The organism is Chryseobacterium indoltheticum, assembly GCF_003815915.1.
In the GTDB taxonomy this organism is placed as follows: domain Bacteria; phylum Bacteroidota; class Bacteroidia; order Flavobacteriales; family Weeksellaceae; genus Chryseobacterium; species Chryseobacterium indoltheticum.
In genome coordinates this window covers 2305889-2536574 of the sequence record NZ_CP033929.1, presented here as the reverse complement: position 1 = coordinate 2536574, position 230686 = coordinate 2305889, and the positions used below count along the sequence as shown (strand labels likewise).

Sequence of the window (230686 nt, the reverse complement as noted above, 5' to 3'; positions counted from 1 at the left end):
CAAAAAAACTTAAAGTTGTAAGTCTTTATTCTTTTCTCTTTATTCTTTAATCAATTTAAAAATAAACATAATGAGCAATATAGTAAAAGGTGGAGAATTCCTAATTAAGGAAATTCCTGCAAACGAAATCTTCTCTTTGGAAGAACTTTCTGAAGAGCAAAAAATGCTGCGTGATTCTGCGAAAGAATTTATTGACAGAGAAGTTGTACCGAAGCACGATCGTTTTGAGAAAAAAGATTATGCATTGACTGAAGAAACAATGCGTAAGTTAGGTGAAATGGGACTTCTTGGAATTACTGTTCCTGAAGAATATGGTGGTCTTGGAATGGGATTCGTTAGCACAATGTTGGCTTGTGATTATGTTTCAGGTGGAAATGGTTCATTAGCAACGGCTTATGGAGCACATACTGGAATCGGAACGCTTCCGACGCTACTTTACGGAAGTGAAGAATTGAAAAAGAAATACCTTCCGGATCTGGCTACAGGAACAAAATTCGGAGCTTATTGTTTGACTGAACCGGATGCTGGTTCTGATGCAAATTCAGGGAAAACAAGAGCAAAATTGTCAGAAGATGGAAAACATTATATCATCAACGGACAAAAAATGTGGATTTCAAATGCAGGTTTTGCAGATACTTTCACTTTGTTTGCGAAAATTGATGATGATAAAAACATTACAGGTTTTGTGATCAACCGTTCGGAATTAGAAGATCCAAACAGCTTATCTTTTGGTGAAGAAGAGCACAAATTAGGTATTCGTTCGTCTTCGACGCGTCAGGTTTTCTTCAATGACATGAAAATTCCTGTTGAGAATATGTTGGGTGAAAGAAACAACGGTTTCAAAATCGCTTTGAATGCATTGAATGTTGGCAGAATTAAATTAGCTGCAGCAAACCTTGACGGACAAAGAAGAATACTGAATCATTCGATTCAGTATTCAAACGAAAGAAAACAGTTTGGTGTTTCTATCTCAACTTTCGGAGCAATCAGAAAGAAAATTGCAGAGATGTCGACCGGAGTTTTCGTAAGTGAGGCGGGTTCTTACCGTTTAGCAAAAAATGTTGAAGATAAAATCGAAGAACTAGTTGCTGGCGGGATGAATCATCAACAAGCCGAACTAAAAGGTGTTGAAGAGTATGCTGTTGAGGCTTCTATTCTTAAAGTTTTTGTGTCTGATCTTACTCAGGTTACAGCAGATGAAGGAATTCAGATTTATGGTGGAATGGGATTCTCAGAAGATACTCCAATGGAATCTGCTTGGAGAGATGCAAGAATTGGAAGAATTTATGAAGGAACCAACGAAATTAACCGTCTTTTGGCAGTTGGAATGTTGATCAAAAAAGCAATGAAAGGCGAATTAGATTTGTTGTCTCCTGCAATGGCGATCAGCAAAGAATTGATGGGAATTCCTTCATTTGAAGTTCCTGATTATTCTGCATTTATGAGTGAAGAAAAAGCAATAATTGCTAATCTTAAGAAAGTTTTCTTAATGGTTTCTGGTGCTGCTCTTCAAAAATATATGATGGATATTGAGAAACAGCAGCATTTATTATTAAACGCTTCTGAAATTCTTAACCAGATCTACATGGCAGAATCTGCAATTTTAAGAGCTGAAAAACATTTCTCTGCTGATTCTGTGGAAGCTGCAATGGCTCAGTTAAACCTTTACAAAGCGATTGACAAAATTATTTCTGCTGCTAAAGAAGGAATTGTTTCTTTTGCAGAAGGTGACGAGCAGAGAATGATGCTTTCAGGATTGAGAAGATTTACAAAGTATACAAACAGTCCGAATGTAGTTGCTTTAACTGAAAAGGTTGCTGCACATTATATTGAAAAAGGACATTATTAGTCTTTATCTATAAATTTGATTTTCAAAACGTCTCAATTTTTTGAGACGTTTTTTTTGTTAAATAATATAAAATTGATAGTCAAATTTTAAATAATTCTTAGAAAATGTAATATTAAAACGTTTTCAGTTGTCTTATAATAATAGGTTAAAATTTAATCCCGTAAACTTTAAATTATTTTATCTGATAAAAATTGACACAATGAAAAAATTATTAGTAATTACATTATTAAGTTCAATATCATTTTCAGCACAGGTTTCATCTCGAAAACTATTGAAAAATGATACTCTAAAATTTCCAAAAATTGAAAAGCCATTTGTGAAAACTCCATTACTGCAGATCACAAATTTGGATAGTGCTATTGCAAAATTGTACAAAATGCCCGTAGCGAAGCCAAAAAATCCTGAGATTTATTCAAGTTTAAAAGCTCCGAAGAAAAATACGACATTATATAGAATGCCAAATATATTTGATGCAGTAAAACCACCGCAATTAGCAGCTAAATAGTAATCAGATCAATGAAATTGTTGATAAAATTTCATTAAAATCGTTGAGTTTATCTCAGACGTTTTATATTTTTGTATTCTATTTTTCAAAAAAAGAATGACAAAGGAAGAACTTTTAAATAAAGCGATAAAAATTGCCGATAAAGCACATAAAGGCCAGAAAGATAAGTATCATGCGCCTTATATTGCTCACGTAATGCGGGTCATGGAATATGGCAAAACAATGGATGAAAAAATCGTTGGTGTCTTACATGATGTTGTAGAAGATCATCCCGAAGAATTCAGTTTTGAATATTTGAGGTCGGAAGGTTTTCCCGAGTATATACTTTTTGCGGTAAGTTGTCTTACAAAATTTGATCCTGAAGAAGTCTACGATGATTTCGTAAAAAGAACCGAAAGATCACCTCTTGCTGTTGCCGTAAAGCTTAATGATCTTCGTGATAATATGGATTTGAGAAGGGTAAACCGGGAATTAACTTCAAAAGACATTCACCGTTTCAATAAATATTTGAAAGCGTACCGATATTTATCAGAGAAATATTAATTATTAATCTGCTCCCGGGAAATGATACGTTTTGTTATCATTATCAGTATCGTCGATATTGATATTTAAAGCCAGGTAAATAAAATGAACGTTTTTGTTTCCCTTTGCTTCAAATTCTCTTTGCCATAAATAACCGCCCAGAATACCGAAATTTTCATCAATCTGATATCCAAAACCGCCATAAAGTCGGTTTCTTGCAAATGAAGGTTTCATGGGTGTAACTACAAAAACTTCGTCGTAAACATTTGCGAAGACTGTTCCCGGCGCAATTTTTTTAGCATTCAGAGGTACAGAAACATTTAAACGGTAACGGTAGCGCATTCTTTCAGAATTTTTATCTGTTTGTGGCTCGTAGAACCATGATTTTTCTGCACGAAATCTGTTTTCAAATTTTACCACCCCACTTTTGAAATCAATCACATCCTGCAACCAAACACGGAATTCTTCTTTATTAATTGCGTGATCTTTATAAGTTGCGTATCGACCTAAACCGATAAAAGGTTTATGATTTTTGGTAAGGTTATATCCCAAACCTCCTTTTATTTCGTAATAATCAGGATAAGTATAGTCTTCAATGCCTCTCAACTGTCCTTCAGCATAAAGGAAAAATTTTGGATGAAATTTATAAGTTAAGGTCAAAGCGTTGAAAGCAGAGATATGTTCCTGTGCTTTTAAAATATTTAAACTGAAAAGTAAACTAAGGCTTAAAATAAATTTCATCCAAAAAAATTTTTGCAAAATTATATTATTTAACTATTCCGTAATATTAAGTTTACTTAATATTAATATTGTAAGAAAAACCAATGTGAAACCACCTTTGAGGCATAGGTATTCCAAAAGTTTCAGTGTATTCTGTATCGGTCACATTATTGATTAATGCATATACTGAAAAGTCTTTTTTATTAAAGCTTAATTTTTCGTCCAACAAATGATAGCTTCCCAAATTAACTCTATCATTATATCTGTAAACCAATTCGTTGGTGAAATGTTTAAGGAATTTTGTCTGAAGCTTTGCAACAAACTGATGTTTCAGATTATCTAATGCATAACGGGAGTTTAAGTCATTTAAATCTTTCAATTGATTATCGATATACGTGTACCCCAAAGTATATTTCATCCAATCGAAAACTTTATGATCGATTTCTACTTCAATCCCTTTCGTTTCTTTATTTCCTATATTTCGTGAATACCAAACCGGGTCTTTCAGAGAATTTTTAATCCAGTCAATAGCATCATTAGAATCTCTATAGAAACCACTGAATTTCGCTAAAATACCTTTGTTTTGATATTGATAACCAATTTCCGCATAAACTGCATTTTCAGGTAAAAGATTTGGATTTCCCTGTTCTGTTTTACTTGTATAATAAAGATCTGTAAAAGTAGGAACTCGATGAACTTTTGAGATACTTCCAAAAACTTTATTATTCTGATAGAATGTATAACCAACGTCTAAACCAGGGTAAAAGAAGTTACCATTGGTAGAATAATTTGCCCAGGAAGCTCCCGGGCTGATGTTTAATTTTTTATCAAAAAACGAAAAATGATGCTCAAAGAAAACCTGCGTTACAAAACGTTCTCTGTCACCTAGATTATTGCTTGCTAAGAATTCTTTTCTTAATTCTACACCCAAACCTGTAGTTCCTAAACTTGATTGGTAGCTTGAATTAACTTCTCCGCCTATATTATTTCCGATGTGCATATTCCTGTAGATTTCAGGTTTTTCTCTGTTAAACAGATACATATCCTGGCCTCTTCTCCAATAAACATTAGAATTAAGTTTTAATTTTCCGAAAGTTTGCTGATGGGCAACACTTAAAATAGAAGCCTGAAGTTCTTCATATTGCTCAGTTGCTTGTGGCGAAGAATAAAATCCGTTGGCACCAAATTTCTTTTCAGAAAAACCAGCCTGTAAGCTGATGTCTCCATTTTTTATTTTCAACTGATTTTGATAAAATACATTTCTTATTTCAAAATCAGTATTATGTCTGTAGCCTTGCGAAGAATTTGAATTTGCCTGTAATGAATTTGAAAACTTTTCGTTTCCAAGACTGGCATTAAATCCAAGGCCATATGTTTCATAATCTCCAGCATTGGCGCTGATTTTCACATTTTTACCAATCTGAGTTTTTGTAATGATATTGATTGCTCCGGCATAAGCATTTTGCCCGAATCTTCTCGCAGAAGGCCCTTTGATAACTTCTATTCTTTCAACATTATCCAAATCAACAGGAACGTTCAGAGAATTGTGACCGGTTTGTGAGTCATTCATCCTGATTCCGTTGATGAGGATTAAAACTTGTTCAAAATTACTCCCTCTGAAGCCCACATCGCTCTGCACTCCATTCGCTCCTCTCCTTCTGATATCCATTCCGGGAATTTGCTGAAGAATTTCATCAATACTTGCTGCCGGAGAGTTGAGGATTTCATCCCTTGTAATTATAGAAATATTTTGATTTGCATTTTTGTAAGTGGTCGCAATAAATTTCCCCTGAATCTCAACAGAATCAATATCTGAAGTTTTCACCTGTGCGTTTAATGCGCAAAACGAGGCAAGAAAAAATACAGTTCCGAACTTCTTATTCATAATATTTCTTAGTTTATATTGAAGTTCCCAAAAATAGGAGACTTTGGCAAGACCAAAAAATGATACATATCATAAAAAAAGATGCATCAATAATGCATCTTCCAGTTCTTGTAACTTTTTATCTTTTTTTCATTAAATGTGTAATAAAATGTTTGAAAAGCTGTATCATATTTATTACTATTTATGCTGCAATTTTACACGAAAAATATTTACAAAGCAATACTTGACGTTAAAAAAATGAAATATTTTGAGGCTAATTTTCTGTTAGAAATATGATATTAAATGTTATCGAGAATTAAATTATTCATCCCCAAATTAATAAAGTGTTACGCATTAATTCTTTTTAAAAAATTCAGCAAAAATTCGTATTTTTGTTAGTCTTAATTTTACTATGGCTTCAACAACAGAAATAGATATAAAAAAACAGGTTTTCGTTAAAAATTCACACCTTAACAACCTGAAACACATTGATGTTTTAATCCCAAAAAATAAACTCATCGTCATAACGGGAGTGTCCGGAAGCGGAAAATCTTCACTGGCTTTTGATACGATTTATGCTGAAGGACAGAGAAGATATGTAGAAAGTCTGAGTTCGTATGCACGTCAGTTTTTAGGTAAATTAGAGAAACCAAAAGTTGATGATATCAAAGGTTTGGCGCCTTCAATCGCTATTCAGCAGAAAGTAATTTCTTCAAATCCGCGGTCTACGGTAGGAACTTCTACTGAGATTTACGATTATATGAAGCTTCTTTTTGCAAGAATTGGTAAAACTTTTTCTCCGGTTTCGGGTGAAGAAGTGAAAAAAGACTCGGTGACCGATGTGATAGAGTACATTAAAAGTTCTGAAAATAATGTTCCGTTTTTACTGACGGCTCCGCTGAATTTTGATGTTGAAAGTTTTACAGATACTTTAAATGTTCTAAAACTTGCTGGATTCACAAGATTAGAAGTCAACGGAAATCTTGCCGGAATTGAAGATCTTGAAAGTTTCGGTTTCACTCCCGAAAAAGGAATGGAAATCAATTTGGTGATCGACCGGTTTTCGTATGAAGAAGATGAAAGTTTCCTTCAGCGTTTGGCAGATTCTATTCAGATGGCGTTTTATGAAGGTCACGGTTATTGTGCCTTAAAAAATACAGAAACAGGAACCGTAAAAAACTTTTCAAATAAATTTGAGCTCGACGGAATAGAATTTCTTGAGCCGAATGTTCATTTTTTTAGTTTTAATAATCCTTTTGGTGCTTGCCCGACTTGTGAAGGATACGGAAAGGTGATCGGAATTGATGAAGATCTTGTTATTCCCAACAAAGCTTTATCGGTTTTTGAAGATGCTGTTGCTTCCTGGAAAGGAGAAACGATGAGCGAATGGAAAAAAGATTTCATTAAAAAAGCGAAAGATTTCCCTATTCATAAACCTTATCATCAGTTAACCAAAGAACAGAAAAATTATCTTTGGAAAGGTGACGGTAAGAGCACCTTCCCTTCTCTGAATAACTTCTTCAAAATGCTTGAAGAGAATTTATATAAAATTCAGTATCGTGTAATGTTGTCCCGTTATCGTGGTAAAACCCTTTGCCCGACTTGTGAAGGTTTGCGTTTGCGTGAAGAGACAAGCTGGGTGAAAATCGACGGAAACAACATTCAGTCGACGATTGAGCTTCCTTTGGATGAACTTTTACCATTGATGCAAGCTTTAAAACTTTCGGAACATGATAAAGAAATTGCTAAAAGGTTGTTATATGAAATCACAACCCGATTAGAATTTTTACTAAAAGTCGGTTTGGGTTATTTAACGATTAACCGAACTTCAAATACGCTTTCCGGCGGTGAAAGCCAGAGAATTAATTTGGCTACAAGTCTGGGAAGTTCTTTGGTGGGATCTATCTATATTTTAGACGAACCTTCCATCGGACTGCATTCCAGAGATACAGAAAATTTAATTGAAGTTTTAAAAAATCTTCGAGATATAGGTAATACAGTAATCGTTGTAGAACATGATGAAGATGTCATGAAAGCGGCAGACTATATTATTGATATTGGCCCGGAAGCTGGATATTTAGGCGGTGAACTTGTTTTTGCAGGTGATTACGCAGCATTGAAAGATGCCGATACACTGACTTCAAAATACCTTACCGGAAGACTGGAAATAAAAGTTCCGGAAAAGCGCAGAAAAGCAAAAGAATTCATTCATATTAAAGGAGCAAGATCCAATAATCTGAAAAATATAGACGTAGATATTCCTTTAGAAAGTTTAGTCGTTATTTCTGGAGTTTCAGGAAGTGGAAAATCTACTTTGATGAAAGAGATTCTGACGAATGATATTCAGATCCAGTTAGGAATGGGCGGAAAAAAGGGTGATTATGATTCTGTAGAGTTTCCGAAAAAGTTAATCAAGCATATTGAATTAATTGACCAAAATCCTATCGGAAAATCGTCCCGTTCAAATCCTGTAACGTATCTGAAAGCGTATGATGATATTCGTGATCTGTTTTCTAAGCAGAAAAGTGCCAAAATGATGGGTTACAAGCCCAAACATTTTTCTTTTAATGTGGATGGCGGAAGATGTGATGATTGTAAAGGTGAAGGTATCATCAGTGTTTCGATGCAGTTTATGGCAGATATCGAGCTAGAATGTGAAACCTGTAAAGGAACACGTTTTAAAAATGAAGTTTTAGAAGTAAAATTCGATGAGAAAAATATTTCTGATATCCTTCACATGACCGTTGATGAAGCATTAGATTTTTTCAGAGAGAATAAAGAAGATAAAATCGTTACAAAATTGACTCCGTTACAGGACGTTGGTTTGGGATATTTACAGCTTGGGCAAAGCTCTTCTACTCTTTCTGGAGGTGAAGCGCAGCGTGTAAAACTGGCTTCTTTCCTGGTAAAAGGTGTAACGACAGACAAAACTTTATTTGTTTTTGATGAGCCTTCTACCGGATTGCATTTCCATGATATTCAAAAATTATTAAAATCTTTACAGGCTTTAATAGATCTTGGGCATTCTGTGATTGTCATTGAGCATCAACCTGATATTATGAAATGTGCAGATCATATTATAGATATCGGCCCTGAAGCCGGAAAATATGGTGGCGAAGTTGTCTTTGCAGGAACTCCGGAAGCTTTGGCAAAGAATAAGAAATCGCATACCGCAAAGTATATTGCTGAGAAATTGTAGTAATTAATATTTATATAAATAAAAAAGGAAGCAGATTATGCTTCCTTTTATTTTATTTAACGGTCATTTTAAAGACTTTTAGTTTTTCTGCGTTCTCGGTATCTACTTCTACCAAATAGTTTCCGATACTTAGCTTACCGTGCATCTGTAGATAATGTGTTTTATTTTTATTTAGATTTTGAGTATTCAATAATTTTCCGGACATATCAAATATTTTTACAATCGTATTTTGTTTTTCTAAAGCCTTTCCTGATAAATAGAAGTTACCATTATTCGGATTATCGTAAAGTTGAAGTTCACTTTGCCTGGTTAATTCTGAAGTTGATAATCCATCTTTCAGACTGAATTTAGCTACAAATCCAAATGGTGTATTCGGATAAGGATCGGTCATATATTGATATGTCACACCTTCTGTTCCAATACCTGTTGGTGAACCTGTGAATCCCCATAACAGCAATGAACCATTATTCATAAATTTTGCATTGAGATACTCACCTAATTGATTACTCCCACTTCCACCATAGTAGGATGCCCAAATTCTGTTACCGTCAGAATCAAACTCAGCAAAATACATATTTGTAAGTCCTGAAGAAGTGTTGGGTGCGGCTGTGAGAAATGCTCCCGGTGTTGATATATTGCTTGTAGCTCCGTAATGGCTTCCGGTTATGATTATTCGATTCCCCAAAACAGTTAAATTACTTGTTCCAAACATGACATCGTATCCCGTACTTCCAAAATAGGTACTCCAAACTCTGTTTCCGGTAAAATCGAATTTAGAAAGAAATAAGTCACTATTTGTAAGTTGATTTTTGTAAGCACCTGTAGTTGCAAAGTAATTGGGATGAGCATCGTCTTCATTCTGCCCACTTACGTAGATTCCGGTAGAATTAACTTCAATTGCACTGATGCCATGCCCGGTAAATAAAGTAGGATTAATTGGAGTACCATAAAAAGTACCCCAGATTTTCTGGCCGGTATTTGCATCAAATTTAAAGATTAAATTATCCGACGTTGTAGTGGGTTGAAATGTCCCCGGATTCGTAAAATTACCAGTCATGTTCTGCGCATACGCTGCTACAAGATATAAATCATTGTTAAACCATTTAAAATCAAAAATTCCGGGAGTAGAAAATGTACCCCATACTTTCTGTCCTGAAGAATTAAGTTTTACAAGATAAGAATTGTCCTGAATCATTCCTCCTGCGTAGTAAGGAATAAAATTTTCCTGAAATGCACCGGGTGTTGCTAATCCGGGCAGGTCATATCGTATTCTTCCCAGTACATAGATATTTTGATTGTCATCAAACCTTATACTCATTGTATTGCTTGGTACATAGGTAGTCCAGACTACATTATGGGACGAATTATATTTTGTAAGTGTAAATGTGTGGCTCGTTGCAGTGTTTACATTTTGACTTAGCCAGGCTCCCGATGTAGCTAAATTTGGTACTTGTGTAGGATAATTTTTCAATACGTACATGTTTTCAGAGCTATCGACTCCAACAATTTGTTCAAAACTATTTGCAATACCATCATAACTCCCTTTAATCATTTGGCCAGTGGGAGAAATTTTTGCCGAATAGAAATTCTGTTGACCAGCAATAATTGTATTACCACCTCCGGTTACGAATTGATTATAATAAGATGAGGTATAACTGTTTTGATATGATGTTTGCCCATTGACAAGAATATTTTGTTGAGGGTCAATAAAAAATGCATTCCCATTTAAACTAAAGTCACTGAGATAAGTGCCTGTACCTCCAACATAGGTTCCCCAGGTACGTTCATAAGGAAATGACTGTGCATTATAAAATATAGAAAGCGTGCTTAACGCCATTAATAGGAGTGATTTTGATATCATGGTGTGTTATTTAATTCACCGGCAATATAGTTATTTTAATTAAAATATGTTTAATTGATAAGTGACTGAAATAAAGTATTATCTTATCCACAAAAAAATGTGGATAACTGGTGAATTTTAACATTAAATTCATATAGCGTATGAAAATAATTACTAAATTTACTATGTAATAAAAATGAAATGAATCTTTTTTTTGCCTTTTTCAACTTCGAAATCGCAATTAAATTTGAAATAAAAATTTAAGCACAGCATCGTCGGCTGTGCTTTTTTGTTGTTGTTTAATTAAAAAAATGAGATGTATTTATCTATTGAATCCACTTCTAAAGAGTGGGTTCTTTCTTTGGTTTAAATTTCCCAAAAGGCTTTTCTTTAGAAATCAATATTCCGTAAATAACGTTTTGGTCACGGTAAATCCATACACTTATAAATTGTACATCTTTTGAATTTTCAAAATTTCCTTCGAAAATGATCAGCTCTACAGGATCTGTTTTTTTTGTGTAATCGTAAATGTAAGCAGAATTAAATTTTTGTGAGATAATCTTCCCATACTCTCTGATTGATTCTTCGCAATTCTCTTCAAATTCGGGATAAAATCTTCTCTCAAATCTTTTATCCAAAATAAAATTGCTGAATCCGGAGTAGTCTTTATTCTCACATTTTTTATAATATGCGTTAATGAAATTTTCACTCACATTTACTCTTTCTGCACTGACTTTTGAACTGCTGATTTTTGTGTAATTTTTTTGAGATAATGCAAAAAGTGAACTGCTTATCGCAGCTAAAAGTATAATTTTTTTCATGTGTTTGTGTTTATTACTCTCAAATGTAAAAATTTAAATTAATAAATCACTGACAAATAAAATAAAAACCGACAAGTCAGTCTTATCGGTTCTTGAAAAATGAAAAATTAATATGGATATGAACTGTTTTTAATACTTTTAAATCTGTTTTAATTTCAAAGCAAATTTATATTTATTTAGAATAAATATAAATAATATCACCCTGACTTTTATCAGCTTATTGTATTTAGTTTAACCTTCTCTCTTGTTAGCTGATCAAGCTTTTTCAATAATGTTGGTATTCTATAAGCTCCGTGCATATTTTCAATCTTAATTTTGGTTTTATCTGCATCAATTCCTTTGGCAGTAAGAAATAAAGGTGTTTTGCTTTCTCCGCGAAAAATAGTTTTTCTCATATTATCTTCGCTTGCAAATTTATTTTTGGCAATACCAATGACTGGACATTTCTTATCTAGAGATTCATAAAGATAGCCGCCCAACCCTATTTTTCCATTGTTATCTAATGTTACATAGCCATCAACGATGATGAGATCACCATCTTTTAAACCAATTTTCTTTATCAAACTTAAAATACAGGGTAATTCTCTTTTGTAAAAAGCTCCGCTTTCGTAATCGGAACTGATTTCGGTATTTTCTGAATAGATAAAACTTTCAGTTTCAGAATCCCATTGTTCAAAGGCAATGCAGACTGTTTTTGCATAGTCTGGATAATAAAAAGTGTCGAATGCGTAAATCATCTTTTAGGTTGTAAAAAATTCTCCGAAATGCCATAAAACTCCAGCCGGGTCAAGAAGAAAACATTCTTTTCCCCAAACTTCTGTTTTCGTAGGAACTAATCGGATTGAATCATACTTTTCTTTTAAATTTAAAGACACAAGCTCTTCCCAATACAGGTCTACCTTTTCTATTTCGAGGAAGATCATTGTGTTTTCAATCCATTCTTTAGAATAATAATCTTGCAGATAAAAAGCAAAATCTCCTTTTTTAAAAACCGAAAATTTGGGATCAATTTCCACTTCTTCAAATCCTAAATCTCTGTAAAATGCTCTGCTTACGGCAAAATCTTTTGCGCCAATAAAGGGTCTTATTGATTTTATTTTTTGATTCATACTATATTTGTAATTAAATGTAACAAAACTAACAGACAATAGCTTTGAACGTGCGGAGTTTACTTTTTGTCTACAACAATTCTCGCTTCACGATTAGCTAATTCCCATGCTGTGGCAAAAACCAGCTGTGTTCTTTTTTGCAACAAAGAAAAATCGATTTTCTCAACATCATCGGTCGGTTTGTGATAGTCTTCATGAATTCCATCAAAGAAAAAAGCCACCGGAATACCGTGTTTTGCAAAATTATAATGATCAGAACGGTAATATAATCTGTCCGGATCTTTCGGATCATCATATTTATAATTCAGTTCCAGATTATTGGTCTTTTTGTTTGCAGCTTCATTAATTAATTTCAGCTCTGAACTCAACATTTCAGAACCAATCACATACACATAATTTTTACCTCGGTTTTCTGCATCATCTCTTCCGATCATGTCAATATTTAAATCTGCAACCGTATTTTCTAAAGGAAAAACTGGATTATCTGAATAGTAAGACGAACCGAAAAGACCATGTTCTTCACCTGTTACATGTAAAAAAAGGATTGATCTTTTTGGGCCATTACCAGATTTTTTTGCTTTTTGAAAGGCTTTGGCAATCTGCATTACGGCAACTGTCCCACTTCCATCATCATCTGCGCCGTTATAGACTACTCCGTTTTTCGTGCCTACATGGTCATAGTGTGCCGAAACAACAATGATTTCTTCGGGTTTTTCGCTCCCTTCAATAAATGCAAGTATATTTTCTGAATCCGGTAAATCTCTCCCGCCAATTTTATTCATATAAGAAGACGGAACTTTTTGATAATATGATGCTAAATTTTTCGGAAATGAGATTCCTAAATCTTTATAGAATTGAATGATATACTCTCCTGCCTTCTTCTGACCGGGACTTCCCGTATCTCTTCCTTCCATTTCATCGGAAGCAATTACGTATAGATTTTTCTTTAAGTCTTTTAGCTTAATTTGCTGATATGCTTTACCAAAAGCTTTTTCATTGCTAAAATTACTTGAGCTCGTATTTTGATTCTGATTATTGATCGGTGTATTTGCTGTTCCGCAACTCGTAAGAATAATTGCAGAAAATATAGGAAGAAGTAATTGCTTCATAATTAAAAAATATTTCTTTAAAAATAACAAAAATATTTCACCTGCTTACTGCGTGCATTTTTTTTATATATTTGATAAACACTATGGAAAAAAATTACGGATTTAATGATTATAAATTTTTTACAGAAATGTCGGAACTTTCTTCCAGACATAAAAGTTATGATCTGTCATTAGGCCTTCCCGATTTTGAAATCGATCCGCGTCTTCGGTATTTTCTTAAAGAATCTGCTGACATGATCAGTCACAGTTATGAATCGCTGGCGGGCAATTCTTTGTTGATTGAAAAAATTATTCAATTTAATTTAAACAGAAAAAACAGTTTACAATTAAGATACGAAGAAATTAATATTGTTCCGTGCTCTACATTTGGGTTGTACACTTCCTTAAAGTCAATTTTAAATAGAGGCGATGAAGTTATTGTCATTCAGCCTTCTTATTATACTTACGCTCCTTCTATCGTTCTGAATGGCGGAGTTCCTGTTTACTACGATTTGGAAAACGATTTTAAAATTGACTGGGAAAAACTTCAGCAATGTATTTCTGAAAAGACAAAGGCGATCATTGTAAATTCCCCTCAAAATCCTACCGGAAAAACATGGAGTAAAGAAGATTGGGATCAATTGTATGACCTTATAAAACATCAGGAAATCTACCTTATTTCTGAAGAAGTATACGATATTTACCATTATGATAATGCCGAACATTACAGTTCGTTCTTGCATCCTGAATTAAGGAAAAAAACATTCTGTATTTTCTCTTTTGGCAAAATGTTTCACGCAACAGGCTGGAAGGTAAGCTATCTTTTGGCAGCTGAAGAATTGTTACAAAATTTCAGAGATCATCAGCAATACATTTCGTACAGCTCCAATTCCCCTTGCCAATATGCAATCGCTAAATATCTTGATGTCTTTGACCCTTCCGAAAATCAAATAATCATGGAGAATAAACGCAATATTTTTAATGAATTGATACAGTTTACGCCTTTGGCAGTTGAAGAAATATCTCAAGGTGGATTTTTTCAGATTGTAAATTTTAGAAATGTTAATAAAACGATGACAGATGTTGAGTTTTCGAAATGGCTTACTGTAGAAAAAAAAGTTTCCTGCTTACCGCTTTCGGCATTTTATAATTCTAAAACAGATTCAGATTATATCAGATTTAGTTTTGCTAAAAAAGATGATGTGATTATTAATGCTTTGGAGCATTTGAAGAAAGAATTGTAAATCTTTGCAACCCATAATCAATAAATTTCACATTTTCAATTTCATTTAATTTAGTTTAGTTTTAAATGAGTTGAACAAGTGCATAAAAAATAAAACTTAATAAAAATAACTTTAATGAAGATCTCAAAAAAAATCTTGATGTATTTATGTATCATCATATTATTTTGTTCATGTACCAAAAAAGATCCTTTGGTTGGAACATGGAAATTTACTTATAGTCATGCAAGTAATGAAGCAGATAAGTATAAAGAAGATGATTATTCATCGTACACATCATATATAACTCTCTCTGGTGATAATTCTTTTTTGCTTGTAGACAACGGAGAATTGAGCCCGATAACTACACCCAGAATTCCTAAAGATTCGCTTAATGAAAACGATAATAATACCGAAGTTTATTTCGGAACGTGGTCAGTAAAAGACTCAATAATTTATTTTGAAGCTCAGAATCATAAGTCCAGTCCGGAATTTACAGCTAAAATAATTTCTAAAAACGACAGAAATATGAGACTATATTTTCCTGAACAAAAGCAAGCAAAAGGATTGGAGTTTAAATATAAAAAAGATGATTATAATGATGTAAGCCGCTCGGAACATAGCTTTACAGCTAATGAATTAAATAAATGGCGTCTCAAAAATAAGAGTAAACAAACAACAGAGAAAATAAGATCTAAAATAGAAAATGCACTGGAATTTTCTATTGCTTTTTTGGAATATCACGAATCTGAAAATAAAGTTGCGATGACCCTTTATTTAGAACCATTACCTTTCAAATTTTATGGAAATGGAATTGTATTAAAAAATCACTACAAAAACGAAAAATGGAATGATCTGTTTTATGATGATGAAGATGCTTCTATTGCGTATGACATGATTAAGAAAAGTTTTAATAATGTAGCAAGAATTCCTGAAGAAATATCGAATAACCCCATAAAAATTAATATTTTCATTCTGAAAGAAACATTAAAAAATTTGAAATAATATTTTTCTTATTTCTAAAGAAAAAAGCACTGCGCAATGCAGTGCTTTTGTTTATTTAATTGTGATTAAAGAGAAAGAACTCTTATATCAATTCTTCTGTTTTTTGCGCGACATTCGTCGGTGTCATTGGCTTCACAAACTGGATACATTGAGCCATACCCTTCTGTTTCGATGCGATGTCCATCAATTCCCAATTCTAACAATTTCAGTTTTGTGGTCTGCGCTCTTAAATTTGAAAGCTTCACATTTGTTTCCTGATTTCCGGTGTTATCAGTAAATCCGCCGAGTTTTATTCTCATATTCGGATACGCATTCATGATTTCAACCAGATTTAATAATTGGGCTTCTGCTTTTTTCTTGATTTCACTTGAACCGCTTTCAAAGTGAAAATTTTCTAGCGTGTACCAATTATTAGGATCTAAAACAGCCTTGTCATTACTTTTTATAGCATTATACATCTGAAGCAACTGACTTCCTTCACCGATGGTCAATTTTTTCCCATCTTCAAGTTCTACTTCCTGAATTTTTCCGGTATCATAAACAAAATCTCCTTCTTCATTCAGATATCCTTTAACAACTTTCGGTGCCAAAATAACTGTATTGTGTACAGAATTTACGACAACAGGAGAAGCAGTTATTGACGAAGCTTTAGTCAAAGCTTCGATTTTTGCTTTTCTGTCGGCTTCAATTTTATCTTTATGTAAAACGGCCAAACTCGGCGCTATTACTAAAGAAACGATAGACATTAATTTAATCAAAATATTCATCGAAGGTCCCGAAGTATCTTTAAACGGATCACCCACCGTATCTCCTGTTATAGAAGCTTTGTGAGGCTCTGACCCTTTGTAGTAAGTCTGACCATTAATATCAACTCCTTTTTCAAAAGATTTTTTGGCATTATCCCAGGCTCCACCTGCATTATTCTGAAAAATTCCCATCAATACTCCACAAACAGTTGCTCCTGCCAGAAAACCACCTAAAACTTCAGGCCCGAAAATAAAACCAACCAGTAAAGGCGATACAATCGCAATCGCACCGGGAAGCATCATTTTTCGGATTGATGCATCTGTAGAGATGGCGACACATTTCTGATATTCCGGCTCGGCGGTTCCTTCAAGAATTCCAGGGATTTCTCTAAACTGTCTTCTCACTTCTTCCACCATCGCCATTGCAGCCTGCCCGACTGCGGTAATTGCCAAAGATGAAAATATAAAAGGAATCATTCCACCAACAAATAATCCTGCCAAAACATCGGCTCGGTAAATATCAATACCGTCAATGCCCGCAATTCCTACAAATGCTGCAAATAAAGCTAATGCCGTTAATGCTGCGGATGCGATTGCAAAACCTTTTCCACTTGCAGCGGTTGTGTTTCCAACAGCATCCAAAATGTCTGTTTTCTCCCGAACTTCTTTAGGGAGCTCACTCATTTCGGCAATTCCACCTGCATTATCTGCAATGGGTCCGAAAGCATCAATTGCCAACTGCATTGCTGTTGTAGCCATCATTCCGGCTGCAGCGATAGCAACACCGTATAATCCGGCGCATAAATAGGAACCGTAAATTCCTCCTGCCAAAACGAGAATCGGTAAAAGTGTAGATTCCATTCCCACGGAAAGTCCGCCTATGATATTGGTTGCGTGACCGGTAGAAGATTGTCTCACAATACTTAAAACAGGTCTTTTTCCCATTGCAGTATAGAATTCGGTAATGATACTCATTAAAGTTCCGACAACCAAACCAACGATAATGGCTCCGAAAACCCCCATTTTAGTAAATTCATGGTCTCTTAAAATCATTTTTTCAGGTAAAAGATAAGTAACCAGAAAATATGAAGCTATTGCGGTGATGATGATACTTCCCCAGTTTCCTAAGTTTAAAGCGTTTTGTACATTTGATGTGGATGCTCCTTCGTTATCGTTAATTTTAACGAATAAAGTACCGATCATTGAGAAAATAATTCCTGTTCCGGCAATGAGCATCGGTAATAAAATAGGAGCAAAACCGCCAAAGGAATCATTAGAAATAGTTTCTCTTCCCAGAACCATTGTTGCTAATACTGTCGCAACATAAGAACCAAATAAATCGGCTCCCATACCTGCAACATCTCCTACGTTATCTCCTACATTATCGGCAATTGTGGCTGGGTTTCGAGGGTCGTCTTCCGGAATTCCCGCTTCCACTTTTCCTACTAAATCTGCTCCAACATCTGCTGCTTTGGTATAAATTCCACCTCCCACTCTGGCAAATAATGCAATAGATTCTGCACCTAAAGAAAATCCTGTAAGGATTTCTATAGTTCTTTCCATTTCGTGTGAATCTACGGCGGCACCAGGTGCAAAAATTTGCTTAATAATTAAGTAGAGGGCTCCTAAACCTAAAACCGCTAATCCTGCAACTCCCATTCCCATTACAGACCCCCCGGTAAAAGATACTTTAAGAGCTTTAGATAAAGAAGTTTTTGCGGCTTCGGCAGTTCTTACGTTGGCTTTTGTAGCGATTTTCATTCCTATAAAACCCGCTAAAGCAGACAATATGGCTCCGATGACAAAAGCGATTCCAATGGCCCAGTGCGAATTGGAATTGGTCATTCCCATGACTGCTAATAAAATCGCAACAATTATGACAAAATACATCATGATCTTGTACTCGGCCTTCAAAAAAGCCATTGCACCATCAGCAATATGTCCGCTGATTACTTTCATTTTTTCATTTCCTGCATTTTGCCTGCTTACCCAATTACTTTGCAGAAAAGTATAGATAAGGGCTATAACACCGAAAATGGGTACTAAAACAAATAAGTCCATAGTTTATTATTTTTATATTAAAAAAAGTTTGTGATTATCTTTATAAATATAATGATTTTTGTAAATACTTTATGGATTGAATGTAATTATTGTATAATCAGCAAATTTATTTGATAGATATTGCTTCCGATTATTATAATTTTTTAGTTAATCTGCCTATAAACTACTATTTTACCTCAATTCGGGATAAGAGATTCTGATGATAGTTTTTAAACCATTAAACGCAACGATTTTATAATTAAACTTTCTATTTCAGAAAGCAAAGGTCAATAAATTTGATTTATAAAGCTTAAGCAAAGCTTTATAAATCAAATTGTTGATTCATCTCAAAGCAGTATAATATTTTATTTAATGGAATTATTTTGGTAGACAAATTAGAAACCATTTACTGAAAATAGAAAATATTATACGGGTTTAAAGTAGATAACAACCAATTCGTCATTCATTAATTATTTAAATGAGAAACAAAAAAAAGGTAAATGAACAATCATTTACCCTCTTAGATATTTAAATACAGAGAATCTTATCCTCCAAATTTGCTTGCGTAATCTTTTTGAGAAGCTATAATCACTTTTCTAGCATGCTCTGCTCCGTATACCTCCTGGATTCTACATTTTGCAGGCTCATCCGGTAAGTTTTTGTACGTTAAGAAATAGTGCATCAATCTTTTTACTTCGGCTTCAGGTAATTCTGAAATATCTCTGAAATGCCCAAATGCGTGATCGCTTACCATTACTGCTACGATTTTATCATCAGCTTCGCCTCCGTCAATCATTTTGAAACCACCGATAGGAATAGCTTCCATTAAAAGTCCGCCCGAGTGAATATTGTGAGAGCTTAATACACAAATATCCAACGGATCGTGATCTCCCATTGTAACATCAGTTGCACCACTTTCCACTGCCAATTTCATTACTTCTTCGTTACAGTATGTTCTGGGAACAAAGCCATAAAGCGCCGGAATAATATTAGAAAACTTCTGAGGTCTGTCTACTTTAAGGTAACCGGTTTCTTTATCTATTTCATATTTAATGGTGTCTGAAGGAACTATTTCCACGAATACGTTTACCACGTTTGGCGCATCTTCTCCTGCAGAAATCCCATGCCACGGATGTGCTTTAAAATTTGGAATCATTATGTATATTTATTATTTAATTAAGCTATTATTAAAATTTCTCTTCTCAAATCTTCTATCGTTGCTCCGATATAATCATTATCATTCATGTAATTCATGATGAAAACGGTTTTATACTCATTAAGATTCGGATTGTTATTGAGACTTTCGTAGGTTTTGTGGAGCAAATCTATGATTGCATTTTTAGAATCTACGATATTCTGCCATGAATTTTTTGTTAAATAAAGTTGCTGTGAAGCATTATATTCAAACTCTTCATTGATGGTTTTCTCGGTAAGAAATACAAATTCGTGAGCTGCAAGTTCTTTATCAAACTTTAGAATAAGGTTTGAAGGTTTTATTCTTTCCAGAAAAAGAGTCATTCTTTCATAAGAATGCGTTTTATTTTCAGAATTAGATTTTACAGAAAGTAATTTTATCTCCTGATTTTTTAAGTTGATGTACGAATACACAAATTGTCTCAGCAAAACCAAAAACGGAATTGCTATAACTAATGCGGCTGCATAGGGTAAATAGTCTGAAAAATCTGTCATAATTTGAGGTAGCAAAATTACTAATAAATTGGCTCTTAGGAAAGTTTTTTAAATAAATCTTCTTTTGAAGATTGAATGTAAATTAATCCCAGTATGATGATGAGATAATAACCAATCATCATTCTATTGACCATAGTAGGAAAAATCAAAAATCTAAGAAAAATAGAAAGATAAATAAACCCGAAAAACAGATAAGGGATACTGTTTTTCTTCTTAGAAGGAAATTTTTTGTAAACAATTATTATAATAAAAATCAGTAGTAACAAGAAATATGATGAGTTAAATTCAAATAGTATTTTAGATTTAATAAAATTTAAATAATCCTGAAAATTGAATGAATCAGGATTTGAAATCGGATATAGCTGAACTTTCGTAAACTGATTCATAAATAATGTAGACCATGAAATCTGATTAAAATACTGCACTACAGCAAATGAAAGAAATAAGTAAACAAAAGAAATAGAAAGTTCGTGGTTTTTAATCTGTAATTCTTTTCTTTTTATAAAAATTAAAATATAGAAGAACGAATAAAAAATGAAATATTCAGGTCTGGTTAAGATGCAGAGCATTGCAAAAATTGTCGCAATGAGAAAGTTTCTTTTAATAACAAAAACATAAAAGCTTAAAAGTAAAAGTAAACAAGATAAACTATCTGGCGAAGCGTGTCGACTTGATTCTAAAAGAGGCTTGAAAAGCGACAATAAAAAAGTTAACAAAATAGCTAACTGATGGTTTCTTAGAATTTTACTTAAAAATAAAAAGACAAAATAAAGAATCAGAACATAAGATAATATCGAAATCAAAAATGTAGAAGCAGATGCGGAAAAACCAACTTTAAAAAATATTAAATTAACAAAATTATAAAATGGTTTTACAGAAAACAACTGCAATTCTTCTTCAAAAACTTTTGGATTTTCTGAGATTGTTTTGTAATAAGTATTTTCACCTTTTGCAGTTTCTTCATGTGAAAGATCAGATTCAAACATTCCTGGCCTTTTTTCACCTAATTCGGCAAAAACTTTTTTGTGAATTTCTTCAATCTTCATTTCAGGATATTCAGCTTTGTACAATAATCCCATATAAGCTTCAATATCAACATTATAATATTGATGCGTATAGAGATAATACGACATAAAACATAAGTAAACTGAAAGTAAAACTTTCAAAATCAGATTAGTTTTCTTTTGCATTTTTAAAGCTCGAATAATGCAGGTCTTTGCGTAACCTCGTGATAACAGACACTTTTTTCGTCAAAATAATGATAAACTAAGCTCTTTCTTGTTTTTGTTTTGTCTAAATGCGGCTCGCCGCCATGAAGAATATTGGCATGCCACACTAAAAGATCTCCTTTTTTGGCTCTAAAAACTTCCTTTTTTAAGCCTAATTCTTTCACTTTATTTTCAAGGAATTCTTCATAAGCTACATAACTTTTTTTGCCGATTTTGAAAGCTGTTCCTTCATTATCATAATCAGAATTTAAGAAATACGGAAGCTTATGACTTCCCGGAATGTAGTGTAAAGCGCCATTTGTCTCATCCACATCTTCCAAAGCAATCCAAACTCCGAGAAGGCCTCCCAAAGGATAAGTCGTCATGTGAATACTGTCTGAATGGGTTTTTTGCTGACTTCCGTTGATGAAATTTATGCTTTGAAACAATTTAGCATCACCATCAATTAAAACAGATAAAAATTCGAGCAAGTTTTTGTCATTTCCGATATTTTTTATGATTTCAGAATGATGAATAACGAACATTAATTTACCACCATAACGGAATTTTATGGTTCCTTCTTTCAGCAGTTTTTCAATCTCATTGTTGATCTGATCGGCAGTTTCAGGTCTTAGATAATTTCTTAGAACTAAAAAACCATTATCGTCAAAACCTTTGGCGCTGGCTTTATTTTCTTCGGAAAGATTTTTATAAAATTCGGTGTTGAATAGTTTTTGCTCGTCAAATTTTCTTTCATTTTCAGGTAAATGAGCAAAATCTTTGCTTGAAATACTTGAAAAATAACTTTTATCAAGGCCGTATTTTTTATAGAGCGGAATATTATGCTGTAATTTTTTTTTGTTGAAAAAATTATAAATCATGTAAGGCAACTTATAATTGCGAATTTTCTTTAGCATTGCAAGTAGTTTGTTAATACTTTTATAAATCTAAGAATAATATCTAGAACTAATCTAAAGAGCATGATTAAATTAAAGTTTCATGATAAATTTCAAGCTCAGCAATTTTTTAATGATATCTTTTTTGGAATATGTAATCAGATGATAAGGGCGAAGTTCGGGTCTGAAACCTCTAAAAAATTCTTCAACATTCGGCAATTCACTTCCTTCAAAATCGAATATTTTAGTCTGAATATTCTCTTTTATACAATTGTCTATCAATACGGAAGAACCTGATAATTTAACTGATTCTTTATCATTAAACGTTCCCAAAAGAGCCACCGTAAAGTCATCAAAATAAGTAACGATAATGTTGATAATTCTTTGGTTAAGATAAAAAGCCGAAAAATTCAGGCAATTTACCTCAGACATATTTTTAAATATCTTAATAAAAGAATCAACATCTTCTTCTTTATCTGCTCCTAAAAAATTTTCTTTAATAAAGCTTTCAGCCTGAGAAAAACTGATATTTTTAATTTCAGAATTCTTTACAATATCGTCATCCAATCTAAGCTTTCTTTTTCTTTTTGGAGAATATTTAGAATGAATTGTTTCGTAATCATTGGGAAGAATAAGATAATTCTTCTTTCGTTTTAATGACGTTTTAAACTGATTAAATTCATTAAAAGTATAAATTCTGATGAGATAATTTTTCTCTAAAAAGTTTAAAAACTGTTCGTTAATTTCAACATTATCTTCGCTGGAAAAAATACCCAATTGCTGACAAAGCATCGGGGTATGAACGATTTTTATTCCCGATTTGAAAACATAAGGAACCGGCATTACGGCTTCGTAACCTTTGTAAACCAACAATTCCCATTTTTTGTCAGAAGAAATATCTAAAAACTTTTTTGCTGCTGAATATTTTCGTTGTGCAGAATTTTCAAGGCATTGAGTATATTTTTCAAAATCAATTTCATGGTATTTTAATCTTTTAATCATAATAATCCTTCGTCTGAAAAACTGGTATATGCGTTTTGGGTAATAATTAAATGATCCAAAAGCTGAATGTTCATCACATTTCCTGCTTCTTTCACTGTTTTGGTTACACTAATGTCTTCTGCACTGGGTTTTAAATTTCCTGACGGATGATTGTGCGAAATAATGATTCCTGTCGAAAAATGTTCCAATGCTGTTTTAAAAAGTATTCTGATGTCAACAATGGATTGATTGATTCCACCTTGAGTCAGTTGAGCGATATGAATCACTTTATTACTTTGGTTGAGAAATAAAGCCCAAAATTCTTCGGTTCTGAGATCCGATAAATGCATTTTTAAAATATTATAAGCATCTTTGCTGCACGAAATCAATGGTTTTTCGGGAATTTCTTGATTGGCTCTTCTCTTCCCTATTTCCAGCGCAGTTGCGATTGAGATTGCCTTTACTTCGCCAACTCCCTTAAATTTCACTAAATCTTTAATCGTTAATAAACTCAACTGATGCCAATTATTATCGACCGATGTCAGAATTTTTCTTGCCAATTCTACCGCCGTTTCGTCTCTGCTTCCGCTGCCCATAATAATTGCCAATAGTTCAGAATCAGAAAGTGAGTTTTTACCTTTCAGTAAAAACTTTTCTCTCGGTCTGTCGTCTTCTGCCAAAAATTTTATAGACATGATTTTAGGGTTTAGGTTTTAGGGTTTGGTTGTTACTTATTGAAAATATTTATTAATACATTTTTTTTATTATATCGAATATCAATCCAACAACATTCAACTAAAAGCGATCAACTATTAAATATTTAGTTAATAAAAAGCATACAAAATAATGCTCTTTTTCGATTGGTCTAAATGTTTTGCGGTTTCTTTAAAAGCTTTTGCTGAAAGCATCGGACAACCTAAACTTAAGCAAGATAAATTTTGAGATTCCAGATCCGGAACACAACCAAAAGAATGTAAAACAATAGCGCGCTGCATGGCGTTGCTGTTGGTGGAGTCTAAACCTTTTAAACGATATGCCTTTCCGAACTTACCGGAATAGCTTTCTTTAATCTCATATTTTCCTAAGGAAGATTGATAAGAACCTTCAACATTAGAAAATTGAAGTTGATTCGATCTCTTTATTACAGATCCTGAACCATGAGAAACAATCGCTTTCTGTATTATTTTGTCATTTTTCAAATCGTAAACAAAATACCGGTACTTTCCTGAATGAATTTTAAAGTTAATAAAGACGGCCAGATTTTGATTGTAATCTTTATTTTTAATATAATTTTTAAGCTCAGAAATCTTTTCTTTAGGCAAAATATCTTTACTTTCCTGAGCTTTTGACTCAGTACAGGAAATCAGAAATAAGAATGCAAATAGTAAAGATTTCATATAAAAAATATTTAAGACAGGATATTTTTTAACCGCAAAAGAGTCAAAAGATTTTTATTAGACCTAAAGTTATTCAAAAGTTTGTAAAACGATTAAAATTAAGTTTTTACATTTTGTAAACTTTTGAACTTCTATTTTTAATCATTTCTTTTGGATCTTTTGTGGTAAAAATATTTTTCATAATCTAGTAATAAATTACTCAATAATCAATCCGTCCTTCATCACCAATTTACGATCTGTAATCTCGGCCAATTGCGGGTTGTGCGTTACAATCACAAAAGTCTGATTGTATTTATCTCTCAAATCAAAAAATAATCGGTGTAGATCATCTGCATTTTTCGAGTCTAAATTTCCTGTCGGCTCATCCGCATAAATAATCTTTGGAGAATTGATTAAAGCTCTTGCAACGGCAACTCTCTGTGCTTCCCCACCCGATAATTGATTGGGTTTGTGATGAATTCTCTCAGCTATTTTTAAATCTTCAAACAAATGATAAGCTTTATCTAAAGCTTCTTTTTCGTTAGTTCCTGCAATCTTTGTTGGCAAAAGCACGTTTTCTAAAGCCGTAAATTCAGGAAGCAACTGATGAAACTGAAAAACAAAACCAATATTCTGATTTCTGAATCTTGAAATCTGCTTATCGGTCATATTAATAAAAGATTCATCATTCAGCATGATTTCGGTATTGTAATTTTTGGGAGTTGAAGGTGTGTCTAAAGTTCCTAAAATCTGAAGCAATGTAGATTTTCCGGCACCAGATTCCCCAACAATAGAAACAACTTCTCCGGTTTTGATGTGAATATCAACTCCTTTCAATACTTCCAGACTTCCATAAGATTTATGGATATTACTCGCTTTAATCATGTTTCAAAAATAGTGATTTTTTCTTTTGTTTTGAAGTTTTGGTTGTTGGTTTTAAGATCGAAATTTAGTTTGGAAAATATTCATTTTGTAATGATAAATATTTATGCTTTCCTGATCAGAATTCTAAAAGTGGTTCCTTTTCCTACTTCAGTTTGAGAAATTTTAATATCTCCATTATGATACTCCTGCACTACTCTTTTGGCTAAGCTTAAACCTAATCCCCAACCACGTTTTTTTGTAGAATATCCAGGCTTAAAAGCATTTTGCGCCTGGTATTTTGTCATTCCGCTTCCGTTGTCTTTTACTTCAACCAAAATATTTTTGTTGCGTTCGAAAACCGACATCTGTAAAGTTCCCTCACCTTTCATGGCATCAACTGCATTTTTCACCAGATTTTCAATTACCCAACTCATTAGAATTCTATTGTGTGGAACTAAAATATTGTAGGTAGGAAGCAAAAGTGTAAAGTCAATCTTTCTTGATATTCTTGTTTTCAGATAATCATAATTTTCCCGGATGGTATCATTAAAATTGGTGTCGTTCAACTCTGGTACCGAACCGATTTTTGAAAATCTTTCGGAGATCGTTCTCAGTCTTTCAATATCTTTTTCTATTTCGTGTACACCGTCTGAATCGGGATTTTCAAGCTTCATAATTTCCATCCAGCCCATCATGGAAGATAATGGAGTGCCAATTTGATGTGCCGTTTCTTTCGCTAATCCGGCCCAAAGGTAACCTTCGTCTGTTTTTTTGACTGTTCTCAAAAACCAGAATGAAAATAAGAAGTAACACAATACAAAAAATCCTAATAAAAACGGTGAATACTGTAGATTATTAAGCATTATTGAGTTGTCATAATAGACAAATTGGTCATTTCCGCCCTGTACTTTTATTTCAATTGCAGGATATTTTTTCTCCATTTTTTTTGCCAAAGCAACAATTTCGTCCGGATTATTTCCAGCTTCTTTCGATAGATGTTTGTATTCTATGACCTGATCATTTTTATCTAAAATAATTACCGGAATTGTGGTGTTTGAACTATAAATGGCAAGAAGCAGTTCCTGAACTTCTAAACTTGGGGTCATGTCCTGCTGAAATTTTATAGCTTTAACTAAGATATCAACTCTTTTTACTTCTTCTTTCTTTAAATAATTAATCACCAAAGTGGACGAAATCACAATAGCAATCACAACCAAAGTCATTAAAGAGAAAATAAACCAGTTGTTGAATCTGGAAAATATGGATCTTTTTTTCAAATCTTTTTTATTTTAAAACGTTCAAGATCTTCTGTAACTCTGTACTTCCGCTTCCCTGATAATTGTTGATAATAATCGAATATACATATTTTTTTCCGTCTTTAGACGTGTGATAGCCAGCAAATGATTTTGTGTCGCGCATTGTTCCGCTTTTCATTTTCATACCGTTATCCTGAGTCGGGAATCCGTCGTAATAAGAATCAAACCAAGCTTGTTTTTTAGCATAAAGCAATGCCTGAACTTCCGCTTTTGCTGAGACATAATTTTGTGGTGAAAGTCCGCTTCCGTCAGCAAAATTGATCATATTTGAATTGATGCCTTTTGCTTTCCAAAATTCTTTTAAATAAGCAATTCCGCTTTTGAAACTTGAATTTCCTTTTTTCTCTTTCCCTAGAGTTTTAATTAAATTTTCACCATACAGGTTTATACTTTTTCTTAAAAACCAATACACGATTTTATCTAAAGATGGCGATTCGTAAGTAAGAATGATATTGTTTTTTGGAGTTTCTAAAGGTTTTTTACCTTCTATTTCCAATTGAGAATTGGTTACCACTTTTCCTGAGAAGTCAATTCCTGAGTCTTTCAGCCATTTCTGAATTTCCACACCCAATTGCAATGGCGGATTTGGAACAGAACCGGAAACTGTCGTTACTTTTCCTGCAGGTAAACTTCCATTAATTAAAGCGATATTTGAATGTGGTGCAGTAAAAATTAAACTTTGATCTGAACTTCCAGCTGCTTTTAAATCATTCAGCCATTTTACATTTTCTAAAGGATAAGAAAAACTTTTAAAATCATTGCCATTGATATTGATATCGAATTGATTTTCACGCCAATTTACGCCCCAAACTCCGGCTCCATAATAATTTCCCAAATCGTCCCATGGCCAACCTCCGGGAATGGTTTGATGATCAAAATAAGAATCATCAATCACTAAATCGCCCGAAATCTTTGTAATTCCAGATTTTTTGACCGCTTCAATCAGTTTTTGTTTAAAATTTTCAGGTTTGTAACCTTCGTATCTCCAGCTTCCTAAAGTAGGATCGCCATTCGATGTGATGAAAAGATTTCCGTTTAAATTTCCACTAGAAATTGTTCCTGAATAAGATGATGTTGTTTTGTACGTGTAATTTTTGCCTAAAGTTTCCAAGGCTGCAGCTGCCGTAAAAATTTTTTGTGTTGAAGCTGTTGAAAGTCCTTTATTTCCCTGAAATTCATACACAAGATTTCCACTGTCATCAGCTACGTAAAAAGATAGATTAGATGAAATCGCCGAAGAAGAATTCATTAGATTTTTTGTGGCATCATCTAATTTTTGCGAAATATTCTGTGCAAAAATAATTTGTGTGGAAAGTGTAAGAATTACAAAAGTTCTTTTCATTTGATATATATTAAAAAGCTGTGGAATGCTTTGAATCCGCTCAGCATGACAACGCTAATAATGTTAAGATATTTGAGTAGAATTAAAAAATAAGAATTAAAGTTCGCTTCCGGCTTCAATTTCGTATGGCTCTTTTCCTTTTTCAAAAATCCTTGCCAATTCGCTTCCTTCAACGGTAATTTTATCACCAATTCTTCTGATCCAGTTTCCTTCACGCAGTCCTATAACTTTGGTGTCATTCTGCGTTAAAAATTCTTTAATTCTGGTTTCTCTGGTTTCTCCGTTGTGTTTTAAATCTGGATCTGGATCTAAATAATGCGGATTGATATTAAACGGAACCAATCCCATACACTCGAAACTTGGTGGATAAACAATCGGCATGTCGTTGGTGGTTTTCATATTTTGTCCGCCAATATTACTTCCTGCGCTGCAACCTAAATAAGCTTTTCCGCTTTCGATATTTTGCTTTAAAACAGACATCAGATTTTCTTCATGTAAAGTTTTAACCAATAAAAAAGTGTTTCCGCCTCCTGTGAAATATCCTTTCGCTGAATGTAAAGCTTCAGTTTTATCGTCAAATTCGTGCAGACCTTTCACTTTAATTTTAATGGTTTCAAAGAAAGATTTTGCTTTTGCGGTATAATCATCGTGCGAAATTCCGCCCGGTCTGGCAAATGGAATGAAGATGATTTCGTCAATTCCGTTATATAATTCAATAAGTTCTTCTTTTAAATATTCAAGATATTCTCCGCCAAAAATTGTAGACGTTGAGGCTAATAAGACATTCATAAGATAAAAGATAATAGGTTTGTAATGAAACAAAGATAAACTCAAACAAGGTAAGAATCAAAAAATACGCTAAAAAAAGTCTTATAACTGTTAATACATTCAAAAAAAACTTAAGAGATCTAAAACTTTCCGTTTTCTGGAATTATTCTTGAATTTAAATAATTACAATTTTAAAAATGTAAGAAATATGAAAACGATTAAAATTAATACAAAACAATTATTTGTAGGTCTGCTGATGATGGGAAGTACTGGTGCTTTTGTTGCTCAAACCTCGTCAAAAACTGACACGGTAAAAGTTGCTACTTCTACTACTCAGGTACAGACAAATCCTGTAATTGAAGGTTTAAAAAAACAGGTAGAAGCCAATCCTAAAGATGCAGAAGCATTAGCTAAATTGGCAACTGCGTATCAGGATGCTACAGATTGGCAGAATGCGATTATTACGTGGAAAAAAATATCAGTATTATTACCAGATTGGGCTCCATCGTATTATAGCCAAGCCTATTCTTATCAATCAGCAAAAGATGATATGAATGCTAAACTTGCTTACGAAAAATATATTGCAACCGTAAAACCGGAAGAGATTGAAGCAAGCAAAAAAAATCTGGCATACGCCTATTATTTTATAGCATTTAGCGAACAAAAAGACAACCCAGCCAAAGCAAAAGAACATATTGCCAAATCAATACAGTATGATCCGAGTAATCAGGAAGCTGTAAAATTGAGTCAGGCTCTTAATTCATAATAACAGAAACCGAAGGATTTATTTTCTTCGGTTTTTTTATTGGATTTTTTTTCCGAAAAAGTCTGTTTTTCCTTTTAAATGCCTGATTATTTTTTCGATATTTCTTTGTTTTGCTGCTTCTGTTTTTAGATTATTGATGTACCGAATCAACTCCAGTTTTCTTGATGGAATAAGGTTTTCAAAACTTTTTGAAGCAACAGGATTTTCTTGAATTGCTTTTTCTAAATCAGGATGAATTGAAATCGTTCGGTCCGAATTATCAAATTCTATAAAAATTTCAAGTATTTCACCAATTCTTTTGGGAGAATCTTTTAGCATCGTTAAATTGATGTATAATCTCCATTCTCCTAAATATTTCATTAAATTTTGTGTGAATTCTTTACCATTTACCGTTCCTTTCACAGGAATCGGACTTTTATTCTTTCGTGAAGTTTCAAATATTTCATTTAAAATTTCATCAGGAACAAAAACAAAAGGATTGATTCCTATGATGTTGAGTTTTGCAGTGAACTGGTTTTTCATTGAAGTTAAAATTAATGATTTTTTATTTTCAAAAGTTTAATTATAAAACCACCACGTTAAAAATTCTTTGAATTTTCGCCAACCTTCCAAAGAAGGGGAATTTCTGAGGTTCAATATGGTAAGTCGACAAATTAATTTCGCACTCAAAATGGAATGTTTATCTTTGCGGGAAATAAATCTATTTAAATGAAATTTTTTATTGACACTGCTAATTTAGAGCAAATTAAAGAAGCTAAAGACCTTGGTATTTTGGATGGTGTAACGACCAACCCGTCATTGATGGCTAAAGAAGGAATTAAAGGTGATGAAGCAATCAAGAATCATTATAAAGCGATCTGCGAGATTGTAGATGGAGATATTTCTGCTGAAGTACTTTCTACAACGTACGAAGAAATGATTAAAGAAGGTGACGAATTGGCTGCAATTCACCCAAATATTGTGGTGAAGATTCCAATGATTAAAGACGGTATTAAGGCCTTGAAATATTTTTCTGATAAAGGAATCAAAACCAACTGTACTTTAATTTTCTCTCCAGGACAGGCACTTTTAGCGGCTAAAGCCGGTGCAACTTACGTTTCTCCGTTTTTGGGAAGATTAGATGATATCACAACGGATGGTTTAAATCTTATTCAGGAAATCAGATTGATTTTTGATAACTATATGTATGACACTGAAATTTTAGCGGCTTCTATCCGTCATTCAATGCATATTATTGACTGTGCAAAAATTGGTGCAGATGTTATCACTTCACCACTTCCTCCAATTTTGAGTTTATTGAAACACCCTTTAACGGACAGCGGTTTGGCTCAGTTTGTTGCAGATTCTCAAAAATTAGCGTAAGAATTTGAAATTTGAAGTTTGAGATTTGATATTCTTTTATTGAATAAAATATTTCAAATTCACATAAAAAATCCCGGAACAAAATGTTTCGGGATTTTATTTTATATCAAATTGACTTTACCAGTCATTGGCTCTTCTGCGTTTTTCTATCATCCCATCGATGGAAAATCTTCCGGCTCCAAATGAAATAATGATTAAGTAAATTGAAAGATACAATAAGCTCAATTCTCTTTTATCAAAAGCATCTGCGCCGTGAACTACAAATGCAGCAACAGCCATCGTAAAGATTAAAAATCCTGCTGCAATTCTTGTAAATAAACCAAGAATAATAAAAATAGAACACACAAACTCAGCAAAAACCGCCAATATCAAAGATATTTTCGAACCTAAACCTATGAAATCATAAAAAGGCTTTTCAACCCCGTTGATTAAATCCTGAAGTTTTGGAAAACCATGCGAAATCATCGCAAAACCTATAAACAATCTTACAAGGAATAGTACAATATCAAAAATTACAGGATTCGCCTTTGTGTTTAAGTAGCTCATTGATTGAAATTTAAACTAAAGATAACAAAAATATCGTTAATATAATGATGGATAGAGACATTTAGTCTATCTGTATCCAAAATTTTTCAGATCACGATCGTTTTTTCTCCAATCTTTTTTCACTTTCACAAAAAGGTTTAAGTGAATTTTTTTAGAGAAAAATTTCTCCAGATCAATTCTTGCTTCGGTTCCTACTTTTTTAATGGCTTCTCCTTTATGACCGATGATAATCCCCTTCTGGGTATCTCTTTCTACATAAATAATAGAATCGATGAAAATAATGCCTTCTTTTTCTTTAAACATCTCGGTAACAACCTCTACGGAATAGGGAATTTCTTTTTCATAATTTAAAAGAATTTTCTCTCTGATGGCCTCGTTTACAAAGAAACGTTCCGGTTTGTCGGTGTACATGTCTTTATCATAATACGCCGGACTTTCGGGTAACATTGATTTTAATTTCGGTAAAATAATATCTATGTTAAAAGCATTCAAGGCAGAAATAGGAAGAATTTCAGCTTTCGGAATTCTTTCGTGCCATTCGGTGGCTATTTTTTCCAGACCTTCTTGATTGGTTTGGTCAATTTTATTCAATAACAATAAAACTGGTACCGGAATTTTATTTAATTTATCAATCAAAAATTCAGATTGTTCAGCTTTATCAGTAACATCTACAATGAAAAGAAAAACGTCAGCATCTTGTAAAGAGTCTTTTACAAAATCCATCATTTTCTCCTGCAAACCATATTTAGGGTCTAAAACTCCGGGAGTATCAGAAAATACAATCTGCAAGTCTTCTTCATTATAAATTCCAAAAATTCTATGTCGTGTTGTCTGAGCCTTTTGCGTTACAATTGCCAACTTCTCTCCCATCAATTGATTCAAAAGAGTAGATTTTCCGGCATTCGGCTTTCCAACGATATTTACAAATCCTGCTTTGTGCATATAAAAGTATTAGTTCGTTTTGTTACGATTTGCAAAGTTAGTAAAACAAAATTGGTCTTTCGGTCAATATTAAAATTAGATGCCTAAAAAAGATTATTTTTGAACTAAATTTAATGAATTAAGCTGTCAGAGTTTTTTAATATTAAATACTTTTAGATAAAAAATGCTTTAAAGAACTGGTTTTTACCTAATTATTAAATTTAAATTTTCTGTTAATTCCAAACCGTTATTTTGATGAATATTAAAGAAATTATTGATGCTATTTATTCAATTCCACAAACTTCACAGGAAAATTTGATGCAACATATTTCTGAAGTTGATTATCCTAAAGGATTCTGCCTGATGGAGGCTGATAAAGTGATTCCTTACATCTATTTTTTAAAAAAAGGAATTGTTCGGGCCTACGCTTCTACCGAAAATAATGATATTACTTTTTGGTTTGGAACGGAAGGCGAACCCATCGTTTCTATGAAAAGTTATGTAGATGAAAAACCGGGTTATGAAAATATAGAACTTCTTGAAGACTGCGAATTTTACAGACTTAAAACTGAGAAACTGAAGACTCTTTATAATGAAGATATTCACATTGCAAATTGGGGACGGAAATTTGCAGAGCGTGAGCTGGTAAAGACAGAGGAATTGATTATTTCCAGGCAATATAAAACTGCATCAGAAAGGTATAAAGATTTGCTGATAGAAAAACCTTATCTCTTACAGCGAGTTCAGCTTGGTCATATTGCTTCTTATTTGGGAATTGCACAGGTGAGTTTAAGCAGAATAAGAGCAGAACTGAAATAATTTTATTTTTTAACAATTGTAAAACTTCGTTTCAGTTTAAAGCCTCAATTTTGCAGTATAAAATTAGAAAGGAATGAACTGGATTATTTTAATTATCGCAGGATTATTTGAGGTCGCTTTTGCATCATGCCTCGGAAAAGTAAAAGAAACTACGGGCAACGAAATGTATTGGTGGTTTGGAGGATTTTTGGTTTGTCTCACCATAAGTATGCTCTTACTAATCAAGGCAACAGAAACTTTACCGATCGGAACCGCTTATGCAGTCTGGACCGGAATTGGCGCTGTAGGAACTGCTTTGGTAGGAATTTTAGTGTTTAAAGATCCCGCAAGTTTCTGGAGAATATTTTTCATTTCAACATTAATTGGTTCTGTAATTGGTTTAAAAGCAGTTTCTCATTAAAAGTAAAAGGTATATTTCTTATATTTGTGAAAAACTATTTATGAGAACAAAACTACTCTTTCTTTTTATCAGTTGTACCTTATTTGGACAAAATGCTGATCTTTTTAATAACAATTGGTACATTTCACAAATGATTATCAATAATCAAACTACAGTAAGTCCTATCATGCAAGTTTCTGCGGGTACATCTTTGTTTACTAATAATGGAGGTAATTATAATTTTACTTCTTCATATTACAATTCAGCAGGTTCTACGATCACTTTTAATACCGTTACAGACAGCTTTACAAGACAAGGTGGTGGTTGTACATTGGCTGTTTACAATGGTACAAATGCTGCTGCGGCTCAAACTTATGACCAAAAAAATTGTGATTTTTATTTAAATACAACATCAGGAGCAATTTTTAATTATCAGATTGTAAATAGCGGAAGCTCCAAAACACTCATAATAACAAATCCTGTTACTGGAGACAAAATTTATTACAACAATGCATTTTTAGGTACAAAAGAAAATGCTATTAAGAAAACTTTTAAATTATACCCAAATCCTTCTACGGATTTTGTAATTATTGAGAATGTAGAAAAGAACCTAAAATTGAAGATTAATGATCTGTCAGGGAAAATTTTGTTTGAAACATTAACCTCAGATAAAACATTAAAAATAGATGTAAGTAGTTTTGCAACCGGACAATATATTTTGAGTATAGAAAACTTTAAACCAGAAATTTTTATTAAAAAATAAATTTCGGCTTAAGAAAAAGCGGCTTCAGATTCTGAAGCCGCTTTTTTTATTTCTTTAAAACGATAGGTAAAATTTCGTTTAGCCTTAAGCCGTATTTTTTTATTTCTGCATCAGAAAACTGCTGTGAGTAAAAATTAGCTTCCACTTCAAAGCCTGCATTCTGTAAACGATCGAAATAATCCATCCCGTACCAACGAACATGATCGTACTGACCAAAATGTTTTTGTCTTTCTTTTGGATCTGTTATGGTAAAATCTTCGTAGGTTTTCTCCAAAGAATTTTTCATTGGAACCTGCAGGATTCCCCAACCTCCGGGTTTCATTACCCGATATAATTCGCTCATGGCTTTCGCATCATCCTGAATATGTTCCAAAACATGATTACAGAAGATGATATCGAAACTTTCATTTTCAAAAGGTAAATCTAAAATATCAGCTTTCACATCTACAATCGGCGAATACAAATCGGCAGAAATGTAATTGAGATTGCTCATTCTTTTAAATTTCCTCAAAAATTCCTGTTCGGGAGCAATATGAAGAACTTTATAATTTTTAATGAAAAAATCGGTTTCATTCTGAAGATACAGATACATCTGACGGTGTCTTTCGAGACTTAAAGTTCCTGGTGACAAAGCGTTTTCTCTCTGTTTTCCGTATCCGTAAGGTAAAAATTTACGATAAGATTTTCCATCAATAGGATCATAAAATTTGTCACCTTTAAAAAACTGATAAATCAGCGGACGTGCCCAGATGCTCATCTTGATAAGCATCGGACGAGGGATTTTATTTAGTAAAAACTTAGTTAGCTTTTTCATTAAAAATCCAATTGAAATGGCTTTTCTTCATCACTTACAATACCCAAAGCATCATAAATATATTTGAATGTAGATAGTAAAACAGGTTTCCCATTGATGACGCAAACATCATGCTCGAAGTGAGCAGAAGGCTGATTGTCTAGTGTGGTAACCGTCCATCCATCATTATGGAATTTTACCTTTTCAGTTCCTAAGTTAATCATTGGCTCGATAGCGATTGCCAAGCCGTCTTTAATTACTTTTCCGCTTCCTTGCTTTCCGTAATTCGGAACCTGAGGATCTTCATGCATTTTCTTTCCTAAACCATGACCCACCAATTCTTTCACAACGCCATACCCTTCTTTTTCACAGTGCTTTTGGATAGCATGAGAAATGTCACCGATTCTTTTTCCTCTGATGCATTGCTCAATTCCTTTGTAAAGAGATTCTTTAGCAACTTTCAGTAATTTTTTGGTTTCAGGTTTTACTTCGCCAATTTCAAAAGTATAAGCGTGGTCACCTACATAACCGTTGAGAATGGCGCCACAATCTACAGAAAGTACATCACCTTCTTTTATTTCTTCTTTATTTGGAAAACCGTGAACTACTTGTTCGTTTGGTGAAATACACAGAGAATTCGGAAAGCCTCCATATCCTAAAAATGCAGGTTCGGCACCGTGATCTTTGATAAAATCATGCGCCAGTTTATCTAAATATAAAGTAGTAATTCCCGGTTTGATTTCTTTTGCCAACATTCCTAATGTTCTGGAAACCAACTGGGCACTTTCTCTCATAAGACGAAGCTCGTCTATTGTTTTTAATTGAATCATTTTTATTCTTAGATGTTAGATATTAGATGTTAGATGTTAGAAATTAGTTTTAAATAATACTAATCATCTATATTTTCTGATAATTAATTGGAAGCAGCACCTGAAAACTAATTTCTAATTTCTAATTACTAACTTCTAATTTCTCAAATTTTACCAGAAAAGTCCTTTTTTCTTTTCTTTTTTCAGTTTTGAATATGCTAAAACCTCTTTTCCTTCTACACGGAACTCAATTCTTTCGTTGATGATATTGTAAATTTCTCCCCAACCCGGAAAACCACCTAAGTTTCTGTCGTCGATAAACCAGTCTGCATCCAATTTTCTCGACTGAGTTTCAGCATCAAAAACTTCTCCTTCAAAACTTGAGTTAATTGCATAGAACTCAATACCGTTTTGTCTGCAAAATTCTACAGCTTCATCCAATGTTTTACCATGTCTGTACGTCCAAAGTATGAGTCTAAAACCTTGAGCCTGAAGTTTTTTCAGAGTTTCGAAAGCGAAAATTTTAGTTTTCCCAATTGCAGGATATGCGTCATCTACGATCGTTCCGTCAAAATCAACTGCAATTTTTTTATTATTTAACATTTTGTTGCGTTTTTAGCTGGGCAAAGATACTAAATAAATAAAAAGTGCCGAAAAACATCCGACACTTCAATTTATAATTTATTGTTAAAATCTAATTATTTTTTAACCCAGTTGAATTCAAACTGCAAATCTGGAGTAGAAATTCTATCTGTAATTTTCTGTAATCTCGATGGAAGTTTCATAAGATATTCCTGAGCTTTTTCTGCCTTTTCTGTAAGGCCTGTAATATGCTCGATCTTCCATTCGTCAAGAAGATCTTTCATAATATTGATATAATCCTGACCTGTATAAACCATACATCTTTGTGCCGCATCTGAGAAATGACCCCAAAGCTCACCTGCTTTCTGGCCAGACTGTCTCATCATGTGAGCCGGCATAACGATTTTTTTACGCATCATATCTTCAAATGCCAAAATCATTTCAGAAGGATCTAATTCTAAAATTTTAGCTACGAAATGTTTATATGCTTTTGCGTGTCTTGCTTCATCTGCTGCAATTACACCACACATTTTTGCCAGTTTTCCATTTCCTGTTTGTTTTGCCAAAGTACCTACTCTTCTATGCGAAACGTTGGTTGCTGTTTCCTGGAAACTTGTGTAGATGAAATTTCTGTAAGGATCCATACTTGTTCCGATATCAAAACCATCACTGATCAGATATTGGGTAGTAATTTCCATCTGTCTCATGTTTACTCTACCGCATAAATACAGGTATTTTCCAAGTAAATCACCGTGTCTGTTTTCTTCGGCAGTCCAAGATCTTATCCAGCTTGCCCAGCCCGGTCCACTTTTTTCCTGATCAATCCCGTCAACACTCATTAGCCAAGATTCGTAAGAAGGTAAAGCTTCTTCAGTAATACAATCCCCAATCAATGTTACAAAAAGATCGTAAGGCATTTCCTGAGCGAAAGTTTGAATCTCTTCTAAGTCATATTTGAAATCAGCGCTAGAAGGATCTGGTAAATAATCTGAAGGTTGCCAGATTTTTTCAATTGGAGTCAAAAATTTATCGAGAAAAGAACCAACTTCCTTCTCCAAAATACCCATTACTTCTTTTCTTACCAGAATATTATACATCTAAAAATACGTTTATAATTTACAAAGATATGATTTATTTGTTATTTGTGGCATAATATAATATGTAACTCATACTATCTCTGACATAAATCATAAGAGATTACCGCTATCATTAGATTAACGGCATTTTTTCAATATTATTATTCACTAACTCACCAAAATGTCTCCTGTCATAATTGCAGGAATTTCAACACCCATTACCGATAAAATAGTCGGAGCCATATCGCCCAGTTTTCCTGGTTTCAAATCCCAGTTTTTATCTTTATCCATCACAATTAAAGGAACCAAATTGGTTGAATGCTGCGTATTTGGAGAACCATCTGCGTTAACCATTACATCAGAATTACCATGGTCTGCTAAAATGAAAACCGCATACCCGTGTTCATAAGCCATTGTCGCTACTTTTTCGATACACTGATCTACCGTTTCTGCTGCTTTTACAGCGGCTTCAAATACTCCTGTATGACCGACCATATCGGTATTTGCAAAATTTAAACAAATAAAATCGGCTGTTTCGCTTTCCAGTTCTGGTAAGATTGCATTAGTAATCTCATACGCTGACATTTCTGGCTTCAGATCGTAAGTAGGAACGTCTTTCGGGCTCGGACAAAGCAATCTTTTTTCACCATGAAACTCTTCTTCACGACCTCCTGAAAAGAAAAACGTAACGTGAGGATATTTTTCTGTTTCAGCTATTCTGATCTGAGTTTTTCCGTTTCTCTCCAAAACTTCACCCATCGTATCTTTCAAAACTTCTTCGTCAAAAACCACATTTACATTTTGGTACGTTTTATCGTAATTGGTTAGCGTAACATAATGAAGATTTAGCTTTCGCATAAAATATTCTGGCATATCGTGCTGACAAAGAACTTCTGTAATCTCACGACCTCTGTCTGTACGGAAATTAAAGCAGATTACTACATCATTATCAACGATTTTTCCCACAGGAACTACGTTTCCAACCTGAGTTTCTTTAACCAGAATAATAGGCTTGATGAATTCATCAGTAATATTTTCGTCATAAGAAGCTTTTATAGCTGTAAGTGCGTTGGTTGTTTGTAAACCCACTCCTTCAACCATTGCATCGTAAGCTAATTTTACACGTTCCCATCTTCTGTCACGATCCATCGCATAGTATCTTCCCGTAACTGATGCGAGATTTCCTGTAGTTTGCAACATGTGATTTTGAAGTTCTTCAATAAAGCCAAATCCTGAATGCGGATCGCAGTCTCTACCGTCTGTAAACGCGTGTACGTAAACGTTTTCATGTAAACCAAAATCTTTTGCTGCAGACAAAAGTCCTTTTAAATGATTGATATGTGAATGTACTCCCCCATTGGAAACTAATCCGATAAAGTGTACATTTTTATTTTCTCTTTTTGCATAAGCAAAAGCCTCCTGAATTACTTTTTCCTGTCCTAAAGTTCCGTTTTCGACAGCCATATTCAGTTTTACCAAATTCTGATACACTACTCTTCCTGCTCCCAAATTCATGTGTCCCACTTCAGAATTTCCCATTTGTCCGGCCGGCAGACCCACTGCCAAACCGCTTGCTTCTAATGTGGTATGTGGAAATCTTTGATAACAGCTATCTATAAATGGTGTATTTGCCTGAGCTAATGCTGAAACTTCAGGATTTGTTCCTAAACCCCAACCGTCAAGTATTGCTAATATTGCTTTTTTAGACATTTAATTTGATTTTTAAACAAACAAATTTATCGATTTTAAAGTAAAGTGAAGAATTTTCATGGTTTAAATTTTGCTTAAAAGTTTACAGAAAACTATTTCAGATTGTGAATCTAATTTAGGATTCTTATTGATTATCCTTTATTGTATAATAATTGATTTTAACGCAAAGTCGCCAAAATTTTTTAACAACTCACTGTTTTTAAGTTCACCAACACGCTCTAGTCAGCAAGGAATATCAAGAATTTCATTTATAGATATATTGTAGATAGTTAGAAAATTTTTAAAATGATAATTGCGATTGAATTAATTTATCCTGAATTATAAATATTATTTTTAATTTTGTTTTATGGATTTAAGAGATCAACTAAAAAACCTTTTTCCTGAGCATGAAGAGCAGGATTTTCAAATGCCAGAAGAACAATTCAAACAGAAAGAACCTTTGGTTTGTAAATTTGAAAAGAAAGGACGAAACGGAAAACCTGTAACTATTGTGGAAGGTTGGGAAGGCAGTGAAGACGATCTGAAGAAGATTTCAAAAAAAATAAAGACCACACTAGGAATCGGCGGTTCTGAAAAAGACGGAACAATAATTATTCAGGGAGATAACCGCGATAAAATTATGGCCATTCTAAAAGATTTGGGTTACAAAACCAAAAGAGTTGGCGGTTAAATTATTTTTCGGAGTATTTTAAGTTTTAATAAAAAAAAATGCCATCGACAAAGAACATGACGACAGCAAAAGAGAAAGTGTAATTATTAAAACGCAAATCTAGAATTTCTATGTTACCGGAATTTTAATCTTAAATTAAATAAAGATTATCTTTTAATAGATCTCCTTTTTCAAAACAAAATTCTTATCTTCACCTTCCTTTTTTAATAAAATAATTATGCTAAATAAACTTGCAGCTTCAGAATTGGTGCTGAATGAAGACGGAAGTGTGTATCACCTTAATCTGTTACCGGAAGATATTGCCAACAAAATAATTTTGGTGGGTGACCCTGACAGAGTTCCAAAAGTTTCAAAATACTTTGATAAAGTAGACGTCAAAAAAAATAAAAGAGAGTTTTATACCCACACAGGAACTTTGCGTGGTGAAAGAATTTCTGTGATGTCAACCGGGATCGGTACCGAGAATATCGATATTGTAATGAACGAGCTTGATGCTTTGGTAAATATTGATCTGAAACAAAAGGAGTTTAAATTTGAACATCAAACATTAGAACTATTCAGAATGGGAACCTGCGGAAGTGTAAACCCTGATGTGAAGGTTGATAATATGCTGGTTACTCAAAATGTTGTCGGACTTGACGGTTTGATGCATTTTTACCAAGATTATCAGTTTGAAAATGAGTTCTCGAAGAATTTTTATGAAAAATTCCCGTACGAAAAGATAAAACCGATGCTTTATTTCTCGGAATGGTCTGAAGAATTGGGCGAATTATACAAAGACGCAAAATATCACGGAAATACAGCTACTTTTCCCGGGTTTTATGCTCCGCAAGGAAGACAGCTTCGTTTAAAAGCTTTAGATGATAAATTTTTAGAAACCTTAAATGAGTTAGGAATTACCAATTTTGAAATGGAAACTTCTGCAATTTATGCTTTCTCAAAATTGTTGGGTCACAAAGCAATCACCGTAAACAATGTGATTGCCAACAGAAGACGTGGTGAATTTTCATCAGATCATCATGCTTCTGAAAAGAATCTGATAGAATGGGTTCTCGACAGAATCATAAAATAAATAAAAAGGATTGCAATGAGCAATCCTTTTTTATTTCTGTTAATACGGACAATTTTTTTCGTATTCTTTTATAATTCCAGCGTAAAATTCGAGATAAGCACGAAGCATATAGTCTCCGATAACCTGCTGCGTTTGATTGTGTTTATAGCCCTGTTTTTTCGCATCGTCATAAGCCTGTTTACGGACTTGTTTAAATCTTTCGTTAGTTTCTTTTCTGAAAGCTTTATCTTCCAATTTAGCTTCAAAAGAATCCATATATTTTTGAAAATCGGGACAATTTCTTCCTGCATATCTAAAACTCTGCACCATTCTGTCGTACATCGAGCCAATACTGAACAGGCTCATTTTATCGTAATCTACAGGCATTAAAGCAAAATCGTCTTTTGCATTTCTGATATAAAACTCTGAATATGCATAATTGCAGATTGAATTTGTACAAATGTCTATATTAGAACCATAAATCTGAATCTTCCCTTCATACAGCAATGGCTGAAAAGATCTTTTTCTTTTGTCTTCGACTTTGCCGTTTTTATCTACATACTTCATGTCTAATCTTTCAATGGCGCTTGTCACATCATCATGATCATCAAATATTTTTAGAGATTTTACATCTTTAGCACTTAGCTTTTCTGCAAAAGAACCTGGTGTTTTTTTATATTCAAAACTGTAGATGTTATCTTTATCAAAGAAACCGGGATAAGTACCGTTTGGATAATTGTACCCGACAAAAAAGCCATTTACTTTTGTGCCGTCTTCCAATATAAATTCAGCTTTTGGCTGATCATTCACCTGTTTTTTTCCATAATATTGTTGAGAAAAGATTTTCCCTGTACCAAGACAAAGTAATAACAATAGTATTTTACCATTCATAATTGATTATAGTTTTATTAAAATCAAATATAAAAAAAATTATGATTTTTTTAACTTTTATTAAATTATTTAGGAATGCTTATTGCGTAGTCTATAAGTATAACACTTAAAATATTGACATTATGGAAAACCAGGATTATAACAAAGCTGAAAAAGCTGTAGACAACACTGAAAATTCTTTAAGAAATGCAGCAACTGATGCAAAATGGAAAGTAAGTGATTTGGCAGACAAAGCCAGAGATTATATCAACGAAAAAAGAAATAATGACGAAGAGGCTAATCAGGAAGGTTGGCTAGACAGGGTAAAAGCTAATGCTGCTGACACATGGGAAGACATCAAAGACGGAGCAAATGATGCTTGGGAGAAAACCAAAGATGCTGCAGAAGATGTGAAAGCAGAATGGAACAAAAAAACTAACTAAGTTTATTAGTCTTTTATATATTATCAAGAAAAACGAAGTCTTTTTAGGAAGGCTTCGTTTTTTATTATGTTCTAAACACAAATTATTGCTACATTTGTGGATTAATAAACATTAAAAAATTATGTCATACGGTTTACTTAAAGGCAAGAAGGGAATTATTTTTGGAGCCCTTAATGAACAATCTATCGCATGGAAAGTTGCAGAAAGATGCCACGAAGAAGGCGCAGAATTTATCCTGTCAAACGCTCCTATTGCTCTTAGAATGGGAGAATTGAACGGTCTAGCCGAAAAAACAGGTTCTGAAGTAATCGGTGCAGATGCTACTTCTATTGAAGATCTTGAAAAACTTTTTGATGCTGCTGTTGCAAAATTTGGTAAAATCGATTTTATTCTTCACTCAATTGGTATGTCTATCAACGTGAGAAAAGGAAAGCATTATACAGAAATGAACTACGATTGGTTGGAAAAAGGTTGGGATATCTCAGCGGTTTCTTTCCACAAAGTAATGAGAGTAGCTTACGAAAAAAACTGTATGAACGAATGGGGAAGTATTTTGGCATTGACTTATATTGCTGCTCAAAGAACGTTCCCGGATTATAACGATATGTCTGATAACAAAGCATATTTGGAAAGTATTGCAAGAACTTTCGGAAACTATTGGGGTGAAAGAAAAGTACGTGTAAACACGGTTTCTCAGTCTCCTACTCCTACCACTGCAGGTAGCGGTGTAAAAGGTTTCGGTGGTTTCCTTGGATATGCTGAAGATATGTCTCCACTTGGTAACGCTACGGCTCTGGAATGTGCAGATTATTGCGTAACTCTTTTCTCTGATTTAACTAAGAAAGTAACCATGCAGAATCTTTTCCATGATGGTGGATTCAGCAGCTCTGGAGTTACTCAGAAAGTAATCAGAAAATATGATGTTGAATAAGTGAAATTTTCACTCTAAATAATTAAATCCGAAACATTTTTGTTTCGGATTTTTTTTGAAATATTGGAAAATAAATTCGGCAGAACCAAAAGCTCCGCCGAATTTTAATTAAAAATATTAATATGAAGTGTTATAAAATTACAGTCTGAATAGAATGTGCAGGTGCAGATAATTTTGCAGACATTCCTTCGATCCAAAGATTGGTATCGATGTCGTTATCAGAATCATTCATGATTACGGTGACCAACTGTCCGTTCTCATTCATGAAAGTTGTTGATGTTAAAGCTGCTCTGTTCGATGAAGTCCCGATTCTTTGAGCATTGGGCTTAATGAATTTTGAAACGTGCCCTACGTAATAATATTCATAAGTATAATGAACTTCTCCAGTTTTTGTGTCGGCTATAATCGGAGCAAAACAGAAATTCCCAACATGATTTGGTCCGCCAGTTTCGTCTAAAAGAACGTTCCAATCTGTCCATAAAGCGGTTCCTTTATTGAAATCGTTGATCATATTTCTTCCATACAATTCACCTAAACTTACATCGTAAATTTTAGACATATCAAATTGCTCCTTACAACCTTCAGTAAATGCTAAAAATTTATCTGGAAAAGCTCTTTGAGTTTCAGATAAATTATCAAATAGCTGCGTTTTATTGTTCCATGTTTCGTACCAGTGGTAGCCGATTCCGTGTGCATATTTTGAAGTTTCAGGATCGCTCAAGGTTGTGGTTGCTCTTTGGTAGATCAAATCACGATTGTGATCCCAGATCATTACTTTTTTATCTTTAAAACCATTTTTCCAAAGTGTTGGGCCTAGATTATTTTTAAGGAACTCCCCTTCTTCTTCAGCCGTATAGATACAAGATTCCCAAGTTTGGGTTGCCATAGGTTCGTTCTGAATCGTCAGTCCCCAAACATTGATTCCTCTTTTTTCGTATTCTTTGATGAATTTAATATAATAATCTGCCCAAGTCTGGTAAAAAGGGTTTTCTAATCTTCCTCCTTTCAGCATACTTTTATTAGATTTCATCCAAGCTGGTGGACTCCAAGGAGAAAAGTAAAAGGTAAAATCTTTCCCGATTGCTTTTTGAGCTTCCTTAATCATTGGGATTTTATACTTTTCATCGTGTGCAACATTGAATGATTTTAACGTTTTATCATTTTCTGTAACGTAAGTATATGAATCGCTTGAAAAATCACACGAGTTCATATTGGTACGAACAACCGTATACCCCAAACCGTTTTTGCCATAATAAGCTTCAATAATTTCTTTCTGCTTATTCTTTGGAAGTTTATAGAAGGTCTCGGCAGATGCATCGGTAATTGCACCTCCTATTCCAATTAATTTCTGATATTTAAAATCAGGATCTACAAAAATGCAGGCATCCGTTTCTTTCGGCTGAGCCATTTTTTCAAATTTTACCATTCCTTTGTCAACCATCTTTTCGTTGGTTTTAGAATTGGTAAAAATCACTTTTGCAGATTTTCCTGCATTTTTTTTCCAGTAGTTTTGTGCGTTCACATTCAAAGCCATTCCGACTACAAAACAACTTACAATTAGCTTTTTCATTTATTTCTTCTTCTTTTTTTATTTAAATTTAAACCACTCCGTCAAAATTCTTTAGAATTTCTGGTCACTTCTCCAAAGGAGGGGAATTTTATTTATTTTCGTATACTCTTACGTAATCAATGTAATATTTCTGTGGGAAAATCGTGTCATCAATTCCTTCTTTTCCGCCCCAAAATCCACCAACAGCCAAATTTAAAATAATGAAATACGGTTGATCAAAAGGCCATGCTTCATACGTTTTTTCTTTATTTTCATAGGTGAAAAACTTTTGATCATCAATATAAACATCGATTTTCTCAGGCGTCCAATCTGCCTTATAAATATGAAATTTTTCGCATGCATCTTTCACAAACAATGTATCTGTTTTCTGTGTTCCGATGATGTGATTGTACTTTTTTGTGTGAACTGAAGCATGAATGTAGCCTTGATTAAAGCCTACATGTTCCATAATGTCTAATTCACCATCATCCGGCCATTCTTTCATGTTTTCGCTCATCATCCAGATTGCAGGCCAGCTTCCGCGACCTTTCGGAAGCTTGGCACGAACTTCAACCGTTCCGTACTGAAAAGAAAATTTTCCTTTCGTTAAAAGCCTTGCGGAAGTATATTTATTTTTCTCCCAGTTTTCTTTTTTGGCTTCAATTACAAGATTTCCATTTTCAACTCTTGCATTTTCCAGGCGATTCTTAGTATAAAACTGAGCTTCATTATTTCCGTAACCATCGCCTCCTACATCATAATTCCATTTTGTGGAATCGGGTAATCCTTTATAATTAAACTCGTCATTCCAAATTAGTTTTCTGCTTGAATCAATTTTGTTTGAAGCACAATTTAATGATGAAAAAACTAAAGTTCCTCCGATTATTATATGAAAAATATGTTGGAATTTCATATTTAAAATTTAAAGTTAATGCCTGATATATTGTTATTTCTTTAACGCAAAGATTTATTTAAAATACTTTTTACTTTAAGGAGCAAAGAGTTGCGACAAGTCGCTTATTAAGCTAGCTTTATAAAATCAACATAGTTGATCCATTCTTTGCTCCTCAAAATCAAATACAATAAATAAAAAACTTTGCGTTAAAAAACATACTTTAATTAAAAACACTTAGTTTTTTAACGCCAAAAGCGGGTTTTATCCCGCTCTTAGTTTTGTAAATTACTATTTATTTTTCCCAATTAATTCTTTTTGTCTGAACATTTTGAGAATCGGTTCCCACCATAATATCGAATTCTCCAGCTTCCCAATCATAATTCAATTCATCATCATAGAATTTTAAATTTTCCGGAGTTAAGATAAAGTTGATTATTTTACTTTCTCCTTTTTTGATGAAAACTTTTTGGAAACCTTTCAACTCTTTCACAGGTCTTACTACTTTTCCAAATAAATCTCGGATGTACAATTGCACCACTTCTTCCCCATCATAATTTCCGGTGTTGGAAATATTTACACTAATGTTCAGCGTCTGATTTCCTTTAAGGTTGGTTGAGCTTATATTCATTTCAGAATATTTAAATTGAGTATAACTTAAGCCATAACCAAACGGGAATTTAGGATCATTATCCAGATCAATATATGCTGAAACATAATTTCTATCGGTGTTGTTTTTAGCCGGTCTTCCTGTATTGTAATGATTGTAATAAACAGGAATTTGTCCTTCTGTTCTAGGAAAAGTCATTGGAAGTTTCCCACCCGGATTTACTGTCCCGAATAGAACATCTGCAATAGAATTTCCAGCTTCTGTTCCTAACCACCAAGTGTAAACAATTGTCGAAATATTATCTGCAGCCCAATCAAAAACCAATGGTCTTCCTGCATTGATCATTAAAACAATAGGTTTTCCAGTTTTAGCAATTTCTTTTAAAAGATCTTCCTGAACTCCCGAAAAATGAATATTGCTTCTGCTTTTTGCTTCTCCGCTCATAGCGTGACCTTCCCCTAAAGTCATAATCACAACGTCTGCTTTTTTCGCCGTTGCTACAGCTTCTGCAAACATAGATTTATCCTGATCATCAACATTGGCTCCTTTTGCGTACAATAAAGTGGAATTTTTGTCTAATTGATTTTTAATTCCATCAAACTGAGTGACAATTCTCTGATTGTCATCTTTAAATGCGATCGACCAAAAACCATGATTGGCAACTGTTTCTTTTCCAAAAGGACCAATCAACGCCACCGTTTTGGTAGATTTTGAAAGCGGAAGAATATTCTTTTCATTTTTAAGTAAAACAATACTTTTTGAACCAAATTCTCTTCCAAATTTTCTGTTATCCTGATTATTTAATTGCTGCTTTTGTCTTTTTTCATTACTAAATCTGTAAGGATCATCAAATAATCCCATTTCAAATTTTTTAACTAAAATTCTTCTCGTCGCATCATCAATTAATTTAGGATCAACTTTTCCTTCTTTAACCAATTTTGGAAGTTCAGCCATGTAAGCACGGCTTTCCATATCCATATCTGTTCCTGCATTAATCGCTTTTTCTGCTGCTTCTTTATTATCTTTCGCATAACCGTGAGGAACCATTTCGCCAATACTTCCCCAATCTGAAACGACAAAACCTTTATAATTCCACTGGTCTTTTAAAAGATTTCTTAAAATATATTTGTTTGCTGTTGCGGGAATTCCATTAATGTCGTTAAAAGAATTCATAAAAGTCGCAACACCTGCTTCTGCTGCTGCTTTGAAAGGAGGTAAATACGTTTCATGAAGTTGTCTTAAACTCATATCCACAGAATTATAATCTCTTCCGCCAACTGCTGCTCCGTATGCTGCAAAATGTTTTGCACAAGCCATAATAGCGTCAAGATTTCCAAGACCTTTTCCCTGAAAACCTTTGATTCTTGCCAAACCAATTTGCATTCCCAGATAAGTATCTTCACCCGAACCTTCCATGACTCTTCCCCATCTCGGATCTCTTGCGATGTCGACCATTGGTGCAAAAGTCCAATGAATTCCGTATGCTGAAGCTTCAGTTGCAGCGATTCGCTCTGATTTTTCAATTAATTTTAAATCCCAACTCGCCGCTTGTCCAAGATTTACCGGAAACGTTGTTCTGTAGCCGTGAATTACATCCTGACCAAAGAGTAATGGGATTTTTAATCTAGATTTTAAAGCTAATTCCTGAAATTTTTTCGTTTCTTCTGCACCTGCAACATTGAGCATAGAACCAACTTTTCCTTTTTTTATTTCTTCTAAAACCGTTGCAGAATTTGAGTTTTGCGGGCCCGTTGCATATTCAAAACCGCTGTATTGAACCAACTGCCCTACTTTTTCTTCCAACGTCATTTTAGACAGCAGTTCAGAAACTTTCTGATCAATTGTTTTTTGTCCAAAAACATTGAATCCGAATACTGTAAATGCTAATATGAAATATATCTTCTTCATTTATAATTAGTTTTATTTAGCTTATACTTTAACGCAAAGTTCGCAAAGATTTTCTTGCAAATAATGCTTGATTTTTAAGTTCGCAAAGGCATTCTACTTAGCAAAGAATACGAAGGTTTTTATTCAATATAAATTTTAGAAAATTCTAATTTAAAAAATATAGGTTGCCACAGAACTTCCGGTAATTGTAACGGGAGCTGTTTTCTGATTATATTTTATATTGAAACTTTCATCTGATTTATTATTGTTCTGAACAATCAAAACCGTTTTACCTTCCGGAGTTTTAAAAGCAACCGTAGCCAAGTTTTCCGTTTGTGTAGAAGCTATTCTCTGAGAATTTGCCGGAACAAATTTTGAAGCATGAGCAATAATATAATACGCAACATTTCTTGTGAAATTTTCACTATCTAAGACCGTAATTGCTCCTTGACATTCTGTACATCCTCCCGGTGTATGCGGTTTGTATTGAGTATCATTCGCTAAATTCCATTCTAAAGCAATTTTACTCCAGTTTCTCATCGATCCGATGACAACATTTCTGGTGTGCCAGTTTAGATCTTCACTGAAAATACCTTTTGAACCTGTCCATTGTTCTGTAAAATAAAGGTTTTTATCTGGATGCGCATCGTGAACAGTACTTAAAGCAGAAATATCACCTTCATACAAATGAAAAGCCGAACCGTCGATATATTGATTGGCTTCCGAATCATTTAAAATATTAATGGCATATTCAGGTTTATTGCAATTGTGATCGTAAACAACGATTTTGGTTTTAATATTATTTGATTTAAAAATAGGACCTAAACTTTGCTTAATAAAATCTTTCTGCTGATCTGAAACCATCAGTAAGCTTGGATTATTTCCGGGATGTAAAGGCTCGTTTTGGGGAGTGACGGCATCAATTGTAATTCCTTCTTTCTGCATTCCCTGAATATATTTCACGAAATATTTTGCGTAAACATCATAATATTCAGTTTTTAAACTTCCACCAATCGATTTACCATTATCTTTCATCCAAACCGGAGGCGACCAAGGTGCTGCAATGATTTTGATTTTAGGATTGATTGCTAAAATTTCTTTTAGCATAGAAATCAAGTCTTTGTCTCTTGCTAAACTGAATTTAGAAAGAGAAGGATCTGTTTGACCTTCCGGTACATCATTATAAGAAAAAACTTCACCATCCAAATCGGATGCACCAATGCTCAATCTTAAATAACTTATTGAAATTGACTTCTTATCATTCCCAAAAAGTTCGTTTAAAAGCGCTTTTCTTTTTGAAGGTGAAAGACGATTGATTACTTCAACACTTCCGCCGGTTAATGTATACCCAAAACCATCAATATATTGAAACTTCTGAGTGTCGTCAATTTCAATATTCTGAAAGTTATTAGAAGTATTTGCAAAAGTTAATGCATTTTGCTGCTGTAATTTTACGCTTTCATCACCTTTCGTCATCCAGATTTGAACTTTTTGATCTGTATTTGCTACAGATTTACACGAAGATAAAGGCAAAAGTACCACACCGCTAAATAGCAGTGCAGTACTTTTTAAAAAGAAACTATATGAATTTCGTAATTTCATTTAAAGTTTTTATAATTAACGGGCTATTGCTTTCTTCTTACTTCAACTTTATCGACAGTTAATCCCTTTACCGTTTTTCCACCACATTTAATGGCTAAATAAACAGTACCTGTTGTTGTTGCTGTATAAACACCTGTATTTTTACTTCCACATCCAACTGATGAAACTTTTCCACCAAAAGCAGATTTACCACATCCATCCCAGGTATTAATACTTCTGTAAACATTTCCGCTAATATCTTGACCGGAAGCAGGCATGCTGTTTAATATATAAACTTCACACCAAGTATCTTCCAGACCTGTTTTGGATGAAGCCACTAAATCTATTGTATACTGTTTACCGGCTTCTACATTAACTGTTGTGTAAATAGCCTGTTGATTACTTTCACTTGCGACAATTGTTGCTTCTTTATTAGCAAAAACCCATTGTGCTTTTGCTGGACTAATTGTGTGAATTGACCATTTTGCAATTTCTTCAGGTGTATCAAATCTACCACCCTGAAGAATATTTCCGGCTATGGGATCTGAAGTAGGAACTACTACTGTTTGACTTGTAGTACCACCAACCTGACCACCAATTCCTACCGCATTATGTTGTAATATATAAGTTCCTGCATCTAGAAGAGAAATATCTATCTCATTTTTACCGTTAACAAAACCATCACCATCTATATTCCATTGTGAATTAATAAAATTAATATAGTTATCATTCACTCTCTTTAGATGATATTTGTTTTCAGCTGTTTTGGTAACTGTGAAAGCTGCATCAGCAGAAGGCTGTATTAGCCCGTTTCCTTCATCTATACTTTCTGGGGAACAACTAGTAAGAAAGAATACTGCTGCGCCGAAAAATAAACTTTTATTTATATATTTAGCTATCATATTTTTTATTTTAGTATCCAGGGTTTTGTTTTAGTACCGTATTCGGTAGTTCGTTAAAAGGAATTGGAAGAATCTCATTTTTACCTGCTGTAAATCCTCTGGAGCCCAGTACGGTAGGAGCATCACCCCATCTTACTAAATCGAACCATCTGTGACCTTCACCTGCTAACTCTCTTCTTCTTTCATCTTTTATTGCTTGCATAGATACAGGAACTGAAGCAAGTCCGACTCTTGCTCTAACAGCATCTAACAGTGCCTGAGCTCTTGATCCTGAACCGCCCAATGCTTCAGCTTCCATCAGATAAGTGTCTGCTAATCTAATCGCAATATAATTTTGACGGAAATTCAATTCTGAGGCTCCCGGTAGATTCGTTACATCTGTTGTTTTAGGCATATATTTATTCAAGAAATATCCAGTGTCTTTGTAAGCTGGAGAATAAGAAACCTTTCCTTGTTGAACTAGCTGTTTAACATTTAAAATAGAAGCATTTAGTCTCGGATCTCCCTGCATAAAATTGAATAAACTTTCTGTGATTGGATTAAATGACCATCCAGAGTAAACACTTGGCGCATCATTAACAACAGGAGAAGTATCTAAAACTTTGTATGATCTGATACCAACCATTACACAAATAGAATTTCCTTCATCTTTACCAGTTCCCCAAAATGACCAATCTGAATTTCCTTTGTTAGTAGACATAACTTCTAAAATAGATTCTGAGCTAAATTTATAAGGATCTACATTATCGGTAACAGTACCCACTTTGAATAAATCAGCATAGTTAGAAACTAATTTGTACCCATACTGACTAGTTCCTCCCGGAGCACCATTTACCATTTCGAACTGAGCTGCAGCCTGACTATATTTTTTATCATATAAATAAATTTTTCCTAAAATAGCGCGAGCAGTTCCCTGTGTAATTCTTCCTTTTTGAGACTGTGTCGTAGGAAGATTATTTATAGCGTCTAATAAATCTGTTTCAATTTGATTATATACATCGGCTTTAGCAGCTTGAGGTATATTATAATAATCATCACTATATTTTACAGGCTTTAAAATTAAAGGGATGTTACCAAACATTCTCACCAATTCAAAATAATAAAGTGATCTTAATGTTTTAGCTTCTGCAATAAACGTATTTCTTGTATTATCATTCATGGTAGCATTGGGAATTCTCTCCAGCAAAAGATTCGCTCTTGCAATCCCCTGATAATAGTCTCTCCAATAACTTGCAGGCACTATAATTGGATTGATACTGTAATTAGCAATACCTTGGATACCTGCTCCATCAGTAGAACTTCCTCCGCCCGAATAACAATCATCAGAAGCTGCATTAAAAAATGTAACTGAATTTTCAAAACCTCCTGAATATTTTCTTAGAAGATCATAAGTAGCAACTAATCCTGCGAAAGATTGCTCTTCATTTTTGAAAAAATTTTCGGTATCAAATGTACCTGTATTCTTTACATCCTCTAAATTACTGTCATTACAAGAAACTGCTCCAAAACTAATTCCTGTTAATAATAGAACAGCAATTCCTTTATATATAAATCTTTTATTTTTCATTTTTTTCGAAATTAAAATTGAATATTGGCACCAAATAAAAACGTTCTTGCTTGTGGATAGTAAGCTCTATCAATACCAAATGTATCACCACCCGCAATCTCAGGATCATAACCTGTGTACTTGGTAAATGTAACCAAGTTTTCTCCCGTAACATAGAATCTAACCTTATTTGCACCAAAAGTTCTCGATACGTCTTTAGGTAAAGTATAGCCAAGCGAAACAAGCTTTAAACGTAAATAACTACCGTCTTGTAAATAATAATCCGACATTCTCGTTAAGTTCTGGTTAGGATCATTCATAGTCATTCTTGGTGTAGAATCAGAAGTTCCTTCCCCTACCCAACGATCAAGAATTGATGTTTGATAATTTGCATATTGCATGTCTAGTCTTCTAAGACCTTGGAAAATTTTGTTTCCGGCCTGTCCTTGCGCAAAAACCATTAAATCAAAATTTTTGTAATTGAAATTTAATGTAAAACCAAATGTGTATTTTGGTACTGAATTACCTAAGTATACATAATCACTCTCATCAATTTTGCCGTCACCATTTGCATCGAGCCTTTTAAAGTCTCCTGGCTTTGCATTAGGTTGAATTAAAGCTCCATTTGCATTTTTATACGCATCAACTTCCGCCTGGTTTTGGAAAATTCCCATATTTTGATATCCAAAGAAAGATCCGTAAGGATTTCCGACTTGTAATCTTGAAACCGCTCCCATTGACTGAAATGAAGCAAAGTTTTCGTAGATTTTATTGTCCTCTAATCTGGTGATTTCATTTTTAAGATATCCGAAATTTGCATTGGCAGAAATTCCGAAATCGTCCCAGCTTTTCTTATATCCTAAACTTACTTCAACACCATCATTATTCATATCACCAATATTTCTCCAGGGATTGTTAATCAAACCAAGATATCCAGGAATATTAATTCTTCTTAAGATATCAGAAGTTTTTTTTCTGTAAACATCAACTGATAAATCAAAGTTTTTAAATAATTTAAAATCTGCTGCGATATTAAGTTGAGAGGTTCTTTCCCATTTCAAATCAGGATTTTCAAGTGTACTTGGTGCATAACCAATATGAATACTATTATCACCAAATGAATAGTTACTTCCGGGAACTAAGAAATTAGCAAACTGAAAATCATCAATCGCATCATTCCCTAAAACTCCGTATCCTCCACGTAATTTAAAACTATTGACAACGTTATTTTCTGGCCAGAAATTTTCATTAGATACATTCCATCCTAATGAAAATGCCGGGAAATTACCCCAATGATGAGCTTTTGCAAACTTCGAAGATCCATCTCTACGCATAGTTCCTGTAAAAAGGTACTTATTTTCGTAGTCATAAATAATTCTTGCAAAATAAGACGTTTTATGAGTTTCTTTTCCATCCCAGGCATTTGTACTTCTGTTTGCTTGTGGGATCTCAAAATTAAAAGAAGCATCTTCCCAATTATTTACAGGAAGGTTTGTATAGGTAACATTTTGACCTGAAGAGATATTGTACTCATAATAACCCTGACCCAATAAAACACTTAAATTATGACCGCCAAATTTGTTCTGATAAGTAATAGTATTTTCTGTACTCCATTCAAATTTCTTATCTGTTTGTCTGAATAAACTATTAAACGTATCGTTTTTATATGAAGGGCTTAAATAAAATAATGGTGTAAAACCTTGTTGTCCCCAATAAGAAAGTTTACCATTAACTGTTGTTTTAAAGTTAAAATGATCTAAAAATTTTAAATCAGCAAAAACATTTCCTACAAAATCATCGCCCCAGTTATATCTTCCCAATTGAGTTTGCTGAAAAGCAAGCGGATTAGACATTTCCTGGTTTACGTAATGTGAGATACCGAAAGGCATTCCTGTTTTAGGGTCTTTTATAATATATTGGTTTGAATAATCGCTCGGAAAAGGTTGCTGAGAAATACTGTTTACCAAAATCGGAGTTGTCGGGTCAAGATTAATTGCTGAACTTAAAGGACCTCCAAATTCACCGTTCGCATTAATTCCAGCTGATTTTTTATGTGTATATGCAAAGGTTTGCCCGACTGTTAAAAATTCAAAAATTTTATGTGTTGAGTTAAATCTAGCGTTGATTCTTTTGTAATTCGAAATATCTCTCATTACAATACCTTCTTGATCATAGTATCCGAAAGATGTAAAAAAAGTAGATTTATCGCTTCCACCACTTATACTGAATTCATGAGATTGTCTTTGTGCGCTGTTGAAAATAACATCTTGCCAATCTGTTCCCATACCTAAAGATCCAGGATTAGCAAAAATAGCAGATCCTCCATCATTTACACTCGCTTCATTCATAATCGTACCATATTGAGAAGCATTAAGTAAATCTAGCTTTCGTGCTGCTGTTCCTACACCAAAAAAACCGTTATAGTTCAGGTTTAGCTTTCCCTTAGCTCCTTTTTTAGTCGTAATAAGAATAACACCTTTGGCAGCAGAAACACCATATATAGCAGCAGAAGCACCATCTTTTAGAATTTCCATTCCTTCGATGTCAGCTTGGTTCAGCCATTCGATATTGTCTACGACAATTCCATCTACAACCCAGAGAGGATCATTACTACCTGCTCCAAAACTGGTAATACCACGAACTCTTACTGTTGCAGCGGATCCTGGTTGTCCGGAGTTTGATATTACAGAAACACCTGCAGCTCTACCTTGTAAAACTTGCTCTGGCCTTCCGGTAGGGATATCTTCAATATCCGAGGCTTTTAAGCTTGAGATAGCTCCTGTTACATTACTCTTTTTCTGAGTACCGTAACCAATCATTACTACTTCCTCGATTTTTTGCTCTCTAGAAATAGTATCAGTAGCCGTGCTTTGGGCATTGAAATTTGCAGTAAAATATAGTACAGCAACCAACCCTAGACTCTTTGATATTTTTACATTCATATATAGTTAGTTTTTTAATTCTCAAATTGAGACAATAAAAATATATTTTTTTTTTAATAATTAACATTTTTTTAATAAATATTTTAATATTTCCACTATTTTTGGGCAATCAAAGGCTGTTGAACTTAATAAATAATTCATGATTTGTTAAAATACGGCTTGTATAAATTCCCTAAAATGGCAGCCAAACAACCCAATATTGCACTTCCGCTGAAACTAACTTTCCTTATTTTTTCGATGGTTTTAAATTGTATGGGGATTGTAATTCTTCAGCTTTCGGAGCAAAATATTACCTACGATAAGCTGGGTTTTTTAGAATCTTTTAAAGATATACCGATTGCTATATTTTCACTTTTTGCTGTTAATTTTATAAGCCGTTTCGGAACCAAAAAATCACTGATATTTGCTTTGATGCTCGTTGGAACCTGCTCATTGTTTTTACCATTTGTTGAAGTATTTTGGTTTTTCAAATTATGGTTTGCCATTATCGGAACCTGTTTTGCGATAGGGAAAATATGTGTTTATGGTATCATTCGAAATAATATGACCGAAGAAAAATCTTTAGCCCAAACCATGAATAGTGTTGAAGCCTCTTTTATGATTGGTATTTTTACAGTCAATACCGGTTTTGGGTGGTTAATTTCCAGTCAGTTTGGTGAATATTGGAAATTTGGTTTCATGTCTATTTCTCTGATTTCTTTTTTTACGGTTTATCTTTTTTCGAAAATTAAAATTGCAGAACCGGAAAACAAAACCACGAGAATCTTTCCTGACTTGTCAGGATTTGGTAAAAAAACCATCATTCTTTTCTTTGCAGTAAGTTTTTTTATTATTTTCATCGAGCAAAGCTTTAATTCCTGGCTTCCATCATTTTACAAAGATCATTTAAAGGTAAATTCTTTCTTCGCACTTCAGGCATCTTCATTTCTGGCACTCTTTTCCTACACAGGCAGAACGATTACATCAAAGATTATTCAGCGTTTTTCATTATCAAAATATTTTATGTTCTGCGTAATGATGATTATCTTTTTGCTGATTATTATTTCAGGACTTCAATTTTATTTCAGTGAAAATACAAAGGTTTTATTATTTCTTTTTCCAGTCATTGGTTTGTTTCTTTCACCTCTCTATCCGGTGATCAATTCAAAAATGATTGCAAAAATTGAAAAGAATAAGATCAATACTTTTACTTCTTTAATAGTAAGCGTATCTTCAATAAGCAGCTCAATAAATTCAATATCTATTTCGATACTGTTTAAAAATCAGATACTTACCTATTATTCTCTCTATATTTTGGGAGCCGTAATAATGGTTTCTGTTCTGGCATATTCTTATTTTAAACTTAGTTCTGATAGAATTTAAAAAATAATTTTATTTTTACTGCATGAAAACTGATCACAATAAAAACATAGAAACATTAAAAGAACTTATTGATAGTAAAGACCTTATACCCAATGTATCGGTAGATTGCACTATTTTTGGGTTTCATGATAATATCCTGAAAGTCTTATTATTAAAGTACCACGACCTCAATTTGTATTCACTTCCCGGTGGTTTTGTTTTTATTGATGAAGATTTAAGAGAAGCTGCAGATCGTGTTTTGTATGAAAGAACACATCTTAAAGGGCTGTTTTTAGAACAGTTTCATACTTTCGGAAGACTAGATAGAACACACAATAATGTTCACAAAACATTGATCAATAACAAAGGTCTTGACGTTCCTAAAGATCACTGGATTTTACAGAGATTTATCACAGTTGGATACTGCAGTCTGATAGATTTTACAATGGCCAATACTTTTCCGGATGCTTTTAATGAATCTTGTGCATGGTTTGAAGTAAATAAACTTCCACAAATGGCTTTTGATCACGACAGGGTTATTGCCGAAGGATTAGAATATTTGCGAAAGAATATTGATACTCAGGTTGCTGCAAGTAATTTATTGCCCGAAAAATTTACAATGAAAGATTTGCAGTCGTTGTATGAAACAATTTTAGGTGAAAAATTCAGACGAAATAATTTTCAGCGCAAAATATTAAGTACCAATTCTTTAGAAAGAATGGAGAAGTTATTTGATGGTTCTGCAAATAAAGCACCTTATCTCTATAAGTTTATTAAAAAGTAGTTTTTTCTTTCTTTAAAAAGTTTTTTTTTCAGCATTCCGAAAAAATCTTATTTTTAGGAAAATTAAATTACATGTCATATTATCCTCTTACAAGCATTCCCGATTACTACGGGATTGATGCCTTACTTACCGAAGAACACAAGCTTATACGTCAATCTGTAAGAGATTGGGTGGAGAGTTTTGTAATGCCGAATATTGATGAAGCAGCGCAAAATCATACCGATCTGCCGAATCTGATGAAAGAATTGGGGAAGATTGGTGCATTAGGACCATACATTCCTGAAGAATACGGTGGTTCTGGTCTTGATCAGATTTCTTACGGTTTGATTATGCAGGAATTGGAAAGAGGAGATTCTGCGGTGCGTTCTGCGGCGTCAGTACAAAGTTCTTTGGTGATGTTCCCGATCAATGAGTTCGGTTCTGAAGAGCAAAAAAAGAAATACTTACCCAAGCTAGCTTCCGGTGAGATGATCGGATCTTTCGGTCTTACAGAGCCTAACCACGGTTCAGACCCAAGCTCTATGGAAACTTATTTTAAAGATATGGGAGATCATTATCTTTTGAATGGGGCCAAAATGTGGATCACCAACTCTCCGTTATGCGATATTGCAGTAATCTGGGCTAAAAATGAAGAAGGAAAAGTACAGGGATTAATTGTTGAAAGAGGAATGGAAGGCTTTACCACTCCCGAAACTCATAATAAATGGAGTTTAAGAGCTTCTAAAACCGGTGAATTGGTTTTCAACGATGTGAAAGTTCCCAAAGAAAATTTATTACCTAATGTAACAGGACTTAAAGGGCCTTTATCTTGCTTAAATTCTGCACGATACGGAATTTCTTGGGGGGTAATCGGAGCAGCAATCGACTGTTACTGTACGGCTGTTCAATATTCTAAAGAAAGAAAACAGTTTGGCAAACCAATCGGTGGGTTCCAGCTGCAACAGAAAAAATTGGCGGAATTTTTAACAGAAATCACTAAAGCTCAATTGCTTTGTTTACAATTAGGGAATTTGAAAAACGATCACAAGGCGAGTCCTGCTCAGATTTCTATGGCAAAGCGAAATAATGTGAAAATGGCAATTGATATTGCAAGAGAATCACGACAAATTCTTGGCGGAATGGGAATCATGGGAGAATTCCCAATGATGCGTCACGCAGCCAACCTAGAATCGGTAATTACATATGAGGGAACACACGATGTTCACTTGTTGATTACAGGTCTTGATATTACAGGAATTAATGCTTTTTAGGCTAAAGTTATATTTTCTCAAACCTCACAGGTTTTTTAAAACCTGTGAGGTTTATTTATTTATTAATTTATCGAAAATTAATTTCCAGTATTATTATTTCTAATCAAGCTAAAAATTATAATTTTTCACATTTTCTAGGAAACTAATTTCAGGATTCAGAATTTCGTGTATTAAATTTTGAATAGAAACCATAGCCTCATCAAGACTTCCCTGAGCAAATTCTAATGACACTACTCCTTTTTTAGCATCTGCAAAACTCCAGATTCCGGTTTCTACAGGAAATCCCCAAAATTCGGGTAAACTTTGTATCACGTATTGGTACAAACAAAGCTGCATCGCCTGTTTTCTGTCGCTATTCTGGAAATAGTCTGATTTATTTAATTCATCAATTTTTACAGTAAGATTTTTTGTTTTTGCAGTTTTATAATCGATAATTCTTACTGTTCCGTTTAATCGGTCAATTCGGTCGATAAAACCAAAGAAAGAAACCTTGTCAGATCTTTCTTCATTCAGATAAAAATCTACACTTTCAAATCTTCTTTCAATATCAATTATTTCTAAAGAATTACCAGCTTTTATTAATTCTAAATCGTGGTTTAGAATATTCTCAATTACTTTTTTAGCAATGGCTTTATGAATGAAATTCATCCCTTTATTGTAAAATTCAGGCTGATGTTTTAGCTTTTCAATAGCAATATTTATAAATTCATCTATCCGTTTAATTGAAGTCTGTAAATCATTTGATTTTAAAACTTTACCTTTTAATACTTCATACACTTCTTGAAGCGTGTAATGAACTAAATTTCCGTAATTTCTAATAGATAATTCTTCTTCAATTTCATCCGCTTCAGAGGTGTTTAAAATCTTTGAAAGATAAAAATCAATAGGGTTATAAAGGTAGCTTGTTAAATGCGAAGCCGAAACTTTTTCTTTCCATTTTAAAAGCTGCTGCTCAACAATTTCAGTCTTGAAAATCTCGATTGGCTGGCTTAAAATAGGCTCTGAAGAATTTTCAACTATAACGTGCTCGATGTGATGAGAACTTTCCATTTCGATCTGAGTAATAAACCTGCTTTTTTCTCCCGTATTTACTCCCGAACTTAATGCGTTAAAAAGTAAATGTACATTCTGTGCATCCTGAATTAATCGGTAAAAGTGATACGCATAAATACTGTCATTTTCAAGGAATGTATGCAAGTCAAAGTGCCTTCTTATATCAAAAGGAATGTAGGTGTTTTGTGAGTTTCCGAGCGGTAATTTACCTTCGTTAACTGATAGTAGAATCACGTTTTCGAAGTTTAAAAGACGGGTTTCCAAAAGTCCCATTACCTGAAGTCCCTTTAACGGTTCACCCTGAAAATCTATACTTTCTGAATTAATATGTTGGTTGATAAGGATTTCAAGCGTTTCCATCTTGATTTCAAAACCATAAGGCGTAATCTGATTTTTAATAATTCTGAATGCATTTTCAAAATGAGAAACGTTTTCATACTGAATATCATCCAGCTCAAGCCATTTGATTTTTTTGCAAAATGCTATAAGATCATCCAAAAACTGATATCCGGAATCTGCTTTCTGAAGTAAATTAAAATATGAAAGGTTACCCAGAAGCTCAGTTAAAAGTTTTTGAGAAATATAAACGATATTTCTTTCTTCTATTTTAGATTTGAAATCGTTGATTGTTTTTTCGTCATCATCAGATTTTGGCAGTTCTTCAAGAATTGGATAAACATCGCGGTAATAATAAGAAGATTTGCTTTTTTCAAGCTGTTTCTGAAGATAAAAAAGCTGTTTTACGGCATTAGAAAAAGAAAGGTTTTTTAGCGGAAAACCCATTGTAATGTTTAGGTTTTCAACCTCATGCATTACATCCAGACTTGCAGGAAGAAGATTTTCATCAAGCAAAACAACCGCCGTGTTGGTATATGTTTTATTATTGATGTTTTTAAATAATTCAGGTAAAATCTTGGTTTGCGTTACATTACCCGAGACTTCATAGACTTTTATTTTTTTAGTTTGGTTAAAGTCGTCTTCTATCCAGTTGAAAGCTCTACTGTCATTAAATTCTTTCCACATTTTGTGATTTCGAAGAAATTTTCCGGCTTCTTGTCTTTCGTCATCAAAATAATATCGGTCTGCCTGGAAAAAGCATTGTGCTCTATTCCACTGGAGAAGATTCCTCACTAATTTTTCTTCAACAGGAGTAAATGCGTTGAAACCGCAGAAAACAAAATTTTCGATATTGTTTTTCGCAAACTCCCCTATTTTTGCTTTTGCCGATTCGTGAATCATTCCCGGAGTTGCCCAGTTTTTTTCTTTCAGTTTCTTCTTTAAAACAGGAAGAAAAATATTCATATTGCGCCAGAAATTCAGAAACTTTTTTCGCGGAATTTCATCATCGTCACCCAAATCCTGTGCCCATTCTTTTATACGTTCTTCATCAAACATATATTGTAAAACGGCTTCATCAGAATCTGAAAATTTTAAAATATCATCCCAATCTTTTTGGAGTGTAGGAAACCATTTCAAAAATTCGGAAAAATCGTCGTTTGGAATAAGATTTAAGCTTTTATAAACATCAAATGCGAAAAGCCACAAAGAAATCCCCTGAATGGTCTGTTGATCTACGATATTTACGATCAGTTCCTCAATCGTATAAAAATTAGGCAGAAACCCGGAATAATTATTTTCTTCTAAAATCTGACGTATAAAAACGATCGGTCTTTTACCTGGAAGAACAATACTAAATTGCGATAAATCAGTGTTTTGGACTAATAATTCATCGATGATTTTATTTAGAAATTTCAAAGTTTCTGGTAGTTGTTTAGTTTTTCGAGTTCTTCGGTAATCAAAAGATTGTATTCTGCCTGCTTTTCTTTATTCATTCCATGCTCGGTAGCACGGTCGTAATTAGCCTGAAAATTTTTGTATTCGGAAGAGATTTTAGCATAAATTGATTTGAAAAACTTATTGTAATCGGCTGTTGTTTTTATTTTTTCTGAAACTTCCTTTCTGAGTTTTCTGGCATGAATTTCGGCGATATCAAAATGCTTTTGCTCATGAAGCAATACATAATCATTGATCCTTTTGACATCCTTCCATGATTTGTTCTCATTAAAAACCGTCTGAATAGTGATTTTTACGGGAACTTTAGGATCGCTTGATGTCGTTGCAGAATATTCCCAGCCGCAATGGGTGTAGGCTACTACTGTTGAGCCACCCAGATTGTTGGTTTTGCTTTTAAAATTATCCCAAACCAATTTTTGATCTACGCTCCAGTAAATATTTTGAGCTGATATATTATTGAAAATCAATATAAAAATTATTAAAAAAAACTTCATTATTCCACTACAATTGTTTTAGTAATCCAGTTGTTATCACCATTCCAGAATCTGAATGTGTAATTTCCTTTTTTCTGCGGACTAAAATTAATCTGATTTGCTGACTGATGACTTGCCTGTGTGCATATACCGTTTGTGAAATACTGATATGCGGTAACATCCCTTTCAAAATCGCTTTTGTGAATATAATCATACCCGTAAAATCCCTCGCATCCTGAAGCGTAAGTTGAATACGTTCTGATACTCTGAACCGAAAAAACACTCATCGTGTCACTAACGATTTTCACACTGTCGATCTTTACTTTATCTACAGATTCTATCGTCTGATAATCATCATCATCTTTACATGAAGTAAAAAAAACACCTAAAACTGCCGCAGCAAAACTAATTTTTAATAGAGATTTCATGACATCGGATTTGATCGTTTGGAAGTATAAATTTAGCAAAAAAATATTCCAAATAATACTATCTTAAGAATTAAAATTACCCTTTGAAAGATAAACTACTTTTTTGGTGTCAAAAAACTCTTCATCGAAGTAATTTTTTAGATTGAAAAGTTCACATTTTAATCCGGCAAGTTCTTCGGCAAGGTCTCCGCCTTTTAGATATAAAACTCCGTTATGCTTTGCATTTAGCTGTTCTTTTTCAAATTTACCTTTAAGCCATCTTAAAAATTCGGGCATTTGAGTAACGGCACGACTCACCACGAAATGAAACTTTTCTTTTACTTTTTCTGCCCTTCCATGGATTGCCGTAAGATTTGATAAGCCAACGCCTTCTGCAACAGCATTTACAACCGTAATTTTCTTACCAATAGAATCTATTAAGGTGAACTGAGTTTCAGGAAACAGAATTGCCAAAGGAATTCCGGGAAAACCACCTCCGGTTCCAACATCTAAAACTTTCGTTCCGGGAGCAAATTCCATGATTTTTGCGATGCCTAAAGAATGTAAAATATGTTTCTCATAAAGAGATTCCATATCTTTTCGGGAAATGACATTTATTTTCTCGTTCCATTCTCCATAAAGGCTTTCAAGCATTGTAAACTGCTCAATTTGTTTTTCTGAAAGATCCGGAAAGTATTTTTGAATGATTGCTATCGACATAAAAGTAATTCTAAAGGGCAAAAATAAGTTTAAAAAATAAAAAAAACTTCTTTGTATATAAAGAAGTTTTAAATATAATGCTACAACAAGTTTATAGTTTGCCACTTACTAGTTCATAACCATTATTTAGTAGACCTGCATGAATCATAAATTTATGACCCTTACCATACAAAAGAACAATATTTTTATTTATCAACAACGAAATTTTAGTTAAGGCTTCATTATTCCTTAGTTCATCAGTAAAATAGTATTTAGGAAGTTTCTTTTTTTCTTTGCAAATGTATTTTGCAGATAATGGTGTTTGTAAGTCACATTCGGACAGTATTACTGAACCATATTTTAATTCATATTTTTCAATAAGATCATGAAGTGACATATCTACATTATAATCCGTATTTACTATTCCAGTTTTTTCATTACTTTGAACTATATAGTTTTTTATTGAATATTCTTTTGGTAAACTATTAATATTATTGTAATTGATATTTGCAATATTATATCCAATGATTTTTCTGGCTTTTCTTGCATTTTTCTCAAAATCATTTTTTTCTATTTCAAAAATAATTCCTTCGTAAGCAATTATAAAACCTTCTTTCCTTAAAGAATCAACTTCTTTCTTTATTGAATAATAATATTCTTTTTTGCCTATGTGAACGGTAGGAAGATAAACGAGATATTTGCCTTGCTTATTCTTATAAACTAGTTTTTTCTTATTAATGTTTTTGTCACTGACTATTTTCGCTAAAATTGACTGACAAGAAACAAGTGAAAAAGATAACATTAGCAATAAAACAATTATTTTAACCATAAATATGTTATAAAAGATCAAGGGTAGGTAGCCGACCCTTGAAATTACCAATATTAATTACGTACTTGCTGTTATTGTTGCAACTGCCTTTAAAACCTGTACTGTTGTTGAAACCCAACAATTAAACTTACAAGCACCTCTACCTGGTTTTTTAGTTCCATCAGCATTAGTATATGTTGTATTACATCCCTGTATACAACTTGCGTGATCATGTTCACCAGCCCCTGCGGTAGTTGCTTGGACTTCATTATTAACCATTACTTCTAATTCCTCATCAGAAAGATTTAAATAATCAGAAAGATTTGGACTCATTACAATATCTGTGACAGCTTCGGAATTCTCATTAAAGGTAAACTCTACAGTTCCGGATATTTCGCCTTTTGCATTTGTACCACCTGGCAAAATGATGGTTTCTACTCTTTTTATTTCGTTTGTAACTTCTTCTCGTTGATTGCTCTCATTACAAGAAAACATCATCAAAGACATTACTAAGACAGAAAAAATACTTTTAAAATTTTTCATATTCTTTTTTTTTATTGTTAGTAATATTAATTTTCAAAATTTTGTGCACAATTTTAAAACATTACAAAACAAAGCAAAAAAAGAATAGTTTACAAACATTTTAGTGATTAATTTATTATGTTAAGTATCAGATAATCAGGTTTAAAAGATGCGTAATCTATTATGATTGTAAAAAAATCATTAACATTAAATCCAAAATTATGTTCTGTTAAAATTAAGTTTTTATATATATTTGTTTAAAAGACAAAAAGAATACATGAATAAACTTTCAGACAGAGTAAACAGATTGGGTTACTCCCAGACATTCGTCATGTCAAACAAAGCTAGAGAGATGAAAGCCAGCGGAATAGATGTGATTTCTTTAACATTGGGTGAGCCTGATTTTGATGTTCCCGATAATATTAAACAAGCTGCCTTTACGGCAATTAATGAAAATTACAGCCACTACTCGCCTGTTCCGGGATTTTTAGAACTTCGTCAGGCGATTTCAGAAAAATTAAAAAGAGATAACCAACTCGATTATAAACCTACACAGATTTGTGTTTCAAATGGAGCTAAGCAGGCAATTATCAACGTCTTAGCAGCGATTATCAATGATGGTGATGAAGTAATTCTCCCGACTCCTTTCTGGGTAAGCTACGATGAAATGGTAAAAATGATGGGCGGAAATTCTGTAATGCTTCCCACTTCTTATGTTACTGATTTTAAAATCACTGCAGAACAGTTGGATGAAGCGATTAATGAAAAAACAAAAGCCGTTCTTTTCAGCTCGCCTTGTAATCCTTCAGGCGGATATTATACGTATGATGAATTGAAATCTTTAGCGAAAGTTATTGCTAAATATCCTCATGTAACGATAATTTCTGACGAAATCTACGAATATATCAATTACGAAACTAAAACCACCTCGATCGCTCAGTTTCCGGAAGTTTATGAGCAAACTGCAGTCATTAACGGGATGTCTAAAGCTTTTGCAATGACAGGTTGGAGAATCGGCTATTCTGCTTGTCCGGAATGGTTGGCAAAAGCATGTGAAAAAATTCAGGGACAAATGACGAGCGGAGCGAATACTGTTGCTCAACGAGCTTCAATTGTTGCTTTAAAAACTGATCCTTCAGAATATAAATACATGATTGATGCTTTCAAAACAAGAAGAGATCTTGTGTACAGTTTGATGAAGGAAGTTCCTGGATTTAAAGTGCTTTTACCGAAAGCTGCTTTCTATTTCTTTCCGGATATTTCTCATTATATAGGAAAAACATTAGACGGAACCGAAATAAAAGATGCAGACGATTTTGCCATGTTTATTTTGGAAAAGGCTCATGTAGGATGTGTTGGTGGAGTTTCATTCGGTAGCCCGGAATGTATCCGGTTTTCTTATGCAGCTTCTGAAGACGATTTGAGAGAAGCGATGAGAAGAATAAAAGATTTACTAGCAAAATTTAATTAAACATAAATGAATTTATTTAAAAAAATTACAATTGTAACGAGCGTTGCAGCAGCAAGTTTTTGTGGATATGCACAGGCTCAGGATTTCCAATGGAAAGAAGGGAAATCAAATGGTTATACCTATAAATATGTAACCAATGATCCTACTTCTGCAAGATATTATAAGCTTAAAAACGGATTGACTGTCATTTTAAGTGCGACCAATAAAGAACCTAGAATTCAGACTTACATTGCGACAAAAGCAGGTAGTAAAACCGATCCGGCAAGCCACACTGGTCTTGCACATTATCTGGAACACATGCTTTTTAAAGGTACAGATAAGTTTGGTTCAAAAGATTGGGCAAAAGAAAAACCTCTTTTAGATAAAGTGGATGCTCTTTATGAGAAATACAATCAGACAAAAGACGAGACCAAAAGAAAAGAAATTTACAAAGAAATAGATAAGGTTTCGGGAGAAGCTGCAAACTATGCGATTGCCAATGAATACGATAAAATGATGTCAGGAATGGGCGCAGACGGAACGAATGCATTTACTTCTTTTGAGCAAACTGTTTATGTAGAAGATATTCCGGCTAATGCGGTTGATAAATTTCTCGCTGTACAGTTCGAACGTTTCAGAGCGCCTGTTTTAAGGCTTTTCCATACAGAACTTGAAGCAGTTTACGAAGAGAAAAACAGGACTTTGGATGATGATACAGACAAAGTATACGATAAAATATTTGAAACGTTGTTTCCGAATAACAATTATGGTAAACAAACGACAATCGGAAAAATCGAGCATCTGAAAAATCCTTCTTTAAAAGCAATTAGAGAATATTACGACAATTATTATGTTCCCAACAATATGGGAGTGATAATGTCGGGAGATTTTAATCCGGATGAGATGATTGCGAAAATCGATAAGGCTTTTTCTTACATGAAGTCTAAAGCCGTTCCGGAATACGTTGTAGGACAGGAAAAACCAATTTCTTCACCAGTTATAAAAGAAGTTGTAGGCCCTAATCCTGAAAGTGTAATGATGGGATTCAGATTTCCGGGAGCTACCACCAAAGACGCAAGGCTTTTAAATTTAATCGGAAATATGCTGACCAATGGCCAAGCCGGATTGATTGATCTGGATCTTGTGAAAAAACAAAAACTCTTTAATGCATATGCTTTTCCGTATGTTTTAAAAGATTATTCTGTTTTAATTTTACAAGGAAGACCAACCGAAGGTCAATCATTGGATGAAGTGAAAACTCTTCTTCTTCAGGAAATTGAAAAACTTAGAAAAGGTGAATTTTCTGATGATTTAATTCAGTCTATCGTTAATAATGAGAAGAAAAGTATCATTCAGAAAGATGAAAAATATTCTTCCAGAGCAAGCATCTTAATGGATGAATTTACCTCTGATATTGATCATAAAGCTTCTTTGGAATATTTAGAAGAAATCTCTAAACTTACCAAAAAAGATATTATGGATTTTGCATCTAAATATCTTCAGAATAATAATTATGTCGCAGTTTATAAGAAAAAAGGCGAAGATAAAAGTATTGTAAAAGTAGATAAGCCAACAATAACGCCGGTTTCTGTAAACAGAGAAGATAATTCTCCGTTTCTTAAAAAGATCCAGGAGATGCCGGAAAATACTATTTCGCCGGTTTGGTTAAATTTTGATAAAGATATTGAGAAAAGCAAAGTAAAAAGTGTAGATGTTCTTTCTGTAAAAAATACAGATAATGAGCTTTTCAGATTGTATTATTACTTCGATTCTGGAAAATGGAACAACAAAATGCTTCCTTTAGCTGCAGAATATTTACAATATTTAGGAACAAAAGATAAATCTTCTGAAGCCATAAGCAAAGAATTTTACAAATTAGCTTCAAGCTTTAACGTAAGCGCTGGTAACGAAGATACGTATGTTTCTTTAGAAGGTTTAAATGATAACTTTGATAAAACAGCAGATTTATTTGAAGATTTAATTAAAAACTGTCAGGCAGATGAAGCAGCATTAACCGCTTATAAAGCAAGATTGAAAAAAGCGAGAGCCAACGCAAAACAAAACAAAGGAACAATCATGAGTGGACTAAGAAGTTATGCTCAATATGGTTCTCAAAACCCTTTCAACAATGTTTTAACTGATGCAGAATTAGATGCTTTAAAAGCAGAAGATTTGGTGAATATCCTGCATGATTTATTTAATTATAAACACAAAATTCTTCACTACGGACCAAAATCTGCACACGGAGTTGCATCTTCTTTAACGCTGATTCATAAAGTTCCGGCAACGTTGAAAGAAATGCCGAAATCTAAAACTTTTGCGCAGATTCCTACCGATAAAAATAAAGTTTTGTTTGCCAATTATGACATGGTACAGGCAGAAATTTTCTGGGTAAGGAATGCAGATAATTATAACCCGGAACTTAGTCCGACAATAAGTTTGTTTAATAATTATTTTGGTGGCGGAATGGGATCTATTGTCTTCCAGACGATCAGAGAATCTAAAGCTTTGGCATATTCTACGTATTCATATTTCGGACAGCCAAACAAAAAAGAAAACAAAAATATGATTACTGCTTATGTAGGAACTCAGGCCGATAAATTGAATGAATCTACAACCGCAATGAATGAGCTTTTAACGACTCTTCCAAAATCTGAGCAGCTATTTGAAACCGCAAAAAGCGGATTAAGAAAAACAATCGCTGCAGAAAGAATTACACAAGACGGAATCATTTTTTCTTATTTATCAGCTCAAAAATTAGGTCTTGATTATGACAGAAGAAAAAGTGTCTATGATCAGTCTCCGAAAATCAGTTTTGCAGACATCAATACTTTCCATGATAATGAAATGAAAGGGAAAAATTACACGTATTGTCTTGTTGCTTCGCAAGATAAAGTAAAGGATGAAGATCTACTGAAATTAGGTGAACTTAAAAAATTAAGTCTTACAGAAATATTCGGTTACTAAAAACCAGAAAGAGCTTTGAAAGAAGCTCTTTTTTTATTTAATTGTAAAAACTATTATAGATTTTATTTATCGAAAGTTATTTTTTCAATAGACAAAACTGTGTATATTTGCACTGTAAAATTAATCAAATTAAAAAATTAGAAAATTATGTCTTTAGTAGGTAAAAAATTTCCAAACGTAACGATTGACGCAATGTCTGAAATGGGTGATGATCTTAGAATCAACATCTTTGAAGAAACTACAAAAAACCAACAAAAAGTGATTTTATTCTGGTATCCAAAAGATTTTACTTTTGTTTGCCCGACTGAGCTTCACGCATTTCAGGAAGCTTTAGGTGAATTTGAAAAAAGAAACACTAAAGTAATCGGTGCTTCTTGTGATACAAACGAAGTTCACTTTGCTTGGTTGAATGTTTCAAAAGACAACGGTGGTATTGAAGGAGTTACTTATCCGCTTTTAGCTGATACTCACAGACAATTGGCAAACTTATTAGATATTGTAGATCAGGATCTAGAGTTTGACGAAGAAGGAAATGAGTATTTCACAGGTTCAAATGTTACTTACAGAGCAACTTATTTGATCGACGAGACAGGAAAAGTATTCCACGAGTCGGTAAATGATATGCCTCTAGGAAGAAACGTAAAAGAATATTTAAGATTGATCGATGCTTATACTCACGTTCAGAAGCACGGTGAAGTTTGCCCTGCAAACTGGGAAGAAGGTAAAGATGCAATGAAAGCTGATAGAACTTCTACTGCTGAATATTTAGCGAAGAACTAATAAAATTAAGGTAACAATGTAGCAAAATATAATGTACCATTATAGCAATGTAGCAGTTTACCAATATTTAGGGTCTACTAAATTTAATTGTTACACTGGTAAATTATTAGATTGCTACATTGTTTATTTTTTATAAAAAAATAAACTTATGTATACAGAATTAACAGAAGATACGTTAAAAAATATCGTTAGCGACAATGAAAAAGTAGTCGTACAATACGGCGCAACATGGTGTGGAAACTGCAGAATTATGAAGCCTAAATTTAAAAAACTGGCAGCTGAAAACGACGCAATTCCTTTTCTATATGTAGATGCAGAAAAATTGCCGGAAAGCAGAAAATTAGCAAAAGTAGACAACTTACCTACTTTCGCAATTTTCAAAAACGGTGAATTGGTCAACCAAGTGCAGTCTAACCAGGCGGAAAGTTTAATTAACCTTTTTAATGAATTAGCATAATGAAGTTACCAGTAATCAGACAGTTTTTCCAAAACCAAACTCCGGAAAATTTAGAAAAAACTTTAGAGGTTTTAGAATCTTTCACAGAGTTTAGAGGAACTACAGAAGAAGATATGAATGTTGCAGGTGAATTGATTACCAATATCTGTGGCGCTTTGGAAGTTCATGCAAACGTACAAAACGGAATGAGTGAGAAAGATGCTTTAAACTCTTTTGCTCAAAAGGTTTTAGGGTCAATTGACAAGTAAATTTAAGATTGAAATATTTAAAAATTTCAATTATTATAAAAATATAAACTTTTTGAAGTTTCCCTATATTTTTTTAATAAAAAATCCCGATGAAAATACATCAGGATTTTTTGGGTTTATAAAAGTGAATTAAAATTTTGATTAAACTCATAATTTATAATTCATAATTTTTTAGTAAAACTAGCTTCTTCTGCTCATTAAAATGCTAAGAATATACCAAAACAGTAACATGATAGATGCGAAAAGCTGCAATGAAGCTCCCACATATTGATCCGTTACATACGCATCCTTTAATTTGCTGGTTTGATACAAAATAGTTGCTGAAGCTAAAATTACCATTCCTACAGAAAACCATAATCCAAGATTAAATCCGAAAATCATCCCCGCAACAATTAATCCTATGGCAATGAAGCCTCCGATTGTAATAATATTTCTAAGGAAAGAAAAATCTCTTTTAGAAGTAAATGCTACAGCCGAAATTCCTGCAAACATAGCTACAGTAAGTGTTGCAGCCTGAAAAATTACAGAACCTCCTGCATACACTACCGCAATATATATCAATGGTAAAAATATTACTGCTTCCAGAAGTACATAAAAACCTAACCCCAGATATTGAGTAGATTTACTTTGTGAAAGAGACCATTTGGTAGCTAAAAAAGATGCCAACCAAAATACACCGATAATCAAAAGCCAAAGATAACGCTGAGCAAACATTGCCAAAATTAATTGTTCTGGCACAATATTTAGCAAAACCGTCTCAACACCTATAAATGCTAGAATTGCAAAAGCAACATGCAAATAGGTTTTTTTGTAAAAACTAGCCTTTTCTACATCGGAAGAATGTGCGACTAAAACATCTGTCATCATAAGTTTTCTATTTATAATTTTTATTTTTTTATTTACTGTAACTCGGTTTTACACCTAGAATTTTACCGTCATTTTCAAAAATTACCGTAATGAAATCTTTTGGTGGATTAGATTGATCATCTGTATATTTATACTGAATAGCAGGATACGTTTGATTATCAAGCAATTTTTGATAGCCCGACTGATAAACTTCTGTTTTTCTTTCGAAGCTTATTCCGCCCGAAAGTTTCTGAATCATATTTTCGTCTACCAAACTCTTCACTTTTTCAGAAATCAGAGAACCCACCGCTTGTTTGTCTGCAGTTTTCAAGGCAGAAACAAATTTGGAGAACGACTGATTGTAAAATTCAATTTTATCCTTCGGAATAGAAGCCGAAATATCCATTGCAGGATTTTGAACTTCAACTTTTTTCACATCTTGTGCGAAAGCTGATGAGACTGAAAACAGGCAAAGAACAACGATTAATTTTTTCATATGTAGATGATATTGTTTTTATTTGTCATATGGAATCACCACAAAGAACGAGATTTATACGAAATTTAATCAAAAGTGATTTCATTTAGACAAGATTTAAATTTGGCTGACCTAATTTAAGCTAAATAAATTAAATAACCTCCAAAAACTTCATTGTATCTACATTATCTGCATAAGTATCCAATCCCGGGTTTTGTGCTTCACCAAATTGAATAGAATCAATTCCTAACTCTTCTTGTGCAACAACACATTGAATATTTTCTTCGTTTTCAGCAATGAAATTTTTCACTTCATCCAAAGAAGAATATCTGCTAAAATTAATCACAGAAAGCGGACTGAATAATTGAGCGTCTTCTTTCAGCATTACAAAATTATTATCCCAGAATTTATCTTGGTTTAGAAGGTAAACTGCTCTGTTGTAATCGTAATTATTAGCATATTTATTATGATTGATGATTTCTTTAAAATCTAAGAAACTCTCAAACAATCTGTCGATTACAAAATCCTGAGGAATGAAAATTCGGGTTACATTTCTGCATCCCAAGCCAAAATACTGGAAAATATCATGGGCCAAAAGCTTCAGCTCTTCTTCTGTTTCGTCACCTTTCAAAACCGCAACTGAAGTTCTGTTTTTACGGATAATACTTAGATGATTTTTAAAGTAATATTCCAGATATCTAGCTGTATTGTTGCTTCCTGTTGCTATTACAGCATCAAAATTCTCTAATCTTTCTACAAATTCAAAATCAATGGTTTCGTCAGAAAATTCTTTCCATTTTTTAAGTAAAAACGGAACCATTTGCTTGTCTTTTGATGACAGCTTAATCAATGGTATATGATTGCTTAAAATCACAGAAATTACATCGTGAAATCCTACCAAAGGAATGTTTCCGGCAAGAATTAAACCTACTTTTTTTGAAGTTTTCGATGGTGAATAGTTTTGCAACCATTCATTTATATTTTCCTTTGTCAGCAAATCTGCCCATTGTTTTAAGGCATACTTTTGATTATCAGCCGTAAACCATGGGTTTTCAATTTCTGATTTTTTCAATACTTGCTGAAATTCGACATCATTTTCATTATAATATTCGGAGTTTTTTGCTAAAAACTCTTTTATATAACCACTTAATTCATTTAGTCCTAAAACTCTTTTTTCGATATTCATAATTACTGCAAAATTGGGGAATATTTTGTAATTTTGTGCAAATTTAAAAAAAATTAGCGATGGCTATTAAAATAACTGATGAATGCATTAACTGCGGAGCCTGCGAACCGGAATGCCCAAACAATGCAATATATGAGGGGGCAGTAGATTGGAAAGCATCCGAAGGTACTGAGCTTTCAGGAACCGTAACCTTACCATCAGGTCTTACGGTTGATGCCGACTCACCACAGGAGCCTGTGAGTGACGATGTTTATTTTATTGTAACAGACAAGTGTACAGAATGTAAGGGCTTTCATGAGGAGCCACAGTGCGCCGCGGTTTGCCCGGTAGACTGCTGTGTTCCGGATGAAGATCATGTAGAGTCTGAAGAGGCTTTGCTTAATAAAAAAGCGTTCTTACACGGTGAATAAAAACTTCCGTCTCATAAATTATGAGACGGTTTTATTTTATATTTAAATTAAATCTCTTCAAAATAGTAATAATGAAACCGCAGATTTTGTCTATATTGAATAAAATTTGCAAAAACAACAAGTAAAATTATGAGCAAAAAGCACAATTTCAGCGCAGGACCATGTATCTTACCTCAGGAAGTATTTGAAAAATCAGCAGAAGCAATTTTAGATTTTAACGGGATTGGTTTATCTATTCTTGAGATCTCGCACAGAAGTAAAGATTTTGTTGCCGTAATGGATGAAGCTCGTGCGATTGTAAAAAGACTGATGAATCTGGGTGACGATTATGAAGTTTTGTATTTGGGAGGCGGTGCAAGTCTTCAGTTTGCAATGGTGCCTTACAATTTGATGAAAGTAGGTGGAAAAGCTGCTTATCTGGATACAGGAACTTGGGCTGCAGGAGCTATAAAAGAGGCTAAAAAAGTAGGAAGTGTAGATATTGTAGGTTCTTCAAAAGAAGAAAATTACTCTTTCATTCCTAAAGATTATAAAATAGGTGCAGAATACGATTATTTCCACTGCACATCAAACAATACCATCTACGGAACTCAAATGAAAACTTTCCCTGAAGTGGAAACCTTAATGGTTTGTGATATGAGTTCTGATATATTCTCAAGACAATTAGATTTTTCTAAATTTGATTTAATCTACGCCGGAGCTCAGAAAAATATGGGACCTGCAGGAGTAACTTTAGTGGTTGTAAAAAAAGAAATTCTTGAAAAATCAGAAAGAGAAAATATGCCTTCTTATTTCGATTATTCTCAGCATATTGCTAAAGAATCGATGTACAATACGCCACCGGTATTCCCTGTTTATGCATCTTTACTGACTTTACAGTATTTGGAGAAAAACGGAGGAATTGCAGCGGCAGAAGCAAGAAATGAAGCTAAAGCTAAATTATTATACGACGAAATAGATTCTAATCCTTTATTTGAAACGTTCTGTGTGAAAGAAGATCGTTCGCTGATGAATATTTCTTTCAAATTACTCGATGAAAGTAAAAAAGAAGAATTCGATGCTGCATGGAAAGCTGCCGGAATCAATGGGTTAAACGGACACAGAAGTTTGGGCGGTTACAGAGCAAGTATGTATAACGCATTGCCAATAGAAAGTGTGCAGGTCTTGGTAGATGTAATGAAATCTATAAAGTAATTAGCGGGTAAGAAATCAACAATTAAAAGATGTTTTTTCATTCTTTTAAATTTTCTTAATTTGCGAAACTATTAAATTCATCTTAAAAATATTAGATTAATAATAACAATGAGAGTTTTAGCCAACGACGGAATCTCCAAAGCCGGAGAACTAGCTTTAAAAGAAGCCGGGATAGAACTGCTTGACAACAGAGTTGCTCAGGATCACGTTATTAATTTTATTAATGAAAATAACGTAGATGTTCTTTTGGTGAGAAGTGCTACCAAAGTAAGACAAGATTTAATTGACGCTTGTCCCAATCTGAAAATAATAGGAAGAGGCGGAATCGGTATGGATAATATCGATGTTGAATATGCGATTGAAAAAGGATTATATGTGATCAATACCCCAACTGCTTCCTCAAAATCGGTGGCTGAATTGGTTTTTGCACATTTCTTTTCTTTAGCAAGATTTTTACATGAATCTAACAGACTTATGCCATTGGAAGGGGAAACTCATTTCAATGCGATGAAAAAATCTTTCAGCAAAGCATACGAACTTTCAGGTAAAACTTTGGGAGTAATTGGCTTCGGAAGTATTGGTCAGGAGGTGGTGAAAATGGGAATTTCTTTGGGAATGAAAGTAAAAGTTCTGACCAGAAAACCCAGAACAGAAGTTTTAGCCTTACATTTTTTCGACGGACAAACTTTAAATTTTGAAATTACTTCTACGAATAATACTGAAGAGTTTTTAAAAGATACCGATTTTATCAGCATCAATACGCCACAAACTGATGAGTATATCATTGATACTCCACAGTTTGAAAAAATGAAAGATGGTGTTTATATCGTCAATACTGCAAGAGGCGGCGTAATCAATGAAGTTACTTTGCTTGATTTTATAGAATCTGGTAAAGTTGCAGGAGCAGCGCTTGATGTTTTTGAAAACGAACCGTCACCTGAACTGATTTTATTGATGAATTCTAACCTGTCTCTTACACCACATTTAGGAGGTAATACGGTAGATGCGCAAGAAAAAATAGGTATTGAACTTGCCAATCAGATTATTGAAATTAAAAAGAAACTATAAATTATATATGCCAGTTTTTAAACCTTTCCGTGGAATACGCCCTCACAAAGACCATGAGGCAACGTTTCCTACTCATCCTTTAGATAATTTCACTCAGGCTGAAATTGCTGAAAAAGCACAAAAAGAAAAAACTTACATCAATATGATTAAACCCTATGTTGTAAGTAAATCTAAAGATGTCGACCGGAATTTAAGGAAAATACGTACTACTTTTGAAGAACTTCTGGAAGATAAAACCTTAGTTCAGGACAGCTCTGCCTATTATCTTTATGAGCAGATTTATCCGAATAAGCAGATATTCAGAGGGCTTCTTGGCTTGTCGAGTATTGAAGATTTCTGGAATGGAAAAATCAAAAGACACGAAAGTACCATTCCTCAGAGAAAAGAAAAGCTGGCGCATTATCTTGATAAAGTGAATCTTCAGGCAGAACCTGTTTTGCTGACTTATCAGTCAAATTCAAAAATTGAATTGCTGATGAATCATGAAGAAAAAAATGTTCCGATTTTCAATCATGTTGATACGATAGGGATCAGACATAAAATCTGGAGAATAGATAACCGTCTGAAACTGCAGCAGTTTAAAGAAGTAATCGATCAGATCGAGTCTTTTTATATTGCAGACGGTCACCACAGAATTGGTTCTACAGCACTTCACGCAAAGCGTCTTAAAGAAAAAAACAAGCGCCATAACGGAACTGAAGCCTATAATTTTGTGTATAGTTTTATCGTTTCCAATCAATCTATAAAAATTCACGATTACAACAGAATTCTGAGCAGTATCGGAGATTTATCTACTGAAGATTTCTTGAAGAAACTGGAAAAATATTTCCTTATTCACGAAAAAGACCAGACTCCGTACTACCCTTCTCAGAAATTCCATATTTCAATGTATTTGGATGGGAAATTTTATTCACTTCACGTAAAACACGATTTGCGTTCCCCGGAAATGTCACTTGATAATTTGGATCATCATATTTTAGATAAATATATCATTAAAGATATTCTGAATATTGAAGATTCTGACAGTTCAGATCAGATTACCTACGTGAAAGGAACATCAAATATTGAAGGAATTAAATTATTGAAAGAAAAAATCGACAATGGTGAAGGAAAAGTAGGTTTTGGAATCTATCCGGTAAGCTTTAATGACATGATTAAAATATCTGATTTAAAGTTGCGTATGCCTCCAAAATGTACATTTATTGAGCCTAAACTGGTTACTGCATTATTAATGTACGATATGAAGCCATAATTATCTATTTTTTATTTATTTTTATGCTCCGAAAAGAAAACGGTCAGTAAAAATGAAAAAAATCTTACTTATCATATTTCCACTCTTTTTGAGTGGATTTTTATTTTCTCAGAAAAAAACTCCTTCAAAAAAGGCAAAGCCAATCCCTAAATTCAATTACCACGAAGAATTTAAGAAAATCTCTGACGAAATTTTCGTTCACGGAACCGCTTACGACAATCTTGGTGAATTAACAAAAGGAATTGGATCAAGATTCAGTGCGACGCCGGGCTATACAAAAGCTACAGAATGGGCTGAAAAAAACTTAAAAGAAGCTGGTGCAGAAAATATCTGGAAACAGGAAGTAAGAGTTCCCATTTGGATCAGAGGAAAAGAATCTTTACAGATTAAAACTTCAAGCGGTGATTGGAAAAACATAAAAATGCTTTCTTTCGGAAATTCTGAAGGTACCAAAGGAAAAGATCTTACTGCTGATATTCTTTTGGTGAATAACGTTCAGGAATTGGTGAATCTGAGAATTGTAGATGCAAAAGATAAAATTATTTTTGTCAACTACCCTATCGACCCTACGATAATCAGCACAGTAGATTCTTACATGATTGCGGCAAAATCTAAACTTATTTCGGCATCCGTTATTGGTCAGAAAGGAGCAAAAGCTTTAATTATAAGATCATTAACAACAGCTTCTGATGATATTCCGCATGCGAAACAGGTTTATTACGAACCAGATGATAAGGCAAGAATACCTGCAATGACGATTGGCGCTCGTTCGGCAGATGAACTTGAAAGCCTTCTTAAAAAGACTTCTGTTAAAGCTAAAATTAATATGTCTGCCGAGTCAAAAGGTGAAACAATTAATCACAATATTATCGGTGAAATTCCCGGTAAAAAAGATTCTAAAGTAATTGTTCTCGGAGCACAGCTCGATTCTTGGGATTTTGCTGAAGGCGCTCATGATGACGGAACCGGAGTGGTACAGTGTATGGAAGTTTTGAGAACGTTTAAAGCTTTAGGTTACGACAACAATCATACGATAAGAGTTGTGCTTTACGCCAACAGTGAAAATGGCGGAATGGGTCGTGAAACCTATGCAATGAGTGTAAAAAAGAAAGAAGAAAAACATATTTTGGCTTTAGGAAGTGATTCCGGAGGATATTCTCCAAGAGGATTTTCTTTAGATATGTCGCCACAAAGAAGAAGGCTTATTTTCGAATGGAAAAACTACTTTCTACCTTACGGAATTTATGATTTTAACCAGACTTATGCAATTCAGGATATTGCACCATTAAAAAAACTGGATATTCCATTGGTTGAAATGGTGGTCGATACGCAACGCTATTTCGATTATCATCACTCTGAAAAAGATACTTTTGATAAAGTAAACAAAAGAGAATTATTGCTTGGAGCTGTTGCGATGACGCAGTTTGTTTTTATGATTGATAAGAATTGGTAGAAAATTATACTTTAAGTTATAAAAATCATTTCTAAAATAATATTAAAAGCCAAATCAAAAAAAAATATAATGGAAATCAATCAATTAGACTTAAAATTCGACTCTATAAATAACCCAAAACTTGGCGATCTTTATTCTCAGTTTCAGGAAATTTTAGAAAAACTTAACGATAAAAAATTACCTTCTGAATCGGTACATTATATTAATGATATTGTTGAACAAGCGAATTCAACAACATTACAGGATAAAGCATTGCTGAAGTTTTTAAAAGACAAGCAAAATCTCATCATAAAATATTTGGAAAAAGAACATAAAATCGTTCCTAAAGGTTACTATAAAAAACTTTGGTTAGCAGTAGGAATGACGGCTTTCGGCTTACCAATCGGAGTCGTTTTTGGTTTACTAATGAAAAATATGGGATTAATGGCAATAGGATTACCAATTGGTTTAGGTGTCGGAGCTGCAGTAGGTTCTTCAATGGATAAAAAAGCTTTGCAGGAAGGAAGACAGATTGATGTAGAGCTGAAATTTTAATTTTAAAATCTAAACAAAGTAGTAACTATGAAAAATATTCTATCAGCTGCGGTTGTCTTTTTAAGCTTAAACTTATTCGGGCAGACCAAAGAAGATTCTATACAATTCAGCAGAATTTCAACAGAAATTTTAAATAAAGGAAAATCTTACAATGAACTTAGAGATTTAACCAAAAATATAGGGCATCGATTGAGCGGTTCTGAAGCGTATGAAAAATCGGTAAAATGGACAGAACAAAAACTTAAAGAAGCCGGAGCCGACAAAGTCTGGCTGCAGGAAGTAATGATTCCCGTGTGGGAAAGAGGAAAAGAATCTTTAAAAATAAAAGCTCAAAACGGGAAATGGAAATCTCTAAAAATGCTTTCTCTTGGGAATTCTGAAGGAACAAAAGGAAAAGATGTTTCAGGAGAGATCATCATGGTGAAATCATTGGCGGAATATGACAAACTGAGTCCGGAACAGGTGAAAGACAAGATTGTTTTCTTTAATTATCCCTTCAGTCAGTCGTATGTTCAAACTTTCAAAGCCTACAGCGATGCGGCAATTTACCGTTCTACTGCGGCGGCTTTGACGGCAAAAAAAGGAGGGAAATTTGCCATTGTAAGATCGCTTTCTTCTGCTTTTGATGATGTTCCGCATACCGGAGCGATGAGATATGGTGATTCAGATAAAATTCCGGCTGTTGCCATTGGAAATACCACTGCAGATGAATTGGAAGCTCTTTTAAAATCCCAAAAAATCACCGCTAAACTCAATTCAAATTGCGGAATGAAAGCCGAAAAGCTCTCTCACTCGGTGATTGGTGAGATTACCGGAAATAAAGATAAAGCGTCATTGTTGTGGGCGGACATTTAGATTCGTGGGATGTTGGTGAAGGTGCTCATGACGACGGAGCCGGCATTGTACAGAGCATTGAAGTTTTGAGAACATTTAAAAATTTAGGCCTAAAAAATAATCATACGATACGAGTGGTTTGTTTTGCAAATGAAGAAAACGGTGTGAAAGGCGGTCAACAATACGGGAAAACAGTAAAAGAGAATAACGAAAAACATCTTTTTGCCTTAGAATCTGATGCGGGAGGTTTCTCTCCGAGGGGAATTGCTTTGGAAATGGACGCTGATAAAATCAATCAGATTACAAGCTGGTCTCCCCTATTTCTTCCTTACGGAGCTTATGATTTTGAAGGAAGATATTCCGGAACAGATATTTATCCTTTAAAAGATATGGGAATTCCTACTGCAGAACTCGTTCCGGATTCTCAGCGATATTTTGATATTCATCATACCGAAGAAGATACTTTTGAAAAAGTAAATCGCCGCGAATTGCTTTTGGGAGCTACAATTATGACGCAAATGATTTACATGATCGATAATAAGTGGTAAAATAGAAAGTCCTCAAATCGAGGACTTTTTTACTTAAATTGAGATAATATTTTTTTTACTGAATTTAAAACATTGTTATTTTGCCAATTAGCATCAAATTTTACCAATTGATTTTGGTGTGGAGGCATTATTATTTTTGCATGAAACATTGGCGAATTATCTTTAATTTTTTGATAATACTCAGGATCTAAATCTGACTTTTTTAAGTATTCAATTTCGATAATTGTTTTAGTATTTTTTGCTTTAAAAATATACAAGACTACATCGTAGAGATCGTCATTAAATTCAGCCAAAGTCTCAACAACTGAATTCAGGTTTTGAGGTGTTTTTTTTGAATTAATTTTTTGTTTTATTATTCTTAATTTATGTAAATTACTGTATTCTAAACTGTTTACATCAGTCAAAATATACTGGTAACGGTTTGTAATAATATTCCAACAATTTTTCTTAACTAATTCAAGCAGATGATCAGTAGTTATTTTAATGTTTTCTTCTAGAATTTCATTATCCATTTAGTCATCAAATAATTAAGAGTGAATAAAGGATGATATCACAAATATTCTTTTTTAGTAATTGTAAAATCTAAAACTTTTCCGTCTCTTTTCACCTTTACATCAATAGAATTCTGATCTCTTTCTATGCGATTTTGCAGATATTTACAAACAGAATCTTTATCCAGATTTTCTAAACTTACGTTGTTAATGCTCAGAATTTCATCGTCAATTTTCAAAGGAACATCATTTCCGCTAAATAGCAATACAACTTTTGCTTTTTGATCGATAAAACGGTATCCAAAACCGAAAGATTCCAATTTTGCAGGATAATTTTTAATTCTATTTAAATATATTTTATTGTTTTTCCAATCCATTATAAATCTGAATTTTTTCAGAAATTCGTTTCCCAGCAGACTTGAAGAGCCGGTAGAGACAATTTCATCTTCAAATTTTTGTTCATCCAAAAGAACATTTTCTGGTTTAAAATAATAGGAACTTTCGTGTTTTCCTGCTCCAAAAGCTCCTACAGAAGCAGTTCCGTACGTTTCAACAGATTTTACTTTAGCATTTGTGGGATCATATTCTGTGTTAGAAATTCTAAAGGTCCCTGTAAAACCGGTATCAAAAGTAAGATTTATCTTTTCATCTAATATCTGAGCTTTTATAACAGGCGTTTTTTGGGGTTTAGGATCGAAAGAAAATACCGTTTCATAGCCTTCTTTGGAAAAGTTTGTCAGATCTTTAGTCGCTTCTAATAAGTTTTCAGAATAATTGATTCTCCAGAAAAGTTTTGCCATTTGATTGGCTCCAATAATGCCGTCAATCTTAAAGCATTCAAATTCAACTCCCTTTAAATCCATCACAATGGCACCAATATTTTTGAAAGTAATTTGATCAATTTTCATTTCGGGTATTACCGTAAAAATCTGTTCCTGTTTATTTTTTTTGGAATCTGTGACTTTACTGCGATGTTTTTTCTTAAGATTTAGCTCGCTGTAAATTGAGGTAGAAATCACAGTCGGAGCGCCACTATCGAAAAGAAACTGATATATTTTTCCGTTGATATTTACTTTTACAAAAGGTAATTCGTTGGTATACGTCAGATTAATTTTTTCAACAGAATTCTGCAGTTCGGCTTCACCATTTTCGAAAAATCTTTTCCCTTGTGCTGAAACTGTAATTGTGAATAGTATTAAAATAGCGAGTATATATTTTTTCATATTTATTTTCTATAAAAATAGTATTTTATCGCCGATACAGCCAAATGATTGCATTAAATAGATTACAAGCTTTTGTCTTCAAACATTTTAATCATTTTCTTTTCGCCTTACTTTTAATTTAAATCAAATACGGTTTCCCGTAAAAAAAGTGTGTATGGTTTGCCTATTATTGCAACATAAAACGAATAACCATGGAAATTTTTCTCATTTTATTTTTGGTTGGATTGGCTGTGTATTTCTACACAAGATCTAATAAACTAAAGACCGAAATTAAAAACAAAGACCTTAAAATTAATGATTTAACAAAAATTATTAATCAGTTTCAATCTGAAATATTAAAATACCAGAATGAAAATAATTCTTTAAAAACAAACCTTCAGTCTGCAAAAAAAGACTTGTCTTATATTCAGATTACCAATCGGGAATTAAAAGATAAAATTGCTGAGCTAAGCAAATATCAAAACATTATCGATGTGAAAATTGAATGTGAATATCTGCTTAAAAAAGCTCAGAAAGATTATGAAAAACTGAGAGAAAGAGGTAATCTGGAATTATCTGAAGCTCAGGAAAGCGCAAAAGAATCACGAAGAAACATTAAAGAGCTGAGCGAAAAGAAGCAAAGAGAAATTGAACTTTTGTATGAAAATGCAGTACGAGAATCTACAAGAATCATCAATCAAGCTGAAAACAAAGCAGAAACTATCGGCGGCGATGCATACAGAAGCCTTAGAGAAGCTGATGAAATTGCAAGCAGAATCCAGGCAATGAAAAACGTTATTAAAGGTTACGGAAACGAATATCTTGTACCGAGCTACACTCTTCTTGATCAGCTAGCTGAAGATTTCAGCCATAAAGACGCAGGTGAAAATCTCAAAAAGCTTCGTCAGAATAATAAAATGATGATCGTCAACCGACAAGCCGGAATCTGTGAATATATGGACAATGAAAGAAAAAAAACGGCTGTAGATTTTGTGATTGATGCTTACAACGGAAAGGTAGACTCTATTTTGTCAACCGTGAGAAAAGATAATTATGGAATTTTGAAACAGAAAATCGAAGATGCTTTTCAGTTGGTTAATTTTAACGGAAAAGCTTTCAGGAATGCAAGAATTTCAGATGTTTATCACCAGGCGAGGCTTGAAGAACTTAAATGGGCAGTTGTAGCACAGGAATTACGGGCCACGGAACTCGAAGAGCAAAGGCAAATTCGTGAACAGATCCGTGAAGAAGAGAAAGCCCGAAAGGAGTTTGAAAAAGCAATAAAAGATGCCGAAAAAGAGGAACAAACTTTAAAACGTTTAATTGAAAAAGCCGAAGCACAAGTTTCCATAGCCAATGAAGCACAAAAAGCTGTGTTTCAGCAAAAACTTGAGGAGCTACAAGGAAAACTAGAGCAGGCAGAAGAAAAAAATCAAAGAGCTATCTCAATGGCTCAACAGACAAAAACCGGAAATGTATATGTCATTTCAAACATCGGTTCTTTTGGAGAGCATGTTTATAAAATTGGGATGACGAGACGTTTAGAGCCTTTAGACCGCGTTCGTGAATTGGGAGATGCAAGTGTTCCTTTTGAATTTGATGTACATGCAATGATTTATTCAGAGGATGCTCCCGCTTTAGAAAGGCAGTTACATAAGCAGTTTCTTAAAAATCAACTTAATAAAATAAATCCTAGAAAAGAATTTTTCAGACTTAATTTAAGTGATCTGAAAAATCATCTTGAAATTATCGGAATCAATTGTAAATGGACACTTTTGGCAGAAGCAAAGCAATATAGAGAAACGCTGAAGCTTGAGGAAGAAATGAAAACCGATAAAAACCTCGAAGCTGAATGGGAACGTTATCAGAAAACAGCAGATCCCGTAAGCTATGAAGAAATCATTGAAGAAGTTTCTGTTTGATAACCAATTCATTGTTTGAGCATTAGCGAAAAATTGCGATAATTTTCAATTTTTTCTTTGTCGGAATAAAAAAACGTTTTATATTTGCACCACTGAAAACAACGATACAATCGGAGTTTTTGGAGAGATGGCAGAGTGGTCGATTGCGATAGTCTTGAAAACTATTGACTGTAACAGGTCCGGGGGTTCGAATCCCTCTCTCTCCGCCAGTTGGGGAACCAAAATAAGCTAAAACGCTATAAACATCAATGTTTACAGCGTTTTTTGTTTTTGCGCTAGTATTAAAAAAAATCAAAATAGGTCAAGATTTATATGACCTATTCCGTGACCCATTCTGAAAATTTGAAAATAGGTCACGAAAAACTCAGGGAAGCCTGACCAATAGCAGTTTAACGCTTGTACAAAGCACCTATATTCGTTTGAGAATCTTTACATCCCTACTCTGTTGTATTTTTTGAACGCTCTGCCTCATCGGTGGTTATTATACCGCTATCGAAGTCTATCGAACAACCGTCAGTAAGAATATGTACCTGAAGATTTTCAGCATATACAGGCTCGCCCTTTTCTGCTGTAGAAACATTAGTCTGCTTAATGTTTTTAGCGGATATCACCAACACCATCCCTGAGCCTTTACATTTTGCACGATGTCCTTCTTCGATAATAAGTGCTGTATCTTCTCCCAAGCCAATTCCCCAATGATCAGGATGCAGAATTGAAGCATGAGCTAATCTGCTGAATCTGCCTCTGTGCACAAAGTGGGTATCTACGATACAATGATCAATGAGCCCCAGGCCTGGCAGTATTTTAATATCCTCATCGAGAATAGCTTCTCCATTTACAGCATCGCTGATTATGATGTCGGGCATGCACATAGCTCCGGCGCTAGTTCCTGCAACAAGAAAACCTTCTTCATTTCTATATTTATGAAGTATCAGTTCGTTAATTGATGAATTTTTTAGTTCTTCACAAATTTTGTTTTGGTCTCCTCCTGTAAAAAATATAGTTTTAGCCGCTTCTACACGTTTAAAATAATGATCGGAATGCAATTGCTGATCACACAAATGGAGGAAATCGTAATTGGTAAAACCAAGCTCATCGAAAGTCTCGGTGTATGTCTTTCGCATGCTTTCCGGCTCTGAGCTTGCCGTTGTTACGACTTCAATGCGATCATTTTTGTCTTGTATCAGTAATTTTAAAATTTCATGAGGTATAAAATCACGATTTTTCTTTTCCATCTCATTATTTGTATCACTTCTGTCTTCACTGCCACCGATTAGTAATAATTTTCCTTTTGAAATCATAATTATATTTGCTTTATAGGTTAGTATCTTTTTTTTAAATTAAATAGAGTAAAAGTGCATTTAACAGTTTTGTTTCAGACTCCAGGTGAAGCTGAATTATTAACCAATTAAAAAAGACCTTAATTTTCCGTGGATTTCTTACAAGGATCATCAGCAAAATAACAGTTGCAGCTCCAACATTAAATACGAGTCTGGAAATTTCGGTAAAGTCGATTTTTGGCATTGAAATAATGCTATTAGTAAGAATTATAATAAGAGAAGCAAAAACAGAATGTTTGCCGTTTCCACACAAGGCAGAGCCCGAAAACCTTTCAAAAAAGCTTTTTTTCATATAAATTGTAATTTGTTGGTGATCATAAATAGCTATCAGCTAATGCTGAACTAAATATTAATATGAAATAACAAATTTTTGATATAAACTTTTTATGATTTAAATCAATCAAGAGCGTCGCCTACAGCTTTCTATTCCTCATGCAGGTCTATTAGAGAGTTGGTAAAGCTTTTCCGTTGTATTTTTACTTCCCTGCAATTGCTAGTAAAGCAGTAACAATATTCTTGATTTTTAAAAAAAATCCGTCCGAAGATTTGGCGTTTCGTTTCTTCTGTACACAGCAACTTTTATTTTTCTGTCTTGTCTGCAGACTATAAATATTCATGTAGAATGTCTGTAAAATGCTAGGTGCGATTTTTATTCCCGCCAGGCAAAGATGAACGTGCAAAACAATACTCCGAAGAGCTGTATAAAATAGTAAAATAAAAAAAATACATCTATGATTTGAGCCATATCCCTTTATTATTGTTATATCTATTTTTGTAAATATTGAGACGTAGAAATACGCAACAATTTTTTTCATCATTTGTGTTTTTTACCCTTCTCTTCGGAGAAGGGTTTCTTTTTGATACGTTGAGAACAGAATCAGAACAGAAGAATTAGGTGCTTTATCATATAAAATTAAATTTTATCATTTCTGTGACTAACATCATAAAATTTTTAATAATTTCCTGCTTATGTTTGATTTACCAAATCAAAATTTATGAAAAACATAGCGCTGTTATTTACGGCACTGTCTACTGCAGTTGCCTGTACCAAATCTGAAACGCAATATTACAATCAGGAAAATAAACGACAGACTGTAAACAACAGACAGTCTGATACCATTAAAACCTTAACGGAAACCTCAGATACTATACAAATGGGAGCAGAAAAGGTTGATCTTAAAACAGATAACGAGTAACCTAATTTCAGAAACTATGTATCCAAAAGGTAAACTTATATTATTAGGTCAACTTATTGACACTCAATATAACGACAACGGTGAATTGGTTGTAAAACAAAATCATGGGCGGAGCTTATTTTCATGCATTTCCCTTAAAAAAGAAGCGCATATCGAAATCATTACCTCTTTACCATCATCTGATGAATCTCTTAAAGTGTGTTGTGATGCAATTAGCGAAAAAGGGCATACAAATTATGGCATCATCAGTATTCATAAAGAATGCAACGATAACAACGGCTATTACTCACGCATAGCTGAAGCAGATATCATTATTCTTCTGGGGAATCAATCTGAAATACACACCTTTTTAAGTAAAAACTCAATTGGTGAGCTTTTACATAATAAATACATGACAGACGAAAAATTTACACTGGTCGGAATTCATACCGCAGCTATGGCATTATCTGATGAGATGATCAGTAAAAAATGCACAGAAAAAGGATTAGGTTTCGTTAAAAAATGTGTTATTTATACTCCAACAGAAGAGCAAACCGATTATAAGAAACTGATAAAATCTATACTCACTCAAAGGAACTATTTGGGGCTGTCAATTCGTGGGGGAATGTCGGTGATTATTGAAAAAGGTTATCAAGCTGTGTGCAAAGGCAAAGGATCTGCAATGATTATTAATGCAAGAGCAGTGACGGCAAAAAGCATGAAGCCTTTCATCCGTGGGGCATCAATCTATGTTAAAAACCTTAAAGGCCAGATCCTTGTCGACGGATCAGCAGTAGATCTTCGTACAGGTACGCTGATAAAGCCCCGTGCTTTTAGCTACGATTTAAATTTTACAAAAAGAAATAATCCCGTTTGAAAAAATGTTTCTTAGTTTACAATTTTGACAATAATTAAAATACATAAACGTACCATTCTTTACTCACTGAGCATATTTTAAATTTGGCTGTAATAATGATCAACGTTTGCGATTGTTTGATCTAATTTAATATTTTATTAAAAATTTAATATTTAATTAGAATAATTTTTCTTTTTCCACGTTATAATTGTTATTCAATTGTAGTCAATCAACAAATCTTATCATTCTTAGCTCCGTTCGTCGTACTTTTGCACAAGCGCCCAACTGAGGAACGTATCCAAAAAATCCTTTATGAAATTATATTCAGTAGTAGAAATTAATGCCTTGTTACAGGGATGTATCATAGGCGATACTTCATATTCTGTATCCTCTCCTGAGCAAATAGAACATGCCGATCATAGCCAGATTACCTTTATAGGAAGCAAAAAATACGAGAAACTATGGGCCGGCAGTAAGGCATCAATAGCTATTGTGAACAATGATATTTCTATTAGTCCCGGTGAGAATAGGGCATTTATAAAAGTTGCTAATGCAGATCTTGCGATGTGTCAGATTCTGGAATTATTTGCGCCTGTTTATGAACAAAGTGATATTGATATCCACCCTTCTGCATCGGTTCATCCTACTGCTATCATTGGTCATGGTACACGAATTGGCGCCGGAGCATACATTGGGCCTAAAGTAAAATTAGGCGATCATGTGATTATTTATCCTAATGCTACCATTTTAGATCATAGCACTGTCGGTACAAACAGTACGGTATGGAGTGGTGTCGTGATCAGAGAAAATTGTCATATAGGTGCAAACACTATACTACATCCCAATGCTACGATCGGCGCCGATGGATTTGGTTTTAGGCCGTGCCCGGAAAGAGGACTTGCAAAAATTCCGCAAATTGGTAATGTTATCATTGGCGACTGGGTAGAAATTGGTGCTGGTGCATGTGTTGACCGGGGTAAATTCAGTTCGACCATTGTTGGTGATGGCTGTAAGATTGATAATCTTGTTCAGATTGGTCACAACAGTATTCTGGGTAAGTTTTGTATAATTGCAGGTAACAGTGGCCTTGCGGGCAGCGTTACGTTAGGTAATGGTGTTGTTATTGGCGGCGGTGCTTCTATTAAAGATCATACCACAATTGGGGATGGTGCAACTATAGGCGCAGGATCTGGTGTTGCGGGTGATGTACCTGCCGGTAAAACCTATCTTGGTTATCCTGCTGCTGAAGCAAGGACTACTCTAAAGCAATGGGCTTCTCTTAAAAAACTCGCTGTAAACAGTTAACATAAAACATTACAATTGAAATCCTTATATTTTTAAGTATTGATTTTTATAAGACTTTACAATGTATTAGATAGACATATAGGATTTCATTATACAATGATTTAATATTAATGATTTACATTTATATCATTATATTCAATATTTAAGATAGCATAAATCTCAATCTTCTATCATGTGGTATTTGTTTAAATGCTACAATTTTTGAAATATAAAAGATTACCCTACCTTCGCATATAGAAGGATTCCGATGAAATTTACAGATACACCGCTACTTAAGAATATAATAAATCATACTCCTCTGCCAGTCTGCATTATAAATGCCGATCTGTGTAAAATTGAGCTTTATAACGATAAGTTTCTTCAGCTTTATAGCCAAGAATCTAAAAACTATTCAGAAAAACAACTTCTAGATTTTCTGAATAGTAAATTTATTGCAGATACTGCTCTTGTTTCGAAAGTGATAGCAGCAAATAATTCTTTTTATGGAGATAAATTTTCCTTAGATGTTAATCATGATAATAAGCCTGCTACAGTAATAACCCCACTCTATGCGCCTATAGCAGATGATCAGAATAAAGTGGTAAAACTTGCGATCTGGATGACTCAGAATTCTACAAAAAAAAGAGAAACAGATAATAAAAAACATATTATATCTGAGCGAAATCATCTCAGCAAACTTTTAGAAGAAATCCCTGCCAGCATCGCTTTATTATCAGGAAAAGATTTTGTCTTTGAATTAGTCAATACAGCGTATCAAAATTTAGTACCTGGTAGAACGCTTATCGGTAAGCCATTTTTAGAAGCATTACCCGAATTAATGGGTTCGGAATTAGAAAAATCATTGAAAAAAGTATATTCTGAAGGAGTATCATTAAGTTTTAGTGATGATCTTGTTCCGCTTTCAAACACTAATATTAATCAGCAGAAGCAACGGTACTTCACTTACAGGCTGATTCCCAGAATAAATGATGATGGATTAACTGATGGAATTTTTATTTTCACCTCCGAAGTTACACATGCAGTAGACAACAAGGTTAATCTGGAAAGAACAAGCAATAATCTGAATCAGATTATCAATATGCTCCCCGCTTCTGTTGTCATTATAAGATATGACAATCTTATCGTAGAAATGATCAATGATGCCAATCTCAGCTACTGGAAAAAAATGAGAGATGAAGTTGTTGGCAAACCATTTTTAGAAATATTACCTGATCTTGCTGATCAGCCATTTGCCGGACAGCTTAGAAGAGTGATGGAAACAGGAGAAATCATCGATGTTAAAGAGAGTCCCGTTCTTTTTACAGAGCCCGACGGAACCATCCGGGAGACTTTTGTAGATTATACGTATCAGCCCTTAACCGGATTGGATGGGAAACGAGATGGTGTCTTGGTGATGTCTTTCGAAATTACCGACAGAGTGCTTGCGCAGAGGCAGTTGAAGGAATATGCAGATCAGCTCTCAAAGGCTAATGACCAACTTTCAATTTTAATTAATCAACTCTCAAAAAGTGAATCAAGGTTCAAATATGTTTTTCAAAAAGCTCCCGTTGCGATTGGTTTGCTTCGAGGAAAAGATCTTATTATTGAATCTGCCAACAGCAAAATATTAGAGGTTTGGGGAAAAACAGATCAGGTAATTGGGCTTACGCTGGCAGAAGCACTTCCTGAGATCAAAGATCAACCTTTTTTGGGCTTTTTAGATAATGTATATAAGACGGGCACTCCATTTTATGCAAACGAAATTAAAGCTGAACTTCTGCATGATGGTGAGCTTAGAGAAATTTTCTTTAATGTAGTTTATCAACCAATTGCAGATGCCGATGGAAATATTGCAGACATATTGGTTGTTGCTGCAGATATTACAGAACAGGTAAATGCCCGCAAACTGATAGAAAAAAGTGAAGCGTACTTTAAAATGCTTGCCGATCTTGTACCTTCAAAAATATCTAATGCACTACCAACCGGTGAAGTTACCTTTTTTAATAAGCGTTGGCTTGAATTTGCGGGAATGAATTTTGAAGATTTAAGAGATTTTGGTTACCACGAAATGATGCATCCCGACGAAATTGAAAAGTTTCAAACTGGCCTGGCAGAGGCCGCTGCTAACCGTAAACCACATATTTCTGAGATGCGTTTTAAAAATACCGAAGGAAAATACATCTGGCATCTCAATATTGCATCACCCATTCTGGACGAAGATGGTAATATAACCATGTGGGTGGGTTCTACTACAGATATACAAGGGCTAAAAGAGGAAGAGCAGCGAAAAAACGACTTTATAAGCATGGTCTCGCATGAGCTTAAAACACCACTTACCTCGATCAACGCATACTTACAGCTTCTTTTACGAAAAGCAGAAAAGACCGATGATCAATTTCTGAAGCAAGCCTATGCACAAAGTCTGAAACAGGTAAGAAATATGACCGAAATGATTAACGGCTTTCTTAATGTCTCAAGGCTCGAATCGGGAAAATTACATATAGATAAAACTGAATTTAATATCTGTGATCTGTTGGAAGAAATTAAGGCAGATTATAAAATTCAGTACTCATCTCACGAACTTATTTTTACATCACCACAATCTGTTATCGTGTGTGCAGATCGATTAAAGCTGGCGCAGGTTCTCAACAATCTAGTCGGTAATGCTGTAAAATATTCCGGAAATGGAACAAAGATTTATGTCTCGCTCAAAAAATCAGAAAACAGGATCAGAGTAACAGTTAAAGATGAAGGAATGGGAATTAAATCTGAAAACCTTACTAAGCTGTTTGACAAATATTACAGAGTGCAACAAGAAAGTACGATTGGCGGATTTGGAATCGGACTTTATCTAAGTGCAGAAATTATACAAGCACACGGCGGTAAAATATGGGCAGAAAGCGAATTCGGAAAGGGCTCAACTTTCTCTTTCGAATTACCTCTAAAATAAGTTAAGCAATTATTGACGTAAAATTATATTGACTGTATCGACAAATTGATAACAAATTTTTATGTTTATATTTCTGAATTAATTTAAGATCAAACGAATAATTTGTAGAATGCAGACAAAAGAAATGCTTCAAACAGGCTGTCAAAAAATTGCTGAACAATTACAGCATTTTGGTTTTAAATCGACTCAAAAAGGACAATTGTTAAAAAAAATATCACGTAACAAGAAATTAAAATTTGAAATATACTTTCAGTCGAGTACAAAAAACTGGAGCGGTAGTGTTTCTATTTTACCACAAATTCTAGTCAGTTCAGACTCATTAAAAAAATGGCAAAAAGAAAAATATAATTCCGACAACGAAAACGGAGTCATATTTTCCGCAAAACTAGAAAACCTCACACCATTAAAAAACAAAAATCACGACTGGAATATTACCTTAACCAATCAGGAAAACGTTATCCCAAAGTTAATTGAGCTGATTAAGACTTACGTTCTTCCTGTTTTTGAGAAGTTCGAAGATATAGAAAAAGTAATCACTGAAATTTCTGAGGACGGATTAAAACTAAATGAGCATTTTGACACAAAACATCAAAATCTTCCAATAGATTTCTTATGTTTCTTCGGAACTCAGGATCTTGCGCAGCATGCTTTCGACAATTATTTGAAGGAACAAAAATTATTCGGAAATGCAAAGCGTGTTTTTGACGAATTAAAAAAATCAGAACATTATTCAAATAAATTCGTAACAGATATTACGATGAAAAGCGCTTATTTTAACGGATTGAAAATAAACGAATAATACCTGAGCACTCATAATAAGCAAAATACATTAATAACCTAATCTTAAAAAAAACTAGCCATGAAAAAATCAATAAGTGCAACAATTCTTTTTATACTTTTATTTTATTCTTTAAAAATAAATGCACAAATTCCTTTTGAAACAACAAGCAGCGGGCATATCATTATCAAAGCAAAAATAAATAATGTCGAAGGAAAATTTATTCTTGATACCGGGGCGGGGCTTAATGCTATTTTTACTAAATTTTCTAAAAAGATCGAAAATGAAAAGACTCCTAATTTTTTTGTAGGACATAGAGCAACCGGCGAAGAATTGAATGTGGATCTTTACAATGCTAAAAGTCTCAAGATCAACAATAAACAATTTGGGGATCAACAATATACGATCATCGATCTGGAATTTGGTGATATTGATGGATTGATATCACTGCAACCATTCAGAAATACACCTATTACAATCGATTATATCAACAAAAAGATCTTTTTTGACAAGTCTACAAAAAATAAAAAGAGTATTGATATTCAGATTGCGGATTATGCAGGAAAAGCAATTGATATTTTTACGTACGTCGAACTTAATAATTCTCTTAAAATTCAAACGTTATTGGATAGCGGTGCCGGGAAAAACTCATTTTGGCTCAGCTCAAAATTTTTGACACCTCTCTCACTCGACAAAAAAGATTTTAAATCCGTTCCCATAAAAAGTGACTTTAATAAGGAAAACAACTACTATATCGGTAAACTATCAAAATTGAGTACAGTAAATAAATTATCTCAGCTGGAAGGCTTAGACATTGCATTTGTTGATGGTTTAGTATATGAAGGAAAAACCAGTATAGAGTGGCTGGGTAAGATTTTAACGATTGATATTGCTAAAAAGAAAATATTTATTGAAGAGTAAAATTGGTGTCAAATCATATAAATTATCCACTAAGACTTCTCATTCAAAAAGATTTTTTAATAATAATTTTGGCTAATAAGGATTAATTGGTGTGAACGTATTCATTAAATAATCCTTTATTTATTCTGGCTGAATAATAACAAACCGAACGAGCGGAAACTCTTTTTTAATACTTTCGCGGATACGATGTATGGCCACAGTGATCTCTTCTGTGTCGAGATGATCTTCAAAATCTAAGATCAGCATCAATATCACTTCTTCAGGTGATTGATAAGTAGACAAAATGTTTTTCGTTTTGAGTACAGCAACATCTTTCTCAGCGAGTTGCGCTATTTTCTCTCTCGTTTCCGGGGCTATGCCTTCTCCCATCAATAAGCTCCTGCTTTCTCTTGCCAAAATAAAAGAAACAAAAACCAATAATAATCCTACAATTACTGATGCCAATCCATCCAGCTCCGGAATTTGCAGCCAGTGACTCATCCCCATCAATATCATTACCACAATAAGCCCCGCTACTGCTGCCCCATCTTCAAATACCACCAGGAAACTAGAGGGATCTTTGCTTTTTATAATTGCGTCCCACCACCCCATTCCGTTTCGGGTTTTATTAAATTCTTTTACGGCAATAAATAAAGAAGTTCCCTCGAAAATAAGCGAAAGAAATAATACAATATAGTTCCAGAAAGGATCTTTCATTACTTCTGGTTCTTTAATGTGTGCAATGCCCTGGTAGATTGATAGAGCACCACCTAAGCCAAATATCAGAATAGAAACTACAAAAGACCAAAAATAAAGTTCTTTACCATATCCGAACGGATGAAATTGGTCTGCTGCTTTTTTACTTCTTTTCAGCCCATATAAAAGCAATAATTGATTTGTGGTATCAACTGTTGAATGAATTCCTTCAGAAATCATAGACGAACTATTGGTATATGCCCCTGCAATAAACTTGGTTAATGCGATTAAAAGATTAGCCGCAAGCGCACTATAAATCGATTTATTATTATTGGCCATTAGTTATAGATGTAAATATGATAAATTTATAATCAGATATAATTTAATATAATTCCTAATTAAAATTTTTACTAAAATATTGGTTTTAATCAACAAAAATATGTTCGAAAAGAACCTATTTAAATAACTACTAAAAAATATACCACAATATTTTTTTTCTGTGATATTGGTCTTATTCTTGGATGAGCCTGGCTGTACCAATAAAAAAACATCCTGATATGAAGCAATATCAATTTTTTGTAAAATTAGTCCTGGGTTCTATATTCATTCCTGCTTTTTGTGTTGCACAGCAAGAAAAACCACAGCAAAACTATTCACTTTTCAATCCTGTTCCGAGAGCTCAGATGAGAGAGATGGAAACCGACCGTCCTGATGTTACAGAATCTCCTTATACCGTTGATGCAGGTCATTTCCAATATGAAACAGACTTAGTAAGGCTGATAAAAGAAAAATCTGATCTCCATAATACGAGTACAGTTTTAATCAATCAGGCTAACATAAAATTAGGGATTACGGGCAGTACAGCAATACAAGTTGGTTTCCAGACTTATGGTTGGCAAAATGAAAAAGAAATTGCGACGGGATCTTCTTTAAAAAGTAATGGGATGGGTGATGTCACACTCAGAGTAAAACAGAATATTATAGGAAATAATAACGGTAATTTTGCTTTGGCTCTATTGCCTTATGTAAAACTGCCGACATCTAAATATGATGACGAAAGTCGTTTTGAAGGTGGTTTGATTGTACCAATGTCATATAAATTACCCGGTGAATGGAAACTTGGATGGCAGGTAGAAGTTGATCGCCTTAAAGATCTGGATCAGCAGGCAATGCATACCGAGCTTTTACAGACACTGACGATCAGCCATCCTTTATCTAAAGGAATAGACGGAATAGCAGAAACCTATTATACTTACGATTTTAAGGCACATCAATTATCTAATTATGTAAATGCAGCGATTCAGATAGAAGTCGCAAAAGATTTTAAATTGGACGCCGGAGTTAATTACGGAATACAAGACATCGCAGCAAAGCATTATTTTGTGGGTGCTTCTTATCGTCATTAATTAAACATATATAACCCATAACATAGGAGAAATTTATATCTTGCATTCCAATATCATTAAAATGGATATCGAACAAATACTTGATAAAATATATCCTTTGTCAGAATCTTCTAAACTGATACTCAAAAATCATATTGTTGAACTTAGCTTTCCTAAAAATAAGATTCTTATTTCAGCAGATAAAATAGAAAAAGACTTTTATTTTATCAAAAAAGGAATTGCACGCACATTTGTTTATACCGATGGCGACGAAACTACATTTTCTTTTGGAAAAGAAGGTGATACCATCATCTCTATGAAGAGTTATATTGCCAATCAGAAAGGCTATGAAAATGTTGAACTTCTGGAAGATTGTTTAGTGTATAAACTCAATACGCAAGACATAAGAAAACTGTATACTGAAAATATTGAGATTGCAAATTGGGGCATCAAGTTCGCAGAAAATGAACTCATGAAGGCAGAAGACCGATTGCTGACCAGACAATTCGGAACTGCTACCAACCGATATGAAATACTGTTGAAAAACTACCCCAATTTATTACAGAGAGTTCAGTTAGGCTATATTGCCTCTTATCTTGGCATCACACAAGTGAGTTTAAGCCGAATAAGAGCAAATATCAAATAGCGCTGTTTTTTTATCATTTGTAAAATTCTTTTTTATATGAAATGCAGAGCTTTGTAAAAAATTTGAACAAATGAATATTACTATCAGAAAAGCGCAGGATAAAGATGTGATTGACTTACAAAACATCGGAAAAATCACCTTTTCAGAAACATTTTCCAAAGACAACAGCGTACAGAATCTAAACGAATATCTGGAAACCGCTTTTTCAACCGAAAAAATTACATCCGAATTAGCAGATAAAAATGCAGAATTTTATTTTGCTGAATTTGAGAATGAAATTATTGGATACTTAAAAGTAAATTACGGAGAATCACAAACGGAAATAAAAAATGAAAATGCATTAGAAATTGAACGAATTTATGTTTTGAAAGACTTTCATGGAAAAAAAGTAGGACAGTTACTGTACGAAAAAGCAATCGAACTGGCTAATGAAAGAAACGTAGATTTCGTCTGGCTGGGCGTTTGGGAACAAAATTTAAGAGCAATACGCTTTTACGAGAAAAACGGATTCACAGCGTTTGATAAACATCTTTTTAAATTAGGGGACGAAGAGCAAATTGACATTATGATGAAACTTTCATTGCATTGAAAATATCTGATTTTAGTTTTTTTTTAAGCCAAAACTACCTAAATATTTTCTGTGCAAATTCATAAAGACAACGTCTCCAGGTAAGCCATTCGTGATAGGTTCCTGCTGATTTATACTGAACGTATGGATATTTGTTTTGATCAAAATAACTGGTCAGAATATTGTTATAATCCAGGAACCGCTTATCCTCTTTTGTACCAATTCCTAGAAATAAAAATGGTTTTTTCTTTGATTTCAACAAATTACCAATCGGAAGATGCTTGAAAGGCTGAAGCTCTGTTCCTTCATAGATTACAGGACTGAAAGATCCAATCGCTGAAAATAAATCCGGATGATTCGCACCGATAAGCATTGCCTGGTAGCTTCCTCTCGATAGCCCTGCAATAGCTTTATCACCATTGGTTTTATATTTTTTTTGAATGTAAGGAATCAGTTCGTTAACGATTATTTTGTCTATATTTTGTGAAGAAAGGACCGTTCTTGGGTAATCGTCAGGCATTTTTTCTTCTTCAGGATTCAGGGCTACACCATAATCCATCACCACAACCATTTCTTTGGCTTTTTTCTCTGCAAAAAGATTGTCGAGAATATTAGCTAAATATCCTTGCTTTTCCCAGCCTGTAATATCTTCGCCAGTGCCGTGATAGAGATATAAAACAGGGAATCTTTTGGTTCCATAGCTTGGCGGTAGATATACTTTGATGTTTCGTTTTCCCTCGGTAATTTCAGAATGTATACTGTCATTAATAATTTTCCCATGTTTTACATCCTTTTTAAAGAAGAAATCTTCTCCGGAATAGATCTCAATTCCGCTTGTGGGCTGGCCGTAGCCAAAGTAAAGTTCAGTATTCGGATCATTGGTGCGTTTACCATCCACATTCAACCAATAATAATGAAAACCAATCTCCAAAGGTGAAGTTGAAATATTCCAAAAGCCCTGCTGATCTTTCGTTGCCGTAGATTTTACATTTTGCATTCCATCTCCGCCTTCCAGAACTACAGACTTGGCCTCGGGAAAATAAACTTTAAACTCTGCTTTTCCTTTAGCATCTATTTTGGGAAATTCTCTCCCATTTTTTGCTGTCATAGATGTTTTAAAGTTTTGTGAAAATACCAAAGAAGAGCATAGAACAAAAACGGTTGATATTATTTTAAAGTTTTGCATTAATTTTAATTTAAAAAGCTGAGATCATTGTACAATTTAGGAGTTTGTTCATCATTATTTAAATAAAAAACATCTGTTTAAATTAGAGTTTAAAAATTATTTAAAATAAAGTTTTCAAGGTTTTTTTTCCCAAACCCTAAAGTGCGGAAAAAACAGCTTGAAAATTACAAAAAATACTACTCCCTTTAGGTTCGGGGAAATAATTTGATGAAATTTAAACAGACTCTTAATATATCTTAAATATTAGTTTTTCTACTCTATTAAACAATTACCTTTTAAGAATATAAAAAGACGATAAGAACTTTTACCATCAATCTTTCCAGCAAATATATCAAATTTGTATAAATAGGATGAATAACAGAATTATGATAATCGGTTTTATATGCGTTATTTTAAGCTAAAAATTCAAGAGTAAGCAGCTGTTTCTACCATAATTTTTTTTGCATTCAATGTTTAACAAAAGAAAATTTCTTTTTAGACATTTGTCCTGTGAGCCGAAAGTGCGTTCCTGTAATTTTGCGAAAAATAAAACATAATGCGTACAAATATCTTAATTGTCGGCGGAAAAGGAATGGTTGGAAAAACTATTCATCGTATTCTTCAAACCAGAAATCCGGATTTTAAAATTTTTATAGGAAGCCGAAAAAAAGAAATATCAGAATATGACTTAATGATTGATGTCGATAAGCCTGAAACTTTTAAGCCTGTTTTGAACAGAAATATCAATCTTATAATCCTTGCCGTTAACGATAAACAAGATCACATTCTAAAATTTGCCATTGATAACGGTATCGATTATATTGACATTACAAAACCCACTCCTGATCTTGTAAAAGCACTAGCCAAAGCAGAAAACAATAAAATAACCAGCAGGATTGTCTTCGGTTCCGGATGGATGGGCGGTCTTGTGGGCGGTCTTCTTAAAGTTCTTTATCCTGACATAAAAAATATTCTGGAGGTAAAAGTGTACGTTTACTATTCTACAAAAGATCTGGCTGGTGAAAGTTCAGCATATTTTATGGCTGAAAATGTTGCTAAACCATTTATTAATTATCAAAATAATCGACAGATTTCTGTAAGGCATTTTTTGAATTCCGAAGATTTCAGATATTCCTTTGGTATTGGAAAAAGACAGGCTTATAATTTTGACGTTCCCGATCTTTATATTTTAAATAAGGTTGAAAAAATACCGACAGTTAATGTAAAAATGACCTACGATTCAAAATCAATAACATGGCTTCTGGGCGCATTTCAAAAAATGAGAATTTTCGATATTTTATCGCTGAAGCAGCGTCGATCTATTTTCGGGTCTAGTGGAAATGGTGATCAGTCTGTGTTTGAAATTGTAATTAAGAATCATCTTGGAGAGAAAAAACTGAGCCTTCAAAGTGAAAAAGGACAGGCTGAACTTACTGCGCTCGCTGCCAGTCTGCATGCTGAAATATTGGTGAAAAATGAGCTGGAAAACAAAATTTATTTTGCCCATCAAATCCACAATCCCGAAAATCTTTTCCAATCATTATCAGAATATGAAGGCATAACTATAGAAACAACAAATATTTAAAAATAACTATTAATTCATTTTCTTTTGACAATAAGTGAAACGGCTTTATTTAGCTTGATTTGAGTTTTTTTACTTAAAATTCTTTGTCTTTCCCGCCAGGAAAGACAAAGTTTTGAATAGTTAGATTCAGTAAAATTGTTATCATGTGATGCCTCGTCGTCATCTTCTGAATTAGGATTGCCGTAATTTTATTTATTGTATTAAATCCTTAATTAATTTTAATCCTATTGCTATTTCAGGAATAATTTCATCTTCCATAGACATGTAATCCATGCTGATATCAATACGTTTTTCCCAGTTCGAAGTTTGTTCTGCAAGTTGTACTAAACCGGCAGTTCCGGCAGTTCCTCTGAGCTTATGAAGAACCTGTTTCAGATAGTCTAAGTTTCTTTCTTTTACTCCTGACTTTATATTCTCTTCTGCTTCAGAAAGTTGCTGTATCACTAATTCCAAAAATATTTTTCTGAAATCTTCATCATCACCCATCTGCTCATTGAGAAGATTCATATCTAAATATTTTTCAGGCTGTAAATGATCTTCATACAGTTGCTGGGTACCAATCCCTACATGCTTCTTCAGCATTTCTAAAAGATCGGCTTGTCTTAGAGGCTTAGGAAGGAAGTCATTCATCCCCGAATCCAGACATTTTTCTTTTTCGCCCACTACGTTTCCTGCTGTTACTCCAATAATTGGCACATTGGAGTATTCTGGTAACAGTCGGATCTGTTTTGTAGCCTCTATACCATCCATTATTGGCATCTGAACATCCATTAAAACAAGGTCAAAATGCTGCTCTCCACATTTTTCGACGGCTTGCAGACCGTCAGTTGCTTCTACTAAACGTGCATCGGGAATTAACGATTTCATCATTTTGTGATTAAGAACCATATTCACAGGATTATCATCAACAAGCAAAACGAGTGGCGAATTAATGAAATTATAAGATTCTTCCTTCTGCAGCGCAATCTGAGCAGTTGTTTCTTTTTCTGAACTTTTTATAGCTCGTCGTAATGTCTTGTACAATTCCTCAGACTTAATAGGTTTAAGCAGGAAATATGAATTCTCTTCTTTCTTTATTGTATTGATAACATTGTGCTCTTCAGAGGAAGTATGAAGTATGACAAGAGGTGATACTTTATTCTGCTCATTAAATAACTGCTTTATTTTTTCGATTGTTTCTAATCCCGAGATAATCGGCATATGATAATCTACCAGAATAACATCAAACTGCTCGCCTGCTAATAACAATTGCAGCGCTTCCATTCCGTTAGCGGCCAATACAGAATCTATGTTTTTGTATGCAAGCATGTGCTGAAGAATAATTCTGTTTGCTTCGTTATCGTCTACAATAAGAACTCTGCTGATATTAAATGTCTCATCTTCACTGTGATCAGAAAGATCATAAGGAATCTCAATATCAAAATAAAAAACAGACCCTTTATCAATCTCGCTCTTAAGGGTAAGTTGACTGCCCATATATCTCAAAATATTATTTGAAATGGTCAGCCCAAGACCTGTTCCTCCGTATTGTTTACTGATAGAACTGTTTTCCTGAGTGAAAGCATTAAAGATATGCTGCTGTTTTTCTACCGGAATACCAATTCCTGTATCTCTTACTGAGAATCTTAAGGTGATATTTTCATTGTCGCTACTCAGCTTTTCTACTTTTAATTCTATTTCGCCTTCTGCTGTGAACTTTACTGCATTCCCAAGCAGGTTGATGAGAATCTGTTTCAGGCGTGTTTCATCTAGCCATATTGTTTTGGGTAATCCCGGTTCAATATTTAAAAGAAGTTCGATATCTTTTTTCTGAGACTGATAAAGAATCACATTGATTACCTGACTCACCATATCATAAACATTGGCTTTTTCGATCAAAAGCTCCATTTTTCCTGATTCAATTTTAGAAAAATCAAGAATATCATTGATAATATTGAGCAAGTTTTCACCCGACTCGTTGATATAATTAAGGTATTGCGTCTGGATCTCGTTTAATGGCGTTTGAAGCAAAAGGTCAGAAAACCCGATTACTCCATTAAGCGGAGTTCTGATTTCGTGGCTCATATTAGCTAAAAATTCAGATTTGGTTTTATTGGCAATATCTGCCATCTCCTTTGCATTTTTAAGCTCTTCATTGATTGTTACAGATTCTGTAATATTTTGGGCAGAAACAATAACTCCACCCATCACGTCAGCTGATAAATACCATGGGTTTACGACAATGTTGTAATGCTGAATCTCTTCTTTATAAGGAACTTGTAAAGCCATATCTTTATTGATGTAGGTCTTACCGGCAAGCGCATCTCTATATATCTTTTTCCTGTCTTCCGGTACATCGGGCGAAATTGTAAACATATTTTGTCCGATAAGATCTATATCCTGCATCTGAAACTCATTTTTCCAGCTGCTGCTTACCGAGAGATAATTAAGGTCTTTATCAAACATCGCGACCGCAGTCGGAACATAGGTAACAAACGACTGCATCATTGCTTCTTTTGTAGCCAGCTCGATATATATTTTTTTGAAGACATCAACATCCTGAATAATTCCAAATACTTTTGTACAGACACCATCCTCAAATTCAGGTATACCTTTCACCCTTACCCAGATCATTATTCCATCATTACGGATAAGCTGCAATTCTTCATCATAAGGTAACCCTTCTTTTACAGCTCGCTCAAATAAGAACTGTACTTTTTCTCTGCTTTTTTCGCTATAAAAACCCAAAGCATTTTCAAAATTAGGCTCAAATGATTTGTCTATTTTATGTATATCTCTGGTGGACTGCGACCAAAAGACAGTATTGTTTTTAAGATTTACTTCCCAGCCTCCAACCTGAGCTACAGAACTTGTTTGTTCCAGCATTTTTTTGGTATACAGCAAATCTTTTTCAAGAGACATTCTTTCTGTAACATTCAAAGCTGTACTTACGACATACGGCATTCCTTCTGTATCTGTTTCTACGAGATTATGATACATCCAGACCATTTCCTCTCCTTCCTTCGATTTTAGGATCATGGTACCAAGATCTTCCTGATTGTTATTAATTCTTTCAAGATATTGGGCAAGTAAAGGCCAGTTTTTTTCAGGAACGAGATCTTTTAAATTCAATTTTTTAACCTCTTCTGGCGAATATTGAAGTATTTTTCTTCCTTTTTCATTAACAGAAAGTATATTTCCCTGCATGTCATGCATACTCATTAGTCCGATTGCGTTTTCAAAAAAACTTCTGAAACGACGCTCTGAACTTTCAAGTTTTTGCTTTTCTTCGATCTGTTGGGTAGTGTTTATTCCGAAGCAGAAAATTTCAGAGTTATTTTGGTTCTGTTTTAGAGACCATTCTACGATAACCACCGTATCATCGCTTATTTTTGTGGAAGTAGAAAATGTAACTTCTTCCTGAATATCCGTGAGTTTTTTGATGAGGTGCTGCAATTCACTATTATCTTTGCCCAGGATCTCAAAAAAATTCTGACCAGTAGCATTTACTTTACTGAACTTAAAAATTTCCTCGAAAGCAGGATTAGCATCCTTCAGCATAAAATTACTATCCAAAACACAGATCAAGTTATTGGATATATTGAAAGTCTGATGAAAATATTCAGCCTGAATATTATTCCTTTTTCCTATTAACAGAGTGGTAACAGCACTTCCTATTTTTTTCAAAGCAGTGATCTGCTTTTCTGTAATTGTTTTCGGTTTATAATCAATTACGCATAAAGTTCCTAATGCAAATCCTTCATCATCTAAAAGTGGAATTCCCGCATAAAAACGAATTCCTCCTGCTAATATCAAAGGATTTTCTCGAGATCTTTCGTCTAGTAATGTATCATTGATTATTACAACATCGCCACTAGCAATAGTGTATTGGCATAAAGTACTTTTCCTGTCTACAGAATCAAGGTCGAGTCCTATACAACTTTGGATGACCTGCGCATCACTTTCCATCATTGCGATAAGGGCAGCCGGACAGTCTGTAATGAGAGATGCCGTTTCTGCAAAAATATCTAGCTTCGGATCCTTCTCTAGCTGCAAAAGATCAAAAAATTTGAGCTTATTAATTCTTTCGTATTCGTTATCAGGGACAGGGTATTTATCCATATGGTAGCGTCTTCTTTTAGAAATGATATTAGTTTTATTAAAGCTTAAAAATCAATTATTTTTACTAATAATTAATTATGTAAACAAAATTCCAAATTCCAATTTTTTTTACACTCAACCGTTATAATCAGTACTCACCAATAAATAGTCTTTAGATTGCGATTGTGATTCCACTCTCTGTTGGAAGCGATTGACACTCTTTATCTTTACTGTTATTAGGGGAAAAAATATCATTTAGAGTTTAAAAAATTTGATCAATTGAAAGTTTTTTTTCTTGTTATTAATCTTTCAGTTGAATATTCTAACTGATTGATTTGCAAAAATAAATAAATTATGTTCGGTAAACAATAAAAGTAATTTAAAAGATAGTATTACTTTGGGAGTTAGCCATTCTGAATAGCTGTTTTGACCAATCATTTTTCTGAAAAAATTATCCACCAAATAATTAATATTTTGGATTGTCAATATTAATATGTTAAATTTACCAAAGTTACTTTATTGAATGAGCGCTATCAAAAGGAATAATGTCGTTATAAACGGAAACGGCGAAAATGTAATCATGTTTGCACACGGATTTGGATGCGATCAGAACATGTGGAGGTATGTTTATCCTGCTTTTCAGGATAATTATACAACTGTTCTTTTTGATCATGTAGGTGCAGGCAACTCTGATCTTTCTGCGTACTCATTCCAAAAGTATGATGAGCTAGAAGGATATGCTGAAGATATTGTAGAAATTGCTAAAGAGCTTAATATTAAAGATGCCGTATTTGTTGGGCATTCTGTAAGTGCCATTATGGGACTTATTGCAGCAAATAAGGCTCCTGATATTTTTAAAAGTCTTATTCTCATCGGCCCTTCTCCTTCTTACATCAATCAGGGAGATTACATTGGCGGGTTTAGCAGTTCAGAAATAGATGAATTGCTGGAGTCGATGAATAATAATCACCTCGGATGGTCAATGGCGATGGCACCTGTAATAATGGGAAACCCCGAAAGAGAAGAGCTTGGAAAAGAGCTCGCAAACAGTTTTTGTAAAACCGACCCGGAGATAGCCAAACATTTCGCAAAAACAACTTTTTTGACCGATAAACGTGATATACTGCAACATACAAAAGTTCCTGTATTAATCCTTCAATGCAGCAATGATATCATTGCTCCACTAGAAGTGGGACATTATATGCACAAGCAGATCAAGAACAGCAAACTTGTTGTGATGAAAGCCACCGGACATTGTCCCAACCTAAGCGCACCGGAAGAAACCATTGCAGCAATAAGAAGTTTTTTAAATGATTAAAAACTCACTTTCATCTTCTGAAGATTTTGACGATTTTTTTGAGTCATCATTATCTGGTTTCATCATTACCGATGGTGAAGGAAACATTATCAGGATTAATAAGCGCACAGCAGATTGGCTGAATACTACATGTGATCATTTCATAGGTAAACGATTTTCTGACATTCTTTCAATTGGTGGAAAGATTTATTTCGAAACCCATCTCTGGCCTCTGTTGAGAATGCAGGGTCACTTCGATGAAGTTGCTGTAGAACTGGCAGATACGGGCAAAGGAAAAATTCCTGTGTATATTAATGGCTATGAAAGAAAAGATGAAAACAACAAGCCTATCTTTATGCGTTTTACGATTTTCAGAGCTTCAGACAGACGGCTTTATGAAGAAAACCTTCAAATTGCAAAAAAAAATGCCGAGAAAAATTTGAATATCGAGCAGGAAAACGCAGTAATCAGAGAACAATTCATCGCAGTGCTTGGCCACGATTTGCGGAATCCGCTCAGCGGAATAATGGGCGCCACGCAAGTGCTTCTGAGATCAAAACTTAGTGACCGTGATCTGAAAATGGTTAACATATTGCAGAACAGCTCAAAAAGAATGCATGAGATGATCGATAATATTATGGATCTTGCACGTGGTCGTCTTGGCGGTGGTATTTCCATTAATACAAGTTCAGTAGATCTGGAAGAACTTCTGAATCAGGTAAGTGGCGAATTAAAAGTGACCTGGCCTGATAGAATTATCAAGTCAGAATTCAATATTAATAATCTTGTAGAATGCGATCCGGGAAGAATCTCACAAATGGTTTCAAACCTTTTGGCCAATGCAATTACTCATGGTTCCCGTGAAACACCCATAATTTTAAAAGCTGATGTGAATGGAAATTCATGGAAAATAGATGTCATTAACCAAGGTACGGCAATTCCGGAAAAAGCATTAGAGAATCTCTTTAACCCTTTTCAAAGAGCCGAATCACACTCCAGCAACAATGGTTTAGGTCTTGGCTTGTATATTGCCTCCGAAATTGCAAAGGCACATCATGGCACATTAACGGTACAATCTGATGACGTACAAACCTGTTTTACCTTTAAGAACGAACATCAATTAAAGCTTTAATATCATATTAAGTATTCCAATTTTTCCTCAAAAAGCAACAATATAGAATGAAGCATCTACAAATTTTGTAAATGCGTTTTGATAATCCTGAAAAAACTAAGCTAATTAAAAAAACTACTTTTTTAGATAAAAACCTCGATTCTACTTCATAAGAAATCTGAATCGATCTATATTTTTCAGAGCAATACCGGTTCCGCGAACTACAGCTCTCAATGGATCTTCTGCCACAAAAACCGGCAATCCTGTCTTTCTGTGAATTCTGTCTGATAATCCGTTTAGCAATGCGCCGCCGCCTGCAAGAAAAATCCCTGTCTTATAGATATCTGTTGCCAATTCCGGTGGTGTGATCGAAAGCGTTTCCAAAATAGCATCTTCAATTCTCATGATAGATTTGTCTAAGGCTTTAAATATTTCCTTATAATTTACCATAATTTCCTTAGGCTTACCGGTGAGAAGATCTTTACCCTGTACTGAAATATCGTCTAAAGGGAATTCTAGTTCTTCTAATGCAGAACCTATCTCAATTTTTATTTTCTCAGCTGTTCTTTCGCCAATATCCAGATTGTGCTGTGATCTGATAAAATATGCAATGTCATTCGTAAAAACATCACCCGCTAATTTTAATGATCTGTCGCAGACAATTCCACCCAAAGCAATTACAGCAATTTCTGTAGTTCCGCCACCAATATCAACGATCATATTTCCTTCCGGACTTTCAACATCAATACCTGCTCCAATAGCAGCAGCCATTGGTTCATAGATCATAATAACTTCCTTGGCATTTACCTTTTGAGCAGAATCTCTAACGGCTCTTTTTTCAACTTCCGTAATCCCTGAAGGGATGCATATTACAATTCTAAGTGCCGGTTGTATAAATTTACCTTTGATTTGAGAAATCTGTTTGATAAATTCTTTTATCATATGTTCGGAAGCATGAAAATCTGCAATCACACCATCTTTCAGTGGTCGTATAACTCTGATATCTTCATGCGTTTTTCCCTGCATCAGCTTTGCTTCTTCCCCTACAGCAATTGCTTTTCCTGTTAATCGGTCAATAGCAACAATAGAAGGCTGATCGATTACAATCTTATTATTAAATATAATTAGGGTATTAGCCGTTCCAAGATCCATTGCAATTTCCACCGTAAACATATCAAATAACCCCATCTTACATTAATTTATTAGGCGATAAATGTACGCTTATTCCTGAGATATTCTGCCAAAATAAACCCTTTTAAGAAGTTAAACATACGTTAAAATATAGACATAAAATGAATAAAACTGTTTTATAGAAAAAGCGGTGAAATACACCGCTTTTTTAGTTTTTTCTAAGATTCTGCTAAAAAATAACTTTTGCTAACCTTTTTAAATAGAGTTTATTTAAAAATTTACTTCTTTAAATATGCCTCTATTTTATCTCTCGGAATAAGGTCTAAAAGTTTGTTGACATCGATTATTTTGTGTTCATTTATTACTGCATCCACTGATTTTGCGGCATCAGGATAATTGACTAGCTGCTCTAAAAGCCCATAAACATTAACCATTTTTTTATGCGTATTCTCTTCGTCACCACCAAACCACGAACCATTAAAATGATGGCTTACGTAATTCCTTGGTAAGTCTTGAGAAAAATAAACAGACGGGTAAAGGGTTACATCATGTTTCAGCTTTTGAATGGTATCGCTGTAACGGTCTGCACCATATTCTTTCTCAAGCATCTCAGAAAATATATCTGTATTGATGCGTTCTACGAAATGTTCCTGATTATTATAATACGCGACAAAATCCTTAGAAAGCTGATGTTTTGGCTCTGCCATCCAGAAGGCTGAATAAGGAACACCTTTTACTTCAAAACCACAAACAGCTTTTTCATTAAGAAATTCATCCAGAGGTAATTTCAGCTCCATATCGGTATCCATATAAATTCCTCCGTGCTCATACATTACTTTAGAACGTACATAATCTGAAACAAAAGCCCATTTCTTTTGAGCAAAAGCCTCCTTCACATATTCATTATCCTCGAGAGGTGCATTACTTTCATTCCATTCAACAATTTCAAAATCAGGATGAATTTTTCTCCAGGACGCAATACAATGTTCAGCCAATTCATGTTTTGCATGGCCTCCAAACCAGCAATAGTGTATTTTTTTCGGTATCATTAATTTTTTATTTTATATTGATAAAGTTGCTATATCAGTTTTCTACATCTTGCAAAAATTAAACCTTAACATCATATTGCCGCAATTATTTGTCTAAAAATTAACCTTACTGATTAATTTTTATATAAAGACCAAAATATTGATATTGTAATGTAAACATCTTGTATAATGGCACATTTCTTACTTATACAAATGTTGACTAATATCTTTCAATCTTTCCAATCTGAATATTTATGATACAAGAAAATGAAAATAGGTACCAACCCAAAAAATATGTACAGCTCACTACTCCGGATTGGGTAAAAAATGCCACGCTTTATGAATTGAATATCCGGCAGTTTTCAGATGAAGGTTCATTCAGAGAAGTTGAAAAACAGCTTCCGCGTTTAAAAAAAATGGGTATTGATATTATCTGGCTGATGCCGATACATCCTATTGGAGAATTGCATCGTAAAGGAAATCTGGGAAGTTATTATTCAGTAAAAGATTATTTTGCGATTAATGCTGAGTTTGGTACAGAAGAAGATTTCAGAAGCCTCATCAATGCCATTCATCAACAAGGAATGTATGTAATTATTGACTGGGTTGCCAACCACACCAGTTGGGATAATCAAATGGTAGCAGAGCATCCCGAATGGTACATGAAATCGAGAAAAGGAACTTTTCAGTCTACACGCTGGAGAGATTATGATGACATTATAGAATTGGATTATATAAGTTCTGAACTGCGCAAGTATATGACAGATGCTCTTAAATTTTGGGTAAAAGAATATAATATTGACGGATATCGTTGTGACATTGCAAGCTTTGTACCCATTGATTTTTGGGAAAATGCAAGAGCCGAACTTGAAAACATAAAACCAGTTTTTATGCTAGCCGAAGCTGAAGACAAAGACTTGCATCGTAAAGCATTTGATGCGACCTATAATTGGAATTTGTGGAATATTTTGCATCAGATTGCCGCACATGGAACCAGTATTAAAACACTGACGGAAGGATATCTGGCCGAGCATGTTTCTTTTTTTCCTAAAGAAGCGATCCGTATGAATTTTGTCGACAATCATGACAAGAATTCCTGGGAAGGAAACCAATACAGTAATTTTGGGAAAGCCCTCAAAGCAGCAATCGTTTTTACGGTAATGATGGATGGGATTCCGTTGGTTTACAGCGGACAGGAAGCAGGACTTGACCGATCTCTGGAATTTTTTGAAAAAGACCCGATTGACTGGAAAACTCATGAAATTGAAACTCTGTACACGGTACTTTTTCAACTGAAACACAAAAATAAAGCACTCTGGAACGGTCGTCATGGCGGGGAAATGGTAAGAATTATGAATGACCGTCTGGATCAGGTGATCTCTTTTGTAAGAGAAAAGGATGGCGACAGAGTTTTAACGATTATTAATCTACGTAATAACCCGATAATTGTGCAATGCGACACATCGTTTGATCAGGGAATTTATACCAACTTATTTACCGGAAAAGAGCAGAAAGTTTTAGATAATATGATTTTCAATATGAATGCCTGGGAATATATTGTTTTACATCAATCAAACCAGGTAAGTATCTAATTTAAAAGCTTATTATTTAAATACAATGCTTCTCTGAGCCTTTTTAAATTGCATCAGAATTATTTCTCCGACTCTAAAGAGATTGGTTTTGATGAAATTTCAGAGACATTTTCTGTCTTATAAATTGGAAAAAAATGCCTTATAATACCATTTTTGAATATTTCTAAACAGACTATTCCTTTTTCTAATTATTATTTTTTCAAAAAATACTTGCGTAGTTAAATAACTACATTTAAATTTGTAGTCAAATGACTTCATAATGAATTTAAGACGTGATGTTTTTCAGGCTATTGCCGATCCTACAAGAAGATCAATTCTCGCTTTAGTAGCCGCACAATCGATGACGGCCGGAGCAATTGCTTCAAATTTTGATACTGCGCGACCAACTGTTTCAAAGCATATTCAAATCTTAACGGAATGCGAACTTTTGACTTCTGAGCAAAACGGCCGAGAAATAATCTATCATCTTAATCCTCAAAAGATGAAAGAAATAGCAGACTTTATCGAACCTTTCCGGAAAATGTGGGACGAGCGTTTCAACACGCTGGAATCTATCATGAAAAACTACAAAAACAAAGACTAATATGGAACTTAAAACAAAAATTAAAGCAGAAGAAAACACGCAGGAACTTTTCATTACCAGAGAATTTGACTTGTCTTTAGAGTTACTTTTTAAAGCATATGAAGATGCTGAAATCGTTGAACAATGGATGAATACTAAAGTAATAAAACTTGAAAACTACAAACACGGAAGCTGGAAATTTGAAACTTCTCACGACGGACAAGTGGTGTTTTCTGCAAACGGAGTAATTCTCGAATTTATTCCGAACGAAAAAATCACCCGAACTTTCGAAATGGAAAACAGTCCATTTCCGGTGCAATTAGAGTTTCTGACGTTTGAAGAAATTGGAAATAAAAAAAGCAAACTGACAATTCAGCAGATATTCAAATCGGTAGAATACAGAAACCAGCTTTTAAAAATGCCTTTCGCAAAAGGTTTGAGCATGGCGCACGACAAACTTCAAAATATTTTCACCAATTAAAATAACCTGCAAAATGGACAAAAGAAACAAAATCATTTACTGGATTGTCACTGTTTTTCTTTCTGTCGGAATGCTGGCAGGAGGAATACAACAAATGCTTCAAATAGGTGGTTACAACGAGATAATCACCAAATTACATTATCCTTTATATGTCTTATCCATCCTAGGAATCTGGAAAATTTTAGGTGTAATTGCCATTCTTATTCCCAAATTTCCTTTGCTGAAAGAATGGGCGTATGCAGGTTTTTTCTTTGCAATGTCGGGTGCAGCAATTTCTCATTTCGCAGTAGGACAATCTTTTACAGAAGCTATTCCTGCTTTGATCTTATTACTAGTAACCGTTTTATCTTGGTACTTCAGACCTTCAGACAGAAGAATAATCTCAAAAAACAATTAAAATGAATCTACAAGCTGAACAATTTTTCGAAAAAGCAAAGAAATGGAAGGAAGAATTTTATTTGTTGCGGGAAATCATCACCGAAAATGATTCTCTTGAAGAAGATTACAAATGGATGCATCCTTGCTACACATTAGACGAAAAAAACGTGGTGCTTATTCATGGTTTTAAAGAATATTGTGCGTTGCTCTTTCATAAAGGTGTATTGATGAAAGATCCTCAAAATATTTTAATTCAGCAGACTGAAAATGTACAGTCAGCAAGACAGATCAGATTCAGAAATATTGAGGAAGTAGAAAAACAACGAGCGATTATCAAAAAATACATTCAGGAAGCTGTAAAAATCGAACAATCAGGTCAAAAAGTAGAATTAAAAAAGGTTTCCGAATATCCGTTTCCTGAAGAATTTCAACGAGCTTTAGATGAAGACAAAACTTTAAACGAATCATTTTATGCTCTAAGTCCGGGAAGACAAAAAGGATATTTATTCTATTTTAATCAGGCTAAACAATCCAAAACGCGCGAAACCAGAATTGAAAAATATTACCAAAATATTCTCGATGGAAAAGGAATTGATGATTGATTTGATTACGCAACTATCATTCTGAATGCAAAAGAATAGAATGAATAATCTCATGAATAAAGATTAATGAAGTCAACTTTGAAAAATTAAAACAAAAAGAGGAATTTCTAATTGTAGCAATTCCTCTTTTTGTTGAAATAAACGATTATTTTTATTTTTCTTTTAAATCTGTATTAATTTGTTTTTCAGCATTTTTAGCTTTCTGTTCCTGAGCTGCTTTTTCTTTTCGCTGCTGTCTTTTTGTCTTTTTCTCGGCACGTCTCTCTTCACGAATTACTTTGTTTGACTTTTGATTGTACAAAGCGTCAACAATTCCCTGTCCGGTTTTACTGAAGATTTTCACTTTTGGTTTTTCATGAGTTCCGGTAACAACAATCGGGAAACCAATCAATCCTCCAGGAAGAATCCCGACACGAACTCTCAAATCAAGCAATCCATTAAAACTGGTTGTTCCGCTGATGGTAGGTCTCAAAATAGAAACTTTAAACGTAAATTTATCAACGTGAATCAGATTGTTTTTGATGTGCGTTTCAATATTTACTCCTTTCATATCAGGATCATTGAACGCTTTTGCACCAATATTATCACCGACTGCAGAAAGCATTTTAAGATTTTTCACTTCCACATCACGAAGATTAACAACTCCTCCACCCTCCAAAGACGGATAAATAGGTTTCATATTTTTATCAAAATCTCCTTTTAATTTGTAATTCAGAGAAACAATTCCCTTCACATTTTTGGCTGCAGTTGCCATTTCACGCACCATATCAATTTCATTATACGCTCGTTGAACATCGAAATCTAAAACGTTCAGAGCAACATCATAATTGGCTGTCAATGGTGACTCATCCTGATAACGGGCATCAATTTTCATTCTGCTTCCCACAACGTCAAATGAAGTATTTTTAAGAAAAACTTCACCTTTGTTAATCGAGGCCAAGCCGAAAAGATTATTAAGATTCAAGCCTTTAAACTCAACATTTTTAGCATCTGCTTCCAATGAAACATCAAGATTTTTTGGTATAATCACAACGCCGCTGCTTTTCGGATTTTCTACTTTTGCATAATCAACTTCTATTGATTTTTTTGAATTATCACCGTCTTTCAGTGCCATAAATTCATCAATGAGAATGTATCGTGATTTTAATTTAAACTTTCCATGAAGCGTTCCTTTTCTTTCAATAAAATAATTAATTGTATTTAATAGATAACCATTTAAAGCAAAATCTGACTTTCCGTAATTCGCGAAAAACTTCCTGAACCACATTTTTTCATTCTCAAACTCGAAGTTTCCTTCTTTAATGTAAAATGATTTCGGAAGATATTCTGTCGTGGCTTTTATATTTTTTAAAATTAAATTTCCCCGATTATCTAATCTGCTGTACTGACCGGTTGTTGCATAACTTTGTCGACCGTTCAGAGACAAATCAGCCATGATTAATCCGCTTACATCCAAGCCTTTTTTGGCAAAAACTTTATAAATTCGCCCAACATTTAAAGTTCCTTTTGCGCGCACTTTATAAAGAACGTCTTCAAAATTCTGCAGATTTGCATTCACAAACACAGGGTTTCCTTCAAAATTAAATTTAAAAGGATCAAGCTTTACCCCTAAACTCTTGAAAGTACCATCGGTATTGATAATATTTGCGACAATATTGATATTCTGAATGGGATTTGGATAATATTTTGTTTTTAGCCAACCGTTTTTCAGATTGAGATAACCGTTTGTTTTTGGAAATAATTTTTTATCTAAACTAAAAATTCCGTTTGCTTTGATATTGGTGTCCATCAAGCCTCTCGCATCGATATCTTTTAACCCTAAAGCCTGAGTCAAAGTCTGTAAATTGACCGCACCTTTTACATTCGCATTGATTTGCATTTCGTCTAAACCTTTTGTTTTTACGACCGCTTTAAAGTTGTTACTCGGACCAAGATCGAAGCTTAAATTTTTCAAATTAAGTCCTAATTCTTCTGTATTTAAATCAGGTAAATCAACATTGAGATCCATATTAAAATTATTCATCGGAACCGGCGCTTTACCGTTGGATACAAAGCCATCTTTTACCATCAACTTTGCTTTTAATCTTGGTTTTTGATTTTTTTGCTCACTGAATCTTCCTTTCAGACTGAAAAAGAAGTCACTGTCACCTTCAATTTTGGTATCTTTTGCCCAATCTAAATATTGAGGCGGAAGCACAGAAATCATATCGCGAATCGTTGTTTTTTCAGATGCGGCATTGATGTCAAGATTATAACCGTCTTTTAAAATACTTACAAAACCCGTAAATTTTAAAGGCAGATCATTAATTCTCAACTCATTTTTTCTAAGTACAAAGGTTAACGCATTGGTATTAATCCTGGTAATTAAATCTGCATGTAAAGTTTTTTGTTTGGCGTAATAAATTCTGTTTAAACTAAAGTCTAATTTATCAATATCCAAGTCAGTTTCAAGATCAAAAATATCTTCACTCAGCCCACCTTTTCCGGTATAACTTAAACCTTTTGCATCAACCAAAACTCTTGCAGCATGATCATTATATTTAACATTCCAGTTTCTTAATTTAATAAGATCAAGCTTTATTGAGGCACCTGTACTTGTTGTATCTTTTGGTTTTTCTGAAGGTTTTGAAACGTAAACATTATAATTGGCTTCACCTTTAGTATTGACGAAAACATTGGCATAAGCGTCTGTAACATATATTTCATCAATTTTAACTTCGCCGTCAAAAATTAAATTTTTAAGATTAATACCAACTGCAACTTCTTTTGCAGCAAGCAAGGTATCATTTTGAAAAGGCTTTGAACCTTTCAGTAAAAAATCATCGACTGAAACTGTCAATGACGGGAAATGTCTGAAAAAAGTAAGATGTGTTTTTCTGTAATCCAATTTACCAGCAAGATGCTTATTGGCAAAAAGTTTTACTTGCTCAGAAACCTTTCCGGGAAATAAAATCGGAATGATAAACATGAGAAAAAGAATGGAAGCAATGGAAATTCCGGTCCATTTCAGAATTTTCAATAATATTTTTTTAAACTTATGCATGACTGAATCATTTTGTGATTATACGTATAAATTCTATAATAATAATTGATTATCATCTAAAATCGAGCCATTGAAAATATTTTAGAATGCCTTGTGGCACTAGTTTTCTCAGGAATAGATAATTCTCAGGTATTTGTTATAATGCCGCAGTAATTATGATCAGATGTAATATTTTTATCATGCCGATTGTCTATAAAAATATAAGCCTACTCTAATGACCAAATACCAAATCTTTTTATTATTCATTTTTAATTTTGTAATTGTTTCTGCGCAGCAAAAATTCAATATCAGCGGTACAGTTTTAAATAGCAATAACAGCAATTGGAATACACCGGTTGATGTTTATCTGTATGATAATGAAAATCAACTTATTAAAACCACTGTTACACGAGAATCTAAGTTTGAGTTTAATGATCTGAAATCAAATACCTATTATCTTCAGATTTCTTCCGGCAATACAGAGCAAAAAGAAAAACCATTCTTACTGAATCGCAATGAAAATTTTAATATAATTTATCAACCGAAAATAAAAGAAATTGAAGCCGTTACAATCATTGGTGAGAAGAAAAAATTCAGTGTAGAAAACGGAAATATAACGTTAGATATTACAGATTCACCTTTAAATAAAGTGGCTACATCTTCAGAATTGCTAACAAAATTACCTTTTGTAACGCTCGACGCCAACGGTGAAGGTGTTTCTGTAGTGGGTAAAGGAAGTCCTTTATTGTATGTTGATAATCAACGGGTAGATTTTTCTACGTTGTCTGGAATTTCGGTGGAAGATATAAAATCTGTTGAAATCATTAGAAATCCGTCAGTAAAGTATGAATCTGAAGGTAAAGCGGTCATCAAAATCAATTTAAAAAAGAGCAAAAGAGATGGTTCTAAGTTAGCATTATCTGAAACGGCAACCTTTCAAAAAAGATTCAGCAATTATTTTAATGCCAATTTTCAGCAGAAAAAAAATAAAACAGAATGGAAAATCAATGCTGCATTCAATGCTGTTCAACATTGGGAAAGTAACGGTTATAGTTATGCAGTTCCAAGCAAAAATATTTCCTCAGATTACACCATCGTTTCTATTACCAATCGTCCGCAAACTATTTTCGGAGCAAGTTTGTATCAGGAATTAAATGATGACGGAGATTATCTTACTTTGACTTTTAACAGTAATTTTCGCCCGGATAAAGGAGATAACAATACCAATACAAAATATACTGAAAATGGGATTTCTTCCAATATATTGACTTTAAATCATCAGGATAATAAAAGAGCTTCTATTAATTCTATTTTTAATTATAATAAGAAGTTGGCAGATTGGGATGCCAATATTTTTACAGGATTTCAATACACCAGAGAAAGCCGCAATGTAGATTATGAATTTCTAAATAATATTGATGATTCCGGTTATGAATTCAGCCAATTCCGAAGACAATTATACGCAGGTGATGTTTATTCCGGAAGAATAGATTTTGAAAAAAAACTAAATGAAAATTACAAATTAGAACTTGGAACAAGTTTCACAAAAGCTGCAACTACTACTGATAACATTACCGATTTTGCTGATGTAAAAGCTCCCGAATTTTTTAATTATTTCTTCAAAGAAAGTAATACCGGATCATATGTCAATCTAAGTACTGAAAAAAATAAATGGAACTTTAAAGCAGGAATCCGTATGGAAACCACTTCAGCCAAAGGTTTTGACAATATTTTAAAAGACACTACTCTATCCCGAAATGCTGTTGACTGGTTTCCCAATGCCGAAATTTCTTTTCAGCAAAATAAAGATTATGTTTATACTTTAAACTTCAGAAAAACAATCTCTAGACCTGGTTACGGCAATCTGTCTTCCGGAGGATTATACGGAAGTCCATACATAGAATATGTAGGAAACCCAAATTTAATACCTACTTACACGAATACGTTGTCTTTTAGTACAAGTTTAAAAAAATGGTCTGTTAACGCATCGGTTTACACAAGCAAAAATCCGATGGGTTATACTTTGGTGTATGATGATGAAAAAAATATTTCAAAATTTACACTCATCAATTTTGACAAAGAAATTGGCGCAAGTCTCGGTGTAGATGTTCCTTTTGAATGGAAAATATGGTCTTCACAAAACAGTATGTCGGTTAATTATGGTAAAACAGAAGACAGTTTAGCATTAATTAAAAAATCGACTCCATACCTTTATATTTATACCAATAATACTTTAAAAATCACTAAACGCTTTTCTTTATTAATGGACGGTTCTTACATCAGCAAACGTACAGAAGGTTTATACGAAAACAATGCAGTTTGCGCCGTCAATTTCGGAATCACCAAATCTGTATCAGATTTTGATTTTACGTTCAGATATAATGATATTTTTAAACAGATGAATTACATTCAAAACATGACGTATGATAAAATTATTTCTACCGGTAATTTTTACGGAAACACGCCTACAATTTCGGTTGCTGTAAAATACAATTTTGGCAGGCTTGAAAAATCGAATTATAAAGAAAGCAGCGTTAATGAAACTTCAAACAGGTTATAAAAAAAAGGTTTATCTGCATATCAATTGCAAATAAACCTTTTTAGAATTTTTTAGAAAAATAGTTATTTCAGATTTGTTGTAAAGAAATTTTCCAGCTTATCAAAAGGAATAACATCTACTTTATCATACAAATCAACGTGAACTGCATTTGGGATAATCATGAGTTCTTTCGGCTCAGCTGCAGATTTGTAAATATCTTCACTGAAATATCGTGAATGGGCATTTTCGCCCGCAATCAAAAGCATAGGTCTTGGAGAAATCTCTTTCACATACGTTAAGATCGGCATATTCATAAACGAAAGCGGATTGGTCATCAACCAAGCTCCATTAGAATTCAGTGAATTGGCATGAAAACCACGAGGCGTTCTGTAATAATCAAAATATTCTTTTACAAATTGCGGCTCGTCACCTTTCAACGTTTCGGGTAAATTTCTCGAACCTTTGGCTGGGTTTCCGTTTTCGGCATCTTTCCAACGTTGTTGGCTCAGATCTTCCAAAGTCTTGGTACGCTGTTCCGGTGTTACAGAATCGTTATATCCTTTTGACATTACTCTTGTCATATCATACAAACTTGTTGTGGCAACAGCTTTTACTCTTTTATCTACCGCCGTCGCATTCAGTGCAAAGCCTCCAAAACCACAAATACCGATGATTCCTATTTTATTTCTGTCTACATTTTTTTGAAGACCTATAAAATCAACTGCTGCACTAAAATCTTCTGTATTGATTTCTGGTGATGCCAAATTTCTTGGTTCACCACCACTTTCACCGGTATAAGACGGATCAAAAGCAATCACGGCAAAACCTCTTTTTGCCATTTCATTGGCGTATAATCCTGAAGATTGCTGTTTTACCGCACCAAATGGACCGCTGATTACCAATGCTGATAATTTTTCGTTTCCTGCATTTTTAGGTAGATATAAATCTCCGGATAAGGTAATTCCGTATCGATTTTTGAAGGTTACTGTTTTGCGGGTTACATTATCACTGAGTTTGAATGTATAATGTTCTGTTGTATTCATTTTCTTTGAGTTTTTATCAAATGATTTTTGTTTGCTTTGCGCTGTAAATTGACTTAAAGACAATATTGCGGCAAACATTAATGTGAGTTTCTTCATTTTTACTGTTCGTTATTGACTTGATTAAATTCTTCATCTGTAACCGGCTTCAGCCAAGTTACCTGTACATCTTCTTTAAAGTTGGTAATGGCAATATGCGTCATCGACGTTTTATCTGATGCACCGTGCCAATGCTCAACATTTTCAGGGATATTCACAACATCACCTTTTTTAATGATTTGTGCAGGTTTTCCTTTTTCCTGATAAAAACCAGAACCTTCTGTTACGATCAAAACCTGACCTTTAGGATGAATATGCCAATTGGTTCTTGCGCCAATTTCAAAAGTGACTGCTCCTGCAGAAAATTCATTGTTTTTATCTTTGGCTACCAAAGGAGATAAAAAAGCATTTCCGGTAAACCATTCATTTGGTAATTGGTCTCCTTTCGGGAAAAGACCTGTTGTATTTTCTTTATTCATTTTTTCTTGATTTTTGTTGTTACATGACATTACTGTTATTAAGACAAGTGCGCATAACAACAGTATTTTATGATTAAATTTAAATATTTTCATTCTCTATTTTTTTAATGATCTTTGCAGGAATTCCACCGACAATTGTATCGTCAGGTACATTTTTAGAAACGACTGCTCCGGCTGCAACCACTGAATTTTCGCCAATGGTAACGCCCGGTAAAATGGTTGCGTTTGCACCAATCCATGCATTTTTTTTAATATGAATCGCTTTGCCGATCAGTCCATTTCTTAGTTTTGGATCTAATGGATGATTTTCCGTGATAAGGCTGACTTTCGGGCCTATCAATACATCGTCTTCAATTGTTATTCCGCCTAAGGCAAGAAAGGTACAGTCGAAATTGATGAATACATTTTTACCAATATTGATATGCTTTCCGTAATTGATATAAATAGGCGTAAACACAGCGACATTTTGAATTTCCTGATCTAAAATTTCACTCAATATTTTTGTAACCTCTTCAGAATCTGAGGAGTTGTTCATTTCTATGAGTAATTTTCTGACTGCGAAAGATTCATCTCTCAATCTGTGCATTTGTGGATCGTTGGGCAGGATTGTTTCTCCAGCCAATAACCTCTCAAAAATATCTAGTTGAGGATGAATAGAATTTGGAATATTGTTTGAATTTGGCATTTTAAATTGATTTGATAATAGAATACAAAGATATCACGACATACGAATAAGCCGTTAAAGATTATCAAACCAAAAACTAAGAATTTCAAACCTCGGTTAATCGAAATGATTTGGGATTAGTTCCAGTTTGTTTTTTAAAAAAGTTGTTAAAGTAAGTAGGATATTCAAATCCTAGAGCATAAGCGATTTCTGAAATACTCCAATCTGTATGTAGTAAAAGTGCTTTTGCTTCTGTGATAATGCGCTCTGTAATATGAGCCGTTGTTGATTTTCCGGTAACCTCTTTTACAGCACGGTTGAGATAATTAATGTGTACATTCAAATGTTGCCCATAATGTTGTGCCGTTTTTAGCTGAAGAGGGTTTGCGGTCGTTTCAATTGGGAATTGTCGTTCCAACAATTCCAGAAAAACAGAAGTTAATCTCGAAGACGCATTCTTGTTTTGCTCATAATTTTCAGAAGGTTCCATCTTTAGAGATTCGTGAATAATAAGACTGATGTAGTTTCTGATCAGTTCATCTTTATAGAGGTAGTCACTTTCCTGTTCGGCAATCATTTTCTGAAAAATAGTATTGAGAAAATCTCTCTGCTCAGATGTAATTTTTAAAACAGGAGTTCCGCCAATTTTAAAAAAAGAAGACTGCTGTAAGCTCTCTGAACGTTCTGAATTTTTAAAAAATTCAGCAGAAAAAAGAATGGTATATCCTACATAAGTTGTAGAAATTGTTTCCCAGGAATAAGGAATGTGTGGATTACCAAAAAAGAGAATCGTCCCTTCCTGTTCAAAAGTTTTATCGGAATAATGAATCTTACTTTTCCCTGTCGTAAGGCAGATTTTATAGAACTCTTTTCTACTGTAGGTACGTGTTTCGTTACTGTCACTTTCAATTTGAAATGCCTTAAATCCTTGAAGCTTCAGTTCACTATTAAATTCTGAAATTACTCTGATTACCTTCTCTTTCATTTGATAAAGTTAAGAAATTCAAACTTTAAAATAATATTTCAATTTAAATTCATTTTAAGTGAAATAGAAATTTTGCTATTTAAAATCATTTATATAATTTTGCATAATCAGTTATGTAATTAATTATGGATATATTCAACCGTACCGGAAAAATGGCTCTAGGAAGCAGATTAAGATTGCTGACCAGCAAAGTTACTGAAGATGCAGCTCAGATTTATGAATTGTATAATATTGCAGGATTTTCTCCAAAATGGTTTCCTGTTTTCTTTGTTCTTTCGGAAACAGAAGAAAAAACCATTACCGAAATTGCAAAAGAAATTGGGCATTCGCAACCGTCTGTTACAAAAATCATCAAAGAAATGACTAAAGCAGGCTTAGTTAAAGACAAGCTTAACTCCAATGACAAACGAAGAAACGTTGTTGGTCTTACAACCGAAGGAACTTCTTTAGCAAAGAAAATGATTGAAGAACAATGTGCCGATATTGATGTTGCTATTGATGAAATCATCAACCAAGCGACTAACAATCTTTGGGAAGCGTTAGCAGAATGGGAGTTTTTACTGGAACAAAAATCTTTACTAAAAAGAGTAAAAGACCAAAAGAAACTGCGTGAAAGCAAAGATGTTACAATTGTAGAATATGAGCCCAAATATCAATCAGCTTTCAAAGCTTTGAATGAAGAATGGATTTCTACTTTTTTTGAAATGGAGGAAGCCGACTATAAAGCATTAGACAATCCTAAAGAATATATTCTGGATAAAGGCGGAAAAATATTTGTCGCTCTTTATAAGGACGAGCCTTATAAGGACGAGCCTTTAGGAGTTTGCGCTTTAATAAAAATGACCGATCAAAATTATGATTTTGAAATGGCAAAAATGGCAGTTTCTCCAAAAGCTCAGGGTAAAAACCTGGGTTGGCTTTTAGGACAGACCATTATAGATTCAGCTAAGCAATTAGGAGCCTCAAAAATATATTTAGAAAGCAATACCATTCTGGAACCGGCAATCAATTTATATCATAAAATGGGTTTTGAAAAGATTGTAGGCCATCAAACGCCTTACAAACGCTGCAATATTCAAATGGAATTAAATTTAGAAAAGTAGTTAATTTGTAGAAAAAAATACTTGTTGATCAAATATAGAAGATTAGTAAATTTTGTTTTCTAAACTGGTAAATGATTAGCATCTGAATACTCTTTTTAAATTGAACTTTTCGTAAGTTAGCAAAACTGAAAATCACAATTATAAATCTATCTTTAGAGATCTTATTGTTTAAAGATAATTTCAACTCTTAATTCCAGAATAATGACTGAAGAACAAAAAGTTAAAGTAAGAGAATTTAACAATCAAATTATAGCCAATAAAAACTATAGATTCAATTCATGGCTTCCTGTTTTGGAGGATCCAAATATGAGAAGTTTATTACTGCTAACAACTTCACTTCCCTGTAATAGTGTAAATTGATAAATCATACCGTTTCTTTTCCATATATAATGTTCTGGAAAAGATACCTGCTGATCATATTCATCGGTGAAATATATAATATCATCTTTGGGAAGGGTTTTCAATATGGGCTGCAACAATATGTTGGTCTTTGCCAAAGTATCAAGAACTACTCCACTCGGTTCACCGAGTTTTTGTTTAAGTTTTAAAAGAATTTCAGATGTGTTGGATCCTTCTGGATAGATACTGTAAAAAGCGATTTTATTCTGATACTCTACAATCTCTATTCCCATCATCCCGATTGAAGGATAACCAAAAAAACTAAATTGACTCTTATCAGACGGACCTGTAATATGATAGACTTTACTTACTTCTTCTTTTCCCACCAGCTTTAATTCCAAATCATCTTCTGCCGAATTATTTTTAATTAACTCCCAATGACCATATTGCATTTCACCCTTAGACGGAGATATATCTTTCAGATATTCCGAGGCTGGCTGGCTAAAATCAATCGTACTCAAATCGAGGGTCGATTTATTACATCCCATACTGAGGAGTATTATTAATACTGCTGAAAGTCTATTCATGGTTGTTGTCTTTAGTAGATTTTTTGTACCTGTCATAATTTTTAAATGAAGCCCAGTAATCTGCATCACTGCTTCTGTCATTGAAAGCAGTAAGTTCGGCGAAAAGTAGTTTTTCAGAGCGTCTGTATTGTAGAAGATGATACGAAATTCCGCTCTTTTTATTTGTCCATAACTGATACGTGATTTCGGTTCTGGGGCCATCCATCATATTTCCGTTTTTATCTATTGCAAGACCCGGATGTTTCGAAGACGTATTTGTAAAGCCTGGCTGACCAAGTGTATGTATTAAGATTGAATCTACTTTTTGTAAAGCATCAGATGTATAAAGCTGTATCTCAAATGCAGAAATAACCTGTTTATTTAAGGTATAATGCAATACAACCTGATTTTGATTTTCATCAACTTTTCCGGTAAGAGACTGATGATTAAAGATCAATATATCGGGAGACGAACTTACAAAAGTGCCGTATCCCGTCAATGTTTGAGCAGATTGATTTTCTTTATTATAGTCTAAACCCAAATCTTTAAGGGTTTCTTTGAAGGTGATATTGAAAAGGTCAATTTTTTTCCCGTAAGTAACCTTTTGACTGGATCGACCAACCATATCAGCCTTATGATCTTTTTTGTCATCCGACGTACACGATAAAGATAAAAGTAGAATTATAATATAATGAACTTTCTGTTTCATAAGCAATTTCACTTAATGTAAATATACATAAAAGGGTTATGTTATAGATCCTCAACATATAAACATCTATCGAATGATATTTCATTAAATTTCTTTATAATTTGACAATGAAAAAGAATTTGAATTTAATGCTACAGACAAATTAAAATTCAGAAACGTCTTAAGCAGAGATAATTCATAATAAATATAGTTGGTTTCATTTTACAAAATAAAATTTCATCTGATCTTATAAAATAGGACTGAAAATACTTGTCACAATACTTTTCTCTCCTTTAAGATTATCATTATTTTGGCCGGCTTCTTGCCATCTTTCATTTACAAAAAACACCACCATCTAAATTAAATTTATGAAAATATTTCTTACAGGCGCAACTGGCTATATTGGTAAAAGACTTCTCATTCAACTTCTTTCGGCCGGGCATGATGTAATCTGCTCTGTAAGGGACAAAAGAAGGTTTGATACCAGCCTTTACGCAAGCCACAAAAACCAACTTACAATCATCGAACAGGATTTCACTGATGAAAAAACGCTGGCAACATTGGATAAAGATATAGATATTGCGTATTATCTTATTCACTCTATGTCTGCAAATGAAGATTTTAGTAAGTCTGAAAAAATTTCTGCACAAAACTTTTCAAATATCGTTTCAGAAACCCGGTGCAGGCAGGTTATTTACCTGACCGGAATTGTAAACTCTGAAGCATTATCTAAGCATTTGCAATCCAGAAAAGATGTAGAAGAACACCTGAGATCTCCAAACTACAAACTCACTGTTCTTCGCGCGGGTATTATCATTGGCTCAGGTTCTGCTTCCTTTGAAATCATCAGGGATCTTGTAGAGAAACTTCCTGTGATGGTGGCACCCAAATGGCTGAAAACACTTTGTCAACCGATAGCTGTTCGTAATGTTATTGAATTTTTAACGGGTGTAATTGATAAAGAATTTACCTTTAACCATCATTTTGATATTGCAGGACCTGACATTCTTTCCTACAAAGAAATGCTTTTGATATTTGCTGAGGAAAGAAAGTTGAAAAGAACCATTATCTCTGTTCCGGTTTTAAGTCCAAAAATATCTTCATATTGGCTGTATTTTATTACTTCTACAACCTACGCTCTTGCAAAAAATCTTGTAGACAGTATGAAAATAAATGTGGTTGCGGAGGATAATCAGCTTGCAATCCAGCTAAATATTAAACTCCTCACGTACCGCGAAAGTTTAAAACTAAGCTTTGATAAAATTGAGCAAAATGACGTACTTTCCACATGGTACGACTCATTTGGTGATTACCGATACTCAAAAAATGTATGGACTTTTTTGGAGGTGCCGAATAAAGGAGTATTTAAAGACCGAAAAGAAAGGAATATCGTCAATGAGCAACATACTATCCAGAAGATCTTCGGAATAGGCGGTAAAAACGGATGGTATCACGCAGATTATTTGTGGAGCATCAGAGGATGGATTGATAAACTATTCGGAGGTGTAGGTCTGAAAAGAGGCAGAAAAAATAAAGATATGATCTCAGCCGGTGATTCCCTTGATTTTTGGAGGGTATTGTATGCGAGCCGTGATGAAAAAAGATTACTCTTATTCGCCGAAATGAAATTGCCGGGAGAAGCATGGCTAGATTTCCAAATTAAGGATGGAAAACTGATACAGGAAGCAACATTTCGGCCTGTAGGTCTTCTTGGAAGATTATATTGGTATGCTGTTTTACCTTTTCACGGATATATTTTCAACGGAATGATTAAAAAATTAATTGATGGTTAACAATAAAGTTTTCTCCTCATTGATGATGACATTATTTCCCATCTCTTTGATGCTTGCAGTTATTATCATAAATCCTGTTTATTTATGAGGATATTGTATTACTTTGTGTTTCTCAGGAATACTATGGTTTACTTTACACTCGCTTATTGTTGTGCTAATGTATTTTATATATCAAAGAAAATATAAATATACATTAGACAATCTTATTTAATTTTCACAACTTAAAATAGAGCATATTTCAACCTCTTATATCATCTGCATATCAACGAGGAGGCTTTATTCCTTATCTAAAGCAAATAATAATTTATGACATTTTTTCACACAATAAAATTCTGAAAAATGACATTTTGAAATACTTTACAAGAATGAACATGACATTTTTTCTTGCTGAAGTTGGTGGTATATTGTTTGAGTTCTGAAAAGTGAGATCATTTAAAATATTGTTTAACTTTTAAATTTTGTTTGTTATGACAACAATCGTAAAAAGAACCAACGGCAGCCTACTCCCTGCCAGTCAGCGTTCAATGTTCGACGATTTTTTCAACCGCGAACTGTTTAATTGGGGTAATAATAACTTTTCTGCTTCTCGCACCACACTTCCTTCCGTTAATATTAAAGAGCTTGAAAAAGCTTTTGAGGTGGAAGTTGCAGCACCGGGAATGAAGAAAGAAGATTTCAGCATTACTCTTGATGGCAACATGCTCACTATTTCATCTTCTAAAGAGGATCAGCAGGAAGAAAAAGACGGTAAATACACCCGAAGAGAATTCAGCTATCAGTCTTTTCAACGCAGCTTCGAGCTTTCAAAAGATGTTGTAGATGACGAAAACATTCAGGCCAGATATGAGAATGGTGTCTTAAGGCTTACCATTCCCAAAAAAGAGAGTGCTCTAGCCCAGTCACCGAGACTGATCGAAATTCAATAATACTTACAGGTTTTCCGGACTATCCGGAAAACCTTTTCATTTTAGATTAAATATTATTTGATTAGAAATGTACAATACCAACCTGTGCTGGCTTAATATTTGTAAATCATTGTCGACAAATAATTATTTTTTACACTATGAAAATTACTCATGATATTAAAGATGACCTTCTGACACGTACAAAGTTGATTGATAACATTGAGGTAGTTTACAAGAAGAAAAAGAAATTCAATGGTGCCTTGGCTGCAGTAAAACATGATCCTTTTGAGGTAAGAATATTGGATGAGGAAACAAAGCAGAATCCTGAGCATCAAATTGATTTTGAAATTGCAGAACAAATTACAATTAAGTTCTTTGATGAAACAATAAAAACTTATCAGGATGAAGTTGATTAAAAACTAAATCCATCATCAACTACCTATTGAGAACTTGGATGTTGATAAGATCAAGTGTTTTAATAATTTTCAACATACAACATTAGCTATTTACTCAACTGAAGCAGGATGTTCATGATTTTAGCATCTTGCTCTAAGTTCTCTTTTTTAATGGACTCAATTATTTTGGCGATAGAAATCACTTCATAATCGGTAAAACCCCACAATGAAATGGTAATATCATTTATCCCTCCGGAACCTTTATCAATCTGCAGAGTTAAATAGTATGTGAAAAATGTGTTGTAGATGACATAATCATGTATATAAATTTTGGGAATTTCAAGAGAATGTCTGATTGATAGGAATTTGTAAAACGATAGTTTTTTTATCGTTAAACAGTCATTATTACTAGCAAATTCCGTGTAGTTTGTAAAGAGTACAAAAACAAGAAGAATCATAATAGTTCCAAGTACAGTTAATTTGAATTCAGTATTAAAATTTAAAAATAATGCTGCAATTAGTAAACAAATAATGCTACTAAAAAGGATTGTCAACAACCTAACTCTTGTACTATTATTAAATTTCATGATTAAGATCCGGCTATTAAATCCAAGAATAACCATAACAAATTATCATATGGTTGATATTTTCATCTAACTGCAAAATTAGATAGCAAAAACTAAAGAAAAAAAATATGCTATTATCATTTTCGGGAATATAATAGCCCTAATCATTTTGCTGATAGTTATTTTTTTGATCCTGAAGATATTTAATAAAAACAGAAGGAGATATTGAGGTTACTTTTTTAAAAATTGTTGCAAACTTATTCTGTGAAGAAAATCCTGCTTCCTCCGCAAGAGTAGCAATTTTATACTTCATATATTCAGGTTCGTTATTGAGTTTTTCTATTATATATTGAATCCGCAATTTATTGATGTAATTATTAAAATCCATCCCTTTGTGGATATTGATGATCCGGGATAAGTACTTTGTATTGGTTTTGCAATAAGCAGCGAGACCCGGCAATGAAATATCATTTTTTAGATATTGGTCTGATTTTTCAAACTTCTCAAGATAATCCAACAATTTTTCCTCCGTCCCAATTGTCATCATCGGAAGATCTTCCACATTCTCCGCAGTGCGATGAGGTGGCGCAGATTCTAATCCTGAATCCTTCAGATTATCACTTTCACTTTCTAAAGCCCGTCTTTTGTTAAGTTCAGCAATAATCGCTTTAAATCTTACATAAGTCCTTTTTTCCGCTTTTTTATAATACAGAAAATAGATACAGAAAACAGCTAACAATATAATAACAAATATAATGACCATGTTTTTGGCACTACTATTATTATTGGCTACAGTGCTCTTTGTTTCAGCATCTTTTAGGGAAGCGTTATAAAATTGGCTCGTCCCAATATCTAGCTGGTCTTGCGCACGATCGTGTTTAAATTTGTATTCCTGTATCTTATTAACGTCCATTTTAGCAAGATATAAACGCTGAGCGGTATCGTATATTTCAGTTTTTAAATTTAGATATTGCGTTTTATCAGCTATTACTCTTGCTTTCTGCAATTCTCTTTCGGCATCTTTAAAATTACCCATATCCATATAAGTATTAGCGATTCCGTTATAAACGAGACCGATTAAAAAAGATTCGGGTAAATTTTTCAGTTGCCTTTCCGCCTCATTATAGTGCTGAAGTGAAGTTTTATAGTCCTTAAGATGATAAAAACAAAGACCTAGCAATTGTTCGTTATTTGCGGTGAAAAAATCATGATTTTTCTTTACGTTTTTTAAAAGCTCTTGTGATGATTTCACATGCAATACAGCTTTCTTAAAATTTTTGTTTTGAATCTCAAAATACGCTTTTTCCTGCATCATCAAACCGACTACCTGTTTTCTTGCAAGACTATCGCCTAACTTTTTACTGCTAGTCATAGCTTCGTCAATATACTTCTTGGAAAGGTCATATAATTTCAGGATGCGGTATTGCGATGCCAGAAAGCCATAAACTCTGACTTTCCAGGATATATCATCTGTTTCAGTAATCGTTTTTTCGGCTAACAGAGCAAAGTCAACAGCTTTTTTGTAATCACCTTTCTGCTGATACAAAGAGGCAGAAAGCATTAGACTTCTTGTTTTTAGTAAAGGATCTGCAGAATTAATGAATAGTGAATCTGCGATTTTCAAAGCTTTATTAAAATCCTTCTGTGAAGTTTCCAAGTAGGTTTTTACATAAATCTTATCAAACTTTTCTTTATCCTGTGAGTGTAAAATTAAAAATAGAAAAAATATAATTAGTGAAAATAGCTTTTTCATCAACTTCTCATTATTTGTGCGATAAAGTTAAAATTTTCCAGCCAAAAGATAAAATAATTCATATTAAATAAGAATCAATATTTACCGATATCGGGAAAGTTTATCATTATAAGGAAAAAAATTACAAGATATTGATATAAAACACATTCTGTAATGGTTATTAAAGTATTCTGCAAGTAATTTCGACCACAAACTTAAATCTTATGTTACCAACGCATTCACATGATTTCATGAAGTTTTTCAGCTAAAATATATTTAAAAACATACATGCTACATTACAATAAATCGAGCAAATCAACTTCAGTATTTTAGTAGACCATTACCACTTTCCTGAATATGGTAATACACAATCTTTCGCTTTCAGTACGCTAATAATAGATTTGCAGTCGTGATTAAATGATCAAAGCTAATAAAATCTAACGCTAAGGCTCAACTGAAAAATACTAAATAATAAACACAAAAACATGTCATTAAGAAATTCTCTCTATTTTTTATGTTTGAGTATAGGTTCACATTTACCTGCTCAAACTGCTTCTAATTATCTCGTTAATCAGACTCAGTCAGCAACAACAAGCAACGTGATAAGAGCCGGATATAATACAGGCACTACAGGATATTTGAGCTCTACAAATTACAATCTTAATTTTGGAAGAACCGGAGCTAATACGGTTGGTAATGTTCCAAAGCTGCAGGCATTTCAATTCAACAGTATGAATTATGTTCCTTTGACTCAATCAGGATCCCTTCCCTATGACAGGATCGTTATTAATCGTAAAGTTAGTTCATCTACCCTCGCACAGAATAGTAACAAATTCACCGGTTTTTTTGAATACAGTCTGATCAATGGTAACAGCATCTATTTTAAAGCAGAATATATTGATAATTTAGAATCACTAATCAACAGTTACGTAATTAATCGAGGGGTTGATAATATATTCTCAAATGCGACAAGCGGGACGTCTAATAATGTCGAAAGAGTAGACCTTATATTAAATGCCGGAGTTGTAATCCCATCTAATGTAAGTCTCAGTAAGCTTGGTGCATTGTTACTCGACAGGGGCGGAAACGACAATTATAAGATAGCGGTTATCACTTCTTTGGATTCAGCAGGAAAGGTTTCCGGAATTGGTAATCTCGTAAGCCGAAGCCAAAGTAATTTTAGCAGTACCGGATATACGCTTACCAGTGTAGTCTTTCAGAATGGAAACGGTGCAAACCCTACCGCAGCTGATAATCTTATAAAGCCGGTTGAAAATATAAGTTTACAGGCAATTTCAGGTGATTTTATTACGTTTTCAGAGATGGGAGTAACTGGCGGGCAGGTTATTTACGGAATTGCGGTATATCCGGGAGATGTTATTCAGGGAACAAATGATCTTATCAATCTTACTGATGTACCTGCCAACACTGATGGTACTGTAAATGGTGGTCTTGACTTTATGGGAGGTGGAGGCTTCTTTGTCGCTTCGGATGTAGCTTCGGGAACAATCACCGGAAATGTTTACCGGGATATTGACGGGAATGCTGCAATCAATGGTAATGGTATGGGATCGGTAATGGCGTTACCTCTTTATGCATATCTTCTTGCACCGAATAATACAATTTTATCGAAAGTACCTGTGAATTCTAATGGGTCTTTTGTTTTCCCATCTACTATCCTTGAAACCAGCAATACTTATAATGTTCTGATTGACACTAGAAACGTCAGTGGAACTTACAGTTTTTCGTCACCTATCTTACCTACTGGTTGGCAAATAGTAGGTGAAGATTTTGGAGTTAATAATCTTTCCGGTAACGGTGTAGAGGGTGGCACTCCCAATCTAAGGATTCCAATTAAATTTAATACCGCAAATCCGGTAATCTCAAATATTAAATTCGGGTTAGCCGCTGCTGAAGATATTTGTACAAAACCCGTCAATGGCTCAAGTTTTAGCTGGAGTTATAACAATAATGCACCCTCAAATCCTGTAACACAAAGTTTCAATCAGCCAGCTGCGAATTATGGTTTCGTACTCGATATTACAAAACTTGATAATTCATTCAATATGGTGATCAACGGAACACCACTTGCCACGCAGGAAATGGAATTTCAATCTAATGGAACATCTGGTATCAATGTACAATTTGTAGATAACAGTAGTTATGAAACAGCTACTTCTTTTATCTACAATATGACAGGAACCGAAACTAATCCGATTATCAGGGTAAATATTAGTCCTACCGGAACAATTACCATGTTTGGAAGCAAAACTTCCGGTGGTCCGCTATTTCCTTTAAAACTCATCAATGGAAACTCCTTTAACACAGTAACCTGGAATCCCACCGGAACAAACACCGTGGTAGCAACTCAAAACGTGGTAGGCGCGACGAATATGTCAGGAAGAGGTTATGGGCTAAACCAGACTTTATGTATTTGTGCTAACCCAGGTGCTGCAGGCACTCCCGTAGGTTATACCAATTTCGGAATCACTACCAAATCAAATGTCACTGTACAAGATTGGCCGAAAACCATTCCCAACGGTCATTTGGCTTTAGATTCAGCAGATAAGGGATTGGTGATTACGCACATGACTACTTTACAGCGAGATGCTTTAGTTCCTCTTGAAGGAATGTTAATTTACAATACTGATTTTGGATGTGTACAGCTCTACAGAGGAAATAATCCTGCAGTCGACAATACAAGAAGAGGCTGGAACTGTATCACTAAAGGATGTAACGAATAAACCATACATATTGACAAACATTATGAAAAAAATAATAAAAATAAGCTTATGTATCGCATTATTAAGCATGTCAAACATAATGCATTCTCAAATTGCGATCGGAAAAACATCGGTTACAAACAGCAGTGTTCTTCTTGAATTTGGAACAGGAAACAAAGGCATTATTGTGCCTTCTGTTCAATCTGTCAATGGAAATACTCCGGGAGCATTTGTCTTCAACACCTCGAGCAAAGCTGTTCAGGTATGGGAGCAACGAAATGCCAACGGAAACGGTGGATGGCTCAATCTAACCGAACTAAATGCCGGAGTTCTTCACTCCTTTAATAATTCGGCATCTGATAGTACTTCTAATGTTGGTGTTATAATCGGCGCATCCACAACAACAAAATCGGGAACATTGGTACTAGAATCAACAACGCGAGCGCTGGTGCTCCCTATCGTTTCAAATCCGCAATCAACCATGATAGGATCTGTGGCCGGAACTATGGTCTACGACGCAACTTCATCTACTATGGCCGTTTATGACGGTGCACAGTGGAATTACTGGAAATAATTGATATATCATATCACTTGACTAAAAACACAATAATTACTATCCCTCAATCACTGCGCATAGCTTAATGCTATTTTTTTCAACTTTGTGTTTTTTCCTTCTCTTCGGAGAGGGCTTTTTTTTGGCTGTATTTTTCAGACAGTATGAGATATCGGTGTAATGTTTTTGGAACATTCCTCCGTGGGCATGGAGTAAATCGAGATTAATGAGCATATTGTACAGGTTAAATTCCAGCAAACTTACTGTTCAATTTCTGTTCAATTTTATGATTCAGATTTGTAATAAGCTAAAGATACTGCCTGAACCTTCCATTCCAAACTGTAATCTTTTCTGATCTTTTCATACGCTTAAAGTTAAAGAGTATAAGAATCGTGTTCTTACAAAGTTATTATATATTTTACCCTACAAAAGATCTAATTAACCTGAGTTCGGGTTAAAGAAAGCTTAAAAATAATTGACCATCATTTACTTTTTTCAAGTTTAATGATGGTTTTTTTGGGAAAAAGCAATATGCTGAAAGACTTCCCAAAATATTCATCATAAAATTATTCACGCTTCGATGTCTGGTGTGTTCCACTTGGCAGTGATTCTTTAATTCATCATTTATCGTCTCAATGATGGCTCTTTTTCGAAGCAAAATCTTGTCTTCCATTTTCATGATATGATTTTTCATATTCTTACGAAGCTTTGTGAAAAGCTGGATTCCATCAGCAAAAAGCATCTCCCAGAGAGCCTTGGAAAGATATCCTTTGTCGGCAAAGAGTTTTCCAAAAAGCTGCTCTGTCATTTTTTTAATATGTTTCGGATTTCGGTCATCAACATTTCCTTTCGTTAAATAAAAAGATAGAAGTTCTCCTTTTTCATTACAAACCAAATGCAGTTTAAACCCATAAAACCAGCCCATTGAAGATTTTCCGCGTTCTGCCAAACCTTTGAAAACTTTATGATTGTGTATCCTTTGGTTTCTACAAACCTTCAAAGTGGTACTGTCCATAAAGCTTATTCCCGTGCATTTACCCAAACATTTTTCTTTCAGAAACAATGCAAAAACCACAAAACTTCTTTGCTGAAGTTCTATAAATCTATTGTAGGAAAGGGCTTTTGGAAACAAATTTTTCCAGTAGCCACACACTATTTCCTGGTAGTAATGCTTAAATGTTTTGTGTGCACCGAGATGAAAACCGATCATGATGGTAATGATTTCAGAATCGGACATCATAGATCTTCTGTTTCTTCTCTTCTTTTGATCTCCCAGCGCCTGAAACTTCATTTGTTTGATTTGGGAATCAAATTCTTTACAAAAATCGTCAACTTGTACAAAAATATTTGTAATTTGGTCTTTCAGAATCATAAGCAATAATTCGTTTAAACATTTGAATGTTAGATACTTAAATGTACGAATTATTGCTTTTTATTGCAAATTTATTTTCAACTCTTATCCCGAACTCAGGTTAATTAATACTGGCGGATCGGTAATGATATTTAAGCAGCAATAAATCAACTGCTAAATTAACAACAACAACTTTATTAGTTAATATATACTTGATATTAGCCTGACACGAATTGACTACTTTTGCCATGCATCAAAACCGTTTGGTGCTTTATAATGGAATATTTTAAAAAAATATATTTAGATTACAAACATCAGGTATACTTTTTTGTCAAAAAGTTTATTTCAAATATGGAAGATGTGGAAGACGTTGTACAGGAGATTTTCGTACATCTCTGGAAACATTCTTCGTCTCTTAAAAATCCTCATACTTTAGAAGCTATTATCTTCAAAACAGCTCAGCAGGAAGTTTCTAATTTTTACAGAAAAAATAAAATGCTCTTCTCTTTTTCAGATGAAAGTTTGATAAAAGACGAAGCCGATTCAGAAAAAACAGATAATGAATTTAAAGAAGAGCAATTGCAAAAAATACAAAATCTTCTTGAAAAAGTTCCAGAACGAAGCAAAACTTTTTTCTATAAAAACAAATTAGAAAAAATAAGCTATTCTCAAATTGCAAAAGAAAATAACATCTCAAAAACAGCTGTAGAAAAGCAAGTCAATAAAGTCATCCGACATATAAAGACCAACCTCAATCTGTTTTAACGAAATATTAAGCAGTTTAAACAAATTATTAAATCCATCTCTTCGGGGTGGATATTTTTATTTTGCTGCGTAATTGTATTTGTATGAAAGATTCTCAAAAATATTTTGAAAAAATTTGGACAAAGGTTTCCGAAGAAAAACAGGAAATGGATTCTGCAACCGATTCCAGAATCTGGAGCGTAATAAACGGGAGAATTAAGCAAAATAATAAGCGAAAATATTATTGGCTGGTTGCGGCTATTTTGGTGCCTTTATTCGGAATTTTGTTTTTTTACAAAGATTTTGAGTCAAAACAACCAAAAATTAGTTTATCAGCAATAGTATTGCAAACCGAGGAATCTTCTAAAACTTTCAGATTGTCTGACAATAGCATTATCACCTTGGAGCCTTACAGTAAATTATCAATCAATAAAGATTTTGGAAAAAAATACAGAAACGTGAAATTTTTAGGAAAAGGCTTTTTCTCGATAGCAAAAAATAAATCTAAACCTTTCATCGTAGATGCAGGCGGTTTCAGTGTTGAAGTTTTGGGAACTAAATTTTCAGTTGATCAGAAATCGGATGAAAAAAAGGTCAACTTATTTGAAGGAAAGGTAAAAGTCAATCACAACGGCAAACTGACTTATCTCCTACCCAATGAAAACTGGAGCACTTCTCCTGCCAAAAAAGATTATCATTATTACGCGGTAACTGCCGTAAAAACTTTCACTTTTGAAAACACAACTTTCGAGGATGCTATAAACGAAATAGAAAATACGTACGGAGCCAAAATAACTTATCCTAACAACATTGCTAAAAACCAGGTATCGGGTTCATTTTCAGGAAATCTGAAAGAAATTCTTTCCATCATCAATTATCCGTTTAATCTAAAAACTACTATTAAAAATGAAAATGAAATAATTCTACATTAAAAAAAACAGCACCAATAATGTGGCGTTATCAGTGCTTGTAATTAATTCAAAACTCGCTTAAGAATAATAAATCAACTCTTCAAATTTATGAAAAAAACTGCAATTTCTATTGCTTTACTCGTCGCTATGGGACTTCCCGTGCAAAATTATGCACAAACCCAGACTAAAATGGCTGTCACCAATAACCAGCGGCAGGTTTCATTAGTCAAAATACTTAAAAAATTAGAGAAATCTACCAAGACCAAATTCTTTTATTCTGCCTCAGATTTTAAAAACATTTGGGTAGATGAAAGCAAAATCAATTATTCATCATTACAGCAAAGTCTAAACTATCTGAAAAAAAGTGTTCCGTTAGATTATCAAATCCAGAATAATACGGTAAGCCTTAGAAAATTAGCTTCCACTAGGTCTTCTTTTGCAGAAAATAATTTAGAACCCAAAAAAGATACTTTAAGCAATCAGGAAAAACAGATAGAAGAAGTTGTAGTTGTCGGTTACGGTACACAGAAAAAATCTATTATCACAGGGTCCGTTTCCGTTGTGAAGGGCTCAACAGCAGAAGGACAACCAGTAATTTCGGCCGGTAATCTTTTACAGGGTCTTGCACCGGGTGTTACGGTCACTACCCAAACAGGTGCGCCAGGAGGTGATGCCGGAAATATAAGAATAAGGGGGATCAACAGTTTTGGAGGTTCAGACAGCAATCCTCTGGTGATTATTGATGGTGTTGCAGGAAATATCAATGATGTCGATGTAAACATGATCGAGTCTATTTCTGTTCTAAAAGATGCTGCTTCTGCTGCCATATATGGTTCCAGAGCAGCGGGTGGAGTTATTCTTGTTACTACAAAACGTGCGAAGGGAAATAAGCTGACTGCTCAATACAGAATGTATACAGGGTGGCAAAGAGCTACAGCAATACCAAAAGTTACGGATGGCCTTACCTACATGAAAGTATTCAATGATGCAAGCATGAATGACAATGGTACAAAGATATACAGTGACGAAGCCATCAATGATTTCAGAAACGAATACAACAAAAATCCAAGCAATTACGACTGGCAAAAAGCGATTCTTCAGGGAAGCGGATTCTTGCAGGATCATTATCTTTCTTTATCCGCGAAATCAGGAATTATAAGTGTATCGCCGTCATTTGGATATTCGAAACAGGAAGGTATTATTAAAAACACTGACTTTACGAGATTTGTTTTCCGTAATAACATGGATATTACCCCGAATGACCAATGGAATATCAGACTCGATATGTCATTCTTAAATAAAGATAGAACACAGATTGCCGATGAAGGAACGGTCTGGAATTATCTTGGAAGAATGCCCACCAACATCCCCATTTATTATGGTGAAAATTATTCTGACGGATGGGTAAAAATCAATCCGGTCGGTTATATCGAAAATGGTGGAAACCGTAAACAGAATAATCTGGAATTTATAGGAAACATGAACATTTCTTACAAACCTACCGATTGGTTAACATTAAAAGGTATGATAGCTCCACGTTATCTTACGACCAATATTCATCTTTTCAGAAAAAGTGTTCCAACTTATTATGAAGACGGAACAGAAGCAGGTTCTGCCAACACTTTTACTGAACTTACAGAATCTGCAAGACGTCAGTTTTACGGAACCTATCAGTTTCAGGCAGACGCAAAAAAAGACTTTGGTAAACACGGTTTTGAGCTTCTTGCCGGAGCTTCAAGAGAAACATATAACGAAAAAATATTATCCGGTTACAGAAGAGATTTTCTTTATGACAACTACGAAGTGATTGATGCAGGTGCAGATAACGAAACCAAAGATAATGCAGGATCAGAATATGAGTGGTTATTGGTTTCTGCTTTTGGAAGATTTAATTATAATTTCGATCAGAAATATTTATTTGAAGCAAATGTAAGATATGACGGTACATCGAGGTTTATCGGCAAAAACCGTTGGGCAGTTTTTCCGTCATTTTCTGCGGGTTGGGTGGTTTCGAGAGAAAACTTTTTCGAAGGTTTAAGAGGAACGATCAGCCAGTTAAAATTCAGAGGATCTTGGGGAAAACTGGGAAATCAGAATATCAGTTCTTCGTATTATCCTTTTTCAGAACCTTTATCATTGGGAAGCACTTCAATGAACGGAGTTGTATATCAAACGATCCAGCAATTAATCATGTCTAACCCTGATCTGAAGTGGGAAGAAACTACAATGTCAGGTCTGGGTGTCGATTTATCTTTATGGAGAAAGTTAGACCTTACTTTTGATATTTACAATAAAAAAACTGATGGAATTCTTTTAAGATTAAATACTTCTCAGCTTACAGGTTTGGAAGCACCCGTACAAAATGCTGCAACAGTAAGCAACAAAGGTTGGGAAATCGGTGCGCAGTACAATGAAAGATGGGGAGACTTTAAAATGAATATTGGTTTTAATCTTTCTGACGTTAAAAATGAAATCGTTGACATGAAAGGTCAGTCTTCCGGAACGCTTCTTCGTCAACAGGTTGGATCTTCAGTAAATTCTATTTATGGATTTATTGCTGATGGATTATATCAAAGTCAGGCAGAAATTAATGCCGGTCCTACACAATTTGGAACTTTAAAACCCGGAGATATCAGATATAAGGATATTGCCGGAGCTTTTGATGCAAACGGAAATCCAATCGGGGACGGAAAAATTACAGATGCTGACAGAACCATTATCGGAAGTACTGTACCAAGATATACTTATGGGTTTAATATGGGTTTATCTTATAAAGGTTTTAAATTATCCGCATTGATACAGGGTGTTGGTAAAGTTGACGGTTATTTAGATTCACATTATGTCATTCCTGCGGTTAACTCAAGTGCTGTGAAACCTTGGCAATTGGATTATTGGACACCTGAAAATACCGATGCTGAATTTCCACGTGTTTCCCTTACATCAACAAACAACACACAAAACTCGACCAAGTGGATGAGAAGTGCAGCGTATATGCGTCTTAAAAATGTACAGATCGGATATGAATTACCTAAATCTTTTACTGAGAACACATTTCTGCAAAGCATCTATCTCTATCTAAATGGACAAAATCTCTTGACTGTCACTGATTTTTATGAAGGATATGATCCTGAAATTAATTATAATCTTGGGAGTTCTGACGGCGTCGCTTTGGGAGGTGGAAATTATTATCCACAGGTAAAAACCGTTTCGTTTGGTATTGATGTTAAATTTTAATTCTAAAAAAAAAATGAAAAACTTTTTAAAAATATCTCTTTTAGCCATAATCACTTCGTGCTCAAGCGCCGATATGGATTTAGAACCACTTAACGGGCCAACATCCGAAACTTTTCCCGCATCTTATGACGAAGGAAAAATGGGTCTTTTTGCTGCATACAGAAACTTAAGTACAATCGACGCTGCGAGTACGCCGATCTGGCATGTGATGGATAATATTACGGATATCGGATATGCAAGACCTGGAACCAACTACACCTCTCCTATCACGAGTTCTATTACCACGACCAATGCATTAACCATAAAACCATGGGAAATTCATTATAAAACAATTGCAAGATGCCACGCAGTTCTCGATAAATTAGATGAAATTGCAGGACTTACCGCTGCGCAAAAATCTGAGCTTGATTCAGAATTAAGATTTATTCGTGCTTATGCCTATTCTCAATTGATCGAACTTTACGGTGATGTTCCATTAATAAAATCATCAGTTACGCTTGAAAATGCTAATGTTGCAAGAACACCTGTTGCAGAAATTCAGCAGTTTATTATTGCAGAACTTGGAGCAGTTGCACCTCAACTTCCTATTTCACAATCACAATATGGAAATGTGCGCGCATCCCGTATAGCAGCTTTAATGCTAAAAGCAAGAGTAGAGCTTTATTCTAAACAATACGCCGCCGCCGCCGTTACTTCAAAACAGGCTTTAGACGCAGCAGCAGGAGTTTATAGCTTAACACCTTTTAATGCTTCTGTGAATTACGTTGGTAAAGATCATACCGTTGGAGAGCCTGATCCGAGTAATATATTTGGACATAATGGTTTTTCAGCAAGTAAAGAATGGATTTGGGTTGCTGAATTCAATATGAATGTACCCGGTTATCTTCATAATCAGCAATATTATGCAGCGTCTCGTTTGGGCAAAGGCGTTTGCTACTGGGGACCCACCCAAAATCTTATCGATTCTTATCAGATGATCGATGGACTTTCAATCATAGATTCTCCTTTATACGATAATGCAAATCCATTTAAAAACAGAGATCCACGTCTGGATATGTATGCTGTACGACCACATTCTAGGTATCTTGGGTATCAATTTGAGCCCCACACTTCTTTCACAAAAGTAAACAACTATTGGTCGGCAGGAGCACCAACACAAGTGAACAATGCTGATGCAACGAACGCCTATCGTTCTTTCAGCGGCTATCTCTGGAGAAAGACAGTTGATATTGCTGACTTTAATTCTACATCGGTAAGTGGAAATTCAGATTTAAATGTTGGGATTTTCAGATTATCAGAATTAATGTTGATTTACGCAGAAGCAAAAATTGAGTCGAATCAGTTGGATAATTCGGTTTATGATATGATTAATCAGATCAGATTGCGTGCGAAAATGCCGGCTTTACCGACCGGAATGTCACAGGCTCAATTGAGAAAAGCCCTTCGATACGAAAGAAAAGTAGAACTGGCAAATGACGGATTGAGATGGTATGACATCAGACGTTGGGGCATTGCAAACACCGTGATGAACGGATATTTATACCTAAACCGTAACGGAAATAACTGGACAAAATCTGTAATAACAGGTTTTGATGAAAGCGCGAATCCTATTTATAATCATTCACAAGCTTCAGCATCTTTCTCAACACAGCAAGTGGTGTACACGCCAAATAAAGATGAATATTGGCCGATACCACAATCAGAAATGGACGCAAATCCATTATTAAAACAAAACCCTGGTTATTAATTTTAAAGAAAAATTATGAAGAAGAATATATCAATATTGCTTTTACTACTGTCTGCAGTGATTTTTGCACAGGACAAATTTCAGACTCCAAAATTAGATAATGAAAAATCATGGAGCATCATCCTGATACCGGACACCCAAAACTATGTGAAGTGGAACAGAAACCAGCCTGTTCTAGATTTGATGGTAAGATGGATTGAGGATAATATTTCTCCGTTAAATATTAAAATGGTTTGTCAGGTTGGTGACTTGGTGGAACATAATAACATACTTAATCAAGGATATGATGGCGACCAAAGTGCAGATGACCAATGGAAATCTGTGCAGTCAATCTTAGGAAGGCTGAATGGAAAAGTCCCTTACGTTGCTGCAACGGGAAATCATGATTTTAGTATTAATGAAGAAGGCAGAAGATTTTCTCGTTACAACGAGTTTTTTCCGTCTAATTTTAATTATTTAAATCAGAAATATTTAGCACAGAACTTTTTTAATGATGCCGGTGCTCCAAGCATGGAAAATTCTGTTTTAGAATTGAAAGGATTAAATGGCCAGGACTATTTATTTCTCAGCCTTGAATTTGCGCCAAGAAATAAAGCATTGGAATGGGCTAAAAAAGTATTGGATATGCCTCAATACAAAAACCATAAATCAATTTTAATCACCCACGCCTTTTTAAATGAAAAAGATAAGAGAACTGATAAAGCAAATTCGTGGTTTATGTATGAGCCTTTTCTAATAAACAATGTTCCGCAAAAATCAAAAACCATCGTACTTCCGGAATCTAATAACGGAGAACAAATATGGAAAAAGCTGATAGAGCCGTCTCAAAATCTCCAATTGGTATTAAGTGGCCATATTTCAGGAGAAGGTTTTCGTGTAGATCACAACAGTTATGGGAAAAACGTGAATCAGATGCTTTTTGATATGCAAAGTGAAGGTGGTGGTCATCGTGATGGTAACGGAGGTGATGGCTGGCTGAGAATTATTGAGTTCTATCCGGATAATAAAACGGTAAAAGTGAAAACATATTCTCCTCTTTTCGGTATTTCGCCAATTACCCAAAAATATGCTTATAAAACAGATTCAAGAAACGAGTTTACTTTCAAACTTTCAGAATAATAAAGTCAAATTATAATTGTTCAATTACTTATATTTTCAGCACAGAACATATAGTTTGCGATATAAGAAGTTGAAATTTTATTTTACATAAACGATATTAGACCGCTTGTTATGAGACAGTCTTTATGGTAAAAAGACTTGCACTTAATCCACCATTTAAAATAAATCATAAAGACTGGGGTTGTGAAACTTCCATGATTCTTTCTAAATCTTCCACCAGATATTCCGACATCTCTTCGGTTATGGGTACAATGCTAAATGGCGCCAACAAAAGACAGTTGGTGCCATTTACTTTTATAGCATTTCTAATCTAAATAAAATCATTATCCTTCATAACATTTTAAATTTAGTAAAAAAAGCTCTTAAGCATTGAATTTAAGGGCTTGAAACTAATTTATATTATTATGAATTTACAATCACCACAACATAATCATCTGGTGCTGTTGGATCCAAATAAAATGATGTTACAGTCACATTAGCATCAGTATAATTCATAGGGTATAATAAACAGACATTCGGACTTCCCGGTGATTCCATCCGTACATCATAATTTAATGCAAAACCTCCATTGTCATAAGGCCCACCGTTCGGATTCCAATACTCAACTTCAATCCCACCCCATCTTGCCAAAGTTCCAAACGGATTATCTAAAATAGGATTGTTTGCAGATTGAGTGACATAGGTATTTGCAGTAGTTGCAACCCTCCATTGGGTAATGGGAACAATGGCATTTTGAGAATTTCTAAATTTTTTGTAATAAGTCACATTTCTCCCTAATGGATCGCCATCAGGATATATATTATCACTGAATTCTCCTCTCAGTGCAGGAAAGCAATTGTCAGCACGAGCACTGATATGCCCACCAAGTGTATATCTGCTGTAATTAAGTATCTGCATCTCATCACTAATGCTATATGCTTTATAAAATGGAACAGATGCTAAAGCGATACATAAGATTAATAATTTTTTCATGATAAATAGTTATTAGTTTGATTTAATTTTATTTCTGTATTGCGCAAGATTTTCATGATACACTGAGAATCCTTTTTTAAGAATTTTTCTTTTTTCCATTCTTTTAAGCTCAGTCTCTGACATGTTATTATCAATCAATAGTTGTGAAGCTGCTGGCAGCAAAACTTCGACACCTTCTTCATTAAGCGCTTTATTGCTATCAATAAATCTCGTCTGACCTTTTGCTATTGTTTTTAAAGCATTCTCGAAGTTTTCCATAGCATCACTCTTTAGAGATACTACTGTTTCTGTCACTTCTGTGCTTTGCCTTTGTTCATTTTGGCAACTGACTGTTAATAAGCTTAACATGGCTATGCAAGCAATTTTTCTCATTTTTTTTTGATTTTTGGTTAATATATTTAGTTTAAACTATATTTAATTTTGACCCTTTAAAGTTGATGGTAGTTTTTTAACCCTTTTACCGACGCAACAAATAAACTCTGCAACAAAAACAGGAATAAACCCTATAGCACTATGATTCACAATAAGTTAAACTCATCAGTATATGTAAGTATACGTTTTATGGGTAATGCAGAACTCAATACATAGCGAGGTAAATGCTCAGGCAGTGAAGCGATCACAAATAATATTGTAAGTGAATAAATTTCACGTTAAAATCTCCATTGAGATCTAATTAGACCGGTTTCGGAAGAGTCAAAATGAGCCTCTGAAACTTCTTCGTAATTGAAAGTTTGTGACGATAATAAGTGTGAGGATGATATGCAAATAAAGAAATAGAAAATTGCTTTATTTTACATAACATTTTAATACAAAAATGTATCATGTTAATAGTTTTGATGTGATTATTAGTGTAAATCTATCCAAAGAAGATTCGTGACAAATATATAAATTATTTATACACTTTGATGTTTTTGTTTTAAAAATAAAATTAAAACACAATATTAAATCATTATTAATAATTAATTCGCAATTAAAAAAATCATAAAAAACAATTGATATGTAAATTTATTTTTTACATTTGTAACGAATTTCACTGTTAGTGATATTCAACTAAAACCATTCAAATTATTAATATGAGATATACAACTATACAAAAATTGTATCGGGTAAAACATGCCCAGAAACTCCCTGATCTTTACAGCAAATGTACTTAGCAAACTCAAAATTTTGAGATAACTATCCTAAACTTTCTTGTATACCCTAGAAGGAGTTTAATGCATATATTTTGAAAATATTTCTCCTTAAAATTCAACCAATTTAATCTAGATCAATAGGGATCATAAGCTCTCCTTTCTTGTTTACATAAAACCTACATAAAGACCTTATCATAAAACCTAAAAACAATTTATTAAACAATTTTAAACATGAAAAAACTAACTTTTACATTGATGATTGCTTTAGCGGGACTATTTGCGTCATGCTCAAACGAACAAACAGCTATCAGTACTCTTGAGAATTCAAAAACGCAGGAAATGAAAAATTTTGACGGCGCCTTAAAATCCCTGATGAAACCTGAAAACAGATCTACACCAGAAGAAAAATCGAGATTGGGCGCACAACTCAATGAACGAAGTCTTGACATACTCTATAAGGCCTCCAACAATTTATTAACAGTTAACCGTATTGAATTTGCAAAAGCAGAATCAAGAGAGGGTAAAGAAAAAGTTATTTCTCAGGCGACAAAGCTTTATTTTGAGAAATTACGCGGGATGGAACAAAATGCTAAATCAGAAAACTAAAAATTGAGCCATGAAAAAATATATTTCTATCACTCTGGTTCTTATATGTTCCTTTGCTTTTGGGCAGGGAAAAATAAACATATTTAATTATACTGCATATAATTTGAGTAATTCATTGGTGGGTTATAATTCAAGCAATGGTAACTGTCTACCAAGTTTTAATGGAACTAATCATCCGGTTCCTGTTCCACCAGGGGCAGCTGTAACTTATAACGGCTATTACCAGAGCGGGCTCGTAAATCCTCCGATACCAAGCTGGACTGTATATACAGCAGGTGGTGCTGTTACCACTCAGGCTCATACCAACCTTATTTTGAATACACCTTATGCGACCACAACGTCTTGGCAACTCAATAAGTTCTCTCTGCATTATGTCAGCGGTGGCGGCGTTCCATATGGTGGCGGTAGCGTGGGAACTATTGTTTGCAATACCCCGCTTGTTGACTATGAAGGGGGCGCTCCATGGGCATACGAGGCATTTTGGTTCGTTTCAGGAGGTGAAACTTATTTTATAATTCAATAAAAAATATTATGAAAAAACTTTTTTTAATTTTAATTTGCGTTATCTCAAATTCACTATTTTCTCAAGGTACATTAAATCTTTTTAATTATAGTGTTTACAATATGCAGGGAAGATTGTTTGCCAGAGGAAGCCAAAATTGCTTACCATCGGTGTGGACTTCATATGAATTTCCTGCGTCTACTTCTGCAACAATTTTAGATTACAATGATAGTTTACCCTATATAGGAGGCTGGTCAGCTAGAACTTCGGCTACAGGGGCAATTACCAACCATGTCCCTCCGAATTCAGGTTTCTTAACTACGGTAAGCCCAATTACACGCTGGCAGTTTTCTTGGTTTTTGACAAAAGACGCAAACGGGGTACAGACCGGAGACCAATATATGATGGGAGATGATGCTTTTTCTGCACCATGCGGAACAACCCCGGTATATGATTACCAGATTGGCAGCAATACACTTGTAGAATCCTTTTGGTTTTATTTGCCCGCAACAAATGAAACTTACCTGGTTGTGCAGTAAGTTTCAAAAAACTTATCAAACATCACCTCATCTTTCTCGTGTCATATTTTATGAGAAATATGTGGTACATATCTGGACTGATTTACACAGCAAATATTGCCAGAATATATTAATAAATAATCCCACATGGTTAGTGTGGGATTATTTTATTCTTAATAATATTGTACGAAGCTTTATAGTTGTCTACGGTAATTTATTGTTTTTAATTAATTAAATTACTCACAGTTTTTAATTCAAGTAAAACCTTTATCCGTTTCTTAAATTTCTTCTTACAATTCGGATTTTTAAAGATAGCTGTGCCTGTGCTTTTTTATGACATTCCTTGTATTTTTTTATGCTTTTTTCAAGCTGGCTTTTATTTTTCAGATATTCTTCATAAAGATTACCTAATTCAGAAACTTCATCAATATCTATGGGGTAATTAGAATCAGTATCTTTTTGTGATTCGACCAATAAGTAACGGTAATATTTAGCTCTTTCGATGAGAGTATTATGAAATTTTGGTTCGATACCTTGCATATTTTACTTAAAATTTAATTTTGAAAGAACAGTAAAAGGACGATCACTTTGAAATAAGATTTTTACGCTTTTTGATTGAGCTTCTGTATGTACAGACTTTGAATAAATTTTATTCATCACAGAAGAAAGCAATATTTCGTCAGGATCGCCTAAAGGAAGTAATGGCAATGATATAAATTCATTAACAGAGATTTGCGGAAAAATCCCATTATTATAATTCCCTTCACCATTGGCATTGAATACTTTATAAATAACAGGATGTATCTGCCAAGTAATTTTTTTAGGTTTTCGCTTGTCTTCAATTACAAATCCGGCCATGTCTTTTCCTAATGTAACTTCACCAACCTGAATGACTTCCATATAAGGTTTTAGATTATTGATAACAATTTCAGAAGCAGAAGCAGTGCTTTTTGAGGTTAAAACATATACTTTTTGTAAACCAAGAGAATTGGCTTGTAAAGCATTAAAATTAATCGCATTGGAAGCGTAAGCAATTTGTTGTGAAAAAGACCTTTTAACTTCGCCCCCGTTTTTATTTCCTTTATAGGTAATAAACTGAGAATTTGCAGAAATTCCTGCCGGAATCAACGCACAAAGTGCTGCAGCTGATGAAACAGAACCTCCATAATTGTATCGGAGATCAAGAACCAAATCCTGCACTCCCGCACTTTTAAATTCTGCGAATTTCTGATTGAGAGCCTGACTCATCCCATCCGGAAAATCATAAATATAAAGATATCCTGTTTTCTTTCCGTTTTTATCAAATATTTTAGACGTCAAAGGCTGCTCAAAAGTATACCCATAATAAACTGTAATGTTTTTTTCATTAACAACCGATCCGTTTTGCCAATTTCCTACGGTAAGCTCGATCATCGTTTTTTCGGCTATGGATGAAGTTAATTGTTCCGCGTTAGAAGCGGTAATATTTTGTCCGTCGATTTTTTTGATGATCATTCCTCTTTCCAATCCGGCATTCAGAGCGGGAGAATTTTTCAAAACTAATTTTATGACCGTAACAATTTCACCATTTTCCAACTGCAAAACAGCATAATCAAAGCCATACATATTTCTTACCGAACGAGGATAAGTAGATGCATCGCTTGTATTAATGATAAATGAAAAACGATCCTGAGGAAGCAACAAACTTTTAAAAAAGTCTTTTACCGGAAGATGATAATTGGGCTTTGGCGGCATCTGATCTGCCCAATAGTAATATCGTCTCATGCTGTCCTGAACCCAAACATTCACAGATTCGGTGCTACCTTCGGGAAAATTGGGCACCTCATCATCTGTACGGTTGCAAGAAACTATCAAAAAAGATAATATAATTAAAGCCAGTAACTGAGTTTTAAAAAAAGTTTTGCTCATAAAATTTAAAGATTATTTATAAATAATCAGCAACATCAATATCGCCTTTCACTACCCAAACTCCATTCTCCATTTTTTCCTGAAGAACAATCATATTAGCGCCAATATCCTGTTTTAAAGTCACTTTTATAATACCTGAACCCGTGTAAGGAATATTGGCTCCAATTTTATACAGTTCCAGATAAACAGGAGCCGTAGCGCTGAAAAATGTGTAAATTTTAACAGCTGTAAAATCTTTTTTTCCAATGTGATCAAATTCGGCAAGTACAGTTCCGTTTTCTCTCTTCAAAATACCTTTTACCCCTTCTAAAGATGCTCCCGAAAATTCACCAAGATTAGGAAAAATAAATTCGAATCCTACTCTGCCCAAATTAACCTGAGGTTTCACAGCATACGTTTGTAAATAAATTCCGGGTAGATTAAAGAAATACAAGTCTTTGAAATCTAAAGCATTATCAAAATTGATATTGTATTTAGCAATCTGAGCTCCGGTTTGATTATTGTAAATTCCAATTTCGTCGGTCTCACCTTTGTCTACAACAAAATTGAGCTGAGTTTCTATTTTCTCGGTGTAAGAAGTATTTCCATTAACAGATATGGGAACTCCGTTGAGTCTCATCTGAATAACATCTGGTTTTGAGTATCCTTTAATATTTATCTGTGCTGCCCTCTGAATTTTATCATAAACTTCTAAAGAACTATTGTCTGTACAAGAAAAAAGCAGTGAAAATACAGTCAGCGCTAAAATATTTTTCATTTATTTAATTTTAAAAAGTAAACTGTTTATGAGAAAAATTGCCTCAGCCCAAACATAAAAAGCTGAGAACAATTGTTTTAATTATAAAAAATTACAGAGGATATGTTTTAGTTTCATGGTTATAAATTTTTATAAGAGAAATCTATTTTTTAATAAATTTCATTCGCTCAGAGACTATTCTGTCTGATACCTCAACAATATAAGTACCTGCCGAAAATTCTGCTACATTGATATTTTTAGAATATTTTGTTTTTAAAATCTGCTGACCGCCCATATTATAGACACTTACTGTTGTGTTGTTTTCTTTTAAAGCTGCATCAAGTTTTATTTGTAAGGAAGATGATACAGGATTTTCTATTATTTTACTTAATGCTTTTCCCGTTTTTACTTCTTTTGTACTTAAAACGGAAGCATAGATTGCCATCTCATCTATATTGATATTCTGAGAATTTGGTGCTCCTCCGGATGAAATTCTGTTTGACCAAAGGCCTATATAAATTTTCTTTCCTGCAAAAGCTGAGATGTTTACCAAAGATTCTGCAAACTGTGTAAGATCAGACGGAAGGTTACTTGAAGCACTAAATCTATATGTTGCACCACCTGCACTTTGAGCATCAGTTGCTAACTGTTGAAAATCTGCAAGACCTGGAACAGGCTTCTGAGAGGTGCTTACAAAAATGTATAAATCTCTGCTTACACTTGCATGGCTAGACCTTTGTCTTCCGATATATCCTGCTAAAGTAATAGTTCCGCCAACATTCGTAAGGTCTATTTCCGGAGAAACTATCCAATCGTTTTCAGTTGCAAAACCTGTTGCATTACCTGTAGGAACCAAATTGATAGAATGACGAAGAACACCTGCAGTTCCGTATGCTAATGAAGTTCCGTTGTGATAGATATTTTGTCCTTGCATCCAACCGTTTCCATTTCCGTTTGTATCATAGAAAGTCCATCCTTGTAAGTCACTTGGTGTTTCAAATGTATTCATCCAAACAGGGATTTGAGCAAATACCGCCTTCGATAAAAGTATTACAGATAATAAAATTATTTTTTTCATAATGCCAATTATTAATATTAAAAAAGTAAAAGCAGGGAATGTAAAAGCTACACTCCCTGCTTGATAAGTATTAGTCTATTGTACCAAAATTATATTTTGTCCAGATACCGTCGTAGTTACCACAGTTTCTTGGAGAAACATTCCAACCTCCGATGTTGAAAAACGGCTGGCTCATACCAAAAAGCTGAGCAGAAGCTCCTGTAAACAAGTTTCCAGAAGGAATTCCTGCTGTACCAAGACCTGTAACAGAAGTGGTAAACCCATGAACTTTGATCGAGCTATAGATAGATGCAGAAGATAATTCTGAACCAGAACCTTCTACTTTTATCCCTGTAGGATATCCTGTAATAACAGCATCATTTAATGTTAATCTACCGTTTCTTCTAATATGAATTCCGTTTTCGTAAGCAGGACCTACCCCCGGAACTGTAGAAAATACATTTGTACTTGGTCCTACGATAGTTAGGTTATTGATTACAGGGTGGGTAAGCAACGAAGTTGAAGTACCTGAAGCATTGTTATCTAGCTCGATACCGTTGGTATCAGAAACGCCACCACTTGTGGTATGCGACGAGTTGGTATCTGCTAATGCAAGAGCACAAGTAATTGTACCTGTATATCCGTTATCAAAATCGAAGTTATCATCTTCTGCAGCAAAAGAAATCAGGTTAGAAGCATTCACTGTTCCTCCGAAAAATTCAAAAGAATCATCCTGACCGAAAGAAACCTGAATATGATCTAAAGTAGTACCATTTCCAACACCGGCCAATGTCAAAGCATTAACTTCGTTACCAGAATTAGCACCTACAAAGTCATAACCTGCAAACTCGATACGAACATACTTCATGGTTCCCCCGTTGTGAGCAGTGTTTGAACCTCCGAAATAAAAATCACTTCCTGTTAAACCTTCTACAGTAGTTGTTGTAGGAACGTTTGTAGGAGCATCTCCTAAGATCACTACTCCACCGAAATCTCCAGAAGTTGCCGTAGTATCTTCGTTTCCGTCTAATAAATTATAACTTGTAAAAATAATCGGTTGAGACTCTGTACCCGTTGCATTAATTTTACCGGTTTTTGTAATGACCAAAATACCAGAACCTTCACCTATCGCATTAGGTTTAGCTTTAATAAATGTACCTGGCATAATAGTAAGCGTGGCTCCGTTTTTTACAGATACAATACCGTTGATTTCTATTACTCCGCTCCAGACAGTGCTAGAAGTGATGTCACCGCTAACTGAAGTTACAGGAAGAGCAGATGCAGTAAGATATTCAGCAGAAGTAGCTTTCATGTTAAAAGAGTCTGAAGAATCTACTAAAGAATCATGTTGACAAGCAGTAAGAGACAATGCTGCTACAGCGATTAAAGTTAATTTTTTCATTGTTAAAGTTTTTTGGACATCAAGCTTTCTGGTTAATATTTTCCGGCCTGATTTTTAAAAAATTTAGAAATACACGCCTCTGTATTTCAGCAATTTGGTTTTTATTACTCTACGCTACAGGAGGAGCTATATCGAAGAGTTCCCTTTTTCTTTGCCAATGTCTGGGACAACGGATGGCATTGGTTATTTTTTATGAATCTGAAACTGTGTTGCGCGTTCATCAGTTATATTTTTTTGATTCACTTTCAGGATACCAAACCTGTACGTTTCACTACTGAGCTCTTTTCTTTATCTTTATAATTAAAAAGTATAGTTCACACTTAAGCCGAATATTCTTCCGCTGTAAGCACGAAATAAAATTTTATCAATATTTTTATCATATTTATTGGTAGCACCGGGAAGAAGCTCCAGCATTTCTCTTTCTGTTTGTAAACCGCCGCCTTTGGATACCGAATAAGAATTGAAATTATTATAAAACTCTTTCACTCTATTGAAAAGATTTCTTGCATTAAACTTCACCTCCAAATTTCTGTTTCTTAAAAATTTGTACGAAAGCTGTGCATCTGCAACTGCATAAGGTCTTTGAATCTCTTCTCCGTTGTAACCATACCCTACAGTAATGTATTGCTCACCTTTTGCATTATACAAAAGACTTATTCCCAACCTTTCACCATCATACATCAGTCCTAAATTATAAGCATAAGGAGTTTGACCGTAAAGCGGTCTGTCTACCTCATAAGTATCATCAAGATCTGTGGTTTTAGTTCTGTCTTTAAAAGATATTACCTTGGTATCGTTATAGGTGAAGTTTCCGCTGATGAAGAGTTTTTCGAAAAAAGAATCTGCTTCGATGAAACTTAAATTTTTTCTTACCTCAGCCTCAAATCCTTTCAGTTCTGCATTTTTAGAATTCCCGTTATAAAGATGTAAGTTTCCTTCATTTGAAATATACCCTTCTCTTTCGATGGGTCTGTCTATATTTTTGTAGTACAATCCGACTGAGAATATTTCACCTAAACCTGGAAACCATTCCAATTTAAAATCATAATTATTCACCACAGACGACACCATTTCTGTATTATGAATCAGTCCGTTCGCGATAGGATCAAAATAGGGCAATCCCGTTCTTTCGTTAAACTGAGGACGAATAACCATTCTATTGTAGGCAAGCCTCACATTGGTTTTACTGGTCGGGCTGTAAGTAAAATTCGCAGAAGGCATGAATTGCCAAGGTTTGTCCTCCACCGCCTCTTTGTAAACATTCTGTGGATCATTAGGATCTAGCTGCTGAGAAAGCAATTTATATTTAAAATATTCTGCCCTCAATCCCCAAACCAATCTAAATTTGCTTTTCCATCGATTATCAAACATAATAAACCCTGCATGCTGCTCCACTTTACCTTTATATTGTTCGTCAGTGTAAAGCGGTCTTGTCTGCCATCCGATTCCACCAGGTACATAGTGCGAACCATCCAACCATTCAGAAAGTGCACCCTGCAAAGCCATAAGATTGCTTCCTGTTACTTTTTCGTCAACTCTTAAGAGAAATTTTTGCTGAAAATTGGTATTGCTTTTAGATACTCCTGCATAACCGGCCTTTATATCATTTTTAAAATCTCCTAAATCTTTACCCCATTTAAAAGAGGCACCATAATTATAATCTGTTTCTTTATTTTCTATATACCCTCTCGCAAAATCGCTGGAAGAGTTATTAGCTTCATGATACGCTATAATTTCAGTCCCGATGAAATTATAAAGCGTATTGTGCAATGTATAATCTTTTGTATCAGATGCTACACCCGTTCTTGCCGCAAACCAGTCTACCGCTACATTACCTATTTTATGACTTCCTTCTATTTTATTTTGTAAAAGAGTTTGATAAATCGGATAATTGGCATTATTTGTATAAGGTCTGTCTAAAGTTTTTATCTGTTCAGGATCATTATTGGGAACAATTCCGTTGTAGAAATAATTGTAAGCCAATTCTGCATTAGCCGGCAAACCACTTCCTGAAGTATATTCATTCCAGCCTGTAATTCTGGTCAGGGTATTATCATAAATATGAGTATAAGAGTTTCTGAATGAAAATCTGTTTTTACCCAGCTGCAATCCAAAATTCAACATTCCGGCAACCGTAGAATTATAATTATATGAGGCTCCCTGGTTTTTGAAGTTGTAAAATTCTACAGGATTTGAGCCGGTTGTTTGCCAATCCGAAAGCAAGTAACTTGTGTCTAACCAGTTTCCTCTTCCTGTGTGATCGATCTCTAGTTTATTTTGTTCGTTTCTTACAATCAAAGCTCCTGCAAATCCCCATTTGCTATTATTTTTAAGCTTATAATTTCTTCCCAACGCGATCTGGAAATTAGATCCCATATCTGCTATTGTAGCATAATTGGTAAAATTATCATTCTTAAACTGTCTCGATTGTTCAAAGAACAAAGGGTTTTCCCAATTTGTAAACTTCAAGCCCAAAGGGAAATCTCTCGTTCCGTCATCATACCCGAAGTAATCATATTTTCCGCGTTTTCTGGTAAGAAATTCCTTAAAAGTTGTCTGATCATTGTAGGAAGTTCCCATTGTTACCGTAGTAAAGCTTTCGTTGGGGATATCTTTAGTTTTAACTTCTACAAAACCTCCCGCAAAGCTTGCATTCATATCCGGAGTAGCTGTTTTGCTCACAATCACACTTTCCACCATGGAATTGGGAATAATATCGAACGAAAAATTTTGGTTATAAGCTTCTGTACTTGGAAGATTGATCCCATCCATCGCTGCTGTATTCCAACGTTCTCCCATCGAGCGCACCACTACATATTTATTATCAATTGTAGTAATACCTGTTATCCTTTTCAGCGTTCCTCCCAAATCATTATCGGGTGTTTTGGAAATTTGTTCAGCCGAAATTCCGTCACTCATCTGTGCTGCTTTTTTCTGTAAAGCCAATAATCCTGCCTGTGTATCTGCTTTTCGAGTTCCTGTAATCACAACTTCTTTTATACTCGCGATCTTATCAGAAGCTGACCTCATCACAAATGAAACAGTGTTGGTTTGATTATTTACGATCGATAATTTTTCTACACGTAAAACATCATATTTCGTAGCTTTCACAATTAATGTATAAGATCCCGAAGGAAGTTCTATCGAAAAATCACCATTGCTATCTGTTAATGCATTCTTTCCAGCAATGCTTACGTCTGCACTGATCACAGGGTTACCAATTTCATCTACTATCTTCCCGGAAACCCTGCCGTCACCTAGAGCAGAGACATCTGACCCTTGATATTTTATTGAAATGAGATCTCCCCGAAGACGATGCACAATAGGAAGACCACTTGTAATATCTTTTAAACATTCATTGACAGGAATATTGTCACACTTAATACTTTTTACCTTTAATTCTTTAATATCTGTTTTGGAATATACCAGTCTCATTCTGGTTTTTCCGGCAAATTCTTCCAAAACTTCTATCAGTGGTTTACCTACCGGCGCAGAAAAAGATACTTTTTGAACTAATTCCTGGGCTTCTATTGTTACTGTAAAGAACAGAGCCGCAATTGTAAAACCACATTTCACACTTTTCATTTTTACGTTTTCTTTTAATTAAAATTTTATCTGATTATTAGTTTTCAATGCTTACAAAAGGCTATTTTTTGAAAATATAGGTTTGCTTTTCTTTCTGAACCTCTAAGTCTAGGATAAATGCCAATGCCTCAATATTTTCATCGGTATTTCCGCCAGTGAAATCTGCCGTTATTTTCTTCTCTGCCAATTCTTTAGGGTAAATAATGCTGATGCTGTAGTTTTTCTGAAGAACCTCTGCTACTTCCTTCAGCATAACATCATTAAAACTTAATGATAATAATGAAGGTAATTTTTTGGTAGATGTAGTGGCATTTGTAAAAGAAATGACTGCTGCTGTACGAGATACTCCAAAGTTTGTCCATTTCTGATTAGGTTTCAGGAATGTAACAGGTGCACCTACATACGAAACGGCAACTTTTCCTTCATAAAGATCCACCGCTTTATCATTGCCAGACTGTGTAATTTTAAACACCGTTCCTAAAACTTTGGTACTGAAACCATCTGCACGAACAATGAAAGGATGTTTTTTAGATTTTGCAACCGAAAAAATAGCGTCCCCTTTTAAAGCAACCATTCTGGTATCGGCCGGAAATGATTTTTCAACAGTAAGTTCTGCACCCGGAAACAATGTAACCACCGAACCGTCTTTCAGATATATTTTTTGATTTCCTTTTTCTGCGACATAGACATCCGGCTTAAAGAAAGTATTATAAGAGAAAATGCCTCCTACTGAAAACAGAAGTAAAATGACAGCTGCAATTTGGTAAAAATACTTTCTAAAGCTATTCGGATGATTTATATAGGTTGTTTGTGTTAAATAAGATTCCAAAACTAAGAGAACTCTTGCTTTAGACTCCAGAATATGATTGCTTTCCAGATCTTTCTCTACATTGATCTTCCACTGATCTAAAAGTTCCGTTTCTTTCTCCGAAATTATTTCGTCTGAAACCTCTCTTTGCCAAAGCCTGAAAACAAATGCCTGAATATCTTTAAAATTTAAATTTCTCATACAGATTTTACTATCAATTCGTAGTTACATCTATAAAACAGCAGAATTTTAAAACTTCCCCAACTTGGTTTTAACATTATATTCACATTGCAGATCATTTTCCTTTCATTTCACTATTTATCAATATCTGATTCATATTATAAGCGTCATTTCTTCAAAATAATTAACATGGGATTCTTTAAAGTTCACAAAACGTTAATTTTCCTTTAGGTAATTTTGCAACATCATTATGAACCCAACAGACAGAATATTACTACATAAAATAAAAACAGGCGACCGACCTGCTTTTATGACACTCTATGAGCGATATTGGGACAGTTTATACCGTTTTGTTTTTGCACGTACAAAAGATAAAGAGGTCACCGAAGAGCTGTTGCAGAACCTTTGGATAAAAATTCTTGAAAATACAGAAAGTATCCAGACCAATAATGAGGAAAGTGCCAAAGGATATCTTGTAAAATATCTTCACTATAGAGTGATCGATTATTTCAACAGTCATAAAAACGTATCCTCAACATTGCGTATTGATGAGGCCGAAAACTCTATCGACATTACAGACACGGATTATTTCGAAATACTAGAAGAAAATGATATTTCAGTTCTTTTCAGTATGATCGATGAAGTCGTTTCGCAACTTCCGGTTACTGAGCAAAAGATTTATGATCTGAGAATCCGTAAAAATTTGTCGGTCGACGAAACAGCAGAGATTTTAGGTTTAAGCAATAAAACAGTGAGCAATAAACTAAGCAAGGCTATTGGTAAAATCAGGGAAGAATTAACTCCCGAATATAAATCATCTAAAAAACTTATTTCTTTGCTGGTGCTTATGGAAATTTTGGTGAGGTAATTTAGTAGATATTATCTTGGGAAAAAACTTTTAAAATATTTTAAGATTCCCTTAACATATTCTTCTAACGAAACAGATGCAATATTCTGTATCATAATAAATTTCTTATATAGCGTTTTCGGTATAAAACAGCAATATTATTTGGTCTCAATCAACTTTCTAAAACATATCACTTTTGAAACTTTAAAAAGGATAAAAATTGCATAAGTATTTCAAAAGAATAACCTTTATTTTTTTGATAATCGTAATTCATATGTTAAAAATGAAGATATTTGCCATACTTTTATCATGTGGTTAATTTTTCTTATGTTCAAATGATCATGAGCTTGTTGGCAACTCAAAATGATCACAGAATATATGGGATAAGTAGCGTTTCAGTAAAGTGAAGAAGCGATTACTTGTATTTACATTATCATTAAACTAATTTCAATGCCGAAAAAAATTATTAGAAATCTTCAGATTGGTGTCGTACTTTCTTTATTACTGCTAATTGCGAGTTCTATAGCATCTTATGTTAGCATACAGAAGCAAATGGAGAATAGGGAAAGCTTTTTAAAAAGCAAGGAATCTATAAGTCTGGTAAAAGATGTTTTAAATTCGCTCTTAGATGCAGAGACAGGTAACCGAGGATATCAAATTACGGGTCAGGAAGATTTTCTGGATCCCTTTAACGAAAGTGTAAAGCAATATCCAGCGCTTATTTCCAATGAAAATAGGCTGAATATCAAAGATAAACATCAAATAGAGCTTATCAATGAACTCTTTCGTACTTCCAAAATGATGATGGAAGAGGATATTTTGTTAATTCAAAATCGAAAAAAGGGAATATTAATGACCCCGGAAGAACTTCTACAAAATAAGACAACTATGGACAGGTGCCGTATACTTGTTGAGAAATTTGTAAAATATGAGGAAGCTCAATTGGCTATTAAAAATAAAGATCTCAACAGGTCTTCCAAATCGACAGTTTTATTCATCATTTTTTCTGCTCTTGCAGCTATTGGTGTTACAATTTTTTTCTACAAACAAATAAAATCTGACATTATCCGCAGGCAGAAATTAGAAAAAGATCTGTTTTACACGAAAGAAATTCTTGAGGAAACAAGTACGGTAGCACAAGTCGGAGGCTGGGAACTGAACATGAAGACCAACAACTTTTTCTGGTCTCAGAGTACACGAGATATTCATAAAATAGAAGATGATTTCGTTCCGGATTTCGAAAATGCCATCAGATTCTATCAAGAAGAAAGCAGAGAAAAAATAAAATATCTTTTCGACATGGCCATAAAAGAAGGAGCGCCCTTTGACGAGGAGTTTCAGCTTGTCCGGTACGACGGTGTTATGATCTGGGTAAGATTAAAAGGAATTCCCGAATTTGAAGGTAATGTCTGCAAAAGGGTTTTCGGAATCATTCAGAATATTGATACCTTCAAAAAAATGTTTCTGGAAGTGACCAGAAAGGAAGCCATGATGCAGTCTTTTGTCACTGACGTTCCTATTCCTCTGGCAATGTTTGATAAAAACCTTAACTATTTGTCTGTAAGCATTAAATGGAGAGAAGAATTCAATGTGACCGGTGTCGATCTTATCGGAAATAATCTCTTCACCATATCTCCGGATATTTTTGAAGAAAGAGAAATAATCTATAAAGATGCTCTGCTAGGAAAAACCTATATAAATGGTAACTTTCCTATAAAGGTAGACGGTCGGGAAGAAATTCAGCATTACGACCTTAAAGTCGGACCATGGTATCTCACAGAAGATGAAATCGGAGGTATCATTATTTCCGTACAAAATATTACAAAAGCCATAATGGCAAATGAAGAACTTAAAAAGGCCAAGGAAATAGCAGATATAGCAAGCAAAGCAAAATCTGAGTTTCTGGCTAATATGAGCCATGAGATACGTACTCCTTTGAACGGGGTCATCGGATTTTCAGATCTTCTCCTCAAGACGCCACTGAATGAGATGCAGGCACAATATATGAAGTATATCAATGAATCTGGAGAGAATCTCCTCAACATCATTAATGATATTCTTGATTTTTCGAAAATAGAGTCAGGAAAAATGGATCTCTTAGTTGAAAAAATGGATCTTTATGAAACCGTGAACCAGGTGATTAATGTCATTCTCTACCAGTCTAGGAAAAAAAATATCGAGCTTCTCCTTAATATCGAGCCCGGACTACCAAAGACGCTTATCATTGATCAATCAAGATTAAAACAGATCCTGATTAATCTTCTGGGCAACGCAGTGAAATTCACAGAAAAGGGAGAGATCGAGTTGAAAGTTGAAAAGTTACGCATAGATGATAAAAATATTGCCTTACGCTTCTCTGTAAGAGATACAGGCATAGGTATTCCTGTCGAAAAACAGAAATATATTTTTAATGCTTTTACACAAGAGAACAGTTCTATTAGCAAACAATATGGAGGAACAGGTCTCGGCCTTACGATCTCGAACAATATTCTCAAGTATATGGGTAGCCATTTATCGTTGATCAGTGCACCAGAAAAAGGTTCCGTATTTTTCTTCGACGTTGAGGTTCCATATGAGATTTCTGAGTTTAGAAAAGATGAAGATATAACCATCAAAAAAGCTTTGGTGGTAGATGATAATGAAAACAACAGGATAATTCTTCAGCAGATGCTTGCTTATAGGAATATAGAATCTACGCTGGCTGCTAATGGAATGGAAGCTTTGAAAATTCTACTGAAGGGAGATCGGTTTGACGTAATCCTGATGGATTATTATATGCCGGTTATTTCAGGATTGGAAACAATAGATAAAATTATAGAACTTTTTCATAAGAAAAAAGAAAATACTCCATTCATCATACTTTCTTCATCATCGGATCAACTAGACGTAATTACTTCAATTCGCGAAAGAGAAAATACATATTTCCTGTTGAAACCAATCACATCAAATGGTTTATACAAAGCCCTACAAGGAGCACCCCAGAGTAATGTAGTAGAAATTCCTGAGGATCAGTCCGAGAAAGCTTCTTATGCATTTGAGCCTGAACTTGATGTTCTTTTGGTAGATGACAATCCAGTGAATATGGTATTGAATAACAGGATGATGAAATCCCTGGCTCCAGATGCACACTTAGCGGAAGCTGTCAATGGTCTGGAAGCTTTAGAAGCGTGTAAGAAAAAGCATTTTTCCATTATTCTTATGGATGTTCAGATGCCAATCATGAGCGGTATCGAAGCGACACAACAAATACGGATGCTGCCCGGATACGAAAATATACCCATCATAGGGGTTACAGCCGGAAATATTCTGGGTGAGAAAGAAAAATGCCTTGAATCAGGTATGACTGACTTCCTTCCCAAGCCTCTCAGACAGGCAGACCTTCTTGAAATACTAAAAAGAAATATTGGCAGTAACGGCTATCTACATTAAAGAAAAATTATAAAAGATCAGGTAGACAGAGGAGCATAATGTATTGTGATGGGCACTTAGAGACAGAAAATAGTTCCTATTACTTAAAAGTACACCTTCCGATCTTCTATTTTTACAAATCCCTCTTTCTCAAGCTTTTTCAAAGTTCTGATAACGGTTTCTGTACGTAATCCGGTAATTGATACAAACTGTTGTCTTGTCAGCTTGACTTCATATGAAAATGGAGTTTTATCCGGAAAAAAACTTTTAAAATATTTTAAGGTACCTTTAATACGTTCTTCTGCGGAAGTAGATGCAATATTCTGCATCATAATAAATTTCTGATATAGCGTTTTTGATATATAGGTTCGAACATCTATTGCTGCACGAGGATGTTCATCTAACATATGTAAAAATTCTACCTTCGGTACTTTCATAATGGTACAATCAGACATTGTAACAGCATTTACAGGGTATTTATGATCAACAAACAGAAGCAATTCACAAACGCTTTCTCCTTTAGTCAGAAGGCTTTGGATCAATTCTTTACCATCCTCGTTGGTGTAATTTAATTTTACATCTCCTGAAACTATTTGATAATAGCACCTAGGGGTTTCTTCTATTTGAAATATATAATCATGAGAGTCATAGGTATGAATTGTACCTCCGTGGGCACGTAGTAAATCGAGATCAATAAGCATATTGTAGAGGTTAAATTCTAACAAATTTATGGCATAACTTCTATTTCATTTTATGATTCAAATCTTCAATAAACTAATTTCTTGAATTAAAAATAATACGTCTCCTCAATTAGACAGCTTTGTTTTAAAATAATAATCAAATGAAGCTGCAAAACTTAAGTCAAAGCTGTATTTATAAATTAGAGTAAGTTTATTTTTTAGAGAGTTGCTGATTCTGGTTCCTTGCTCAAACTTATATTACTAATCGCAGCAATTATCACTGGCCTTTTGAGAAAAGCTAATTAGGACGTTTAAACAAAACTGCGTCATTATTCAAAACGCTCATGGCAAGACAATTATAAATTATCCAAATTTGTCTTTTTATGGACAGGTCACGACATTTAAAGATTTATATTTGGTAGAAAAAACATCAATAATTATTGTAGTCATTCAGCCTTATGGTTTCAATCATTTATTGGAAATATCTGCAAATAAAAATATTCTCACACTATTCCGCTACCTTTATGCGCTTATTCTTTTCTGCGGTTTCCGTTCCCCATTGTGCAATAGCTTTGAGCAAAGGAATTAGCGTTACGCCAAATTCTGTCAGCTCATACTCCACTCTCAATGGTGGTTTGCTGGTGTGAACAGTACGAGTAATTAGACCGTCTTCTTCCATTTCTTTTAACTGTAAGCTTAATGTCCGCTCGGTAATCACTTTGCATTCTTTTCTCAATTCACTATATCGTTTTTTTTCGATTAAATGAATAAGAATTACCGCTTTCCATTTGCCACCTATATACTTCATTGTGAGGCTTGTGCTGCAGGGATACTGTTTGTCGTCTATACTATACATCTGTTACTATCAATTTTGACCGTTATTGCAAAGGTAAAACACTATACTTAGTTTTGCAACAGTAAAAAGTATAGTATAATTTTAAAAAAAGAAGATATGAATTTCTTAGACCTTGCCAGACGCAGATATGCGACCAAAAAGTATAACCCAATTAAAAAGATTTCCGCAGAACAGATTGACGAGCTAAAGGAAATAATCCGCTTAAGCCCGTCTTCCATCAACAGCCAGCCATGGAAATTTACATTTGTTACTTCCGAAGATGTCAAAAGTGAATTGGCTTCTCAATCTTATATGAATGAACAATCAATTAACGATGTAGGTCTTTTAGTAGTGTTCAGTGTAATGGAAGAGATTAAACATTTTGAGAAACGCAATATTTCTATTCTACCCGAAGGTTGGAGAACAGGATTTTATGAACCCATGATAAAGGCAAATGGCGATGCTGCCGTAAAATCGTGGATGGAACATCAGGTTTATCTTTCATTAGGCTATTTTTTAAGTGCTTGCATAAGTATGGGGCTTGATGCTACACCAATGGAAGGTATCAACCGTGAAGCTTATCAACAGATATTAGTACAAGATGGATATGCTCCTTTATTTGCAGTGGCCGTTGGCTATGCTGATTTAAGTGATTTTATGCACCCGAGTGTTTTTCCAAAATCCCGATTTGAATTGGACGAGGTAGTACAATCTATTTAAAAAAATAATTCTAAGGAAGTTTATTTTAGTTGTTAGTTTTCTGATGATTAATTATTGAAGCCTGCTTCCTACACGTATTTATGCAGCGAGTTCATCTACCAATGAATAATATTTTTGTATAAGCCAATCAATTGTAGATAGTTTTTGCAATAGGTTTATTTGGTGAGTTAGCTTATTTTTCTATATTTGGTGACTAATCAAAGTGTTTTTTGTGAAAAATTTTAATTGATAACAAGCAGCGTTTTGCTATATTATTTAAGAAACGGAGTTTCACAAGTGTTTCCGGCTATGCTGTTAAAAGACAGTGTCATTCAAGTGGACAATGTTAGTGATGATGATAAAATAGTTATATTTTTAATTTCATAAAGCTCCAAATGGGGCTTTATTTCTTAATAATTATCAAATTAATCCTTTTGAATTTTTTTTACTACACGTTATACTATAGCGGTATCTCTTCAAATTCTTCATCGCTTCTGGAGAAATAAATCTGACAAGCCTGTCCGAAAGTTTCGGTATTTTAAGTCACAAGAAATTCTTGTCACAATTTGAACTTTAAGTAATAAAACATATCAAATGTAAATTATAGTAATTTATCAAAATGGATAGGAAGATCATAAATTCTTTTGCCTGTCGCATGAAAAATAGCATTCGTTACAGCAGGAGGCATACCTACTCCTCCTATTTCACCGACTCCTTTCACTCCCAGATCATTTACAAACTGATCTTCTTCATCGATAAATAATACTTGTAAATCATGAATATCAGCATGCACGGGAATATGATATTCTGCAAGATTGGCATTCATGTATTTTCCAAGTTCATGATCTACAATAGTTTCTTCATGAAGCGCTTTGCTGAGTCCCCAGATCATTCCACCTAAAACCTGACTTTCAGCCGTCTTAGGATTGATAATCTTTCCGGCTGCAACTGCTGTAAGTGCTCTCCTGACTTCAATAACTCCAAGCTCTTCATCCACTTCCACCTCAACAAAAACGGCGCTGTGAACGGCTCTTGCTTTTTTGCCATATGTTAAAGGATTAGGAATTGCAGAATTGGTTGTCTTGATGGGTTTCCCTTCATTGGCTTCAAAAATTTCACTGATGCTCACTTTTATTTCTGGATTATCGTTATGAATGGTGAATCCGTTTTTAAAGGTAACTTGATTAAATTTAGTATCGCCCAATACTGAATTTTTAAGATCTTTAGCTTTTTTAAAAAGCTTTTTATTTAATGCCTGACAAGCTGCCTGAACTGCAGGGCCAACGGTTGCGGTGGTAAATGAACCACCCTGAATCGGTGCAAAAGGCATTTTACTGTCTGCATAAGAAAAAGTAACATCCTCAATCGGAAGCCCAAGTTCATCTGCTGCGATTTGAGTCATAATTGTAAATGTTCCGGTTCCAATATCTGTAACAGCACTTTTCACTTCTACTTTTCCATCTGATGTCATGATTGCTTCCGCACGACCGAAAATCCTGTTGGCATCCCAAATTCCGGTTGCCATTCCGTAACCGACCAATTTATTTCCCCGTTTCATACTGCGGGGTTTAGGATTTCTTTGATTCCAACCAAATTTTTCTGCTCCTTTGAGGTAGCATTTCCTCAATTCTTTACTGGAATATTCTTTATCGCTGCTTTTATCAATTTCAGAATAATTGATTAATCTTAGTTCTAACGGATCAATATTTAATTGGTAAGCAATTTCATCCATTGTAACTTCTATGGCGTGCATTCCGGTACTTCCGCCCGGGGCTCTCATATCCAAAGGACTGTAAACATCCAGTGGAACAAGTTGATGTTCTAATAAAGTATTTTCGGCTGGATAGAGCATATTTGCCCAATTCACCACGATCTCTACATAATCCTCGAAGCGGGAAGTTTCGCCGATGGCTTTGTGATACATCGCATTCACTTTTCCACTTTTATCAGCTCCGAATTTCGTATGCTGCAATGTGGGCGGTCGGTGGCCAATCATATACATTTGTGCCCGGCTCAACGTCACTCTTACATTACGTTTCAAGGCTAAAGATGCCATTACCGCCATAAAAAGCTGCTGCTGCGGTCTAAGCCCCGAACCGAAACCTCCACCAACAAAAGGAGAAATCACCTGAACATTTTTCATTTTCAATCCGAAAACATTGGCAACGTACATCTGCGAATTAATTGTCCCCTGCGTTTTATCGTAAATCTTTAACTTATTTTTTCCTTCATAAATTACGGTCGACGCATACATTTCCATAGGATTGTGATGTTCTGTTCCGTGGCTGAAATGGCTATCCGTTTTTACAAATGAATGATCATATTCTTTTTGAAAGTCACCGTTAGGCTTTGGTGGGGGCGGTTTTAATAAAGATGCCATCCCTTTTTTAGGATCCCTTGCCTTTTCAAGATTAGTTTTTAAATCTGTCTCAAAATTTTCTTCTTCATAAACGATATTGATCTTTGCAGCCGCGTACCTTGCCATTTCAAAGGTTTCTGCAACGACCAAAGCGATAGGTTGGCCATTGTATTTTATTTCATTATCTTTCAGTGGCTTAAAAACGATTCCGGGAGGCGCATCCATATCTGCGTACTGGAAATCAAACCAGGCAGTGGAGGGTTTATTCTCATGCGTGAAAACTTCAATCACACCTTCTATTTTTTTAACATGTTCGGTATCGATTGATTTTATTTTCCCTTTGGTAATGGTACTGTTGACAATATAACCATACAGTAAATCTGGTGCTTCATATTCTCCTGCATATTTTGCACTTCCGGTTACCTTAAGATGACCTTCGAGGCGGCTGATGGGTTTTCCGACAGAGGGTATATTTTTCATCTAATTTTGATTTTAGAATTAATAATAATTTATAAAGAAGGTTTTGCACCCGGACGTTGGGATGACGGATCAAGTGCCATCATACAGTTTCTTACAATTGCTTTTTTAGCTAAATCGATTTTAAAACTGTTGTGATCGAAACCTTTTGCGCCATTAAGAATACGATCTGCCGCAGCACTGAAACTTTCCCGATTTGGTTCTTTGCCAATAAGAAAATCTTCTGCTTCTTTTACCCGCCATGGTTTGTGAGCTACACCGCCAAGGGCAATTCTTGCCTCTTTTATAATTTTGTTTTCCAGCTCCAGGCCTGTCGCTACAGAGACTAATGCAAAGGAATAAGAACTTCTGTCACGTAATTTCAGGTAAGAATAATTTTTGGAGAATCCCTTTTCAGGTAGATTAATCGAAGTAATGAGTTCACCCTTCTTTAGATTATTATCAATATCTGGTCTATCTTCGGGAAGTCTATGAAAACCTGAAAATTCTATGGCTCTCTCACCATCCGGTGCGGAAATATTGATGACAGCATCCAATGCAGATAGTGCCACGCACATATCAGAAGGAAAGACTGCAATACAGTTTTCATTATGTCCTAAAATAGCATGAATACGGTTATATCCTTTAATTGCAGAACATCCGGAACCCAGTTCCCGTTTGTTGCAAGGCGTATGAATATCATAAAAATAATAACATCGTGTGCGCTGCAGTAAATTTCCGCCATTGGTGGCCATATTTCTGATTTGAGGAGAAGCGCCTGCTAAGATTGCTTTTGATAGTAAAGGATATTTTTCTTCAATAACAGGGTGATATGCAGTATCTGCATTTGTAAGCAACGCACCAATCCGGATTCCGCCATCTGGGAGTTCAGTTAATTCATTAATCCCCGAAATTTTATTGATATCAACCAATTTATCAGCTTCGATTATAAAATATTTCAAAAGATCGATAATGTTAGTACCTCCCGCAATGATTTTGTTGTCATCACCTGCATTAATCAATGCAACAGCATTGTCAATATCGGTGGCTTTTGTATAGGTAAAATTATTCATGACATCCCTTGTTTTACAGCCATTACAGCATTAATAATTCCCTTGTTAGCACCGCAACGGCAGAGATTTCCACTCATCAGATCCTGAACCTCTTCACGGGTATTGGCTTTATTTTCATTAAGCAAACCGATGGCACTGCAAATCTGTCCCGGAGTGCAATATCCGCATTGAAAAGCGTCATGATCAATAAATGCCTGTTGTACAGGATGAAGAGTTCCGTCACTGGCAATTCCTTCTATGGTTGTAATTTCTGATCCATCTTTCATAACGGCAAGGGTAAGACAGCTTAATGATCTTTTACCATCAATTAAAACAGTGCATGCGCCGCACTGACCGTGGTCGCATCCTTTTTTTGTGCCCGTAAGATGAATTCTTTCCCGAAGAGCATCAAGCAGGGAAACCCAAGGTAAAATTTCCAAATGATGATCTTCACCATTTACATTGAGTGTAACTGATTGTTTTTCATTACTTGCCATAAGCGTAAGATTTGGTATGACGAAAGCACTACAAAAAAAGAACCGTTATGCGAAGATAACGGTTGATGTGGTATAATTTACCGGTAATTTAATTAAAATAATTAGCGGAAATATTGATTTATCTTTGATTTAATGCCAATAATATTTTGTCAGGCGTAATTGGCAAATCTCTCATACGCAATCCAATAGCATTATAAATAGCATTAGCAATCGCCGGAGCTGTTCCAATAATTCCGACTTCACCAAGACCTTTTGCCCCGGACGGATTAATATTGGGATCTGGTTTATTGATGAATTCAACCTCAATGATCGGCGCATCTGCATTAACGGCAAAATGATATCCCGCCAGATCATTGCCAATTACAGTACCTAATTTAGCATCAATCTGATTTTCCTCCATCAAAGTCATCCCTATACCGCCAACTGCCGCACCCGACATCTGATTTGCCGCTGCCTGGGTATTTATGATCTTTCCGCCGTCTCCTACTACGGCAAGTTTCTCTATTTTGACTTTTCCGGTTCTCTTGTTCACCCTTACTTTACAGAAATGAGCTGCAGATGAACAGAATGCATATTTTTCACGCTCACTTCCCGGTTTAGATGAAACTTCCAAACGAATTTCATTTAAATTATTTTTTTCGAATAATTCTGAATACGCAACAAAAATGACTGATTTATCTTTTAAACTAATTCCTTCATCTGAAAGAATAATATTTTCCAGAGCAGCATTTTTAAAGTTTTGATTGACTGAAGAAGCATAGTCTGCCAACTTTAATTTTAATTGATTGCTCGCATCATGAACTGCTCCACTCACAGATGATAATCCTGTACTGCCGCCCTGACTGGGTGCCGGCGGAAGCGTTGAATTTCCTAATTCAATATTGATTTTATTTTTAGAGATTCCCGTAATTTCATGGGCAATATTCTGCATACCCGTTCCGGTACCCGTTCCAATATCTGTCATTGCAGTTTGTACAGTAATACTGCCGTCCTTATGCATAATAATGGCAGCTTTAGCTTCCTGCCTGCCGGCATTCCACATCCCAACAGCCATTCCGTAACCGATGTACCAATCTCCGTCAACACTGCTTTTAGGAATAGCTTTTCTGGAATTCCAACCAATCATTTTTGCACCTTTTCTGATACCTTCATCAAGGAAATGAGTAGACCATGGTAATCCGGAATCCGGATGCTTTTCAAGTGAAATATTTTTTAATCTTAATTCGACAGGATCCATTTTGAGTTGATAACTTAGCTCGTCGACAGCAGATTCTAAGGCAAACACGCCTGTACAATCGCCGGGACCCCGCATCCAGGTAGGTGTGCTTAAGTTTAATGGAACAATTGCTGCTTCTGCTTTTAAATTGGGTAGTTTATATATTAATCTGCTGACGCGGGTAATTCCATCGTTAAAATTTTCATATACAGAAGTTCCATTTTTTGCCTGATGTAGAATCCCCAAAAGATTACCTGACCCATCTGAGCCTAATCTGATCCGCTGCCAGGAAGCAGGTCTGTAGCCTGTCCCGGCAAACATTTGGGGACGAGTAAGCATGAGTTTTACGGGTCTATTGACCTGTTTTGAGGCCATTATCGATGCCAATACATGCGGCCAGACCCGAAGCCCGGAGCCAAAACCTCCGCCTACAAATTCACTGAAAACTTCAATGTTTTTTTCAGGTAACGCCCACAATTTGGCGAAGGTTTTCTGTACATTATTCACCCCCTGATTCTTGTCATATAGCCTTAAGGTGTCATTTCCGGTCCAATGTGCAATCGTTGCATGCATTTCCATAGGGTTGTGTACATCAGCTTTAATATTATATTGTTGATCTATAATAAACTGAGAATTCCGCCAGCTATCCTGACTCCCTCTTTCCTTACCTTCAGGCTTCAACGATACAGATTCTTTCGTTGCATCAAAATCAACACTAAAGCTCTCTTTGTGATATTCAGTTTCTATCAGTGAGGCTGCAAAAGTGGCATCCTCAAGCGTTTCTGCAATCACCATTGCAATAGGCTGGCCTTTAAAATATACTTTATTGGTATGGAAAACAGGCAGGCCTAATTTTGCCTCTTTAATTTTTTCTTCGGTAGACAAACCCGGAACTATAGGTTTATTGAGATGGGTAATTATATCGAGAACACCTTCTACCTCTTTTGCTTTATCCACCAAAATTGACTGTATTGAGCCTGCCGGAACAGTACTTCCAACCAAGACAGCATAAGCCATATTCTTCACCTCGTATTCAGCGGCATATTTCCCCTTACCGGTTACTTTCTCCACCCCTTCCACACGCCCTTCCGGCTTTTTAAATTTATCTTTTATCAATTCAATTAATCCCATAACATTTACTTTTTTTTAATGTATATATTCAACTTATTGATTGATGCAATTTTTTAACGCTGTTACAATCGCTCCCTGAAGCATGGGTATTTTATAGCCATTTTCAGATAGTGGTTTCAAATCTTTGGTTGCCAGTTTTGCCGCCTCTTCAAAAACATTTTCTGTAGCCTGTTTACCTTTCAAAAACTGTTCGGCTTCGTACCAGCGCCAAGGTTTATGTGCCACCCCTCCTGATGCAAGACGGGCTTCCTTAATTCTTTTGCCTTTTAAATCTAGTGCTGCGGCGACAGAAATTAATGCAAAAGCATATGAACTTCGATCTCTTAATTTGACATATGTTGAATGTTTGCTGAAAGAATTATTTGGAATTTCTATCTTGGTTATGACAGCGTCCTGAGGCAAATTATTATCCAGCCACGGTGTATTTTCCGGTAATTTATGAAAATCTTTAAACGGAATTGTAATCTCTTTCTGTTCTTTTGTCACTGCTGTTACGGTTGCATCCAAAGCAGCTAAAGCTACACAAAAGTCAGATGGATGAACCGCCACACACTGCTCGTTATATCCGGCAATGGCACTCATTCTGTTATTTCCGTCAACCGCGCTGCAGCCACTGTTTGGTTTTCTCTTGTTGCAAGGAGTTGTAATATCATAAAAATAAGGACATCTCGTCCGTTGCAGTAGATTTCCTGCAGAACTAGCCATATTCCGGATTTGAGGTGAGGCACCTGCTAAAATAGCTTTAGAAATGAGAGGAAATTTTTCAATTACTTCTTTATCAACTGCTACTTTAGTGTTACTAGCAACTGCGCCAATGATCAATACATTGTTTTGATAATCAATTGAATTGGTTAACGCTAAATGAACATCGATCAAGGTTTCCGGTTGTGCTATATTTTTTTTCATCAGGTCTACCAAATTGGTACCACCCGCAATGAATTGTTTATTCACAGATTTCATAGCTGAAGCTTCAGCAACAGAATTTACTTTTTCAAAATTAAATGGTCTCATTGTGCTGCTACTTTTTGAATGGATTGAACAATACCGTTATATGCTCCGCAACGGCAGAGATTTCCGCTCATATATTCTTTAATTTCATCAACAGAACCGGTGTGTCCTTCATTAACACAGGCAACGGCTGACATAATTTGCCCGGGCGTACAATAACCGCACTGAAAACCGTCACATTCTATAAACGCTTTCTGCATCGGATGAAGTTCGCTTCCGTTTGATAAACCTTCAATGGTTGTGATTTCTTTTCCCTGAGCCATTGCAGCTAAGGTAAGGCAGCTTAAGGCTCTTTCTCCGTCAATATGTATTGTACACGCACCGCACTGCCCATGGTCGCAACCTTTTTTTGAGCCCGTAAGATTAAGCTGCTCTCTAAATAAATCGAGCAATGTTGTACGGGTATCTGCATAAAGCGTATGACTTTTTTTATTGATGGATAAGGTAAGCCGCGACACATTTTTCTTGGGGATAAAATATTGCTTTACATCCTGATAGAAAGCTTTTACCGAAGACGGAATAGTTACAAAAGCCGCCAGCAATCCCGAAACTTTTAGGAAGCCTCTTCTACTGTATTGTCCTTTTAATTCCATAAATTATTTTTTATCAAGTTAATAATGATATTTCAGAAATTATATTTGTGAATAATTATTGTAAACAAAAATCACTAAATCAATTGAGTATACAATTATACATATTACGGTTTTATAGACCAATATTACTGATTAGTGTATTACAACCACTTAAAAATATAATATTTATGTAAATTTGAATATACATAAATAAAGTTAAGTATATTTTTCATATTAAAGACATACTTACTGTGAAACAAACTTAATAATCTGTAAAATGTATCTTCATGAAAGAGATCAAAGACATCGTAAAAGCCTATAAAAAAGCCCATAATGATGGATTAAAAACAGCGTTGGCTACTGTTGTAAAAGTTGCAGGCTCTTCATACCGGCAAGCTGGAGCAAGAATGCTGGTGACAGAAGACGGACAACTCACAGGAGCTATCAGTGGTGGCTGTCTGGAAGGTGATGCATTGAGAAAAGCCGTCCTTGCCATTCATCAGAAAAGTAAAAAACTCGTTACGTATGACACGAATAATCCCGATGATGTAGAATTTGGGGTACAGTTGGGATGCAACGGAATTGTTCATATTTTATTCGAATATATTGATGAGAGTTGTGCTCAAAATCCAATTCACCTTTTAGAAAAATCAATAGAAAACAGAATGGCATCCATTGTTATAACATCATTTTCCATTGAAAACAGAAGCATGCAGATCGGAACTGTCGGATTGATGAATAATCATAAAGTAACTTTGTTAACCTCAGATTTCATTACAGATACTGAATTACAAAATCTTTCACTACAAGTTTTGGAAAAGAAACAAAGCGTACTGAGTAAAATATCTTCAAGTGAAATTTTACTTCAATATATATCCCCACAGACGACTCTGCTTATTGCAGGAGCAGGAAATGATGTTAAACCTCTCGTAGAAACAGCCTCTATTCTGGGCTGGAAAACCATTGTTGCGGACGGAAGAGCAACACATGCTCTCAAAAAAAGATTTCCCACTGCCAGTGAAGTTATCTTATCCAAGCCTGAGGAAATCATTAATACCATTGAAATTGACGAGGCCACAGTTTTTGTTTTAATGACCCACAATTATAATTATGATTTGGCATTGTTAAAGCTAATTATCGATCAGCCAACAAAGTATATAGGATTATTGGGTCCCAAAACTAAACTTAACAGAATGCTGGAAGATCTTAAAAATGACGGGATCGGCGTTGGTGAAAAAGAATTAAACAAACTTTACGGACCTGTTGGAATGGATATTGGTGCTGAAACGTCGGAAGAAATTGCCATTTCGGTCATTGCTGAAATTAAAGCGGTTCTGAGTGGTAAAAAGGGTTTATCGCTAAGAGATAAAAAAGAAAAAATTCATACTGACATTATCAGGATTTAAAAAGAAAATTATGTTAACAGATCAATTTGGAAGGATACACAATTATCTCCGGATATCGCTGACGGACAACTGCAATCTCCGTTGCTTTTACTGCATGCCGGAAGAAAATTATGATTTTACACCGCATTCAAAACTGATGCAGGTGGATGAAATTGATATGCTAGCAAAGCTTTTTGTTAAAAATGGCGTTAATAAAATCAGGCTCACAGGTGGTGAACCATTTGTAAGAAAAGATGCCGCAAAGATCATCACCAATTTGGCTAAATTACCTGTTCAATTGAGCTGCACCACAAACGGGATTCGTATCGATGATCTTCTTCCTGAGATTATTCAATCTAATTTTCACAGTATTAATATCAGTCTCGATACCTTACAGAAAGACAGATTTCAAAAGATAACGCGCCGAGATTATTTTGACCGCGTGATGAGAAATATAAATCTGCTACTGGAAAAGAACATCAAAACCAAGATCAATGTGGTCTTGATGAAAGGAATTAATGATGATGAAATTTGTGACTTCATTGCATTTACAAAAACACAGCTTTTGGAAGTTCGTTTTATAGAATTTATGCCCTTCAGCGGGAACAGATGGAGCAGTAATCAGGTGATGACCCAAAAAGAAATTCTAGAAATTATCCGAGAGAAATACAATTTTAAACCTTTGCCAATGGGCATTCACGATACAGCAAAAAATTTCAGCATCGAAGGACATCAGGGAAGTTTTTCCATTATCAGTACAATGAGCGAACCTTTTTGCAGTGGATGCAATCGAATAAGACTTACTGCAGACGGTAGGCTGAAAAACTGTCTTTTTTCAAAAAAAGAAACAGATCTGTTAACTCCGTTTAGAGAAGGACAGGATATTGTACCGATTATAGAATCAGCAATTTGGTCAAAAGCAAAAACGCAGGGTGGACAACTGAATGAAAAGTTTGAAAAAATAAATGCTTCGATTATTCAGAACAGAAGTATGATTAATATTGGCGGATAATGAAAAACACCGGAATTATATTATTGGCTGCCGGAAATTCCACAAGAATGGGGTCGCCAAAACAACTGTTACTTTATCAGGGAAAAACTCTGCTGGAAAGGATAGTTGATACCTCTTTACAAGTATTCGATAATAATAAAATCATCATTGTATTAGGTGCAAATCACAGTGAAATAGCTTTTCAAATTAAGGATAAAATTACATTAATATCAGTCAATGAAGAATGGGAATCCGGAATGGCTTCATCCATAAAATCTGGACTGCAAATCTTATTGAATCATTTGCCGGAAATGGAAAGATGCTTTATTTCAGTTTGCGATCAGCCTTATCTTTCAAGCGAAGTTTTTATCGAAATGTTAAAACTTGCTGATTATTCTTCAAAAGAAATTATCGCTGCTGAATATGCAGGCACGATCGGCGTTCCTGTATTGTTTTCAAAAAAATATTTTAAAAAATTACTACATCTTAGCGGCGAACAAGGTGCAAAAAAAATCATTCAGCAAAATATGGATGACGTCAATATTTTTACCTTTGACCAAGGTGCTATCGATATTGATACGCCATCAGATTATGAAAATTTAAAAACTAAGGAATGATCAGCATACAGGAAGCTCAGAAAATCATCAATCAAAATATTCCACAAAGAAAACATCAGAATCTTCCTTTGAAAGAAGCCTTTGGATACACGACTAGCGAAGATATTTATTCTAAATACAATATCCCGAATTTTACACAATCTTCAATGGATGGCTATGCGCTTAGATTTGAAGATAAAGATTTAAAACTAAAAATTGTAGGCGAAATACCTGCCGGATCTACGGAACGAGCTAATCTAGAACATGGTACAGCTTATCGGATTTTTACAGGTGCACCACTTCCCGATGGCGCAGATACGGTCGTAATGCAGGAGAAAGTCAAAATTGAGGGTGATGATTTGCTTATCATTGAAGATAATGATCTTGAAAAAGACGCTAACGTAAGACCTATCGGAAGTGATGCTAAAAAAGACACCGTTGCGATAAGCTCTGAAAGTTACCTTTCAGCTGCGGCAATCGGATATTTGGCGGGAATCGGATGTACTGAAGTACAAGTTTATTCGCCGCTTTCTGTCTCCTTAATTTTAACTGGGACTGAATTGGTAAAGCCAGGCGAAAATCTTGATTTTGGGCAAGTTTTTGAATCTAATTCTTATCAGTTGGAAAGCGTTTTGAGACAGTCTGGAATTAATCATATTGAGACATTTTGGGTAAAAGATGATTCTTTACAAGTCGAAAGAATTTTAAATTCGGCACTTACCAAAACAGACATTGTGATTTTGGTTGGTGGCGTAAGTGTGGGTGATTACGATTATGTGATTGATGCTGCAAAAATGTGTGGAGTTGAACAGAAATTTCATAAAATAAGACAAAAGCCCGGAAAGCCATTTTATTTTGGAACTAAAGAAGAAAAGTTAATCTTCGGACTGCCGGGAAATCCATCTTCTGCCCTGACCTGTTTTTATTTATATATCGCTCCGTTACTTTCAAAAATAATAAAACGTCCGTCAATAACTACAGAAACCAAGGCCATTACAACAACTAGATATCAAAAGAAAATCGGACTTACTCATTTTCTTAAAGCCACTTATCTCGACGGAAAGGTCACTCCGCTTCATGCGCAGGAATCTTATCGTTTGCAGTCTTTTGCCGAGGCTAATTGTCTGATGATTCTAAAAGAAAATTCAGAAGGTTGTGAGAAGGATGAAATTGTTGACATCATAGTATTAAAATAGGAATTCGAAAATGAGTGTGGAATTTTTTTATATTATTTTATTTGTAATTGCAGCTCTATATGCGGCAGTAGGACACGGCGGTGCAAGCGGTTATTTAGCTTTGATGGCTTTGTACGGAGTTGCCCCTAAAGAGATGAAGCCAACCGCACTCGTACTCAACTTATTTGTATCTCTCACTTCTTTCATTCAATATTACAGAGGCGGGCATTTCAAGCTTCGTATTTTTATTCCTATTGCGATCGCATCGATACCGCTTGCGTTTATTGGTGGAATGATCCATATTGAAGATACTCTTTACAAACGCATTTTAGGTGTATTATTACTTTTCCCGGTGTTCCGGTTTTTCTTTTTTAAAAGTCCCAATGAGGATGAGCTGAAAAATCCTCAAATATATTTATCATTGATTTTCGGTGGAGTTATCGGCTTATTTTCAGGAATGATTGGTATTGGTGGCGGAATACTGCTTTCTCCTGTCCTTATTTTATTGAAATGGACCAATCAGAAACAGACCGCTGCGATCAGTGCGGCCTTTATTTTTGTCAATTCTGTGGCTGGTTTAGGTGGTATGTTTACGAAAGAAATTGCTTTTACCAGCAATATGTTGTTGTATATTGTCTTTGCATTTGCAGGAGGATTGCTAGGATCTTATTTAGCCTCAAAAAGATTAAGTCAAAATGGACTGAAATATGTATTGGCAGTAGTACTTTTAATGGCTTCCTATAAATTGATATCAAGCACAATTTAAAATAAATGAAACATTTAATTTTTTCAGTTACTATTTTTATCTCAACTTTATCGTTTTCACAGGCGAAGAATAATATCGAAGTCATCGCACCAGATAAAGAAAAAACAATAATGACGACTGCTGATCTGGGAAAACTCCCTAAGCATACCCTTGATAGTATTCAGATAACCAATCATGTAAAGGAGTATAAATCTACAATTAAGAATATAAAGGGTGTTTTGCTTAAAGATGTTCTTTCAAGAATTTCGTTTAAAGAGAAGTCGCCGAAGGTTTTAAGTGAATATTATATTGTCTGTAAAGCGGAAGACGGTTATAAAGTCATTTTTTCATGGAACGAAATCTTCAATACTTCTGTTGGTGACAATGTTTTGGTTATTCCGCAGGTTGAGGGCAGACCTAAGGACGGTTTTTCTACCTTATCGCCTACCGATTTTGTGACAGGCAGAAGATATGTAAAAATGCTGAAAACCATTGAACTAAAAAAAGTGGATTAATGAGTACAATAAAAATAATAAGCTTTGGCAGACTGAAAGAGATTATAGGCTTAGATTTTGAATGTAAAGCTGAAAATACAGATAGGTTGCTGGCACAGCTCAATGAAAAATTTCCCGATTTAAGGGAATTAAAATTGAGAATTGCAGTGAATGAGAAAATCATTTCAGGAAATACAGAATTAAATAATAACGACGTGGTAGCACTGATGCCACCCTATTCAGGAGGATAATTTATGTTGCATTTGGAACGATATCACAGACAGATAACATTGAAAAGCTTTGGCATAGAAGCTCAGAAAAAGCTTGCGTCAGCTAAGGTTCTTGTTGTCGGAGCAGGAGGCTTGGGTTGTCCTGTTCTTCAATATCTAACCGCAGCCGGAGTTGGAAACATTGGAATTATTGATGATGACAAAGTTTCATTAAGTAACTTACACAGGCAGATTTTATTCACTTCAAACGACATTGGAAAATTGAAGACCGAAGCGGCGTTTGAAAGACTAAATGCAATGAATCCGGAGGTACAAATTAATATTGTTTCTGAAAGAATTACTACAAAAAATGCTGTTGAAATCATATTGGATTATGATGTAATAATAGATTGCACCGACAATTTCCCCACACGTTATTTGTTGGATGATGTTTCCAGACTGATGGCAAAGCCACTGATCTTTGGAGCCATTTATCAGTATGAAGGTCAGGCTGCAATTTTTAATGTCATCGATGCTGATGGATTTACCACAAATTACAGACATCTTTTTCCCGAACCTCCAAAACCTGGCGAAGTTCCAGATTGCAATGATGCGGGAGTTTTAGGTGTCTTACCAGGAATTATAGGAACGATACAAGCTACCGAAACCATTAAACTGATTACAGGAACGGGAAATCCATTAATCAATAAATTAATGACAATTAATATTCTTGATTATCAGACCGCAATTTTTCAAATTCCTAAAGAGAATTTAACAAAAAAAAATATTCCCTCGACCTTAAAGGAATTTGAACAGACGAATTACGAACTGCATTGTGGAATTAAACAAAAGGGAATTATAAATATTTCTTCTTCAGAATTCAAAGAAATTGCAGAAATTCCGGATACAGTTATTATTGATGTCCGTGAAACTGATGAGCTTCCTAAGCTTGAATTGCCCTATTTATCAATACCTTTATCTCAGTTAAAGGAAAATTTAAATCAAATTAATAAAAAAAATATTATTGTTGTTTGCCAATCCGGAAAGAGAAGTTTTATCGGAGCTCAGATTTTAACTGAAATTTTGAGGCAGGATTATACAATCAGCCATTTGGAAGGCGGAATCATTCAATTAAATCAAGAAATTAATGAATAAGATTAAAAATATATTTCAGCACAGTCCTATTTCGCCTCTATTCATAGCAGAAAGTATCACCAAACATTCTACAAAGACGGAAATCGGGGCGCATCAGATTTTCTTAGGTCAGATTCGTGCTGATGAAATTGATGGAAAAACGGTAAAAGCAATAGAATATACTGCTTACCAAGATTTGGCTTTAAACCAAATGACCGCAATCAGAGAAGAGATTTTTGCAAAATATAACATCACTTGTATGCACATTCATCACAGTCTTGGAATTGTGAATGCAGGAGAAATTTGCCTGTTTGTATTTACCTCGTCAAAACACAGAAATGAAGCTACAAAGGCTTGTAATGAAGTGGTAGAACGCATAAAAAACGAACTTCCTATCTGGGGCAAAGAAATTTTTGAGGACGAAACACATCAATGGAAAATCAATCAGTAAAAAAATGGTAGATATTACTTTTAAAACTTTCACACTTCGTAAGGCAATCGCAGCTGCAACAATTAAAACATCATCAGTTTCTACAATTGAAGCGGTAAAAAACGGAACAGTTCCAAAAGGAAATGTGCTGGAATTTGCGAGAGCTTCGGCTTTACTTGCCATCAAAAAAACGAGCGATGTTATTCCTGACTGTCATCCTCTTCCCGTTGAATTTGCTGCGATAAGCTATGATTTTGATGAAATAAATATTCACATTAAAGTGGAAGTTCATACCATTTACAAAACCGGCGTTGAAGTCGAAGCGATGCACGGCGCATCAGTTGCCTCGCTCGTCATTTACGATATGCTGAAACCTATAGATAAAAATGTTGAGATTTCAAATATTAAATTATTGGAAAAACAAGGAGGAAAAAGTAATCAGAAGAATATTGATGTGACGCATTTAACAGCCGCAGTTGTAGTGTGTAGCGATTCGGTTTCGCAAGGTATAAAAGAAGATTCATCCGGAAAAATATTGGTTGAAGCACTTCAAAAGCAAGGCATCAATACTATTGATTATTCAGTTGTTTCTGATGATATTTCAGCAATTCGTCAACAGATTGAATTGTTTAAAAATAAAGGTTGCAATCTTTTATTATTTACCGGCGGAACTGGTTTGTCGGATCGTGATGTAACACCTGAAGCTGTGCATCCATTTATTACCAAAGAGATTCCCGGGATAATGGAAACAGCAAGAAATTATGGACAGGAACGGGTTAAAACTTCAATGCTTTCCCGAGGAATAGCGGGATTTTCTGATGATATGCTGATTTTGACACTTCCCGGATCTTCAGGTGCTGTGAAAGAATACGTTCAGGCATTATTTCCGCAGATTTTACACATTTTTTCAGTAAAACAAGGAGCCGGACATTAGTTAAACGTTTCGCAACTGAAACACTATTTTCTGTATTTTTTCTACTGCCGTTTCAATTTCTGATTGAGTAGTGAATTTCCCTAAGCTAAATCTTATGGAAGAAAGTGCATCGAGGTCATTCATGCCCATTGCTTTCAATACGTGAGAAGGTTTTGATGTTATAGCGTTGCAGGCCGAACCATTCGATACACAGATGTTACCAAGCCTTAAGATCATCTGTTCCGAATTAACGCCGGTAAAGCAAATATTTGTTGTGTTGAAAATCCTATTATTTTTATCTCCATTGATATAAGTGTCGGGAATTTTTAATAATGAATTTTCAAGAAGATCTCGTAATTCTTTAATGTATTGAGCGTCTTTCTGCATTTCTTCGATAGCAATTTCTGCTGCTTTTCCCATTCCGATAATTCCCAGAACATTCAGCGTACCACTTCTCAGGTTGAATTGTTGACCTCCACCGTGGATCTGAGAATTCATATTTTTTTTAAGCTCTGAAGAAATGTACAGCGCTCCGACTCCTTTTGGTCCATAAAATTTATGAGCCGAAAAAGCCATCAGGTCAATTCCAAAATCTTTTACATTGACAGGAATCTTACCTACTGCCTGTGTAGCATCACAAAAAACAAAACATCCTTTTTGACGTGCAATCTCAGCAATTTCTTTAATCGGCTGAATAACTCCTGTCTCATTATTTACAAACATCACACAGACCATCAAGGTTTTGTCATTAATCTGTTTTTCCAATTCATCAAGATTAATAAGCCCATCTTTTCCAACATTAAGATAGGTAATATTAAAACCTTGTTGTTCCAAATGAAGACAAGTGTCCAAAACTGCTTTATGTTCAGTTTTTACAGTAATGATGTGATTTTTACCTTCTTTTTTTTCAATTCCTTTTAAAGCTAAATTTACGGCTTCCGTTGCTCCGGATGTATAAATGATCTCTTTCGTGTTGGCGGAAATTAGTTTGGCGATCTGTTCAGTTGATTGTTCAACAGATTCTTTCACAGTAAGTCCTAAAAGGTGAGAACTGCCTGAATTGGCAAATAAATTATTAAAATAAGGCAGCATTACATCTACTACTCGCTGATCAACGGGAGTTGTTGCATTGTAGTCTAAATAAATAAAATCATTATCCATCATAACATTATAAATTGAGTATAAAAATAATGATCTTTTTGCAGTAACTTAAATCTTTCTAACAGGATTTGGTATGATATGTTAGCATCTGCGTGAATAGTTGCATTCCATTACAGTCGTATTCATATCCTTCATTGCTGCCGGTTTGCAATATTCCGGATCAATCTCAAAACTTGGGGATAAAAAAAATATTGATAATTTTGTGGAATGTTAAACGATGCCGAACTCCTCAAATTATTTTTACCTGAACTCTTGATTGAGCATTTTGAGATTGTAAAAGTTGAAGAAGAAAACAAAATCGTCCACATTTACTTTGACGAGAAAAATACAGCTCCGAAAGAATTTTCTTCTCTGTTATTGCAGTCAAAAGGTTTTGTTCCGGAAATTACCGTTGACGATTTTCCTCTTCGTGGAAAAACAGTAAAACTCCACATCAAACGCAGAAGATGGACCGATACAAAAACCGGCAACATCATCCAAAGAGATTGGAATCTCATTGCCAAAGGAACCCGCATGACACAGGATTTTGCCGAGTTCTTAAAAAAAATCAGCCGATACTAAAGCGCTTCCCTGTAAAACCATTGGCGAGATGTATGGCGTGGATGGCAGGAAATTTCAAAGGCAATACAAGCAAAGCATCAGCAATTTTAAAAACTGGAAACAAAAATCACACGCCGAGGATTGGATTCTCTATCCCGAAAACCTCTCACACCACCTATCTCTCGATGAAGTTGCTCTTTCTGATGGCGAATTGTACACTGTTCTGACCTCCAAAAAAGCAAGGGGCAGAAAAGGCAGTATTGTCGCCATTATCAAAGGAACCAACAGTGATACCGTAATAGAATATCTCTTAAAAATCAACAAAAAACTAAGGTTAAATGTAAAAGGAATTACTTTGGATATGGCAGGTTCTATGAAGCTCATCGCCAAAAGATGTTTTCCCAATGCCACACAAATTATCGACCGATTCCATGTCCAGAAATTAGCCATAGAAGCGTTGCAGGAATTAAGGATAAGCCACCGTTGGGAAGCTATTGAGCAAGAAAACAACCTGCTCATGGAAGCAAAAGAAAAGAAAAACAACCCCGGGATTGAAACTTTTGAAAATGGCGATACCCGAAAGCAACTTTTGGCAAGAAGCAGGTATTTACTCTACAAAACCAGAGAAAAATGGACTGCATCGCAAAATCAGCGAGCTGAAATCTTATTCTCGCAATATCCTGATTTAGAAAAAGCGTACAATTTATCTGATGGCTTGAGGAAAATTTACAACCAAAACATTCAAAAATCCGTTGCAATGTTGAAACTGGCACATTGGTTCAAAGAGGTGGAAGAATCAAGATTTAAAGCTTTCTCGGTGCTCAGAAAAACCATAATGAATCATTACAATGAGATTCTCAATTATTTTGAAAGAAGAAGCACGAATGCTTCCGCCGAGTCTTTCAATGCGAAAATAAAAAACTTCAGATTGCAATTAAGAGGTGTGCGGGATAAAGCATTTTTTCTGTTCAGGTTGTCTAAACTTTTTGCATAGTCCCCAAGTTTTGTGATTGATCCGCTTTCTCGGTGCTCAGAAAAACCATAATGAATCATTACAATGAGATTCTCAATTATTTTGAAAGAAGAAGCACGAATGCTTCCGCCGAGTCTTTCAATGCGAAAATAAAAAACTTCAGATTGCAATTAAGAGGCGTGCGGGATAAAACATTTTTTCTGTTCAGGTTGTCTAAACTTTTTGCCTAGCCCCCAAGTTTTGAGATTGATCCCATATAAATCGTGACCTATTTTGATTTTTTTTGATACAAGCGCTAAAACAAAAAACGCTGTAAACATTGATGTTTACAGCGTTTTAGCTTATTTTGGTTTCCCAACTGGCGGAGAGAGAGGGATTCGAACCCCCGGACCTGTTACAGTCAATAGTTTTCAAGACTATCGCAATCGACCACTCTGCCATCTCTCCAAAAACTCCGATTGTATCGTTGTTTTCAGTGGTGCAAATATAAAACGTTTTTAAATTACTACAAAATATTTTGAAATTAAATTTTAACAAAAATTAATAACCAACTAGAAATCAATGAAATTATTTTTAGTAATCGTAGTTCAAAAACAAAATCTAACATTATCGAAACAAAAAAAGCACCTCCTTCGAGATGCTTTGTATATAAAAATATTGTATTAATGTAATTCGGCAAGATATTTTTCTGCATCCATTGCTGCCATACAACCACTTCCTGCTGCTGTAATCGCTTGTCTGTAAATATGATCCTGAACATCTCCTGCCGCAAAAACTCCAGGAAGATTTGTTCTTGACGAACCTTTTTCAGTAACAATATATCCGTTTTCATCTAAATCTATTTGACCAACGAAAATATCAGTATTCGGTTTGTGTCCGATCGCAATAAATATTCCGTGAACATCTACTGTAGATTTCTCCTGAGTCTGGTTATTAATAACAACCGCTCTTTCCACAAGATTGTTTTCACCCTCAATACCAATTAATTCATGGTGAAACTTTACTTCAATATTCGGCGTATTTTCTACTCTGTGAATCATTGCTTTTGACGCTCTGAACTCGTCTTTTCTTACCAACATGGTCACTTTATTCACCAACTTTGAAAGATAGGTAGCTTCTTCAGCTGCAGTATCTCCTGCTCCTACAACCACAACGTCTTTTCCTCTGTAGAAAAATCCGTCACACGTTGCACATGCAGAAACCCCTCCTCCATTGTATTTTTTCTCATCATCAAGACCCAGATACTTTGCAGTAGCTCCTGTAGAAATAATCACAGATTTAGCCAAAATTTCTTTATTTCCTGCATATAATTTGTGAATACCACCCACTTCTTTAGAAAATTCAGCTTTGGTAATCATTTCGTAATGTACTTTGGTATCGAATCTTTCAGCTTGCTTTTGTAGATCCATCATCATTTCAGGCCCCGTGATTCCTGCAGGATATCCTGGGAAATTATCAACTTCTGTCGTTGTCGTTAATTGTCCACCTGGTTCTAATCCTGTGTATAATTCAGGTTTTAAATCTGCTCTTGCTGCATAAATTGCCGCTGTAAAACCAGAAGGTCCCGATCCAACGATTACACAATCTAAAATATTTTCTTCCATAATTTATTTATCAATTTCAAGGATGCTAATTTCGTAATTTTTAATGTTTAATTAAAGTAAAATTAATGATACTTGTCAATATTTAATATGTCAAATCTCAATGACAAAATTTTAATTTTCATACCGCTTTGCGACCCGACCTGAGTGGAGCTCTTTTTGTTCAACAAAAAAGCGGGAACGGAGGGCGGAAATTGTCGCCAAAATAAAATTAATGCGCAAAGCAAATTAGTCAATCACTTTTACACCTTCATTTTAATCTTGTCGACATTAATGATTTTGTAAACCAATTCTTTAATCAGTTCCGCATCATCCATATTTACTGCGCCTAATCCTTTTCCTTTCATGTCAAATTCCCTCAAAATAGAGATAACACGGGTTGAATGTTTCAAAGGATACAACCTCGCAGCTTCTGCGTAATCTTTAATAAAATAAGGATTAACGCCCATTTGCGAAGCAATTACCTGTTGTGGCTGCCCAATCATCGTATTGTAAATAATTACATTCGAAAAGTAATTATAAAGACTCGAAAGTAGCATTACAAAAGGATTATTCTTAGGATTTTTGCCCATGAAATAAGCAATTTTGAATGCAGAGTTTGCATTTTTCGCTCCTAACGCTTTTTGAAGTTCAAAGACATTGAATTCTTTGCTTATTCCGATATGGTTTTCAACGATGGTACCGTCTAAAACCTGATCATCTTTTAAAATTATTTTAAGTTTTCCCAGCTCATTTGAAATTCTGGAAAGGTCGTTTCCAAGATATTCTGCCAAAAGGTGAGAAATATTCGGGGCTGTTTTTATCTTTAGTCTTAGACATTCATCAGCAATCCATTTTGGAAGCGTATGATCTTTCAAAGATTCACTCAGGAAAAGAGCGTTTATCTTTGCTAAAGTTTTGGTAACTTTTTTTCGGCTGTCTAACTTCTTATGTTTATGGGCAAAAACCAAAACCGTTGACGGCACCGGATTTTCTGCATACGCATCTAACGCTTTACTTTCTTCTTCATTAAATTTAAGATCCTGCGCTTCTTTTACGATAATCACCTGTTTGTCGCCCATCATCGGAAATTGTCGCGCCAACGAAAGAATTTCCTGATACGTCGTATCTTTCCCGTATGTGACGGTTTGGTTAAACGCTTTTTCGTCTTCCTCCAGAAAGTCGTGTTCAAGAGCTTTTACAGCAACATCAATAAAGTAAGGTTCTTCTCCGTGGAAAAAATAAATCGGTAAAACTTCTTTATTTTTAATATTTTTGAGGATTAAATCTAATTCTTTCATCATATAAATGGAACTTCCAAAACTGAACTTTCAGGAAACTTTTGATTTTAAATTCAAGAAAGACAAAGATAAGTTTTTTATTTATGACTTGGTCCGTAAAACTTACCTTTTGCTCACTCCCGAAGAGTGGGTTCGGCAGCATTGGGTTCATTATTATCTCACCGTAAAATCCTATTCTGCATCTGCTTTAATTACCGAAAAAAAGATTATTTTGAATGGCTTAACGAAGCGTATTGATCTTTTAATCACCGAAAAAGCGCAGCCAAAAATTCTGATTGAATGTAAAGCACCACAAATCAAATTAACCGAAAAAACATTCGAACAGACTGCACGATACAATTCTGTAATCGGTGCTTCTGAAATTATTTTAACGAATGGTCTGCAACATATTAATGCGTATTACGAAAACGAACAATACCAGTTTTATAAATAATATTGATTAAGATTTACGTTTAGACCTTGCGCCAACCGTAGCCTTAACCTTAACCTTAACCTTAACCTTAAAAAAAGTATGGAAATCAAAAATATAATATTCGATTTTGGAGGTGTTTTGATGGATTGGAATCCGAGGTATTTTTTCAAAACCTATTTTAATGATGATGAGAAAATGGAATATTTTCTTGAAAATATTGCCCAGGACGAATGGAATATCGAGCAAGACAGAGGAAGAACTTTGGCAGAAGGCACCGAAATTCAGATTAAAAAATTCCCCGATTGGGAAAGAGAACTCAGAGCATATTATGATAACTGGCCAGTTATGCTAAAAAGCGATTTTCCTCATAATGTGGAAGTTCTGAGAAAGCTCGCAAATACTTCCTACCAATTATACGGATTAACAAACTGGTCTGAAGAAACTTTTCCTTACGCATTAGAAAACTATGATTTTTTCAATTTATTTGAGGGAAAAATTGTGGTTTCCGGAACAGAAAAGTTAATAAAACCAGATCCTAAAATCTGGCATGTTTTATTGGAAAGATATCAATTGGAAGCTGGTGAATCGATTTTCATTGATGATAATTTTAAAAATATTGAAATGGCGAAAACTTTAGGTTTTAAAACCATTCATATTTTACAGGAAACTGATTTGGAGGCTGAACTAAATAAATTAGGCGTAAAATTTGAATAATTACAGCTTTATAACATTTTGTTAATCTTGATAATAAGTAATTTTATTAATTTAGATGAGGATTATTGTTTTCAACAAATAAACCAATCATTTTGTCATTCTGAAAGAATTCAAATGATTAAAAAGTTTTTATAGCAATCATTGTTATTGCATTGTAAAAATCCTTTCAGGATGACAAAGATCTGTCAACTATGTTGTAAAAAATTGTAAATCTGACCAATACCTAGCCCTGATTGTAGTGAAAATCCTTTTTTTGAAAAAAAAGATTGCAACGAAAAGCAGGAAAAAGCTTAAAAAATAAATTAGAAAATATGATACGTTCAATATTATTATCCGCATTTCTTATGAGTTCAGGAACTATTTTCAGTCAGAATTTAAAAACAGTGTCTTATCAGGACGGTTCACAAAAACTGAATGGTTTGGTAACCTCCAATGCCGGAAAAAAACTTCCGGGAGTTTTAATTCTTCCAGCCTGGAAAGGAATTGATGACGAAGCAAAAACTGCAGCGGCAGATTTAGAAAAGCAGGGTTATATCGCATTTATAGCAGATATTTACGGCGAAGGAAACATTCCAACTGATAATGCTTCAGCGGCAAAAACTGCAGGATTTTATAAAAAAGACTATGCAGCTTATCAAAAAAGAATTTCCCTGGCTTTGGAACAATTGAAAAAAAGCGGAGCGGTTTCAGATAAAATTGCAGTAATCGGTTATTGCTTTGGCGGAACCGGAGCTTTAGAATCGGCGAGAGGGAAATTACCTGTTGTGGGAGTTGTTTCCATTCACGGAAGCATCGGAAAAGACCAATCGAGACCGAATGAAACTATTTCAACTAAAATTTTAGTAGAAAATCCTGCGGAAGATAAAAGTGTAACGCCGGAAGATTACAATAATCTGGTTAAAGAAATGAATGATGGCAAAGCTGATTGGCAAATCATTACATACGCCAATTCAAAACACACTTTCACTGATCCAAAATCTGCCGATTACAATCCTGTAATGGCAAAAAGAGCATGGAATCATACACTTCTATTTTTGAAAGAAATCTTGAAATAATTAAGCAACAATAAATTAAAAACAACCTCAATCATTGAGGTTGTTTATATTTATAAATCGCTGATTGTATTACAATTAGAACACCACCAGTATTCTTTTTCTTTATCTTTCAGCTTCTTTTTTGCTTTCTCTTCACAATTTTCACAGATACATTGATCACTCTCGTCTTCTTTCGCTTCATAATCGCAATTGAAACAGCTCCAACTCGTCAAATGAGTTTTTCCGTTGATAAACCATGTAAAAGAGTTTTCTTTACACTTTGGGCAAATTTGTAACGCCATATTTAAATTATTTCTTCTTCTCTATTCACCAAATCCATCGAAAAAGCCGGAAGACAAATTGCAATATATTCGCAAGGTTCTGAAAACGGATTGCTGTAACGGATTCTTGCTCCTTTTTCGATTAAAATACTTTGCCCTTTTTCCAAAATGACGTTTTCTCCATCAATTTCAAACTGTTTTTTACCGGAAATAATGATGGTGAATTCATCAAATTCGGGAGTTTGATGAGGCTCACTCCAATCCGGCGGAGCAACCATATGCGCAATGGATATGTTTGGATTTTGGTTTGAATTCCCCCAATGTTCTTCAATTAATTTTCCATCGGTTGTAGGAACTATAAAAGGTGATTTCTGAATTTTATATTTTTTCATTATACTATTATAATTATTTTAACGCAAAGTTCGCAAAGATTTATTTAATGCTTCATTCTTCTAAGTTACACAAAGCCGTTTCACTTATAAAAGCTAACAAAGTTTTTATAGTTACGTGCAAGTTATAATTTAATCTTTACCGGATTTAGCGGATTAAACTGATTAATTTCAGTAATTAAAATCTGCTAAATCAGCATAATTTGCGAGAAAATTCATTTAACTTTTATCAACTTTAAAATGATTTTCTTTTGTGATTTCGTACACAATATTCGTTCTTGTCGGCTCTCCGAAATAAGCTACTTCTTCTTCCGCAATCTTCTTTCCGCCTAATCTTTCTAATGCAATTTGAGAACGGAAATTTTCTTTTCCAATGTGAAAATGTACTTTGTCTACAAATTGGAAAATATAATCCAGCATCAGCTTTTTAACTTGCGGATTAATGCCTTTTCCCCACGAATTTGCTCCATAAAAAGTATAGCCAATGAAAATACGATTTTCGGATTCGTCAAAATCATAAAAACGGGTACTTCCTAAAAAATTTCCGGTAGACTTTTCTACGATCTTAAAAGCGCCCTGACTTTCCATGGCTCCTTTAAAAAAGTTTTCAAAAACCTCTCTTTTGTAGCGGTCTTTATTCGGATGTTGTTCCCAGACTTTAGGATCTGAAGCCACTTCGTACAATAACTCAAAATCCCCTTTCTGTAAGGGGATTAATTGATATTTTTCGTTTTCTAAAACAGGTTGAATAGAAAAATTCATTTTTTATAAATTTGAATCTTAGCTTTTTGCTTTTGCAGCGTCAGATTCTATTTTTTTAATTTCTTTTAATTTTTCAGCAATTTTGGTTACTGCTTCAGGTTTTGCAGGTTTTAAAGCTACTTCAGCCTGAGCCATATCCCATTTGATAACAAGATTTCCCGAATTTTCATCTGTTGGGTTTAAAGTAATTTCAAACCATTCTTGTTTATCAGCTAATTTATTAACCGGAACTGTAACATCTACAACGTCTTGTTTTGGATCATAAGTATACGCTCCCCATTGTTGGAAATCTTTATTTAAAATAACTTTCCAGTCTTTTTCTGTTGGCACGATAAACAAACCATAAGTTCCTGCTGGAACAGTTTTTCCACCAAAATTAACAGACTGTCCGAATGTGATTTTTGTAGAAGAATTTGCGCCTGCTCTCCAAACTTGTCCGTAAGGAACCAATTCTCCGAATATTTTTCTTCCTTTCACTCCCGGTCTACCGTAATCTACAGAGATTTTTGACATTGAAAACTGCTGTTCTACTTTCTGACGCGGACTTGCTGCAGGTACCGAATAATCTTGTGCGAAGCTTAAAGCCGAAGCCGAAATGCAAACTGCAAATAATAATTTTTTCACTTTTAAAATTTTGTCTAAAATTACAAAATCGAGTTCATAAATCACTTTTTGGGATTGCTAAATTTTGTTAAATTAAATTGATAAGCAAGATCGCAATTAATAATGGAAGTAGTAACAATTCTTAAATTTTAATGAAACAAAAACCTCATAAAAAATATGAGGTTTTAAAATATATGAGAAAAATTTATTCCGGCATTGCTTTCCATTTCTGCAGAATAGCAGTATAAAAATACATGAAAACAAAACCTATTATCAAAATGATATAACTTATCATAAAGCCTAAATCTTCAAAAATATTCGGACAGTTTTGATTAGTATAATCGTAATCTATATGAGTAACTGGTATTTGACATGCCGCTTTCTGATGAATACTGATAATTGCAAAAATTAAAAGCACCAATAGTACAAAACCGTTCAAAGAAATATTAATCAAAACAGATGATACCATTTTGCTGGTCATATTCATTTTCAGTAACGGAATCAATAGAATGACGAGACCGATAAACAAAACAAAATAGGCAACAAAAAACTCTTCCCGGCCTCTGAAAGTAAGTCCGTAAAACACGGTAATCAACGTAATAGATAAGGTTAAAACGCCTGCACTAATCACACTGAAAAGCAATGAACGGAGCCCGGTAATTCTGAAACCGAAAATAAAAGTAGAAAGGAAAAATGCAATCCAGATGTAAATATGTACGTTATCTGAAAAGAAATCATCTTTCTTCACAGAATCTACATTTTTAAGCAGATCTTTCATGTTTTCAGACAGATAGTAATACTCTGTCATATTGTTTTTTACATATTTATCCGGAGCAAGCTGTTGATTGATTTCAGGATTAAATTCTCTGATTTTTATACTGTCCCTAGCATTATCAGTGCTTGCCACAGCAGAATCTACAGCCACTGTTTCTTCATAATACGCATCTTCATCATATCTTGTTTTCCCATCATAATCTTTGATGAAATAACGGACTTCAAAATTTGGGTTATCTTTTGAGTAGATCATAGAAACCCATTTTTTAGCATTCAAATTATTCCTAACGCTGTACGTCTTAGAAATAGAAAGAAAATCATCAAAAAGTTTTTCTAGTTCCGCAGAATTTTTTGAATTTAAAAGTGTTGCCGTTTTATGATTAATATTTGCTTTTTTATTTTTAAGAATATAATCAGGCGAATCTTTATCATAGTAAACAACTTCTGTAGCTCCTACTCCATTATCAAAATCTTTAAAATCATAATCATAAAAAACTTCGGAAAAATTGTAGAAACTTGGCTGAGTTGTTTTAATAGATGATGAAAGATCTACAACATCTTTTTTGTAATAAAAGGTTTCAAATTTTTCTTGTTCGTCAGAATAAGCGGGCTGTATTTTTTTAGAATATTCAGGATTGGGAGGAATAAAATTCCCTCGCTTATCTTTTTGATGAGATTTCTTTGAATACAATGAATAATACTGATAAACTCTGTTGTAGTACACAAAAAACTTTTTGTTTCGGTCTATTTTCTCAATATTATTTTCACAGTACAAATCGAAGAAAGGCTTTGGAAACAATCTGTTCTCTAAAGTATAAGACTCTATATTTTGAGAAAGAAAAGGGGCAGTTCGGTTGATGATATCAACGTTTTTTGCCATTTCCTGATCAGGATATTTATTATTGATAAACATTCTGAAACCCGTCATGTACGAGAAATAAAATGTGGTACACGAGAAAATGATGATAAAATACTGCACAAACTGACCAAACAGTTTTCCTTTGGAAGTAGGATAAAAATTCTTAAACGCATTATTTTTAAGCATCATCAAAAGCCAGCCTACAATAAGTAAAATAGAAATAATAAGATGAATGAAAATAACACCGTTTCTGAAATAATCATCTTTTACAGAATATTTCTGAAGCGAAACAGGATCAATATGCGACAGATAACCGATGATAAAAAAGACAATATGAAAAACGAGAGCCGCCAAAAGCATCCATACAATTTTAGTATTCCAGATTGTAGGATATCTTTCGAGCAAATATTGATTAAATTTATTGAGTTTTTGCATTTTAATTTGAATTAAAAAAGATTAATTAACGAAAAACCTTCTCGTAGAAGACGAGATATTTCTGATGTAAATAATTTCTGCTTTTGCATTTCCGAGAGCTGAAATCACTTCATAAAACTGAGTTTCAGTGGAGAAATAAGCGACATAAACACCACCGTTGAAGTTCAGTTTTTCCAGTTTGAAATCTTTAAAAACTTCGAGCAGTTTATCGCGACTTTCATTAGTATCAATTTCTATGATTAATTGGCTTTCTTCTTCGCCATTCGCATCAGAATTGTCTTTATATCTTCCATTTTTCAGAAAAATTACTTTATCTGAAATCTTTTCTACTTCGTATAATTGCTGAGAACTTAAAATCAAAGCAATCGGATGATTTACCGAATTGGCAATCGATTTTAGATCCTCCAGAATTACCTGCTGCGCCAAAACATCAAGGTTTGCCAAAGGCTCATCCAATAAAAGAATTTCGGGTTTTCTTAGAAGTATTCTCGCCAATTCAAAACGCATTTTGTAACCGGATGAAAGTTCGCTCCATTTCAGATGTTTGTAATTCCACAACCCGAGACGAGCAATCATCATCATCGTTCTGGTTTCGTTTTCTTCAGCAGAAACACCATGATTTGAAAGAACGAATTTCAGATTATCTTTCAGACTTCCGTACCATTTTTCGGTTCGTTGCGGAATATAAACTAACTTTGTTCTAAGATCGTAATCATTTTTTGATTTTTCATTGAAAGAATAGTTTAAACTTCCATCATTAAATGAAATTTCATTCGCCAAAATTCTCAGCAAAGTCGTTTTACCATTTCCATTTTCTCCTACCAAACCATAAACCTGTCCTTTATTGATTTCCACAGAAACCGGACCGAGCGAAAAACGGTTGCTGCCATAAGATTTTACAATATCTTTTGCTTTCAAAACAGAGTGTTCGGAAACATGCTCTTTTACCTGAACTTTTTCAATTTTGGCGAGAAGATTTTTCGAATTTTCAATCAATTCATCGATAGCGTGATTGTGAGTTTCTTTCCAGTCTGTCAAATCAATCGCTTCTTTATAAATCGACATATCCTGAGTGTCGATCGCGCAATCTAACAGTTTTCTGAACCCCAAAACGGTATCTTTATTATCAAAAAAATGGTAGACTTCGGTGACTCTTTGCTGATGTTTCGTCATTTGGTTTATTTAATTTAACCGAAGATAATTATTTTTAAGACAAGTTATATCTAAATGCCGAGAAAAAATTATTCTATATTTGGGGATCTTTTTAAGAATCAAAAAATGTTTAAGAAGTTTAGCTGTTTAGCCATTGTTTTATTGAGTTTAAATCCTTTCAAAGCTCAGGAAAAAATTCCATTCAGATTAACGAAACACAATAATATCATTGTAAAAACTTTGGTTAATGATAAAGATTCGCTTCACCTGATGTTTCAGATTGCGATGGAAGATGCTTCAATTTCTCCCGAAAGAATCAGAAAAGCAGATCATATTAAATTTAAGGATGAAATAAGTGATGGAAATACAATAAAAATTGGTAACAAAAAGTATGAAGATATAAGGTTTTTCGACAATGAATTTACCGGTCACGAAGCCGACGGAAAAATAGGAACCGGAATTTTTAAAGACAAATATTTTAAAATCGATTACGATAATAAAGAGTTTGTTACTTATGACGAAGAACCAGATTTAAAGGATTATCAACCGATGAATCTGTATGTGAAAAACGGGCAGTTCTACATTATTGCAGATAACGTGGTTGAAAATAAACAACAGGAGGCTTATTTTCTTCTTCAGTCTGGATATTCAGGCGGGTTGCTGTACAGTAACGAGTTTGCAGAAGCCAATAATTTGAATGGAAAGCTGAAAATTACAGGCGAAAAATCAATGAAAAATTCTGCCGGACAAATTATCACAACGAAGCAAGGAGTTTTACCCTTTCTAAAAGTCGGAAATATTATATTAAAAAATGTTAGCGCAGGATTTTTCACAGGAGACCTCAAAACACAGCACGCAAATTATTTTGCAGCCGATGTGATGCGAAGATTCAACTGGATTTTTGACAAAGACAGAAAGATGGTTTACATAAAACCAAGTACGTATTTTGACGAACCTTATTATAAGATTAATTAACCCATTCCGGCCATAATCGACATATAGTAATTGGCGCAATGCAGAGAATTCAACAGCAAAATATTTTTATTGTTTAAGCTTTCAAATATGGAAGTGGTTGTAATTTTATACCCGTAATTCAAATTGTTCCATTTAAAATTAGGCTTCATCATCAAAAGTTCACTTCCTTTTTGGTCGGTAAGCACAAATGATTCGTTGAAAAAACCTCGATGTTTGAAAATGTAACTTTTCTCATCATCAAAATATGTTTCTATAATAATATTGCTGCCCCAATTAATCGTAAATTTGAGAAGAACTTTTTTCCCATCAAGAACTTCAACAGTTGTCCCCCAAAAACCTATTGGTTCAACCAGATATTTAGAATTTGAAATTTCAATTTCAGCATTGAATTTAAACCAGTTTTTATAATTCAACGTTGCGATTTGTATTCCGTCTTTTGTTATTTTAAAATCGGTGTATTTTTCTGCGATAGCCAGATATTCCATATTTGTGTTTTTATGAATCTTGAAGATACATTTTTTCTGGTATTAAATTGTAATAATTTAGTTTAAAACATAAAACAATATTGACAGATCAATAATAAATCAGCACCATTTCAAACTATCTTGTACTATCCTGCCCTATTCATTTTTTATTCGAAAAATTATTATACTTTTAAAAAGTCGAAAAAGATTACCGTTTCAATTTCGAAAAATCAAAAGTTTATAATCACTTGTGCAACCGATTGCTCACACATTTATAAACTGCAAAAAATTAAAACAAGACCAGATCAATGAACACCAATAATCCTGAAGATACATTTTCTTCATTATCAAAAAAAAGAAATTACGGTTTTCCGCTTATTCTTATCACGAGTTTGTTTTTCTTTTGGGGTTTTATTCATAATCTTGATCCGATCTTGATTAAACACTTACGAAGTGCTTTCCAACTCAATCATTTTCAGGCTTCGTTGGTAGATTCATCTGTTTTTGCAGCATATTTTTTACTGGCAATTCCCGCCGGAATGATTATTCAAAAATATGGTTACAAAACCGGAATTTTGGTAGGTCTGTTCTTTTTCGCGGCTGGATGTTTTATGTTTGTTCCGGCTGCCAACACAATCAGCTATCCGTTTTTTCTGGGGGCTCTTTTCATATTGTCATGTGGCCTTGCAATTCTTGAAACCGCAGCAAACCCGTACATCACCGTTTTAGGTGCACCCGAAAAAGCAACCCAGAGATTAAACTTTGCACAGTCTTTTAATGGTTTGGCAGCTTCTATTGCTCCTATCGTTGGTGGAATTTTTATTCTAAGCGAAGAACCAAAATCACAGCAAGAACTTTCCGGACTCGATCAGGCAGCAAAACTAGTCTACATTCATGCTGAAACTTCACTCGTAAAAGGACCTTACATCATATTGGGGTTGATCATTTTGCTGGTTATGTTTTTATTTTTATTCGTAAAACTACCAGAAGTAACGGAAAGTAAAGAAAAATCAACAAAGAATTTTCTGCAGGTTTTAGGTGTGAAGAATGTTGGATGGGGTGTTCTTGCTCAGTTTTTTTATATCGGTGCACAAATTTATGTCTTCAGTTTTCTTTTGGTTTTTGCGGAAGACGCAATTAATATGAAAGGTCAGGATGCAAAATATTATGCAGGTGTAGCAGGATTTTTATTTATGATCGGTCGTTTTGCAGGAACTTTTTTCATGAAGTATATTTCACCCCAAAAATTATTGAAAATCTACAGTGTCATCAGCATTGCTCTTACGATTTGGGTTATTTTCGGATCAGGAATCTCGACATTGTATGCATTGGTAGTACTCACTTTCTTCATGTCCATAATGTTTCCCACTATTTTTGCTTTAGGGATTGAAGGTGCCGGTGCAGAAACAAAATCTGCATCCAGCTTACTAATAATGTCAATTGTAGGAGGTGCAATTATACCACCGATTGCAAGTAAAATCACAGATATTTCAGGAAATATTCATTTCTCATATATTGTTCCTTTACTCTGTTTTATCATTGTATTTCTGTTTTCATTAAGATTTAAAAATAAAAAATCTTCAATATAATTATGATTAAAATTACTATTAAGAACATTTGTGATCTTCCTTGAGCAGTGCCTTTGCGAACGAAAAATATGCAGAACAATATTAACAAGAATCTTTGCGCTCTTTGCGCTAAAAAAACAGATTAAAATGAGCAATTTAATTTTAAAAATAAATCATAAAGACAATGTTTTGGTCGCTTTGCAGGATATTCCGGCAGAAACCGAAATCATTTTTGAAGGAGCTACTTATACAACTTTAGAAGCAATCCCCGCTAAGCATAAATTCTTTATGAATGACATGAAGCAAGGCGATGAAATCTTTATGTATGGCGTTTTGGTCGGTAAAGTACAGTACGATCTCGCAGCGGGAACCCGAATGACGACAGATAATACTAAACACGCTGCTGAACCTTACTATTACAGAGATGTTGATTATCACTGGACAAGACCTGATGTGTCAAGATTTTTACATAAAACTTTTAAAGGATATCACCGTTCCAATGGCGATGTTGGTACGGCAAATTACTGGCTGTTTATTCCCACGGTATTCTGTGAAAACCGTAATCTTGATATTATTAAAGAATCTCTTTATGACAATTTAGGGTATGCGGTTGATGCAAAATACAAAGACTACACGCATCAATTAGTTGAAGCCATTTCTAAAGGCGAAGATATTGATGATCTTAATTTTTCACCTTCAAATATTCCTGCAAAAGAAAGAGTTTTTAAAAATGTAGATGGTATAAAGTTTCTCAATCACACAGGCGGTTGCGGCGGAACAAGACAGGATGCGGATACGCTCAGTAAACTTTTGGCATCGTATGCAGATCATCCCAATGTTGCAGGAATCACTTTGCTAAGTTTGGGTTGTCAACATCTTCAGATCGATAATTTTAAAAAAGATTTATACAACAGAAATCCTGATTTTGATAAACCTTTACTTGTTTTTGAACAACAAAAAGCGGTAAGTGAAGAAACGATGATCAAAAACGCTATTTTTGAAACCCTGAAAGGACTTTTAGAAATTAATAAATTGGAACGTGAAGACGCTCCAATAAGCAAACTTTGTGTCGGTGTAAAATGTGGCGGAAGTGATGGTTTCAGCGGTATTTCAGCGAATCCGGCTGTAGGACATCTTGCCGATATTCTTTCGGTTTTGGGCGCCAAAGTTTTATTGGCAGAATTCCCGGAATTGTGTGGTGTCGAACAGGAATTAATTGATCGTGCCGTAGATAAACCAACCGCAGAAAAATTCATTAAACTGATGACAGAATATGATGAACTAGCTCATGAAGTCGGTTCAGGATTTTATATGAATCCATCACCGGGAAATATCAAGGACGGACTGATCACAGATGCTATAAAATCTGCAGGAGCAGCGAAAAAAGGAGGTTCTGCTCCTGTTGTAGATGTTTTGGATTATACTGAGCCTGCAACAAAACCTGGATTGAGTTTGGTTTGCACTCCTGGAAATGATGTGGAAGCGACCACCGGAAAAGCTGCTTCGGGAGCAACTTTAATTTTGTTTACTACAGGTTTGGGCACACCAACAGGAAATCCGGTTTGTCCGGTTATCAAAGTCGCTACCAATACTGTGTTGGCAACGAAAATGTCGGATATTATTGATATCGATACAGGTGCCGTTGTGCGTGGTGAAAAAACCATTCAGGAAATGGGAGAAGATATTTTAGATTTCTGTATCGACGTTGCCAGTGGAAATATCATTCCTAAAGCTGTTGCATTGAATCAGGATGATTTTATTCCTTGGAAAAGAGGTGTGAGTCTTTAATGATGTGTAACTTAAATTTTTAACGCAAAGATTTCATTTTAACAATGAAAATTTAAGGAGCAAAGAATATCGACCAAGTCGATTAAGCTTGAAAAAGAGACTGAATTTAATTTAAATTTACATAAGCCTATAAAATTTAAATATGTACCATTTAACAGAAAGTTTGATTATTAAAATGAACATTGAAGAGACAGAGAGTATCTAACAATTCGAATTAAGCTAGACAAAATTTTGCTTTAGCTTAAAATCAATTTTATTGATTATTCTTTGTTCCTTAAAGTCAGCATCATCAAAATAAAATCTTTGCGTTAAAATTAGACGTTATCAAATAAAATTTAAACAACAATTATAAAAATGTTTTCATTAAAAAATAAAAAAGCCGTAGTAACGGGCGGCGGAAGCGGAATTGGGCAAGCAATCGCGGTTCAGCTTGCAGCCAATGGTGCAGAAGTTCATATTCTCGAAATTACAAAACAAAACGGACAAGAAACGTTGGAAAAAATACAATCCTTCGGAGGAAATGCTACGGTTTATGCCTGTGACGTTTCAAAGCAGAAAGATGTTTTAACAGTTTTCGATCAAATCGGAGAAATCAACATTCTTGTAAATAATGCCGGAATTGCGCACATCGGAAAAGCAGACACGACTTCAGAAGAAGATTTCGACAGAATTTATAACGTCAATATCAAAGGTGTCTACAATTGTTTGTTCGCTGCCATTCCACAGATTAGAAAATCAGGTGGTGGTGTTATCATTAATATGGCTTCCATTGCCGCATTGGTCGGAATTCCTGACCGTTTTGCGTACAGCACGGCTAAAGGTGCTGTAAAAGCAATGACGATGAGTGTTGCAAAAGATTATATTAATGAAAATATTCGTTGTAATTCTATTTCTCCGGCGCGTGTACATACGCCTTTCGTGGATGGATTTTTAAAGAATAATTATCCTGATAACATCGAAGAAATGTTTGAAAAGCTGTCGAAAACTCAACCAATCGGAAGAATGGCTCAGCCTGAGGAAGTCGCTTCTTTAGCACTTTACCTTTGCAGTGATGAAGCTTCATTTATCACCGGTGTAGATTATCCTATTGATGGTGGTTTTACCACTTTGAATAATTAAAATCTGTTTAAACTTTGTGAATTTTCGCAATTTTTAAATATTTGACTGCAATCCTAGCCCTGATAGAAACGGCATCCTTTTTTGGGATTGACGGAGCAAAGCGGAGACGATCACAAAAAAGATATAGTGAATAGCGGGAAAAAGCTCCTCAGAAATTAATAAAATGTAAAATAATATGAAATTAATAAAATTCGGAAAACCTGGACAAGAAAAACCGGGAGTCATTATTGACGAAAAAAGATACGATGTTTCTCATTTGATAAAAGATTATGATGAAAACTTTTTCTCAGGTGATGCTATAGAAAATTTAAAATCTGAAATAAATACTCAAAATTTACCTGAAGTTTCTCTTGACGAAAGATTGGGTGCACCTTTGGCCAGACCTTCCAAAATCATCTGTGTCGGACTGAATTATAAAGATCACGCTGCAGAAACCAATGCTCCAATTCCGGAGGAACCTATTTTATTTTTTAAGGCTACGACGGCAATCGTTGGTCCAAACGATGATTTGATCATTCCTAAAGACAGTACAAAAACCGACTGGGAAGTTGAGTTGGGAATTGTCATTGGAAAAAAAGCAAGCTATGTTTCTGAGGAAAATGCGCTTGAACACGTTGCAGGATATGTTTTGCATAATGATTATAGCGAAAGAGCATTTCAGCTGGAAAGAAACGGACAATGGGTAAAGGGAAAAAGCTGCGATACTTTTGCGCCAATTGGACCTTTCATTGCGACGCCTGACGAAATTGAAGATGTTCATAATTTACGTTTGTGGTTGAAAGTTAATGGACAAATTCTGCAAGACGGAAATACTTCCAATCTAATTTTTGATGTTCCTTTTATGATAAGCTATATCAGTCAGTTTATGACTTTGCTTCCCGGGGATGTTATCAGTACAGGAACGCCTGCCGGGGTCGGTTTAGGGCAAAAACCTGAGCCTTGGTATCTGAAACCGGGTGATGTGGTAGAATTGGGAATTGACGGTTTGGGAAGTAGCACACAAAAAGTAAAAGCGTACGGAGAATGAAAAAATTCTGTCTTGCCTTAGATTTGATTGATGATCCTGAATTAATTGCGGAATACGAAAAATATCATCAAAATGTTTGGACTGACATCAAACAAAGTATTTTGAATTCCGGAATTGTAAATATGGAAATTTATCGTGTTCAAAACAGATTGTTTATGATTGTTGAGGCTGATGAAAATTTTTCTTTCGAAGCTAAAAATGAAGCGGATGAAAAAAACGCAAAAGTTCAGGAATGGGAAGAATTGATGTGGAAATTTCAACAGCAATTACCCAATTCTAAACCAGGTGAAAAGTGGCAGTTGATGGACAAAATATTTTCATTATAAATTTCATTTCAGAAAAAAAATAATTAAATATGATTATTGATTCTCACGTACATTTTTGGAAATTTAATCCGGTTCGCGATGCATGGATTACGAAAGATATGGCTGTAATCCGAAAGGATTTTCTGCCGGAAGATTTTTCTTTATACTTAAATGAAAATAGCATTGATGGTTGCATTGCGGTTCAGGCGGATCAAAGCGATGAAGAAACGGCTTTTTTGGTCAATTTAGCTAAAGAAAATCCTTTTATTAAAGGTGTTGTTGGCTGGATTGATTTAACTTCCGACAAGCTTGAACAGTTACTTCACAACTATCAATCTGAAAAATTGATTAAAGGTTTCAGACATATTGCAGAAGGGGAAGAAATCGGCTTTTTATTACAAAAAAGTGTACTCAACGGAATCGCTTTGCTTCATCAATATAATTGTACTTTTGATATTTTATTGAGACAGGATCAGCTTTCTGATGCAGTAAAACTTTCGGAAAAATTGCCCAATCAACCTTTCATTTTGGATCATTGCGGGAAACCAGATCTTAAAACAAATCATTTAAAAGACTGGAAATCTAATATTTCAGAATTGGCTCAAAACCCAAATATCTATTGTAAAATTTCGGGACTTTTAACTCAAGGAAATTGGAATACGATTGATGAAAAATCAATTTTTGAAATTTTGGATTTTATTTTTTCACAATTCGGAATTAAGCGTGTAGTTTTCGGAAGTGATTGGCCAGTTATGTTATTAGGTGGAAATTATTCTTTGTGGCTGGAATTGATTTCAAAATATGTAAGTCAGTTTTCAAAAGAAGAACAGGAACTTTTTTTCTCCGGAAATGCAGTGAAATTTTACAAATTATAATTTTTTATTACCGCAAAAGTGACAAAAGATTAACACATTAATTATTTTAAGTTTATCATTTAAATGTTAAAAAGAAAATATAAGTTTTAAAAATCTTCGATTTATATTTTGAAAATTTTATACATAAAAAACTTTGTGGTCTTTGCTAAGTAGAACACCTTTGCGAACTTAAAAACAATTAGTAGTTAAAAAAAATCTTTGCGACCTTTGCGTTTAAAAAGCTTTTAATAAAATTTAATTCAAATTATGAACTTACATCTTGATCATAAAATAATCATCGTAAGCGGCGGTGCAAAAGGCATCGGAAATGCCATTGCAAAAATCTTAGCCGAAGAAAATGCGTTACCAATAATCATTGGCAGAAACGAAGACGACAACAAAAAAGCCATTCAGGAAATCCAGAATCTTGGAGGAAAAGCTGATTTTGTGACCGCTGAACTTTCCCAACCCGATGAATGCAAAAAAGCAATCGATGAAGTTGTAAAAAAATATGGCAAAATAGATGGAATTGTCAATAATGCTGGTGTCAACGATGGTATTGGTCTGGAAAACGGTTCGTATGAAGGGTTTCTTGCATCATATCACAAAAATGTAGTGCATTATTATCTTTTGGTGCATCATGCACTTCCCTATCTTAAAGAAAGCAAAGGTTCCATTGTAAATATCGGCAGCAAAACCGCAGAAACCGGACAAGGCGGAACTTCAGGATATGCCGCCGCCAATGGTGCGCGAAATGCTTTGACAAGAGAATGGGCGGTAGAGCTTTTGCCTTACAGCGTTCGTGTAAATGCTATCATTGTTGCTGAAGCATGGACACCACTTTATGAATCGTGGATTTCTACATTTGAAAATCCCGAAGAAAAACTGAAAAGTATTACTTCAAAAATACCATTTGAAAAACGAATGACAACTTCGGAAGAAATTGCTAATATGGCTGCGTTTCTCCTATCAGAAAAATCTTCTCATACAACGGGGCAACTGATTCATGTGGATGGTGGATATGTGCATTTGGACAGGAATTTGGGGTAAATTTAAAGACTATCTGTTTATGTTTAAAGTCATCATTTTCAGATTTTAAATTTATTTTAAATGAAAATTTGAATGTGACAAAAATATTCTTCAATTAAAATTTTTATTAACTTTGATAAAAATAAGACCAATGAGTTCTAATACGTTACATATCATCAATCAAAAACTAGAGAATGAACCGGAGGAAATTCTCAAACAGGTTTTAGGATATTTAGACGGAATTCTTGAAAAAAAATCTCAAAAAGATTGGTACGAACATAATCTAAATTACCAATTAACAGATGCGCAAAAACGTGAATTGGATGCAATGGAAAATTTGAAGGATGAAGATTTTATGCCTATTGAAGATTTTTTTGCTGAAATGAAAGCAAAGTATGGCGTATAAAATTATAACCAATCCCGAAGCTAATAGAGATATTGTTAATTCTTTCGAATATTACAAAAATGTTGCTGGAAAAAAAGTAGCAAACAGTTTCTTTAAAGACTTTAAATTTACTGTGAACAAACTCCAAAAGGTTGCTTACTTTCAAAAAATCCATAATGATTTTCATCGTTTACCATTGAGAGTCTTTCCTTTCATCATTATTTATAAAATTGAAAAGCAAATAGAAACAATCAAAATTTTCAGAGTTTTTCACACCTCGCAAAATCCTGAAAAATATCCATAAAAAAAGCGGAAGATTGTTCTCCCGCTTTCGATTTATCTCAATCTGAAAACTACATCGTTTCCATCTTAAAGCTCATGCTTTCAATCACTTTCAAGATTGCTTCAACTGTATCCATCGATGTTAAACAAGGAACACCATTTTCCACACTCATTCTTCTGATCTGGAAACCGTCTCTTTCAGACTGTTTTCCTTTGGTCATGGTGTTGACAACGTATTGAACTTTTCCCTTTTGAATCAAATCGATTAAGTTGACGCTTTCCTCTCCTATTTTGTATCCAATTTTACAAGGAATTCCTTGTTCTCCGAAAAATTTTGCAGTTCCTTCCGTTGCCCAGATTCTGAAACCAACTTCATGGAATCTTGCTGCCAGATCTGCCGCTTCTTGCTTATGTTTATCAGCTACTGTAAATAGGATTGAACCATGCATCGGAACTTTTCTTCCCGCTGCAACCAATCCTTTGTAAAGCGCTTTTTCTAAAGTTGTGTCTTTCCCCATCACTTCTCCTGTAGACTTCATTTCTGGGCCTAAAGAGATGTCAACTTTCGTTAATTTTGAGAAAGAGAATACCGGAACTTTTACAAAAACACCTTCTTTATTCGGAACCAATCCGTTTTTGTATCCTAAATCTGTCAGCTTTTGGCCTAAAATAGCTTTTGTAGCTAAATTTGCCATCGGTACTTCCGTAATTTTAGATAAGAAAGGAACTGTTCTTGATGATCTTGGATTCACTTCAATCACATAAACATTTCCTTCAAAAAGAACGTATTGAATATTCATTAACCCAATCACTTTCAAACCTTTAGCCAATCTTTGTGTATAATCTACCAAAGTATCAACTTCACTTTGAGAAATATTCTGTGGAGGATACACCGCAATTGAGTCTCCGGAGTGAACTCCCGCTCTTTCGATATGCTCCATAATTCCAGGAATGATTACCGTTTCACCATCGCAGATAGCATCCACTTCAATTTCTTTTCCAACCATGTATCTGTCGACCAAAACAGGATGTTCCGGACTTGCATCTACTGCGAATTCCATGTAATGAGAAAGTTCTGCTTCGGTGTAAACAATTTCCATTGCTCTACCTCCCAAAACGTAGCTTGGACGAACCAATACCGGATAACCGATTTCATTGGCAATTTTTATCGCTTCTTCTTTTGATGTTGAAGTTTTTCCTAAAGGCTGAGGAATTCCCATTTCCTGAAGGGCTTTTTCAAATTTATCTCTGTTTTCAGCTCTGTCTAGATCTTCCAAAGAAGTTCCTAAAATCTGAACTCCGTGAGCTGCCAGTTTATCAGCTAAGTTAATCGCTGTCTGTCCACCGAACTGTACTACAACACCTTTTGGTTTTTCAAGCTCGATAATATTCATTACATCTTCTTCCGTTAAAGGTTCGAAGTATAATTTATCTGAAATTGAGAAGTCTGTAGAAACTGTTTCAGGATTGTTGTTGATGATAATCGCTTCATAACCCATTTCTTTGATTGCCCAAACCGAGTGAACCGTTGCGTAATCAAACTCAACACCTTGTCCGATTCTGATTGGCCCAGAACCTAAAACGATGATTTTTTCTTTGTCTGAAGCTACACTTTCGTTTTCTTCTTCATACGTTCCGTAGAAATATGGAGTTTCAGATTCAAATTCAGCAGCGCAAGTGTCTACCATTTTGTAAACCGGCATTACTCCGTTTTCTTTTCTGAAATTGAAGATTTCACGTTCTTTTACATCCCAAAGAACAGCGATATTTACATCTGCGAAACCTAATTTTTTAGCCTGAATTAAAGTTTCTAAATCAAATTTATTATCAGCAATAACTTTTTCGAAATCAATTAATTTCTTGATTTTCCAGATAAAGAATTTGTCTATTTTACTCCATTCCACGATCTGTTCCCAGTCGTAGCCTCTTCTTAAAGCATCACCGATGATAAATAATCTTTCGTCATCACAAACTCTGATTCTTCTTTCGATTTCTTCTGCAGTAAGTGCTTCTGCCTGTTTTGTTTTTAAACCAATATGTTTAATTCCAGTTTCAAGAGAACGAATCGCTTTTTGTAAAGATTCTTCGAAATTTCTTCCGATTGCCATTACTTCACCCGTCGCTTTCATCTGAGTTGATAATCTTCTGTCTGCCGTTTCAAATTTATCGAATGGGAATCTTGGGAACTTCGTTACCACATAATCTAAAGCCGGCTCAAAACAAGCGTAAGATGTTCCGGTAACCGGATTCATGATTTCATCTAACGTTAAGCCTACCGCAATTTTTGCAGCAATTTTAGCAATCGGATAACCAGTTGCTTTTGATGCTAAAGCTGATGAACGGGAAACCCTTGGGTTAACCTCGATGATATAATATTCGAATGAATGTGGGTCTAAAGCCAACTGTACGTTACAACCACCCTCAATTCCTAAAGCTCTGATGATTTTTAACGAAGCGTTTCTCAACAGTTGATATTCTCTATCAGAAAGTGTTTGAGAAGGTGCCACAACGATTGAATCACCAGTGTGAACTCCAACCGGATCTATATTTTCCATGTTACAAACCACAATCGCATTGTCGTTTGCATCACGCATTACTTCGTATTCAATTTCTTTGAAACCTGCGATTGATCTTTCAATCAAACATTGAGTAACCGGACTATATTTTAATCCTAATTCTGCAATTTCTTTTAATTCAGCTTCAGTAGCAGCGATTCCACCACCTGTTCCGCCCATTGTGAAGGCAGGTCGAACAATTACAGGATACCCAATTTCATTAGCAAAACTAATTGCTCCTTCCACCGTATTTACGATATCAGATTCAGGAACCGGTTCGTTCAATTCTCTCATCAATTCACGGAAAAGATCTCTGTCTTCCGCTCTGTTGATTGCTGAAAGCGTAGTTCCAAGAACTTCAACTTTACATTCTTCAAGAATTCCTGATTTTTCCAATTCTACCGCCATGTTCAAACCTGTTTGTCCACCAAGAGTTGGTAAAAGCGCATCTGGACGCTCTTTTCTGATGATGTGACTTACAAACTGAAGTGAAATCGGCTCGATGTAAACCTTGTCAGCGATTTCAACATCTGTCATGATCGTTGCAGGGTTTGAATTGATCAAAATTACCTTGTAGCCTTCTTCTCTCAAAGACAGACAAGCCTGCGTTCCCGCGTAATCAAATTCCGCTGCCTGACCAATGATGATAGGTCCTGAACCGATTACTAAAATTGTTTTTATATCTGTACGTTTTGCCATTTTATATTTTAGATTAAAGAATCAAGAGCAAAGAGCCAAGATTCTAAACTTTATATTTTTTACTTTTTATCTGATTTATTTCGGCCTTTTGTCATTCCGTAGGAATCTAAATTTTCTTTGTAGAGATTCTTCACTGTGCTTTCGCTTAGTTCTGAATGACAACTAACTTCTTACTGACTCTTCTTATTCTTAAAATCTTCCATTAAATTAATGAAATCATCAAATAAGTAGTTTGCATCTTCAGGTCCTGGGCTCGCTTCCGGGTGATACTGAACTGAGAAGCAAGGGTGAATTTTATGTTTCAGACCTTCATTTGTTCTGTCGTTCAATGCGATATGCGTTTCTATTAAATCTGTTTCTTTAAGGCTTTCCTGATCAACTGCATACCCGTGATTTTGAGAAGTGATGGCCACTTTATTTTTCTCTAAATCTAAAACTGGATGATTTCCTCCTCTGTGACCGAATTTTAATTTGAAAGTCTTTGCTCCACAAGCTAAACCTATTAATTGATGTCCTAAACAGATTCCGAAGATTGGAACTTTTCCTAACAATCCACGAATCATTTCTAATGCTTTCGGGTTATCTTCAGGATCTCCGGGACCGTTTGAAAGCATAATTCCATCAGGATTCATTAATAAAATGTCTTCAGCTGTTGTATCATGTGAAACTACGATAATGTCACAATTTCTTTGAGATAACTCTCTGATAATTCCTAATTTAGAACCAAAATCCACAAGTACTACTTTAAACCCTCTTCCTGGGTTTGCATAAGGCGTTTTTGTAGAAACCTGCTCCACCTGATTGGTTGGGAAAGTCGTTGATTTTAATTCTGAAACGATTGTATCATTTTCAGCATCAGCATTTACGATTTTTCCTTTTACCACTCCAGAGTTACGAAGAATTCTTGTCAGTCTTCTCGTATCAATTCCTGAAATTCCTGAAAGGTTTTTCTTTTTAAATAATTCATCTAAAGTAATCTGAGTACGGAAATTCGAAGGCAAATCACAAAGCTCTTTTACGATAAGACCTTTGATAGCAGGCTCTATACTCTCATAATCATCCCTATTAATCCCATAGTTTCCGATAAGCGGATAGGTCATACAAACAATCTGTCCGCAATAAGACGGGTCAGAAATCAGTTCCTGATACCCTGTCATTCCGGTATTGAAAACTACTTCTCCTGCAGTTTCCAATTCTGCTCCGAAACCTTCTCCATGAAACACTTCACCGGACTCCAGTATTAATTTTTTCTTCATTTTCTTTATCTCTTTATTCTTTTTTACTTTCTATTTAATTCTTTAACCACCCCGTCAAAAATTCTTTGAATTTTCGCCACCCCTCCAAAGGAGTGGAATTTTGTGGATGCTTTTAACTTTATACTTTTTCCTTGGCTCTTACTTAAAGCTAAACCCTTGTCCTTCCAAAGCTTCTTTTAAAATTGCCATTCTTGCGAAAACACCGTTCTGCATTTGTTTGAAGATTCTCGAACGGTCGCATTCCACCAAATCTGTATCAATTTCAATTCCTCTGTTAATTGGTGCAGGATGCATGATAATAGCTTCTTTTTTCATTGCTTTTTCTCTTTCTTTTGTCAAACCATATTTTTTGTGGTAATCTGACGCAGAAAAGCTCATTTTTGCATCGTGTCTTTCATGTTGGATTCTTAATAACATCAAAACATCAACTTCTTTAATTAATTCATCAACAGAAAGATAAGTACCGTTAATTAAAGCACCTTCGTCAAACCATTGTTCTGGGCCTGAGAAGTACACTTTTGCACCTAATCTTCTCAAAGCTTCTGCATTTGAGTTGGCAACCCTGCTGTGTTTTACGTCTCCTACAATTCCTATTTTTAGACCTTCGAACTTTCCAAATTCCTGATAAATCGTCATTAAATCCAGCATACATTGTGAAGGGTGGTTTCCTGTACCGTCTCCTCCGTTGATTATAGGAATATTGATATTTTTTAATTCTTCAAAATATCTATCTTTTTTATCTCTAATTACGACTAAGTTTACTCCCAAACTTTCGATTGTCTTTACCGTATCATATAAATTTTCACCTTTATTAACAGAACTGTTTGAAGCATCAAAAGGAACGACCTGTAAACCTAGTTTTCTTTCGGCAATATCAAAACTTGTTTTGGTTCTCGTACTGTCTTCGAAGAAAAGATTTGAACAAAAAATTTCCCCTTCAATTTTGGCGGTTTTTCCGTTTGCAAAAGCCAATGCTTCTGTTACTATCCTATTGATTCTCTCGGTGCTTAGTTCTGTAATCGTAAACATAATATCTTAATTTTTTACAAAAAAAAAGCGAAGAAAATATCTTCGCTTAAAATAAATAAATATCGTAAAGGGCGTCTACGCCCGGTAATTCTAATGATATAAATACTGTGTTATTCATTAGGTGCAAAGATATAACATTTCAACGAACTGACAAAATCAAAATTCCATTAAATTAAAAAACTGCATTCTTTTTTTATTTTCATATTTAAATCCTATTTTTGTTTCAAACTCAACCCTATTATATGGATTTAAAAGACAAAATGATTCTCAGTATTATTCAGGAAGACTCTACTTATTCTGTAAAAGAAATTGCAGAAAAGATCGGTCTTACCTTTACTCCGACGTATGAACGTATCAAACAATTGGAGAAACAGGGGATTATTGAGAAATATGTTGGTCTTTTGAATCGTGAAAAGCTGGGTTTAAATATTGTTGTTTATTGCAATGTTCGACTAAAAGAACAATCACAAAAAGTTCTTGAAACATTCGAAAAAAACATCGGAAAACACGATGAAGTTCAGGAAATCATCAGCCTTTCCGGCGAATATGATTATATGTTGAAAATCATTGCAAAGGATATTAATTCTTATAATGAATTTGCTGTCAATATTATATCAAACATTCCAAATATCGGGCAATACCACAGCTCGATTGTTCTTCACGAGGTTAAAAAATCAACTAAGTTTAAAATTGATTTAGGTTAAAATATTTAAAATTGAACCATTAAGATTTTTAAAGTAGTTATGGTTAATTAAGAAAATCTAAAGAATTTTTAAGCATTGCGTCATTATTCGTCTGCGAATCTTAACTATTCTTAATCCTTAATCACCTTAATGGTTTAAACTAATTTTCAACCCAATAGTTTATTTTTTAGTTTATTAAACTGATATTCTATTTTATCCAAACATAAATTCCCAATGCTTCCCTGATGAGTATGATTTAGATTTCCTATTTCAAAATCAAACTCATTATTTTCAATCTCCTGCCCTACTTTTACATAAGCATCACGGAATGAACTTCCGTTTTTCACTTCTTCATTGATTTTCTCTACACTGAAAAGATATTTATACTTTTCATCTTCCAGAATTCCGTCTTTCACCTGAATATTTGGTAAGGTATAGCTTAAAATTTCAAGACATTCTTTCAACGAATCAATTGCCGGGAAAAGAATTTCTTTTGTCAACTGCATATCTCTGTGATAGCCTGAAGGAAGATTATTCGTCAACAAAATAAACTCATTCGGCAGCGACTGGATTCTGTTGCAACGCGCACGAACCAATTCGAAAATATCGGGATTTTTCTTGTGTGGCATAATGCTGCTTCCTGTTGTAAACTCTTTCGGAAAGCTTATAAAATCGAAGTTTTGACTTAAATATAAACAAACATCATACGCAAATTTTCCAAGCGTTCCCGCCAAAGTTGCCATTGCCATCGATAACATTTTCTCTGATTTTCCACGCGTCATTTGAGCGTAAACTGAATTATAATTCATCGACTGAAAACCTAAATTATACGTTGTACTTTCACGATCAATCGGAAAAGATGAGCCATAACCCGCCGCAGATCCCAATGGATTTTTATTAATGATATTTTTAACCGAGAAAAGCATTTCAACATCATCCAACAATGCTTCTGCATACGCTCCAAACCATAATCCAAACGATGAAGGCATTGCGATTTGCAAATGCGTATATCCGGGAAGCAGAACGTTTTTATGTTGTTCCGCCAGTTTAATTAATATTTGAAAAAACTCATCCGTTAAAGACGTTATTTCACGGATTTCATCCACCAAATACAGTTTAATATCCACCAAGACCTGATCATTTCTTGATCTTGCCGTATGAATTTTCTTTCCTGTATCGCCTAATTTTTCAATTAAAATAGATTCAATCTGAGAATGAATATCTTCCGCACTTTTATCGATTTCAAAAGCTCCGTTTTCGATATCATTTAAAATTTCTTCCAAAACAGATAACATCTGCATTGATTCTTCATTGGAAATAATTCCAACTTCTGCTAACATTTTACAGTGCGCCATTGAACCTTTGACGTCGTATTTTGCCAAACGCTCATCAAAATCAAGATCTTTCCCGACTGTAAATTTATTGACTAATATATTGGTGGCATTGTCATCTTTTTGCCATATTTTTTTCATAAAATTCTTTTTTTATTTAAAATTTTCTTTTGTCTTGAAACAAAAGAACAAAAATTCAAGACTGGAAACTTCTGCTAAAAAATATTTTTATTCTCTAAAAATCCCAAAACTCGTGCGAATTGTATATTGGTTCTTCGATTCGATATTTGTCTCGCACTCAAACAGTGGGATTTTCTTAACGTTCATAAAACTATTTTTCTTAACGCTCCATTTTCCTAGGTCGATATTCTTAAACCTCCGTCACCATTATCCAAGCTTCCAGCATATAAAACTTTTTCAAGAATTTGGATATAAATATCAATTCCTTCTTCTATTTCCTTTATATAGATGTATTCGTCTGCGGTGTGGGAACGTGTACTGTCGCCCGGACCGAGTTTCACCGATGTACACGGAATAATTGCCTGATCGGATGAAGTTGGCGAACCGTAAGTTGTCCTCCCAATTTCCAAACCTGCCTGTACAAAAGGATGATCCATCTCTATTTTTGAGGAATTTAACCTGAAAGACCTCGCTGTCAAAGTTGATTTCATCTGCGATTGAATGATCTCAAATGCTTCTTTATTGGAATATTGATCCGTAACTCTTACATCCAGCGTAAATTGGCACGATTCCGGAACTACATTATGCTGAACTCCGGCATGAATTCCCGACAAGGTAATTTTAACTTCACCTAAATAATCCGAAACTTTTGTAAATGTAAAGCTTAAAATTTGCTGCAAATCTTCCATGCATTTCACAATCGAGTTATCGTCATTAGGATGGGCGGCGTGAGAAGGAGTGCCCTTCATTTCCCCGTCAATAACCAACAATCCTTTTTCAGCAATTGCCAGATTCATCTGCGTTGGTTCTCCAACAATGGCGAGCTCGATATTGGGTAGTTGGGGAAATAAAGCTTCAATTCCGTCAAAACCTGAAATCTCCTCCTCCGCTGTCAAAGCAATAATTACATTGTATTTTAAATCTTCTTTATCATAAAAATGCAAAAAAACCTGCGCCATCGAAACCAAAGAGGCTCCCGCATCATTACTTCCCAATCCAAATAACTTTCCATCTTTTTCAATTGCTAAAAACGGGTCTAAAGTATACGCTTTATTAGGTTTTACGGTATCGTGATGCGTATTCAGCAAAATTGAAGGCTTGAAAACATCAAAATTTTTGTTCACCGCCCAGATGTTATTTTTAAAGCGTTTTGTCGGAATATTGTTCTTTTTGAAAAAGTTTTCAATTTCCACAGACGTATTAAATTCATCTTTGCTGAATGACGGAATTTCAATCAGTTTTTTCAACAAATCCACTGCATTATTCAGTAACTCTTCTTTACTATAAACAGATTTCAGTTCCTGCATGATGGTTTTCTATATGGTTTTTCAGCTCGGTTTCTTTGATTAAGAATACCTTATTTACATTGTTTTTTATGGCTCCAAGAGCGTTTTCAAGTTTGGGAAGAATTCCTTTGTGAAGTTTTCCTTCATTTTTTAAAACAGAAAATTCTTGTTCAGAAATATTTTTTATAACAGATTCAGGATTTTCGACATCTTCCAGAACACCTGATTTATCAAAGCAATACAACAACTCAACATCATATTTTGAAGACAAAGCCTGAGCAATTACCGAAGCAATCGTGTCTGCATTGGTATTGAAAAGATTTCCTTTTTTGTCGTGAGTAATCGCTGAAAATACTGGGACAAGTTTAAGTTTAATTAATTTTGAGATTAATTTCTTGTTCACACTTTTCTCGGTAATATCACCCACAAATCCAAAATCAATTTCTGCGTGTTCTCTTTTTGTAGCTTTAATTAAATTGGCATCAGCTCCCGAAAAACCCATTGCTTTACATTTTTTCTGCTGAAGTTTTGCCACAATGTTTTTGTTGATTCCTCCTGCATAAACCATCGCCACAATATCCAACGTATCTTTATCCGTGATTCTTCGTCCGTTGATCATTTTTTGCTCAACACCTAATTTATCTGCTAAAGTTGTGGCTAATTTCCCTCCTCCATGAACAAGAATCTTTCTTTCCTTGATTTCGGAAAACTGCTTCAGAAATTCGTTCAATAATCCCTCATCATCGATTAATGCGCCGCCTATTTTTATGATGTATAATTTATCTTTCATTGCAAACCTTTTTTGAGAACCTTGTCAAGGTTTAAAACCTTGACAAGGTTTGCGAGTGAAAACCTCATAGGTTTTTGAAACCTATGAGGTTTGGTTATTTAGAATTCAATCCATCCAAAATTTCAGAGAAAACAGCTTGTGCAGAAAAAATTCGGTTTTTTGCCTGCTGATAAATGATAGAATTTTCACCGTCCATTACTTCATCACTTAATTCTACATTACGACGAACCGGAAGACAGTGCATCACTTTTCCTTGATTGGTATTAGCTATTTTTTCATTCGTCAACATCCAGCCTTCCTTCACTTCAGGCATTGCCGCATAATCATCAAAAGACGACCAATTTTTCACATAAACAAAATCCGCATCTTTCAACGCTTCATCCTGATTGTGAATTATTTTCACATCTTTCGTGAAGTTTTTATCCAAATCATAACCTTTAGGATTTGCGATTACCAACTCAACATCCATTTCCTGCATCCATTCTGCGAAAGAATTTCCAACTGCGTGAGCAATTGGTTTGATGTGGGGAGCCCAAGTCAAAACTACCTTCGGTTTACGCTCTTCTTTCCAGTTTTCTGTAATTGTGATGCAATCTGCCAAACTTTGCAAAGGGTGACGTGTAGCCGACTCCAATGAAATAATGGGAACTTTTGCATGTTGCTCGAACTGGCTTAAAATGCTTTCGTTAACATCATCTTCCTTGCTTTTCATTCCTGCAAAACAACGAACTGCAATGATGTCACAATATTGATTTAATACCTCAATAGCATCTTTGATATGTTCAACGGTATCGCCGTTCATTATGGCTCCATCCGCAAATTCTAAGTTCCATGCTTCCTGTGCTGCGTTTAATGTCAAAACATTTAATCCTAAATTTTGTGCCGCAATCTGGCTGCTTAAACGGGTTCTCAAACTTGAGTTTAAAAATACAAGTCCGATTGTTTTTCCTTTTCCTTTCTCGGTTTCCGAAAGAGGATTCTCTTTAATTTGTAAAGCTTTTTTTATGATTTCCTGTAAGTTTTTAACATCACTTACAGAGGTGAATTTTTTCATTTTTCTGAGTATTTTAGCACAAAAGTTTTTTAACACATAAGTCACATTAGATTTAAGTTTAAAACTTAGAAAATAGTAGAACACATGAGTTGAAAATCAAAGATTTTCAAAATCTTACGTGAACTTCTTTAACTTTAAATTAAAGTGTTTAAAATTTTTGTGGTTAATTAATTAGAGATTTTCTAAAACAGTTTTCAAAGCACCGATGAATAGAGCGGTTTCTTCTTTTTTAATGTTAAGCGCCGGAAGAATCCTCAACACAGCCTTCTCATTAGAGTTTCCTGTGAAAATATGATGATCGTACAGCAGACTGTTCCTCACTTCCGAGCAATCCCTATCGAGTTCGATTCCAATCATCAAGCCTTTCCTTCGGATGGTTTTAATATGTGGAAAATCTTTAATTTCATTTTCAATATATTCGCCCATTTCCTGAGCATTTTCGATGAGACTCTCATCTTTCATCACATCCAAAACCGCAATTGCAGCGACACAAGCTAAGTGATTCCCTCCAAAAGTTGTTCCCAGCAAACCGTTGCTTGCCTGAAATTTCGGGTGAATCAAAACACCGCCAATCGGGAATCCATTGCCCATTCCTTTTGCTGTCGTGATAATGTCTGCTTCAATTCCAAATTCTTGGTGTGCAAAGAAATATCCGCTTCTTCCGTAACCTGACTGAACTTCATCCAAAATTAAAACAGCATTATATTTTTCGCACAGTTCTTTGATTTTAGTTAAAAATTCAACCGTTGGAATCATAATTCCGCCAACTCCCTGAATTCCTTCTATAATTACTGACGAAATTTCATTTCCTTGTTTTTCAAAAACATCTTCAAGCTTTTCGATATTATTCCATTCAGATTTGATGAATCTTTCGTCATAATTTACCGGGGCTAAAATTTTTGGATTATCGGTCACAGAAACTGCTGCCGAAGTTCTTCCATGAAACGAACCTGAGAAATACAAAACTTTACTTTTTCCATTGTGAAAAGAAGCCAGTTTTAAAGCATTTTCATTCGCTTCAGCTCCTGAATTACACAAGAACAGATTGTAATCTTCCAAACCTGAAAGTTTTCCTAATTTGTCAGCCAGTTCAGTCTGCAATTCGTTCTGAACCGAGTTTGAATAGAAAGATATTTTATCTAACTGGTTTTTTAATTGAGTTTGATAATGCAGATGGTTGTGCCCGATAGAAATTACCGCATGACCCCCGTAAAAATCGAGATATTTTTCTCCCTTATCGTCCCAAAGAAATGATCCTTGGGCTTTTACCGGATTTATGTTAAATAATGGATATACGTTGAATAAATTCATTTTTTAGTTGATTGTTGTTGGTTGATAGTTGCTGGTTTTTAAATAGCTATATCTTTATTTTTTTATTAATTTCTTTTGTCTTGAAACAAAAGAAACAAAAGTTCAAGACTGGAAACTTTCGCTAAAAAATATTTTTGCTCTCTAAAAATTCTAAAACTTGCGCGAATTTGATATTTGTTCTTCGATTCGACTTTGTCTCGCGCTTCGAACAGTAGAATTTTCTTAACGTTCACAAAATTATTTTTCTTAACGCTCCATTTTCCTAGGTCGGTTTTACTTTGAGTTTAAAAATTCACAATTGACTTATTGACGATTCACATTAAAACGCAATTGGCTTCAAATTCAAACCTGAATTTTCTTCCCAACCCATTGCAATATTCATGTTTTGAACTGCCTGTCCGGAAGCTCCTTTCAACAAATTGTCAATCGCTGAGTGAATAACCGCAACATTTCCACTCTTTTCTATATGAATCACACAGCGATTGGTGTTGACAACCTGTTTTAAATCAATTACTTTCTCGCTTACCTTAACAAAAGGTTCATCTGCATAAAAATCCTGATACAATTGATTGATATCTGAAAGCTCTAAATCTGTTTTCACCGTGGAACTCGTAAAAATTCCTCTCGCAAAATCCCCTCTCCATGGAACAAAATTTAGACTGATTTCATTCGTATTAAAAGAAATTAACTGCTGTAAAATCTCATCCACATGCTGATGTGTCAAAGTTTTATAAGCCGAAATATTATCATTTCTCCAAGTGAAATGCGTAGTCGGCTGTAAAGACTGGCCCGCACCTGTTGAACCTGTAATTCCCGTTGTGTAAACCTGATTCAACAGTCCTTTTTGAGCCAATGGAAGCAAAGCCAGTTGAATTGCCGTTGCAAAACATCCCGGATTCGCAATACTTTTTGCTCCCAAAAGTTGTTTTTTGTTGATTTCAGGCAAACCGTAGATAAAATTTCTGTTTCCGAAATTACCATCTAAACGAAAATCATTTCCTAAATCAATCACTAACGTTTCATCTTTTACATTATTTTGAGTCAACCAATTCTGACTTTTTTTGTGAGGAAGACATAAAAATAAAATATCTACATCTTCAGGCTTATGCGTTAAAACCATTTCACAAACCGTCGTTAAATCCGGGTACAAATCTGAAATCTTTGTCCCCGAATTTGAACGACTATATAAAAAACTCAAAGTCACATTGGGATGAAAAGCCAACAGACGAACCAATTCGCTTCCTGTGTAACCGTTGGCTCCGATGATTCCTGCTGTTTTTATTTCTTTTTGATTAATCTCAATCATTTTTATATTTGTTTTTGATTGGAGTTTATTTTTACAAATATTCTCCTTTGATAGGATTCCATCCTACCCTGATTTAGGTCGTCCCTTTGGGACTCTTTTATTGCAGCGAATTGCACGCAGCCCGACTTGAGCGGAAAATCCTTTTGTGAGGAGGAACGACGAACAAAAGATTGGGAGCGCTTCGACAAACTCAGGATAAACTACAGGCGGATAAAGCTGCCCAAGTCTTATTTATTTATCTGATGATATATATTTAGTGAATTGCTTACGATTTTCGTGTAGCCCTTCACATCTTCACCTGTCCAAGCTCTGTTTGCTTCACCGTAGCTTCCGAATTTATCGGACATTAGATCATGCTTAGACTCAATTCCGTTTAATATAAATCTGTATGGATGAAGGGTTAGAAATACTTTTCCGCTTACTGTTTTTTGAGAATCAATTAAGAAAGACTCAATATTTCTCATCACAGGATCTAAGAAAAGCGCTTCGTGAAGCCAGTTTCCATACCAATTAGACAATTGAGATTTCATCATCTGCTGATATTTTGAAAGCGTATGTTTTTCCAATAAATGATGCGCTTTGATGATTACAGACGCTGCTGCCGCTTCAAAACCTACTCTTCCTTTGATTCCGACAATCGTATCTCCAACGTGGATGTCACGACCAATTCCGTAAGCTGAAGCTAATTCTTCAATTTTTTGAATGGCATAAACCGAATGTTCAAAATTTTCACCGTTTACCGCTACAATTTCACCATTTTTAAACTCAATTTCCAATTCTGAAGGCTGAGTTTCTTTAATTTGAGAAGGAAAAGCGTCTTCCGGCAAATAATTTCTTGAAGTCAACGTTTCTTTTCCGCCGACTGAAGTTCCCCAAAGTCCTTTATTCACAGAATATTGTGCTTTTTGGAATTCCATTTCATAACCATGGTTTTTCAAAAACTCAATTTCTTCTTCACGAGATAAAGATAGATCACGAATTGGCGTAATAATTTCTACATTCGGACACATTACCTGAAAAATCAAGTCAAAACGAACTTGGTCATTTCCAGCACCTGTACTTCCATGAGCGATTGCATCAGCTCCGATTTCAATGGCATATTTTGCAATTTCCTGCGCCTGAATTGTACGTTCGGCACTTACAGAAAGAGGATATGTATTGTTTTTCAACACATTACCAAAGATCAAATACTTTACACAAGAATTGTAATAATCTTCCTGAGCATCAACGCACCTGTATTCTTTTACCCCAAGATTTAAGGCTTTTTTCTCCAGTTCTTTTTCCTCTTCTTTAGAAAAACCTCCGGTATTTACAGTGACCGCATATACTTCATATCCAAGTGTTTCACTCAAATATTTAGCGCAGTAAGAGGTATCTAAACCTCCGCTAAACGCTAAGATTACTTTCTTGCTCATTTTGATATTGATTTTCGGGTTGATTATTTACAACCTCATTTACTTTATTATTATCAGGAACGAAAAGCATTGCTGTACAAAGACAGTTTTTACGTTCCTTTTTCATTAAAATTTCATAATTCACACAATTCTTACAACCGCTCCAAAATTCTTCATCTTGAGTTAATTCAGAATAAATTACTGGTTTGTACCCTAAATCGCTGTTTATTTTCATCACAGCAAGACCGGTTGTCAAGCCAAATATTTTCGCATTGGGAAATTTCTCTCTTGACAAAGCAAACACTCTATCTTTGATTAAGGTTGCAATCCCTCCATGCCTGAATTTTGGAGAAACAATTAATCCTGAGTTAGCCACAAACTGACCATGCGACCAAGTCTCTATATAACAGAAACCCACCCACTCTCCGTTTTCAGTGGCTACAACAGCATTGCCTTCTGAAATCTTTTCACTTAAATATTCTATAGAACGTTTTGCAATACCCGTCCCTCTTCGCTGTGCAGAATCATACATTTCCTGCTGTATTTCACTCACATACACTAGATGCATGGACGAGGAAACTTCTATTTCCATTTATTTATCTGAATTTTTTGGCAAATTTAAAACATAATAACTTTAGAAACCAAGTAAAAAAGATAATTTTATTGTTTAATTAATATTCACAGGTAAAATTATCTTTAATCAATTTTAAACATTTGCTAACTTGTTATATATTTGCTAAAATACTATATATGGAAACTCAATGTCCGAAATGTAAAAGTGATAAAGTCGTAAAAAGTGGAATCATTAATGAAAAGCAAAGATTTCACTGCAAGCATTGCAATTACTATTTCACTGTTAAAAAATTAGGTAAAAAAATTGATGATTATTATGTCACAAAAGCTCTTCAGCTTTACCTTGAAGGATTGAGTTTCCGTGAAATAGAGCGTATTATAGGAGTTTCCCATGTTACGATAAGTTCATGGATAAAGAAATATAATATTACACGACCACCTCACTCAGATTTTCATCCGGTTTATAAAATTTTGAAACAAAATGAATTGATTGAATACATTTCGAAAGAAGAAAACATCAAAGATTCCGGTTTAATTATTACGCAGTTTGCAGATAAGTATATGCTGATTAAATGGGAACGGTTTAAGAAATAATTTTTTAGAGTTATAAGTTATTAATTATAAATTATGAGTTTTTAAAAAAATCAATTTAATGATTATCAATAATTTAGTCCAAAAAAAAGAAGAGTTTTAAACTCATAATTCATCATTTATAACTTATAACTATATACTAAGCATAAATATATATTAAATTTTTATAACTAAATTATTAATTACAATTTGGCTTTCACAAAATAACAGCCAAAAAATTAATAATTTATGAAGAAAATATTAAGTTTTATTGGATTAGCTTTAATTAGCAGTTCTATATACGCTCAAGGTTCTCCTGATTATGGAAATGGTTTAAAAATAAATTTAAATCCTGAAGGAGATAAATATGTTAGATTTATTTTATGGGATCAGTTCTGGATCAGGAATACAGACATGAATCCCGGAAGTATGGTTGGAAATGAACCTACTGATAATACCTGGAACTTAGGAAACCGAAGAGCTCGTATTTTGGCTTACGCACAAGTTACCAAGCGTTATATGATTTTAGCGCACTTCGGAATGAATAATCAGACATTCATTAATGGCGGTGCAACCGGAACAACCGGAACGGGAGGCTACGGAAACGGTAAAAAACCTCAACTTTTCTTTCACGATGCCTGGAATGAATACGCTGTAATTATGCCGGGTGAAGCAGGAAAATTCAGCTTAACTTTAGGAGGTGGACTTCATTATTACATGGGACTTTCCCGTATGACAATGGCTTCAACATTAAACTTCCTTACCGTCGACTCACCTATTTTCAGTTGGCCTTTAATTGATAATTCAGACCAGTTTGCAAGACAAATGGGAGTTTTCGCAAAAGGTAAATATGGAAAATTTGAATACCGAATGAGTTTAAACAAGCCATTCGCAACAGATTTAACTCCTCCAAATACTTTAATTCCCGGTAATGAAGTCGCAGTTGACAATAATGGAAACCCAAATTGGTCTAAAGCCGGTTATTTTGAATATCAATTCTTAGATACAGAATCCAATCTTCTTCCGTTCAAAGTAGGTTCTTATTTAGGAACTAAAAAAGTTTTCAATGTTGGTGCAGGTTTTTATCATCAAGCCGAAGGAACAAGAACCTCAGTCAATTCAAACATTGAAAAACACGACATCACCCTACTTTCCGTAGATGCTTTCGCCGATATTCCATTGGGTGAAGCAAAAAATAAAATGGCCGTTTCGGCTTACGCAGGATATTTCAACTATAATTTCGGACCCAATTACGTGAGAAATTTAGGAACAATGAATATCGCAGCGAATGATCCTAATTTTGTCGGACAAAGAGCTTTGGCTGGTCCCGGAAACCTTCAACCAATGATTGGAACCGGAAATGTAGTTTATGCTCAAGCAGGTTTATTATTACCTAATCAGACAGAAAAACCGAAAGTTAGAATTCAGCCTTTTGCAGCCTATACTTACAAAAATTTTGAAGCGTTTGATAAACCTTCTTCACAATTTGATGTAGGAGCCAACTGGTTTTTAGACGGTCATCATGCAAAAATTACAACGCAATATTCAACGAGACCTGTTTACACAAGTCCGACAGAGAACCCGAAATCTAAAGGAGAGTTTATCTTACAACTTCAGATTTATCTATAAAAATTAATTTCCATTATAATTATTTAAACAAAAAAAATCTAGTGATATGAGCGAACAACACCACGATGCTTACGAGAATATGACAGATAAGCAGAAAAACCGCACCATCTGGAGCGTCATCACTGCATCGTCTCTCGGAACTTTGATAGAATGGTATGATTTCTATATTTTCGGAAGTTTAGCTGTCGTTTTGGCAACCAAATTCTTCCCGGCAGATAATCCTACCGCAGCATTTTTATCTACATTGGCAACTTTTGCAGCAGGATTTGTAGTAAGACCTTTCGGAGCTTTATTTTTCGGAAGATTGGGAGATATTATCGGAAGAAAGTACACTTTTCTCGTTACTTTATTAATCATGGGATTCTCTACATTTCTGATTGGATGTATTCCAGGATATGAAACCATAGGATATCTGGCACCGGTTTTAGTTCTAATTTTAAGACTTTTACAAGGTTTAGCTTTAGGTGGAGAATACGGCGGAGCAGCAACCTATGTTGCAGAATATTCACAGCCACACAGAAGAGGCTATTGGACTTCTTGGATTCAAACCACCGCAACTGCAGGACTTTTCATTTCTTTAATCGTTATTTTAATTACAAAAAAAACCAACTTATGCAACACTTCCATTACCGGGAATTCAACCTGTTTTGATGGATGATAAACGCAATGAGATTACGGGAAATCAGGTGACAGGAAATCTTTGCATCCGTTTTCCGTGGCCGGGAATTGCAAGAACAATCTGGGGTGATCATCAAAGATACAAAGAGACCTATTTCTCAGCTTTTCCTGGAAAATATTTCACTGGTGACGGCGCTTTGAGGGATGAAGTAGGATATTACAGAATTACGGGTCGTGTAGATGATGTGGTGATTGTTTCCGGACATAATTTAGGGACTGCACCGATTGAAGACAGCATCAACGAGCATCCAGCGGTGGCAGAATCTGCGATTGTTGGTTTCCCACACGACATCAAAGGAAGCGCTTTGTATGGTTTTGTGATTTTAAAAGATTCAGGATCAGACAGAAAGCAGGAAAATCTGGTCAAAGAAATCAATCAATTAATTTCTGATCAAATCGGTCCGATTGCAAAACTGGATAAAATTCAGTTTGTTTCAGGGCTTCCAAAAACACGTTCTGGTAAAATTATGCGTAGAATTTTAAGAAAAATTGCAGAAGGAGATTTCAGTAATTTCGGAGATACTTCTACTCTACTAAATCCTGAAATTGTTGAAGAGATTAAAAATGAAAGAATTTAGATTAAAAATTTTATAAACGTATTAAACTCTGTATTTACTACAGAGTTTTTTGCTGTATAATAATGAAATAAACCTGAAACAACAACCATCATTAAAATAGATAATTTATTAATTTATATTAAAATATTATAGATAAAATAAAAAATAGTAAATTTCATTATATTTTTACCAATAATACCGAAAATATTGCTATCTTTAGATAACCAATACTAAACAATATTACTATGTCAAGCATCTTAGCAGGATTATTTGGGACACAGAGCGATTACAAAAAACTCGAGCTAGAAGTTGAGAATTTAGGATTCTTAGATTCTGAGTACATTGTGTACCTTAGTGATGATCATCATAACTCCCAATACTTGGCGAGTGTCGAAATAAAAAATAAAGATCTAACCGACAAAGTGAGGCAAATCTTTAATGAAAATCACGCACATAAAATCTATTTATTTGAAAATATGAGCATTGATCAGGCATCATATATTCATCTTAAAAGATTGATTGATGCACGAAGCAAGGCAGAAATTCACAGCAGTCCCGATGTAAGAATAAAAGTACAGCATGACGGAATGAATTCTGAAGTGAAAGCTTAAAATTTAAACTAAAAACTTATAACCCAATCCGTGGAATTTATTTCTGCGGATTTTTGGTTTTATACATTGACTAATCATAATATTTTTCGTATTTTCGTCTAAATAAAGCCTTTTACACAGATGAGTTACGACTTGGAACAAGAAAATAAAGAAATCTCAGCGAGGTATAAAGACCTGATTTCTAACACATACAGAACTTTGGATGAAGAGAATAACAAACTCATCCGAAAGGCTTTTGATATTGCTCTTGATGCACACAAAGACCAAAGAAGAAAATCTGGTGAGCCCTACATTTATCATCCTATTGCTGTTGCCAAAATTGTTGCTACAGAAATTGGTTTAGGGGCCTCATCAATTGCCTGTGCGCTTTTACATGACGTTATCGAAGATTCCGAATACACTTATGAAGATCTGAAGAAGATTTTCGGCGAAAGAATTGCGGGAGTCGTTAACGGGCTGACGAAGATTTCGATCATGAATCATCAGAATATTTCTGTACAGTCTGAAAACTACAGAAAATTACTCTTGACCCTTTCTGAAGATTTCCGTGTAATCCTTATTAAAATTGCAGACCGGCTACACAATATGCGAACGCTGGAAAGCATGGCGCCTGATAAGCAGAAAAAAATTGCTTCAGAAACGGTCTATATCTATGCCCCAATGGCTCACAGATTGGGATTATACAACATTAAATCTGAACTTGAAGATTTGTCGTTAAAGTATAATAATCCTGATATTTTCAATGAAATTACCGAAAAATTGGAGTTGGCAAAAGAAAGCCGAATTCGCTATATTGATGAGTTTACAAAGGAAGTTTCTGAGAGATTAAAGGATGAAGGTCTAAATGTAAGTATAAAAGGCCGCGCAAAAGCCATTTCTTCTATTTACAGGAAAATGCTTAAACAGGGTGTTTCTTTTGAAGAAGTTTTCGACAATTATGCCATCAGAATTATTTATAAATCGGATGCTAAGAATGAAAAATTCCTTGCCTGGAAAATATATTCTATCGTAACAGATGTCTATCACAGTAATCCCTCCAGAATGCGTGACTGGATTACTCAGCCAAGATCTACAGGCTATGAAAGTTTACATTTAACCGTACTTGGACCCGATAAAAAGTGGATTGAAGTACAGATCCGTTCCGAAAGAATGGATGATATTGCCGAAAAAGGTGTTGCTGCCCATTACAAATACAAAGAAGGTTACAAACAAAGCAATGATGACAGAAATTTTGAAAAGTGGGTTACCGAAATACGTGATGTACTCGAACAGCAGCAGAATCTTACAACTTCTGAGCTTTTAGATAACATTAAACTTAATTTATATTCTAAAGAAGTCTTTGTATTTACTCCAAAAGGTGAAATTAAAATTCTTCCGACCAATGCTACCGCTTTAGATTTTGCCTTTTCGGTACATTCGGATTTGGGAATGAAATGTTTAGGCGCAAAAATAAATGGAAAGTTGGTTCCTATTTCGTATGTTCTTCAAAACGGTGATCAGGTAGATATTCTTTCATCTCAAAATCAAAAACCGAAGTTTGACTGGCTGGAATTTGTAGTAACATCAAAAGCTAAGTCGAAAATTAAGAGTTTCCTTAATTCTGAGAAAAACTCATTCGTAGAAGAAGGAAAAGAAATTTTGCAGAGAAAACTTCGTCATGCAAAAATTAATTTTAATGATGAGGAAATCAACAAGCTTCAGAAGTTTTTCAACCTAAAGACTTCTCAGGAACTGTTCTTAAAATTCCAAACCAATGAATTGGATGCGAGCAGCTTAAGAAAATATATTGAAAGTAAAAACGTTTTCAATAATTTGCTTTCAAGGTTTAAAAGAAGCTCAAATAAAAACCAGCATTACGAAGAGCCGAAAGAAATCAATCTCGATATGATCGTTTTCGGGAAAGATGAAGAAAAACTGAATTACAGCTACGCTAAGTGCTGTACAGTAATTCCGGGAGATAAAATCTTCGGTTTCATTACGATCTCAGACGGAATAAAAGTTCACAGTGACAATTGCCCGAATGCGATAAATCTCCGTGCACAGTACGACTACAGAGTAATTCCTGCAAAATGGGTAAATGAAGAAAGCTTCAAAAACCGTATTAAAATTGAGATTGAAGGTCTCGACAGAATGGGGATGATCAACGATATTACCACTGTAATAAGCGGTGCAATGGGAATGGATATGAAAAGTATGTCTATTGAATCTAATAATGGTATTTTTACAGGAAATATCAATTTAGAAGTAAAACATAAAGGTCAACTTGAAGAAACATTTAAAAAATTAAAAGCAATCGACGGTATCTCAAGAATTAGACGTATTTAAAAATAGAAAATGAAGCTGAACCAATACTTTAACAAATTTTTTCAAAGCAATCAATCATCAGGAGTTTTACTGATATTCTGTGTGTTTTTTGCATTAATCATCGCAAACTCATCATTAGGAACCGGGTTTCAACAGATTTTAGATTATCAGTTAGGTTTTGAAAATGTAGATCTGAAATATCCATTAAGTATCTGGATTAATGATGGCTTGATGGCTGTTTTTTTTCTTTTGGTAGGATTAGAAATTAAAAGAGAGCTTGTAGAAGGCGAGCTTTCATCTTTTAAAAACGCCTCACTTCCTATTTTTGCTGCAGTTGGCGGAATGGTAGTTCCTGCGGTTATTTACAGCATCTTCAATTCCGGGACAGAGTATAGCAACGGATGGGGAATTCCGATGGCAACGGATATTGCTTTTTCTTTGGCAATTATTTCGATGTTAGGGAAAAAAGTTCCGGCTTCGCTAAAGATTTTTCTTACAGCATTAGCGATTGTTGATGATTTGGGTGCTATTTTGGTGATTGCCATCTTTTATACAGAACAAATACATTGGATCTACCTTTTATTATCTGTAGGCATTGTTGCCGTTTTATTTGTCTTAAATTTTCTAAAGATTACAAAACTGATTTTCTATATTATTCCCGGCATATTTTTATGGTATTTCCTGCATCATTCGGGAATTCATGCTACGATTGCAGGTGTTTTACTTGCTTTAAGTATCCCGACTAATGTCTCTAAAATAAAAATATCACCTTTGGAGAAACTCGAGCATACCCTGCACTTTCCGGTAAGCTTTATCATCATGCCTATTTTTGCGTTGACCAATACTAATATTACGTTTAACAGCGGTATGGTTGACGGGTTATTCAACAGTTTAGGATTAGGAATAATTGGTGGACTTGTTTTAGGAAAATTAATAGGAATTAATCTTTTTTCACTGATTGCAGTAAAGCTAAAAATCAGCGCACTTCCGCAGCGTTCGTCATGGAGCCAAATGCTCGGCGTCGGTCTTTTAGCAGGAATTGGATTCACGATGTCGATATTTATCGCCTTGCTATCATTTAAACATGAAGTAGATTTCCAGGATGAAGCCAAATTTGCTATTTTGATTGCTTCGTTTATTGCAGCAATTTCCGGATATGTGATCTTAAATTTAAGTTCAAAGAAAAGAAGAAAAAGAAAGCCAAGAAGTACAAGAAGAATTAGTTCTTTTTAACGGTCCAATTTCCTTTTAGATTACCCATTTCCCAGGTTCCCAACTGCGAATTGAGATTACCGATCAGCATAAAACCCGACGGTGCTCTGTTGGTGGTATTGAAAGATGCATTTATAAAGCCAGTAATATAAGTTTCGCTTGAGGTAAGGGTAATTCTTGTTATTTCAATAGTTCCTTTTTCACTTACATTAATAATTAAATCTCCGCTCGCATTTCCTGTGTACGTTCCGGTATACTTGCCCTGATAAGGTGAGAAAGTATTTTGCTCCTGTTTATTTTCATAAATCTGATCAACTATATCTGTACACGACTGTAAAGTTACAAGAGATACAATCATCAATACTTTTGCAATATTTTTCTTCATTCTAGTTTTCTTTTTTATCATTATAAGGTCTTTTGTGTTCGTCATCACTTTTAAGATTGGGCTCAGAATTTTCAGAATGATAATTTTTTGTTTCTCTTTTGATCTCGTCTGAAAGCAACTTTTCTATTCTTAATTTTCTTAATGCCATATTCAGCTCATTCCCGAAAAGAAGTAAATAAACATTTACATTCACCCAAACCATCAATAATATCATACTTCCGATGGAACCGTAAAGTACGTTGTACCGGGCAATATTCTTCACATAAAGAGCAAAGAAATACGTTGTCACAACAAACAGAACAGTGGTAAGAATTGCACCGGGAACCGCCTGTCTGAATCTGATAATCTTTACCGTTCCCAACCAATAAAACATAGCCAGAAGTATAAAGTAAAATATAGGAAATGACACAAAACCGATGATCTTTGATAAGTTTCTCTCAAGCCAGGAGACGTCATAAGACGGCGTAAAGAGTTTGAGTACAACTTCCACATAATACACGCCAAAAAGTGATAAAAAGATAATACTTACAAAGCCTATTGTGATAAAAAAAGAAAGAATAAATTCTTTTACATCCGTCAGTTTTTCTTCTGAATTTTCATTAAACCCGTTAATCAAAGAAAAAGTACCGTTCGTCGCAAAAACAAGCGCAATAAGAATTGTTAAATTACTGATTCCTTTCATATTGGGAATAATGCTGTCTTCAATATAACCTCGTACATCACCCTCAATATTGGATGGAAAAATATTATGCATCAAAACTTCAAAAATGTAGAACTGAAGCTTATCATAATGCGGCATATACGGGATTACCGAAAGCAAGAAAAGTAAAAAAGGAAATAAACTTAACGTAAAACTCCATGAAATACTGGCCGCTTTTCGCCCAATATTACCTTTGAAAATTCCCGATATATAGATCTGAAACATCTGCCAAAGCGATATTCCGAGTACAGGAAGATGGATGTCGTCTAGAAACTCTTGAAATCTTACGATAAATTTAGGAATTTTTATAGCCATAAAGTATATTTGTGCTCAGCAAATATAAGAAATGCGAATCAGTTTAGTTTGTATTGGGAAAACAGATGACAAAGAAATTACATCTTTGATCAGTTATTACCTTACCCGGCTCCCAAAACATTGGAATTTTGAGATTATAGAAATCCCGGATGTGAAAAATGCCAAAAATCTTTCTTCCGATCTTCTCAAAAAAGAAGAATCCAAATTATTTTTAAATCAAATTGATAAAAATGATCTTGTTATTCTTCTGGATGAAAAGGGAAAACAGTTCACAAGCCGTGAATTTTCACAGAAAATAGATTCGTGGATGAATTCTTCTGTGAAAAAAGTTCATATCCTGATTGGCGGAGCCTATGGTTTTTCTGACGAAATCTACAGCAGAGCCAACGAAAAAATGTCATTATCTAAAATGACATTTACACACCAGATGATCCGGCTTTTTATTGTAGAACAGCTTTACAGAGCTGATCAGATTTTACAGGGAAAACCTTATCACAACGATTAACTATTTTGTAGTAACTGAAATAATTTCTTTGATCCCTTTTTGTCTGAATTTTTTCTTTACAGAATCATCTAAAAGTACTTTTACGCCTTTTACATGTTCTCCTTTAAGTTCTTTGAGGTCCTCAAGTGAACTTTCATTTTTATTAATAAGAATCAAAGTAGAAGCTTTTAATTCAGGAGAAGCTTCATGTCTTTTAACTGTATTTCCTAATAATGAATTGGTATTGATGGCAAGTTCGTTTTTAGTTTCCTGAGCAAAAGCAGTATTTGAAATTGCTAAAGTCATTACAAAAGCTGTTGATAAAACAAGTCTGGAAAGTGTTTTCATAATTTAAATAAATCTTTGTTAAGTGATATTTTCCAAATATACAAAAGACTTTTAATTAAATTCAAATTTCATTACTTTTTTTAAAAACAAAAGAGAATTCTTACAACTCAATATTATTATCAGATCGCTCTTTCGCAACAAATTTTAAAAAAGGAATACCTAATACTTTAAAACTATTTTTTTAAGGTAATCTGTCTTTTCGCCTCTCCTACTACAAATGCGACAGAATTTGCGATATTAAAACTTCGAATCAATTTAGACATCGGAATGGTCAAATGATTTTCAAAACGGTCTAAAACATCTTTGCTCAGGCCTACACTTTCTTTTCCGAAAACCAACCAATCACCATCCTGAAAATCGGTTTCCAGATAAGATTTCTCAGCGTGTGAACTCATCAGAAAAACACGAGACAGATCGGGAATATTTTTTATCCATTCATCAACATTTTCGTATTCTGTTACATCAAGATGCACCCAATAATCTAAACCGGAACGTTTCAGGTTTTTATCATCAATCAAAAATCCAAACGGACGTATCAGATGCAATCTGCTTTCAGTTCCTACGCACAATCTACCGATATTGCCGGTATTATTTGGTATTTCAGGTTCTACAAGAACAATATTTAACATGAATTTTTTTAATTTAATCTTAATTTTTAACGCAAAACTCACAAAGTTTTTTTTTAAAATTGTAAGCTTTTATAAGTTCGCAAAGGCATTTCACTCAGCTAAGAAATAAAAAGTTATATTTATTCAAAAATACTTTTAATAGGTCTATTATTTTTTACACTTTCCTGCAAACTCTGTTAATAAACCTTTTTCATGTCCTAAAGCAACAGCTTTATCTAAATTGGAACACGCTTCTTTATCTTTTGCTGAATCGAATAAAATTATTGCTTTTGTGACGTAAGACTGAGAAAATTTAGGATCGATAGAAATCGCTTTATTGATGTCTGCCAAAGCTTCTTTTGATTTTTTCATTTTCAGATAGATATCGGCTCTTCCGTTATACAATAAAGACTCTGGCTTCTCAGTGAGTAATTGGTTGTATTCTTTTAAAGCACCTTCAAGATCTCCTTTATTTTTTTTAAGATTTGCCAAACCTATTCTTGCAAAAATATTATCCGGAGCAAAAGTGAGAATGTGTTTTAAATCTTCCATCGCCAGATCTTTTTTGCCTAAATTATTGTAAATCTTGGATCGAATTAAATAAATTTCAGCGTTTTCAGGTTCGAGCATTATTCCTGTATTGGCATATTCTAAAGCTTTGTTGCGATTTCCTTTTTGATTATGTAAAGAAGCAAGATTTTCGTAAACAGCGATAGATTTAGGATTTGATTTTAAAGCAGATTCATAGGATTTAAAAGCCAAAGTTGTTTTACCTAATCTTCTCTGTGCAGTTCCTAAATTAACGTAATATTCTGATTGATATTTCTGAATATGTTCTGAAAGCACCAACTTCGAATATTGCTCTTCAGCGCATTGGTAATCGGCTTTTTTAAAACATTCTTCAGCAATTTTTTTATCCTGAGCAGACAAAAAACTAAAAGACGTTACGAATAAGGTGAGAATGAGTAAATGTTTTTTCATGGTTTTATAGTTTGTTTGTTTATCACTTTTTTTGCGAGCATAGCAAAAAGCCCTCCCAATAAAGTTCCAACAAACGCCCCTACCAAAATATCTACCGGGAAATGTACTCCTAAATATATACGGCTGTAAGCCACAACTGCAGCCCAGACAAATATAGCATAAGGAAACCATTTAATTTTATCTTTCAATAAAAAGCTTAAATAGCTTGCTAAAAAGAAAGTATTTGAAGCATGTGCAGAGTAAAAACCGTACTGTCCGCCACATTTTACAATGCGCATCGCATTTTGAATCGAAGGATCATGACAAGGTCTTAATCTGGCAACGCCATATTTGAAAATCCCTGAAACCTGATCTGAAACGGTGACTCCAATTGCAATGAAAAGGAGAATATAAAGCAGAGATTTTAATTTGAAATTTTTGTAGAGAAGATAGCAAAGTATTACATACAACGGAACCCAAATCCAGGTTGCAGAAATTATCATCCAAAACTGATCAAACGGGGTATCGCCCAAATTGTTTAGATAAAGGAAAAGATTTTTATCTTCCTGAATAATTTCTTCCATATTTTAACGGCTTACCGGTCCTTCGTAAGTTTCGTCATCCGCAGGTTTTACTTTTGGTAATTCCGTTGCGGGAGATTGTTCGTTTAAAATATTTTCTTCGATATTCTTCATCGGATTAAAATCTTTTGCAGCATCTTTCACCTTCTCGATCTCACGTTTTATCTCAGAAACAGGATTATCTGTTTCTTTCATGATCTCAGTTTTGATGTCTTCTACTGCGCCACGCATTTTTCTCACTCCAGATCCTAGATCGCGAGCAATTTGAGGTAGTTTATCCGGACCAAACAAAACTACAATTGCAATGGCAATAAGTGCCATTTCTCCAATGCTTAATTCCATGGTGCTAAATTACAAAAGATTATATATATAAAATATGATATATTTAATTTTAAACAAATTTTAAGATTTATTTTTCTGAAAAGCATAATAAGTTATTACGACACTTACAGACATTAATATAAATGCTAAAAAGAAAGGTGCACCTGAAAATTTAAACGGTGCCTCTTCATGTGTAAAAAAGTAGAATAAATTGGTCATCACCGGCGGCCCGATAATAGATGTTGCGCTCATCAAACTCGTTAAAGCTCCCTGTAATTCTCCCTGCTCATTTGAAGGAACCGATTTTGTAATCACAGACTGCAATGCTGGTCCACAAATTCCGCCCAGACAGTAAGGAATTAAAAACACAAACATCATCCAACCTTCGGATGCAAATGAAAAGAGCAGCAATCCTATTGCATATAATATCAATCCGTAATAAATACTTTTTTGTTCACCCAGTTTTGGAGTTGTCCATCGGATTAAAACTCCCTGAACCAACCCTACCAAAAGACCAACGACACCTAAAGAGATCCCGACCATTCTTTCCGTCCAGTCAAATTCGTACATGGTAAAGAAACTCCAGTTACTTTGTACGGCATGACCTGCAATGTAAATTAAAATTAAAGCAAAGATTAACCCTGAAATCTCAGGATGCTTTCCTAAAAACTTGAATGAGCCAACAGGATTTGCACGTTTCCAACTAAACTCGCGTCTTTTGTCTTTATCTAAACTTTCCGGAAGAATGAAGTAACCATAAAGGAAATTTAAAAGACATAAACCTGCGGCTGCATAAAACGGAACTCTTGCTCCGTAATGTCCTAAAACACCACCTAAAACCGGACCTATAATAAAACCCAGACCAAAGGCAGCACCAATTAAACCGAAATTTTTAGCTCTGTCTTTATCTGTAGAAATATCTGCAATATATGCGCTGGCTGTTGTAACACTTGCCCCGGTAATCCCTGCAATAACCCTTCCTATAAACAACCATAGAATCGTTGGAGCCAAAGCAAGCAAAATATAATCAATGGCAAAACCAAAAAGTGAAATCAAAATAATAGGTCTCCGCCCAAATTTATCACTAAGATTTCCTACAACCGGAGAAAAAACAAACTGAACGAAAGCGTACGCAAAACCAAGCCAGCCACCGTATTTTGCAGCTTCACTGATATCAGCATGAATCAGTTCTTTAATCAATTGCGGAACTACAGGAATGATGATTCCCCACCCCGTTATATCTATCAGCAAGGTGATAAATATAAAGCTCATTGCTGCTTTCTTTTTTGAATTTTCCATTACTGTGCAAAAATAAGGAAATCGGGAAAAATATTCGTTCTAAATTGTTGAATTATTGTTGTTGATAGTTGATGTTTTTTGGTTGGGAATAACTGTTTTAATTTTAGTTTTAATTAAATTAAATTTAAAAGTTATAAAAAAAAGAGCCTTTCAAATGAAAGGCTCTTTAATATATTTAATGTAGTTGATATTACTTTGTAGCAAGTAATTCTTTATCTGTAGAAGATTTACCGTGTACGTCTTCTTCTTTTCCTGATTTAAGGAAATCGTATGCGATTGCCGATGCGATAAAGATGGATGAGTATGCACCAAAACCGATACCGATTAATAATGCAAACATAAATCCTCTCAAGTTGTCTCCACCAAAGATGAAGATAGCAAGAATTACAAGTAATGTAGCAAATGTAGTGTTGAACGTTCTACCTAAAGTACTTGAAATAGCATCATCAAACAATCCTGATAAAGTAAGCGCTTTCTTCTCTCTAAGATATTCTCTAATTCTATCGAAGATAATTACAGTATCATTGATTGAGTAACCCAATACGGTAAGAATTGCCGCGATGAAATCCTGATTAACCTCCATATTGAAAGGCATTACAGAATGGAATAGCGAGAACGCACCCAAAATAATGATCGCATCATGTAATAGTGCCGCAACAGCACCCAATGAAAACTGCCATTTTCTAAATCTCACCAAAATATATAGGAAAATACCTGCCAAAGCAGCAACAACTGCAAGAGTACCGTGTGTCTGAATATCATCAGCAACAGAAGGCCCCACTTTTTCTGAAGAAATAATACCTGCGTGATCTGTATCTGCAGATTTAAATTCTTCTAGAGTCATTTTTGCAGGAAGATTTGGTTTTAAACCTTCAAATAATTTTTGCTCAATAGTCTGGTCAGCTTTCAATGATTCGTCATTGATAAGATAATCTGTAGAGATTTTCAGCTGATTGTTGTTTCCAAAAGTTTTAGCTTCAACAGAAGAATTTTTACCATCCTGAGTTGTGAAAACTTTAACTAAACCATTTTCAATATCTTCTGCATTTACTTCTTTGTCAAATCTTACAACGTAGTTTCTACCTCCTGTAAAATCGATACCAAATTTAAATCCATTAACAAAAATTGATCCTAAAGAAATTACCGTTAAGATTGCAGAAAGGATATATGAATATTTTCTTTTTCCAATAAAATCGATCCAGGTATTTCTGAATAAGTTTTTCGTTGGAGGCGTCCAAACTGAAAGACTTTTACCTTTATTTAATCTATGGAAAATCATTACTCTTGAAAGTAAGATTGATGTAAACAATGTCATTACAGCACCAATCAACAACGTCAATGCAAATCCTTTGATAGGACCTGTTCCGAAGAAGAATAATACTACCGCCGTCAAAATCATCGTTAAGTGACCATCTATAATTGCATTTAATGCATGTTTGAAACCATCCTTGTAAGCTTCAAGAATGTTTTTTCCTGCAAATAATTCTTCTTTCGTCCTTTCGTAAATAATTACGTTGGTATCTACCGCCATCGCCATTGAAAGTACAATACCCGCAATACCTGGAAGCGTTAAAGTAAAGTCTCCGGAATCCATAATTCCGAAAATATAGAATAAGTTGATAATCATTGCAATTACCGCATAAACTCCTGCTAAACCGTAGTAGAAAATGATGTATGCAATAATAATTAAGAACGCAATAGAGAATGATAAAACTCCCGCATCAATAGACTCCTGTCCTAAAGACGGACCTACTTGTGTAGCTTGTACTACTTTTGCACCTGCAGGTAATTTACCAGCTCCTAAAACGTCTACCAATTCTTTAGCTTCTTCCTGAGAGAAGTTACCAGAGATCTGTGTTCTACCGTTAGGAATTGCACCCTGTACATTTGGCGCAGTATATACTCTGTTATCTAAAGTTACAGCAACTGGTTTTCCTACGTTTTTCTCGGTAAGCGTTTTCCAATCTTTAGCACCTTTAGAATCCATTTGCATATCTACCACTACTCTGCTCAACTCATCGTAACCGAT

General features: G+C 34.4%; 211 protein-coding genes, 2 tRNA genes and 1 pseudogene (2 of these 214 cut by a window edge). 104 read left to right on the top strand and 110 right to left on the bottom strand.

The features are described 5' to 3' along the window. The 4 genes from EG358_RS11705 to EG358_RS11690 form a co-directional block, all read left to right on the top strand. Positions 1-21, top strand: partial view of a four helix bundle protein gene (locus EG358_RS11705; RefSeq protein ID WP_076558275.1) — the final stretch only. 336 nt of this gene lie to the left of the window's left edge; only the last 21 of its 357 coding nucleotides appear in the window; its start codon lies off the left edge, out of view; it ends in the stop codon at positions 19-21. A gap of 49 nt (positions 22-70) precedes the next feature. Further along, on the top strand, positions 71-1849 hold the full coding sequence (locus EG358_RS11700; RefSeq protein WP_076558273.1) for an acyl-CoA dehydrogenase family protein: 1779 nt from the start codon (positions 71-73) through the stop codon (positions 1847-1849). A 199-nt stretch (positions 1850-2048) separates the two neighbouring features. Next, positions 2049-2354: a hypothetical protein gene (locus EG358_RS11695; RefSeq protein ID WP_076558270.1), complete on the top strand. Its 306-nt coding sequence runs from the start codon at positions 2049-2051 to the stop codon at positions 2352-2354. A gap of 96 nt (positions 2355-2450) precedes the next feature. Next, positions 2451-2897, top strand: a complete 447-nt coding sequence (locus EG358_RS11690) for a phosphohydrolase (protein ID WP_076558268.1) — start codon at positions 2451-2453, stop codon at positions 2895-2897. A 3-nt stretch (positions 2898-2900) separates the two neighbouring features. Here EG358_RS11690 and EG358_RS11685 read toward each other — a convergent pair whose 3' ends face one another. Continuing rightward, complete coding sequence (locus tag EG358_RS11685) at positions 2901-3617, bottom strand: DUF2490 domain-containing protein (protein WP_076558266.1); 717 nt, start codon at positions 3615-3617, stop codon at positions 2901-2903. Between the two features lie 52 nt (positions 3618-3669). Then, positions 3670-5481, bottom strand: a complete 1812-nt coding sequence (locus EG358_RS11680) for a TonB-dependent receptor plug domain-containing protein (RefSeq protein ID WP_076558264.1) — start codon at positions 5479-5481, stop codon at positions 3670-3672. Positions 5482-5872: 391 nt separating this feature from the next. On the opposite strand from EG358_RS11680, the gene uvrA reads away from it, so the two are divergent. After that, the gene (gene uvrA, locus EG358_RS11675) at positions 5873-8659 is read left to right on the top strand and encodes an excinuclease ABC subunit UvrA (RefSeq protein ID WP_076558262.1); all 2787 of its coding nucleotides are present in this window, start codon (positions 5873-5875) and stop codon (positions 8657-8659) included. 52 nt (positions 8660-8711) lie between these two features. On the opposite strand, the gene EG358_RS11670 is transcribed toward uvrA, so the two are convergent. The 5 genes from EG358_RS11670 to EG358_RS11650 all read right to left on the bottom strand — a co-directional run bounded on the left by EG358_RS11670 (position 8712) and on the right by EG358_RS11650 (position 13538). Beyond that, a complete protein-coding gene (locus EG358_RS11670) occupies positions 8712-10520 on the bottom strand; it encodes a T9SS type A sorting domain-containing protein (RefSeq protein WP_083676987.1) in 1809 nt (602 codons plus the stop codon). 320 nt (positions 10521-10840) lie between these two features. Next, a complete protein-coding gene (locus tag EG358_RS11665; protein WP_076558258.1) occupies positions 10841-11320 on the bottom strand; it encodes a hypothetical protein in 480 nt (159 codons plus the stop codon). 212 nt (positions 11321-11532) lie between these two features. Further along, complete coding sequence (locus EG358_RS11660; protein ID WP_076558256.1) at positions 11533-12057, bottom strand: endonuclease V; 525 nt, start codon at positions 12055-12057, stop codon at positions 11533-11535. A gap of 3 nt (positions 12058-12060) precedes the next feature. Further along, positions 12061-12429, bottom strand: coding sequence for a VOC family protein (locus EG358_RS11655; protein ID WP_076558254.1), 369 nt, complete (start codon positions 12427-12429; stop codon positions 12061-12063). A gap of 59 nt (positions 12430-12488) precedes the next feature. Continuing rightward, positions 12489-13538, bottom strand: coding sequence for a M28 family metallopeptidase (locus EG358_RS11650; protein ID WP_076558251.1), 1050 nt, complete (start codon positions 13536-13538; stop codon positions 12489-12491). A gap of 83 nt (positions 13539-13621) precedes the next feature. On the opposite strand from EG358_RS11650, the gene EG358_RS11645 reads away from it, so the two are divergent. After that, entirely contained in the window at positions 13622-14761 is a 1140-nt protein-coding gene (locus EG358_RS11645; protein WP_076558248.1) for an aminotransferase class I/II-fold pyridoxal phosphate-dependent enzyme, read from the top strand. Positions 14762-14875: 114 nt separating this feature from the next. Further along, on the top strand, positions 14876-15742 hold the full coding sequence (locus EG358_RS11640) for a hypothetical protein (protein WP_123890102.1): 867 nt from the start codon (positions 14876-14878) through the stop codon (positions 15740-15742). A gap of 65 nt (positions 15743-15807) precedes the next feature. Here EG358_RS11640 and EG358_RS11635 read toward each other — a convergent pair whose 3' ends face one another. The 12 genes from EG358_RS11635 to pepE form a co-directional block, all read right to left on the bottom strand. Further along, positions 15808-18549 carry a sodium-translocating pyrophosphatase gene (locus tag EG358_RS11635; RefSeq protein ID WP_076558244.1) on the bottom strand — a complete coding sequence of 914 codons (2742 nt, stop codon included), beginning with the start codon at positions 18547-18549 and terminating at the stop codon, positions 15808-15810. Positions 18550-19072: 523 nt separating this feature from the next. After that, on the bottom strand, positions 19073-19684 hold the full coding sequence (locus EG358_RS11630) for an inorganic pyrophosphatase (RefSeq protein ID WP_076558242.1): 612 nt from the start codon (positions 19682-19684) through the stop codon (positions 19073-19075). Between the two features lie 20 nt (positions 19685-19704). Continuing rightward, on the bottom strand, positions 19705-20217 hold the full coding sequence (locus EG358_RS11625) for a DUF7935 family protein (protein WP_076558240.1): 513 nt from the start codon (positions 20215-20217) through the stop codon (positions 19705-19707). 35 nt (positions 20218-20252) lie between these two features. Continuing rightward, positions 20253-21407 carry a glycosyltransferase family 39 protein gene (locus EG358_RS11620; protein ID WP_123890100.1) on the bottom strand — a complete coding sequence of 385 codons (1155 nt, stop codon included), beginning with the start codon at positions 21405-21407 and terminating at the stop codon, positions 20253-20255. A 2-nt stretch (positions 21408-21409) separates the two neighbouring features. Further along, positions 21410-22342, bottom strand: a complete 933-nt coding sequence (locus tag EG358_RS11615; protein ID WP_076558236.1) for a phytanoyl-CoA dioxygenase family protein — start codon at positions 22340-22342, stop codon at positions 21410-21412. A 72-nt stretch (positions 22343-22414) separates the two neighbouring features. After that, on the bottom strand, positions 22415-23323 hold the full coding sequence (locus EG358_RS11610; RefSeq protein ID WP_083676986.1) for a hypothetical protein: 909 nt from the start codon (positions 23321-23323) through the stop codon (positions 22415-22417). Beyond that, positions 23320-23997 (bottom strand): RadC family protein, encoded by a 678-nt coding sequence (radC, locus tag EG358_RS11605; protein ID WP_076558232.1) that lies wholly within the window; start codon positions 23995-23997, stop codon positions 23320-23322. Before radC ends, EG358_RS11610 begins: the two co-directional genes overlap by 4 nt. 129 nt (positions 23998-24126) lie before the next feature. After that, positions 24127-24699, bottom strand: a complete 573-nt coding sequence (locus EG358_RS11600; RefSeq protein WP_076558230.1) for a murein L,D-transpeptidase catalytic domain-containing protein — start codon at positions 24697-24699, stop codon at positions 24127-24129. Between the two features lie 195 nt (positions 24700-24894). Further along, on the bottom strand, positions 24895-25563 hold the full coding sequence (locus EG358_RS11595) for an ABC transporter ATP-binding protein (protein ID WP_076558229.1): 669 nt from the start codon (positions 25561-25563) through the stop codon (positions 24895-24897). A 101-nt stretch (positions 25564-25664) separates the two neighbouring features. Further along, a complete protein-coding gene (locus EG358_RS11590) occupies positions 25665-26819 on the bottom strand; it encodes a sensor histidine kinase (RefSeq protein ID WP_076558228.1) in 1155 nt (384 codons plus the stop codon). A gap of 7 nt (positions 26820-26826) precedes the next feature. Continuing rightward, entirely contained in the window at positions 26827-28200 is a 1374-nt protein-coding gene (dacB, locus tag EG358_RS11585; protein WP_076558227.1) for a D-alanyl-D-alanine carboxypeptidase/D-alanyl-D-alanine endopeptidase, read from the bottom strand. Positions 28201-28296: 96 nt separating this feature from the next. Then, positions 28297-28989, bottom strand: coding sequence for a dipeptidase PepE (gene pepE / locus EG358_RS11580; RefSeq protein WP_076558225.1), 693 nt, complete (start codon positions 28987-28989; stop codon positions 28297-28299). A gap of 187 nt (positions 28990-29176) precedes the next feature. On the opposite strand from pepE, the gene EG358_RS11575 reads away from it, so the two are divergent. Further along, positions 29177-29734: a tetratricopeptide repeat protein gene (locus EG358_RS11575; RefSeq protein ID WP_076558223.1), complete on the top strand. Its 558-nt coding sequence runs from the start codon at positions 29177-29179 to the stop codon at positions 29732-29734. 36 nt (positions 29735-29770) lie between these two features. Here the strand turns inward: EG358_RS11575 and EG358_RS11570 are convergent, their stop codons facing one another. Continuing rightward, the gene (locus EG358_RS11570; protein WP_076558221.1) at positions 29771-30256 is read right to left on the bottom strand and encodes a YdeI/OmpD-associated family protein; all 486 of its coding nucleotides are present in this window, start codon (positions 30254-30256) and stop codon (positions 29771-29773) included. A 186-nt stretch (positions 30257-30442) separates the two neighbouring features. Between EG358_RS11570 and fsa the strand changes: the two genes are divergently transcribed. Continuing rightward, the gene (fsa, locus tag EG358_RS11565) at positions 30443-31096 is read left to right on the top strand and encodes a fructose-6-phosphate aldolase (RefSeq protein ID WP_066675707.1); all 654 of its coding nucleotides are present in this window, start codon (positions 30443-30445) and stop codon (positions 31094-31096) included. Positions 31097-31213: 117 nt separating this feature from the next. Here the strand turns inward: fsa and EG358_RS11560 are convergent, their stop codons facing one another. Both EG358_RS11560 and era read right to left on the bottom strand, forming a co-directional pair. Continuing rightward, positions 31214-31642: a DoxX family protein gene (locus EG358_RS11560; RefSeq protein WP_076558219.1), complete on the bottom strand. Its 429-nt coding sequence runs from the start codon at positions 31640-31642 to the stop codon at positions 31214-31216. 66 nt (positions 31643-31708) lie between these two features. Continuing rightward, on the bottom strand, positions 31709-32584 hold the full coding sequence (era, locus tag EG358_RS11555) for a GTPase Era (protein ID WP_076558217.1): 876 nt from the start codon (positions 32582-32584) through the stop codon (positions 31709-31711). Between the two features lie 234 nt (positions 32585-32818). On the opposite strand from era, the gene EG358_RS11550 reads away from it, so the two are divergent. The 3 genes from EG358_RS11550 (at position 32819) to EG358_RS11540 (ending at position 34524) form a co-directional block, all read left to right on the top strand. After that, positions 32819-33382, top strand: coding sequence for a Crp/Fnr family transcriptional regulator (locus EG358_RS11550; RefSeq protein ID WP_076558215.1), 564 nt, complete (start codon positions 32819-32821; stop codon positions 33380-33382). 73 nt (positions 33383-33455) lie between these two features. Next, entirely contained in the window at positions 33456-33782 is a 327-nt protein-coding gene (locus EG358_RS11545; protein ID WP_076558213.1) for a DMT family transporter, read from the top strand. 40 nt (positions 33783-33822) lie between these two features. Further along, positions 33823-34524 carry a T9SS type A sorting domain-containing protein gene (locus tag EG358_RS11540; protein WP_076558211.1) on the top strand — a complete coding sequence of 234 codons (702 nt, stop codon included), beginning with the start codon at positions 33823-33825 and terminating at the stop codon, positions 34522-34524. A gap of 46 nt (positions 34525-34570) precedes the next feature. On the opposite strand, the gene EG358_RS11535 is transcribed toward EG358_RS11540, so the two are convergent. The 5 genes from EG358_RS11535 to gpmI form a co-directional block, all read right to left on the bottom strand. Beyond that, entirely contained in the window at positions 34571-35338 is a 768-nt protein-coding gene (locus tag EG358_RS11535) for a class I SAM-dependent methyltransferase (protein WP_076558209.1), read from the bottom strand. Then, positions 35338-36147 carry a type I methionyl aminopeptidase gene (gene map, locus EG358_RS11530; protein WP_076558207.1) on the bottom strand — a complete coding sequence of 270 codons (810 nt, stop codon included), beginning with the start codon at positions 36145-36147 and terminating at the stop codon, positions 35338-35340. Before map ends, EG358_RS11535 begins: the two co-directional genes overlap by 1 nt. Positions 36148-36297: 150 nt before the next feature. Continuing rightward, positions 36298-36729, bottom strand: a complete 432-nt coding sequence (locus tag EG358_RS11525) for a BT0820 family HAD-type phosphatase (RefSeq protein ID WP_076558205.1) — start codon at positions 36727-36729, stop codon at positions 36298-36300. A 95-nt stretch (positions 36730-36824) separates the two neighbouring features. Then, entirely contained in the window at positions 36825-37805 is a 981-nt protein-coding gene (locus EG358_RS11520; protein ID WP_076558203.1) for an acyl-ACP desaturase, read from the bottom strand. A gap of 147 nt (positions 37806-37952) precedes the next feature. Beyond that, a complete protein-coding gene (gene gpmI / locus EG358_RS11515; protein WP_076558201.1) occupies positions 37953-39494 on the bottom strand; it encodes a 2,3-bisphosphoglycerate-independent phosphoglycerate mutase in 1542 nt (513 codons plus the stop codon). Between the two features lie 346 nt (positions 39495-39840). Between gpmI and EG358_RS11510 the strand changes: the two genes are divergently transcribed. After that, positions 39841-40164 (top strand): translation initiation factor, encoded by a 324-nt coding sequence (locus EG358_RS11510; protein ID WP_076558200.1) that lies wholly within the window; start codon positions 39841-39843, stop codon positions 40162-40164. 217 nt (positions 40165-40381) lie between these two features. Then, positions 40382-41236, top strand: coding sequence for a nucleoside phosphorylase (locus EG358_RS11505; protein WP_076558199.1), 855 nt, complete (start codon positions 40382-40384; stop codon positions 41234-41236). A gap of 39 nt (positions 41237-41275) precedes the next feature. Here EG358_RS11505 and EG358_RS11500 read toward each other — a convergent pair whose 3' ends face one another. Further along, positions 41276-42106, bottom strand: coding sequence for a hypothetical protein (locus EG358_RS11500; protein WP_076558196.1), 831 nt, complete (start codon positions 42104-42106; stop codon positions 41276-41278). A 122-nt stretch (positions 42107-42228) separates the two neighbouring features. Between EG358_RS11500 and EG358_RS11495 the strand changes: the two genes are divergently transcribed. After that, positions 42229-42528, top strand: a complete 300-nt coding sequence (locus tag EG358_RS11495; RefSeq protein WP_076558193.1) for a hypothetical protein — start codon at positions 42229-42231, stop codon at positions 42526-42528. Positions 42529-42649: 121 nt separating this feature from the next. Beyond that, positions 42650-43459, top strand: a complete 810-nt coding sequence (locus EG358_RS11490; RefSeq protein WP_076558190.1) for an enoyl-ACP reductase FabI — start codon at positions 42650-42652, stop codon at positions 43457-43459. A gap of 130 nt (positions 43460-43589) precedes the next feature. On the opposite strand, the gene EG358_RS11485 is transcribed toward EG358_RS11490, so the two are convergent. The 7 genes from EG358_RS11485 to EG358_RS11455 all read right to left on the bottom strand — a co-directional run bounded on the left by EG358_RS11485 (position 43590) and on the right by EG358_RS11455 (position 55368). Further along, positions 43590-45029 carry a glycoside hydrolase family 30 protein gene (locus tag EG358_RS11485; protein ID WP_076558188.1) on the bottom strand — a complete coding sequence of 480 codons (1440 nt, stop codon included), beginning with the start codon at positions 45027-45029 and terminating at the stop codon, positions 43590-43592. A gap of 88 nt (positions 45030-45117) precedes the next feature. Next, positions 45118-45921 (bottom strand): glycoside hydrolase family 16 protein, encoded by an 804-nt coding sequence (locus EG358_RS11480; RefSeq protein ID WP_076558185.1) that lies wholly within the window; start codon positions 45919-45921, stop codon positions 45118-45120. A gap of 274 nt (positions 45922-46195) precedes the next feature. Next, on the bottom strand, positions 46196-48418 hold the full coding sequence (gene bglX / locus EG358_RS11475; protein WP_076558182.1) for a beta-glucosidase BglX: 2223 nt from the start codon (positions 48416-48418) through the stop codon (positions 46196-46198). Between the two features lie 150 nt (positions 48419-48568). Further along, positions 48569-49999 (bottom strand): glycoside hydrolase family 30 protein, encoded by a 1431-nt coding sequence (locus EG358_RS11470; protein ID WP_076558180.1) that lies wholly within the window; start codon positions 49997-49999, stop codon positions 48569-48571. 23 nt (positions 50000-50022) lie between these two features. Further along, positions 50023-50880: a hypothetical protein gene (locus EG358_RS11465; RefSeq protein WP_076558178.1), complete on the bottom strand. Its 858-nt coding sequence runs from the start codon at positions 50878-50880 to the stop codon at positions 50023-50025. A 10-nt stretch (positions 50881-50890) separates the two neighbouring features. Continuing rightward, positions 50891-52447, bottom strand: a complete 1557-nt coding sequence (locus EG358_RS11460; RefSeq protein WP_076558175.1) for a RagB/SusD family nutrient uptake outer membrane protein — start codon at positions 52445-52447, stop codon at positions 50891-50893. Between the two features lie 11 nt (positions 52448-52458). Continuing rightward, entirely contained in the window at positions 52459-55368 is a 2910-nt protein-coding gene (locus EG358_RS11455) for a SusC/RagA family TonB-linked outer membrane protein (RefSeq protein WP_076558173.1), read from the bottom strand. Positions 55369-55545: 177 nt separating this feature from the next. Between EG358_RS11455 and EG358_RS11450 the strand changes: the two genes are divergently transcribed. The 3 genes from EG358_RS11450 (at position 55546) to EG358_RS11440 (ending at position 58743) form a co-directional block, all read left to right on the top strand. Then, complete coding sequence (locus tag EG358_RS11450) at positions 55546-56730, top strand: MFS transporter (RefSeq protein ID WP_076558170.1); 1185 nt, start codon at positions 55546-55548, stop codon at positions 56728-56730. A 22-nt stretch (positions 56731-56752) separates the two neighbouring features. Then, on the top strand, positions 56753-57493 hold the full coding sequence (locus EG358_RS11445) for an NUDIX hydrolase (protein WP_076558168.1): 741 nt from the start codon (positions 56753-56755) through the stop codon (positions 57491-57493). A gap of 71 nt (positions 57494-57564) precedes the next feature. Beyond that, complete coding sequence (locus EG358_RS11440; protein ID WP_076558166.1) at positions 57565-58743, top strand: acyl-CoA dehydrogenase family protein; 1179 nt, start codon at positions 57565-57567, stop codon at positions 58741-58743. 108 nt (positions 58744-58851) lie between these two features. Here the strand turns inward: EG358_RS11440 and EG358_RS11435 are convergent, their stop codons facing one another. From EG358_RS11435 to EG358_RS11410, 6 genes are all read right to left on the bottom strand, one after another. Then, entirely contained in the window at positions 58852-61551 is a 2700-nt protein-coding gene (locus EG358_RS11435) for a PD-(D/E)XK nuclease family protein (protein ID WP_076558164.1), read from the bottom strand. Further along, positions 61548-62084 carry a DUF922 domain-containing protein gene (locus EG358_RS11430; protein WP_076558162.1) on the bottom strand — a complete coding sequence of 179 codons (537 nt, stop codon included), beginning with the start codon at positions 62082-62084 and terminating at the stop codon, positions 61548-61550. The genes EG358_RS11435 and EG358_RS11430 overlap by 4 nt, the downstream gene beginning before the upstream one ends. Continuing rightward, complete coding sequence (locus tag EG358_RS11425; protein ID WP_076558160.1) at positions 62084-62491, bottom strand: hypothetical protein; 408 nt, start codon at positions 62489-62491, stop codon at positions 62084-62086. Before EG358_RS11425 ends, EG358_RS11430 begins: the two co-directional genes overlap by 1 nt. A gap of 63 nt (positions 62492-62554) precedes the next feature. After that, positions 62555-63190, bottom strand: coding sequence for a 16S rRNA (guanine(527)-N(7))-methyltransferase RsmG (gene rsmG, locus EG358_RS11420; protein ID WP_076558158.1), 636 nt, complete (start codon positions 63188-63190; stop codon positions 62555-62557). Between the two features lie 91 nt (positions 63191-63281). Next, a complete protein-coding gene (locus tag EG358_RS11415; RefSeq protein WP_076558156.1) occupies positions 63282-63998 on the bottom strand; it encodes a hypothetical protein in 717 nt (238 codons plus the stop codon). A gap of 57 nt (positions 63999-64055) precedes the next feature. Continuing rightward, positions 64056-64520 carry a hypothetical protein gene (locus EG358_RS11410; RefSeq protein ID WP_076558154.1) on the bottom strand — a complete coding sequence of 155 codons (465 nt, stop codon included), beginning with the start codon at positions 64518-64520 and terminating at the stop codon, positions 64056-64058. A 256-nt stretch (positions 64521-64776) separates the two neighbouring features. On the opposite strand from EG358_RS11410, the gene EG358_RS11405 reads away from it, so the two are divergent. From EG358_RS11405 to EG358_RS11385, 5 genes are all read left to right on the top strand, one after another. Then, complete coding sequence (locus tag EG358_RS11405; RefSeq protein WP_076558152.1) at positions 64777-65970, top strand: pyridoxal phosphate-dependent aminotransferase; 1194 nt, start codon at positions 64777-64779, stop codon at positions 65968-65970. A gap of 6 nt (positions 65971-65976) precedes the next feature. Next, on the top strand, positions 65977-68916 hold the full coding sequence (locus EG358_RS11400; protein WP_076558150.1) for a M16 family metallopeptidase: 2940 nt from the start codon (positions 65977-65979) through the stop codon (positions 68914-68916). A gap of 147 nt (positions 68917-69063) precedes the next feature. Continuing rightward, positions 69064-69696, top strand: coding sequence for a peroxiredoxin (locus tag EG358_RS11395; protein WP_047443907.1), 633 nt, complete (start codon positions 69064-69066; stop codon positions 69694-69696). 148 nt (positions 69697-69844) lie between these two features. Continuing rightward, on the top strand, positions 69845-70153 hold the full coding sequence (locus EG358_RS11390) for a thioredoxin family protein (protein ID WP_076558147.1): 309 nt from the start codon (positions 69845-69847) through the stop codon (positions 70151-70153). After that, positions 70153-70401: a DUF6952 family protein gene (locus EG358_RS11385; RefSeq protein WP_072959348.1), complete on the top strand. Its 249-nt coding sequence runs from the start codon at positions 70153-70155 to the stop codon at positions 70399-70401. The genes EG358_RS11390 and EG358_RS11385 overlap by 1 nt, the downstream gene beginning before the upstream one ends. A 180-nt stretch (positions 70402-70581) precedes the next feature. On the opposite strand, the gene EG358_RS11380 is transcribed toward EG358_RS11385, so the two are convergent. From EG358_RS11380 to EG358_RS11370, 3 genes are all read right to left on the bottom strand, one after another. After that, positions 70582-71268 (bottom strand): Bax inhibitor-1/YccA family protein, encoded by a 687-nt coding sequence (locus EG358_RS11380; RefSeq protein ID WP_076558144.1) that lies wholly within the window; start codon positions 71266-71268, stop codon positions 70582-70584. Between the two features lie 28 nt (positions 71269-71296). Continuing rightward, complete coding sequence (locus EG358_RS11375) at positions 71297-71743, bottom strand: hypothetical protein (RefSeq protein WP_076558141.1); 447 nt, start codon at positions 71741-71743, stop codon at positions 71297-71299. A gap of 130 nt (positions 71744-71873) precedes the next feature. Continuing rightward, on the bottom strand, positions 71874-72908 hold the full coding sequence (locus EG358_RS11370) for an acyl-CoA reductase (RefSeq protein WP_076558138.1): 1035 nt from the start codon (positions 72906-72908) through the stop codon (positions 71874-71876). Positions 72909-72967: 59 nt separating this feature from the next. Here EG358_RS11370 and EG358_RS11365 point away from each other — a divergent pair, with 59 nt between their 5' ends. The 8 genes from EG358_RS11365 (at position 72968) to EG358_RS19955 (ending at position 80201) form a co-directional block, all read left to right on the top strand. Further along, positions 72968-73318, top strand: coding sequence for a 4Fe-4S binding protein (locus EG358_RS11365; RefSeq protein WP_047443901.1), 351 nt, complete (start codon positions 72968-72970; stop codon positions 73316-73318). A gap of 129 nt (positions 73319-73447) precedes the next feature. Then, positions 73448-74512, top strand: coding sequence for a 3-phosphoserine/phosphohydroxythreonine transaminase (gene serC / locus EG358_RS11360; RefSeq protein WP_076558135.1), 1065 nt, complete (start codon positions 73448-73450; stop codon positions 74510-74512). A gap of 108 nt (positions 74513-74620) precedes the next feature. Next, positions 74621-75580, top strand: a complete 960-nt coding sequence (locus EG358_RS11355) for a D-2-hydroxyacid dehydrogenase (protein ID WP_076558132.1) — start codon at positions 74621-74623, stop codon at positions 75578-75580. Positions 75581-75587: 7 nt separating this feature from the next. After that, the gene (locus EG358_RS11350; protein ID WP_076558810.1) at positions 75588-76832 is read left to right on the top strand and encodes a DUF1015 domain-containing protein; all 1245 of its coding nucleotides are present in this window, start codon (positions 75588-75590) and stop codon (positions 76830-76832) included. A 52-nt stretch (positions 76833-76884) separates the two neighbouring features. Next, complete coding sequence (locus EG358_RS11345; RefSeq protein WP_083676984.1) at positions 76885-78285, top strand: M28 family peptidase; 1401 nt, start codon at positions 76885-76887, stop codon at positions 78283-78285. 69 nt (positions 78286-78354) lie between these two features. Then, complete coding sequence (locus tag EG358_RS11340; RefSeq protein ID WP_076558129.1) at positions 78355-78819, top strand: hypothetical protein; 465 nt, start codon at positions 78355-78357, stop codon at positions 78817-78819. A gap of 27 nt (positions 78820-78846) precedes the next feature. Continuing rightward, positions 78847-79674: a zinc-binding metallopeptidase family protein gene (locus EG358_RS19960; RefSeq protein ID WP_317043400.1), complete on the top strand. Its 828-nt coding sequence runs from the start codon at positions 78847-78849 to the stop codon at positions 79672-79674. Further along, entirely contained in the window at positions 79659-80201 is a 543-nt protein-coding gene (locus tag EG358_RS19955) for a M20/M25/M40 family metallo-hydrolase (RefSeq protein ID WP_317043399.1), read from the top strand. The genes EG358_RS19960 and EG358_RS19955 overlap by 16 nt, the downstream gene beginning before the upstream one ends. A gap of 29 nt (positions 80202-80230) precedes the next feature. Here the strand turns inward: EG358_RS19955 and EG358_RS11330 are convergent, their stop codons facing one another. Then, positions 80231-80713, bottom strand: coding sequence for a hypothetical protein (locus tag EG358_RS11330; RefSeq protein WP_076558126.1), 483 nt, complete (start codon positions 80711-80713; stop codon positions 80231-80233). A gap of 38 nt (positions 80714-80751) precedes the next feature. Next, positions 80752-81915: an aspartyl protease family protein gene (locus EG358_RS11325; RefSeq protein ID WP_076558124.1), complete on the bottom strand. Its 1164-nt coding sequence runs from the start codon at positions 81913-81915 to the stop codon at positions 80752-80754. Positions 81916-82106: 191 nt separating this feature from the next. On the opposite strand from EG358_RS11325, the gene EG358_RS11320 reads away from it, so the two are divergent. After that, positions 82107-83816 (top strand): DUF4041 domain-containing protein, encoded by a 1710-nt coding sequence (locus EG358_RS11320; RefSeq protein ID WP_083676983.1) that lies wholly within the window; start codon positions 82107-82109, stop codon positions 83814-83816. 121 nt (positions 83817-83937) lie between these two features. After that, a tRNA-Ser gene (locus tag EG358_RS11315) sits at positions 83938-84025 on the top strand. A gap of 228 nt (positions 84026-84253) precedes the next feature. Here the strand turns inward: EG358_RS11315 and EG358_RS11310 are convergent. Next, positions 84254-85051: a cyanophycinase gene (locus tag EG358_RS11310; protein WP_262696885.1), complete on the bottom strand. Its 798-nt coding sequence runs from the start codon at positions 85049-85051 to the stop codon at positions 84254-84256. Positions 85052-86151: 1100 nt separating this feature from the next. On the opposite strand from EG358_RS11310, the gene EG358_RS11305 reads away from it, so the two are divergent. The 6 genes from EG358_RS11305 to EG358_RS11280 all read left to right on the top strand — a co-directional run bounded on the left by EG358_RS11305 (position 86152) and on the right by EG358_RS11280 (position 93120). Then, positions 86152-86352: a hypothetical protein gene (locus EG358_RS11305; protein WP_076558115.1), complete on the top strand. Its 201-nt coding sequence runs from the start codon at positions 86152-86154 to the stop codon at positions 86350-86352. Positions 86353-86368: 16 nt separating this feature from the next. Then, positions 86369-87208 carry a hypothetical protein gene (locus EG358_RS11300; RefSeq protein WP_076558113.1) on the top strand — a complete coding sequence of 280 codons (840 nt, stop codon included), beginning with the start codon at positions 86369-86371 and terminating at the stop codon, positions 87206-87208. A gap of 291 nt (positions 87209-87499) precedes the next feature. Continuing rightward, on the top strand, positions 87500-88492 hold the full coding sequence (lpxD, locus tag EG358_RS11295) for a UDP-3-O-(3-hydroxymyristoyl)glucosamine N-acyltransferase (protein ID WP_076558110.1): 993 nt from the start codon (positions 87500-87502) through the stop codon (positions 88490-88492). Between the two features lie 247 nt (positions 88493-88739). Next, positions 88740-91421, top strand: a complete 2682-nt coding sequence (locus EG358_RS11290) for a PAS domain-containing protein (protein ID WP_076558107.1) — start codon at positions 88740-88742, stop codon at positions 91419-91421. A 109-nt stretch (positions 91422-91530) separates the two neighbouring features. Next, positions 91531-92220, top strand: a complete 690-nt coding sequence (locus EG358_RS11285; RefSeq protein WP_076558105.1) for a DUF4304 domain-containing protein — start codon at positions 91531-91533, stop codon at positions 92218-92220. A 60-nt stretch (positions 92221-92280) separates the two neighbouring features. Continuing rightward, the gene (locus tag EG358_RS11280; RefSeq protein WP_076558103.1) at positions 92281-93120 is read left to right on the top strand and encodes an aspartyl protease family protein; all 840 of its coding nucleotides are present in this window, start codon (positions 92281-92283) and stop codon (positions 93118-93120) included. A gap of 120 nt (positions 93121-93240) precedes the next feature. Here EG358_RS11280 and EG358_RS11275 read toward each other — a convergent pair whose 3' ends face one another. Continuing rightward, positions 93241-94134 (bottom strand): cation diffusion facilitator family transporter, encoded by an 894-nt coding sequence (locus EG358_RS11275; RefSeq protein WP_076558102.1) that lies wholly within the window; start codon positions 94132-94134, stop codon positions 93241-93243. Between the two features lie 218 nt (positions 94135-94352). Here EG358_RS11275 and EG358_RS11270 point away from each other — a divergent pair, with 218 nt between their 5' ends. From EG358_RS11270 to EG358_RS11260, 3 genes are all read left to right on the top strand, one after another. Then, positions 94353-95201 (top strand): transporter, encoded by an 849-nt coding sequence (locus EG358_RS11270; protein WP_076558803.1) that lies wholly within the window; start codon positions 94353-94355, stop codon positions 95199-95201. A gap of 61 nt (positions 95202-95262) precedes the next feature. Beyond that, positions 95263-95826, top strand: a complete 564-nt coding sequence (locus tag EG358_RS11265; protein ID WP_076558101.1) for a Crp/Fnr family transcriptional regulator — start codon at positions 95263-95265, stop codon at positions 95824-95826. A 70-nt stretch (positions 95827-95896) separates the two neighbouring features. Next, the gene (locus EG358_RS11260; RefSeq protein ID WP_076558099.1) at positions 95897-96415 is read left to right on the top strand and encodes a GNAT family N-acetyltransferase; all 519 of its coding nucleotides are present in this window, start codon (positions 95897-95899) and stop codon (positions 96413-96415) included. 34 nt (positions 96416-96449) lie between these two features. Here the strand turns inward: EG358_RS11260 and EG358_RS11255 are convergent, their stop codons facing one another. Further along, positions 96450-97502: an alpha/beta hydrolase-fold protein gene (locus EG358_RS11255; protein ID WP_076558097.1), complete on the bottom strand. Its 1053-nt coding sequence runs from the start codon at positions 97500-97502 to the stop codon at positions 96450-96452. Between the two features lie 613 nt (positions 97503-98115). Between EG358_RS11255 and EG358_RS11250 the strand changes: the two genes are divergently transcribed. Next, on the top strand, positions 98116-99144 hold the full coding sequence (locus EG358_RS11250; RefSeq protein ID WP_076558095.1) for a saccharopine dehydrogenase family protein: 1029 nt from the start codon (positions 98116-98118) through the stop codon (positions 99142-99144). Positions 99145-99336: 192 nt separating this feature from the next. Here the strand turns inward: EG358_RS11250 and EG358_RS11245 are convergent, their stop codons facing one another. Beyond that, positions 99337-103245 carry a response regulator gene (locus tag EG358_RS11245; RefSeq protein ID WP_076558093.1) on the bottom strand — a complete coding sequence of 1303 codons (3909 nt, stop codon included), beginning with the start codon at positions 103243-103245 and terminating at the stop codon, positions 99337-99339. Positions 103246-103747: 502 nt separating this feature from the next. Here EG358_RS11245 and EG358_RS11240 point away from each other — a divergent pair. Further along, a complete protein-coding gene (locus EG358_RS11240; protein ID WP_076558091.1) occupies positions 103748-104542 on the top strand; it encodes an alpha/beta fold hydrolase in 795 nt (264 codons plus the stop codon). Then, the gene (locus EG358_RS11235) at positions 104535-105653 is read left to right on the top strand and encodes a PAS domain-containing sensor histidine kinase (protein WP_076558090.1); all 1119 of its coding nucleotides are present in this window, start codon (positions 104535-104537) and stop codon (positions 105651-105653) included. The genes EG358_RS11240 and EG358_RS11235 overlap by 8 nt, the downstream gene beginning before the upstream one ends. A gap of 141 nt (positions 105654-105794) precedes the next feature. Here the strand turns inward: EG358_RS11235 and EG358_RS11230 are convergent, their stop codons facing one another. Together EG358_RS11230 and EG358_RS11225 are read right to left on the bottom strand one after the other, a co-directional pair. Next, positions 105795-106820, bottom strand: a complete 1026-nt coding sequence (locus EG358_RS11230; protein ID WP_076558088.1) for a rod shape-determining protein — start codon at positions 106818-106820, stop codon at positions 105795-105797. 221 nt (positions 106821-107041) lie between these two features. Continuing rightward, positions 107042-107812 carry a glycosyltransferase family 32 protein gene (locus EG358_RS11225; RefSeq protein WP_076558086.1) on the bottom strand — a complete coding sequence of 257 codons (771 nt, stop codon included), beginning with the start codon at positions 107810-107812 and terminating at the stop codon, positions 107042-107044. A 233-nt stretch (positions 107813-108045) separates the two neighbouring features. On the opposite strand from EG358_RS11225, the gene EG358_RS11220 reads away from it, so the two are divergent. The 5 genes from EG358_RS11220 (at position 108046) to EG358_RS11200 (ending at position 111406) form a co-directional block, all read left to right on the top strand. Next, positions 108046-109383 carry an alpha-amylase family glycosyl hydrolase gene (locus tag EG358_RS11220; RefSeq protein WP_076558084.1) on the top strand — a complete coding sequence of 446 codons (1338 nt, stop codon included), beginning with the start codon at positions 108046-108048 and terminating at the stop codon, positions 109381-109383. A gap of 259 nt (positions 109384-109642) precedes the next feature. Beyond that, positions 109643-109966 carry an ArsR/SmtB family transcription factor gene (locus EG358_RS11215; protein WP_076558083.1) on the top strand — a complete coding sequence of 108 codons (324 nt, stop codon included), beginning with the start codon at positions 109643-109645 and terminating at the stop codon, positions 109964-109966. Between the two features lies 1 nt (position 109967). Beyond that, entirely contained in the window at positions 109968-110426 is a 459-nt protein-coding gene (locus EG358_RS11210; RefSeq protein ID WP_076558082.1) for an SRPBCC family protein, read from the top strand. A 13-nt stretch (positions 110427-110439) separates the two neighbouring features. Then, positions 110440-110823 carry a DoxX family protein gene (locus EG358_RS11205; RefSeq protein WP_076558081.1) on the top strand — a complete coding sequence of 128 codons (384 nt, stop codon included), beginning with the start codon at positions 110440-110442 and terminating at the stop codon, positions 110821-110823. A 1-nt stretch (position 110824) separates the two neighbouring features. Continuing rightward, the gene (locus EG358_RS11200) at positions 110825-111406 is read left to right on the top strand and encodes a YdeI/OmpD-associated family protein (protein ID WP_076558080.1); all 582 of its coding nucleotides are present in this window, start codon (positions 110825-110827) and stop codon (positions 111404-111406) included. 151 nt (positions 111407-111557) lie between these two features. Here EG358_RS11200 and EG358_RS11195 read toward each other — a convergent pair whose 3' ends face one another. Then, positions 111558-114449 (bottom strand): AsmA-like C-terminal region-containing protein, encoded by a 2892-nt coding sequence (locus tag EG358_RS11195; RefSeq protein ID WP_076558079.1) that lies wholly within the window; start codon positions 114447-114449, stop codon positions 111558-111560. A 214-nt stretch (positions 114450-114663) separates the two neighbouring features. Between EG358_RS11195 and EG358_RS11190 the strand changes: the two genes are divergently transcribed. Further along, the gene (locus tag EG358_RS11190; protein ID WP_076558078.1) at positions 114664-116988 is read left to right on the top strand and encodes a TonB-dependent receptor domain-containing protein; all 2325 of its coding nucleotides are present in this window, start codon (positions 114664-114666) and stop codon (positions 116986-116988) included. 62 nt (positions 116989-117050) lie between these two features. Here EG358_RS11190 and EG358_RS11185 read toward each other — a convergent pair whose 3' ends face one another. The 4 genes from EG358_RS11185 to EG358_RS11170 form a co-directional block, all read right to left on the bottom strand. After that, positions 117051-118106 (bottom strand): alpha/beta hydrolase, encoded by a 1056-nt coding sequence (locus EG358_RS11185; protein ID WP_076558077.1) that lies wholly within the window; start codon positions 118104-118106, stop codon positions 117051-117053. 2 nt (positions 118107-118108) lie between these two features. Beyond that, the gene (locus EG358_RS11180) at positions 118109-118525 is read right to left on the bottom strand and encodes a (R)-mandelonitrile lyase (protein ID WP_076558801.1); all 417 of its coding nucleotides are present in this window, start codon (positions 118523-118525) and stop codon (positions 118109-118111) included. A gap of 79 nt (positions 118526-118604) precedes the next feature. Continuing rightward, positions 118605-119210, bottom strand: coding sequence for a sugar O-acetyltransferase (locus EG358_RS11175; RefSeq protein WP_076558076.1), 606 nt, complete (start codon positions 119208-119210; stop codon positions 118605-118607). A gap of 85 nt (positions 119211-119295) precedes the next feature. Further along, the gene (locus EG358_RS11170) at positions 119296-120174 is read right to left on the bottom strand and encodes a helix-turn-helix domain-containing protein (RefSeq protein WP_076558075.1); all 879 of its coding nucleotides are present in this window, start codon (positions 120172-120174) and stop codon (positions 119296-119298) included. A 125-nt stretch (positions 120175-120299) separates the two neighbouring features. Between EG358_RS11170 and EG358_RS11165 the strand changes: the two genes are divergently transcribed. After that, complete coding sequence (locus EG358_RS11165) at positions 120300-121277, top strand: bifunctional helix-turn-helix transcriptional regulator/GNAT family N-acetyltransferase (RefSeq protein ID WP_076558074.1); 978 nt, start codon at positions 120300-120302, stop codon at positions 121275-121277. Between the two features lie 263 nt (positions 121278-121540). Here the strand turns inward: EG358_RS11165 and EG358_RS11160 are convergent, their stop codons facing one another. Then, positions 121541-122239: a hypothetical protein gene (locus EG358_RS11160; protein WP_076558073.1), complete on the bottom strand. Its 699-nt coding sequence runs from the start codon at positions 122237-122239 to the stop codon at positions 121541-121543. After that, the gene (locus EG358_RS11155) at positions 122196-122891 is read right to left on the bottom strand and encodes a hypothetical protein (protein ID WP_076558071.1); all 696 of its coding nucleotides are present in this window, start codon (positions 122889-122891) and stop codon (positions 122196-122198) included. Before EG358_RS11155 ends, EG358_RS11160 begins: the two co-directional genes overlap by 44 nt. A gap of 347 nt (positions 122892-123238) precedes the next feature. Here EG358_RS11155 and EG358_RS11150 point away from each other — a divergent pair, with 347 nt between their 5' ends. The 3 genes from EG358_RS11150 to EG358_RS11140 all read left to right on the top strand — a co-directional run bounded on the left by EG358_RS11150 (position 123239) and on the right by EG358_RS11140 (position 125984). Then, on the top strand, positions 123239-124663 hold the full coding sequence (locus tag EG358_RS11150) for an SDR family oxidoreductase (RefSeq protein ID WP_076558068.1): 1425 nt from the start codon (positions 123239-123241) through the stop codon (positions 124661-124663). Positions 124664-125187: 524 nt separating this feature from the next. Beyond that, on the top strand, positions 125188-125589 hold the full coding sequence (locus EG358_RS11145) for an Hsp20/alpha crystallin family protein (protein ID WP_228421266.1): 402 nt from the start codon (positions 125188-125190) through the stop codon (positions 125587-125589). A 137-nt stretch (positions 125590-125726) separates the two neighbouring features. Then, positions 125727-125984, top strand: coding sequence for a hypothetical protein (locus tag EG358_RS11140; RefSeq protein WP_076558063.1), 258 nt, complete (start codon positions 125727-125729; stop codon positions 125982-125984). An 86-nt stretch (positions 125985-126070) separates the two neighbouring features. On the opposite strand, the gene EG358_RS11135 is transcribed toward EG358_RS11140, so the two are convergent. Further along, a complete protein-coding gene (locus tag EG358_RS11135) occupies positions 126071-126421 on the bottom strand; it encodes a hypothetical protein (protein WP_123890098.1) in 351 nt (116 codons plus the stop codon). Positions 126422-126689: 268 nt separating this feature from the next. Then, on the bottom strand, positions 126690-128282 hold the full coding sequence (locus tag EG358_RS11130) for a helix-turn-helix domain-containing protein (RefSeq protein ID WP_076558057.1): 1593 nt from the start codon (positions 128280-128282) through the stop codon (positions 126690-126692). A gap of 464 nt (positions 128283-128746) precedes the next feature. On the opposite strand from EG358_RS11130, the gene EG358_RS11125 reads away from it, so the two are divergent. After that, on the top strand, positions 128747-131005 hold the full coding sequence (locus tag EG358_RS11125) for an autotransporter outer membrane beta-barrel domain-containing protein (RefSeq protein WP_123890096.1): 2259 nt from the start codon (positions 128747-128749) through the stop codon (positions 131003-131005). Between the two features lie 22 nt (positions 131006-131027). After that, entirely contained in the window at positions 131028-131558 is a 531-nt protein-coding gene (locus EG358_RS11120) for a hypothetical protein (protein WP_076558053.1), read from the top strand. Between the two features lie 433 nt (positions 131559-131991). Here EG358_RS11120 and EG358_RS11115 read toward each other — a convergent pair whose 3' ends face one another. Continuing rightward, positions 131992-132909 carry an IS982 family transposase gene (locus tag EG358_RS11115; protein ID WP_394337935.1) on the bottom strand — a complete coding sequence of 306 codons (918 nt, stop codon included), beginning with the start codon at positions 132907-132909 and terminating at the stop codon, positions 131992-131994. 255 nt (positions 132910-133164) lie between these two features. Here EG358_RS11115 and EG358_RS11110 point away from each other — a divergent pair, with 255 nt between their 5' ends. The 6 genes from EG358_RS11110 (at position 133165) to EG358_RS11085 (ending at position 140957) form a co-directional block, all read left to right on the top strand. Beyond that, positions 133165-133653, top strand: coding sequence for an RNA polymerase sigma factor (locus tag EG358_RS11110; RefSeq protein WP_076562903.1), 489 nt, complete (start codon positions 133165-133167; stop codon positions 133651-133653). 83 nt (positions 133654-133736) lie between these two features. Next, positions 133737-134564, top strand: a complete 828-nt coding sequence (locus EG358_RS11105) for a FecR family protein (RefSeq protein WP_076562901.1) — start codon at positions 133737-133739, stop codon at positions 134562-134564. Between the two features lie 87 nt (positions 134565-134651). Continuing rightward, a complete protein-coding gene (locus tag EG358_RS11100) occupies positions 134652-137777 on the top strand; it encodes a SusC/RagA family TonB-linked outer membrane protein (protein ID WP_228421471.1) in 3126 nt (1041 codons plus the stop codon). 13 nt (positions 137778-137790) lie between these two features. Then, positions 137791-139524: a RagB/SusD family nutrient uptake outer membrane protein gene (locus EG358_RS11095; RefSeq protein WP_076562907.1), complete on the top strand. Its 1734-nt coding sequence runs from the start codon at positions 137791-137793 to the stop codon at positions 139522-139524. Positions 139525-139539: 15 nt separating this feature from the next. Next, entirely contained in the window at positions 139540-140643 is a 1104-nt protein-coding gene (locus EG358_RS11090; RefSeq protein WP_076562900.1) for a metallophosphoesterase, read from the top strand. A gap of 125 nt (positions 140644-140768) precedes the next feature. Next, positions 140769-140957 carry a hypothetical protein gene (locus tag EG358_RS11085; protein ID WP_123890094.1) on the top strand — a complete coding sequence of 63 codons (189 nt, stop codon included), beginning with the start codon at positions 140769-140771 and terminating at the stop codon, positions 140955-140957. A gap of 88 nt (positions 140958-141045) precedes the next feature. Here EG358_RS11085 and EG358_RS11080 read toward each other — a convergent pair whose 3' ends face one another. Together EG358_RS11080 and EG358_RS11075 are read right to left on the bottom strand one after the other, a co-directional pair. After that, positions 141046-141615 carry a hypothetical protein gene (locus tag EG358_RS11080; protein WP_123890092.1) on the bottom strand — a complete coding sequence of 190 codons (570 nt, stop codon included), beginning with the start codon at positions 141613-141615 and terminating at the stop codon, positions 141046-141048. 12 nt (positions 141616-141627) lie between these two features. After that, a complete protein-coding gene (locus EG358_RS11075) occupies positions 141628-141987 on the bottom strand; it encodes a hypothetical protein (protein WP_076562896.1) in 360 nt (119 codons plus the stop codon). A 992-nt stretch (positions 141988-142979) separates the two neighbouring features. Between EG358_RS11075 and EG358_RS11070 the strand changes: the two genes are divergently transcribed. Genes EG358_RS11070 through EG358_RS11060 form a run of 3 tightly spaced genes read left to right on the top strand, consistent with a single transcriptional unit; the run spans position 142980 to position 144395 of the window. Next, on the top strand, positions 142980-143354 hold the full coding sequence (locus EG358_RS11070; RefSeq protein ID WP_076562895.1) for a hypothetical protein: 375 nt from the start codon (positions 142980-142982) through the stop codon (positions 143352-143354). A 10-nt stretch (positions 143355-143364) separates the two neighbouring features. Continuing rightward, positions 143365-143877, top strand: a complete 513-nt coding sequence (locus EG358_RS11065; protein ID WP_076562893.1) for a hypothetical protein — start codon at positions 143365-143367, stop codon at positions 143875-143877. An 8-nt stretch (positions 143878-143885) separates the two neighbouring features. After that, the gene (locus EG358_RS11060) at positions 143886-144395 is read left to right on the top strand and encodes a hypothetical protein (RefSeq protein WP_076562892.1); all 510 of its coding nucleotides are present in this window, start codon (positions 143886-143888) and stop codon (positions 144393-144395) included. 246 nt (positions 144396-144641) lie between these two features. On the opposite strand, the gene EG358_RS11055 is transcribed toward EG358_RS11060, so the two are convergent. The 7 genes from EG358_RS11055 to EG358_RS11025 all read right to left on the bottom strand — a co-directional run bounded on the left by EG358_RS11055 (position 144642) and on the right by EG358_RS11025 (position 154071). Then, positions 144642-144914 carry a hypothetical protein gene (locus tag EG358_RS11055; protein ID WP_076562890.1) on the bottom strand — a complete coding sequence of 91 codons (273 nt, stop codon included), beginning with the start codon at positions 144912-144914 and terminating at the stop codon, positions 144642-144644. Positions 144915-144917: 3 nt separating this feature from the next. Beyond that, on the bottom strand, positions 144918-146282 hold the full coding sequence (locus tag EG358_RS11050; protein ID WP_083677105.1) for a S41 family peptidase: 1365 nt from the start codon (positions 146280-146282) through the stop codon (positions 144918-144920). Between the two features lie 16 nt (positions 146283-146298). Further along, a complete protein-coding gene (locus EG358_RS11045) occupies positions 146299-147039 on the bottom strand; it encodes a hypothetical protein (protein WP_076562888.1) in 741 nt (246 codons plus the stop codon). A gap of 142 nt (positions 147040-147181) precedes the next feature. Continuing rightward, positions 147182-148096, bottom strand: a complete 915-nt coding sequence (locus EG358_RS11040) for a T9SS-dependent choice-of-anchor J family protein (protein ID WP_076562886.1) — start codon at positions 148094-148096, stop codon at positions 147182-147184. Between the two features lie 70 nt (positions 148097-148166). Next, a complete protein-coding gene (locus EG358_RS11035) occupies positions 148167-149477 on the bottom strand; it encodes a hypothetical protein (protein WP_076562884.1) in 1311 nt (436 codons plus the stop codon). A gap of 300 nt (positions 149478-149777) precedes the next feature. Continuing rightward, a complete protein-coding gene (locus tag EG358_RS11030) occupies positions 149778-153062 on the bottom strand; it encodes a TonB-dependent receptor (RefSeq protein WP_076562882.1) in 3285 nt (1094 codons plus the stop codon). Between the two features lie 61 nt (positions 153063-153123). After that, positions 153124-154071 carry a FecR family protein gene (locus EG358_RS11025; RefSeq protein WP_076562879.1) on the bottom strand — a complete coding sequence of 316 codons (948 nt, stop codon included), beginning with the start codon at positions 154069-154071 and terminating at the stop codon, positions 153124-153126. A gap of 229 nt (positions 154072-154300) precedes the next feature. Between EG358_RS11025 and EG358_RS11020 the strand changes: the two genes are divergently transcribed. Together EG358_RS11020 and EG358_RS11015 are read left to right on the top strand one after the other, a co-directional pair. Next, positions 154301-154918, top strand: coding sequence for an RNA polymerase sigma factor (locus tag EG358_RS11020; protein ID WP_076562876.1), 618 nt, complete (start codon positions 154301-154303; stop codon positions 154916-154918). A 429-nt stretch (positions 154919-155347) separates the two neighbouring features. After that, positions 155348-158326 (top strand): response regulator, encoded by a 2979-nt coding sequence (locus EG358_RS11015; RefSeq protein ID WP_076562874.1) that lies wholly within the window; start codon positions 155348-155350, stop codon positions 158324-158326. A gap of 83 nt (positions 158327-158409) precedes the next feature. On the opposite strand, the gene EG358_RS11010 is transcribed toward EG358_RS11015, so the two are convergent. After that, positions 158410-159006, bottom strand: coding sequence for a Crp/Fnr family transcriptional regulator (locus EG358_RS11010; RefSeq protein ID WP_076562872.1), 597 nt, complete (start codon positions 159004-159006; stop codon positions 158410-158412). A 487-nt stretch (positions 159007-159493) separates the two neighbouring features. After that, a complete protein-coding gene (locus EG358_RS11005) occupies positions 159494-159841 on the bottom strand; it encodes a winged helix-turn-helix transcriptional regulator (RefSeq protein ID WP_076562870.1) in 348 nt (115 codons plus the stop codon). A gap of 96 nt (positions 159842-159937) precedes the next feature. Between EG358_RS11005 and EG358_RS11000 the strand changes: the two genes are divergently transcribed. Next, positions 159938-160540: an NAD(P)H-dependent oxidoreductase gene (locus EG358_RS11000; RefSeq protein ID WP_076562868.1), complete on the top strand. Its 603-nt coding sequence runs from the start codon at positions 159938-159940 to the stop codon at positions 160538-160540. 580 nt (positions 160541-161120) lie between these two features. Here the strand turns inward: EG358_RS11000 and EG358_RS10995 are convergent. From EG358_RS10995 to EG358_RS10970, 6 genes are all read right to left on the bottom strand, one after another. Further along, entirely contained in the window at positions 161121-163358 is a 2238-nt protein-coding gene (locus EG358_RS10995) for a xanthine dehydrogenase family protein molybdopterin-binding subunit (protein ID WP_076562866.1), read from the bottom strand. A gap of 29 nt (positions 163359-163387) precedes the next feature. Then, a complete protein-coding gene (locus EG358_RS10990) occupies positions 163388-164407 on the bottom strand; it encodes an FAD binding domain-containing protein (RefSeq protein ID WP_076562863.1) in 1020 nt (339 codons plus the stop codon). Next, a complete protein-coding gene (locus EG358_RS10985; protein ID WP_076562861.1) occupies positions 164404-164883 on the bottom strand; it encodes a (2Fe-2S)-binding protein in 480 nt (159 codons plus the stop codon). Before EG358_RS10985 ends, EG358_RS10990 begins: the two co-directional genes overlap by 4 nt. A 118-nt stretch (positions 164884-165001) precedes the next feature. Next, positions 165002-167230 carry a xanthine dehydrogenase family protein molybdopterin-binding subunit gene (locus EG358_RS10980; protein WP_076562858.1) on the bottom strand — a complete coding sequence of 743 codons (2229 nt, stop codon included), beginning with the start codon at positions 167228-167230 and terminating at the stop codon, positions 165002-165004. Positions 167231-167263: 33 nt separating this feature from the next. Next, on the bottom strand, positions 167264-168241 hold the full coding sequence (locus EG358_RS10975; protein WP_076562856.1) for an FAD binding domain-containing protein: 978 nt from the start codon (positions 168239-168241) through the stop codon (positions 167264-167266). Next, positions 168238-168831, bottom strand: a complete 594-nt coding sequence (locus tag EG358_RS10970; RefSeq protein ID WP_076562854.1) for a (2Fe-2S)-binding protein — start codon at positions 168829-168831, stop codon at positions 168238-168240. The genes EG358_RS10975 and EG358_RS10970 overlap by 4 nt, the downstream gene beginning before the upstream one ends. 266 nt (positions 168832-169097) lie before the next feature. Here EG358_RS10970 and EG358_RS10965 point away from each other — a divergent pair, with 266 nt between their 5' ends. The 10 genes from EG358_RS10965 to moaCB are packed head-to-tail and all read left to right on the top strand — an operon-like array spanning position 169098 to position 176903. Further along, on the top strand, positions 169098-170216 hold the full coding sequence (locus tag EG358_RS10965; RefSeq protein ID WP_076562852.1) for an XdhC family protein: 1119 nt from the start codon (positions 169098-169100) through the stop codon (positions 170214-170216). Positions 170217-170226: 10 nt separating this feature from the next. Further along, on the top strand, positions 170227-171207 hold the full coding sequence (moaA, locus tag EG358_RS10960) for a GTP 3',8-cyclase MoaA (protein WP_076562850.1): 981 nt from the start codon (positions 170227-170229) through the stop codon (positions 171205-171207). After that, on the top strand, positions 171207-171803 hold the full coding sequence (locus tag EG358_RS10955) for a nucleotidyltransferase family protein (RefSeq protein ID WP_076562849.1): 597 nt from the start codon (positions 171207-171209) through the stop codon (positions 171801-171803). Before moaA ends, EG358_RS10955 begins: the two co-directional genes overlap by 1 nt. Continuing rightward, positions 171800-172978 carry a molybdopterin molybdotransferase MoeA gene (locus EG358_RS10950; RefSeq protein WP_076562847.1) on the top strand — a complete coding sequence of 393 codons (1179 nt, stop codon included), beginning with the start codon at positions 171800-171802 and terminating at the stop codon, positions 172976-172978. The genes EG358_RS10955 and EG358_RS10950 overlap by 4 nt, the downstream gene beginning before the upstream one ends. Positions 172979-172988: 10 nt before the next feature. After that, positions 172989-173723, top strand: a complete 735-nt coding sequence (locus EG358_RS10945) for a sulfite exporter TauE/SafE family protein (RefSeq protein WP_076562846.1) — start codon at positions 172989-172991, stop codon at positions 173721-173723. 5 nt (positions 173724-173728) lie between these two features. Beyond that, positions 173729-174217 carry a hypothetical protein gene (locus EG358_RS10940; protein ID WP_076562844.1) on the top strand — a complete coding sequence of 163 codons (489 nt, stop codon included), beginning with the start codon at positions 173729-173731 and terminating at the stop codon, positions 174215-174217. Continuing rightward, positions 174217-174447 (top strand): MoaD/ThiS family protein, encoded by a 231-nt coding sequence (locus tag EG358_RS10935; RefSeq protein ID WP_076562842.1) that lies wholly within the window; start codon positions 174217-174219, stop codon positions 174445-174447. The genes EG358_RS10940 and EG358_RS10935 overlap by 1 nt, the downstream gene beginning before the upstream one ends. A 3-nt stretch (positions 174448-174450) precedes the next feature. Further along, positions 174451-175560 (top strand): HesA/MoeB/ThiF family protein, encoded by a 1110-nt coding sequence (locus EG358_RS10930; protein ID WP_076562841.1) that lies wholly within the window; start codon positions 174451-174453, stop codon positions 175558-175560. Beyond that, a complete protein-coding gene (locus EG358_RS10925; protein ID WP_076562839.1) occupies positions 175553-175990 on the top strand; it encodes a molybdenum cofactor biosynthesis protein MoaE in 438 nt (145 codons plus the stop codon). The genes EG358_RS10930 and EG358_RS10925 overlap by 8 nt, the downstream gene beginning before the upstream one ends. A gap of 4 nt (positions 175991-175994) precedes the next feature. Beyond that, complete coding sequence (gene moaCB / locus EG358_RS10920) at positions 175995-176903, top strand: bifunctional molybdenum cofactor biosynthesis protein MoaC/MoaB (protein ID WP_076562838.1); 909 nt, start codon at positions 175995-175997, stop codon at positions 176901-176903. On the opposite strand, the gene EG358_RS10915 is transcribed toward moaCB, so the two are convergent. Then, positions 176904-178046 carry a cysteine desulfurase family protein gene (locus EG358_RS10915; RefSeq protein WP_076562836.1) on the bottom strand — a complete coding sequence of 381 codons (1143 nt, stop codon included), beginning with the start codon at positions 178044-178046 and terminating at the stop codon, positions 176904-176906. A 204-nt stretch (positions 178047-178250) separates the two neighbouring features. Between EG358_RS10915 and EG358_RS10910 the strand changes: the two genes are divergently transcribed. The 3 genes from EG358_RS10910 to EG358_RS10900 are packed head-to-tail and all read left to right on the top strand — an operon-like array spanning position 178251 to position 179786. Next, complete coding sequence (locus tag EG358_RS10910) at positions 178251-178604, top strand: ISAon1 family transposase N-terminal region protein (RefSeq protein WP_076561346.1); 354 nt, start codon at positions 178251-178253, stop codon at positions 178602-178604. A gap of 28 nt (positions 178605-178632) precedes the next feature. Next, the gene (locus tag EG358_RS10905) at positions 178633-179577 is read left to right on the top strand and encodes an ISAon1 family transposase (RefSeq protein WP_115596394.1); all 945 of its coding nucleotides are present in this window, start codon (positions 178633-178635) and stop codon (positions 179575-179577) included. A gap of 50 nt (positions 179578-179627) precedes the next feature. Then, complete coding sequence (locus EG358_RS10900; protein ID WP_262696797.1) at positions 179628-179786, top strand: transposase; 159 nt, start codon at positions 179628-179630, stop codon at positions 179784-179786. A gap of 129 nt (positions 179787-179915) precedes the next feature. On the opposite strand, the gene EG358_RS10895 is transcribed toward EG358_RS10900, so the two are convergent. From EG358_RS10895 to holA, 3 genes are all read right to left on the bottom strand, one after another. After that, positions 179916-180003: transfer RNA gene (locus EG358_RS10895), tRNA-Ser, on the bottom strand. A 215-nt stretch (positions 180004-180218) separates the two neighbouring features. Beyond that, positions 180219-181160: a thioredoxin-disulfide reductase gene (gene trxB, locus EG358_RS10890; protein ID WP_076558850.1), complete on the bottom strand. Its 942-nt coding sequence runs from the start codon at positions 181158-181160 to the stop codon at positions 180219-180221. 239 nt (positions 181161-181399) lie between these two features. Continuing rightward, positions 181400-182437, bottom strand: a complete 1038-nt coding sequence (gene holA / locus EG358_RS10885; protein WP_076558852.1) for a DNA polymerase III subunit delta — start codon at positions 182435-182437, stop codon at positions 181400-181402. A 7-nt stretch (positions 182438-182444) separates the two neighbouring features. Here holA and EG358_RS10880 point away from each other — a divergent pair, with 7 nt between their 5' ends. The 3 genes from EG358_RS10880 (at position 182445) to EG358_RS10870 (ending at position 184618) form a co-directional block, all read left to right on the top strand. Continuing rightward, positions 182445-182870 carry a type I restriction enzyme HsdR N-terminal domain-containing protein gene (locus tag EG358_RS10880; RefSeq protein WP_076558854.1) on the top strand — a complete coding sequence of 142 codons (426 nt, stop codon included), beginning with the start codon at positions 182445-182447 and terminating at the stop codon, positions 182868-182870. 78 nt (positions 182871-182948) lie between these two features. After that, the gene (locus EG358_RS10875) at positions 182949-183563 is read left to right on the top strand and encodes an HAD family hydrolase (protein WP_076558856.1); all 615 of its coding nucleotides are present in this window, start codon (positions 182949-182951) and stop codon (positions 183561-183563) included. Positions 183564-183874: 311 nt separating this feature from the next. After that, positions 183875-184618 (top strand): dienelactone hydrolase family protein, encoded by a 744-nt coding sequence (locus EG358_RS10870; RefSeq protein WP_076559380.1) that lies wholly within the window; start codon positions 183875-183877, stop codon positions 184616-184618. Positions 184619-184668: 50 nt separating this feature from the next. Here EG358_RS10870 and EG358_RS10865 read toward each other — a convergent pair whose 3' ends face one another. From EG358_RS10865 to EG358_RS10840, 6 genes are all read right to left on the bottom strand, one after another. Next, positions 184669-184899: a hypothetical protein gene (locus EG358_RS10865; protein WP_076558857.1), complete on the bottom strand. Its 231-nt coding sequence runs from the start codon at positions 184897-184899 to the stop codon at positions 184669-184671. A gap of 2 nt (positions 184900-184901) precedes the next feature. After that, entirely contained in the window at positions 184902-185270 is a 369-nt protein-coding gene (locus tag EG358_RS10860) for a cupin domain-containing protein (protein WP_076558859.1), read from the bottom strand. Positions 185271-185486: 216 nt separating this feature from the next. Further along, positions 185487-186029, bottom strand: a complete 543-nt coding sequence (locus EG358_RS10855; protein WP_076558860.1) for a GNAT family N-acetyltransferase — start codon at positions 186027-186029, stop codon at positions 185487-185489. A gap of 18 nt (positions 186030-186047) precedes the next feature. Then, positions 186048-186653, bottom strand: coding sequence for a DUF2911 domain-containing protein (locus EG358_RS10850; protein WP_076559383.1), 606 nt, complete (start codon positions 186651-186653; stop codon positions 186048-186050). Positions 186654-186837: 184 nt separating this feature from the next. Continuing rightward, on the bottom strand, positions 186838-188700 hold the full coding sequence (locus EG358_RS10845) for a hypothetical protein (RefSeq protein ID WP_076558862.1): 1863 nt from the start codon (positions 188698-188700) through the stop codon (positions 186838-186840). 21 nt (positions 188701-188721) lie between these two features. Then, positions 188722-189873: an ABC transporter ATP-binding protein gene (locus tag EG358_RS10840; RefSeq protein WP_076558863.1), complete on the bottom strand. Its 1152-nt coding sequence runs from the start codon at positions 189871-189873 to the stop codon at positions 188722-188724. Positions 189874-189978: 105 nt separating this feature from the next. Between EG358_RS10840 and EG358_RS10835 the strand changes: the two genes are divergently transcribed. Then, entirely contained in the window at positions 189979-190827 is an 849-nt protein-coding gene (locus tag EG358_RS10835) for a hypothetical protein (RefSeq protein ID WP_076559384.1), read from the top strand. Here EG358_RS10835 and EG358_RS10830 read toward each other — a convergent pair. After that, positions 190824-191312 (bottom strand): hypothetical protein, encoded by a 489-nt coding sequence (locus EG358_RS10830; RefSeq protein WP_076558865.1) that lies wholly within the window; start codon positions 191310-191312, stop codon positions 190824-190826. The genes EG358_RS10835 and EG358_RS10830 overlap by 4 nt on opposite strands. Before the next feature lie 287 nt (positions 191313-191599). On the opposite strand from EG358_RS10830, the gene fucP reads away from it, so the two are divergent. The 9 genes from fucP to EG358_RS10785 all read left to right on the top strand — a co-directional run bounded on the left by fucP (position 191600) and on the right by EG358_RS10785 (position 199670). Further along, positions 191600-192880: an L-fucose:H+ symporter permease gene (gene fucP / locus EG358_RS10825; RefSeq protein WP_076558867.1), complete on the top strand. Its 1281-nt coding sequence runs from the start codon at positions 191600-191602 to the stop codon at positions 192878-192880. A 126-nt stretch (positions 192881-193006) separates the two neighbouring features. After that, on the top strand, positions 193007-194647 hold the full coding sequence (locus EG358_RS10820; protein WP_076558869.1) for a UxaA family hydrolase: 1641 nt from the start codon (positions 193007-193009) through the stop codon (positions 194645-194647). 354 nt (positions 194648-195001) lie between these two features. Further along, the gene (locus EG358_RS10815) at positions 195002-195766 is read left to right on the top strand and encodes an SDR family NAD(P)-dependent oxidoreductase (protein WP_076558870.1); all 765 of its coding nucleotides are present in this window, start codon (positions 195002-195004) and stop codon (positions 195764-195766) included. Positions 195767-195941: 175 nt separating this feature from the next. Beyond that, the gene (locus EG358_RS10810) at positions 195942-196793 is read left to right on the top strand and encodes a fumarylacetoacetate hydrolase family protein (RefSeq protein ID WP_076558872.1); all 852 of its coding nucleotides are present in this window, start codon (positions 195942-195944) and stop codon (positions 196791-196793) included. After that, positions 196790-197119: an L-rhamnose mutarotase gene (locus EG358_RS10805; RefSeq protein WP_076558874.1), complete on the top strand. Its 330-nt coding sequence runs from the start codon at positions 196790-196792 to the stop codon at positions 197117-197119. Before EG358_RS10810 ends, EG358_RS10805 begins: the two co-directional genes overlap by 4 nt. Before the next feature lie 29 nt (positions 197120-197148). Further along, a complete protein-coding gene (locus tag EG358_RS10800; RefSeq protein ID WP_174565088.1) occupies positions 197149-197973 on the top strand; it encodes an amidohydrolase family protein in 825 nt (274 codons plus the stop codon). A 246-nt stretch (positions 197974-198219) separates the two neighbouring features. Next, positions 198220-199002, top strand: coding sequence for an L-fucose dehydrogenase (locus tag EG358_RS10795; protein WP_076558875.1), 783 nt, complete (start codon positions 198220-198222; stop codon positions 199000-199002). A 130-nt stretch (positions 199003-199132) separates the two neighbouring features. After that, entirely contained in the window at positions 199133-199387 is a 255-nt protein-coding gene (locus tag EG358_RS10790) for a hypothetical protein (protein WP_076558877.1), read from the top strand. Further along, positions 199377-199670, top strand: coding sequence for a type II toxin-antitoxin system RelE/ParE family toxin (locus tag EG358_RS10785; protein WP_076558878.1), 294 nt, complete (start codon positions 199377-199379; stop codon positions 199668-199670). Before EG358_RS10790 ends, EG358_RS10785 begins: the two co-directional genes overlap by 11 nt. 49 nt (positions 199671-199719) lie before the next feature. Here EG358_RS10785 and carB read toward each other — a convergent pair whose 3' ends face one another. From carB to EG358_RS10770, 3 genes are all read right to left on the bottom strand, one after another. Further along, positions 199720-202902 carry a carbamoyl-phosphate synthase large subunit gene (gene carB / locus EG358_RS10780; protein WP_076558880.1) on the bottom strand — a complete coding sequence of 1061 codons (3183 nt, stop codon included), beginning with the start codon at positions 202900-202902 and terminating at the stop codon, positions 199720-199722. A gap of 170 nt (positions 202903-203072) precedes the next feature. Further along, a complete protein-coding gene (locus EG358_RS10775) occupies positions 203073-204158 on the bottom strand; it encodes a carbamoyl phosphate synthase small subunit (protein ID WP_076558882.1) in 1086 nt (361 codons plus the stop codon). 138 nt (positions 204159-204296) lie between these two features. Beyond that, positions 204297-205187, bottom strand: a complete 891-nt coding sequence (locus EG358_RS10770; RefSeq protein ID WP_076558884.1) for an aspartate carbamoyltransferase catalytic subunit — start codon at positions 205185-205187, stop codon at positions 204297-204299. A 242-nt stretch (positions 205188-205429) separates the two neighbouring features. On the opposite strand from EG358_RS10770, the gene EG358_RS10765 reads away from it, so the two are divergent. Continuing rightward, positions 205430-205891 carry an Lrp/AsnC family transcriptional regulator gene (locus EG358_RS10765; RefSeq protein ID WP_076558886.1) on the top strand — a complete coding sequence of 154 codons (462 nt, stop codon included), beginning with the start codon at positions 205430-205432 and terminating at the stop codon, positions 205889-205891. A gap of 146 nt (positions 205892-206037) precedes the next feature. Here EG358_RS10765 and argH read toward each other — a convergent pair whose 3' ends face one another. The 8 genes from argH to EG358_RS10725 form a co-directional block, all read right to left on the bottom strand. Then, positions 206038-207342, bottom strand: a complete 1305-nt coding sequence (gene argH / locus EG358_RS10760) for an argininosuccinate lyase (RefSeq protein ID WP_076558888.1) — start codon at positions 207340-207342, stop codon at positions 206038-206040. A gap of 215 nt (positions 207343-207557) precedes the next feature. Continuing rightward, positions 207558-208688, bottom strand: coding sequence for a M20 family metallo-hydrolase (locus tag EG358_RS10755; RefSeq protein WP_076558890.1), 1131 nt, complete (start codon positions 208686-208688; stop codon positions 207558-207560). Next, positions 208663-209457, bottom strand: a complete 795-nt coding sequence (gene argB / locus EG358_RS10750; protein WP_076558892.1) for an acetylglutamate kinase — start codon at positions 209455-209457, stop codon at positions 208663-208665. Before argB ends, EG358_RS10755 begins: the two co-directional genes overlap by 26 nt. A gap of 94 nt (positions 209458-209551) precedes the next feature. Further along, positions 209552-210511: an N-acetylornithine carbamoyltransferase gene (locus EG358_RS10745; RefSeq protein ID WP_076558894.1), complete on the bottom strand. Its 960-nt coding sequence runs from the start codon at positions 210509-210511 to the stop codon at positions 209552-209554. Positions 210512-210682: 171 nt separating this feature from the next. Continuing rightward, a complete protein-coding gene (locus tag EG358_RS10740; RefSeq protein ID WP_115596425.1) occupies positions 210683-211822 on the bottom strand; it encodes an aspartate aminotransferase family protein in 1140 nt (379 codons plus the stop codon). A 319-nt stretch (positions 211823-212141) separates the two neighbouring features. After that, positions 212142-213128, bottom strand: coding sequence for an N-acetyl-gamma-glutamyl-phosphate reductase (argC, locus tag EG358_RS10735; RefSeq protein ID WP_076558898.1), 987 nt, complete (start codon positions 213126-213128; stop codon positions 212142-212144). Between the two features lie 227 nt (positions 213129-213355). Beyond that, on the bottom strand, positions 213356-214543 hold the full coding sequence (gene argG / locus EG358_RS10730; protein WP_076558900.1) for an argininosuccinate synthase: 1188 nt from the start codon (positions 214541-214543) through the stop codon (positions 213356-213358). Beyond that, entirely contained in the window at positions 214515-215114 is a 600-nt protein-coding gene (locus EG358_RS10725; protein ID WP_076558902.1) for a GNAT family N-acetyltransferase, read from the bottom strand. Before EG358_RS10725 ends, argG begins: the two co-directional genes overlap by 29 nt. Positions 215115-215272: 158 nt before the next feature. Between EG358_RS10725 and EG358_RS10720 the strand changes: the two genes are divergently transcribed. From EG358_RS10720 to nhaA, 6 genes and pseudogenes are all read left to right on the top strand, one after another. Further along, positions 215273-215689: an IS1/IS1595 family N-terminal zinc-binding domain-containing protein gene (locus EG358_RS10720; protein WP_076558904.1), complete on the top strand. Its 417-nt coding sequence runs from the start codon at positions 215273-215275 to the stop codon at positions 215687-215689. 225 nt (positions 215690-215914) lie between these two features. Continuing rightward, positions 215915-217294 (top strand): porin, encoded by a 1380-nt coding sequence (locus tag EG358_RS10715; protein ID WP_076558906.1) that lies wholly within the window; start codon positions 215915-215917, stop codon positions 217292-217294. A gap of 46 nt (positions 217295-217340) precedes the next feature. After that, positions 217341-218550, top strand: a pseudogene (locus tag EG358_RS19950) (MFS transporter). A gap of 224 nt (positions 218551-218774) precedes the next feature. Beyond that, positions 218775-219140 carry a hypothetical protein gene (locus tag EG358_RS10700; RefSeq protein ID WP_076558924.1) on the top strand — a complete coding sequence of 122 codons (366 nt, stop codon included), beginning with the start codon at positions 218775-218777 and terminating at the stop codon, positions 219138-219140. 120 nt (positions 219141-219260) lie between these two features. Then, positions 219261-221465: a RelA/SpoT family protein gene (locus EG358_RS10695; RefSeq protein ID WP_076558926.1), complete on the top strand. Its 2205-nt coding sequence runs from the start codon at positions 219261-219263 to the stop codon at positions 221463-221465. A 9-nt stretch (positions 221466-221474) separates the two neighbouring features. Next, complete coding sequence (gene nhaA, locus EG358_RS10690) at positions 221475-222677, top strand: Na+/H+ antiporter NhaA (protein ID WP_076558928.1); 1203 nt, start codon at positions 221475-221477, stop codon at positions 222675-222677. On the opposite strand, the gene EG358_RS10685 is transcribed toward nhaA, so the two are convergent. Together EG358_RS10685 and EG358_RS10680 are read right to left on the bottom strand one after the other, a co-directional pair. After that, positions 222664-223041 (bottom strand): hypothetical protein, encoded by a 378-nt coding sequence (locus tag EG358_RS10685; RefSeq protein WP_123890090.1) that lies wholly within the window; start codon positions 223039-223041, stop codon positions 222664-222666. The genes nhaA and EG358_RS10685 overlap by 14 nt on opposite strands. Before the next feature lies 1 nt (position 223042). Next, positions 223043-224056 carry a YihY/virulence factor BrkB family protein gene (locus EG358_RS10680; protein ID WP_083676999.1) on the bottom strand — a complete coding sequence of 338 codons (1014 nt, stop codon included), beginning with the start codon at positions 224054-224056 and terminating at the stop codon, positions 223043-223045. Between the two features lie 31 nt (positions 224057-224087). Between EG358_RS10680 and EG358_RS10675 the strand changes: the two genes are divergently transcribed. Next, on the top strand, positions 224088-224561 hold the full coding sequence (locus EG358_RS10675; protein WP_076558932.1) for a 23S rRNA (pseudouridine(1915)-N(3))-methyltransferase RlmH: 474 nt from the start codon (positions 224088-224090) through the stop codon (positions 224559-224561). Here EG358_RS10675 and EG358_RS10670 read toward each other — a convergent pair whose 3' ends face one another. From EG358_RS10670 to secD, 7 genes are all read right to left on the bottom strand, one after another. Further along, entirely contained in the window at positions 224562-224888 is a 327-nt protein-coding gene (locus tag EG358_RS10670) for a hypothetical protein (protein ID WP_076558933.1), read from the bottom strand. It lies immediately after the preceding gene. 173 nt (positions 224889-225061) lie between these two features. Then, complete coding sequence (locus EG358_RS10665; RefSeq protein ID WP_076558935.1) at positions 225062-225517, bottom strand: tRNA (cytidine(34)-2'-O)-methyltransferase; 456 nt, start codon at positions 225515-225517, stop codon at positions 225062-225064. Positions 225518-225664: 147 nt separating this feature from the next. Further along, the gene (locus EG358_RS10660; protein ID WP_076558936.1) at positions 225665-226477 is read right to left on the bottom strand and encodes a tetratricopeptide repeat protein; all 813 of its coding nucleotides are present in this window, start codon (positions 226475-226477) and stop codon (positions 225665-225667) included. Further along, positions 226474-227040, bottom strand: coding sequence for a phosphatase PAP2 family protein (locus EG358_RS10655; RefSeq protein ID WP_076558937.1), 567 nt, complete (start codon positions 227038-227040; stop codon positions 226474-226476). Before EG358_RS10655 ends, EG358_RS10660 begins: the two co-directional genes overlap by 4 nt. A gap of 3 nt (positions 227041-227043) precedes the next feature. Then, the gene (locus EG358_RS10650) at positions 227044-227379 is read right to left on the bottom strand and encodes a Sec-independent protein translocase subunit TatA/TatB (RefSeq protein ID WP_076558939.1); all 336 of its coding nucleotides are present in this window, start codon (positions 227377-227379) and stop codon (positions 227044-227046) included. Between the two features lie 60 nt (positions 227380-227439). After that, positions 227440-228657, bottom strand: a complete 1218-nt coding sequence (locus EG358_RS10645; RefSeq protein ID WP_076558941.1) for a TCR/Tet family MFS transporter — start codon at positions 228655-228657, stop codon at positions 227440-227442. Positions 228658-228847: 190 nt separating this feature from the next. After that, positions 228848-230686, bottom strand: partial view of a protein translocase subunit SecD gene (secD, locus tag EG358_RS10640; protein ID WP_076558943.1) — the 3' portion only. 1059 nt of this gene lie beyond the right edge of the window; only the last 1839 of its 2898 coding nucleotides appear in the window; its start codon lies off the right edge, out of view; the stop codon is at positions 228848-228850.

What these genes read in the sequence shown, in the direction of transcription:
- EG358_RS11045 (WP_076562888.1), bottom strand. Translation starts at nt 147,039, where the DNA reads ATGAAAAATATTTTAGCGCTGACTGTATTTTCACTGCTTTTTTCTTGT.
- EG358_RS19960 (WP_317043400.1), top strand. Translation starts at nt 78,847, where the DNA reads ATGAAAAATATTCTATCAGCTGCGGTTGTCTTTTTAAGCTTAAACTTA.
- EG358_RS10770 (WP_076558884.1), bottom strand. Translation starts at nt 205,187, where the DNA reads ATGTTTACGATTACAGAACTAAGCACCGAGAGAATCAATAGGATAGTA.
- EG358_RS11355 (WP_076558132.1), top strand. Translation starts at nt 74,621, where the DNA reads ATGAGAGTTTTAGCCAACGACGGAATCTCCAAAGCCGGAGAACTAGCT.
- EG358_RS10980 (WP_076562858.1), bottom strand. Translation starts at nt 167,230, where the DNA reads ATGGGATTAATTGAATTGATAAAAGATAAATTTAAAAAGCCGGAAGGG.
- EG358_RS11410 (WP_076558154.1), bottom strand. Translation starts at nt 64,520, where the DNA reads ATGAAAAATTTTAAAAGTATTTTTTCTGTCTTAGTAATGTCTTTGATG.
- fsa (WP_066675707.1), top strand. Translation starts at nt 30,443, where the DNA reads ATGAAATTTTTTATTGACACTGCTAATTTAGAGCAAATTAAAGAAGCT.
- bglX (WP_076558182.1), bottom strand. Translation starts at nt 48,418, where the DNA reads ATGAAGAAGATATATTTCATATTAGCATTTACAGTATTCGGATTCAAT.
- EG358_RS10940 (WP_076562844.1), top strand. Translation starts at nt 173,729, where the DNA reads ATGAAACATTTAATTTTTTCAGTTACTATTTTTATCTCAACTTTATCG.
- EG358_RS11325 (WP_076558124.1), bottom strand. Translation starts at nt 81,915, where the DNA reads ATGAAAAAATATATACTCGCTATTTTAATACTATTCACAATTACAGTT.
- EG358_RS11350 (WP_076558810.1), top strand. Translation starts at nt 75,588, where the DNA reads ATGCCAGTTTTTAAACCTTTCCGTGGAATACGCCCTCACAAAGACCAT.
- EG358_RS11630 (WP_076558242.1), bottom strand. Translation starts at nt 19,684, where the DNA reads ATGATTCCAAATTTTAAAGCACATCCGTGGCATGGGATTTCTGCAGGA.
- EG358_RS11450 (WP_076558170.1), top strand. Translation starts at nt 55,546, where the DNA reads ATGGCAGCCAAACAACCCAATATTGCACTTCCGCTGAAACTAACTTTC.
- EG358_RS10880 (WP_076558854.1), top strand. Translation starts at nt 182,445, where the DNA reads ATGGAACTTCCAAAACTGAACTTTCAGGAAACTTTTGATTTTAAATTC.
- EG358_RS10670 (WP_076558933.1), bottom strand. Translation starts at nt 224,888, where the DNA reads ATGAAAACACTTTCCAGACTTGTTTTATCAACAGCTTTTGTAATGACT.
- EG358_RS11610 (WP_083676986.1), bottom strand. Translation starts at nt 23,323, where the DNA reads ATGATTAAAAGATTAAAATACCATGAAATTGATTTTGAAAAATATACT.
- EG358_RS10925 (WP_076562839.1), top strand. Translation starts at nt 175,553, where the DNA reads ATGAATAAGATTAAAAATATATTTCAGCACAGTCCTATTTCGCCTCTA.
- EG358_RS11345 (WP_083676984.1), top strand. Translation starts at nt 76,885, where the DNA reads ATGAAAAAAATCTTACTTATCATATTTCCACTCTTTTTGAGTGGATTT.
- EG358_RS11120 (WP_076558053.1), top strand. Translation starts at nt 131,028, where the DNA reads ATGAAAAAAATAATAAAAATAAGCTTATGTATCGCATTATTAAGCATG.
- era (WP_076558217.1), bottom strand. Translation starts at nt 32,584, where the DNA reads ATGCACAAAGCAGGATTTGTAAATATCGTTGGAAAGCCGAATGCCGGA.
- EG358_RS10870 (WP_076559380.1), top strand. Translation starts at nt 183,875, where the DNA reads ATGATACGTTCAATATTATTATCCGCATTTCTTATGAGTTCAGGAACT.
- EG358_RS11085 (WP_123890094.1), top strand. Translation starts at nt 140,769, where the DNA reads ATGGTAAAAAGACTTGCACTTAATCCACCATTTAAAATAAATCATAAA.
- EG358_RS11260 (WP_076558099.1), top strand. Translation starts at nt 95,897, where the DNA reads ATGAATATTACTATCAGAAAAGCGCAGGATAAAGATGTGATTGACTTA.
- EG358_RS11070 (WP_076562895.1), top strand. Translation starts at nt 142,980, where the DNA reads ATGAAAAAACTAACTTTTACATTGATGATTGCTTTAGCGGGACTATTT.
- EG358_RS11525 (WP_076558205.1), bottom strand. Translation starts at nt 36,729, where the DNA reads ATGTTAAATAATAAAAAAATTGCAGTTGATTTTGACGGAACGATCGTA.
- EG358_RS11535 (WP_076558209.1), bottom strand. Translation starts at nt 35,338, where the DNA reads ATGAAAAAGCTAACTAAGTTTTTACTAAATAAAATCCCTCGTCCGATG.
- EG358_RS11385 (WP_072959348.1), top strand. Translation starts at nt 70,153, where the DNA reads ATGAAGTTACCAGTAATCAGACAGTTTTTCCAAAACCAAACTCCGGAA.
- EG358_RS11150 (WP_076558068.1), top strand. Translation starts at nt 123,239, where the DNA reads ATGAAAATATTTCTTACAGGCGCAACTGGCTATATTGGTAAAAGACTT.
- EG358_RS11060 (WP_076562892.1), top strand. Translation starts at nt 143,886, where the DNA reads ATGAAAAAACTTTTTTTAATTTTAATTTGCGTTATCTCAAATTCACTA.
- EG358_RS10665 (WP_076558935.1), bottom strand. Translation starts at nt 225,517, where the DNA reads ATGTTAAATATTGTTCTTGTAGAACCTGAAATACCAAATAATACCGGC.
- EG358_RS11030 (WP_076562882.1), bottom strand. Translation starts at nt 153,062, where the DNA reads ATGAAAAGTGTGAAATGTGGTTTTACAATTGCGGCTCTGTTCTTTACA.
- rsmG (WP_076558158.1), bottom strand. Translation starts at nt 63,190, where the DNA reads ATGTCGATAGCAATCATTCAAAAATACTTTCCGGATCTTTCAGAAAAA.
- EG358_RS11660 (WP_076558256.1), bottom strand. Translation starts at nt 12,057, where the DNA reads ATGATTTACGCATTCGACACTTTTTATTATCCAGACTATGCAAAAACA.
- EG358_RS11015 (WP_076562874.1), top strand. Translation starts at nt 155,348, where the DNA reads ATGCCGAAAAAAATTATTAGAAATCTTCAGATTGGTGTCGTACTTTCT.
- EG358_RS10965 (WP_076562852.1), top strand. Translation starts at nt 169,098, where the DNA reads ATGAAAGAGATCAAAGACATCGTAAAAGCCTATAAAAAAGCCCATAAT.
- EG358_RS11095 (WP_076562907.1), top strand. Translation starts at nt 137,791, where the DNA reads ATGAAAAACTTTTTAAAAATATCTCTTTTAGCCATAATCACTTCGTGC.
- EG358_RS11650 (WP_076558251.1), bottom strand. Translation starts at nt 13,538, where the DNA reads ATGAAGCAATTACTTCTTCCTATATTTTCTGCAATTATTCTTACGAGT.
- EG358_RS11210 (WP_076558082.1), top strand. Translation starts at nt 109,968, where the DNA reads ATGGAACTTAAAACAAAAATTAAAGCAGAAGAAAACACGCAGGAACTT.
- EG358_RS11540 (WP_076558211.1), top strand. Translation starts at nt 33,823, where the DNA reads ATGAGAACAAAACTACTCTTTCTTTTTATCAGTTGTACCTTATTTGGA.
- EG358_RS11390 (WP_076558147.1), top strand. Translation starts at nt 69,845, where the DNA reads ATGTATACAGAATTAACAGAAGATACGTTAAAAAATATCGTTAGCGAC.
- EG358_RS10830 (WP_076558865.1), bottom strand. Translation starts at nt 191,312, where the DNA reads ATGGAATATCTGGCTATCGCAGAAAAATACACCGATTTTAAAATAACA.
- EG358_RS11600 (WP_076558230.1), bottom strand. Translation starts at nt 24,699, where the DNA reads ATGAAATCTTTACTATTTGCATTCTTATTTCTGATTTCCTGTACTGAG.
- EG358_RS11375 (WP_076558141.1), bottom strand. Translation starts at nt 71,743, where the DNA reads ATGAAAAAATTAATCGTTGTTCTTTGCCTGTTTTCAGTCTCATCAGCT.
- EG358_RS10700 (WP_076558924.1), top strand. Translation starts at nt 218,775, where the DNA reads ATGTCAAGCATCTTAGCAGGATTATTTGGGACACAGAGCGATTACAAA.
- EG358_RS11050 (WP_083677105.1), bottom strand. Translation starts at nt 146,282, where the DNA reads ATGAGCAAAACTTTTTTTAAAACTCAGTTACTGGCTTTAATTATATTA.
- EG358_RS10685 (WP_123890090.1), bottom strand. Translation starts at nt 223,041, where the DNA reads ATGAAGAAAAATATTGCAAAAGTATTGATGATTGTATCTCTTGTAACT.
- EG358_RS10655 (WP_076558937.1), bottom strand. Translation starts at nt 227,040, where the DNA reads ATGGAAGAAATTATTCAGGAAGATAAAAATCTTTTCCTTTATCTAAAC.
- EG358_RS11570 (WP_076558221.1), bottom strand. Translation starts at nt 30,256, where the DNA reads ATGAAAAACCAGTTCACTGCAAAACTCAACATCATAGGAATCAATCCT.
- EG358_RS11695 (WP_076558270.1), top strand. Translation starts at nt 2,049, where the DNA reads ATGAAAAAATTATTAGTAATTACATTATTAAGTTCAATATCATTTTCA.
- EG358_RS11135 (WP_123890098.1), bottom strand. Translation starts at nt 126,421, where the DNA reads ATGATTCTTCTTGTTTTTGTACTCTTTACAAACTACACGGAATTTGCT.
- EG358_RS11230 (WP_076558088.1), bottom strand. Translation starts at nt 106,820, where the DNA reads ATGGGGTTATTTGATATGTTTACGGTGGAAATTGCAATGGATCTTGGA.
- EG358_RS10675 (WP_076558932.1), top strand. Translation starts at nt 224,088, where the DNA reads ATGCGAATCAGTTTAGTTTGTATTGGGAAAACAGATGACAAAGAAATT.
- EG358_RS10915 (WP_076562836.1), bottom strand. Translation starts at nt 178,046, where the DNA reads ATGATGGATAATGATTTTATTTATTTAGACTACAATGCAACAACTCCC.
- EG358_RS11510 (WP_076558200.1), top strand. Translation starts at nt 39,841, where the DNA reads ATGGATTTAAGAGATCAACTAAAAAACCTTTTTCCTGAGCATGAAGAG.
- EG358_RS11470 (WP_076558180.1), bottom strand. Translation starts at nt 49,999, where the DNA reads ATGAAATTACGAAATTCATATAGTTTCTTTTTAAAAAGTACTGCACTG.
- EG358_RS10650 (WP_076558939.1), bottom strand. Translation starts at nt 227,379, where the DNA reads ATGGAATTAAGCATTGGAGAAATGGCACTTATTGCCATTGCAATTGTA.
- dacB (WP_076558227.1), bottom strand. Translation starts at nt 28,200, where the DNA reads ATGAAAAGAACTTTTGTAATTCTTACACTTTCCACACAAATTATTTTT.
- pepE (WP_076558225.1), bottom strand. Translation starts at nt 28,989, where the DNA reads ATGAATGTCTTATTAGCCTCAACGTCTACAATTTTTGGCGGAGAATAT.
- EG358_RS11040 (WP_076562886.1), bottom strand. Translation starts at nt 148,096, where the DNA reads ATGAAAAAAATAATTTTATTATCTGTAATACTTTTATCGAAGGCGGTA.
- EG358_RS11445 (WP_076558168.1), top strand. Translation starts at nt 56,753, where the DNA reads ATGAAAACTGATCACAATAAAAACATAGAAACATTAAAAGAACTTATT.
- EG358_RS11270 (WP_076558803.1), top strand. Translation starts at nt 94,353, where the DNA reads ATGAAGCAATATCAATTTTTTGTAAAATTAGTCCTGGGTTCTATATTC.
- EG358_RS10865 (WP_076558857.1), bottom strand. Translation starts at nt 184,899, where the DNA reads ATGGCGTTACAAATTTGCCCAAAGTGTAAAGAAAACTCTTTTACATGG.
- uvrA (WP_076558262.1), top strand. Translation starts at nt 5,873, where the DNA reads ATGGCTTCAACAACAGAAATAGATATAAAAAAACAGGTTTTCGTTAAA.
- EG358_RS11440 (WP_076558166.1), top strand. Translation starts at nt 57,565, where the DNA reads ATGTCATATTATCCTCTTACAAGCATTCCCGATTACTACGGGATTGAT.
- EG358_RS10795 (WP_076558875.1), top strand. Translation starts at nt 198,220, where the DNA reads ATGAACTTACATCTTGATCATAAAATAATCATCGTAAGCGGCGGTGCA.
- EG358_RS11370 (WP_076558138.1), bottom strand. Translation starts at nt 72,908, where the DNA reads ATGAATATCGAAAAAAGAGTTTTAGGACTAAATGAATTAAGTGGTTAT.
- EG358_RS11400 (WP_076558150.1), top strand. Translation starts at nt 65,977, where the DNA reads ATGAATTTATTTAAAAAAATTACAATTGTAACGAGCGTTGCAGCAGCA.
- EG358_RS10810 (WP_076558872.1), top strand. Translation starts at nt 195,942, where the DNA reads ATGAAATTAATAAAATTCGGAAAACCTGGACAAGAAAAACCGGGAGTC.
- EG358_RS11255 (WP_076558097.1), bottom strand. Translation starts at nt 97,502, where the DNA reads ATGACAGCAAAAAATGGGAGAGAATTTCCCAAAATAGATGCTAAAGGA.
- EG358_RS11615 (WP_076558236.1), bottom strand. Translation starts at nt 22,342, where the DNA reads ATGCTAAAGAAAATTCGCAATTATAAGTTGCCTTACATGATTTATAAT.
- EG358_RS11065 (WP_076562893.1), top strand. Translation starts at nt 143,365, where the DNA reads ATGAAAAAATATATTTCTATCACTCTGGTTCTTATATGTTCCTTTGCT.
- EG358_RS11635 (WP_076558244.1), bottom strand. Translation starts at nt 18,549, where the DNA reads ATGGACTTATTTGTTTTAGTACCCATTTTCGGTGTTATAGCCCTTATC.
- EG358_RS10815 (WP_076558870.1), top strand. Translation starts at nt 195,002, where the DNA reads ATGTTTTCATTAAAAAATAAAAAAGCCGTAGTAACGGGCGGCGGAAGC.
- EG358_RS11020 (WP_076562876.1), top strand. Translation starts at nt 154,301, where the DNA reads ATGAACCCAACAGACAGAATATTACTACATAAAATAAAAACAGGCGAC.
- EG358_RS11500 (WP_076558196.1), bottom strand. Translation starts at nt 42,106, where the DNA reads ATGAATGGTAAAATACTATTGTTATTACTTTGTCTTGGTACAGGGAAA.
- EG358_RS11490 (WP_076558190.1), top strand. Translation starts at nt 42,650, where the DNA reads ATGTCATACGGTTTACTTAAAGGCAAGAAGGGAATTATTTTTGGAGCC.
- EG358_RS10755 (WP_076558890.1), bottom strand. Translation starts at nt 208,688, where the DNA reads ATGCAGGAACTGAAATCTGTTTATAGTAAAGAAGAGTTACTGAATAAT.
- EG358_RS10875 (WP_076558856.1), top strand. Translation starts at nt 182,949, where the DNA reads ATGGAAATCAAAAATATAATATTCGATTTTGGAGGTGTTTTGATGGAT.
- EG358_RS11520 (WP_076558203.1), bottom strand. Translation starts at nt 37,805, where the DNA reads ATGTATAATATTCTGGTAAGAAAAGAAGTAATGGGTATTTTGGAGAAG.
- EG358_RS11005 (WP_076562870.1), bottom strand. Translation starts at nt 159,841, where the DNA reads ATGTATAGTATAGACGACAAACAGTATCCCTGCAGCACAAGCCTCACA.
- EG358_RS10900 (WP_262696797.1), top strand. Translation starts at nt 179,628, where the DNA reads ATGAATCATTACAATGAGATTCTCAATTATTTTGAAAGAAGAAGCACG.
- EG358_RS11305 (WP_076558115.1), top strand. Translation starts at nt 86,152, where the DNA reads ATGAAAAACATAGCGCTGTTATTTACGGCACTGTCTACTGCAGTTGCC.
- EG358_RS11100 (WP_228421471.1), top strand. Translation starts at nt 134,652, where the DNA reads ATGAAAAAAACTGCAATTTCTATTGCTTTACTCGTCGCTATGGGACTT.
- EG358_RS10695 (WP_076558926.1), top strand. Translation starts at nt 219,261, where the DNA reads ATGAGTTACGACTTGGAACAAGAAAATAAAGAAATCTCAGCGAGGTAT.
- EG358_RS11550 (WP_076558215.1), top strand. Translation starts at nt 32,819, where the DNA reads ATGAATATTAAAGAAATTATTGATGCTATTTATTCAATTCCACAAACT.
- EG358_RS11205 (WP_076558081.1), top strand. Translation starts at nt 110,440, where the DNA reads ATGGACAAAAGAAACAAAATCATTTACTGGATTGTCACTGTTTTTCTT.
- EG358_RS11055 (WP_076562890.1), bottom strand. Translation starts at nt 144,914, where the DNA reads ATGCAAGGTATCGAACCAAAATTTCATAATACTCTCATCGAAAGAGCT.
- carB (WP_076558880.1), bottom strand. Translation starts at nt 202,902, where the DNA reads ATGGCAAAACGTACAGATATAAAAACAATTTTAGTAATCGGTTCAGGA.
- EG358_RS11035 (WP_076562884.1), bottom strand. Translation starts at nt 149,477, where the DNA reads ATGAAAAAATTAACTTTAATCGCTGTAGCAGCATTGTCTCTTACTGCT.
- EG358_RS11075 (WP_076562896.1), bottom strand. Translation starts at nt 141,987, where the DNA reads ATGAGAAAAATTGCTTGCATAGCCATGTTAAGCTTATTAACAGTCAGT.
- EG358_RS11560 (WP_076558219.1), bottom strand. Translation starts at nt 31,642, where the DNA reads ATGAGCTACTTAAACACAAAGGCGAATCCTGTAATTTTTGATATTGTA.
- EG358_RS10975 (WP_076562856.1), bottom strand. Translation starts at nt 168,241, where the DNA reads ATGAGACCATTTAATTTTGAAAAAGTAAATTCTGTTGCTGAAGCTTCA.
- EG358_RS11690 (WP_076558268.1), top strand. Translation starts at nt 2,451, where the DNA reads ATGACAAAGGAAGAACTTTTAAATAAAGCGATAAAAATTGCCGATAAA.
- EG358_RS10950 (WP_076562847.1), top strand. Translation starts at nt 171,800, where the DNA reads ATGATCAGCATACAGGAAGCTCAGAAAATCATCAATCAAAATATTCCA.
- EG358_RS11105 (WP_076562901.1), top strand. Translation starts at nt 133,737, where the DNA reads ATGAAAGATTCTCAAAAATATTTTGAAAAAATTTGGACAAAGGTTTCC.
- EG358_RS11245 (WP_076558093.1), bottom strand. Translation starts at nt 103,245, where the DNA reads ATGGATAAATACCCTGTCCCTGATAACGAATACGAAAGAATTAATAAG.
- EG358_RS11000 (WP_076562868.1), top strand. Translation starts at nt 159,938, where the DNA reads ATGAATTTCTTAGACCTTGCCAGACGCAGATATGCGACCAAAAAGTAT.
- EG358_RS11495 (WP_076558193.1), top strand. Translation starts at nt 42,229, where the DNA reads ATGGAAAACCAGGATTATAACAAAGCTGAAAAAGCTGTAGACAACACT.
- EG358_RS10845 (WP_076558862.1), bottom strand. Translation starts at nt 188,700, where the DNA reads ATGCAAAAACTCAATAAATTTAATCAATATTTGCTCGAAAGATATCCT.
- EG358_RS11430 (WP_076558162.1), bottom strand. Translation starts at nt 62,084, where the DNA reads ATGAAGTTTTTTTTAATAATTTTTATATTGATTTTCAATAATATATCA.
- EG358_RS11645 (WP_076558248.1), top strand. Translation starts at nt 13,622, where the DNA reads ATGGAAAAAAATTACGGATTTAATGATTATAAATTTTTTACAGAAATG.
- argB (WP_076558892.1), bottom strand. Translation starts at nt 209,457, where the DNA reads ATGAAAGATAAATTATACATCATAAAAATAGGCGGCGCATTAATCGAT.
- EG358_RS11685 (WP_076558266.1), bottom strand. Translation starts at nt 3,617, where the DNA reads ATGAAATTTATTTTAAGCCTTAGTTTACTTTTCAGTTTAAATATTTTA.
- radC (WP_076558232.1), bottom strand. Translation starts at nt 23,997, where the DNA reads ATGTCTATAAAATTTTTGGCAGAAGACGACAGACCGAGAGAAAAGTTT.
- EG358_RS11140 (WP_076558063.1), top strand. Translation starts at nt 125,727, where the DNA reads ATGAAAATTACTCATGATATTAAAGATGACCTTCTGACACGTACAAAG.
- EG358_RS11130 (WP_076558057.1), bottom strand. Translation starts at nt 128,282, where the DNA reads ATGAAAAAGCTATTTTCACTAATTATATTTTTTCTATTTTTAATTTTA.
- EG358_RS11285 (WP_076558105.1), top strand. Translation starts at nt 91,531, where the DNA reads ATGCAGACAAAAGAAATGCTTCAAACAGGCTGTCAAAAAATTGCTGAA.
- EG358_RS10785 (WP_076558878.1), top strand. Translation starts at nt 199,377, where the DNA reads ATGGCGTATAAAATTATAACCAATCCCGAAGCTAATAGAGATATTGTT.
- argH (WP_076558888.1), bottom strand. Translation starts at nt 207,342, where the DNA reads ATGAAAAAAATATGGCAAAAAGATGACAATGCCACCAATATATTAGTC.
- EG358_RS10855 (WP_076558860.1), bottom strand. Translation starts at nt 186,029, where the DNA reads ATGAATTTTTCTATTCAACCTGTTTTAGAAAACGAAAAATATCAATTA.
- serC (WP_076558135.1), top strand. Translation starts at nt 73,448, where the DNA reads ATGAGCAAAAAGCACAATTTCAGCGCAGGACCATGTATCTTACCTCAG.
- EG358_RS11640 (WP_123890102.1), top strand. Translation starts at nt 14,876, where the DNA reads ATGAAGATCTCAAAAAAAATCTTGATGTATTTATGTATCATCATATTA.
- EG358_RS11090 (WP_076562900.1), top strand. Translation starts at nt 139,540, where the DNA reads ATGAAGAAGAATATATCAATATTGCTTTTACTACTGTCTGCAGTGATT.
- EG358_RS11330 (WP_076558126.1), bottom strand. Translation starts at nt 80,713, where the DNA reads ATGGATAATGAAATTCTAGAAGAAAACATTAAAATAACTACTGATCAT.
- EG358_RS11340 (WP_076558129.1), top strand. Translation starts at nt 78,355, where the DNA reads ATGGAAATCAATCAATTAGACTTAAAATTCGACTCTATAAATAACCCA.
- EG358_RS11320 (WP_083676983.1), top strand. Translation starts at nt 82,107, where the DNA reads ATGGAAATTTTTCTCATTTTATTTTTGGTTGGATTGGCTGTGTATTTC.
- EG358_RS10790 (WP_076558877.1), top strand. Translation starts at nt 199,133, where the DNA reads ATGAGTTCTAATACGTTACATATCATCAATCAAAAACTAGAGAATGAA.
- EG358_RS10955 (WP_076562849.1), top strand. Translation starts at nt 171,207, where the DNA reads ATGAAAAACACCGGAATTATATTATTGGCTGCCGGAAATTCCACAAGA.
- moaCB (WP_076562838.1), top strand. Translation starts at nt 175,995, where the DNA reads ATGGTAGATATTACTTTTAAAACTTTCACACTTCGTAAGGCAATCGCA.
- EG358_RS11290 (WP_076558107.1), top strand. Translation starts at nt 88,740, where the DNA reads ATGAAATTTACAGATACACCGCTACTTAAGAATATAATAAATCATACT.
- EG358_RS10840 (WP_076558863.1), bottom strand. Translation starts at nt 189,873, where the DNA reads ATGACGAAACATCAGCAAAGAGTCACCGAAGTCTACCATTTTTTTGAT.
- EG358_RS10970 (WP_076562854.1), bottom strand. Translation starts at nt 168,831, where the DNA reads ATGGAATTAAAAGGACAATACAGTAGAAGAGGCTTCCTAAAAGTTTCG.
- EG358_RS10765 (WP_076558886.1), top strand. Translation starts at nt 205,430, where the DNA reads ATGGATTTAAAAGACAAAATGATTCTCAGTATTATTCAGGAAGACTCT.
- EG358_RS11575 (WP_076558223.1), top strand. Translation starts at nt 29,177, where the DNA reads ATGAAAACGATTAAAATTAATACAAAACAATTATTTGTAGGTCTGCTG.
- gpmI (WP_076558201.1), bottom strand. Translation starts at nt 39,494, where the DNA reads ATGTCTAAAAAAGCAATATTAGCAATACTTGACGGTTGGGGTTTAGGA.
- trxB (WP_076558850.1), bottom strand. Translation starts at nt 181,160, where the DNA reads ATGGAAGAAAATATTTTAGATTGTGTAATCGTTGGATCGGGACCTTCT.
- argG (WP_076558900.1), bottom strand. Translation starts at nt 214,543, where the DNA reads ATGAGCAAGAAAGTAATCTTAGCGTTTAGCGGAGGTTTAGATACCTCT.
- EG358_RS11545 (WP_076558213.1), top strand. Translation starts at nt 33,456, where the DNA reads ATGAACTGGATTATTTTAATTATCGCAGGATTATTTGAGGTCGCTTTT.
- EG358_RS11595 (WP_076558229.1), bottom strand. Translation starts at nt 25,563, where the DNA reads ATGATTAAAGCGAGTAATATCCATAAATCTTATGGAAGTCTGGAAGTA.
- EG358_RS11275 (WP_076558102.1), bottom strand. Translation starts at nt 94,134, where the DNA reads ATGGCCAATAATAATAAATCGATTTATAGTGCGCTTGCGGCTAATCTT.
- moaA (WP_076562850.1), top strand. Translation starts at nt 170,227, where the DNA reads ATGTTAACAGATCAATTTGGAAGGATACACAATTATCTCCGGATATCG.
- EG358_RS11485 (WP_076558188.1), bottom strand. Translation starts at nt 45,029, where the DNA reads ATGAAAAAGCTAATTGTAAGTTGTTTTGTAGTCGGAATGGCTTTGAAT.
- EG358_RS11265 (WP_076558101.1), top strand. Translation starts at nt 95,263, where the DNA reads ATGGATATCGAACAAATACTTGATAAAATATATCCTTTGTCAGAATCT.
- EG358_RS11025 (WP_076562879.1), bottom strand. Translation starts at nt 154,071, where the DNA reads ATGAGAAATTTAAATTTTAAAGATATTCAGGCATTTGTTTTCAGGCTT.
- EG358_RS10835 (WP_076559384.1), top strand. Translation starts at nt 189,979, where the DNA reads ATGTTTAAGAAGTTTAGCTGTTTAGCCATTGTTTTATTGAGTTTAAAT.
- EG358_RS11620 (WP_123890100.1), bottom strand. Translation starts at nt 21,407, where the DNA reads ATGCAAAAGAAAACTAATCTGATTTTGAAAGTTTTACTTTCAGTTTAC.
- map (WP_076558207.1), bottom strand. Translation starts at nt 36,147, where the DNA reads ATGATTCAATTAAAAACAATAGACGAGCTTCGTCTTATGAGAGAAAGT.
- EG358_RS11625 (WP_076558240.1), bottom strand. Translation starts at nt 20,217, where the DNA reads ATGACAGATTTTTCAGACTATTTACCCTATGCAGCCGCATTAGTTATA.
- EG358_RS10805 (WP_076558874.1), top strand. Translation starts at nt 196,790, where the DNA reads ATGAAAAAATTCTGTCTTGCCTTAGATTTGATTGATGATCCTGAATTA.
- EG358_RS11460 (WP_076558175.1), bottom strand. Translation starts at nt 52,447, where the DNA reads ATGAAAAATAAAAGATTTATATATAAAGGAATTGCTGTTCTATTATTA.
- EG358_RS11395 (WP_047443907.1), top strand. Translation starts at nt 69,064, where the DNA reads ATGTCTTTAGTAGGTAAAAAATTTCCAAACGTAACGATTGACGCAATG.
- EG358_RS11175 (WP_076558076.1), bottom strand. Translation starts at nt 119,210, where the DNA reads ATGCCAAATTCAAACAATATTCCAAATTCTATTCATCCTCAACTAGAT.
- EG358_RS11110 (WP_076562903.1), top strand. Translation starts at nt 133,165, where the DNA reads ATGGAATATTTTAAAAAAATATATTTAGATTACAAACATCAGGTATAC.
- holA (WP_076558852.1), bottom strand. Translation starts at nt 182,437, where the DNA reads ATGAAAGAATTAGATTTAATCCTCAAAAATATTAAAAATAAAGAAGTT.
- EG358_RS11455 (WP_076558173.1), bottom strand. Translation starts at nt 55,368, where the DNA reads ATGAATGTAAAAATATCAAAGAGTCTAGGGTTGGTTGCTGTACTATAT.
- EG358_RS10820 (WP_076558869.1), top strand. Translation starts at nt 193,007, where the DNA reads ATGAGCAATTTAATTTTAAAAATAAATCATAAAGACAATGTTTTGGTC.
- EG358_RS10905 (WP_115596394.1), top strand. Translation starts at nt 178,633, where the DNA reads ATGTATGGCGTGGATGGCAGGAAATTTCAAAGGCAATACAAGCAAAGC.
- EG358_RS10990 (WP_076562863.1), bottom strand. Translation starts at nt 164,407, where the DNA reads ATGAATAATTTTACCTATACAAAAGCCACCGATATTGACAATGCTGTT.
- EG358_RS11215 (WP_076558083.1), top strand. Translation starts at nt 109,643, where the DNA reads ATGAATTTAAGACGTGATGTTTTTCAGGCTATTGCCGATCCTACAAGA.
- EG358_RS10860 (WP_076558859.1), bottom strand. Translation starts at nt 185,270, where the DNA reads ATGAAAAAATATAAAATTCAGAAATCACCTTTTATAGTTCCTACAACC.
- EG358_RS10715 (WP_076558906.1), top strand. Translation starts at nt 215,915, where the DNA reads ATGAAGAAAATATTAAGTTTTATTGGATTAGCTTTAATTAGCAGTTCT.
- nhaA (WP_076558928.1), top strand. Translation starts at nt 221,475, where the DNA reads ATGAAGCTGAACCAATACTTTAACAAATTTTTTCAAAGCAATCAATCA.
- EG358_RS11655 (WP_076558254.1), bottom strand. Translation starts at nt 12,429, where the DNA reads ATGAATCAAAAAATAAAATCAATAAGACCCTTTATTGGCGCAAAAGAT.
- EG358_RS11240 (WP_076558091.1), top strand. Translation starts at nt 103,748, where the DNA reads ATGAGCGCTATCAAAAGGAATAATGTCGTTATAAACGGAAACGGCGAA.
- EG358_RS11465 (WP_076558178.1), bottom strand. Translation starts at nt 50,880, where the DNA reads ATGATAGCTAAATATATAAATAAAAGTTTATTTTTCGGCGCAGCAGTA.
- EG358_RS10720 (WP_076558904.1), top strand. Translation starts at nt 215,273, where the DNA reads ATGGAAACTCAATGTCCGAAATGTAAAAGTGATAAAGTCGTAAAAAGT.
- EG358_RS11670 (WP_083676987.1), bottom strand. Translation starts at nt 10,520, where the DNA reads ATGATATCAAAATCACTCCTATTAATGGCGTTAAGCACGCTTTCTATA.
- EG358_RS11680 (WP_076558264.1), bottom strand. Translation starts at nt 5,481, where the DNA reads ATGAATAAGAAGTTCGGAACTGTATTTTTTCTTGCCTCGTTTTGCGCA.
- EG358_RS11185 (WP_076558077.1), bottom strand. Translation starts at nt 118,106, where the DNA reads ATGAAGAAACTCACATTAATGTTTGCCGCAATATTGTCTTTAAGTCAA.
- EG358_RS11155 (WP_076558071.1), bottom strand. Translation starts at nt 122,891, where the DNA reads ATGAAACAGAAAGTTCATTATATTATAATTCTACTTTTATCTTTATCG.
- EG358_RS11200 (WP_076558080.1), top strand. Translation starts at nt 110,825, where the DNA reads ATGAATCTACAAGCTGAACAATTTTTCGAAAAAGCAAAGAAATGGAAG.
- EG358_RS11115 (WP_394337935.1), bottom strand. Translation starts at nt 132,909, where the DNA reads ATGATTCTGAAAGACCAAATTACAAATATTTTTGTACAAGTTGACGAT.
- EG358_RS10740 (WP_115596425.1), bottom strand. Translation starts at nt 211,822, where the DNA reads ATGAATTTATTCAACGTATATCCATTATTTAACATAAATCCGGTAAAA.
- EG358_RS10995 (WP_076562866.1), bottom strand. Translation starts at nt 163,358, where the DNA reads ATGAAAAATATACCCTCTGTCGGAAAACCCATCAGCCGCCTCGAAGGT.
- fucP (WP_076558867.1), top strand. Translation starts at nt 191,600, where the DNA reads ATGAACACCAATAATCCTGAAGATACATTTTCTTCATTATCAAAAAAA.
- EG358_RS10985 (WP_076562861.1), bottom strand. Translation starts at nt 164,883, where the DNA reads ATGGCAAGTAATGAAAAACAATCAGTTACACTCAATGTAAATGGTGAA.
- EG358_RS10725 (WP_076558902.1), bottom strand. Translation starts at nt 215,114, where the DNA reads ATGGAAATAGAAGTTTCCTCGTCCATGCATCTAGTGTATGTGAGTGAA.
- EG358_RS10745 (WP_076558894.1), bottom strand. Translation starts at nt 210,511, where the DNA reads ATGAAAAAATTCACCTCTGTAAGTGATGTTAAAAACTTACAGGAAATC.
- EG358_RS10910 (WP_076561346.1), top strand. Translation starts at nt 178,251, where the DNA reads ATGTTAAACGATGCCGAACTCCTCAAATTATTTTTACCTGAACTCTTG.
- EG358_RS10645 (WP_076558941.1), bottom strand. Translation starts at nt 228,657, where the DNA reads ATGGAAAATTCAAAAAAGAAAGCAGCAATGAGCTTTATATTTATCACC.
- EG358_RS11180 (WP_076558801.1), bottom strand. Translation starts at nt 118,525, where the DNA reads ATGAATAAAGAAAATACAACAGGTCTTTTCCCGAAAGGAGACCAATTA.
- EG358_RS11250 (WP_076558095.1), top strand. Translation starts at nt 98,116, where the DNA reads ATGCGTACAAATATCTTAATTGTCGGCGGAAAAGGAATGGTTGGAAAA.
- EG358_RS11170 (WP_076558075.1), bottom strand. Translation starts at nt 120,174, where the DNA reads ATGAAAGAGAAGGTAATCAGAGTAATTTCAGAATTTAATAGTGAACTG.
- EG358_RS11080 (WP_123890092.1), bottom strand. Translation starts at nt 141,615, where the DNA reads ATGAAAAAATTATTAATCTTATGTATCGCTTTAGCATCTGTTCCATTT.
- EG358_RS11300 (WP_076558113.1), top strand. Translation starts at nt 86,369, where the DNA reads ATGTATCCAAAAGGTAAACTTATATTATTAGGTCAACTTATTGACACT.
- EG358_RS10680 (WP_083676999.1), bottom strand. Translation starts at nt 224,056, where the DNA reads ATGGCTATAAAAATTCCTAAATTTATCGTAAGATTTCAAGAGTTTCTA.
- EG358_RS11380 (WP_076558144.1), bottom strand. Translation starts at nt 71,268, where the DNA reads ATGATGACAGATGTTTTAGTCGCACATTCTTCCGATGTAGAAAAGGCT.
- EG358_RS11280 (WP_076558103.1), top strand. Translation starts at nt 92,281, where the DNA reads ATGAAAAAATCAATAAGTGCAACAATTCTTTTTATACTTTTATTTTAT.
- EG358_RS10800 (WP_174565088.1), top strand. Translation starts at nt 197,149, where the DNA reads ATGATTATTGATTCTCACGTACATTTTTGGAAATTTAATCCGGTTCGC.
- EG358_RS11220 (WP_076558084.1), top strand. Translation starts at nt 108,046, where the DNA reads ATGATACAAGAAAATGAAAATAGGTACCAACCCAAAAAATATGTACAG.
- EG358_RS10775 (WP_076558882.1), bottom strand. Translation starts at nt 204,158, where the DNA reads ATGAAGAAAAAATTAATACTGGAGTCCGGTGAAGTGTTTCATGGAGAA.
- EG358_RS11505 (WP_076558199.1), top strand. Translation starts at nt 40,382, where the DNA reads ATGCTAAATAAACTTGCAGCTTCAGAATTGGTGCTGAATGAAGACGGA.
- EG358_RS10935 (WP_076562842.1), top strand. Translation starts at nt 174,217, where the DNA reads ATGAGTACAATAAAAATAATAAGCTTTGGCAGACTGAAAGAGATTATA.
- EG358_RS11225 (WP_076558086.1), bottom strand. Translation starts at nt 107,812, where the DNA reads ATGATACCGAAAAAAATACACTATTGCTGGTTTGGAGGCCATGCAAAA.
- argC (WP_076558898.1), bottom strand. Translation starts at nt 213,128, where the DNA reads ATGATTGAGATTAATCAAAAAGAAATAAAAACAGCAGGAATCATCGGA.
- lpxD (WP_076558110.1), top strand. Translation starts at nt 87,500, where the DNA reads ATGAAATTATATTCAGTAGTAGAAATTAATGCCTTGTTACAGGGATGT.
- EG358_RS11310 (WP_262696885.1), bottom strand. Translation starts at nt 85,051, where the DNA reads ATGGAAAAGAAAAATCGTGATTTTATACCTCATGAAATTTTAAAATTA.
- EG358_RS11480 (WP_076558185.1), bottom strand. Translation starts at nt 45,921, where the DNA reads ATGAAATTCCAACATATTTTTCATATAATAATCGGAGGAACTTTAGTT.
- EG358_RS10660 (WP_076558936.1), bottom strand. Translation starts at nt 226,477, where the DNA reads ATGAAAAAACATTTACTCATTCTCACCTTATTCGTAACGTCTTTTAGT.
- EG358_RS10930 (WP_076562841.1), top strand. Translation starts at nt 174,451, where the DNA reads ATGTTGCATTTGGAACGATATCACAGACAGATAACATTGAAAAGCTTT.
- EG358_RS11125 (WP_123890096.1), top strand. Translation starts at nt 128,747, where the DNA reads ATGTCATTAAGAAATTCTCTCTATTTTTTATGTTTGAGTATAGGTTCA.
- EG358_RS11190 (WP_076558078.1), top strand. Translation starts at nt 114,664, where the DNA reads ATGACCAAATACCAAATCTTTTTATTATTCATTTTTAATTTTGTAATT.
- EG358_RS11415 (WP_076558156.1), bottom strand. Translation starts at nt 63,998, where the DNA reads ATGGTTAAAATAATTGTTTTATTGCTAATGTTATCTTTTTCACTTGTT.
- EG358_RS11235 (WP_076558090.1), top strand. Translation starts at nt 104,535, where the DNA reads ATGATTAAAAACTCACTTTCATCTTCTGAAGATTTTGACGATTTTTTT.
- EG358_RS11665 (WP_076558258.1), bottom strand. Translation starts at nt 11,320, where the DNA reads ATGAAAAAAATTATACTTTTAGCTGCGATAAGCAGTTCACTTTTTGCA.
- EG358_RS11010 (WP_076562872.1), bottom strand. Translation starts at nt 159,006, where the DNA reads ATGCTTATTGATCTCGATTTACTACGTGCCCACGGAGGTACAATTCAT.
- EG358_RS11700 (WP_076558273.1), top strand. Translation starts at nt 71, where the DNA reads ATGAGCAATATAGTAAAAGGTGGAGAATTCCTAATTAAGGAAATTCCT.
- EG358_RS11195 (WP_076558079.1), bottom strand. Translation starts at nt 114,449, where the DNA reads ATGCATAAGTTTAAAAAAATATTATTGAAAATTCTGAAATGGACCGGA.
- EG358_RS11145 (WP_228421266.1), top strand. Translation starts at nt 125,188, where the DNA reads ATGTTCGACGATTTTTTCAACCGCGAACTGTTTAATTGGGGTAATAAT.
- EG358_RS10945 (WP_076562846.1), top strand. Translation starts at nt 172,989, where the DNA reads ATGAGTGTGGAATTTTTTTATATTATTTTATTTGTAATTGCAGCTCTA.
- EG358_RS11165 (WP_076558074.1), top strand. Translation starts at nt 120,300, where the DNA reads ATGGATATATTCAACCGTACCGGAAAAATGGCTCTAGGAAGCAGATTA.
- EG358_RS11160 (WP_076558073.1), bottom strand. Translation starts at nt 122,239, where the DNA reads ATGACAGGTACAAAAAATCTACTAAAGACAACAACCATGAATAGACTT.
- EG358_RS11405 (WP_076558152.1), top strand. Translation starts at nt 64,777, where the DNA reads ATGAATAAACTTTCAGACAGAGTAAACAGATTGGGTTACTCCCAGACA.
- EG358_RS11365 (WP_047443901.1), top strand. Translation starts at nt 72,968, where the DNA reads ATGGCTATTAAAATAACTGATGAATGCATTAACTGCGGAGCCTGCGAA.
- EG358_RS11425 (WP_076558160.1), bottom strand. Translation starts at nt 62,491, where the DNA reads ATGAAATCTCTATTAAAAATTAGTTTTGCTGCGGCAGTTTTAGGTGTT.